Below are 230,197 nucleotides of genomic sequence, written 5' to 3'. Positions count from 1 at the left end.
GGCGCTACCTCACCGCGCTGCTCGAGAAGCACAACCACAACGTCTCCAGCGCCGCGCGCGCCGCCGGCGTGGATCGCTCCAACTTCCGCCGCCTGCTCAAGCAGTACGAGGTGGCCGGCCGCTCCATGAAGCGCTCCAAGGACGGCGACGACGACGATGCCCTGGACGCGGCCTCCTAGTCCCTAGCCCGCGTCCCTAGCCCTCTTCACCGGGCTCGCGTGGGCGGCCCTCCACCTGACGGCGGATCTCCTCGTAGCGCTCGGCCATCTCCCGCTCGAAGCCGTTGCGCGTGGGGGTGTAGAAGCGGCTGCCCTGGAGCGGCTCGGGCAGGTACTGCTCGGGCACGTAGTTGCCCTCGAAGTTGTGCGGGTACTTGTAGCCCGCGCCGTAGCCGAGGGACTTGGTCAACTTCGTATGGGCGTTGCGCAGGTGGGGCGGCACGGGCAGGGCGCCGCGCTCGGTGACGGCCGCGCGCGCCGCGGCGTAGGCGGTGAGCACGGCGTTGGACTTGGGCGCGAGCGCCAGGTACGTCACCGCCTGGGTGAGGGGCAGGGTGCCCTCGGGCAGGCCCATCAGCTCGAAGGCCCGCAGCGCGTCCACCGCCACGCCCAGCGCCCGCGGGTCCGCGTTGCCCACGTCCTCCGAGGCGAAGATCACCATGCGCCGGAAGATGAAGACCGGATCCTCTCCCGCCTCCAGCATGCGGGTCATCCAGTAGAGCGCCGCGTCCACGTCCGAGCCGCGCATGGATTTGATGAAGGCGCTCACGACGGTGTAGTGCTCCTCGCCCGCCTTGTCGTAGAGCAGCGCCTTGTGCTGCAGGGCCTCCTCGGCCGTGGCCTTGTCCACCCGGGTGCCGCCGTGCGCCGCCGCCGCCTCCAGCGCCGTGAGGGCCTTGCGCGCGTCGCCCCCCGAGGCCTGGACGATGAAGGCGAGCGCCGCGTCGTCCACCGCCACCTTGCCCGCGAGCCCCTTGGGGTCCGCCACCGCCCGGCGCAGGAGCGCCACCAGCTCCTCCTCCTCCAGCCCGCGCAGGGTGATGACCCGCGTGCGCGACAGGAGCGCCGCGTTGAGCTCGAAGGAGGGGTTCTCCGTGGTGGCGCCGATGAGCGTGAGCGTGCCCTTCTCCACGTGGGGCAGGAGCGCGTCCTGCTGGCCCTTGTTGAAGCGGTGGATTTCATCCACGAAGAGCAGGGTGCGCTGGCGGCGCATCTTCCAGCGCTCCTGGGCGCGCGCCACCGTCTCGCGGATTTCCTTCACCCCGGAGAGCACCGCGGACAGGGACTCGAAGGCGGCGCCCGTGGAGTGGGCGATGAGGTGGGCGAGCGTCGTCTTGCCCGTGCCCGGGGGGCCCCAGAGGATGAGCGAGGGCACCTGGTCGTGCTGGATGGCGCGGCGCAGGAAGCGGCCCTCGCCGGTGAGGTGCTCCTGGCCGACGAAGTCCTCCAGCCGGGTGGGGCGCAGGCGCTCGGCGAGCGGGGCCAGGGTGGCCGCGTCCTGGCGGCCGGCATGGTCGAAGAGGTCCATGGAGCTCCTTGGGGCGCTCCCGGAAGGGGGCGCTCGTGTCCAGCGGGCGTCGAAGTGACCATTTCCTCCAGCGCGCGCCGGGCCGGGTGATCTACAACCCCAGCCTATCGTGCAGACCCTGCTACTCGTCGCCAAGAAGGACAAGCCCGAGGCCACGGAGCTGGCCGCCCGCATCCGCGAGCGCTACCCGGCCCTGGAGGTGATGGGCGACCGCTTGCTGGCCCACACCCTCGGCTGGCCGCGGGTGGAGGACCGGGACCTGGCCACCCGGGCGGACCTGGTGGTGGTGCTCGGAGGGGACGGCACCCTCATCCACGCGGCGCGGCTGCTCGGGGGCCACCCCGTGCCCATCCTCGGGGTGAACCTGGGCTCGCTGGGCTTCCTGACGGAGATTCCGGCGGACGGGCTCTTCCCGGCGCTGGAGGAGGTGCTCGCCGGGCGCTTCAAGTCCGAGTCGCGCATGAAGCTCACCTGCCGCCTCATCCGGGGCGACAAGGTGCTGATGCACGACGAGGTGCTCAACGACGTGGTCATCAACAAGGGGGCGCTCGCGCGCGTGGCGGACCACGAGGTGTCCATCGACGGCGTCCCCGTGGCCACGTACAAGGCGGACGGCGTCATCCTCGCCACGCCCACGGGCTCCACGGCCTATTCGCTGTCGGCGGGCGGGCCCATCGTGCACCCCTCGGTGGACTGCACCGTGCTCACCCCCATCTGCTCGCACGCGCTCACGCACCGCTCCACCCTCGTCCCAGCGGACCGCACCATCCGCGTCACCCTGTGCAGCGAGACGGCGGACACCTTCCTCACCCTGGACGGGCAGACGGGCCACGGCCTGCAGTGCGGCGACAGCATCGAGGTGGTGCGCTCGCCCCACCGGGTGCAACTCGTGCGCGATCCGGGCGTGGGCTACTTCTCCATCCTGCGCAAGAAGCTGCACTGGGGCGAGCGCTAGGCCCGCGCCCATGTTCCTCTTCCTCTCCAAGCTGCTGGATCTCCTGCTCGCGCCGCTGTCCTGGGGCCTGCTGCTCTTGGCCGCGGGCGGGCTCGTGCGCCGCGGGCGGGCGCGGCTGGCCACGGGGCTGCAGGTGCTCGGGGGCCTGGTGCTCTACCTGTTCTCCACCGAGCCGGTGGCCAACCTGCTGCAGCGCTGGGTGGAGGCGGACGCGGTGTCCACCTACCAGGAGGGCCGCGTGTACGACGCGGTCATCGTGCTCGGGGGCATGGTGGACGCGGATGCCTCGGAGCGCTCGGGGCTGCCCGAGTACACGCCCGCGGTGGAGCGCGTGCTCCGGGGCTTCGAGCTGCTCCGGAGCGGGCGGGCGGGGTCGGTGCTCTTGTCCGGCGGCACGTTGGACACGCGGCCCGGGGCCCTGGTGGAGGCGGACATCCTCGGGCGGCAGTTGGAGCTGTGGGGCATCGCCCCCGAGCGGATCGTTCGCGAGACGCGCAGCCGCAACACCCGGGAGAACGCGCTGGAGTCCGAGCGGCTCATCCGCGAGCGGGGCTGGACGCGGCTCTTGTTGGTGACGAGCGCGGCGCACCTGCCGCGGGCCCGGGGCACCTTCGAGGCGGTGGGCCTGCACCCGGACACGCTCGCCGTGGACGTGCGCGCGCACGGCTTCTACCCGCACACGGGCTGGTGGCAGCCCCGGGCGTCCAACCTGTCGGCGGGCTCGGACGCGCTGCGCGAGCTGTTCGGCCGCTTCGTCTACCGGCTGCGTGGGTGGGCGTAGCCCCGGCCGCTCAGTGCGAGGCCCGGGCGGGCAGCGTGGGGCAGTCGAGGATGCCGTCGTTGCTCGTGGTGAGGTCCGGCGTGCCCGCGTGCAGCCGCTCGATGCGGCCATCCTTCGTGGCGTCGATGGGCCGCGCGGCGAAGGCCGAGCGCAGCACTTCCTGCGTGGTGGGCCCCTGCTTGGGCTGCAGGCGGTAGTGGGCCCCCTTGAACATGGTGTAGCCGTCGCCGCCGCCCGAGAGGAACGAGTTGGTGGCGAGCGTGTAGGTGCGCCGGGGATCCAGCGGCTCGCCGTTCACGCGCACGTTGAGCACGCGCTCGCCCGGGGGGCGGCACACGTCGAAGGCGTAGGCGATGCCGGACACCTGGGGGAAGCGTCCCGGGCCGGCCTCCTCGGCGCTGCGGCTCACGCCGTTCTCCAGCGCCTGGTGGAGGGTGGCGCCCGTCACCTCGATGCTCACCACCGAGTCGGGGAAGGGGTGGATGGCGAGCACGTCCCGGCGGGTGAGGGGGCCGGGGCGGAGCACCGAGTCCGAGCGGATGGCGCCGCCGTTGATGAGGGCCACCTCGGCGCCGGCCGCCTGGCGGTAGGCGTCCGCGATGAACGAGCCGAGGTTGGTCTCCTGGGTGCGGTTGTTGTCCTCGACGGCGTCGAGCGGCACGTTGGTGCGGCCCACGGGCTCGGACAGCTCGGCCATCATCGTGTCGTAGGGGCGCATGGCGGCGGCGAAAGCCGCGTCCTCGGGGATGTCGGGCGTGACCGGCGTCATGTCGAAGTCCATGCTCTTGAGCTTGCCGCTGCGGGTGCCCACGTGCAGGGTGACCCGGCCGAGCTCGCGCGCCTCGGAGGACATCTTCACGATGGGCGTGCCGTTGCTCACCGCCTGCATCATCACGTGCTCGTGGCCGCCGATGATGAGATCGATGGGCGCGCAGCGCGCGAGCACCTTGTCCTCGGCGACGAACAGGTGGGTCAGCCCGATGATGACCTGGGCGCCCTGGGCCTTCATCTGCGGCACGAGCTCGCGCGCCTTCTGGCAGGTGTCGGTGAAGTACACGTCCGGGCCGGGCTTGGAGCTGTACTTCGTCTTGCCCAGGAGCACGCCGAACAGGCCCACCTTCACGCCGCCCACGTCGCGGATGACGAAGGGGGGCGTGTCGCCGAAGGGCCGGCGCGTCTCCTTGTCCATGACGTTGGCGCCCAGCCACGTGAAGCGCGACTCGCGGATGCGCTGGCGCAGCACGTCCGGCCCGAAGTCGAACTCGTGGTTGCCGAGCACCGCGTAGTCCACGCCCAGCGCGTTCCACGCGTCGATCATCTGCTTGCCCTTGTAGACGGTGGACTCCACCGAGGGCCCCAGCGTGTCGCCGGCCATGAGGAACAGCGTGTTCGGGGACTCGGCGAGCATGCGCTTGCGCAGCGTGGACAGCCGCGCGAGCCCGCCCCGGGCGCCGAAGTCCACCGGCATGAACTGGTACACGTCGTTGACGTGCAGGAGCGTGACCGTGACGGTGGGCTCGTCCTCCTGCGTGACGTCTCCGGCCTCATCGGACGGGGACGTGCGTCCCGTGAAGAGGGCACACCCGCCCAACAACAGGGTGGCGAGCAGCGGGGCGAGGGGGCTCAGGGGGCGGCGCGGAAAGGACATGGGCGATTCGTCGAGGTCACGAATCTTTCACGTCCCGCGCGCCCGTGCACTCCTCCTCGTGCGCTTTCGCGGACGGGGTGGGCGCCCCCGGCTTCCCCTCTCGCCCCCCGGGGTGGCGACGGACCCGTGGCCCCCCGGCGGCCCGCCCGCACCGCGCGTGCTGCCGCGCCGCGTTCAGACTTCGTAACGTCGGCCCTGGACGAGCGGCTCGATGTTGCTCGCCCCGAGGTCGAACGCGTCCGGGTAGTGGATGAGCCGCATCTTCGCCCGGGTGGCCGCGGGCAGGGCGGCGAGCTTCTCGTAGGGCGTGTGCACGCCGTAGTTCGTCTCGTGCACCACCAGGTCCGCCTCGGACAGCCAGTCGATGAGGCCCTCGTCGTAGGCGGTGTCCGCGCTGTGGCCGAGGCAGCGCCCGCCAGCGCGGATGCGCAGGGCCATGGTGGGCACGTGGTGGTAGGTGCGGCGGCACTCGATGGAGAACGGGCCGAAGCGCACGGCCGTCTCGGTGGAGAGCGCCAGGGGCTCGAAGTAGTCGTCGAAGCCGTGGCGCTCGGGCTCGCCACCCGGGGTGCGGATGAGATCTTCCATGCCCGCGGCCAAGTGGCCCTCCCACAGCCGCGCGGTCACCAGGGGGTGGGCGAGCAGCTTGAGCTTCCGCTTGAGCACGAAGAAGGAGAAGTAGCCGAGCCCCTCCACGCCCGAGCTGTGGTCGGCGTGCAGGTGGGTGAGCACGAGCCCCGCCACGCGGTCCACGTCCAGCGGCACGCCGGAGGTGAGGCTGGCCTCGCGCATCATCTTGCGGATGGGGTGGGGGCAGTCCACGAGCAGCACCTGCCCCTCGGCCTCGAGCGCCAGGCACGTGGAGTAGTAGAGGGCGGAGAAGGCATCGCCCACGCCGAGGGTGACGAAGGACAGGCTCATGGGGCGCTCGGGGAGGTGGGAGTCGAGGAGGGCAGGGGAGACGCGAGGTGCTGGCGCAGCCGGGCCACCACCGCGGGCGGACAGAAGTCGGACACGTCCTCGCCGCGCGCCAGCTTCTCCTTGAGGCGGCTGCTGCTCACCTCGGCCAGGTGCGACTCGGCGGGCAGGAAGAGCGTGGACAGCTCGGGGGCGAGCGCCCGGTTGGCCTGGGCGAGGGTCGTCTCGAACTGGGCATCCGTGGCCCCGCGCACCCCGCGCAGGAGCACGCTCGCGCCGATGCGGCGCGCGTACTCCACGATGAGCCCGTCCGTGCTGGCCACGGTGACGTTGGGGTGGTGCGCCACCACCTCGCGCAGCAGCTCCACGCGCTCGGGCGCGGTGAGCAGCGTGCGCTTGTCGGGGTTGTGCGCCACCACCATCACCACGTGGCCGAACAGGCGCGTGGCCTGGCACAGGATGGACAGGTGTCCGGCGGTCACCGGATCGAAGCTGCCGGCGTAGACGGCGATGGTCATGGGACTGCCTCCGATTCTCCCGCCGCGTCGAACAGCCCCGCGGCCATGCGTTTGACGAGGTCCGCCGCGCTGCCGGCGGGAATCAGCTCCGGGGACGCCGCGGCGAGCACGAAGTAGCCCTGGATGGTGGCGAAGAGGCCCGCGGCGACCGCCCGGGCCCGCCGCCGGCCGATGACCGCGCCGACGAGCTCCTCCAACTGGCCCAGGTCCGCGCGCACCACCTGCTGGTAGAGCGCGCGCACCTCGGGCTGGCGCACCGCCTCGGCGCTGATGGTCACCCAGGCGGCCACCGCGTCCGGGTCCGCGTCCTCGCCCGTGGCGAGGAAGGCGTCGATGAACGCCTCCACCCGGGCCCGGGGCCCCGCGCGCGTGCGCTCCAGCCGCGTGCGCAGCCGCTCCACGCTCCTCGCCGCCAACTGCTCCACCAGCGCCAGCAGCACCTCCTGCTTCTGGGTGAAGTGGTAGTGCACCAGCCCCGGACTGAGCCCCGCGGCGCGGGCGATCTCCGCGATGGAGGCCCGCTCGTAGCCGCGCTCGGCCATGACCCGCAGCAGGCCCTGGACGATCTGCCGCCGCCGCTCCTCCGTGTTCGATGGCCGGGCCATCCGGGCTCCTGGGTAGGTTGGTCAAACAACCTATAAACCCGGACCCGGGCGCCGTCAACCAGCGGGGGCGCTCAGGGGAAGAACTCCCGGTTGACGCAGTGCGGGAGGCGGCGGCCCTGCAGGGCGGCCATGAGGTTGTCCACGGCCATGGAGGCCATGCGGCCGCGGGTGGTGTGGCTGGCGCTGGCGATGTGGGGGGCGAGCAGCACGCGCGGCAGGCGCAAGAGGGGGCTGTCCGGGGGCAGGGGCTCCGGGTCGGTCACGTCCAGGGCGGCGCCGCCCAGGTGGCCGCGCTCCAGGGACTCCACGAGCGCGGCCTGGTCCACCACCGGGCCGCGGGCGGTGTTCACCAGCAGGGCGCCGGGCTTCATGGCGGCGAACTCCGCGCGGCCCAGCCAGTGGCGCGTGCCCGCGTTGAGCGGCACGTGCAGGGAGATGAAGTCCGACTCGGTGAGCAGCCGCCCCTTGTCCACGCGCACCACGCCCAGCGCCGCCTCCAGGTCCGGCCGGGCGTGGCGGCTCACGTACAACACCCGCATGCCGAAGCCCCGCGCGCGCCGGGCCACCGCGGCGCCAATGGCCCCCAGCCCCACGAGCCCCAGGGTGGCGCCGTGCAGATCCGTGCCCAGCAGGAGTCCGGGCTCCCAGGTGCGCCAGTGGCCGGCGCGCACGTACGCGTCCGCCTCGGCCACGCGCCGCGCCAGCCCCATGAGCAGCGCGAAGGCGAAGTCCGCCGTCGTCTCCGTGAGCACGCCGGGCGTGTTGCCCACGGGGATGCGCCGGGCGTTGCAGGCCGCCACGTCGATGTTGTCGTGTCCCACCGCCACGTTGCTCACGACCCGCAGGTGGGGCGCCTGGGCGAGCAACTCCTCGTCCACCCGGTCGGTCAGCAGGGTGATGAGCCCATGGGCCTCACGCGCCTCGGCGAGCAGCACGTCCCGGGGCGGGGGCAGGGGATCCGGCCATACACGCAGTGTGACCCGGGCGGCCAGGCGCTCGAGGGCCTCGCCAGGAAGTCGTCGGGTGACGAAGACACGGGGGGGTCGGGTGCGTTCCATCTCGACCCCCCATGCTCGCACAACCCGCGTGGGCGGGGGGAAGTCCCCGAATCATCCGGGGGCCAGCGCTTCGCGCATTTCCCGCGAGGCAAGCGGCCCCGACTGTGTTAATCGAATGGATTCCCCCTGGCCCCGGGGGGAAGGACTGATCGAACGTGCCTTCCATCGCCGACACCCGAGACGCTTCCCCCCCGATTGATGGCCAGTGGCTGAGGGCCCTCAAGACGGAGGTCCAGCCCGCCACCTTCAAGAAGGGCCGTGAGGTCGCGGAATCCCGCCGCGTCTTCGGCCTCAACCGGGACGGAGACCGCATCCGCGCCCAGGTGGCCAGCGGCGCCTCCCCCGAGGTGCGCTACGAGGTCACCCTCGACGTGGGGGATGGCAAGCCCATCTCCAAGTGCACCTGCCGCGCGTGGAACGTGCAGGGTCCGCACTGCGAGCACGTGGTGGCCGCGGCGCTCATCTTCGCCGCCCGGCTGCGCGCCTCGATGAACGCCGCCGCCGCGGCCGCTCCGGTGGCCGCCGCCCCCATGACCGCCGCCTCGCCCGCGCCCACCTTCCCCGAGGACGAGGCGGACGCCCCGGCCGACGAGGGCCCGATGGCCGACGAGGCTCCGCTCGGGGACGCGGTGAGCCTGCCCGCGCTCGCCAAGGTGGAGAGCTGGCTGGGCATGTCCGCCCAGCCGGACTACGAGTTCCTCTACCGCCTCACCCCGTCCAACGCGGGCCCCGGGGGTCGGCACTGGCTCGTGGACGTGCGGCGCCAGGACGCGCAGATGAAGGGCCCGGTGCACATCAAGCGCATGCTCCAGGCGGGCATGCGCTTGGCGGCGGTGGACGAGCGCATCTTCGGCCTCATGGCCAAGCACGAGCAGCGCTACGACTCGCGCATCGTGCTGTCCGACGAGGACCTGTGCGAGGTGCTCGAGTTCCTGCGCCCACGCCGCGTCATCTACCGGGGCACGCCGCTCTTGTTCTCCACCGAGCCCGTGCGCCCTCAAATCCACCTGGAGTCGCGTCAGGACGGGGCCACGGCGCGCCTGGAGCTGCTCATGCCGGATGGCACGAGCCTGCCGCTCAAGGACGCCATCCTGCTCGCGGGCCTGCGCACCTATGTCATCTCCGGCCAGAACCTGCTGCCGGTGGAGCCGGACCTGTCGCCTCGGCTCGTGCGCAAGTGGCTGCTCGAGCCCACCATGGCCTTCCCCGCGGGCCAGCTCGACCGGGTGCTCACGTTCTTCGCCGCGCACCTGCCGCGCTTCCAGATGCAGCTCAAGGCGGACGACATCGACGTGGACGAGTCCGTCGAGCCGCGCTTCCTGCTCACCCTGGAGGGCTCCAGCGAGCGCGTGAAGGTGCAGCTGGCCGCGCGCTACGGGCAGACCACGGTGGCGGTGTCCCCCACGGCCTCGCACCTGGGCTACGCGAGCGGCGTGGGCAGCGAGGGGCGCAAGCTCTACCGGCGCCGCGAGGAGGAGGAGCGCGGCGCGGGCAAGCGCCTGCAGGACCTGGGGCTGCGCTACGATCCGCACACCCACGCCTACGACGCGAGCGGGGACGCGGCCATCGAGTTCTGGGCCCGCGGGCTCGGCTCGCTGCCGGACGCGTGGGAGCGCTTTGGCGTGCAGGCGCCCAAGGTGCGCCTGCGCCCCAAGCTCCGGCCGCGCATCCGCGTGGGCATGAGCGGGGTGAGTTGGTTCGAGCTGGACGCCGAGTTCGTCACCGATGATCAGGCGGTGGACCTGGGCGCGGTGCGCATGTGGCTCGACTCGGGCCGACGCTTCGTGCCGCTCAAGGACGGCACCTACGCCGAGGCGGACCTGGCCGAGCTCAAGCGCGCCGCGGACCTCCTGGAGGAGGCGGGCGCCCTGCCGGGCCGCACCCGCACGCGCCTGCCCCTGCACCAGGCCGTGGCGTTGGACCTGCTCGCGGAGCTGGGCGACTACACCGAGGTGGAGACCAAGGCGCGCAAGGCCATGTCGGAGCTGCGCGACACCAACGGCGTGCCCAAGGTGGCCCTGCCCGAGGGGCTCAACGCCACCCTGCGCCACTACCAGGAGTCGGGCCTCGCGTGGCTGTGGTTCCTGCACCGCCACGGCCTGTCCGGCATCCTCGCGGACGACATGGGTCTGGGCAAGACGATCCAGTCCTTGAGCCTGTTGCGCAAGGTGGCCAACGAGGAGGGCCGCAAGCCCTCGCTCGTGGTGGCGCCCACCAGCGTGCTCGCCAACTGGGAGCGCGAGGCCGAGCGCTTCACGCCGGACCTCAAGGTCGTGGTGTGGCACGGCCAGGACCGCAAGGACCGGGTGGAGGACCTGAAGGGCTCGGACCTGGTGCTGACCTCCTACGCGCTCGTGCGGCGCGACCTGGAGGCGCTCAGCCAGGTGGGCTTCCGCTACATCATTCTGGACGAGGCGCAGAACATCAAGAACGCGGACAGCGCCACGGCGCAGGCCTGCAAGTCGCTGCCGAGCGACACGCGGCTGGCGCTCACGGGCACGCCGCTGGAGAACCGGCTCAGCGAGCTGTGGAGCCTCTTCGACTTCCTCATGCCGGGCTTCCTCGGCAGCGCCGAGGGCTTCAGCGACCGCTTCGAGCAGCCCATCCAGGTGGCCAACGACACCTCGGTGCGTGACCGGCTGCGCCGCCGCATCCAGCCCTTCATCTTGCGTCGGCTCAAGACCGAGGTGGCCAAGGACCTGCCGCCCAAGACGGAGAGCGTGGCGTGGTGCGAGATGGAGCCCGGTCAGGCGGCGCTCTACCGCGAGGTGCTGGAGGAGAGCCGCCGCAAGGTGAACGAGTCCATCGAGAAGATGGGCTTCAAGAGGAGCCGCGTGTCCATCCTCGCCGCGCTCATGCGCCTGCGTCAGGTGTGCTGCGATCCGCGCCTGCTCAAGATGCCGCCCGGCACGCTCCTGCCCTCCAGCGCCAAGCTCGAGCGCTTCGGCCAGCTCGTGGAGGACCTGGTCGCCGAGGGCCACCGCGCGCTCGTCTTCAGCCAGTTCACCGAGATGCTGGAGCTGCTCAAGGGCGAGGCGGATCGCCGGGGCATGGGCTACCTCTACCTGGACGGCCGCACCAAGGACCGCATGGGCAAGGTGGACGAGTTCAACCGTCCGGACGGGCCGCCGCTCTTCTTCATCAGCCTCAAGGCGGGTGGCACCGGCCTCAACCTCACCGCGGCCGACTACGTCATCCACTACGATCCGTGGTGGAACCCCGCCGTGGAGGACCAGGCCACGGACCGTACGCACCGCATCGGCCAGACCCGCGCCGTCATCAGCTACAAGCTCATCACCCGCGGCACGGTGGAGGAGAAGATCCTCAGCCTGCAGAAGCGCAAGAAGGAACTGGCCGCGGGCGTGCTGGGCGCCGACAGCGACTTCGGTAAGATGCTGACCGAGCAGGACCTCGTGGACCTCTTCCACCCCGAGTAGCGCGCCGTCCCCTCCCCAACCCCCTGGAGCCCCAAGTGTCGGGGCTCTTCCTCACCCCGCGTGGGTGCGAGCGAGCGCTCGGGCTTCGGGCCGGAACGCTTGTGCAGTGTCAGAGCCCACTGCTAGGTTGTTCAGCTACAGGGCTGTAGCTGGACTGGCGAGGGAGAGCTCCGTGCTGCTGGGCTTGCGCATTTCGAATGTGGCGGTGATCGAGGAGGTGGAGGTGGCGTTCGGGCCGGGGCTCACCGTGCTCACGGGCGAGACCGGCGCGGGCAAGTCCATCCTGGTGGATTCGCTGGGGCTGCTGCTCGGGGGTCGCGCCGACGCGGACGCCATCCGGGCGGGGTGCGACGAGGCCTCGGTGGAGGGCGTGTTCGAGCGCACCCCCGTCCTGGGCGCGCGCCTGGAGGAGCTGGGCCTGCCGGACCTGGGTGACGAGGTGCTGGTGCGCCGGGTGGTGGGGCGCAGTGGCCGGGCCAAGGCCTACATCAACGGCTCCATGGTGACGGTGGGGGTGCTGGCGCGCTTCATGCGCGGCGCGGTGGACATCGCGGGCCAGCACGAGCACGTGAGCCTCTTCGACGCCGGGCTGCACCGCGTGCTGCTCGACCGGTACGGCCAGCTGGAGTCGCAGCTGTCCACCTATATGTGTGACTACGCGGCCGTGGCCGACGTGATCGAGCGCATGGAGGCGCTGGGCGGGGACGAGAACCGGCTGCGCGAGCGGGCCGAGTTCCTGCGCTTCCAACTGGAGGAGATCACCAAGCTGGACCCCCAGCCCGGGGAGGACACGCGGCTGGATGCCGAGCGCAAGCGGCTGGCGGGCTCGGAGAAGCTCAAGCGGCAAGGCGCCGAGGCGGAACTGCTGCTCGGGGGCGAGGAGTCGAGCGCCGTGGAGACGGTGGGCCGGGCGCTGGGGCTGGTGAACGACGCGGCCCGGACGGACGCCACGCTGGCGCCGGTGGCCCAGTCCCTGGGCGCGGCCCTGTCGGAACTGGAAGAGGCGCAGCGGCGGCTCAACCGGTACGTGGAGGGGCTGGAGTCGGACCCCGCCCGGCTGGGGGAGGTGGAGGACCGGCTGGACGCGCTCAAGCGCCTGTGCCGCAAGCACGTCTGCTCCCTGGACGGCGTGCTGCAGAAGCGCGACGCCCTGGAGACGGAGCTGTCCACCCTGGACAACCGCCAGGAGGTGTTGGAGGAGCTGGCGCGCGAGCGCAAGGCGGTGGAGGACAAGGCGCGCCGCAGTGGCGAGGCCCTGTCCCGGGCGCGCCAGGCCTGCGCGGGCACGTTCGGCACCCAGGTGCGGGAGGGCCTGGGGATGCTGGCCCTGGGCAAGGCGGCCTTCGAGGTGAAGGTGACGCCGGGCACCGCGCTCAAGGCCGAGGGCCTGGACGAGGTGGAGTTCTTCTTCAGCGCCAACCCCGGCGAGCCCGCGCGCTCGCTGGCCAAGGTGGCCTCGGGCGGAGAGGCCTCGCGCCTGCTGCTGGCCCTCAAACGTGCGCTGGCGGACAGTGACGGGTGTGGCTGCTACATCCTGGACGAGGCGGACGCGGGCGTCAGCGGGGCCATCGCGGACGTGGTGGGCCGGATGATCAAGGACGTGAGCACCCACCGTCAGGTGCTGTGCATCACCCACCTGCCCCAGGTGGCGGCCTACTCGGACGCGCACCTGCTCATCCGCAAGGGGCTCAAGGGCGAGCGCACGGTGTCCGAGGTGGTGGCCCTGGAGGCAGGGGCCGAGCGCACCCAGGAACTGGCGCGGATGATGTCGGGCGTGGAGGTGTCCCGCGAGGCGCTCAGCGCGGCCGAGGCCCTGGTCCGTTCGGCCTCGCGGGCCTCGACCAACCCCCGGACACGGCGGGAACCCACCCCGGAGGGGGGGGCCCGGGGCCGTTTGCGCCGCAGCGCGTAGCGAACAGCATGCAACGGCTCCTTGCTTCCGCCACGAGCGCTCACATAGCATTCGGCCCGTGTCCAGAACCGCAGGGCAGACCTCGGCACCCCGCATGAAGGTCGTCTCGGCCGGCCTCACGGATGTGGGGCGTAAGCGCAACCATAACGAAGACAGCTTCCTCATCGACGACGAGCTCCAGCTCTACGTCGTGGCGGATGGTATGGGTGGTCATGCCGGGGGCGGTACCGCCTCGCGCATCGCCGTCGAGACCATCGACAAGGAGCTCCGTCGGGCGCGTGAGGGCCGGGACAACCCGTTCGTCACGTGCCCCAACCTGCAGGACTCGCTCCTGCCAGACGCCTTGCGCATGGCGGTGGAGCGGGCGTGCCTCGCCATCTTCACCACCGCGCAGGAGGACCCGCGCCTGTCCGGCATGGGCACCACGGTCATCTCGCTCGTCGTGCGAGACAACCACGCGTTCTTCGCGCACGTGGGTGACAGCCGGGCCTATCTGGTGCGCGGGCCCCTCATCCAGCAGGTCTCCGAGGACCACTCCCTGGTCAACGAGCAGATCAAGGCCGGGATGATCACCCCCGAGGAGGCCAAGCACTCGCGCTACAAGAACATCATCACGCGCTCGGTGGGCTTCGAGGAGGAAGTCCAGGTCGACGTGATGGGCGTGGTGGCCGAGCCGGGGGATGTCTTCCTGCTGTGCTCGGACGGCCTGGCCAACATGGTGGAGGATCGCGAACTGCACGAGGTCGTGCAGGGCGCCCCCTCGCTGGCGGAGGTGCCCCAGCGCCTCATCGACCTGGCCAACGAGCGGGGCGGTGATGACAACATCACCGCCATCGTCGTGCAGATGTCGACTTGAGGGCGGCCCTTCCGGGCGGACGACTGGAATCGTTTCACGAGGCTGTAAGTGGAACGGCTCCAGTGTGTCTCCTGGCTTGACACCCCGAGAAGGGGGGTGCTAGCTGCCCCAAGCATTCCCATGCGCCCTTCGGGGGGCATGGCCGAGGATGGACCGGGTGGCGGCGCGGGTGGGTGGTGGAGGAGCGGGTGGCGATGGCCCCCCCTTGGTCCGCCCGCCGAGTGGCGGGTCGCACACAGGAGCAGGCATTGGCGAAGGCGAAAAAGTCCTACACCCTGATGGTGATCGCGGACCACAACGCACCGGTCCGGCGCTTCAACATCTCGAAGATGCTCATGCTGCAGGTGGGCGCGGGGGTGTTCCTGCTGGCCGGTCTGGCGCTGGGTGCTTCCCTGCATTACTTCCAGGTGGCCCGGGACGCGGCGGAAAACCGCATCCTGCGCGAGGAGAACCTGACGCTGCGCACGCAGCTCAAGTCCGTGCGCGAGCGCATCGAGCACATCGGCTCCACGTTGGATCGCGTGGAGCGCTTCGACCAGAAGCTGCGCGCCATCACCCTCTTGTCCGACCCACAGCGCAACCTGGCCATGGGCCCGGTGGAGCGCGAGCCCGGGGTGGGCGCGCCGGTGGCGGAGACGCAGTTCACCGAGCTGAGCACGCTCGAGTCGCCCAAGGCGCTGCCGGGCAAGCTGGACCGGCTGAGCGCCGAGGCCACGCGCCAGGAGCAGAGCCTGCAGGAGCTGCAGGCCTACTTCCAGGATCAGAAGTCGCTCCTGGCCTCCACGCCGTCCGTGTGGCCCACGCGTGGCTGGGTGACGAGTGACTTCGGCCAGCGGCTCGACCCCTACACCGCGGAGCGGGTGGGGCACTCGGGCATGGACATCGCGGCGCCGCACGGCAAGGAAGTCAGCGCGCCGTCGGATGGCACGGTGGTGTTCTCGGGGCTCGAGGGCGGCTACGGCAACGTGATCGTCATCGACCACGGCTACGGCATCAAGACGCGCTTTGGCCACCTGTCCAAGCTGCTGGTGAAGGCGGGCGACCGGGTGAAGCGCGGCGCGCTCATCGCCAACGTGGGCAACACGGGCCGCTCCACGGGTCCGCACCTGCACTACGAAGTGCGCGTCAACGGCATCCCGCAGAACCCGCGCAAGTTCATCCTCGAGGAGTAGGCCCGCGCGCCGGGCCGTCGTACGAGGGGGCGGACCGAGAGGTCTCGCCCCCTTCGTCGTTTCTCAGGACGCGTCGCGCTCGGGCACGAAGCCGCCGAGCGGCAGCCGTCGCTCCTGGAGCCCCGGGGCCTGTCCGCGCTCGGCGAGGGTATAGGCGCGCATGAGCTCGCCCCAGACGAGGGGCCCGAGCACCTGCCAGTGGGTGGGCTGCTCGAGGGTGAGCGCCAGCCGCGCGAGCGTGAAGCCGGGCACCTCGGCGCCCTCGGGCAGGCTCGCGCGGACGTCCTGGGCGAGCCGGGCGCGCACGGTGTCCTCCGCGACGTCCTCGATGCGCAGGCCCGTGGAGGGCACCAGGAGCAGCGCGAAGTTGTCCCCCTGCAGGCGCACCACCGGGGCGCCCGGCCCCTGGGCCTGGAGCGAGGCCACCACGGCGCGCAGGAAGGCGTCGCCCACGGGGAAGCCGTGCCGGGCATTGACGTGGATCATCCCCTTCACGTCCACGACGAGCGCGCCCACGCTCCACCCCTCGTGGTGGGCGTGGGTGGACAGGTCGAACTCCGCCTGAAGCAGCGCGCCCTGGGTGAGGGCGCGGAAGGACAGGGCGCCGGTGGCATCCGGCACGCCCCGGCGGGCGTGCTCCTCGAGGAGCAGGCGTTGGACGGCGTCGCGGACGGGGTCCGCCGCGTGGCGCACGGCGCGCGGGTCGAGCGCCACCAGCGCGGAGGCGAGGGCTTCATCGAGGGCGTAGGGCATGGGCGTTTCCTTCCGGGGCGCGGCTCACAGGGTGCGGTGGGCGGTGACGGTGACCTCGTCCCGGTCGTGGTAGAGCTGGCGCATGGTGAGCCCCTGCCAGCCCCCGTCCTCGATGAGGACGTGGCGCACGCGCAGGAGCATGGGGTTCTTGTCCTTCATGGGCAGCTTGATGTTGGCCACCAGGTGGCTGGCCCAGCCCCGGCGGCCCCACTTGGCGAGCAGCTGCGCGACCTCGAGGGGCCGCCACGCCATGTCACAGCACAGCCAGTCCACGGGCTCCTCGGGGGTATAGGCGAAGGCGCTCTCCTGGACATGCTCCACGCGGGGCTGCTGGAGCAGCTCGGGCATCAGCTTGGCGGGGTCCACGGCGATGACCCGGGCGCCTCGGGCCACCAGCCGCTGCGTCCACCCGCCGGGGGCGGCGCCCAGGTCCACGCACACCTCGCCGCGGCCGGGCTCGTAGGGCAGGTTGACGAGCGCCTCCTCCAGCTTCATGGCCGCGCGCGAGGGCGAGTCGGTGGGCCGACGCATGCGCTGCCGGCCGCCCGGGGACAGGGACAGCGCCTCGCGCGCGTGCACCTCGCCCACGATGATGCCTCCGGGCGCCACGCACAGCTCCACGAGCGTGGCCCCGGCCTCCCGCGCGCGCCAGGTCTCCTCGAGGAGCCGCTCCGCGGGCAGGCGGGCGCGCACCGCCTCGAGCAGCGCGTCCGCGTCGTCGGCGAGCCGGTTGCCCGCGGGGCTGTCCGGGGTGAACGACTGGAGGACGAGCGTCCCCTTGGGAAGGGCCGAGAGGACGCGGGCCGTGATGGCCTCGGCGCTCTGCTCCAGGGTCTGCGTCGAGGAGGGCAGGGTGGCGAGCACGCGGATGCCGGTCCGCGCGAAGACGGGCGGCTCCTCGGGGCGCTCGGCGCTCTCCACGAGCACCTCGCCCAGCATCCGGGGGGAGGCTCCCGCCCACGCCAGTTCCTCGAAGAGATGGGCCTCGAAGCCCGCCCGGCAGGTCCACAGCCACCGGCCGGGTTGGGCGGGGAGCATCGCCGGGGGCGGCGTGGGGGCCTTGACGCGGGCGGGAGTGGCGGGGGCCTTGGGCGGCGCGGCCGGGGCCGGGGCGCTCTTGGGGCCCCGGCCCGGGGGCGAGCCCTTCTGGGGCCGGGAGGGGGGACGTCGGGGAGGGCGGCGGTCGTCTTTTCGGCGAGAGGGCATTGCGTGGTCTCGGTTCCGATTTACTGTGTCGTGCCGCTCGCGCGGCGGCCAATCAGGTGGAATGACGCGGGAGAAACGCATGGTTTCCTTCCTGCATCCCACCTACACTCCAGGGATTTCCTTTCCACTCGCCACGTCCCATCGCGGATCCTCCGGCGAGAGAGCCACAATCGCATGATCGAATGGACGCTGAAGAAGATCATCGGGACGAAGAATGAGCGTGAGCTCAAGAAGGCGATCCCGAAGGTAGGCCGCATCAACGAGCTGGAAAGCAAGATGCGGGCCCTCAAGGACGAGGATTTCCCCGCCGCCACCGCCCGCATGAAGCAGGAGGTGCAGAACGGCCGTCCGCTGGACGAGCTGCTGTTCGACTCGTTCGCCCTCGTGCGCGAGGCCGCCCGCCGGGTGATCGGCCAGCGGCACTACGACGTGCAGATGATTGGCGGCATGTTCCTGCACCAGGGCTGCATCGCGGAGATGCGCACGGGCGAGGGCAAGACGCTCACCGCCACGCTGCCCAGCTACCTCAACGCCCTGTCGGGCCGCGGCGTGCACGTGGTGACGGTGAACGACTACCTGGCCCGGCGTGACGCCGAGCACATGGGGCGCGTGCACCACTTCCTGGGCATGACGACGGGCTGCATCCTGCACGAGCTCAACGACCGGCAGCGACAGGAGTCCTACCGGGCGGACATCACCTACGGGCAGAACAACGAGTTCGGCTTCGACTACCTGCGCGACAACATGAAGTTCCGCCTGCAGGACTACGTCCAGCGCGAGCTGAACTTCGCCATCGTGGACGAGGTGGACTCCATCCTCATCGACGAGGCGCGCACCCCGCTCATCATCTCCGGCCCCACGGACGACACCACCGACAAGTACTACAACGTCGACAAGGTCATCCCCGGCCTGGTGCCCGACCAGGACTACATCCTGGATGAGAAGCACAAGTCGGTGTCGCTCACGGACGCGGGCATCGAGAAGGTGCAGAAGCGGCTGAGCATCGGCAACCTCTACGATCCGGGCGAGATCGAGACGCTGCACCACGTGGACCAGGCGCTGCGCGCCCACACCCTCTACCGCCGCGACCGCGACTACGTGGTGCGCGACGGCGAGGTGATGATCGTCGACGAGTTCACCGGCCGCCTCATGCCCGGCCGCCGCTGGTCGGATGGCCTGCACCAGGCCGTCGAGGCCAAGGAAGGCGTGAACATCGAGAACGAGAACCAGACGCTGGCGACCATCTCGTTCCAGAACTACTTCCGCATGTACTCCAAGCTCTCGGGCATGACCGGCACCGCCGACACCGAGGCCGAGGAGTTCGCGAAGATCTACAACCTCGAGGTCCGCGTGGTGCCGACCAACCGGCCCATGATCCGCGACGACTTGGAGGACGTGGTCTACAAGACCGAGCGCGAGAAGTTCGAGGCGGTGTGCAAGGACCTCGAGGACTTCCACAAGAAGGGCCAGCCGGTGCTGGTGGGCACGGTGTCCATCGCCAAGAGCGAGGTGGTGGCCAGCTTCCTCAAGAAGCGGGGCATTCCCCACAACGTGCTCAACGCCAAGCAGCACGAGCGCGAGGCGGACATCATCGCGCAGGCGGGCCGCAAGGGCGCCATCACCATCTCCACGAACATGGCGGGCCGCGGCACGGACATCCTCCTGGGTGGCAACCCCGAGGTGATGGCCAAGAACGAGGTGGGTCCCGAGCCCCAGCCGCCGCCTCCGCCCACGGACGGCCAGCCGCTGGATCTCACGGCCTTCCAGGCGGAGCTCGCCGCGCACAAGGCGCGCTTCACCGAGGTGCTCGCCAAGTACAAGGCGCAGACGGCCAAGGAGCGCGAGGAAGTGGTGGCCGCCGGCGGTCTGTGCATCGTGGGCACCGAGCGCCACGAGTCGCGCCGCATCGACAACCAGCTGCGTGGCCGCGCCGGCCGCCAGGGTGACCCGGGCACCAGCCGCTTCTACCTGTCGCTCGAGGACGACCTCATGCGCATCTTCGGCTCCGAGCGCATCTCGGGGCTCATGGAGCGCCTGGGCATGGAGGAGGGCGAGGTCATCGAGCACACCTGGCTCAGCCGCGCCATCGAGGGCGCCCAGCGGCGCGTCGAGGGACACAACTTCGACATCCGCAAGAACCTGCTCGAGTACGACGACGTGATGAACCAGCAGCGGCGCACCATCTACAAGCTGCGCCGCAAGGTGCTGGCCGCCGGCGCCGGCATCCCGCTCGTGGAGTACGACGAGGACAAGAAGACGCGCGTCAAGCTGCGCACCGAGCAGACCGTGTCGTGGGCCGACTACAAGGAGATGATCCTCGACGCCGTCGAGGACGTCATCGTGGCGCTCACGGACACCTACTGCGCCACCAACAACCCCAACACGTGGGACCTGGAGGCGCTCGCGCGCGGCGTGAAGGAGACGTTCAACCTCGAGCTGTCGTTCGCGGGCACGGGCAACCGGGAGGACCTGCAGAACGAGATCTACAAGGCCGCCGAGAAGGTCATCCAGGCGCGCGAGGAGGAGTTCGGCGAGGAGTTCCTGCGCTTCCTCCAGGTGCGCTACCTGGTCTCCATCGACACCCTGTGGAAGGACCACCTGCTGGCCATGGATCACCTGCGCCAGGGCATCGGCCTGCGTGGCTACGGCCAGAAGGATCCCAAGCAGGAGTACAAGAAGGAGGGCTACGCGGGCTTCATGCAGATGCTCGGCGCCATCAGCTCGCAGTTCGTCAGCCAGATGATGCGCGTGCAGGCGCGCGCGGCCGCCGCCGCCGCCGAGGAGACCGCCCGGCTCGCCCGGCAGATGGCGCAGCGCCAGCGTCAGATGCAGGAGGGCCGCGCGGACGCCGAGGGCAAGCTGGCCGAGCCGGTCGCCCCCCGCGCCGCCACCCCGGCCGCGGATCCGAGCGCTCCCCGGGTCGGCCGCAACGATCCCTGCCCCTGCGGCAGCGGCAAGAAGTACAAGAAGTGCCACGGCGCCGCCGAGGCCAGCGTCTAGGTCCGTGCGCCCCGGAGGGCCCCAACCCCGGAATTCCGGTGTGGGGCCCTCCATGCATACCCCGTTCCCAGATGTCGTGAAGCTTGCGCCGTCGGGAAGGGTTTTGTTAGAGAAGCCGCGCCCGCCGCCAGCCCCTGGGCGGTGGCGGGCAGGTCGTTGAAGTCCACACCCACTACACACACGCGCGTGCCGGCGCTCGGTGCTCCCCCCGGGAGCCAACCGCCGGATTCACCTCGCCCGTGGAGGAAGAAACCGAGATGGAAACCCAAGACACGCAGCAGCAGGCCATGGCCGCCTCCAGCGGCATCACGATGCGGCAGCTGCTGGAGGCCGGTGTTCACTTCGGCCACCAGACCAAGCGCTGGAACCCGAAGATGAAGCCCTACATCTTCGGCGCCCGCAACGGCATCTACATCATCGACCTGCAGAAGACGGTCAACCTGGCCCGCTCGGCCTTCCGCTTCGTGTCGGATCTGACGGCGCGCGGTGGCTCGGTGCTCTTCGTGGGCACCAAGAAGCAGGCCCAGGACGTCATCCAGGAGGAGGCGCGCCGCGCCGGTCAGTTCTTCGTCACCAGCCGCTGGCTGGGTGGCACGCTGACCAACTTCAAGACGATCAAGCAGGGCATCGATCGCCTCAAGACCCTGGAGAAGATGGCCGAGGACGGCACCTTCGAGCGCCTGCCCAAGAAGGAAGTGGCCACGCTGGAGCGTGAGCGCGAGAAGCTCGAGAAGAACCTGGGCGGCGTGAAGGAGATGTCCAAGCTGCCCAAGTGCCTCTTCGTGGTCGACCCGAAGAAGGAGCACATCGCCGTGCACGAGGCCAACCGCCTCGGCATCCCGGTCATCGGCGTGGTGGACACCAACTGCGATCCGGACGGCATCGACTTCGTCATCCCGGGCAACGACGACGCCATCCGCTCCATCAAGCTCTTCACCTCCAAGGTGGCCGAGAGCTGCATCGAGGGTGGTGCCCGCTACCGCGCCAGCGGCGCGGCGGACCGGGACGAGGAGGAGGCCCGTGACGACCGGCGTGACCGCGACGACCGCGGTGGCGACCGCCGTGGCCCCCGCCGCAACGACCGGGGCGGTGATCGCCGCGGTGGCGACCGCAACGACCGCGGTGGTGACCGCCGTGGCCCGCTCGTGGAGATGAAGGGCGCGGCCCCGGCCGCCGCCTCGGGTGAGGCCCCCTCCGCCGACGGCGAGGGCACCTCCGCCGAGTAATGCCGCCGCGCCTCCTTCCGGGGAGGCGCGAGACGTGGGCCGGGCGGCGCGTGTCGCCGTCCGGCCTTTCTGTTTTCCAGCCGTCGCCGTAACCCCCCCTCACATGCCCCTCCTGGCGCCTCGGGCGCGGAGCGGGCCCCCGAACTAGGAGACGAACATGGCCGAGGTCAGCGCCACGATGGTGAAGGAGCTCCGCGAGAAGACCGGCGCGGGTTTGATGGACTGCAAGAAGGCGCTGGCCGAGTCGGCCGGGGACTTCGTCAAGGCCGAGGAGTGGCTGCGCAAGAAGCTCGGCTCCAAGCTGGCCGGCAAGTCCGGTCGCGTGGCCGCCGAGGGTCTGGTGGGCACCTACGTGCACGGCGGCCGCATCGGCGTGCTCGTGGAGGTCAACTGCGAGACCGACTTCGTCGCTCGCAACGAGGACTTCCAGGACCTGGTGAAGGAGGTGGCCATGCACATCGCCGCCGCCAACCCCCGCTACGTGTCGCGCGAGGAAGTGCCCGCCGAGGCGCTGGAGAAGGAGAAGGACGTTCTCCGGGGCCAGCTCAAGGAGCAGGGCAAGCCCGAGGCCATGTGGGACAAGATCCTCGTGGGCAAGGTGGAGAAGTACTACGAGACCGTATGCCTCGTGGACCAGCTCTGGGTGAAGGACGACAAGAAGAAGGTCAGCGAGATGATCACCGACCGCGCGGGCAAGATCGGCGAGAAGGTCTCCGTGCGCCGCTTCGCCCGCTTCGAGGTGGGTGAGGGCATCGAGAAGAAGAAGGAAGACCTGGCCGCCGAAGTGGCCAAGACGCTGGGCCAGGCTTAGTCGCCTCCCGCCGTCCGCCGTGTCTTCGCGGCTCTTCTGCCGTACCTCATGGGGCCGCGCGAGGGTCTCCCGGGAAACCGGGGCCCGGGCGCGGCCCTTGTGCTGTCCGGGGCCGTCCAGGCCCCCGGCGAAGGGATGGCTGGCGGACGCCCGAGGCACTCGGGCGTTGCGAGCCGACGGGGCGAGGGGATAGAAGCGGGGCCAATGTCCGCTCCCGCCACCCCGTCTCGTTACAAGCGCATCCTCCTCAAGCTGTCGGGCGAAGCCCTGATGGGTGATGGAAAGTACGGCATCCATCCGCCCACGCTCACGCGCATCGCCGAGGAGCTCAATGAGATCGCCCAGGCGGGCGTGGAGCTCGCCGTGGTCATCGGCGGCGGCAACATCTTCCGCGGCGTGGCCGGCTCCACCGAGGGCATGGATCGCGCGAGCGCCGACTACATGGGCATGCTCGCCACCTGCATCAACTCCATGGCCCTGCAGGACGCCCTGGAGAAGCAGGGCTGCCACACGCGCGTGCTCTCGGCCATCAAGATGGAGCAGATCGCCGAGCCCTACATCCGCCGGCGCGCGGTGCGCCACCTGGAGAAGGGCCGCATCGTCATCTTCGCCGCGGGCACCGGCAACCCCTACTTCACCACCGACACGGCCGCCTCCCTGCGCGCCATGGAGATCAACGCCCAGGTCATCCTCAAGGCGACCAAGGTGGACGGGGTGTACAACGCGGACCCCAAGAAGGATCCCACCGCGCGCCGCTACCGCACGCTCGCGTACATGGACGTGCTCAAGCAGAACCTCAACGTGATGGACTCCACCGCCATCTCGCTGTGCATGGACAACAAGCTGCCCATCATCGTCTTCGATCTCACCCATCGCGGGAACATCGGCAAGGCCATCCTGGGTGACGCGGGGGAGATCGGCACCCTGGTGGGCGTGGGCGAGACCGCGTGGGCCTGAGGGCCCGCTGTCCCCAGCATTCACTTCACGCGTAAGGAGCTCCGCACATGGCAGACGTCGTGTCCGAACTGAAGGGCCGTATCGACAAGTCGCTCGAGGATCTCAGCCGGGAACTCACCAAGGTGCGCACGGGTCGCGCCAGCCCCAACCTGCTGGATGGCATCAAGGTCAACCAGTACGGCACGCCCACGCCGCTCAACGGCGTGGCCAACATCACCACGCCCGAGCCCCGCCTCATCATCATCAAGCCCTGGGACAAGAGCGTCCTCAAGGACATCGAGAAGGCCATCCGCGAGGCCAACCTCGGCATCAACCCGATGAACGACGGCGAGGTCATCCGCCTGCCCTTCCCGCCGCTCACCGAGGAGCGCCGCAAGGAGATCGCCAAGCAGGTGAAGACCAAGGGCGAGGAGCACAAGGTCGCCATCCGCAACATCCGCCGCGACGCCAACGAGGCCGTCAAGGCGCAGCTCAAGGACAAGACCATCACCGAGGACGAGCAGAAGCGTCTGACGGAGAAGGTCCAGAAGATGACGGACGAGGGCGTGAAGAAGATCGACGAGATCATCTCCAAGAAGGAGAAGGAAGTGATGGCGGTCTGAGATGGCCTTCACTCTCGTCGCGGAGCCATCCGCCGTGGTCGCCGGCGCGCTGCGCCGCTTCCTGGAGAACGCGGGCCACGAGGTGACGGTGGCCAGCGGCGTCCAGGAGGCGCTGGAGCGGGTGCGCGAGCTGGCGCCCGCGCTCGTCCTGGCCTCGGTCAACGAGGGCTTCGATGGCGAGGCCCTCTGCCGCCAGGTGAAGGAGGAGGCGCCGGCCATCCCGGTCCTCCTGCTCTACCTGCCCGAGGAAGAGAACCCCGAGGCGCGCTCGGCCTCCGCGGGCGCCGAGGCGTGCCTCGTGGGGCCGCTCAAGCGCGCCACGGTGGTGTCGTGCGTGAGCCTGCTCATGCAGCTGTCCAAGGCGCGCGAGGCCGTGTCCGTGGTGCGCACCGAGATGCAGCTCATGCAGCACCAGTTGCAGGGGCAGCAGCAGGGCACCGGGCCCCGGCCCGCGGCGGCCGGCTCGTCCGCGGCGGACCTCGAGTTCCTCAAGCGCCTGCTGTTCATGGAGGTCAAGCGCAGCCGCCGCTACCGCTACCCCATCTCCTACCTGTTGCTGGAGCCGGACCGCTACGCGGAGGTGCTCGCGCCGCTGCCGGCCGCCCAGCGCACGTCCGCCCTGGCGGAGGTCCTCCGGCGGCTCACCGAGGCCCTCCGGGACATCGACGTGGCGGTGCCCTTCGCCGAGGGGCGCTTCATCGTCTTCCTGCCCTACACGCCCTACGAGGGCGCGCTGGTGGTGGCCGAGCGCCTGCGCCAGCGGGTGAAGGAAGTGGAGGCCGTGCCGGGTCTGACGGCGTCCATGGGCCTGTCGGTGTTCGAGCCCTCCGCCGCCAAGGGTCAGGCCCAGGTGAGCTTCGGCAGCCTCATGAAGGAGGCCGGTGAGGCCCTGCGCCGCTCGCAAGCCGCGGGCGGAGACCGCATCGAAGGCGGCCGCCTGGTGCCCGTGGAGTAGCGCGCAACCCTCTCCCTTCCCTCCGGGGAGGGAGAGGGCGGTTCAGGGGTGGGCGGGCAGCGGCAGGGGCTCGCCGGTCATGCCCCGCACCACGTCCGACACGAAGTGGAAGAGCTCCAGCCCCTTGCCCTTGTCGTCCAGCCAGAGACCCCGGGCCGCGTCATGGGAGAAGTGGATGCCCTGGCCGCCCCCGGCGACCCAGATCTGCCGCACGGCGCGCTGGGTGTTGATGATGCACTTCTCGCGCGAGGCCGACGTCAGGGTGAGCATGTCCCCGGTGCTGTCCGCCTCCATCACGTCCGGATCGAACCCGTCCGCCGCGGCGAGGATGCGCTTGAACACCGCGGCGACGAGCCCGCTGTACGTGGCCTCATCCATCATGACGGTACGGAGCTACTGCAGCTGCTCGAGCAGCTGCTGACCCGGGGAGGCGAAGAACAGGAGCTTGGCCGGGGTGGGCGCGGCGCCGGGCGCGACGCCCTGCTCGAGCGCGTCCGAGCGCTCGATGGCGATGACGGTGCCGGGGCTCACCTGCTTGGGAAAGGACTGCATCCCCAGCAGGTGGGTGGCCAGCGCGCCCATGGACGGCTGATGTCCCACCAGCACGAGATCCTGACCCGCGTGCTCGTCGAGCATCGACATCACCGAGCCCACCGGCATGTCCGGCAGCAGGCAGCGATGCACCCGCAGGGGGCCCTCGTGCTCGAGCTTGGTGGAGAGCAGCTGCGCCGTCTGGACCGTGCGCACCAGCGGGCTCGTGAACACGAGCGCGACCTTGCCGATCCGCTCCGCCAGCGAGGCGAAGTGGGCGGCCGTATTGGCGCGAGCCTTGGCAGTGAGCGCGCGCGCTTCGTCGCCGAGTCCCTCGGGGGCCTCCGCGTCCGCCTCGCCGTGCCTTACCAGGAAGATCCTCAAGGTGCCTCCACTGCTGCCTGAACGGACCGCGGTTCGTACACGACCGCGAATGGGTTGGTCAAAGGTAATGCGGCGATTGTTGGCTGGTGGGAGGTCCCGTCCGTCGGGGAGCAGGCGACCAGGGGCGTTTCGGGGTGGGGTGGGGGCCGGAGAGGCTGCTCCCGGGCGCCGCCCCGGCCTATAGTCCGGCCTTTTCACGGCGGGGGGCCTTGGCGGCCCCTGGGAGGCCCGTGGATGCGCTCGTGGCTGTTCGTGGTGGTGGTGACCGCTGGTGTGTGGGCGGGATGCAAGAAGGACGAGCCCGTGGCCCCTGGCGGTGCCGCCCGGGAGCCCGTGGCCGGGGATGCGCCGCGGGCGGCCGGGGCGCCCGATGTCTTCGATGACACCACCCCCTACGTCCTCACTCCGGTGAAGCTGGACGCCTATGTCGTCTACCAGCGGACGGTGCAGTCCTCCTACGCGGCCATGGCCCAGTCGCTCCAGGCGGCGCGCGCCCGGCGGCAGGGGACGGCCCCGCCGGAGGACAAGAGCCCGGGGGCCGGCGAGTCCCTGAAGTCCATCGAGAGCAAGGCGGAGCTGGAGACCCAGGCGCGCCAGGACGCGGGCCTGAGCTGGGAGGACGTCAACCGCATCGGCGTCATCGTCACGGACGTCATCACCCAGCGGCACATGGGGACGATGCTGGACCTGTCCTCGGAGCTCAAGAAGCTGCAGGAGATGCAGGCCCGGCTCAAGCCCGAGCAGGCCGCCGAGCTGGCGCCGCAGATCGACATCCTGCGCCAGCGCGTCCAGGAGACCGAGCAGCTCGTCTCCGTGCGCAAGCTGCACGGCGACGCCAACGTGGACCTGGTCCTCACCCGCGAGAAGGACCTGATGGCCAACTACCAGGACATGCTCCGCTCCTTCGGCGGCAAGGCCCAGTAGGAGGGGCAAGGAGCCGGGAAGGGCGGGGCGCGGGGGCCCCGCCCCGAGGGGCTACACGCGCCGCAACTGGGGCGCCTTCTTGAGCAGCTGCGCCAGGAACAGGTCCGACATCTTCTCCAGGACCGTGTTGCCGCGCAGGCGCTGGTTGAGGTTGGCGAAGTCCACGTCGTCCAGGCGCTGATCCTGGTTGAAGCAGGAGAACACCCACGTCTCCTTGCCCGTCTTCGGATCCACGTGCCGCTGCAGGCACTGGGCGCAGATCTCCTTCATCATGCACTGCATGGGCGAGTTGATGGAGCCCAGCGCCTCGTGGTCCGGCTTGAGGTAGGGCTTGAGCACGTTGTGCCGCGCCTCCTGCACCGCGCGCATCATCCGGTCCGAGCCGATGGCGATGATGCGATCCACCTGGCTGAAGGAGACCACGGGGGCCGCGCTCAGCTCGCCCTTGGCGTAGGCGAGCATCGCCTGCACCACGTTGCCGCGGAAGGCCGAGTCCTGGTCACGCCGCGCCTCGATGATGTCGCCCGCGTCCACCGACCACACCACCTGATCCGTGGCGGCCTCGATCTCCTCGCGCTTGAAGACGTCCGCGCGCTGCCGGAAGCCGGCGAAGTAGACCACCTTGCAGCCGGCCTGCTTGAGCGAGCGCGCGATGGAGAAGAGCACCGCGTTGCCGAGGCCTCCGCCCACCAGGAGCACCGTCTCGTTGTGGGCGATCTCCGTGGGCGCGCCCGTGGGGCCCATGAGCGCCACGGGCTCGCCGGGCTTGAGCGCCGCGCACAGCCGGGACGAGGAGCCCATCTCCAGCACGATGGTGCCCATGAGCCCCTTCTCCTTGTCCACCCACGCGCCCGTGAGCGCCAGGCCCTCCATGGTGAGCGGCACGCCGTCCACCACGGGCGCCAGCCGCTCGAAGTTCTGCAGGCGGTAGAACTGGCCGGGCTCGAAGTGCTGGGCGGCGAAGGGCGCCTTGACCACCACCTCCACGATGGTGGGGGTGAGCCGGTTGACCGTCACCACGTGCGCGAGCAGGGCCTCGTCCAGGGCGCCGAAGTGCGCCGCGAGCTTCTCGTCCCGCCGCGCCTGGGCCAGCTCGTCCTGGAAGTCCAGCGCCGCCACCTCGCGCGCGAACAGCCGCGAGAGCTCCGGGTAGCCGTCCTTGGCGCTCGCCATGGCCTTCACCACGTTGCCCGCGTAGGTGGGGTGGTTGTCGCCGAAGTACGAGATGAAGCGGCCGTCCTTCTGGTACGAGGTGAAGAAGCCCGTCTTGACCGCGATGTCCTCCACCGGCTCCACCTGCGCGAGCCCGAAGCCCTCGGGCGTCTCGGTGAGCGCGTGGCTCTTGAAGTACTCGCGGTTCTCGTCCAGCGCGAACGTGCCCGGGTACTCCTTCTCGTAGGTGACGTTGGGCGCCGTGCCGGCCGCCACGCACACCGTGCGCGCCGCCAGCTCGAAGAACTCGCCGCTGCCGCGCAGCTTGCCCTCCTTGGTCACCATGCGCTCGAAGCGGATGGCCCGCACCGCGCCCTTCTCGTCCGCCAGCGCCTCCACCGGGCTCATGCGCTCGATGAAGCGGATGCCTTCCTCCAACGCCTTGGCCACCTCCTCGTGGTTGAGGCGGTAGGCGGGCGACTCGGTGAGCCCCCGGCGGTACACGAGGCTCACGCCGCCCCACGCGCGCACCAGGCGGATGAAGTCCGGCGCCCGGCCCTCCTTCTGGGCCGCCTCGCGCTCGGCGCGCACCGCCCGGCCATGCTCCAGGAAGGTCTGGTAGGTGCTCTTCTCCTCGGCGTCCAGCCGCGCGAGCACCGCCTCCTCGCCCAGGTCCGCCACGAGCTTGTCGTGCCGCTCGAGCGTCTTCTCCACCTGCACCGGGTAGTACGCCAGGAGCTCCGTGGCGGTGTCGATGCCGGTGAGGCCGCCGCCGATGACGATCGCCGGCAGGCGCACCTGGAGGTTGGTCAGCGAGTCACGCTTGAAGGCGCCCGTGAGCTGCAGCGCCATGAGGAAGTCGCTCGCCTTGCGGATGCCCCGGATGAGGTTGTTCTTCATCCCGATGATGGTGGGCTTGCCCGCGCCCGCCGCGATCGCGATGTGGTCGAAGCCCATCTTCCACGCGTCGTCGATGGTGAGCGTGCCACCGAAGCGCACGCCGCCGTAGATGCGCAGGTTCTCGCGCCGCTCGAGCGTCAGGTGCATGAGCGTGAGGAAGTTCTTGTCCCAGCGCACGGTGATGCCGTACTCGGACACGCCGCCAAAGCCCTCCTGGATGCGCTCGTCGAGCTGGCGCGTGAGCGCGCGCCAGTCATGGATGGGCTTGAGCGCGTGGCCCTTGCGGCCCACCAGCTCGTCCGGGAAGGGCTCGATCTTCAAGCCGTCCACGCCCACCACGCCGAAGCCCTCGTTGAGCAGGTAGTGCGCGAGCGTGTAGCCGGCCGGGCCCATGCCCACCACGAGCATGTTGCGGCCCACGTACGGCCGCGCGTACGGCTGGCGCACGTTGAGCGGGTTCCAGCGCGTGAGCAGGCCGTAGATCTCGAAGCCCCAGGGCAGCGCCAGCACGTCCGTGAGGGCCGCCGTCTCCACCATGGGGATGTTGACCGGCTCCTGCTTCTGGAAGACGCACGCCTTCATGCAGTCGTTGCAGATGCGGTGGCCGGTGCCCGGGCACATGGGGTTGTCCAGGATGACCATCGCCAGCGAGCCGATGGAGTTGCCCTCGCGCTTGAGGGCGTGCGCCTCGGAGATGCGCTCGTCCAGCGGACAGCCCGTGAGCGGGATGCCCAGCGGGTTCTTCTTGAACGTGTGGCCCTCGGCCACCGGATCCTTGGCCACGAAGCCCGTGGAGCACGAGTCCTTCTGCCGCTCGTGGCAGATGACGCAGTAGTCCACTTCCCCCATCACCTCGCGCTGGGTGCCGCGCGGGTCCGTCAGCTTGAAGCCGTCGCGGTAGCGCAGGTGGTGGTCCGAGCCCTGGGTGATCTCCGGGATGTTCGTGTCCGGGCGCTCCAGGGTGACGAGCTGATCGAACACCAGCGGCTTGGGCACGCGGTGCGTGGGCCACTTGTGGAACAGCTCCTTCATCTCCGGGTGCAGGGCGCGCGCGTACGTCCAGCGGTCCGCGAGCGCCAGGAGGTTGCGCACCGACTGCAGCTCGGCCGTGTCCTCGCCCTGGGTGACGAGGCTGGAGCCGAACGCCTCCTTGCCCTCGGGCGAGGACAGGAGCGCGGCGCGCACGCCCGTCCACTTCACGCGCAAGAGCTCCGACTGCTCGGGGGTGAGCGGCGGCAGGTTGCCCATGCTGCCGGAGAACAGCCGCTCCAGGTCCATGAGCGTGAGCAGCGACTCGGCCAGGGCGCGCTCCACGTCGTCACTGGCGAGCGCCTCGGGGAAGGCGAGCGACAGCATGAGCCGCATGCGCGCGTCGAGCGAGGGGTACTCCGCCAGGGTGGGGCGGTCCGGGGCGTTCTTCTTGAAGACGCGGCGGGTGATGAACTCGCGCTTGAAGTCGAACAGGGGCAGCTCGCTCTTGAGCGCCCGGGCGAGCCGGTCCGCGTCCGCCTCCAGGCCGAACAGCCGGGAGATGAAGGCCGAGATGTGGCGGGCCACGCGGATGAGCAGCTCGGACTCGGCGGGCCCCTTGGTGCTCTGGCCGCCAGACTTGCGGTAGGCGTCGAAGAGCTGGAAAAGCGCGGGCTCGTCCGCGGCGAGTTGGGCGTCGAAGCGCTCGGACAGCCGGCGCAAGCCGCGGGGGCGGTACAGGTCCTCGAAGCTGAAGTCGGGCAGGCCGAGGGTCAGCGTGGGGCCATCGGGGGAGGAAAGGGCGTTCAAGGAGCGCATGTCTCTGGGGCCTTGGGTCGAAGGCAACCGGGCAAAACGACGTTCTCGATCGCCTATTTCGCGAGTTGCCCACTGGAAAGCAAGCGGACTTGAACGCCCGGCCCAGGGGTGTTTGTCCCCCTTTTCCCCAGGTGGCGAGCCCTCGTCTGGCCGCTACGGCTTCTTGCGCTTGCGCGGGGCGCGGGGCGCCGGGGCCGGCTCGGCGGGGGGCTGGGCGGCGCGCAGTGACTCCACCTCGGCGCGCAGCCGCACGACCTCGGCGGACAGTTGGGCGTAGGAGTCCCGCACGTGGCCGTTGAAGGCGCGCTGGCGGCCGAGGGTCTCGTTGATGAAGACCTGGCACGTCTGGCGGAAGGCCCACTTGGCCACCAGGACGAGCTGGCCCGCGCCCCCCCGGTGGGTGTGCAGCGGCAGGGCCCGCGTGGCGTCCGTGTGCTCCTCCAGGGCGCGCAGGTTGAAGGCGAGCGGGTCCACCCGGGGCTCCACGCCCGACGCCGGGGGCTCCACCGGCTCCGACGAGGCGAGGCCCCGTGTGCGCAGCCGCTCCTCGAGGCGCGCGAGCAGCTCGCGCGCGGGGATGTCACGTCCCATCAACTTCATCGGCTCTTCTCCCGGATGATGCGGTCCATTTCCTCGCGGTAGGCGTCCACCACGCGGGGCCACGTGTGGCGCGTGGCGTAGGCGCGGGCATTGCGGCCCAGCGCCGTGCGCTGCTCGCCCACCTCGCGCAGGCCGGTGATGAACGACTCGAGGTCCGTGTAGACGCGCCCCGCGCCGCTGCGCTCCACCTGGCCCACGAGCACCTCCGAGTGCCCGTTGACGAGCACCGGCGTGCCCACGGCGAAGGCCTCCAGCGTGAGCAGCGACAGGCTCTCGTAGCGCGAGGGCACCGTCACCATCATCGCGCCGGCGAGCGCGTCGTACTTCTCCTGCTCGCTCAAGCGGCCCACGGCGTGCACGCCCTCGCCGCCCAGCTCCATGTGCGCCTCGCCCGCGAGCACCAGGTCCGGCGCGTCGTGGTAGCGGGCGCGCAGCTGCCGGTAGTGCGCGAGCAGCTCGGGGATGCCCTTGCCCGCCTCCAGCCGCCCCAGGAAGAGCAGGTAGGGGGCGCGCAGCCCGTGGCGCTCGCGGAAGCGCTGGGGATCGGGTGTGCCCGGCACGTCCACGCCCACGCCCACCACCCGCGCCGGAGCGTGGTGCGGGAAGTAGCGCTCGATGAGCCCCACCTCCTCGGGGGTGTTGCACAGCAGGGCCGCGGGGCGCTCGAAGACGTCCTTGTACACGCCGAAGCGGATGGGCGGCTCGTCGTGCGCGGTGGGGATGAGCAGCGCGCGGTCGGCCACCAGGGGCAGACCCCACACCGTGGGCGCGTACAGGTAGGTGAAGAAGACGAAGCCGTCGTAGTCGCGGGCGTGGGTGTCCAGGTGCGTGAGCAGGCCGGGCACCACCGGGCCCTGCTCGGCCACCCAGTGCTCCTCGCGCAGCCGCTCCAGCTTCCGGTCGAACACCTGCCGGGACAGGGCGTTGAAGGGACGGATGTGGCGCGTGCGCGTCACCGGGAAGCGCACCACGCGCACGCCCGCCGCGTCGTGCTGCTCGCCCATGGGGAAGGCGTTCTCCCAGGTGAGGTGGTTCTTCGCGCACGTGGTGAGCACGGTGACGTCCCAGTGCGGTGAGAGCTGCTCCACCACCTGCTGGGCGTGGCGCTCGGCGCCGCCCGTCACCTCGCCGTAGCGCTGCACCACGAAGGCCACCCGGGGACGGGCCTGCGGGGCCCGGCGCCGGGGCACGGGCCGGGGCAGCACCGTCTCCAGGGCCCGCGCGAGCGCCGTGCGGGTGGCCTCGGGGGAGAAGTCCTTCAGGCGCCGCGTCTGGCCCGCGAGCAGGCCCTCGCGCAGGCCCCGCTCCTCGCATACCTCCACCACCAGCTCCGCGAGCAGGGAGAAGCGCTTCTCGTCGAAGGCGATGCCCGCGCCCCCGAGCGTCTCGGGCACGGCCGCCGCGCCATAGGCGAGCACCGGCACCTCGGCGGCCATGGCCTCGATGAGCGGCACGCCGAAGCCCTCGTGCTCGCTCATGGAGACGAAGACCTGGGCGGAGCGGTAGGCCGCCACGAGCTGGGCATGGTCGAGCCGGCCGAGGAAGTGCACCCCGGACAGGCCCCGCGCCGTGCGCCGCAGGGACTGGAAGTAGCGGCTGCCCGGCTCGTAGCCCCCCACGAGGAGCAGGCGCGCCTGGGGACGCAGCTTCAGCACCTCGGCGTGCAGCGCGAGCAGGTCCTCGAAGCGCTTGTGCGGCGCCACCCGGCTCACCGACAGCACCACGGGGCCGGGGCCGGCCAGCCGCGCGAGCATCGCCGCGTCCGCGGCCTCGCGGGAAAAGCGCGCCGGCTCCACGAAGAGCGGCACGGTGTGCACGTCGCGGTAGCCCGCCGCGCGCAGCTCGGCGCCGTTGTAGTCCGACACCCCCAGCGCCACGTCCACGAAGGGCGCCATCGCGGCGAGCTGGGCGCGGCCCGCCACGAGCGCCTCGGCCAGGGGCGTGCCCGCGTAGGCGCTCGCGGGGCTGATGTTGTGGAAGACGAGGCCGCGGCGGCAGGGCAGGTGCAGCAGCCGACCGCTCAACGGCGAGGCGATGCCGTGGTGGTAGAGGACGAGGTCCTCCGGCGCCGGGCGCAGCGCCGACACGGGCAGGGCCAGGGAATCCAGTCCCTTGCCCACCTCGGCCGCGTGGAGCTCGCCCGCATGGCCCAACTGGCGCAGGAGCCCTTGCAGGTGCAGCGCCGCCTGGCCGGTGGCGTCTCCCGCCACGAAGCTTGGAATGAGCTGATGGACCGCCATAGGGCCCCGTTGCCTATCACAGCGCCGTGTTATGAGGCGCCCCGTGTCCATCGGTCCTGTCGCTTTCGACGCGAGTTTGTGGGACGAGCCCATCACGGGCATCGGTCTGTACACGCACTGCCTGGCCGGGGCGCTGAGCGCGCGCGGGGTGGCGCTGGAGCGTCTGGGGGCCCGGGTGTCGGGGGAGGATCCACGCGGGACCCTGGGTCGCACCGCCTATGCCGTGGGCCGGCTGCCCCAGGCGCTGCGCGGCTCGCGGGCGCGGCTCTTCCACGCGCTCGGCAACTTCAACCTGCCGCTCGTGCGCACCCCGGGCATGCCCTACGTGCTCACCGTGCACGACGTGATTCCGCTGCTCATGCCGGACACGGTGTCGCGCGCCTACCGCTGGCAGTTCCAGGGGTGGCTCGCCCGGAGCGTGCGGGTGGCCGATCGCATCCTGTGCGTGAGCGCGTGCACCCGGGACGATCTGCTCGCGCGCCACCCGGAGGTCGCGGACAAGGTGGCCGTCACCTACAACGGGGTGGACCACGTGGACGCCCATGGCCTGGAGGACTCGGCGCGCGACTTCCTGGACGCGATGGGCCTGCCCGAGCGCTTCGTGCTGTACGCGGGCTCCCTGGACGTGCGCAAGAACGTGCGCCAGGTGCTGGAGGCCCTCGAGCGGCTCGCGGCGCGGGGCCAGCGGCTGCCCCTGGTGATGGTGGGCCAGCGCTGGTTCGGCTCGGGCGAGGTGGAGTCGCGGGTGGATCGCCTGCGGGCCCAGGGCCATGACATCCGCACGCTGGGCTACCAGCCCGAGTCCATCTTCTACGCGCTGATGCGCCGGGCCACGGTGTTCGCCTTTCCCTCGCGCTACGAGGGCTTCGGCCTGCCGCCCCTGGAGGCGATGCGCCTGGGCACGCCCGCCATCGTGTCCACGACGGGGGCTACGCCCGAGGTGTGCGGCGAGGGCGCGTGGGCGGTGCGGCCGGAGGACACCGAGGGTCTGGCGCACGCCCTGGACACGCTGATGCGCTCGGAGGACGAGCGGCGGCGGTGGGTGGAGCGGGGACGGGCGCGCGCGGCCCGCTTCACCTGGGCGCGGTGCGCGGAGGCGACGCTCGAGGCCTACGCGCACGTCCTGCGCCCGTCGCTGTGATGACCAGCGGAAACGGAGAGCGCTGAACACTTGCGCGGGCGCGGGATCTGCCTCATCACCCTGTGTCATCTCGTTTGTCCCCCTGTGTTTCCTGGAGGTGTGTGGATGCGTTCCCCCTCGTTGCTGACGCTGGCTGTTCTTCTCTCCGGTGGGCCGGTGCTCGCGCAGCAGACCGACACGCCCGTGCAGGTGGTTCCGCTGGTGGAGACGCGGTCGACGCTCGGCTCGGGCTCCTCCATCCAGGGCGCGGCGCTCTGGGTCCACCCCACGACGCCCGCTCGGAGCCTGCTGCTCGTGGCGGACCGGCAGGCGGGCCTCTTGCCCTACGAGCTCAACGGCGCGGCGCGCTCGGTGCTCGTGGCGGGCTCGTACGCGGGCGTGGACGTGCAGGACAACTTCCCCCGGGAGGACGGGCAGCGGGAGTCCCTCATCGTGGCGGCCAACGTGTCCGTGGGCCTCGAGGCCTTCGCGATGGACCCCTCGGCCCTCACGCTGGTGCGCCGGGGCTCCGTCGTGGGCACGGGCTTCACGCCCACCTCCGTGGCCGTGTACGCGAGCCCCGATGGGCGCTACTTCGCCTTCGCCGGCAGCGACACGGGGACGGTGGCCCAGTTCGAGCTGATCTCCCAGACGGACGGAGGCACCAACGCCGATCCGGTGCGCTCCTTCGAGGTGGGCGGCCCGGTGGTGGGTCTGGCCGTGGACGACGCCCTGGGCGCGCTCTACGTCGCCCAGCAGAACGTGGGCATCTGGCGCTACCGCGCCGACCCCACGGCCAACGCGGAGCGCGTGCAGGTGGATGTCTCCGGCAACTCGGGGCTCACGGCGCCCCTGGGCGGCGTGGCGCTCTACATGGCGTCCAATGACCGGGGCTACCTCCTGGCGGTCAGCGGTGGGGACAACACGGTGCGCCTCTACGACCGGGCGAACGGCGCGAGCCCCACCCAGAACACCTACCGGGGCCGCTTCAATGTCATCGCGGACGCGGGCATCGACGCGGTGGACAACCCGCGCCACGTCGCCGTGTCCAACCGCGCGCTGGGCTCGCTCTTCCCGCTGGGCATGGTGGCGGTGCACGACGGCCGGGACACCGGGGGCAGCGAGAACTTCAAGCTCGTGGACTGGTCCACGCTCGCCCGGGGCTTTGGCGGTTCACTGGTGGTGGACACGGGCGGCCCGTCTCCCACGGACGGAGGCACCCCGCTGGACGGCGGCACGGACGCGGGCCCGGGGCCCAGCACGGGCGGCACGCCGGGCGGCGGCATCGGCACCGTGCCGGGTGAGGGCGGGTGCGGCTGCTCCTCCACGTCCCTGCCCGGCACCGTCCTGCTCGTGCTGGCGGGCGCGGTGGTGCTCTCGCGTCGGCGCGCCCGGGACTGAGCCGGGTTGCCAGGGAGGAGGGCCTGGGCTCAACTCCGCGCCCTCATGCGCTCCTCTCGTCGTGTCTTGTTCGCCTGCGCGGCCCTCGTGGCCGCCGGGTGTGCCCATCCCCCCGCTCCCGTCCCCGCGCCTCGCGCCGCCCAGGCCGCCGCGCCTCCCGCCGAGCCCGTGCGGCTCACCCTGGTGGGGACGAATGATCTGCATGGCTGGTTGATGCCCCACACCACGGTGCTGCCCGGCGGCGCCACGGTGGAGGAGGGGGGCGCGGCCGCGTTCGCGGGCTACGTGGCCCGGCTGCGCGCGGACAACCCGGGCGGCGTGCTGCTGCTGGACGCGGGAGACCTCTTCCAGGGCACGCTCGCCTCCAACATGACCGAGGGCGCCGTCGTCGTCGATGTCTACAACCACCTGGGCTACACCGCCGCGGCGCTCGGCAACCACGAGTTCGACTATGGCCCGGTGGGCCCTCGGGCGGTGCCCGGGCCGGGGGAGGATCCCGTGGGCGCGCTCACCGCGCGCATCCAGCAGGCGCGCTTCCCCCTGCTCAGCGCGAACGTGCGGGACGCCGCCACGGGCCAGCCGCCGGCCTGGCTCGGCAATGATGGCACGCGGCTGGTGACGGTGAAGGGGGTGAAGGTGGGGCTGGTGGGGCTCACCACGCCGTCCACCGCGCGCATCGGCAACCCCGCCCACGTGTCCGCGCTGCGCTTCGAGCCGCTGCTGCCCGCCACGCTGGATGCGGTCAAGCGCCTGCGGGAGCAGGGGGCCGAGGTGGTGGTGGGGGTCGCGCACGCCGGGGGCAAGTGCGCGGACCTGTCCAACCCCCGCGACACCTCGAGCTGCGATCGGGCGGACGGGGAAATCTACGCCCTGGTCGAGGCCCTGCCGCCGGGCACGCTCGCCGCCGTCTTCGCGGGCCACACGCACCAGCCCATGGGCCACTTCTTCGGGGACGTGCCGGTGCTGTCCACCTCGGGGCAGGGCCGCTCCTTCGGGGTGGTGGAGCTCTTCGTGGATCCGGTGAGCCACGCGCTGCTGCCCGAGCGCACCCGGCTCCAGGCCGCCGTGCCCGTGTGCGCCCGGGTGGAGGAGACGAGCGGCACGTGTGATGCGCGCAAGCTCAAGGGGCTGGGGGCGGACGCGAAATTCGGGCCGCCCACCTTCCTCGGCGGACCGGTGGTGGCGGACCCGGCGGTGGAGGCGATCGTGGCGCCCGTGCTCGCGCGGGTGGACGCCGAGCAGCGCCGCCCCCTGGGCGTCACCGTGGCCGCGCCGCTGGGCCGTGACTACGAGGGCGAGAGCGCCCTGGGCGACGTGCTCACCGACGCGCTCCGGGAGATGGAGAAGGCGGACGTGGCGCTGCTCAACGCGGGCGGCCTGCGCGCCAACCTCCGGGCGGGGCCGCTGACCTACGGCGACGTCTACGAGGTGTTGCCCTTCGACAACACCGTGGCCATCGTCACGCTCACCGGCGAGGAGCTGCGGCGTCTGCTCGGGGCCGCCTACGGCGGAGGCAACAGCGTCTTCCAGGTGTCTGGCCTCAAGGTGAAGCTGGCGCGCTGCACGGGCCCCGAGCGGCTGCGGGACGTGACGCTGCCCAACGGCCGGCCCCTGGAGCCCAAGCGCCTGTACCGGGTGGTGCTGCCGGACTTCCTCGCCCGGGGCGCGGGAGGTCTGGGGACGGTGCTGTCCCAGGTGCCCGCCGAGCGGATCGACCTGGGGGTGGGCCGGGAGTTGACCCTGCGCGACGCCGTGGCCACCTGGTGGCAGCGCCAGGGCAAGCCCGTGGCGGCGCCCGCTACAGGCCGCATCAGCTACGTGGACGTGGGCGGCCCGTGTGCCGCGCGTGATCGCAACGAACGGCCGTGAGAGAAGTGGCGCGCGCCCTCCGCGGGCCCCATCCTGGGCCTCGCGGAGGGCGCGCATCCAGCGAGCCCACGCAAGTGGCCGAGATCTCGACGGATCGCCGCGCGGGCCGAAAAATCGGCTTGGGATCAGTTTTCAACGACCCATTTCCTCCTTAGTCTAGTGAGGGCGCGACGTGAGCCGGACTGCCTGCACAAGGCAGCGCTCGAGGTCCGCCGGGCTGGGAGAACGAAATGCTCTACAAAGTGACCCCGATGATGCCGCCGCCGGCCGCCAAGGAATCCAAGGCGCGTGAGGCGGGGCAGCCGCGCAAGCGTCGCAAGTCCGCCATCTTCGACGCCGAGGGGCACGAGGTCCTCATCTCGCTGATGTGCCTCAAGTGCCGCACGCTCAAGCCGCTCGCGCAGTTCGGCTTGCGCAAGATGGCGGACGGGGCCATCCGCAACCAGCCCTGGTGCCGCACGTGCCGCTCGGGCGCGGGCAAGCCCAAGGAGAAGGCCGAGGAGAACACGCTGGTGGGCGTGGAGGCGCAGCCCTCCGTGGCCAACCTCCAGGTGGTGCCGGCCCCGGCCGCCGCCGCCCGGGACGAGAGCGCGCCGCCCCTCGCCCGCGCCTCCCAGGGCTGATCGCCCTCGCGACTACAGGCGCAGGCCCGCGGGCAGCGTATCGCCCAGGGCTCGCGCCTCGTCCGCGGCCTCCAGCGCCACCACTTCCGTCACCATGCGCACCCAGGTGTCCGCGGCCTTGGCCGCGCGCAGCGCCTGGGCCGTGCGCTCGCGCAGCTCGGGGCTCAGATCGCGCATCCGGTCGCCCGTGAGCCGCGCGAGCTGGGCGGCCGCGAACGGCGCCCCGTCGATGCGCGACAGCCCCAGCTCCAGGAGCAGGGTGAGCCACGCCTCCGCCACGGTCACGTCCACGACCTTGTGGCCGCTGCCGTAGAGGGGCACGCGCGCGCCGAGCCGTCCGAGCGCCCACGGCCAGGGGCCGCCGCTCTTGTTCTCCTCGCGCAGCCGCGCCGCCATCCACTCGCCGAGCTCCGCCTTGTCCGCGGCCTCCAGGTGCTCAAGCGATGCCGCCGTGCGCACCATCTCGTCCAGGCCCTCGGGTTGAATGCCCTTGAGCTTGCCCGCGGCGGCGGGGGGCGTGAGCGGGATGCGCCGGGCCAGGTGGGGCTTGAGGTAGTCGTGGAGCTTGCGCTGCTGCGCCTCGCTCAGGCCGCCGGACACGCGCCGCCACATCACCCAGAACTCCACCCACACGGCCTTCTCCGTGTGGTGCTGCACGAGCGGCTCGAAGAGGGAGAAGCTCTGCTCGGCGCGCCAGTGATCCAACGGGTAGCCGAAGCCGGGCCGCAGGGTGTAGCCCGCGAGGCTGTAGAAGACGCGCTCGTGATCCGCGGAGCGGCGGCGCTTGGAGGCGCCGGCGAACAGGGAGCTCCACAGCTCGCGCAGCACGGGCACGCGCCAGGTGTCGCGCGGGCCGAGCACCTTCTCGAGCGTGCGCGAGAGCTGCTTCACGTCCTTGGGCCCGATGGGCAGGGGCTTGTTGCCGTAGAGCCGCTCGACGTTGTCCTTGGCCTCGGCGAAGCGCGCGGGCATGGACTCGGTGACGGTGAGCTCGCGCTCGCCGCCGGTGCCGCGCAGCTCGAACTCCAGGCGCCAGCGCTCGTCGGCCACGTTGGACACGGCGAACAGCTCCAGCGTGCCGATCTCCGTGAGCCCCGCGCGCAGGTGCACGGGCACCTCGGCCGTCTTCGCCGTGGCGCCCTTGAGCACCGTGTGGATGGGCGGCAGGGGCTTGAGCTCGTCCTGGAGCGCTTCGGTCAGCGTCACCACGTCGCCCGGCTTGTCGATGCGATCGCTCGTGGTGGAGTAGAGGGTGAACTGCACGGGCCGCCCGAGCGTGAGCGAGAACGAGCGCTCGCCGATGTCCGCGTGGTTGCCCTCCTCGAAGCCGCGGGGCACGAGGCACAGCACGGGCTGCTCGGTGCTGTCCGCCGCGCGCTGCAGGGCCACGTAGTACGCGCGGGCCGCGCCGCCCCCGATGCGCAGGCCATGGCCGCGCCGCACCAGGCCGTAGTAGGCCGCGCCCCGGGCCACGGCGAGCTCCAGGGACTCGTGTTTGAGCAGCGCGATGCGTGGGGCGTCCGGCCACCAGGCGCTCACCGCCTCCACCAGCCGCTCGGCGAGCCGGGGCGAGTTGAAGACGCCGCCGTTGAGCAGGAGGGCATCCGGCCGGGGCAGGGCGCCCTCGCGCGGCGCGGGCTCCCCCAGGGCGGCGAAACCCGCGGCGGCGTGCTGGGCGAGGAAGGCGGCCAGGTGCCGGGTGATGGCGGCGTCCTGCGCGTACGGCAGCCCCAATTCCTGCAGGGCCATGCGTGAGGCGCGCCGGGGCCGCTCCTGGGCGCCGGCCAGGGGGAAGAAGCCCTCGAGCACGAGCGCCTCGGCCTCCTCGCGCGTGAGCTCCGTGGACAGGGAGCCCCCGAGCAGGCGGCTGCCCTCGGCCACGAGCGACACGCCGTGGCGCTCGGGCGGGGTGGTGCCGAGCAGGGCCTCCTTGGCGGTGCGGGCGGCCTGGAGCGCCTGGGTCCACTGGGTGGCGGACAGGCGGCGGTTGCCCTCGGGAAAGAGCTTCTCCTCCAGGCGCCGGGCGAGCGCGGCGTCCATGTTGTCGCCGCCGAGCATGAGGTGCTCGCCCACCGCGAGCCGGCGCAGGATGGGGCCCTCGGGGGTGACGCCCGCGTGCACGAGCGTGAAGTCCGTGGTGCCGCCGCCCACGTCCACCACCAGCACGAGGCGCACGGACTCCAGGGCCTGCGCCAGCGCGCCCCGGTGGCGCGCGGTGTAGTCGTAGAAGGCGGCCTGGGGCTCCTCCAGGAGGGTGAACTTCTCCAGCCCGGCGCGGCGCGCGGCGCTCACGGTGAGGGCGCGCGCGGCCTCGTCGAAGGAGGCGGGCACGGTGATGACCACCTCCTGCTGGGACAGGGGCAGCGCCGGGTGGGCATGGTTCCACGCCTGGGCGATGTGCCCGAGCAACAGGGCGCTGGCCTCCACCGGGGACAGCTTGGCCACGTCCGCGGGCGCGCCCCAGGGGAGGATGGGGGCCGAGCGATCCACGCCCGGGTGGCACAGCCAGCTCTTGGCGCTCGTCACCACCCGGCCGGGCACCCGCGCGCCCTGCCACCGGGCGAACTCGCCCACCACCTGGGGGCCGCCCTCGCCCCAGGGCAGCGTCAGGGCCCCGGCGGCGAGCTCATGTCCGGCGGGCACGTAGATGCACGAGGGCAGCAGGGGCCTCGCGCTCACCTCGCCCTGCCGGACCAATTGGGGCACGGGGAAGTCCCTCAAGGGGGCTCCGGGACCCTGGGCGGGGTCCACCGAGGCGACGGCGCAGTGGGTGGTTCCGAGGTCGATGCCGACGATGTGCATAGGCGTTGGGGGGAGGTTCTACTCCTTCATGCGCACGTTGAGCTCCAGCTTCCAACGGCCGGGGCCATTCTTCTCCAGGCAGCGCAGCTCGAGCGTGCCCACCTCGGTGACGGCGGCCTGGAGGTTGACGGGGGTGAGGTCCCCGTACGGCGCGGGCGTGCCCGGCAGCGTCGTCTCCACGGGGGCCAGCTCCTCGAACTCGGGGTTGCCCTCCACGTCGTCCACGAAGGCGCCCACCTTGTCGTCGCGCCGCACGGACGAGGCGAAGAAGCGAAAGCGCGTGGGCTCGCCCGTCACCAGGCCGAACTCCTGTGGAGGCACGTCCGCCTGGGTGCCTTCCTCCATGCCGAAGGGCGCCACGCACAGGCCCTTCACGGGCGGCTCCATGCCGGGCACGGCGGGCATGGCCGTCTCCACGCCCACGAAGTAGGCGCGCGCGGTGCCGCCGCGGATGCGCAGGCCGTGGCCCTGACGGACCCAGCCGTAGTAGGCGGCGCCGCGCGCCACGGCCAGGTCCAGGTCCGCGCCCTCGAGTTCCCGCGCGGGCTGTCCCCCGTCGGCGGCGAGCCAGGCGTTGAGCACCTCCATGACGCGGGCCTTGAGGGGCCCGGCCTTGAAGACGCCGCCGTTGAAGAGCACCGCGGTGGGGTGGATGAACGCCTTGCCGCCCACGTCCACGGGCGAGTCAGGGGAGCTGGCGAGCGCCTGGGCCTGTCGGGTGAGGAACGCGGCCAGGTGGCGCGTCACGGCGGCGTCCTGGGCGTAGGGCAGGGCCATCTGCGCGAGGCCCGTGCGCCGGGCCAGGCGCGGCATCTCGGTGAGGGGCGTCGTGGGGAAGAAGCCCTCGGTGAGCACGCGGTCGAGCTCCTCGCGCGTCAGCTCCGTGCGGATGGTGCCCCCGAGCAGCGACGAGCCCCGGCTGGCGATGGCCAGGGGCGCGTGGGTGAAGGCCGCGTTGCCGTAGAGCGTCTCCTTGGCGGTGCGGCAGCCGTGGGTGAGGGCGTTGAACTGCCACGCGTCCAGCTTCTTGCCCTCGGCCGTCAGGCGCTGCTGCAGCGTGTGCGCGAGCGCCAGGTCCATGTTGTCGCCGCCCAGCAGGATGTGGTCGCCCACCGCCACGCGCGTGAGCTCCACCTCGCCCGCGCGGTCGCGCACGGTGATGAGCGAGAAGTCCGTGGTGCCTCCGCCCACGTCCACCACGAGGATGACCTCGCCCACCCGCATGCTCTTGCGGAAGGACTCGCCCTGGGCCTCGAGCCACGCGTACAGCGCCGCCTGGGGCTCCTCCAGGAGCAGCGGGTTGTCCAGGCCCGCGGCCTTGGCGGCCTCGAGCGTCAGGTCCCGCGCGGCGGCGTCGAACGAGGCCGGCACGGTGATGATGACGTCCTGGGCGGCCATGGCGTTGCCGGCCTCCTCACGCGCCCGGGCGAAGGTGTGGTCCCACGCCTCGCGCAGGTGGCGCAGGTAACGGGTGGAGGCCTCCACCGGGGACACCCGCTGCACCTCCTCGGGGGCCTGCCAGGGCAGGAGCGCCGCGCGGCGGTCCACGCCGGGGTGGCTCAACCAGCTCTTGGCCGAGGCGACCAGGCGTGTGGGCACCTTGGCACCGTGGGTGCGGGCGAACTCGCCGGCGAAGTGCGTGGCGTTCGGGTTCCACGGCAGCGCGAGGCTGCCCGGGGGGAACTCCTGGGCGCTCGGCAGGTAGAGGAAGGAGGGCAAGAGCGGGCGCGCCTCCACCGTCCCCGGCGCGGTGACCTGGGGGATGGGCAGCATGGACTGCGCGGGACCCCGGGGCTTGCCCTCCTCGAGGTTGAGGTAGGAGACCGCGGAGTGCGTGGTGCCGAGATCGATGCCAATCGCGTAGCGGGCCATGGAGGCTCCGTGAGGAAGGAGTCGGAAGGAAAACGGTCAGGACAGCTCGACTTCGGCGGGCGCGAGCACCCGGGGGTCCATCGCCGGGCTGGGGCTGGGCAGGGTGAGGGCGGTGGCCACCCAGCCGTGGTGCTTGAGGGCACCACTATAAGGAGGCTGGCCGGCCACGTTGCCCGTCAGGCGGATGCGCTGGGCGTCGAACCCGGCGGGCACCTGCACCCGCTCCCCCTCGCCCTGGGGCAGCACCGCCTCCAGGGTGAAGTACTGCCGCACGAGCTTGCGGCACCCCTCGTGCACGATGCGCGCCGCGGCGCCCACGTCCTCGTCCGGGAAGGCCGCCACGTCCTCCTGGAGGAAGTCGATGAGGCGGCCCTCGCGCTGGAGCATGGCCAGCAGTTGCAGCGCCGAGGCGTGCTCGCGCTCGGGCGGCACGGCGACCACGGGCGGCGGGACCGGGGCGGGCACGGGAGCGGGGGCGGGCGCGGGCGCCGACTCGACGGGGGCCCCGGCCGGCAGGCGGCCCGCGATGTCCGCCTGGCGCACCGGCAGCACCGCCTGGGCGAACGAGCGGTCGAGCCAGATCCGCCAGAAGCACACCAGGGCGAGCCACAGACGGGCGAAGAACGAGAGCGAGGGCTGGTCGGTCATCGGCCCCGGATAACAGACCCGGTGCGCTTTTCAATTCACGGATGGCGCAAATGAAAAAGGCCCCACCGTTTCCGGTGGAGCCTCTCTCACTTCATGGTGGAGGTGGACGGGATCGAACCGACGACCTTCGCATTGCGAACGCGACGCTCTCCCAACTGAGCTACACCCCCATGACACTCCTGCTCCCCGACGCCGTTGGGCGGCTGCGGTTTCCCGCCGTCGAGAAGGTGAACGGGCATGTACAGGACCCATTCCTGGGTGTCAAGGCGGGAATGTTCGGACCCTCCAGGGCGATTGACGCGCGGCAACTCGGGGTGTCATAAGACCCCCTCCAAGGCACCTCCTTTAATGTCCAACTCCCCCTCGAAGACGTTGAGCCCGGCCGAGCTCGCGAAGCTGGAGCATGCCTTCGCGTCCGACCCTTCTTCTGAAGCCTACAAACCCCTCGCCGAGGCCTACTTGGCGTCCGGGCGGTTCATGGAGGCGATGGTCGTCTGCAAGAAAGGGGTGAAAGCCCACCCCAATCGCGCCGACCCGCGCCTCCTGCTCGCCCGCGTGTACCAGGAGCAAGGCAAGGACAAGAAAGCCCTGGAGGAGGCGCTCGGCGCCCTCCAGGCCTATCCGTCCGACCGCGCCACGCTGCGCATGGTGGGCGCCCTGCAGCTCAAGACGGGTGAGGCCGATGCGGGCCGCACCCATCTGCTCAAGGCGTATGAGGCGGACCCCGCCGACCCGGACACGCTGGCCGTGATGAAGCAGCACGGTGTCCAGGCCGCCGCGCCCGCTCCGACGCCCGCCCCCGTGGTGGCGGCGCCCGCGCCGACGCCCGCTCCCGTGGTCGCCGCACCCGCGCCGACGCCCGCCCCCGTGGCGGCCACGCCCGCGCCGGGCGCGGAGGCCGAGACGCCCCGGGCCAAGGCACCCGCCGCCGAGGCCGCGCCGCGCGCGCCCGTGCGTCGCGCGCCCGTGGTCGAGGAGGACGTCGACGACGACGATGCGCCGCGCAAGCCGCGCAAGCAGGGCACCGACAAGGGCAAGTTCATCACCCTGGGCCTGCTGGTCGCCGTGCCCGTCATCCTGGGCGGCTACTTCATCCAGGGCCGCGCGGCCGCCACGCGCAACCGCGAGATCAAGCGGCAGCTGGACATCGCGACCCAGGAGCTCAAGCACGACTCGTTCGCGTCCTACCAGGCCGCGTGCAAGGCGGCGGACACGGCGCTCAACGCCGATCCGGACTCCACCGCGGCCCACGGCTACCTGGCCTACGCCTACGCCATCCGCTGGGGCGAGCACGGCGGCGGCGATGACGCGCGCAAGAAGGCCGAGGAGCACCTGGCGGCCGCCCAGAAGAGCGGGGAGATCAGCTCCCACCTCTACGCCGCCGAGGCGCTCGTCAAGACGTACGGCGGCAAGGGCAAGGAGGCCCTGGCCGACCTCGAGAAGCGGGTGCAGGACTTCGACAAGGAGAACAAGCGTAGCTCGCTGCTCTACCTGACGCTCGGCCTCATCCAGATGAACGCGGGCGACATGGACCGCGCCAAGGACAACCTGGAGAAGGCCCAGGGCCTGTCCCCGGACGACCCGCGCATCTACGCCGCGCTGGGCGCCGTGTACCGTCGGCTCGGCCAGGACGGCACCGCCTGGAAGAACTACGACTTCGCCCTGCGCTACGAGAAGGACCACCCCGAGTCGCTGCTCGGCAAGTCGCTGCTGATGCTCGAGCAGGACGAGGCCAACTTCGAGCCGAACAACTTCGGCCTGGCCGCGGTGATGCTCAAGAAGCTCCTGGAGGTGTCGCCGCCTCCCTCTCCGCGCCAGCTCGCCGCGGCCAACGTCGCGCGCTCGCTGCTCATCTCCCGCGTGTCCAAGGCCATGGAGAAGATGAAGCCGGAGGACCAGGCCAAGCTGAGCGAGGCCACGGGCGTGCCCACCGACAAGGAGAAGGCGCGTCAGGAGATGGCCAAGGCCGAGGACACGGGCTTCACGCTGGACCGCAACAGCCCGGAGCTCTACCTCATCAAGGGCCGCCGCCTCATCTCCGAGAACCAGTACGACCTGGCCGCCACGGAGATCCGCAAGGCGGTGAAGATGGACGCCACGCGCGCCCAGTTCTACGTGGAGCTGGCCAAGGCCCTCATGGGCAAGCCCGGCGGCGAGAAGGAGGCCTCCGAGGCGCTCGTCACCGCCATCAAGACCATGGGCGACAGCCCCAAGCTGCTCACCATGCTGGGCAACGCCTACCGCCGCCAGGGCAAGCTGGATGACGCGCTGGCCACCTACCAGCGCTCGGTGAAGGACGCGAACGCGAAGAACCCCGAGGCGCGTCTGGCCATCGGCGCCATCTACCGCGAGCGCGGCTCGTGGGACCTGGCCCAGGACTCGCTGGAGAAGGCGAGCACCGAGTACATCGGTCAGTCGGACAAGGCCGCCACGGCGCTCTTGGAGCTGGCGCGCGTCTTCGAGGGCAAGGGCGACGCGACCAAGGCCGACGAGACGTACCAGAAGGCGCTCAACGCGGACGAGAACTACGCCCCGGCGTACTACTACTACGCGGCGTTCCTCTCGAAGGACAAGAAGCAGGCCACCAAGGCCAAGGCGCTGGCGCAGGAGTACGTCAAGCGCGAGCCCAAGGGCGAGTTCGTGGCGCGCGCCCAGGCCCTGTAGGCCGGGCGTGAGCCGGGCTCTCCCGAGCGACAACAGGAAATGATGGCGGCGGGCGCGGGGATGGCATGAATCCCGCGCCCGTTTGCTTGAAGTCACTCCGTCCTCTGTGTAAGGGGAGGGTGCATTTGACCCCGGGCGGCTGTTTTGGCCGCCCGCGCCGTGGGGAGTTCCGCTTGAGCGCGCAAGCCACCGTGAGTCTGCCGAGCCTGGGCTCGGATCTGCTGTCCCTCACCAAGCCCCGGCTGTCGGGCCTCGTCATCGCCACGACCGCGGGCGGCATGTGGGTGGCCCCCGGCGAGCTGACGGTGTCGCGCATCCTCATCACGCTGCTGGCCACCTCCGGCACGGTGGGCGCGGCCAACGCGCTCAACTGTTACTGGGAGCGCCACAGCGACCGCTTCATGGCGCGCACCCAGAACCGGCCCCTGCCCTCCGGGCGCATGGAGCCGACGACGGCGCTCTTCTTCGGCCTGGGCCTGGCGGCGGTGTGCCTGCCGGCGCTCGCCGTGGGCGCCAATCCGCTCACGGCCTTCCTGGGCCTCGTGGCGCTGCTGAGCTACGTGCTCGTGTACACGCCGCTCAAGGCGCGCACCTCCGCGGCCATGCTCGTGGGCGCCATCCCCGGCGCGCTGCCGCCCCTCATGGGCTGGACGGCCGTCACCGGGCAGATCGACGCGGGCGGCTACGTCCTCTTCTCCATCCTCTTCCTCTGGCAGATTCCCCACTTCATCGCGATCGCCCTGTTCCGCCAGGACGAGTACGAGGCGGCCAGCCTCAAGTCCGTGCCCATCGAGCGCGGCGCCGACTCCAGCCGACTGCAGATCGTCCTCTACGTGGCGGCGCTCGTGCCCATGAGCCTGTTGCCCTTCCAGCTCGGCATCGCGGGGGCCTGGTACCTGGCGGCGGCGGTGCTCCTGGGCCTGTCCTTCCTGGTGCTCGGGGCCCGGGGCCTCTTCCAGCGTCTGGGAAGGGTGTGGGCCCGTCAGACGTTCGTCTTCAGCCTGCTGTACCTGACCGGCATCTTCGCCGCGCTCATGCTCGACAGCGGGGGACGTTGACTCGAGGATGACCGCGGTCCCTTCGGCTTCTCCGCTGCTCCAGCTCGATGGTCTCACCCGGCGCTTCCAGGCGCGCACCGCCCTGGACGGGCTGCACCTGTCGGTGGGCGCGGGGGAGATCGTCGGCCTGCTCGGCCCCAATGGGGCGGGCAAGTCCACCACCTTCCAGCTGCTCGCCGGCCTGCTCGCGCCGGACGCGGGCCGGGTCCTGTTCGAGGGGCGTCCGCTCGCCCTGGAGGATCCGGCGCTGCGCCAGCGCATGGGCATCCTCTTCCAGCGCGGCAGCTTGGATGACCTGATGAGCGCGCGGGAGAACCTGCGGCTCGGCGCCCGGCTCTACGGGCTGACGGGCGCGCGGGCCGAGGCCCGCGTGGAGCGGATGCTGCGGCTCATCGGCCTGGAGGCGCGGGGCGACGAGCGCGTGGCCACCTGGTCCGGGGGCATGCGGCGGCGGCTCGAGCTGGCGCGGGCCCTGGTGCACGAGCCCCGCGTGCTGCTCATGGACGAGCCCTCGCAGGGGCTCGACGAGGCCTCCTTCCGCGCCTTCTGGGCGCACCTGCACGCCCTGCGGGAGACCGAGGGGCTCACGGTGCTGCTCACCACGCACCGCGCCGACGAGGCCCAGCTGTGCGACCGGCTCGCGGTGCTGGACGAGGGGCGCCTGGTGGCGTGTGACACGCCCGCGGCCCTGGCGGCGCGCGTGGGCGGGGACATCCTCACCCTGGAGGCGCGCGAGCCCGAGCGCCTGGTGGTCGAGTTGCGCGAGGGCCTGGGGTTGGAGGGGCGGGTGGTGGAGGGCCGGGTCCAGGTGGAGACCGCGCGTGGCCATGCCCTGGTGCCCCGCGTGGTGGAGGCCCTGCCGCCGGGCCGGCTCGCCTCGGTGTCGGTGCGCCCGCCCTCGCTCGCGGATGTCTTTCTCCAACTCACCGGCCGGACCCTGGGCGTGGACGCCCCCACCGCCGAGCCCTCACCCCGGAAACGCCGCCGATGAACGCCCATGCCCCCGCCGCGCCCCAGACGTCCCCCACCGAGCGGCCCGCCCGGCTGAGCCGGGAGGAGGCCCGCCCCGTGTCCGAGGCCCCGCGAGCCCCCGGCGCGCTCGCCCTGCAGTGGGCCACGGTGTGGGTGCTGCTGTCCCGGGACGTGGTGCGCTTCTTCCGCCAGCCCAGCCGCATCGTGGGCGCGCTCGCCCAGCCCATCCTCTTCTGGTTCGTCATCGGCGCGGGCTTCGCCGGCTCCTTCCAGGTGGAGGGGGCCCGGGGCCTGGACTACCAGCGCTTCTCCTTCCCCGGCGTCGTCACCATGGTGCTGCTCTTCAGCGCCATCTTCGCCACCATCTCCGTCATCGAGGATCGGCGCGAGGGATTCCTCCAGGCGGTGCTCGCCGGACCGGGCGCGCGCGGCGCGGTGGTGCTGGGCAAGGCGCTGGGCTCCTCGGCCATCGCGCTCCTGCAGGCCTCGCTCTTCCTCCTGCTCGCGCCGCTGGCCGGGGTGTCGCTCGCCCAGGTGGACGTGCCGCTCCTGCTCGCGGTCATGGTGCTGTCCGCCCTGGGGCTCACCAGCATGGGCATCGCGCTGGCCTGGTGGGTGCGCTCCACCTCCGGCTACCACGCCGTCATGAGCATCGTGCTGCTGCCCATGTGGGCACTCTCCGGGGCGCTCTTCCCGCTCAAGGGCGCCGCGCCCGTGCTCGCCTGGGCCATGCGGCTCAACCCCATGCACTACGCCGGCGAGGGCGTGCGGCGCGCGCTGTACGGCGTCGAGGCCTCGCGGGTCGTGGTGGGCGCGGCTTCCTCCGGCGGGGGGCTGGAGGTGCCCGTGCTCGCCGTCTTCTGTGCCGTATTCCTGGGGCTCGCCGCGTTCAGCATCAGCCGCCGGGAGTGAGATTGACTTCGGGGTTGTCTCTTCTGGTACGAGGGGACGACCGGACACGCCGGGCTCCGCGCGTGGAACCCGTGACGTACCGGTGACTTCAGGGAGAGTGCACATGACGTGGCGTACGTTGGGGATCTCGATGCTGGGCACCGCGGGGCTCCTGGCCCTGTCCGGCTGCAAGCAGGAGTCCTCGTCCACCGACCGCACGCCGGTGACCACGGCCCCCCAGGCTCCCGCGCGCGCCGCCGCTCCCTCCGCCGAGTCCGCGCCCGAGGATCCGCCCCTCACCGGAGGCGGCACCGTGAAGGGCACCGTCTCCTTCAAGGGCGCGCCGCCCGCGGCCGCCCCCATCACCCCGAGCCAGGATCCCGCCTGCCAGGACATGCCCCTGGTGGACCAGGCCGTGCTGGTGGCGGAGGGCAAGCTGGGCAACGTGCTCGTGCGCGTGCGCGGCCTGATGCCCAACGCGCGCCGCTCCCGGCCGGTGGTGGTGGACCAGCATGGCTGCACCTACTCGCCGCGGGTGCAGGGCGCGGTGACCGGCCAGCCCGTCCTCATCAAGAACAGCGACGGGACGCTGCACAACGCGCGGGCCCTGTCCGGCGCCAAGTCCATCTTCAACGTGGCCCAGCCCCCCAACGGCAAGCCCGTGCAGCGCGCGCTGCCCCCGGACGTGGAGGTGCTGCGCCTCAAGTGCGACATCCACCCGTGGATGACGTCCTGGGTGCTGGTGAACCCGAACCCCTTCTTCGCCACCACGGACGCCCAGGGCGCCTTCACGCTCGAGCACCTGCCCGCGGGCGCCTACACGCTCGAGGCCTGGCACGAGACCTTCGGCACCAAGACGACCGAGGTGACGGTGAAGGAGGGCGAGACGAGCCCCGTGTCCTTCGAGTTCTCCGCTCAGGACGCGAAAGCCGCCGCGCAGCCGTGAGGCTTCACCCGGACGGGGGCGGCCTCGGGCCCAGGGTGAAGCCCACCCGGGCGCCCCCCTCGGCGCGGTTCTCCGCGAAGGTGTCTCCCCCATGGGCCTGGGCGATGCGCTTGACCAGGGCGAGCCCCAGTCCCAGCGCGCCCGCCTCCCGGCCCGTCCCGGTGGCGCGGCCCCGGTAGAAGGCCTCGAAGAGGCGGCCTTCCTCGCCCGGCGGCAGGCCCGGGCCCTGGTCCTCCACGCAGAAGGCGAGCCGGCCGTCGCGCTCCAGCAGGCGCAGCGCCACCACGCCCTGGCCGTGTCCCCGGGCATTGTCCAGGAGGTTGGTCAGCGCCCGCCCGAGCAGCGTGGCATCCCCCTCCAGGCGCGTGTCCGCGACCTGCACCCCCAGGAGCTCCAGGGGCAGTCCGGTGCGCTCCAGGGCCCGCGTCGCCAGCTCCCCGCCGTCCAGCGCGCGGCGCGTGAGCTGCCCGAAGTCCAGCCGCGAGTTGGCCAGCAGCTCGCCCACGAGCGAGTCCAACTCCATCACCTCGCGCTCCATCTGCTCGGCCATGCGCTCCGGGCCGCCCGCGTCCCGCATCAACTCCACCAGCACGCGCAGGTGCGCCAGGGGCGTGCGCAGCTCGTGGGACACCGTGGCCAGCAGCTCGCGCTGATCGCCCATCTGCCGCTCGATGCGCGCGGCCATCTCGTTGAAGGCCGAGGCCAGCACGGCGAACTCCCCCGTGGCGTGCCGGCCCAGGTCCACGCGCGTGTCCAGCCGGCCCTCGCCGAGCGACCGCGCCGCGAGCGCCAGCAGGTCCATGGGCCGCGCCAGCCGCCGGGCCAGCCACCCGGACACCATCCACAGCGTGGCGATGGCCAGCACCCACCCGAGCGGCGCGCGCCAGGGCGGTCGCCCTCGGCCCGGGCCCCGGCAGGCGGAGGCGGTGCCGAGCCGCTGCCCCGCGCGCTCCACCGGCAAGGTGAAGTCCGGCTCGCCGTCACAGGGCTCGCCCGTGCGCAGCAGCACGGCGCCCGTGGCGTCCTGCACCTCCACGTCCAGGAGCAGCTCCGTGGCCGCGGCGCGCACGAGCGCGTCCCGCTGCGCGGGGCTGTCCCACACCTCCGCGAGCCGGTGCGCCGCGAACTGGCGCATGCGTCCGGCGTCCTGGCGCCAGGTGCCGCCCGTCAGGGTCATGCCCGTGCCCACCACCAGGCCCGTGGCGAGCATGGAGGCGGTGACCCAGAGGAACAGCCGCCGGCGCAAGGGGCCCCGCACGAACGAGCGGAAGCCGCGCAGGGGCGCGGGGTGTCGGCCCCCGCGGTGGCCGTGGCCATGATTGTGCCCGGGGCCGTGCCTCACGGGCCCTCCCGGGCGAACACGTAGCCCAGGCCCCGCACGGTCTTGATGAGCTTGCCGCCCTCCTCGCCCAGCTTCTGGCGCAGGTGGGAGATGTGCACGTCCACGGTGCGCTCGCCCACCACGGTGTCGCCCCGGCCCGCCTCGCCGAGCAGCGCGTCGCGGGGGATGACGCGGCCGGCCCGCCGCACGAGCGCCACCAGCAGATCGAACTCCAGGCCCGTGAGCTCCACGCGCCGACCATTCACCCGGGCCTCGCGCGCGGGCACGTCGAGCGACACCCCATGGGCCTCGAGCTTCTCGGCCATGGCGGTGGGCTGCACCCGGCGGAGCACGGCGCGCAGCCGCGCGAGCAGCTCCCGGGGCCCGAAGGGCTTGGCGAGGTAGTCGTCCGCGCCCAGCTCCAGGCCCACCACGCGATCCGTCTCGTCGCCGCGCGCGGTGAGCATGAGGATGGGCACGGTGCTCTTGGCGCGGATGCGGCGGCACACCTCCAGGCCGTCCATGCCCGGCATCATCACGTCCAGGAGCACGGCGTCATAGGCGCCCGCCTCCAGGGCCGCGAGCCCCCGCCCGCCATCGGCGGCATGGGTGACGTGGATGCCGTGCTGCCCGAGGTACTGCGCGAGCAGCTCGTACATCCGGGAGTCGTCGTCGATGAGCAGGACGCGGGTGGACATGGGCGGGGCCGGACTCTAGCCCGGGCCGGGGGTGACGGAGGAGGCGCGATGGCATCCCCCGGGGGCGTGGCCGGCGCGGTGCGCGCGGGCGAGCTGGGCGAAGCCGGACGCGTAGCCAGCGACCGCGCCCACGGCGAGCAGGAACGAGAGCAGACGGCGGCGCATGAACATGGGCGTCGTCCTCCCTAGCACGCGCGGGCGCCGCGCCAGGCGCCACCACACCGGCCCCCGTGGCCGTACCGGGCGTGCCCCTGGCTCCACCCATGCTCGATCGCATCCGCCAGCTCGCGCCGCTGCCGGGGATCCAACGCCTCGTGCACCTGGGCGGCCGAGGCCCGCAGCGTCTTGCGCAGCTCCTCGATCAGCGCGTCGTGCTTCGTGTCCAGCTCCCGCAGCACGGCCGCGTCGAACGTGTCGCCGCGCAGCGCCTGGGCGATGGCGGTGCGCGTGGCGCCCAGCTCGTCGCGCAGCTTCGCGGCGGCCTCGGTCAGCTCGTCCGCGGCCTTCACCAGGACCTTCTCCTGGCCGGGCGAGGTGTCCAGGCGCTCGAAGAGCCCGCGCATCCGGCCGCGCCAGCTCCAGCGGCCCGGGCCTCCGTGCCGACGGTGCCAGCGGCCGCGGCGCACGTTGTAGAAGAGCCCGGCGAGGCAGGCGGTGCCGAAAATGAATCCCAACATGAACCCACTCCTTCGGTGAGGAGCCAGGCCAGCGAGGGCCGGGCGTCCATCGGGTGTGGACAGAAGGTAGAGGGGGCGTGTGAAGCGCACGCCGGGTGGGGGTGAAGAAGTGTGAAGGGCGCCGGTGGAATGCGACGGGGGGGGAGGGCGTTACCTCTCCCACGCCACCCTAGGATGAGGTGGTGGTCGTGCGATTCGTAGACGCAGTTCGTCGGGAAAGCAGGGAAGTGCAATGGCAACCGGTACCGTGAAGTGGTTCAACGACGCGAAGGGTTTTGGTTTCATCGCGCCGGACGCGGGGGGAGAAGACGTCTTCTGTCACCACACCGCGATCAACATGGATGGCTTCCGCTCCCTTCAGGAAGGCCAGAAGGTGGAGTACGAAGTGACGCGCGGCCCCAAGGGAATGCAGGCGCAGAACGTGCGCGCCGCGTGAGGACGTGAATGCCTGGCCACCCGCCGGGCGTTCTCCACGCCCGCTCCCTCCCCGGTGGAGGGAGCGGGCGTTTCATTTGCGGGTTTCACCCCCGGCCCGGCTCCCTACCTTGTGCGGAAGACGACAACCGGAAGGGGACCGCAATGGGTGACACGAGCGTGAAGAAGGTCGACTCCCACCACTCGCCCACGGGGCAGATGGGGCAGAAGTACCTCGCCGAGGGCGTGCGGGTGGCGATGCGGCTGTGGGAGAACGAGGCGCCCGCCGAGGCCAAGCCCGTCTCCACGCGCGACTACGAGACGGTGGGCTACGTCATCAAGGGCCGCGCGGAGCTCCACCTGGAGGGCCAGGTGCTGCTGCTCAACCCGGGGGACTCCTGGCTCGTCCCCAAGGGCGCCAGCCACACGTACAAGATCCTGGAGACGTTCACCGCGGTGGAGGCCACCAGTCCTCCGGCGTCCGTGCACGGGCGGGACGAGAAGAACGGCAAGTCCGTCAAGGCGTAGTCCGGCCCCGGGGGCATGGGCGCTCGCGCGGCCCATGTCCCTCAGCACCCGCAGCAGATGCACTCGCGCCAGGGGCCGAGCACGGCCGGCCCGGGCGCCAGCATCCGGGGATCGTTTCCGAAGAAGGAGCCGGGTTGGCCCGACGTGCGCTGCCTGGAGTCTTCCGACCCCTCCACGATCAGGGACCGGGCCTCCTCCAGCGTCTTCGCCGGGACGATGCCGTAGATCGTCTGCTCGTAGCCCGTGCCGCTCGCCCAGACCTCGAGCGTCTCCCCTTCATCGGGCCAGGGACGGGCCTGGGGGGAGAGCTGGAGCGCTTCGAGGTCGGCCGAGGTGAACACGGTGTCGCACGAGCCGCTGACTCCGAAGCCCAGCGCGTAGACGAAGACCTTGAGTCCTCGCGCATGGTGGTCGCGGTTGCCCGGAACGAGGGCCCTCATCCAGGGTCCGCTCTTGTACCTGGCGCGCACACCCCGGGCCTCCTCCTGGAGCCGCGCCTGCTGCCGCTCGTGCTCCACGAGCAATTCGCGATGCGCTTGCTGCTCCCGCTCGGCGCTCGCGTACAACTCCCGCCGCTCCTTCTTCGACATGCCCTCGCTCTCGTACATCTCCGGGCCGATCGGTCCGCAGGGAGGACAGGTGCCCACGGTGTCGATCTGGTCGACGCAGGCCTGGGCGGGCTCGAGGGGCGGCGCCTGGGTACAGCCGAAGTACAGCGTCAGCTCCGGCTGCTCCGAGCGCTCCCCGCCGAGCGCCCTGCGCTTCTCCGCGGAGAGGGCGGCGAGCGGGTAGAGCCTCGCGCGGGCAGCGGCCCGGGTCAGCCGCTCGAGCACCGGACCGTCTCCCGGAGCCAGTCGCGCCAGACGCTCCAGGGACCGGGCCGCCTCCAGGTCGCGGCCGGCGGACTCGGCCTCCTCCGCGCTCGCGCGCAGTGCCTCGGGGCTGGACGGCTGGGCCGCGAGGTAGGCCGCGCCCACGTACCCCTCCTTGCGCTCGGCGGGCGTCGGGGCCGCGTCCGCGGTGACGTGCGTGTTCAGCAGGACGATCCAGCGATCCTTGGGCTCCGAGGTCCAGGCCACCCGGGCGAACTCGCCCGAGAGTCCGAGCACCTCGACGGGCGCGTTCAGGTCCAGCTCGGCCAGGATCCTCGCCGTGCGCGAGGGGCGCTCGCGCGCGCGCAACCGGGTCGCGGCGATGTAGCGCGTCTCCCCCACGCCTGGCGTGCGCTCGCGCGCGGTCTCCTCCTTGGCGGGCGGCAGGGGCTTGAGCGCCGCGCGCTGGGCGTAGACCTCCTTGGCGCGGACGACATCGCCGCGCGCGTCGTACACGGCGGCGAGCAGATCCCACGCCTCACGCGAACGGGCCTCGAGTGCCGTCGAGCGCTCGCCCCAGGTCACGGCCGCTTCCAACTTCCCCTCGCCCAGCGCGGTCCGCGCCCGCGCCAGGCAGTCCTGGGCGGTGGGCGGGACGTCGCCGAGCTCCTCCTGGAGGAGGTAGCCGCCCTCTCCCGGACCTCCCAGGACGCGATGGAAGGCCTGGCCCCCCTCGCCCTGGACGATCTCCGGGAGCACGACGACCGTGCTGGCGATGGGCAGGGAGACAAAGGGCTGGGTCTTGCGGTCGGGCGTCCGGTACACGTAGCCCTTGGTCGCGAGCACATGGCGCGGGATGCCCTGGGGTGGGGCGGGGGCCTGGGGGGCGAGCGCGGCGGTGGGCGCTGGGGCGGGGGCCTTGATGCGCTCGACGCATCCGGGGGAACCGGTGACGAGCAGGCCCGTGGCCAGGACAGAAAGGGGGCCACGAAGGCGACGCGAGAGGTTGCGCATGCGCGGGCATCCTGCCCCAAGATGAGGGGCACATGATCGCTCCCTCGCGCTTCGCTTTCGTCTGTGTCCTGACCGCGCTGCCGGCCCTCGCCGCCGCACCCGCTCCCGTCCGAGTGGATCCGGCCCGCGTCGACGCGGTGTTCAAGCCCTTCGACAACCGCTCGGGCCCGGGCTGTGCCGTGGGCATCCTCCAGGCGGGCAAGGTCCTCTACGCGAAGGGCTATGGCCTCGCGGACCTGAACCTGCCCACGCCCATCACGCCGGCGACGCTGTTCGACGTGGGTTCGGTGTCCAAGCAGTTCACCGCCGCGAGTGTCCTGCTGCTCGTCCAGGAGGGGAAGCTCGCGCTGACGGACGACATCCGGAAGTACCTCCCCGAGGTCCCCGACTACGGCACGCCCATCACCGTGGACCACCTGCTGCGCCACACGAGCGGCCTGCGCGACTACAACGACCTGCTCGCCTACAAGGGCTACCGCGTCGAGGACGTCACGGATGACGACGATGCCCTGGAGATGATCTCCCGCCAGCGCGCGCTACGGTTCAAGCCGGGGACGAAGTGGCGCTACAACAACACGGGTTACTTCCTGGCGTCGCTCCTCGTGAAGCGGGTGACGGGCAAGAGCCTGGCCGAGTTCGCCCGGGAGCGTTTCTTCCAACCGCTCGGCATGGCGCGCACCCATTTCCGCGATGACCACACGGCCGTCGTGCCCGGACGCGCCTCCGCCTATGCCCCCAAGGAGGGGGGCGGCTTCCGGATCTCCCAATCGAACTGGGATCAGACCGGGGATGGGCAGGTGCAGACCAACGTCCTGGAGCTGGCGCGCTGGGAGGAGAACTTCCGTGACCCCAAGGTGGGCGGCAAGGCCCTGATCGACGCGCTCCAGGCGCGGGGTGCGCTGGCGTCGGGCAAGGCCACGGACTACGGCCGGGGGCTGTTCGTGGACACCTACCGGGGCGTGCCCCGGGTGCATCACAGCGGAGGCTGGGCGGGCTATCGCTCGGTGCTGATGCGCTTTCCCTCGCGCGGGGTCTCCTTCGCCGTGCTCTGCAACCGCACGGACATTCCGCCGGAGCTCGGCGAGAAGCTCGCGGACGCGGTGCTGGAGGAGACCTTCCGGGCCGCAGAGCAGGAATCTCCCAAGGGCAAGCCCGCCGAGCCGACGCCGCCGAAGAAGGGCGAGTCCAGCCGCTTCGTGGGTCTCTATCACGGCGAGGAGGCCCAGGAGGTGATGCGCCTCCACCTGCGCGAGGGCGCGCTGGCGCTGGACTTCCATGGGCGCACGGTGCCGCTGCGCGAGGTGGGGGAGGGGCGCTTCGAAGACCCTCGGGGAATTCTCGTGCTGGCCTTCGAGGGCGAGCAGCTGAAGGTGTCGCGCCGGGGGGAGCCCCTGGGGACGTTCCAGCGCGTGGAGCCGGTGACGCCCTCGGCCGACGACTGGAAGCAGCTGGTGGGCGCGTATTACAGCCCCGAGCTGGATGCCACGTGGCGGCTCGAGCCGAGGGGCGACACGGTGGCGGTGAAGACGCGGGCCGAGGGGACGCACGCCCTGGAGCCCGCCTTCGCGGATGGCTTCCGCACGGACCTGGGCCTCATCCGGGTGACCCGGGACGGCTCGGGGCGGCTCACGGGCTTCATCTTCCAGGGCCTGCAGTTCGAGCGGACCGAGGACCGGCGCATCCACCCCTTCGAGTGAGAGGAGACGAAGCGGACGCTCGCCGCTGGCCGCGACCTGGGAGGGCCTCGGCCCTCGCCGTCCCGCCGACGTCGCCCGGGCTCGTGGCGTGGACGCGGGCCCGAGCGCAACCGCTGCTCAACGCACCTCTCACCGGGCGTGCGCGAATCCTGGGGGTGTCATCCTCGTCCAAGCCGCTCGAGAACCTGAGTGACCCGCGTGGTCCTGGAGCCGTGGACGGAGAGGACTTCCACACCCCACTCGAAAGGGTCATCGAGCAATAGCCAGACGAGCTTCTCGTCGACCTCCGCTCTCGACTCGAGGTCTTCGTGGGCGGGCAACTGGATGCGATCGCGCTCCTCGATGGGCACGAAGATGATGAGGTCCAGGGTCTGGAGCGTGGACTTGATCCGGGTGAGCCACTCGTCCACGTCGAACGAGGAGGCGTCCTCGTGCGTCAGGAGATACCCGATGAAATCGACGGGGCAGCGATCGAACAGGATGTCTCGCTCACCCGCCTCATCCTCGAGCACCGCCAGCGAGCGACGGAGTTGTTCGAGGAAGTCTTCCAGGCTCGGGGGAGACGCGAACTCGTAACCCTCCTCTTCGAGCAGGTGGTACGGCTCGTCGACGACCCGATACCCCGCGAGTCTGTCCTCGAGGGCTTCGATGAGCGTCGACTTTCCCACCCGATGCGAGCCGGTCACCGCGATGCGCATGCGTGTTCGTACCTCGGGGTCCGAGGAAGCGCCACACGTGCCGTGGAGTGTCCGCCCTGCGGCCTCCCTGCATGGGTCAAGCCGCGCTCAACATGCCTCCGGATGGATGAAAGACCGCCTCCCCTTGAAGAGGCGGGAACCCAATCAATCTCCACCTCCACTCCTGCGGCACACAATTCGTGGCCCCAAGCCAATCCAGCAACCGCAGACAGGACTTGAAGTTAATTATGAGGAGGGGGAGCCGAAATCTGATACACTGAGTGAGTGGTTCCGTTGATGCATTGAATCAAATAGGAAGACGTGTTGGGCGGAAAATAGCCGACAGTGTAATAAGCAACTTGACCATCATTCAGGGCTGGAGCGGGTTGGGCCGTCGAAATAGGGTTGCCGTAGGGATTGCGCACCGCTTGCGACGCGCAACCGTTCCGCACGCCGGAAGACCCTGCTGGTCCTTGAGGTCCAATAGGACCTGTGGCCCCTGTCAATCCCGGGTCGCCCTTGGGGCCCTGCTCTCCATTATCACCTTTGAGTCCCTGTGGACCGGCCGGACCCACATCACCTTTGGCCCCTTGCGGACCGGTAGCGCCCGTAAGGCCGATGTCGCCTCGGGGCCCCTGTGGTCCCGTGGCCCCCGTCAGCCCTGTGTCGCCCTTGAGACCTTGCGGACCGGCATCCCCCTTGGGCCCTTGAGGGCCGGTGTCACCGTTCGCCCCCTTTGCTCCTTTGGCACCCGTGTCGCCTTTGGGTCCCTGCGGTCCGGCCGAACCAGTGTCTCCCTTTGCGCCTGGCGCAGCCACTGTCACGGCCAGCGCGGAGTTCTGATCGGCACCGGGTCCTGTGGAGACGCTGAGTAAATACGTCCCAGGCGTCTTGAGGAGGCTGAACGGAATGCTCAACGAGAGGGCGGTGTCCTGTTGTGCGAGCACGCTCGCCGGGAAGGCGGCGAACTTGACGGTTGGCGTCATCGTTCCAAAGCCCTCGCCGTAGACGTAGAGCTTTCCTGTGGCCGGATCTGCCTCCGCAGACGTGATGACCAGAGGGCCAGCCTCCGAAGCCGTTGCCGTCCCGAGGACGGCTGCTGCGCAGAGGCCGGATATGCACGCACGAAGTCGTTTCGCTGAAGACATGATTCGCTCCTACCAGGACGCTATCGACGCGGAGCACAGACGCGCCACGTGAAGCGAAGTGGGACCCAGAGAGTACATGCCCGTTGCAAGAACAACTAGCAGTCAAGTCGCATACAGTACCGGCTCCGTGTGCTTGGAAACACCCCTGGAGATAATCTCCATGATGGATAGGCATTCCAGTGTGCGGCTTGCTCGTGCTGGGTCTACCTTCTGGAGAATGGTAGAGACAGACACAGCACAGCCTGTCCTGGATGGGAGCGATCCGCTTTTGTGTCTCTCCCTCAAGGGGTGTTGCTCCGTGGGTGAGCATGCCCTCCACCGCGACGAGCAAAGAGCGCCGCACGCGCGTCATGCGCACAAAGCGCTGAAGAGCCACGTCAGCGGAACATGCCCAGCATGTGAAGCACTTGAACCGCAGAAGAGCACGTCTTCAGGACACCACGTCCACTTCCATGTCGCACGCCAGGGTGAAACACCCGGGAGTGTTGAAGGCGAACCCGTACGTGTTTCCCGAGGGGGTTGTGCCACTCGCTTGCCGCTGGGGGATGAAGTGCTGACCCACGCGCAGCCGGACACATCTCCTCGCGCAGGGGCAGACCTGCCCACCACATGAATGGCCATGCTCGGCCTCGCCGGTCCTGTCCTCATATTCCACGCAGGTGGGCTTGCCCGAGCATGGTACCGGCTCCTGGTAGAGCACGCCCGCGTCGGGACTCGGCTGTCCGGCGTCCATCTCCACGCTGGCGTCTGGTGGGCTCACGCCCTCATCCGAGGGTTCGGCGGGCGGCTCGACCACACATCCCGGCGCCAGCATGAGGAGCACACCCCCGAGACGCCTGGACACGGTTCTTGTCCACGTCGGTGAAGGCGCTGGCTGTCGCGGACCAGTGCCCGATGGGAGGCTGAGAGGGGACCCGAGCGTCCCCGCTGCACATCAGCTGCTCGCCGCGCTTGGCGCGAGGCACGGTGCGCCATTGAAGGCGAACCGCGCGCCGTGGTGCGCCGGTGGTGCGGAACTCCGCCGGGGCGGGTTTTTCGGTCACACCACCAAACAAAAATCCTGAACAAATCCGCGAGGTTGAGGGGTGTGGGCCCTCCTGGATTCGAACCAGGGACCAATCGGTTATGAGCCGACAGCTCTAACCGCTGAGCTAAGGGCCCCCGAGTCCTCGCGGCACGGGCGTGACATCCCGTGTCACTCCGGGAATTAGCGCGCGCTCCGTCTGGGCGCAAGGGGGAGGGTCGTCTCTGCCCGTCCTACCCTCGCTTGAGCCGCCAGCGCGTGCCCTGGCCCTCCAGGGCCACGCCCTCGGCCTTGAGGCGCCGGGCCTGCTCCACCGCCACCGCGGGCGCCAGCGTCCCGTCCGAGCGCAGCACGCGCCACCAGGGCACGTCCTCGAGCGTCTTGAGCTCCCGTCCCACGCCTCGGGCCGCGCCCGGCCGCCCCGCGTAGAGCGCCACCTGGGCGTAGGAGCGCACCTCACCCCGGGGAATGGCGCGCACGGCCTGGCGCACGGCCTCGGGGAAGTCCAGGGGAGGGGAGGGGCGGCGGGGCATGGGGCGTCCACGAAAACGAGGAAGCCCCCGATCCCAGGGCGGGAGCGGGGGCTTCGGGAGTCAGCCGACGCGGGAGCGGTCTAGCTCTCCACGAAGGAGCGCAGGCGCTTGGAGCGGCTCGGGTGGCGCAGCTTGCGCAGCGCCTTGGCCTCGATCTGGCGGATGCGCTCGCGCGTCACCTCGAAGTCCTGGCCCACCTCTTCGAGCGTGTGGTCGCTCTTCTCGCCGATGCCGAAGCGCATGCGCAGCACCTTCTCCTCGCGCGGCGTGAGCGTGGCGAGCACCTTGCGGGTCTGCTCGGCCAGGTTCATGTTGATGACCGCGTCGGACGGGGACACGAGGCTCTTGTCTTCGATGAAGTCGCCCAGGTGGCTGTCCTCCTCCTCGCCGATGGGCGTCTCCAGGGAGATGGGCTCCTTGGCGATCTTGAGGACCTTGCGCACCTTGTCGAGCGGCAGCTCCATCTTCTCCGCGATCTCCTCGGGCGTGGGCTCGCGGCCGATCTCCTGCACCAGGTAGCGGCTGGTGCGGATGAGCTTGTTGATGGTCTCGATCATGTGCACCGGGATGCGGATGGTGCGGGCCTGGTCCGCGATGGCGCGGGTGATGGCCTGACGGATCCACCAGGTGGCGTAGGTCGAGAACTTGTAGCCGCGCTTGTACTCGAACTTGTCCACGGCCTTCATCAGGCCGATGTTGCCCTCCTGGATGAGGTCGAGGAACTGCAGGCCGCGGTTGGTGTACTTCTTGGCGATGGACACCACGAGGCGCAGGTTGGCCTCGACCAGCTCGGTCTTGGCGCGCTCGGCGCGGCGCTCGCCCAGGCGGATGGCCTCGTAGTTGCGGCGCAGCTCGTTGACCTCGAGGTTGGCCTCCTCCTCCACGCGCTTGATGTTGCGCGTGGCGGTGCGCACGTCGCGGTCGAGCGCGTCGAGCTGCTCGCTGGTGACGTTGAGCTTGCGCATGGCCTTCTTGAGGGCCTCGGGGTCCTCCTTGGCCTCGCGCAGCAGCTCGCGCATGGGCTCGATGGACATGCCGTAGCGGCGCTCCTGCTCGCGCAGCTCGCCCTCGGCCTTCTCCACGCGCTCGATGAGCCCCTTGAGGTTGGTGACGATGCGGTCCACCTGCTTCTTGTTGAGCCGCATCTCCTCCAGGACCTCCATCATCTTGGTCCTGAGGTCCTTGACCTCCTGCTTGAGCTCCTTGCGCTTGACGTCCGTGTGCTTCTTCTTGCTGGAGAGCTCCGCGTCGAGCGCCTCGCAGTCCTTGGCGAACTTGCGGATGCGCTCGATCTGCTTGTTGATCTGCTCGATCTTGTTCAGCTCGCTCTGGGCGAGCTGCTGGGGCTGGGCCTCGCCCTCGGCGCCCTCCTCGGGAGCGTCCTCGGGGGTCTCGCCCTCGGCCTGGGTCTCCTCGGGCGCGTCCTTGATGACGTCGCGCACGCGCAGCTTGCCCGTCTTGAGCTTGTTGCCGATGTCGAGGATTTCCACCATGGCGACGGAGCAGGCGAGCAGCGCGCGCAGCACTTCCTTCTCGCCGTCCTCGATGCGCTTGGCGATCTCCACCTCGCCCTCGCGGGTGAGCAGGCTGACGCTGCCCATCTTGCGCAGGTAGAGGCGCACGGGATCGTTGGACTTGCCCCCCGGCTCGTCGTCCTCGTCCTTCTCTTCCTCTTCGCCCTCGGCGCGCTCTTCCTCGACGGCGACGGTGGGCTTGATCTCGGCGTTCTGCGCGGCCTTCTGGGCGTCGACGATCTCGATGTCGTTGTCGCCGAACATGCTCATCACGTCGTCGATCTGATCCGACGACACGATGTCCGCGGGCAGGGCGTCATTGACCTCGTCGTAGGTGAGGAAGCCCTTCTCGCGACCCGCGGCCAGGAGATCCTTGACCTCCTTGCGGTCGGCGATGGGCTCCTCGTCCACCTCGTCCTCGACGGCGTCGGGATCGACCTCGACGGCGGCGGCGGCCTCCTCGGCGGCCTCCTCGGGATCCAGGTCGCCCTCATCCACCTGGGTGACGGCCTTGCGCTTCTTGAGCGTCTCCTGGGCCTTGTCGGTGGCGGAGGACTTCTCGCTCTTGTCCGCCTTCTTGGCGGAGACCGCGGGGGCGGAGGGCTGGGCGGCCTGTGCCTCTTGTGCCGAGGCCTCTTCCGGCTTCTTCTTCTTGCGGATCTCCGGGGCCACCTTCTTCTTGGGCTTGACGGCCACCTTCGAGGAGGGCTTCTGCGTCGGCATTCGAGTACTTCTCCTTAGAAAATCGCGGCCTTGGCCTGGAGCGAACCGGGCGATCTATCGCAAAGTGACGGATTGTTACAAACGCGAACTCAAACCGGTTGCATGGGGGACTTTGTTCCCATGGGCGAGGAGGGGGTCTCCTCCTTCACCCGTTTTTCCAGGGCCAACAGCTCCATGCGTTGAACAAACAGCTGCTTCGTCTCCTCCGAGAGGTCCATCGCGCCGGCTGTCTGGCTGGTCACCCGGCCGATGTAGTCCAGCTGCTGCTTGATGCGGCGCAGCTTGATGGAGCGACAGAGCTGCAGGAAGTAGTGCTCCAGGGCGGAGCCCTGCTGGGAGGCGAGCTGGCGCATGGCGGCTTCCACGGCGCGCTTGAGCGTGTCGTGGGCCTCGAAGAGGGCGTCCTCGACGCCATGGCCCGAGGTGGCATGGGCGAGCACCATGCGCAGGCCGGCATGCGACAGGTCGTCATGGACGCGGAAGACGTCCCGGGAGAGGAGCCGGGGCTCGCGCAGGATGGCGGCCACGTAGAGCGACTCCAGGGCGTCCGGGGGCTTCACGGGCGGGGCCGGACGGGCGGGGGGCGCTCCGGGGCCCCGGGCCGGGCCGCCGGACCCCGGACGGGCCTGGGGGGCGGCGGGGGGCGGCGGGGGCGCCTTGGCGCGCAGGGAGGACTCCAGCTCGGGGGCGGGCAGGCCGCTCCAGGCGCTCAGGGCGGCGAAGAACGCCGAGCGCACGAGCCCCACGGGCAGCTGCGCGGACACGGGCTTGAGGCGCTCCAGCGCGGCCATCTTCTCCTCGAACGAGGCGTCCTTGCCCTGGGGCAGCACGGTGGAGAAGACGTGATTGGTGAGCGGCCGGGCCTCGGTGAGCAGGCGCTCGAGCCCCGCGGACCCCTCGCGGCGGATGAAGACGTCGGGATCATCCCCCTCGGGCAGCAGCGCCACCTTGGCGGCGGCGCCCGCGGCGAGCAGGGGGCCGGCCAGGCGCTCGACGGCATTGAGGCCGGCCTGGTCTCCGTCCAGCAGCAGGTAGAGCTCGCGGGCCTCGGCGCGGGTGAGGACCTTGAGGTGGCCGGGGGTGAGGGCCGTGGAGCAGAGGGCCACGGTGTGCTTCACCCCCTCCTGGTGCAGGGCGATGCAGTCGAAGTAGCCCTCCACGAGCACGGCGGCCTTGCGGCGGCGGATCTCGTCGCGCGCTTGATCCATGCCGAAGAGCGTCTCGCTCTTGTTGTAGAGCCGGGACTCGCGCGAGTTGAGGTACTTGGGGCCCTCCTGCGCTTCCACCAGGCGGGCGCCGAAGGCGATGGGCCGACCCTCGGGGGCGCGGATGGGGACGATGAGGCGACCGCGGAAGAAGTCGTAGTAGCCCTCGCCCTTCTGGCGCCGCGACACGAGGCCCGCGAGCAGGCCCCACTCGATCATTCCGGCCTTGGTGAACTTGTCCGCGAGCGACGTCCAGGCGCTGGGGGCCCACCCGAGGCCGAACGCGCGGGCGGTGTCGTCGGAGATGCCGCGGCTCTGGAGGTACTCCCGGGCCAGACGGCCCTCGTCCTCCCACAAGAGCGAGCGGAAGTGCTCGGCGGCCAGGTCCGTGGCCTCCTTGAGCTGCTGCCGCTCGCGGGCGCCCGGGTCCTGGGCGGCCTCCAGGTCCACGCCCACCTCGCGGGCGAGGTCGCGGATGGCGTCGATGAACGTCTTGCCGAGGTAGCGCTGCACGAAGGACACGGCGTCGCCGCTCGCCCGGCACCCGTGGCAGAAGTAGAAGCGCTTCTCCGGGATGACGTAGAAGGAGGGCGTCTTCTCCTGGTGGAAGGGGCAGCGGCCCTTGAACTCGCGCCCGGCCTTCTTGAGCTCCACGTAGCGCGAGACGAGGTTCACCAGGTCCACCCGGTCGAGAACCTCCTGGATCTTGTGCTCGGGGATCACGTGCGCCACCCCTGACGAGTGGGAAGGGCGGCCCGCCGGGGTCCGCACCCCCGCCGCCCTGGACGACTATGACGCGCGTGCCTGACACCCGCGGAAGGAGGGCGGGCCGGGGACGGCGGGGGAGCGGCGGGGATGTGTGGAGGAAGGGCCATGTCGGCGCGTCGGAGACCGCCCCTCACCACGGGCGGGAAGACGACCGGCATACCCTTAATGGCCGATCAATGGCCGGGCAAGTTCAAGACCCGCCCGGCCATCGCGTCGAGGCCTGGGAATGCGGAAGGGGACGGCTCAGGAGGACAGCTTGGCCAGCTGGCTCTTCACTTCCTCGGAGATGGCGCGGCCCTCGGCGCGGCCCTGCAGCTTGGGGCTGAGGATCTTCATCACGGCGCCCATCTCCTTGGGGCTCCGGGCGCCGGACTCGTCGATGGCGGCCTGGACCTCGGCGCGCAGCTCGTCGGCGGTGAGCTGCTGGGGCAGGTAGCCCTGGAGGATGGCGATCTCGCTCTCCTCCTTGGCGGCCATCTCGGCCTGGCCGCCGGCCTTGAACTGCTCGACCGAGTCGCGGCGCTGCTTGATGAGGCTGCCGATCACCTGGAAGACGCCGGCGTCATCCAGCGCGGAGGCGCCCGGCTCCACTTCCTTGTACTTGATGGCGCTCTTGAGCATGCGCAGCACGCTGAGCTTGAGCTCCTGCTTGGCCCGCATCGCGTCCTTCAGCTCCGCGTCGATCCGCTCCTTGAGGGTGGCCATCGGTGTCTCCAAAAGTAGGTAGGGGGTAGGGCTTGAGGGGTGCTGCGAAAACGACGAAAGCCAGGGCGCTCGACTGACGCGGCCCTGGCTTCCTGCGTTGCGGCGGCTAGTACGTCTTGCGCGCCTTCTTCACCGCGCGCTTCTTGGCCGCGAGAGCCTTCTTCTTCCGCTTCACGGAAGGCTTCTCGTAGTGCTCGCGCTTGCGGATCTCGGAGAGAATTCCAGCCTTCTCGGTGGCCTTCTTGAAGCGCTTGAGGGCGCTTTCGATGGACTCGCCGTCCTTGACTCGAATGCCGGGCATATCAGTCACCTCCTTCCGGATGCGTAGGGATGTAGGGGGCGCCGATATGACGCAGCGGCGGTGAAAACGCAAGGACGCCCTCGGAAAAGGAGACGGGCGGTGGACTAGAGTGCGCCCCCATGAGCCCCACCTTGCTGTTGCTGCTCCTGCTGACGGCCAGTCCGACCGGTGGTCAGGGGACGGCGGGCTGCTGGACGGCCTGCCAGCGCCACGTGCGCGATCAGGATCTGCGCGGCCGGGTCTGCCGCCTGTGCATCACCGCGGGCCGGGGGGATGCCTGGATGGAGGCGCTGGCGGGGGCCAAGGCGGACCCCCACGCCCAGGCGGCGCTGCGCTCGGCCCTGACGGATCCGGACTGGCGGGTGCGCTGGGGGGCCCTGCGGGTCCAGGCCCGGGGCAGCGGCCAGAGCGAGCCGAGGACCCTGGCGGACTGGGTGGCCGAGGCCCCCGCCGCGGACGAGGTGGCCGCGTGTGTGACGGCGGCGCGGGCCGCGGCCCTGTCCGGGCAGTCCACCGCCCCCTTCCTCAAGGAGGCGGGGGCGCGGGGCCCGGAGGCCGCCGCGCGGGTGTGGGGCCGGCGCGACGCCGTGCGGCAGGTGCTGGAGGTGGAGGTCTACGCCGAGGCGCCCGCGCCCCGGGGCGAGGCGCTCCTGCACCTGGCCACCTTCCTCGGCCAGAGCCCGGCGCGCGTCCTGCTCGCGGCCATGGCCCGGCGCCCCGAGTCCGCCGATGCCGCCGCCGCCTCCGCGCTCCTGTGGGTGGCCGACAAGCGCGGGCCCTCGGTGGGCCGCATGCTGCTCTTGGAGGCGCGGCCCGAGGATCAGCTCCTCATCAACCGCCTGTTCGCCGTGTACTCCACGCAGTTGGAGGCGCTGGGCAAGGGGCTCGCCTCGTCCGACCTCACCGAGCGGCGAGGGGCGGTGCAGACCCTGCGTCAATATGGTCCGCTCGCGCGCAAGGAACTGGAGCGCGCCCTGTCGGACTCGGACGCCGTCGTGCGCCGCACGGCGGCCCGGGGGCTCGCCGAGTCCGAGGGCCTGACGCTCGAGGAGGCCGCGGCCCGGGGGATCCGGGAGGCCTCGGCGGACCGTGCCCGCAGGCGCGTCTGGATGGAGGCCGCCGCGGTGGGCACGGGGTGCGAGGACTTCCTGCTCGCCATGGCCCGGGACACGGGGGTGGACGCGGCCTCGCGGGGCGACGCGGTGGCGGCGCTCGTCGATTGCGACGCGCGGCGGGGCGAGCGCTTCGAGCTGCTGTCTCCCTTCTTGCGCGATGCCCAGGCCCCGGTGCGCGCGGGCGCGGTGCGCGCCCTGGCCATGCCCCGCTCGCGCCTGGGGGACGAGGCCGTCGCCGCCGCGCTCGAGGATCCCGCCCCCGAGGTCGCCGCCGCCGCCCTGCGGGTGGTGGGCGAGCAGCGCCAGAAACACCATGCGGACACCGTGGTGGCCCTGCTCACCTCGACGTCCGCCGAGGTGCGCGAGGCCGCCGTGCGGGCCGTGGAGCGCTTCGGCCGGGCCCAGGACATCAAGCCGCTCGCCCAGGTGCTCCAGACGGACCCCACGGCCGCCGTCCGGGTGGCCGCCGCCGAGGCCCTGGGCGCGCTGGGCGGCCCCTTCGCGGCCTCCGCGCTCAGCCAGGCGCTCAAGGATTCCGATGCCCACGTGCAACATGTCGCGCGACGCAACCTCGCCCGCCTCGGCTTCTCCCCCTAGAAGGTCCAGGGCGTGTGTTGTCCTTGCGGGGCAGCGGGGTACGTCGGTAGGTTGAGAGGTCAGGAGAGGTGCGCATGAAGATGACACGAGCCGTCGTCGTGGAGCCGAAGGCAGCCGGGCGTCGCAAGCTGAAGGAGGGCCTGGAGCGGGCGGGGCTCACGGTGCACGCGGCGGCGGAGTGGGAGGCGCCCGCATCGCCGGCGCAGCTGGTGGTGTTGGGGCCCTCGGTGGAGAACGCCGCGAAGGTGGCGCGGGGCGTGCGCCAGCACTCGCCGCGGGCGCTCGTGCTGGCCGCGCAGGAGACGCCGGGCAAGGCGGGCTACGCGGACGGGGTGCTGCCCCTGCCCGTGTCCGCGAGGGACTTGCAGGCGCGGCTGCCGGAGCTCGTGAAGCTGCGCGCGCTCGAGGCCGGGGCGCCCGCGCGCAAGGCCCGTCCCGCGCCGGCCGCCGAGCCCGTGCGCGGCGGCTCGGACGCGCTGTTGGATCCCTTCACCCAGTTCTACGCCTTCTCGCACTTCAAGGACTTCGTCTTCGTGGAGGTGAAGCGCTCGCGGCGCTACGGGCTGCCGCTGGCCATCGCCCTGGTGGCGTTCGATCCGCTGCCCGTGCAGGCGGGGCGCGCGCTGCGCGAGCAGCTCTATGGAGGGCTGGCGCTGGCCATCCGCCGCGCGCTGCGCGACACGGACTTCCCCGTGCAGTACTCGGCCGACCGCGTGTTGTTGCTGCTGCCGCACACCGACCTGGCCGGCGCGCTCACGGTGTCCCGGCGCGTGTGCGAGCGCGTGGCGCGCGCGAGCCTGGCCTTCGACGAGCAGGTGCTGCGGCCCACCGTGTCCGTGGGCCTGGCGGCGCTCTCGCCGGGCGGGGAGGGCGCGTTCTCGGACCTGGTGCGCCAGGCGCAGCGCTCGCTGGAGGCGGCGCGCTCGGCGGGGGGCAACCGGGTGGAGATGCTCGCGGAGACGCCGGGCCTGGAGTCCGAGGACGAGGCCGCGGAGTGACTCAGGGGCCGCTGATGGCCTTGCCGTCCACGCGGTTGCGGCCCGCGCGCTTGGCCCGGTAGAGGTACTTGTCCGCCGCGCCGATGATCTCCTCGGCCTGGGTGTAGTCCGAGTCGTGCAGGGTGGCCACGCCCAGGCTGATGGTCACCTTGATGGGCGTGCCGCTGAAGATGAAGTCGGTGCGGTCCACCGCCGCGCGGCACCGCTCGGCGCACGAGAGCGCCTGCTCCTCGGCGGACTCGCGCAGCATGAGGGCGAACTCCTCGCCGCCGTAGCGCGCCAGCAAGTCCTCGGTGCGCACCGTGTCGCTCACCCGCTGGGCGATGCGCGTGAGCACGTAGTCGCCCGCCGGGTGCCCGTACACGTCGTTGATCTTCTTGAAGTAGTCCACGTCGAACATCACCAGGGACAGGGCCACCCGGTGGCGCAGGCAGTAGGCGAACTCCTTGCGGATGGTCTCCATGAAGTACTTCTTGTTGTACAGGCGCGTGAGCCCGTCGCGCGTGGCCGACTCGTAGATGCTGCGCTGGTAGGCCTCCTCCAGTTGATCCTGGATGGAGAACTTGAGCACGGTGTTCGAGCCGATCTGGATCTTGTCCCCGTCATAGAGGGGCGCGGCGCTGACCTTGAGGCCGTTGAGGAAGGTGCCGTTGGTGCTGCCCAGGTCCACGAGCTGGAAGCGGCCATCCCCGAGCGACACCACCTTGGCGTGCTTGCGCGAGATGCCGTCGTCCTCCACCTGGAACTGCGCATCCATGCTGCGGCCGAGCACCGTCTCCGAGCGATCCAGCTTGAACATCCGGCCAATGCCGGACGCCACCTTCGCGCTGATGACGATGAGGTACGCGCTCTGCTGGGGCGCGGCGGTCCCCAGCAGGTCCGAGATCGAATGGACGGCGGTCTTCTCGTCGGACATCGTGCCCCCATCTTATGGGCCGGGCTCTGGAGCCCGCAAGCAGGGCCCGGGCCGGACACGCCCTCATGATGGGGCCTAACGCGCGCGCTTCGACTTTTTGACCGGTGAGGGCTGAACATTGGTGCCGGGTTCGGTCATTTCGCCGACACTCGCCGTCTCGATGTAGCGGGCCCGGGCCACACGGTCCGGGTAGTACGCGAGCCCGTGCATGAGCTTGGCCAGGGCCGCCGCGGGCGTCATGTCCCCGCCGCTCAGGGCCCCCTCGGCGAGCGCCGCCGCGCCCGCCTCGTAGAGCGACAGGTCCACGCCGTTGTGGTGCGCCTGGGTGACCACCAGCACGGGCACGTCGCGCTCGCGCGCCTGGCGGAAGAGGGGCAGGAGCGAGCGGCCCAGGTCCGGCGCGATGGGGAAGTTGCCCGCGCCGTACGCCTCCACGACGAGCCCCCGCACGTGCGGCAGCAGCGCCAGGGGCAGGGCGGGGTCCAGGCCCGGGTAGACCTTGAGGAGGAAGACCCGCGACTCCAGCCGCTCGCGCAGGCGGAAGGGCCCCTTCTGACGCAGACCCGGAGCGAAGGTCGCCTCCACCCCGAGCGTACCCAGCCGGGGGAAGTTGGGGCTGTCGAAGGCGTCGTACTCGGCCACCTTCACCTTGCGGGTGCGGTTGCCCCGGTAGAGGTGGGAGTCGAAGCAGATGCTCACCTCGGGCGGGCCCTGGAGGGCGGAGAGCACCGCGTCGATGAGGTTGAGCCGCGCGTCCGAGCGGATCTCCCCGAGGGGCCGCTGGGCGCCCGTCATCACCACCGGCTTGGGCAGCCCGGGCAGCATGAAGGACAGGGCGCTGGCGGTGTGGGCGAGCGTGTCGGTGCCGTGCGTCACCACGGCGCCATCGAACTCGGGCAGGCGGCGGTGCAGGTGGGCGGCGAGCCGACTCCACAGCTCGGGTTGCATCTCCGAACTGTCCAGGTTGGAGAACAGCTCCAGCTCGATGTCGGCGAGCTGGAAGAGCTCCGGGCAGCGCGACTTGAGCGTCTTGAAGAAGGCGGCGGGACGCAGCGCGGACGGGCGGCCACCGGCCATCCCCAGGGTGCCGCCGGTGTGCAGCAGGAGGATTCTGGGCATGGAAGGGGCTCCTTCCCTGGCAGAGCCAGGGTTGCTTTACAAGCCCCGCGCGCATGGCTTAGACCGGCGGTGTGCTCTCCGCCCGCCGCCCCCGACTCCTCCTGGCGCTCACCCTGGCGCTGACCGCCGCCTGTTCCCAGATCGCCGAGGCCGCGCCTCCGCCGCCCACCGCGCCCAAGCCGGCCGCCCCGGCCCAGGCCCCTGGGGGCCCTGGTGGCTCCTCGGGCGGGGCCTCGTCCCTCACGGGCATTCCGGGCATGGACTTCTCGTCCCTGTCGCCTTCCGCCCAGCGCGAGCTGTCCACCGTCTTCTCCGACGAGTTCTGCTACTGCGGCTGCCCCCACACGCTCGGCCAGTGCCTGCGCGCCCACACCGGGTGCTCGCACGCCAAGCGCATGGCGCGGCTGTCGGCCAAGCAGGCCGCCGCGGGCGTGCCGGCCACGGACATCATCGTCTCCCTGTCCGAGTACTACGCCGCCTTCCGCGCCCCCCGGCAGAAGCTCGAGGTGGACCCGCGCATGTGCCAGGGCGACGCCAAGGCGCCCGTGACGCTCGTGGAGTTCTCCGACTTCGAGTGCCCGTACTGCGGCAAGGCCCGGCCGGTGCTGGAGGCCTTCGCCAAGAAGAACGCCGCGCGGGTGCGCTTCTGCAACGTGCCCTTCCCGCTGCCCATGCACACCAACGCCGTGCCCGCGGGCCAGGCGGTGCTCTGGGCGCGCGACCAGGGCAAGTACTGGGAGATGCACGACGCGCTCTTCGAGAACGCGCAGAAGCTGTCCATCCCGGTGATGGTGGAGCTGGCCAACAAGATCGGGCTCAAGGGCGCCGAGCTGCAGAAGGCGCTCCAGGCGGGCACCTACGCCAAGGAGCTGGACAAGTACAAGTCCATGGGCAACGCGGCGAACATCCGCGGCACGCCGAGCCTCTTCTTCAACGGCCGCTTCTACGACATCCAGGTGGGCATCACCGAGGACGTGCTCACCCACTCGCTCGAGGACGAGATCGAGTGGCGCACGCACAACAACGCCTGGGCCGCGGACTGACGGGTCCATGAGTCAGCGCTTTCGCATCGACGGCACGCACCTGGTTCCCGACGAGCGCGCCACGGGGCCCCAGGCTCCCTCGGCGCCCTCACCCCTCTCCGGGCGCACGGGCTCGTACGTGCTGCAGTCCACGTCGCCCGACCTGCTCGTCTTCTCGCGCTCGCCCGCGGAGGGCGGCTCGGTGCCCACGCCCCGCGTGGTGCTCTCCGGCGATGCATCCGGCTTTCCCCTGGCCGACCTCATCGCCTTCCTGAGCCAGGCGCGCTGGAGCGGCATCGTGCGGGTGCAGGCCCCCGGCGGTGAGCGCTCGGTGGTGCTGCGCGAGGGCGAGGTGCGGGGCGCCACGTCGGACGTGGCGGCGGACCGGCTCGGAGAAGTGCTCGTGCGCCTGGGCTACGTGGACCGGGCCCAGCTGGAGGCCGTGCTGCGCGAGCAGCCGCCCTCCAAGATTGGCCGCACCCTGGTGGAGCGCGGCCTGTTGCAGGCGCATGACCTGTTCCGGTGCGTGACGCACCAGGTGAGCGAGATCTTCCACGCCATCGTGCTGTGCCGCGAGGGCAGCTTCTTCCTCGTGGATCAGCCCGTGGAGGACAAGCTCGGCCACAACATCCAGCTGTCCACGCAGAGCCTGCTCATGGACAGCATCCGGAAGATCGACGAGCTGGCGCACTTCCGCAAACGCATCCCCCACAGCCGCCTGCACGTGATGCGCAAGGCGCCCACCTTCGCCAAGCTCGAGCCCGACGAGGACCGGGTGCTCAACCTGGTGGACGGCCGGCGCACGGTGCTGGAGCTAGGCCAGGCGAGCCGCCTGTCCGAGTTCGACGTGACCAAGGTCCTCTACGGCCTGATGGAGGGCGGCTTCGTGGGGCTGTCGGACAAGCCCCAGGGCGCCGCCACGCCGTCCTTGTCCGGCCTGCCCTCGGTGCGCCCGCGCAGCATCATGGGCATCCCCGTGGTGCGCCCGTCCTCCACGGGGCTGCAGGCGGTGCGCACGACCCAGTCCGGCCTGCGCTCCATCACCTCGATGCAGGACGCGTCCCCGATGCCCGAGGTGGGCGAGGTGGTGCGCGTCTTCAACCGCATCTTCCGGGAGATCGCCACCGAGGTGTCCAAGCAAGGCCTGGCGCGCGAGTTCATCGCCTCGGCCAACGCGGCCCTGTCCGGCCAGGCGCTGTCGTCCTCGCCCGTGCTGGCGGGGCTCGCCTTCGCGCCGGATGGCAGCCTGTCGGATGCCCGGCTCATCGACGCCTACGCCCAGCACCGCACCGCCCTGGGCTCCGAGCCCATGGCCGCCTTCCGCCAGGCGCTCAGCGACGTGATGTTCTTCCTACTGTTCCAGGCGGGGGAGCTGCTCGAGTCGCGCGCGGACGAGGACCTGGCCCGGCGGGTGAAGGACATGCTCACCGCGCTGGGGGGCACGTGACGGCGCCGCCCGACGCGCGGCGCCCCCGGTTGACCGAGGACGTGCCGGGGTGTGGCGGGGCCTTCAAGCTGGTGCCCGAGGACTTCGAGGTGGAGGAGCTGCCCGCCTACGCGCCGTCCGGCGAGGGCGAGCACCTGTTCCTCTGGGTGGAGAAGCGGGGCCGGGACACGCGCGAGGTGGTGAAGGCCTTGTCCGGCGCGCTCGGCGTGGACGAGGGCGACGTGGGCGTGGCGGGCATGAAGGATCGCCAGGCCATCACCCGCCAGCTCCTGTCCGTGCCCGCCCGGGCGGAGGCGCGCCTGGCCGACTTCGCGCTGGAGGGCGTGAGCGTGCTGTGGAGCAAGCGCCACGGCAACAAGCTGCGCACGGGGCACCTCAAGGGAAACCGCTTCCGGCTGCGCCTGCGCGGCGTGCGGGACGTGGGCGCGGCGCGCGAGTCCTTCTCCCGGCTCCAGACGCGGGGCGTGCCCAACTACTTCGGCGACCAGCGCTTCGGCCGCGAGGGCGACAACGCCGACTTCGGCCGCCTGCTGCTGCTCGGGCAGCGCCTGCCGCGCCGCCCGGACAAGTTCCAGCGCAAGCTCTACCTCTCCGCGTTCCAGTCCCGGCTGTTCAACCGCGCCCTGGTGGAGCGGCTGCTCGCGGGCACCTTCGACCAGGCGCTCCTGGGGGACGTGCTGCGCAAGGAGGACACGGGCGGCCTGTTCGTGTCCGAGTCCGTCGAGGTGGATGGGCCCCGGGTGGCCGCCTTCGAGGTGAGCCCGGCCGGGCCGCTCTTCGGGCCGAAGATGACCGCGGCGGCCGGCAGCGTGGCCGAGGCCGAGGCCCGGCTGCTCGTCGAGGCGGGTGTGACGCCCGAGGACTTCCGGCGCGGAGGCGATGAGACCCAGGGCGGGCGCAGGCCCTACCGGGTGCGGCTCGGGGGCGCGGAGCTGGAGGCCGAGGGCGAGGACCTGCGGCTCACCTTCGAGCTGCCCAAGGGCTCCTACGCCACGGAGATCCTCCACGAGCTGCTCAAGGACGGCTGAGCGCGTCCCCGAGGCTTCGCGAGGCCCCACCCCCCGGCAGCGGGCGGGGTGGGGGAGGCGGCCGGAGCCGCCCGGTGCTACTCGACGATGTTGAACTCGGTGCGGCGGTTCTCCGCGCGGCCCTTGGCCGTGAGGTTGGAGGCGATGGGCTTCTCGGGCCCATAGCCCACGGCCTGCATGCGGCCCGGATCCACCTTGCGCTTGATGAGCTCGGCCATCACCGAGTCCGCGCGCGCCTGGGACAGCTTCAGGTTGGCCACGTCCTTGCCGACCGAGTCCGTGTGCCCCTCGATGCGGATCTTCTTGATGAAGGGCATGTCGTTGAGCGCCTGCGCCACGTCCGCGAGGATGGTGAAGCTCTCCTTGCCGATGATCTTCGCCGAGCCGGACGCGAACTTGATCTGCTTCTTGATCTGGATGCGGTCGCGCTTGATGACCACCATCTTGTACTTCTTGGCGCAGCCGCGCTCCTCCTTCACGCCGGGCTCTTCCGGGCACACGTCGATGCGGTCGGGGATGCCGTCATGGTCGCGGTCCGGATCCGGGCAGCCGCGCAGCTCCTGGGTGCCGGGCTCGTTCGGGCAGATGTCGAGCCGGTCCACGATGCCGTCGTTGTCCGAGTCCTTGTCCGGGCAGCCGCGCGTCTCGTGGGGGCCGGGCTGATCCGGGCACAGGTCGAGCCGGTCCACGATGCCATCGCCGTCCTTGTCCGGATCCGGGCAGCCGCGCATCTCGTGGGGGCCGGGCTGATCCGGGCACAGGTCGAGCCGGTCCACCAGGCCGTCGCCGTCCTTGTCTCCATCCGGGCAGCCGCCATTCTCCAGCGGGCCGGCCGTCATCGGGCAGCGGTCGATGGTGTCGGGGATGCCGTCCGCGTCGTTGTCGAGGTCCGGGCAGCCGTCCTCGTCCTGGAAGCCGTCCTTGTCCTCGGGCTCGTCCGGGCAGCGGTCCTTGGAGTCCGGAATGCCGTCGCCGTCCTTGTCCCCGTCCGGGCAGCCGTTGTTCTGGATGGGGCCGGCGACGTCGGGGCACCGGTCCGCGCCGTCGATGAGGCCATCCTCGTCGTTGTCGTTGTCCGGGCAGCCGTCGTCGTCCTGGAAGCCGTCCTTGTCCTCGGGCTGCAGCGGGCACTTGTCGAGCACGTCGGGGATGCCGTCGCCGTCGGAGTCCTTGGACGCGTCCTCGGGGCAGCCCTGGTTGCTCTGGGGGCCGGGCGTGAGCGGGCACTTGTCGTTCACGTCGAGCACGCCGTCCCGGTCGTTGTCGGGATCCGGGCAGCCGTCCGTGTCCTCGAACCCGTCGAAGTCCTCGGCGCGGTCCGGGCAGGGGTCATCCTTGTCGGGGATGCCGTCGCCGTCGGTGTCCTTCACCTCCACGACGACCACCTGCTGGGAGGGCGGGCGGGGCGTGTTGTCCGTGGGCGTGGTGGGCGGGGGCGTGGCGCTCGCCACCGGCTCGGGCTTCTCCTTGCCGATGACCACCCGGGGCGGCACGCACGTCTTGGACTGCTCGAGGGCGCGGGAGATGGCGGCCTCGGCGGTGCGCAGGTGCTCGGAGGCGCGATAGCTGGCGCCCTGGCCGATCTCCCCGAGGGCGAAGTCGAGGTTGGCCTCGGCGGTGGCGAGGTCCACGGGCGCGCAGCGCATGGCGCCGCTGCGGCGGGCGCGCTCGATGCTGGCCTGGATGACCTCGGAGTCCGCGCGGACCTTGTTCCCGCTCACGCAGGAGGAGGCGCACAGCATGAGCAGCGAGGAGACGATGAGACGTCGCATCGGTAGGGGCTCCCTGGGTCAGGGGCTGGGGGTGGGCAGGCTCTGGGACTCGGCGTTGTCGATGCTCTCGTTGGCCACGGAGAGCGCCTTCTCCCGGGCCTCGGTGGCGAAGCGCGAGGCCTTCACGGAGAAGTCCACGCCCGCCTGGTAGTCGGAGAAGCCGACCTCCTCGCGCGCCTTGTGGATGTAGAGGTTGGCGGCCGTCCACTCGTAGGGGGCCAGCTTCTCGGCGCCCGCGGTGCGGGCCGCCTGGATCTGCACCTCGGCGTCCAGCAGGTGCGAGGTGGACTTCACGGGGCCGCAGCCGCACAGGGCGCCCGCCACAGCCACCACTGCCAGGAGTCGCTTCATGGAAGGGGCCTCGGGGTAAAGGCTGGAAGACACTGGGGGCGGTCGTATCAATCGCCCCGGAGGGGGTCAAGAATCGGGGTGACCGGGAACAAAGGGTGGGGGCGCGGCGTTTTTGACAGCCCCGAGCGGGGCTTGCCATCCTCCACCCCCGTGCGACTTCCCCCCGTCCGTCTGCTCCTCGTGTTGTCCCTGGCCGCGCCGCTCGCGCACGCCGCCCCCCCGTCGGCCCAGAAGCGCATGGAGCGCCGGTCGGTCACCGAGGACCTGGTGCAGGACGTGCTCGAGGGGCGCATCGCCGTGCCCGCGGCCATCTCGCGCCTGCGCACCCAGCGCGAGGAGGCCTACGCGGTGCAACTCCTCGAGCGTCGGATGTCGATGATCCTCGAGCCGCGGCGCCTGCGGGACGTGACGGCGGTGGTGGCGGGGCTGGAGACGCGCCCGGCCGAGCCCCTGCTGCTGCGGCTGGTGGGCCACGAGGATGGCGCGGTGCGCATGTACGCGGCGCAGGGCCTGGGCAAGCTGCGCTCGCGGCGCGTGGACGTGCTGCTGCCGCTCCTGGAGGACAAGTCGCTCGGGGCGCGCCGGGAGGCGGCGCGGGCCCTGGGCGCCAGCCGGGACCCCCGGGTGGGCGCCCCCCTGGTGGAGGCGGCACGCCAGGAGTCCGACATGCAGACGCGCGTGATGATGCTGGAGGCGGCCGGGGCCACGGGCGACAAGAAGCAGGGGCCCGCCCTCAAGGGCTTCCTCGACGACAGCTCGGAGACCACCCGCTTCGCCGCCGCCCGGGGCCTGTGCCTGTTGGGCGCCCCCGAGGGCTTCGCCTTCGCCCGGAAGCTGCTCGCCAGCGAGGACAAGCACGTGCGCCGCCAGGGCCTGGCGCTCTACGAGGGCGTGCCGGAGAAGCAGGCGGGCGAGGCGCTGCGGCCGCTGCTCGAGGACAAGGACCGCGCGCTCGCGGCGGGCGCGGCCCGCATCCTCTCGCAGGGCGGGGACAAGAAGATGCTGCCCTGGCTCGTGCTCGCCTCGTGGAACGCCAACGGCACGGAGAAGCTCGTCTACGAGAAGGAGCTGGAGACGCTCCAGCTCGCGGATGACCAGCGCAAGGCCATCCTGCGCGCGGCGGGCGTGGCGGGGGCGACGAAGTGACCCTCGCCGTCCTGGTGGCCACGCTGCTCGCGCAGGCCCCGGTGGCCGCGCCCGTCTCGACGCCGCCCGTGCTGCCGCCCCATCTCAATGCCCGGGTCCCCACGGGCTGGACGTCGCTCAGCGAGCGCGAGCGCGCGGAGGTCATCGCCGGGGACGCGGGCCTGACCCTGCCCGAGCGACTCTTGCGCGTGAGCGAGCGCTTCCTCGGCACCCCGTACGTGCACTCGCCCCTGGGCGAGGGGCAGGGGGTGGACCCGGATCCCTCCTTCCGCCTGGACGCGGTGGACTGCCTCACCTTCGTGGAGCAGACGCTGGCCATGAGCCTGGCGCGGGCGGACACCGAGGTGGCCGGGCTGCTCGAGCGCCTGCGCTACGCGAACGCGCCCACCTACGAGGAGCGCAACCACCTCATGGAGGCCCAGTGGCTGCCCAACAACCAGCGCAAGGGCTTCCTGCTGGACGTGACGCGGACCCTGGGGGGCGAGGACACCGTGCGGGTGCGCAAGACGCTCACCGCGCAGTCCTGGAAGTCGCCGTCCTCGCTGTCCCTGGGCCTGCCCCGCGAGCGCCAGGTGGAGGGCACGTTCGAGCTGGACATGATTCCGCTGGAGCGGGTGATGGCCCACGCCCGGCAGGTGCCCTCCGGGAGCATCCTCGTCGTGCTGCGCGAGGACATGCCCTACAAGGCCACGCGCATCACCCACCTGGGCTTCGTGGTGCAGAAGGGCAAGCGCACGTGGCTGCGGCACGCGCGGCGCGGCGCGGACGGCGCCGGCCGGGTGGTGGACGAGGACCTGGAGAGCTTCCTCGCGCGCAACGCGAAGTACGACAAGTGGAGGGTCACCGGGGTGAGCCTCTTCGAGGTCCTGGCGCCCGCGCCCGCGCGCGGGGCCTGGGTCCACTCGGAGTGAAACGCACCGCCGCCTAGGGGCCTCCCGGCGGCACGGCGCTCTCCGTCTCGAGTTCCTCCTCCTCGGCGGCCCGCGCGGCCTCCGCGGAGGTGGACTCCAGCTGTTGTTGCTCCTGGGCGATGAGCTGGGCGGCCTGCGCGAGGTGCTCCTCGCCGACCATGATGTCCCACCAGGATTCCAGGGCGCCCGTGGTGAGCACGTCCACCACGCCGGCGCGTCGCGGCTGGGCGAAGACGGGGATGCTCTTGAGTTCCAGCAGCCGCACGTAGTCCTCGGCGGTGAACTGGTCCTCGGCGGTGGCCACCCGCGCGAACTTGCGCGTGTCGCTCTCGCCCGGCAGGGGAATGTGCCGCTGGCTCATCGTCTCCGCGTCCACCAGGGCGCTGTCGGGACAGTCCGCGCAACGCACCACGCCATCCTGGTACTCGGAACCGCACTGCATGCAGTACTTCATCGTGCCTCCCTCCAGGAACACAACCTGGCAACCAGGCGCGAAGTTAGCACCCCCACCTCAGTGCCTGGCCGCTTCCCCGAGCCTTCCGATGACGTCTGACAAACGCTCGACATCCACGGGCTTGCGCAGGACCTCGTCACAGCATCCAGCGTCCACGTTCGAATATCCGGACACCAACACCACGCCCGTTCGCGGCTCGCGGTTCTTGACCTCCTGGGCCAAGGCCGTGCCGCACATCCGGGGCAGGGACTCGTCGGTGATGACCACGTCCGGGTGGTCGTTCTCGAAGGCCTGCAGCCCCGAGACGCCATCCACCGCGGTGATGACGTCGAAGTCCGGCTCGAGCAGCTCCGCGAGGAGCTCCCGGCTGTCTCCATCATCTTCCACCAGCAGTACCTTGATCCGGTCACCCATTCGCTCCCCCATGCCAATGGCTAACGCTTCCTTCCGCCAGAAGCATCCTCCCCCCTCCGCGTCTCACCGCCCGTGGAGCGGCCAGGGAAGCGGGCGGCGAGGTCTAAACCGACAGGCCCCGCCTCACGCCCGGCGCCGGGACTGCGCATTGTGGGGAGACCAAGGGAGGTAACGCATGAAGGTGTTGATGCGCGGGATCCATTTGAGCCTGACGGATTCGCTGCGGGACTACGCCAATGGGCACCTGGTGGAGCCCATCGCCAAGTTCGTCGACAGCGAGGCGGCGGAGATCGATATCGCCCTCAAGGACGTCAACGGGCCCAAGGGGGGTGTGGACCAGGAGTGCCGGGTGACGGTGCGCATGCCGGGCTTCCCGTCCGTGAATATCACCGAGACGGCGGAGACCATGTTCGCCGCCATCGACCTGGCGCGCGACCGGCTGGTCAACGCGGTCAAGCGCATGGTGGAGAAGCGCCAGGACGCGAGCCCCGACGGGCTGCCGTACGACGTTCGCCTGTAGGCCGGGCGACCGGGGGCCCGGGCTTCTTGCTCGCTGTCCGGGCTCCCAGGCGGACGCCGCACGATTCTTGCTGGGTCCAAGGCGTGGACGATATAACCGCGCCTCCACCCCGGGCTTAAAGGTCGGTGATGGTCCGCCTAAAGTTTCTCCTCTTCGCGCTCCTGGTCCTCGGATTGGGTGCGATTCATCTGCCGCTGCTGTCCGGCCCCCTGAGCGCGCGGGCGGTGGAAGGCGCGGCGGCTTCTCCTACTGCGGCCATCGCCGAGGTGTCGCGTGCGATGGAAGCACGCCGCTCGGCACTGCAGCGCGTGGCGCTCGCGCTCGCCTCCAGCCCCGACGTGGCCACCGCCGTGCAGCCCCAGGTGGAATCCCTGCCCAAGGGCAAGGGCATCCGCATCGTGGAGCCGCCCGTGGGCGAGCGCTTCGCCGCCCTGCGCACCGCTTCCGCCGAGCTCGTGCCCGAGTCGCTCAAGGACTCGCTGGTGCTCGCGCTGCTCACTCCGGACGGCGCCCTGTACTCGCGCGCCGGCGGCGAGCCGCTCGCGGACGACGCGTTCGATCCGCGCGCCCTGCTCAAGGTGGGCGCCGAGGGCCACGTGCAGGACGCGTTCGGCGCCCCGCACGTCTTCTTCTCCGTGCCCGTGCTGTGGAACGCCGAGGGCGGCCGCTCGGACGTGGCCGCCACCCTGGTGGTGGGCGCGCCGCTGTTCACGCCCAAGATGCTCGACACCGCGACGCTGTCCTCCGGGGTCGCCGCGCTCATGGTGCTCCAGGGCGACAAGGTGATTGGCACGGCGGGCTCCGAGTCGGAGCTGGCCGAGCACGGGCGCAAGACGCTCATCGTCGGCCAGTCCGGCCACGTCGTGCGGCGCGGCTCGGTCCGCACGCTGCTGCCCCAGTTGCCCCACGTCTGGCTGCCGCTGCTCGTCCGGGGCGATGACTGGAAGGGCGGCGAGGCGCCGATGTCCGTGGGCTCGCGGCAGCCGCTGGGCGACGGGATGGAGATCGTGGCCGTGTCCAGCACGCGCCCCTTCATGACGTCGCTCGCGGACTACCAGCAGAACGCCCTCTTCGCGCTGCTCGGCCTCGTGGGCGCCTCGCTCCTGTGGACGCTGCTGCTGGGGGGAGGCTCCCACGCCGCCGCCCCCGCCGCGGACAAGGCCTCCAAGGGCAAGGGCAAGGCCGCCGTGCAGCCCGCGCCCGTGGCCGTCGCCCCGGTGGCGCAGGCCGCCGTGGCGCCCGCTCCCGTGGAGCCTCCCTCGATGAGCGCGGACGACTTCCCCTTCCCGCCGCCGCCGCCGGTGCAGGACGCCTACGCGACGGCGCCGCCCGTGGCCGAGCCGGCCTACGACATGGCCCCGCCGCCCACCGCGGACGCCTATCCGTTCGCCTCGCCGGCCACGCCGGTGCGCGACCCCTTCGCCTCGCCCACCGTGCCGGGCAAGGATCCCTTCGCGGCCCTGGGCGCCGAGCCCTTCGCGTTCCCGCCCGCCGCCCCGGACGCCAACGTGCCGTCGGCGGCGCCGCGCAAGAACGCGTTCGAGTTCGAGGATCACCCCACCGCGGCCTACTCGCTGCAGCAGGCGGCGGATCCCTTCGCGGCCGCCGCGGCCCAGGCGGGCCTGCCCTCGGCCTTCGGGGACGACGAGGCGCCGGAGACCACGCGGGTGGCGGCGATTCCCAGCGAGCTGCTCGCGCGCTCGGCCCGGCCGATGACGGCCGAGGTGAACCTGCCGATTCCGCCTCCGCCCTCGGGCCACCCGGGCATGGCCGCGCCCACGCCCTTCATGGGCATCCCCAAGCAGGTGATGAACATGGCGGTGCCGCCCGCCGCCCACACGCCGGTGCCCATGGGCGCCGGGGCGGTGGCCCTCACCGAGGAGCAGCACTTCCAGGACGTCTTCCGCGAGTTCGTCGTCACCCGCGAGCACTGCGGTGAGGCCCAGGACGGCCTGACGTACGACAAGTTCGTGGCCAAGCTGCGCAAGAACAAGGAGCAGCTCGTGCAGAAGTACGCCTGCAAGACGGTGCGCTTCCAGGTGTACGTGAAGGAGGGCAAGGCCGCCCTCAAGGCCACGCCCGTCAAGGACTGACGCACGGGGACTTCCTCCGCCGCGGAGTCAGGGCGCCTCGGGCTTCGAGGCGCCCTTCTTCTTTTTCGCTGGGCGGGGCGGGGGCAGGGGCTCGGTGGCCGTGCCCAGCACGAACGTGGTGCCGGGCGTGCCGCGCGCGTCCTCGAGCGTCTGCAGCACCCGCAGCCGCATCAGGGCCGGCTGACGCTCCACCTGACGGGCCGCGTTGGCCAGGTGGCGCAGGGTGGCCGACTCGCCCCGGGCCTTCTCCAGCCGCGCCTGAGCCTCCTTGCGGCTCTTGAGCGTCTCGGCGAAGGCGCGGCGCAGGTCCGCGGGCAACATCACGTCCTTGAGCTCCACCGCCGCCACGTCCAGCCCGAGCGCCTCGGCCTCGACGGCCACGCGCGCGCGCAGCGCCTGGCCGAGCGCCACGCGCCCCGATACCCATTCCTCCACGGTGTGCCGCGCGACCTCCTCGCGCAGCGCGAGCTGGGCGGCCAGGTGCAGCGCCTCCGCGTGATTCTGCACCGTGTGCTGCGCCCGCGCCGCGTCCACCACGGCGTAGCGCACCGCGAGGCTCACCTTGAGGCCCACCTGCTCCTGGCTGAGCACCTCCTGGCCCGCCACGGTGAGTACGCGCTGGCGCATGTCCACGAGCACGAGGCCGAACCCCCGGCGCCGGCTCCACCAGGCACCCGGCGGCCGCGCGCGCACGAAGCGCCCGTCGCGGTAGAGCAGGGCGCAGAAGCCCTCCGGCACCACCACCCGACGCATCGCCGCGCGCGCCACCCCGCCCAGGGCCACGGCCCCGAGCACTCCCTGCCACACCGTCATCGAATCCATGCGTGCGCCGCTCCCTCGCCGAGAGACGTCGGCTCCGGGAGCCCCGGGGGCGCGGCGGGGGTCCTTCCACCCACAGGGCCGCTCCACGCGGTGCGCCCGAGGGCGCTGGCTCCCGGAGCCTCCGCTGGGGAGTTGAACCCCGGCCTCGGTGGCTACCTGGAAGGGCCCGGCCCTGGATGAGGGGCCTCCCGGACGGATGTCCGCGAGGCCCCCAAAGGCCGTCCCGGCGGGAGCGACGCGGCGCGCGCGGAATTCCTGACGGTGCGCCTCAGGGCCGGGTGTGGACGGTGACCTCGGCCGACAGGCCCGCGCGCAGCGCCAGCGCCTCGGGCGGGTGCGTCCAGGCGATGCGCACCGGGATGCGCTGCACCACCTTCACGAAGTTGCCCGAGGCGTTGTCCGGCGGCAGCAGCGAGAAGCGCGAGCCCGTCCCTCCGGACAGGCTCTCCACCGTGCCCTCCAGCGCCGCGCCCTCGAAGGCGTCCACCCGCACCGTCACCCGCTGGCCCGGGTGCATGTGGCCCACCTGCGTCTCCTTGAAGTTGGCCACCACGTACGTGCGCGGCGGGACGAACTCCCCCAGCATCTGCCCGGCCGCGAGCAGCTGCCCCTCGTGGATGGACAGGCGCGACACCTGACCGTCCGCGGGCGCGACGATCCGCGTGTAGTCCAGCTGCAACCGCGCCTGCTCCACCTGGGCCTCGGCCGACTTCACCCGCGCGTGGGCGAGCGCCGCGCTGGCCCGCGCCGCGGCGATCTTCGCGTCGATGGGGGCGCTCTGATCCAGCTGGCCCCGGGCCTCGGCCACCCGGCCCTGGGCCACCTGCCGGCCCTGCTCGGCGGCGGACAGCTGCGCGCGCGCGCCCTCCAGGGCCGCCCGGGCCGCCTCGTCCGCGCTCTTCGCGTCGTCGAAGCTCTTCTGGGACACGGCCTTGGCCTCCATGAGCTGCTGGGTGCGCTGCAGGTCCAGGGTGGTGCGGTGGGCGTCCGCCTCGGCCCGGGCGAGCGCCGCGCGCGCCACGGACACCTGCGCCTCGGCGCTGCTCACCCCCGCGCTGGAGGAGGTGACGAGCGCCCGGGCGCTGGAGAAGCCGCCCTTGGCCCCCGCCTCGGCCACGGTGGCCTGGGCATCGGCGACCTGGGCCTGCGCCTGGGCCGACTCCAGCTCCGCCTCCGCCTGCTTGAGCCGCGCCTGGTAGTCACGCGGATCGATCTCCACCAGCACGTCCCCCGCGTGCACGAGCGCGTTGTCCGCCACGCGCACGCGCAGCACGGGGCCGCCCACGCGCGTGGCCAGCGGCACCACGTCCGCCTCCACCTGCGCCGCGTCCGTCGTCTCCTCGCCGCGCGTGGCCACGAGATAGCCCCCCAGGCCCACGAGCAGCACCGCCACGATGCCCCCGAACACGAGGAAGCCGCGGCGTCCCTTGCGGCCCGGGGCGCCCTGCTCGGTCGCCCCCGGCTCGTCCTTCACCAACTGCGTCACGGTCGAGGCCATGGGTCAGATCTCCACGTCGATGTGTTGAGGTTCCCGGGGGCCGTCGCTCCGCGGCGGCGCCTTGAGGAAGAGCACGAGCGGCATCACCACGAGGAAGAGGCCGGCCGCGATGAGGAACAGCTTGTCGAAGGCGAGCACCATGCCCTGGCGCGCCGTGAGGCCCGAGAGCATCCGCAGCGCCGTGTCCTGGGCGGCGGTGAAGTCCATGCCCCGCGCCATGAAGCCCGCGCGCAGCTGCGCGAGCCGCTCCACCACCTCGGGGCGCGTGGGCGTCAGGTGCACGGCGAGGGCCGCCGTGGCCTGGGTGCCGTAGCGCGACAGGAGGCTCGCGAAGAGCGCCAGGCCCATGGAGCCGCCAATCTGCCGCAAGAGCGAGCTGAGCCCCGTGGCGTCCGGCATCCGGTGGCGCGGCACCCGCGAGAGCGCCACGGTGGACAAGGGCACCAGCATCATCGCGAAGCCCAGGCCCTGCAGCACGATGGCGAAGATGATGTCGTGCGTGCCCGTGTCCAGGTTGAAGTGGCTCATCTGGAAGACGCCCAGGCCGGTGACGGCCAGGCCCACCGAGATGAAGAGCTGGGGCGGAAAGCGTGTGTAGACGCGCCCGATGATGGGCATCACCGCCAGCATCACCAGCGTGCGCGGCATGAGCGCCAGGCCCGACTGCGTGGCGGTGAAGCCGAGCAGCTCCTGCATGAACATGGGCAGCAGGAACATGCTCGCCATGAGGATGGAGAACATCAGCGCGCTGAGCAGGGTGCCCGAGGTGAAGATGGGATCCTTGAACAGGCGCAGGTTGACCACGGGCGCCACGGCGGTGAGCTCGCGAATGACGAACGCGACGAGGCAGATGCCCGCCGCGAGCGCGCACACGACGATCTCCGCGGACTCGAACCAGTCGTTCGCCTGGCCCTCCTCGAGCAGGTACTGCAGCGCCGCGAGCCCCACGCACAGCAAGAGGATGCCCTGCCAGTCCAGGTTCTTGCGCTGCTTCTCGCCCTCGAGCCGGTTGGCGACGAGCAGATCCTCCGGCTCGCGCACGAAGCGCGCCACCATGAAGAAGCCGAGTACGCCCACCGGCACGTTGATGAAGAAGATCCACGACCAGTGGAAGTTGTCGACGATGTAGCCACCGAGCGTGGGCCCGATGGCCGGCCCCACCATCACCGCCATGGAGAAGAGCGCCATGGCCATGCCCTGCTCCTTGGGCGGGAACGTCTGGCGGAGGATGGCCTGCTCGGTGGGCTGCAGCGCCCCGGCGCCAAACCCCTGCAGCGCCCGGAAGAACACCAGCGAGGGCAGGTTCCACGCGAGCCCACAGAGGAACGAGCCCGCCACGAACAGGGCCAGGCACGCGAGGTACACCCGCTTCTGCCCGAAGAGCCGGCCGAGGAAGGCCGTGAGCGGCATCACCATCACCGTGGCGAGCGCGAAGCCCGTGGTGGTCCAGGTGATCTCCTGCACCGTGGCGCCCACCGCGCTGCGCAATTGGGGCATGGCCACGTTGACGATGGACGAGTCGATGGCGCCCATGAGGGTGCCGAACGTCACCGACAGCGTGACGAGCCACTTGTTGGGCACCGCCCGAGCGGGCAGCGCCACGCCCGGAGCGGGCAGGGCGGCGGAGGACATGACGGCTACACCTCGATTCCCTTCAGGAAGAGGCGCAGCAGCTCGTCCGCGCCCCGTTGCAGCTCGTCCCCGCGCTGCGTCTCGGCCACGCGCAGGAGCAGACCGCGCAACATCCCCACCAGCAGCGTGGCGTGGAACTCCGCGCCCTCGCGCCGCACCTGGCCCGCGGCCACCCCGCGCTGGAGCACGACCTCCACCCGCGTGGACAGCTCCGTCAGGGTGGTGCGCTGGCGCGGCAGCGCCGGACCCCGGTGCAGCTCCGACTGCAACACGAGGGCGAAGAAGCGCGAGTGCTCGCGGAAGTGGTCGAGCACGAGCCCGAGCAGGGCCCGGAGCTGCTCGCCCACCGCGCGACCGTCCACCTCGCCCACCAGCGTGTCCACCCGCTCGAGCAACTGCTCGCGCCGCACCCGCAGCAGCTCCAGCAGCAGCGCCTCGCGGTCCTTGAAATGGTTGTACAGCGTGCCCACCGACACCCCCGCCCGCGCGGCGATGTCCTCCATGCGCGCTCCGAACCCCTGCTCGCCGAGCACCTCCTCGGCGGCGACCCGGATCGCCTCGCCCGTCGCTTCCTTGAGCCGGGCCCGCAGACGGGGGGCGGCGGCACTTTTCGCTGAATCTCGGTTCATTTTCTGAAGACGGATTTAACTTCGGGGCACGCGGGCCGCAACATGGGGAGGCGGTCGAGAGAGGAGAGGGGGCCCTCGCCGGGGGCCGGGCCTGGACAGCGGCGGGCGGGGAGGCGTGGGGCGGGTGGCTTGCCAGGCGAGGGACGACGGCGGGACGGAGGGGAGACGGAATGACGGCCGGGTTGGTTCCCGGCGGAGCGGCGTGGTACCCCGGGCCCGGTGAGCACCCCCTTCGCCCAACTCGGCCTCTCGCCCGAGGCCCTCGACGCCGTGCGTCGTGCGCGCTTCTCCACGCCCACCCCCATCCAGGCCCAGGCGATTCCGCCGGCGCTGGAGGGCCGGGATGTCATCGGCTGCGCCGCCACGGGCACGGGCAAGACGGCCGCGTATGTGCTGCCCCTGGTGGAGCGCCTGGCGGGTCAGAAGGGCACGCTGGGACTGGTGCTGGCGCCCACGCGCGAGCTGGTGCAGCAGATCTCCGAGACGGTGCGCTTCTTCGGCGAGTCGCGGGGCGTGTCGCACGCGGTCGTGATTGGCGGCGAGGACATGGCGGCCCAGGCGCGGCTCCTGGAGGCCCGGCCCACGCTGGTGCTGGCCACGCCCGGGCGGCTGGTGGACCTGCTGCGCTCCCGGCTGGTGGACTTCATGCAGCTCCAGGCGCTGGTGCTCGACGAGGCGGACCGGATGCTCGACATGGGCTTCCAGGAGCAGCTGGACGCGATCCTCGCGGCGCTGCCCCGGCGGCGGCAGACGCTGCTGTTCTCCGCGACGCTGGGCCCGGAGGTGAGCGCGTTCGCCCGGGAGGAGCTGCACAAGCCCGTGCGGGTGGAGGTGACGCGCAGTGGCACCCCGGCCGAGCGCGCCGAGCAGCGGCTGTACGTGGTGAAGCCCGAGGAGAAGGCGGCCCTCCTGCTCACGCTGCTGGCGCGGGACGAGGCGACGGCGCTGGTGTTCGCGGGGACGAAGGAGCGGGCGGACAAGGTGCACAAGGCGCTGCAGCGGGCGGGACTGCGTTGCGGGGTGCTGCACGCGGACCGGACGCAGAACCAGCGCAACCAGGCGCTCCAGGCGTTCCGGGACGGCACCTACCGCTGCCTGGTGGCCACGGACATCGCGGCGCGGGGCCTGGACGTGGAGGACGTGGGGCACGTCATCAACTACGACCTGCCGCACGCGCCGGAGGACTACGTGCACCGGATTGGCCGCACGGCGCGGGCGGCCGCGAGCGGGCGGGCGTCCACGTTCGTGACGTCCAAGGACCGGCCGATGACGGAGAAGATCGAGCGGGTGATGCGCGCGAACATCCCCCGGGCCGAGGTGCCTCGGGAGGACCCGGTCTTCCAGGAGGAACTGGCCCGGCGGGACGCGGCCCAGCGCGACCCGGGACCGCCGCAGAAGGACCACGGCGTGAAGAAGGCCCAGGCGTCCGGGCGGCATGCCCGGTCGCACGGTCGGGGTCCTCGCGAGTAGCTCCGTCGCTTCCGCGTGCGCAGGTTTCGCTCGTCGGCTCCCGCGCGGCGGCCTACACTACTTCCGAGATAAGCCGCGCGGGGTGACCCTTGAGGTCCAACGGCGTCGGCCACGAGGAAGGTTTCCGCATGGATACGATGACTCCCGCGGAGCGAAGCGAGCGCATGGCGAGGGTCCGCAACAAGGACACCACGCCCGAGCTTCGGGTCCGGCGCCTCGTCACCGCGATGGGGTACCGCTACCGCCTGCACTACAAGAAGGTCCCGGGGCATCCGGATCTGGCCTTCCCAGGTCGTCGGAAGGCCATCTTCGTCCACGGCTGCTTCTGGCACCGGCACCCGGACCCGGCCTGTCCGCTCGCCCGGCTGCCAAAGTCGCGGCTGGAGTTCTGGCTCCCGAAACTCGAGGGGAATCGGGCGCGGGACCTGCGCAAGGAGGCGGAGCTCCGGGGGCGGGGATGGCGGGTCCACGTTGTCTGGGAGTGCGAGTTGCGACACGAGGAGTCCCTTCGGCGCGCCCTTCTGAGCTTCTTGAATCCAGAAAAGCAGTGTACGGCTGTCCCATCTTCAGCACCGACGTAATCCCACGTCGGATCGCGAATTTTGCCATGCTGCGTAAGCTGCTGCATGGATCGGTCATGATGGATTCCATCGAACTATTCACCGGGGCGGGCGGACTAGCTCTAGGCACGCATCATGCCGGTTTTCGCCACTGCGGTCTGTACGAGTACGACAAGGACGCCTGTGCGACACTCCGTAGCAATGCGAGTGCGAATGCTCTATCGGGCATTGTCGACTGGCATATTCACCAACGTGATGTGCGGCTTAACGATTACTCGCCTTTTCGTGAGAATCGGTTGGACTTGGTCGCAGGCGGACCTCCGTGTCAGCCATTCAGTCTGGGCGGAAAGCACAAAGCTCAAGCCGACTCTCGCAACATGATTCCAGAATTTGTTCGCGCGGTGCGCGAAATACGCCCGCGCGCCTTCATCATGGAAAATGTGAGGGGACTGGCGCGACACAGTTTTGACGAATATTTTCAGTACATATTGCGCCAGCTTGCCTATCCTTCCGTTCAGATGGAACCCGAGGAGGACTGGCGCTCGCACTACCGCCGGTTGGTCGGTTTAAGTGCAAGGGGGCGACACAAAAGCACTTGGTACAAAGTTGAATGGAAACTATTGAATGCTGCGGACTATGGCGTTCCGCAGATACGGCATCGCATTTTTATTGTCGGATTTCGCGCAGATCTGGACTGTGATTGGCGTTTCCCCGAGCCGACACATAGCTTAGATGCACTACTGTGGAAGCAGCATTTAACAGGTGAATATTGCGATGAACACGGTATCAACTCTCTTTCCAAGATGTCTGTTCGACTGAATGGGAGGATACGCGTGCTGCGGACGGCGAAGGAGGAACCTAAAACGGAGCCATGGGTAACCGTGCGTGATGCCTTCGATGGGCTTCCTGAGCCATTGCAGGGCAAAGAGTCAGGCGAATTTTCTAACCACAAATTGATTCTTGGCGCGAGAAGCTATCCAGGTCATACAGGAAGCGATTTGGATTTTCCCGCTAAGGCGTTGAAGGCCGGAGTTCATGGGGTTCCTGGTGGAGAGAACATGGTGATTCTCGCCGATGGCTCGGTGCGCTACTTCACAATACGTGAACTGGCGCGATTGCAGACATTTCCTGACTCTTGGCACTTCGAAGGAGCATGGTCTAAATTAATGCGTCAACTTGGTAATGCTGTTCCAGTACGACTTGCTGCGGCTGTTGCTGATAGCGTGGCTCTTTCCCTGCGATCGTGCGACTCTAATCGCACAGCACAAAGACAGTATGATGCTGTTGGTTCAACGCATGCACTCAAGATTGTTGCCAACGCAGGATAGTGGTTGAGCGCCGATTCCGTGGGTTCTGGTTGGTGCACGGGCATTCTTGGCCCTTGTCTGGTTTGTTTGATGGCATGGCGCTCAAAACACAACTGGCTACTGACCTAGTGCTACGCGGGATGCGCGGTAACGATCAAACTCGGGGGGCAATAAATCCAAGATCTGGTCTGCGTCGAGTGAGTACAAGTCATAGGTTAGATGTAATTGCCAAAAAACTTTGACAAACCGAACAATACCACCTGCTCCCGGAAGCCGGAGTGTTGCCTTTCTCTGCCGGACTTGACGCTTCGCCTTCTTCGCTTTCTTGGTTCGATTTGTTCGCTGCGTTCGGTCGCGATCATCCGTCGTGATGCCCGTCTTGGGCGCGTCCGTTTGGGGTTCCCAGTACAGCGCGGTCAATGCCCGAACCACTGGGCGCGAGGTAATTATTTCCTGTCGCGAGGCAAGCTGCTCGATGATTCCGCCAAGGACCCGGACCGACCCATTCAGGAATAGCTTGATGTTCTCGGCTCCATTACCTGTGTTGCTGCGGTAGAGGCTGAAGAGCTCATGGGGGAACGCGAGAAGGTGTCGATACCGCCGGATCCACTGTTTATCGTAGATGTAGTGATATGGCGCCCGCGGGAGTGCGTCCTCCTTAGCGGGTCGGATTGATTCGAAGTAAAATGCCGCCAGCCACGTCCAGATCCCTCGTGAGTTCTCTTTCATCTTCGCGGGGGAGAGCGGCTTCAGTAGGGTATGTAAATAGCGCGCTGCCTCGTATTTGTCTTCAGGGAGCGCTCCCAAATCGCCGTCGATTGCGTTGCTAATGGATATCGTGTGGGGTCCGTCTAACAGAGTCTCCGGAAATGGAGCCTGTGCCCCTCTTTTGAGCTCAAGAATGTAGTTCTCGAAGAGTCGCACGCCTTCCTCTGTGAATGCCCTGAGTTTCATGACTTAACCTCTTCGGTAAGCGCCTTTGAGACAACATCCCACGCGGAGTGTTTACCGCAGAAACGGCGAACCACTTCCGCGCTCCAGTCGGCCCACTTCAACTGATCCTCCTTGCGATCTCCATCGGGCGCTGGCGGCGGCTGATACAAGTTAGTCGCGAACGCGAGCCAGTCGCCACGCCAGCTCTCTGCGGAGGGAGATGCGCCGTCAAAATCAACGCCTTCAACGCATAGGATGCGCTCCAATACTCGTTGCATGACCTCCGGGAAGACGAGCCAGCGATAGAGTTGATCCTCCATGCGTCGGCGCAGTTCGGGATGTCCCTTGTTGACGACCACCGTTGGTCCGCTGAGATCGAATCGGAGCATCCACACTTGCTGGCCAAGATCTTCGGAGGTTACGCTGAGCAGAGATCGCTTGTTTCCGCTCGACTCTCCAACGCCTGGTCGTAACAGCACGGGACGGAGACGATCGGCTTCCCCTAGGATGCGTCCGGAATGTTGGGGATCGATAACCTTGACCCGGAAGAGTAAGCTCTCCCAGCCGTCTGCCTCGAGTTGAGGCTCTGATCCAATCCTAGGTTCTGGTTTCCCTACAGTGCCGAATTCGAATCGCTTGTAGTAGAGATAGCTATATGCCTCAATGACGAGCGGAGCGTCTTGAGGAAATTCATAATTCTTGTCGAGTCGGGCATCCAGGTTGAATCGAATGACCCCTGGCTCGCCACCTTTTGCCTTATCGGAAATAGAGATGCGGATCACCGCATCCTGGGGCGAGATGAGTGCTCGATTCGTGTAATTGAAAGATTGAATCATGTCTCACCACTTTCCGGAGTTTTCTTGCCATCGACTCGCAAGTCGCGGCGGCTATCAAAGCCGGTTACAGTGACTCGAAAGTCTTGCTTATTTACCGTTATGGCAAGTGTGTTCAGTTCTGCGACGTAGTCAGCGCCTTTCGCCTCCACCCTTAGGTCCCCGCTGCCGATGATGAAATCATGGGGCCGATAAGCATCAAAAGGGTTGCTATCACGCGTGTCATATGCGGCGCGAATTACAATTCGCGAAGGGGATGACAGACCCTCGACTGGAGTTACTTCGAATCCACCCGGAATTGGCTCAATGGCGTAAGGCGTGCGTGCTCTTGGGTATTTTGGATGCTGTACCGGCCTCTTCTGCCGACGCTTCTTCTTAGGATTCTTCTCCCGTGTTTCCTCCTCGCCACCGCCGGGACCCAGCTCCTCGACGTAGAAAAGGTCCATCAGGAGATCCTCGCGTTTCTGGTCCTGCGCTTCGGTCAGCCAGCGGGTGATCTCTCGGACGGAGTTCTTTACATAACTCACGGTGGCTGGTCCGTTATCGTTTCTTTCAAGAAGCTTTTCGCTCCGCTGCACCCAATCGGTATGCATTGGATTCTCGGCATCACCAAGGAGCGCGGACAGAGGCTGCATGTCTACGACGAGAAGCGCACGAACGGTTCTCTCGTGACTGAGCCGTACCATGGGAACGGCCATGCCTTCTCGAACGAATACTGTGCGGCCCCGTGTTTCGTCACTAGTATCCGTGCCACTCAGTCGCTCGAGGTATACATATGCGATGGATATTACTATTTCCTCAGCCTGGGTCCTCTTGACCGCAATAGGGAGTCGAAAGGCAAGCCGCTCGTATGACTGGAACCGCTCACGCAGTTCGCTACGGTCGTCTTTTATGGGGGCGAATATTTCCGCTTCATCCCAGGTGGGTGGTTTCTTCTGGCCCACTGTCCCGAGTTCTATGTACTCGTCAGTCGGCAGGCCATGTCCCCACTTCGCCAGTTCGAAGATCCTTGCGAGGCTAGGACCTTCCTTGGGCACGAATCGTTGTGCGATTTCGTCGATAGTGGATGCATTGATGACGGTTTCTGCCTCCTCCCCGTCATATACAAACACCTCAAGCTTCCCGGTAAGAACCGCGTGGAAGTAGTTCTTGACCACCGCGGTGACCACGGTGTCATGGTTAAGTGTTTCTTTCGGCAGCGGGATGACGAGCGAAAGGCCGGGGCTTGTTTTTCGATCGAGGTGGAAGTCGGCGCAGAACTCGTCAAGCGTCTCCTCCTTCTCTACAGGTATGATTAAGGAGCCAGGCTCCTGATTCTCTGTCCGACCGAACCAGCCACGCGGATCGTACGCTTCGCGCTCGGTGACCGGAAATGGGAGGACTGAACGTCCCATTAGCAGGAGGGCGTTGTCGGTCTTTCGACGGGTAATCCCGAAAAAGGAAGAGATCTGAGACGCCTCATGGTTAACCGCCTTACCCAGTCCCCATCGCCCACGGTCTCCTTCCTTCTTTGCCGAACGTCCGACGTTGCGCCAGAACATGTAGAAATCGTTCTTCTCATCCGTGTCCCACCGTTGCTTGGTATTTCCACCCAGGCCTCGAGTTCCGAAGTCCTCGACCGCCAGGAAAGGCACGGGCTTTGAGAGAAAATCTGCAGGAGCTCTTTTTGCGAATTTAAGATAGTGCTTGAGTGACTCAAGCCATCGTTTCGCGCGCGTGGGCGAGAGTGCGTGTCGGGCACCGGAGAACTTGAACTCTACACGCACCTGCTCAGAGGCTTTGATGGCTGCATCAAGGGAGTTTTGGACGAGTTCACGAACAACAGCATCGGGGAGGTCTTCATCCTGTTTGAAGAATTCGGCCTCCTTCGGGTCCTCAAGAACTTCATCGTTCTGAGGTGTTCGGAATCTCCAACAAAATGCCTGCTCATTCATTGTCGACCTCGTTGACCTTGCGCTTATGTGTGTGCCCTAGACTGAGCCAAGAAATGATTCACCAAACTTCGTTAGTAAATACTTGCCACCGGCCTGCTTAGACTCCAACAATCCCCACTCCCTCGCCCGCGCGACATAGCCAGCAACATTTGTCGAGACTTGAGCCTCGGTCCATCGGGGTTTTTCGGTTCGAAACCGTTGAAGGAGATTAAGCCGGGTCGCGCCCTTGCTGACTTCGAGTAGGACAGTTTCGAATCCCCACCAGTCGGCGGGCGCGTTGTCTCGCAGGTGAGAGAGGAACGCTTCGGAATGAGCCTTTTCATGTGGGGTCACCGCCGATAACCCCGAGAGCTGGCGTACGAGCCTCAGTCCCTGCGGGGTCAAACCAATAAGCATGTCTGTGGCTTGGACTTGAACGACGCGCCACGTGAAGAGTGGCCCTGATGCGCGCAGCCCGTTAGCCGTGTTAGTGAACTGCCCGAACGCGAAGGTTCGGAATGCCTCCTCGGCTCTCCCAGACTTCTGACGGTTAGTGGGAAAAAGAGAGGAGAGTCGTGTGTCTGTTCGTTGCTCGAATGCCTGGAGTTTCTCGCCCAGCACCCAAGCATCTTTGATCGCTTGTGCCATGAAGCTCTCATTGTTCGCGAGTTCCAATCTCGTGGCCTGGGCTAGTTGGGATGCGAGCCAGAGCGAAGGGTAGTCCCGGTTGTGCAGACCAAACAGAGGCTCGTCCACAACCACTGCTCCTGGGGCTTCGATCACCTGCACGTCCGATACGACGGGAAGTCGGCTGAAGTCGAGCGTTCCATGCTCTGCGTAGTCATCAACTGTTGTGGGCAGACGCGTTTCGGCCAATGTATCCCGCATCTCAACAGGCGAAGCGGGGCGAATGCGAATGCGCTCTTCCAACTGGGATGGGGGCTCCTGTGGCGCTGGGGCATAGGAGAGTTCCAGTACCAGTGCGTCGACCGCGTCCCGGATGAAGTCCTGTCTATTGCGGTAACCACCTACCCTGCGAAGTAGGAGTTCATCGACCCGTTGGATGAGTTCCATTGGAAGAACGACCCTTACCAGCCGCTGATCAGGGCCGTATTGATTAGGATCAGGGTCATTCAAGGGACTCATGTAGTCAGTATAAGTCGTGTATTTTTCCTCGTCCACAAATAAGGGGCAGAACCATTCATATAGGTGCCAGTTCGCAGATTATAGGGCGACTATATCCGCGTGGAGGCCAGTGGGCGAAGAGGCCCTGAGCTTTTGGGCTGGCGAACGAGTAACCAAGGGGGCTACAGGACTTGGACGGTTGATGCTCCAACGTGTCCGGTCTCCGCTGCCCATCCAAGATACGGAGGATTTCCTCGTACTAATTGTTTCGTCTTCCCTCGGGTTTCCCTCATGGGGACTGGGTCCACGTAGGCCGACTTTGGCCTAAAACAATTCACTGGTCTCTCGGGAGTGACAGCGTGAAGCACGCGCCCTGGCCGGGCTCGCCGCCCACGTCCAGCTTGCCGCCGTGCTCCTGGAGGATACGCGCCGCAATGGCCAGTCCCAGGCCCGTGCCGCCCTCCTTCGTCGTGAAGTAGGGCTCGAAGATGCGTGCGCGGTGCTCGGGCGGAATCCCCGGGCCACTGTCCTGGACCTCCACCCGGGCTTCCTTCTCCGTGCCTTGCACCCGCACGTACAGCGTGCCTCCGCCCTTGGCCATCGCCTCCTCGGCGTTCTTCACCAGGTTCACCAACACCTGCGTCAGTTGGTCCCGGTCCGCTCTCGCCACCACACCCGTCTGCACCTCCGAGCGCAGCTCGATTCCCTCAGGCGGCGTCGCGTAGAGCGACAGCACGTTCCTCGCCAGTTCTCCCAGGTCCACGGGCTCCAACTGCGGCTTGGGCATGCGCGCGAACTGGCTGAACTCGTCCACGATCCGCCGCAGCCGGTCCACTTCCTCCAGGATGACTCCCGCGCTCTGCTTGAAGATGCCGGGAAAGCGCGCGTCCCCCGCGTCCTGCACCGCCACCAGCGTCTCGATGGACATGCGGATGGGCGTCAGCGGGTTCTTGATCTCGTGCGCCAGCCGCCGCGCGACCTCCTGCCACGCCGCCACGCGCTCGCTCGCCACCAGCCGCTCCGTCGTCGAGCGCAGCTCCGTCGTCATCCGGTTGAACGTCTTCACGAGCTCACCCACCTCGCCCGTGGTGTCCACCCGCACCTGCTCGTCCAGCTCGCCCTGGCCCACCCGCCGCACGCCCTCCGTCAGCGCCTCCACCGGCTGGGTGATGCGCCGGGCCATGAGCAGCCCCAACAGCACCGCGAAGCCCAGCCCCAGTCCCGCCAAGAGCAGGAAGGAGCGCAACACCCCGAGCGTCGCCTCGCGCTCGGCCGCGCGGCTGAACACGAGCCGCACCGAGACGTGCTCGTCCAACGGCAGCACCCGCGCCACCGTGGGCGCCTGCACCGTGCCGGCCCGCGCCACCTCCTCCTTGTCCGACAGCAGCGCCACCTCGGCCTGCGTCAGCCGCGCCAGGTGCGCCGCCAGCCCCTGGTCCAACAACACCCCGCCCACCACCCACAACCGCGAGTCCCCGTAGTCCACCGGCCGCGCCGTCACGAGCGCCGGTACCTCGCGCAGGCCCTGGTTGTCGCGCACCGACACCTTCACCGGCACGGGCTCGGGGGTCTTCAGCTTCGTCACCGCGAAGAGCGCCGGATCCGGGTCTCCCCGGCGCGCGGGCAGTTGCCCCGAGGACAGCGTCGTTCCCTGGCGATCGAAGATCGTCAGCACCGTGAGCCCCCGGCTCTTCATCAGGGGCCGCGCCGTGTCCGCGCGGATGGCCCGCGCGGGGGACTCGCGGGCCTCGCGCGCCAGGTCCTCCAGCGCGGGGCTCTCCACCAGCTCCTCCACCGCCCGGCGCGCCGTGGCCGCGGTGCGATCGATCGCCTCCTGCCCCGAGAGCAGGGCGCTCTCCATGCGCGCGTCCAAGCCCCGGGACAGCGTGGCGCGCAGCCGCGTCAGGGTGAAGGGCACCATCACCGCCAGCGGCACCAGCGCGAGCAGGGCGAAGGCGAGGGCGAGCCTCGTCCTCAGCCTCATCTCCGGCCCCCCGGGCCGCCCGCCGCGACCGGCCGCACCCACACGCCGTCGAGCTGGGGCAGGCCCTGGGCGTCGAAGGCGAGGCCCTCGACCTCCGGGGCCCCGCGCAGCGCCAGGCCCTGGGCATAGAGCGGCAGGAGCGGCAGGGTGGGCGCGAGCGCCACGGCCCGCTCGCGCGCACGCGCGTCCCGGGCCGCGGTGTCCGGCAGCAGGCCGATGCGGGGCAGCTCCACGCCGAGCAGATCCTTGCGGCCCGCCGCGTCCAGCACCACCGCCAGAGCGGGGCCCGGCACCGGGGGCAAGAGCAGCGAGTGCAGCATCACCTCGTAGTCCCCGCTCGCCCAGCGCGCGCGCAGTCCGGCGCGGGGCAGGGGCAGCAGCGCCACCGTGTAGCCCAGGTCATGCAGCTTCACCTGGAGGCGCTCGGCCACCGCGCGCTGGTCCTCGTTGTCGGTGTCGTAGAGCAGCGTCACCTTGCGGCTCGCGGACGCGGGCTCTGCGGCGGGTGCGGGTCCAGGGCGGGGGGCCGCCGGGGCCTGGGGCAGGAGCGCGGGCGGGAGCAGGTGCGGCATGGGCACGGCGGGGCCGCGCACGAACAGGCGTGTCAGGTCCTCGCGGTCGAGGGCGCGCTCCACGGCCCGCCGGAAGTCCTCGGGCACCTTCCGGGGCGACCACGTCAGATAGGTGGCGTAGAGCGCCGCGCCCGTGAGGGTCCCGGGCTCCGGGGAGACGCCGAGCGCCACCTGGGTGCCTTGCGTGGACCAGAGCCGCGCGAGGCCCCGCTCGTCGGTGGGCTGCAGCCGCAGGCGCTCCACGTAGGGGCGGCCCGGGGTCCACGCGAGCCGCGCGTCCAGGGTGTTCCGGGTCGCCTCGGCGAACGGGCCGAGCGCGGCGGGGGACGTGGGCGCCAGGGCGAGCGCGGGGTGGCACAGGGCGCGCTCCAGGTCCGGCCAGGGGAAGGCGAGCGTCAGCTCCAGGGTGTCCCCGGTGGCGGCGAGCTGGCGGCCCTCGCCCCGGAGCGGGAAGAGCAGGGCGCGGTAGGGCGAGGGGGCCTCGGGCCCGGTGAGCCGCGTCCAGGCACGCGCCAGGGCCTGGGCCTGCGCGGGGGTGGGCAGGCTCCAGCGCACCCCCTGGGCCGTGGGTCGGGAGGGCTCGGGGGCGAGCGCGGGCCGAAGCTGCCCCTCGGGCGAGAGCGTGCACGGGGGGCGCGACACGAGGCCCCGCAGGGTGGCGTCCAGGGGCGAGTCGGCGAGGGCGGGCTCCGCGGGCTCCAGGGGCCCGGGGAAGGCGACGCGCACCTCCCCGCCATAGGGCGTGCGCCCGGCGGCCCGGGACGCGGGCGCGGCGAGGCACATGAGGCTCGCGAGAAGCAGGGGGCGGAAGGTCATGGCGCTCCCGGGCGCAGGAGGAAGAGTTCACCGGTGCCGTCGGGCAGGGTGAGGCCCACCACCACCGCGCGCAGGGGGCCCTCGTCCAGCCGGGCCGTCACCACGGACAGGGCCCGCCCCGCCGGCAGGGCGCCCTGCCACAAGGGCTCCTGGGCCGTGGTGGCGCTCTCGCCCGTCTTGAAGACGCGCAGCACGTCGGGCGAGGGCTGGAGCTCGGGCGAGGTGGTGAGCAGTTCCGGCGTGCCATCGCCGTCCAGGTCCCCGAGCGCGCTGCCCGCGCCCAGGCCGGACAGGGGCACGGGGGCCGCCGAGGGCCGGGGGTAGAAGGCGCCCTGGCCGTCGGGCTGCACGAGCAGGACGCGCGACAGGGCCGCGCTGTAGGTGGTGAAGCGCGCGGGCACTCCGGAGAGCCGCTGCTCGCCCGTGCCCCACCGCACGTCGGCGCCGAAGGCCGTCTGTCCCGGGACGAAGGTCCCTCGGGCCTCGGCGTCCAGGGGCACGCCCTCCATCCGGGTCGCGAAGCGCAGGGCGCCGTTCTCCAGCACCAGCACCTCGGCATGGGCGAAGCGGGTGGAGAACGCGGCGATGCGAGGGGGATTGGCGAGCACGGCCACCGCGCCGAAGGGCTCGCGGGTGGGGGCGGGGCCCGGGGGCAGCACGTCCAGGGAGCGCTCGGCGAGCAGGTGCCCGTCCGCGGCGAAGACGTGCACGGCGCGCTCGGTGAGCACCACCACCTCGTCCCGGCCATCGCCGGTGAGGTCCCCCGTGGCGAGCGCGGCGGGGGGCGCGGGCAGGTGCGTGAGGCGGGCACCCACCAGGCGCAAGGGGCGGGGCGGCCCGGCCGGGGGCGGAGGCACGGGGGCGGTGGGCTTCACCGCCGCGAGCGCGAGGCTCTCGGGGTCCGCGGGCACCTGCCGGGCGAGCGCGGCGGCGGGCGAGGGCGGACGCGTGGGCGTGCGGCCGGACCAGAAGTTGACCCAGGTGCCCACCACGTCGCCGCGCGCGCCGAGCGCCCCTGTCTCCACGCCGAGCGTGAGCCGCACCAGGGCGCGCGCGCCGGTCTCCCGGGCGAGCGCCTCGGCGTCCTCGGGCGAGGGGGCCACCAGCACCACGGGCGCGAGTCCGGCCTGGGCCAGGCGCGCGGCGAGCAGGGTCTCGAAGGCGCGGCGCAGCTCGGGCGCGCTGGCCGTGAGGCTCAGGGCCACGGGGGCCTCGGGTCCGGCGGCGCGCACGTCCGAGGCCACGGCGGTGGCGAGCCGCTCCAGCGCGGTGTCGGGCGCGGCGGGAGCGGCACGCGCGACGAGCAGCAGCGCGGCGACGAGGGCGCGGCTCACAGCCCCCGGCTGCCTTCCTGGAGGAAGAAGTCGCTCTCGCTCACGTGGCCCGGCGGCGGCGCCTCGGCGGTGGGCTGGGTGCCCTCGAGGAAGGACTCCATCCGCCCGGGCACGGAGTTGCCCGCGAGCAGGCCGGTGGCGGGATCGATGCGCGTCTGCACCACGCCCGGCGGCATGTCGAAGTCGCGCGAGGGCAGGCCCTGGTGGGCGCCGCGCATGAACTCCAGCCAGATGGGCAGGGGGGCGCGGCCGCCCGTCTCGGAGGAGCCCAGGGGCGAGTGGTCATCGAAGCCCACCCAGGCGCTGGCCACCCAGTCCGCGGTGTAGCCGGAGAACCACGTGTCGCGGTTCTGGTTGGTGGTGCCCGTCTTGCCGGCCGCGGGGCGGTTGAGCTCCGTCACCGCGCGGGCGGTGCCCTCCTCCACCACGCTGCGCATGAGGGAGGTGGTGAGGTAGGCCACCGCCGGGGGCAGCTTCTCCTCGAAGGCGGGCTGGTGCTCCTCCACCACGCGGCCGCTCGTGTCCGTCACCTTGAGGAGCAGCAGCGGCTCGGCGTAGCGGCCGTTGGCCTGGAGCGTGGCGTAGGCGTTGGCCTCCTCGAGGATGCTCACCTCGCCGGTGCCCAGCGCCAGGGTGAGGTTCTCCGGCAGGGGCGATTGGATGCCCGCGCGGCGCGCGAACTCGATGGCCGCCGCGGGGGTGATGGCCTCGATGAGGCGCACGGACACCGTGTTCTTCGAGCGGGTGAGCGCGGTGCGCAGGGTGATGGGCCCGTCGAAGGCGCGCTCGTAGTTCTGCGGCTTCCACGTCTGGCCGGTGTAGGGGTCGCGGATGGCCTCGGGCGCGTCGTTCACCGTGCTGATGGGGGTGTAGCGGCCGCTGCCGAGCGCCGCGCCGTAGATGAAGGGCTTGAAGGACGAGCCGGGCTGGCGCCGCGCCTGGGTGGCGCGGTTGAAGGGCGAGCGCTCGAAGTCATAGCCGCCCACGAGCGCCACCACGTGCCGGTCCTTCGGGTCGATGACGACGAGGCCGCCCTGCACGAGCGGCACCTGGTCCAACGTGGCCTCGAGCAGCGCGGGGGCGGGCAGCACGCGCAGGATGCGCACGCGCACGATGTCGCCCACCTTCATCACGTCCGACATCTTGCCCGGGGCCTTGCCGTTGACCTTGGCCCAGGTGACGGAGGCGAAGGGGATCTCCGCCACGCGGCCCACCAGGTCCACGCGCGCCTTCTTGTCCTCCACCTGGGTGACGTAGCCCGCCACGCGCAGGCCGTCCTTGAGGGGCGCGAGCTGCACCGCGTGCACCAGCTTCTCGTCGGGCGACAGCGTGGCGTCCTCCTCGACCTCGGCCGCGGGCGTCTCCAGGGGCGCTTCCTCCTCGGGCTGGGGCGGCGCCTCGGTGCTCGCGAGCGACGTCAGATCCGCCACCGAGCTGCCCTCCTTCTGCCGCCGGCCCGCCTCCTCGATCTGCCGGGTGAGCAGGGGCTTGAGCCGCTCGAAGCGCTCAGCCGCGAGCGTGCCCACGGGGCCCCGGTAGCCCTGGCGCCGGTCCACCGCCTCCAGGCCCTTGCGCACGGCGTCGTCCGCGAGCGCCTGGAGTTTGGGCACCATGGCGATGTCCACGCGCAGGCCCCCGGTGAGCACCGCCTGCTCGCCATAGCGGGCCACGAGCGTGCGGCGGATCTCCTCGGCGTAGTAGGCGCCCGGCTCGGCGGGCGGACGGGGCGCGAGCACGATGGGCTTCTCGAGCTCCTTGTCCACCTCGGCCCGGGGCGCGAAGCCCTGGCCCGCCATCTGCCCGAGCACGTAGCGCTGGCGCTGCTTGGCCTTGACGATGTTCTTCTCGGGATTGATGCGGTTGGGTGACTGCACCGTGCCCGCGAGCACCGCCGCCTCGCCCAGCGTCAGGTCCGCGGCGTGCTTGCCGAAGTAGTAGAGCGCCGCCTCCTCGATGCCGTTGCGGCCCTGCCCGTAATACACCTGGTTGATGTAGAGGCTGAGGATCTCGTCCTTGGTGAGCGCCTGCTCCACGCGCGGGGTGAGGATCCACTCGCGGATCTTCCGGTGGAGGCTGCGCTCGGGCGTGAGCAGCATGTTCTTGACGACCTGCTGCGTGAGCGTGGACGCGCCGGACTTGCGGCTGCCGGGGATGAGGTTCTTCACGCCCGCGCGCACGATGCCGAAGAAGTCCAGGCCCTCGTGCTTGTAGAAGTCCGCGTCCTCGGCGGCCAGGAAGGCGTTGCGCACGTGGGCCGGCAGATGCTCCATGCGCACCACCGTGCGCCGGCCCTGGGGCATGAAGTACTCGGCGCACACCGAGCCGTCCGCGCACCGCACCTTGGTCACCTGGGGCAGCTGGTAGGTGCGCAGCGCCTCCACCGAGGGCAGGCCCTGGCTGAAGTGCACGTAGACGCCCACGGCCCCGAGCACGATCAAGGCGACGCCCACGGCCGCCACGAGCAGGAGCCGTTTCGTCCAGCGCCACAGCCAGCCCCCCCGGGTGGAGCGGGGCGCGGCGTCGGGCGGGGAGGCGGGGGAGGTTGGGGTCATGGGGCAGGGGGTGCGGCGAGAGGGGAGGGACGTTAGTCCGCCTCGGGGGGATCCGGAACGGGGCTTCCGGAGCGAGGCCGCCGGTGAGGGTCTAACGGGCGGGGCTAACGGGCGGCGCTGTCCGCCGTGTGCGCGCTCCGGCGCGCCTGGAGGGGGGCGGAGGCCTGGGGCTGGCGCTCGAGCCGCGCCTTGTTGAGGCGGGCGCGGGCACTGCCCGGGGTCAGACGCGTGGCGGTGTCGAAGGCCATGGCGGCCTCCTCGTACCGTCCCAGGCGCTCGTAGGCGAGCCCCAGGTTGTTGTGGACGAAGCCTTCGTAGGGCAGCAGGTAGGCCGCCTGGGCGAGCGCCTCCGCCGCTTCGGCGTCACGGCCGGTGAGCAGCCAGGCGAGCCCCAGGTTGTTCAGGGCGTAGCCGTGGTAGGGGTCCAGATGCACCGCCTGCTGGAAGCGGACGATGGCCTCGCCCAGCTCTCCGGCGGCCAGATGGCCCCGGCCGAGCACCTGGTACACCTCGGGGTACTCGGGGTCGAGCAGCAGCGCGGCCTCGGCGGCCCGGAGCGAGCCCTCCACGTCCCCCACCTCCAGGAGGACCCGCGCCTTCTGCACCAGGGGCTCGGGGCCCTCCGGGAACAGGTGCGCCAGTTCCGTGTACGCGTCCGCCGCCAGCAGCTTCTTGCCCATGAGCCGCGCCAGGGGGATGAGGTGATCCAACGCCGTCTCGCGCGCGTCCAGGTCGTCCCCGGCGTCGTGCACGGCGCGGCGAACCTCGGTGAGGGCACCTGAGAGGTCACCTTCGGCGCGCAGCGCCCGGGCCCGGCCCAGGTGGTCCACCGGCGCCAGGTGCGCCTCGTGCGGGAGCGACAGTTCATCCGACGGCTCCGCGGGCGCCAGGTCCTCGGCGAGCGAGAAGCGGTCCGGGGGGGACTCGGGGAGCACGGCCTCCGCGGGGGGGCTGGAGACGGCGGGCGTGCCTTCCGCCTCGGGCGCGAGCAGGTGCTCGGGCGGGGCGAGGGGCACCTGGCTCCGTCGCAGCGAACCCGACTCACAGGCGGCGAGGCAGAGGGTCAGGATGCTGGCGAACAGAACGGACGTCCTCATGGGGTGTGGCTCCTTGTCGGAGCGTCTCCCATTGCGACCGCCATGCCAGCCCGCCCCCTCCTCGGGGACCAGGGGACGGTGTGGGTGGAAGAGGACGCCCGCCCGTGTCCCGAGCCGTCCGCGTGTGGCGCGCCAGCCACACCGTGGAACACGGCGACCCCTTGTGGGGAAAAATCCTGGCGGGACCCACAGGTGACGTGCGACGTTGGGCGGGATGAAGATCGCCGCCTGGAACGTGAACTCGGTCCGCGCCCGCCTGGACAGGCTGGTGGACTGGCTGAAGAGTGCCCAACCCGACGTGCTGTGCCTGCAGGAGCTCAAGTGCACGGAGGCGGACTTCCCCCGGGAGGCGATCCTCGCGGCGGGCTACCACGCGGCGGTGCACGGGCAGAAGACGTACAACGGGGTGGCCATCCTGGCGCGCACGCCGCCCACGGACGTGGTGGTGGGCCTGGCGGACGGCGTGGAGGACACCCACGCCCGGGTGATCGCCGCCACGGTGGACGGCGTGCGGGTGCTCAGCGTGTACGCGCCCAACGGCCAGGAGGTGGAGTCGGAGGCGTACCACTACAAGCTGGCCTTCTACGCCCGGCTGCGGCGCTACCTGGACACGCGGCACAAGCCGGACGAGCCGCTGGCGCTCTGTGGGGACTGGAACGTGGCGCCCGAGCCCATCGACGTCTGGGACGTGGCCGTGTGGGAAGGGCACACGCTCTTCACCCCGAAGGAGCGCGCGGCTTGGAAGGCCCTGTGTGACTTCGGCCTGACGGACACCTTCCGTGCCCAGCACCCGGACGTGAAGAAGTTCAGCTGGTGGGACTACCGCATGCTCCAGTTCCAGAAGAACCAGGGCGTGCGCATCGATCATGTGCTCGCGTCGGCGCCCCTCACCCAGCGGCTGGTGGCGGCGGACGTGGACCGCGAGGCGCGCAAGGGCAAGCAGCCCTCGGATCACGCGCCGGTGTGGGCCGAGTTCAAGGCCTGACGCCGCGCGGGGTGGGGGACTTGCCAGCGCGGCCGGGGGGACACACCTGTCCGGGTGCGTCTCATGACGGAAAGGTCGTCGCACATGGCAGCCAAGAAGACCCAGGGTGCGCGCTCGCGCTCCTCCGCGAGCCGGTACACGCGCCCCGCGCTGCGCGAGCGGCTCAAGAAGAAGATCCAGGCGAGTGACAAGGGGGGCAAGCCCGGCCAGTGGAGCGCGCGCAAGTCGCAGCTCCTCGCCCAGGAATACAAGAAGGCGGGGGGCGGCTACACGGGCGGCAAGGGTCAGGCGCAGAAGTCCCTGGATCGCTGGACGGACGAGAAGTGGCAGACGCGCGAGGGGAGTGCCCGGGCGCGCCATGGCCGCACCACCTCGCGCTACCTGCCCAAGAAGGCCTGGGACGCGCTGAGCGAGGGCGAGAAGAAGGCCACGGACACGAAGAAGCGCGTGGCCTCACGGGGCGGCAAGCAGTTCGTGGCCAACACCCCGGCGGCCAAGGTGGCCCGGAAGAAGGCCACGAAAACGGCCACGAAGAAGGCTCAGGGCACGGCCTCGAAGACCTCGGCGTCGGGCAGGTCGAGGACCTCGCGGCCCGCCTCGGCCAGCCGCTCGCGGGGCAAGTCCCGGTAGCGTGCCACGAAGGCGGCGGTGGGGCGCAGCGTGACGCTGGCGCCCGTGGAGCGGCGCCGGTAGGTGGTCGCCACCCGGGACGCCTCGGCCTCCTCCACGAGCGCGAGGTTGAGCTTGCCGAGGCTCGCCCCGGTGGCCGCCGCCGCGCCGTCCGCGATGCAGGTGTATTGCACCTGGGCCGGGGCGTGGTGCGCCACCTCCAGATCGAAGCTCCCGGCGGACACGCCGAGCGTGCGCAGCGCGGACGCGCCCATGCGGTAGCCCGCCACCACCCAGGGGCCCGCGCCGCCATGGACGACGCGGATGCGGGCCAGGGCGGCCTCGGAGGCGTCCGGGATGGCGGGGGCGGGCGCGGGGGTCGCGGTCGCGCAGCCGAGCAGCAGGGAGGGCAGGAGGAGGAGCGAGGACAGGCGCATGGGCGCATTGTCCCCGCGAACGCCCTCAAAAGCGCGAGCGGAAGCTGTCGTAGTCGAACTTCACCTGTTGGGCGTAGTCGGTGGCGACGGCACGCACCCGGGCCCGGAAGCCCGCGGCGTCCTTGTCCGTGCGGGATTGAATCTCCCCATCGAGCGAGTGGGGGAAGACCGAGGCATTCCAATCCTTGTCGGCGCGGGCATGGTGGGTGGCGAGCACCTGGCCCCACTGCTCGGCGAGATGGGTGAAGCGCGTGAGCGTGGTGAGATCCTCCACGGGAAAGGACGCCTTCCAGGGGGACAGCTCGCGCACGCTGTAGGGCTGGCCGTCCGCCAGCGTGGTCCACCCGAGGTGATCGTCCACCCGGTAGCCGAGCGCCTTGGCCGCCACCACGACCCGCGCGGCCAGGTCACCCCCGCTGGTGGCGTTCGTCTGGCCCACCTGCTCGGCGCCGACGTGGGGCCAGGCACTGGGGGCGCGCTGCGCCTTCCACTCGAGGATCCGGTCGTCGTCCGGGGACGAGGTGGCGCCCTCGATGAGCACGTAGTAGCGGGTGGCGCCGGTCGAGCCGATCCCCGCGCCCAGCCGCTGCATGACGTCCTTCACCGTGAAGTAGCCCGAGGGCCACGTCGTTCCGCCGCCGAGCGTGGCGCGGTAGGCGCTCATCCGGGAGACGAGGTCATTCCGCACGGTGACCGACACCGGGGCGGCCTCCGGGGACGTGAAGCTGAACTGGCGCACGCCCTGGACACGGGCGGTCCACGTGTCGAGCAGCTTCGCGCGGGTGTTCTTGGCGCTCACGTCGTCCAGGAAGTCATTGAGCAGGCCATAGGTGTTGCTCGCGCGGAACTTCCGGGTGGTCTCGCCGTTGTTGCCGGCGTAACCCTTCATCGTGTCGAGGTAGGCCTTGGAAAAGGCATCCACGAGCACTTCCTGATCCGCGGTGCTGAACGTGCCGGCCTCCCGCGCCGCGAGCAGCAGGCTGGTGGCCAGGCGCCACACGTCGAGCTGGTAGTCGCCGATGACGGCCTCGTCGAAGTCGTTGAGGCCGAAGACGATGTCGCCCGTGTCGTCGTCGAACGCGCCGGTGTTGTTCAGGTGCATGTCCCCGGACAGCCAGGTGCGCGTGGCGCGGGTGCCGCCGTAGGTGGCCAGCAGCGGCGAGGCGCCGAGGTCCTTCCAGTACAGGTGGTTGCTGCCCCGGAAGAAGGCGAAGGCGGACGCCTTCATGCGCGTGTACTTCTCGGCCAGGAGGCCGGGCGGAAGGGTGCCGTTGAAGGCGTTGAGCTCGTCCACCACGAACGCGGTGCGGCTCTGGGCGGCGTGGGCGGAGGGCAGGCTCAGGGCGAGCAGCAGGCCGCACAGGGCGCGGACCGGGAAGCGGGAAGACGTCATGAGCGGGCAGGGTAGGGACCCCATGTGGCGGGAGGGTGACGCCTGGGTGCCGCTTGCGCATCGGAGTAGAGTCGGACGTCATGGACGAGCTCTCGCGCTTCCTCCTCTCGCAGCCTCCCGAACCGCCCGTGCTCGACTCCGTCGACGCCTGGTGGACGCGGCACCTGGCGCTGGCCTTGCGCTTCTCCACGCCCGTGGACGTGGCGTTCGCCGGAGGGTTCTCCGCGGATCGCCTGGCCTATGCGTTCGCGTCGGGCTACCACTCGGCGCTGCGGGCGCTGTTGCCGGGCCTGCCGCGGGAGCACCGCTACGCCCTGTGCGCCACCGAGGCCCAGGGCGGCCACCCCGCGGCCATGGCCACGCGGCTCTCCGGCCCGAGCGGAGGCCCCTGGCGACTGGAGGGCACCAAGACGTTCGTCACCCTGGGTCGGGCGGCGGACGAACTGCTCGTGGTGGCCACCGAGGGTCAGGACGAGCGGGGCCGCAACCGGTTGCGGCTGGTGCGGCTCGATGCCCGGCGCGCGGGGGTGAGCCTGAGCGACCTGCCGCCGCCGCCCTTCGTGCCGGAGCTTCCCCATGCCGAGCTGCGGTTGGAGGCGGTGGAGGTCCGGCCCGGGGAGGTGCTGCCCGGCGACGGGTACGAGCGCTTCGTCAAACCGTTCCGGACGGTGGAGGACTGCCACGTGTTCGCGGCGGTGCTCGGCTGGCTGCTCCAGGTGGCGCGGCGCTCGGGGTGGCCGGACGAGACGCGGGAGGGGCTGCTCGCCCTGGGAGTGATGCTGCGAGGGCTCGCCCTGGCCCACCCCGCCGCGCCCGAGACCCACCTGGCGCTCGCGGGCGCGATGGACCTGCTGAGGGGCCAACTCGAGGCCCTGGCCCCGCTCTGGGAGCGGGTGGACGTCACGACGCGTGAGCGCTGGGAGCGGGACCGGCTGTTGCTCCAGGTGGCGGGCAAGGCGCGCGCGAAGCGCCGGGAGAGCGCGCGTGACAAGCTGTCCCTGGTGGTTCGGACGTAGAGGCGACGCCCATGGATTTCGACTGCGACTGGCTCATCATCGGCTCGGGCTTTGGCGGCAGCGTGAGCGCGCTGCGCCTGACGGAGAAGGGCTACCGGGTGGTGTTGTTGGAGAAGGGCCGGCGGCTCGCGGGCGAGGACTTTCCCAAGACGAACTGGGACTTGAAGAAGTGGCTGTGGATGCCGTGGCTGGGCTGGCGGGGCCTCTTCAAGATGACGCTCTTCCGGCACGTCACGGTGCTCTCGGGCGTGGGCGTGGGCGGGGGCTCGCTGGTGTACGCCAACACGCTGCCCCTGCCGAAGGACGCCTTCTTCCAGGCGCCCTCCTGGGGAGGGCTCGCGAAGTGGCGCGAGGAATTGGCGCCGCACTACGCCACCGCGCGCCGGATGCTGGGCGCCACGGTGAATCCGCTGCGCACGCTGCCCGACGACATCCTCCAGCAGGTGGGCAAGGAACTGGGCCGCGAGGACTTCCAGCCCGCCACGGTCTCCGTCTATTTCGGCACGCCTGGCCAGACGGTGCCGGACCCGTACTTCGGCGGCGAGGGGCCCGCGCGCACCGGCTGCACGGCCTGTGGCGGGTGCATGACGGGCTGTCGGCACAACGCGAAGAACTCGTTGGACAAGAACTACCTCTACCTGGCGGAGAAGCGCGGGCTGCGGCTGCACGCGGACACCGAGGTCACCTGGGTGCGGCCCCTGCCCGAGGGGGGCTATGAAGTCCAAGCCCTGGAAGGCACGACCCGGCGGTCCCGCCAGGCCCGGACGTTCACCGCGCGCCAGGTCGTCTTCGCGGGCGGGGTGCTGGGCTCGGTGGAGCTGCTGCTCAAGCTCAAGGCCTCGGCGGACGGTCTGCCCCGGCTGTCGGATCGGCTGGGCGATGGCGTGCGCACCAACTCCGAGGCCCTCATCGGCGTGGTGGCCGGCAAGCGCTTCGCGGACCAGGATCTGTCCAAGGGCATCGCCATCGGCTCCATCCTCCACACGGATGCGCACTCGCACCTGGAGCCGGTGCGCTACGCGGACGGCTCGGACTTCTTCCGCGCGCTGATGGCGCCGCACGTGGGGGGCGCCACGGCCCTGTCCCGGCTGGCGGGGCTGGTGGGCCTCTTCCTGCGCCATCCGCTCAAGGCCCTGCGCCCCTGGTTCACGCGGGGCTTCGCGCGGCGCTCGATGATCCTCCTCTACATGCGCACGCTGGACGGGCACCTGCGCATGCGGCGGGGCCGGGGCGTGCTCACGGGAGGGCGCTCGGGACTGATGACGGCGCTCCAGGCGGGACCCGCGCCCACCGCGCACATGCCCGAGGCCACGGACCTGGCCCGGCGGGTGGCGGACAAGCTGGAGGGCCTGCCCATGACCCTGGCCTCCGAGACGCTCATGGGCATCCCCACCACGGCGCACATCCTGGGCGGCTGTTGCATGGGCGACTCCCCGGAGACGGGCGTCATCGACAGTCAGCATCGGCTCTTTGGCTACCCGGGGCTCTATGTCATCGATGGCTCGGCCATTTCCGCCAACCCGGGCGTCAATCCCTCGCTCACCATCACCGCGCTGGCCGAGCGGGCCATGTCCTTCGTCCCCGCGCGCGCCGTGAGGCCCACCCCCGATGAACCCCGTGCCCTTTAGCCCCGACATGGAGCGTGGACCGTGCCGTTGATGCTGTCCGTGGTGGCCGCGAGCGTGACGCTGGCCGCGCCCGTGCGCTTCGACCGGGTGGATCTGCTGAGCGAGGATGCCGGAACCTTCCTCCACTACGACATGCCCCTGGCCGGCGCGTACACGCCCGAGGTGGCGCTGAGCTTCCTCCAGCAGGTGAAGGTGGTGGCCGCCCTGCCCGTGGGGCTGTACGCGGGGGTGTCCTACGCCTCGCAGTCGCTGTCCTACGAGGGGATGTTGTGGCGCTCGCAGGAGGGCCGGGGCCTCGTGTGGACGACGAGCCTGCACACGCGGCTGCTGCTGCCCTACGGCGCGCACGCGGGTCTGGCGTGGCGGGTGGGCCCCCTGCGGGTGGGCGGCGGCGCGAGCCTCTCGACCGCGGCCACCTGGGCGCGTCCCGATTGGAAGCAGTGGCGCGTGCTGCCCGTGCTGGCCGTGGGCATCGGCGCGAACGTGGCGCCCGGCATGTAGGAAAAAGGGAGTCCCGGTATTGACGGCTCCTACGGGGAGGCGCCTAAATCGGTGTTTCCCCCTTTTCCCCCTGCTGTCCTGGAGGTCTTGGTCATGAAGCTGAATCGGATGCTGCTCGCCTGTGGTGTGTTGGGTGTGTCCGCGTGCGGAGCGCCCCCGGCCGAGGAGCCGGAGCAGGTCATCGGGTCGAAGGAGGTGGGGCAGCTGGCCCAGCTGCTGCGCAAGCCCAACGCGGTGCGGGGCGAGTACATCGTCGTGCTGCGCGAGGACGTGAAGGGCGTGGCCCGGGTCAGTCCCTCGCAGCTGGCCGAGGAGATGGTGCGCACGCGCGGCGGTGACGTGCTGCACACCTACCAGCACGTGCTCAAGGGCTTCTCGGCGCGCCTGAGCGAGGAGCGCGTGCGCGAGCTGCTGGCGGATCCGCGCGTGGCGTACATCGAGGAGAACGGCGTGAAGTCGGTGTCGGGCTCGGGCAGCCAGTCGAGCGCGACGTGGGGCCTGGACCGCACGGATCAGCGCACCCTGCCGCTCAACTCCACGTACAGCTACAACTTCGATGGCACGGGGGTGCACGCGTACATCATCGACACGGGCATGCGCCTCACGCACTCGCAGTTCACCGGGCGCCTGGGCAACGGCTTCGACTCCATCACCGCGGGCGGGACGGCCGCGGACTGCCACGGCCACGGCACGCACGTGGGCGGCACGGTGGGCGGCACCACGCACGGCATCGCGAAGAAGGTGACGCTGCACCCGGTGCGCGTGCTGGACTGCACGGGCTACGGCTCGGACGAGCAGGTCATCGCCGGCCTGGACTGGGTGACGGCCAACCACATCAAGCCGGCCGTGGCCAACATGAGCCTGGGCGGTGACGCGTCGCAGGCGCTGGATGACGCGGTGGAGCGCACCATCGCCGCGGGCGTGGTGGTCGCGGTCGCCGCGGGCAATGACAGCTCCAACGGCTGCAACTACTCCCCGGCGCGCACGCCCAACGCCATCACCGTGGGCGCCACCACGACGAGCGACGCGCGCGCCTCGTACTCCAACTTCGGCACGTGTCTGGACATCTTCGCGCCGGGCTCGAACATCACCTCCGCCTCGTACTCGGGCAACACGTCCACCACCTCCATGAGCGGCACGTCCATGGCCTCGCCGCACGTGGCGGGCGTGGCGGCGCTCTACCTGGAGGCCAACCCCTCGGCCACGCCGGCCCAGGTGACGGCGGCGCTGACGGCCGGCGCGACGACGGGCCGGGTGGGCAGCCCCGGCACGGGCTCGCCCAACCTCCTGCTCTACTCGATGTTCATCACCAGCGGAGGCGGCACGGCGGACACCACGGCGCCCTCCACCACCCTCACGTCGCCGGCGGGCGGCGCCACGGTGAGCGGCACCACGACCCTGAGCGCTTCCGCCTCGGACGACGTGGGCGTGACCAAGGTGGAGTTCTACGTGGGCACGAGCCTGGTGGGCAGCGCCACCGCGGCGCCCTACAGCGCGAGCTGGAACACCTCGGCCCTGGCCGATGGCACCTACGCGCTCACCACCAAGGCCTATGACGCGGCGGGCAACGTGGGCACCTCGTCCGCGGTGTCCGTGACGGTGCGCAATGGCACGGGCGGCACCTGCTCCACCACCGAGCAGCTCCTGCTCAACGCGGGCTTCGAGAGCGGCGCCACCGGCTGGACACAGTCCACGGGCGTCATCGACGGGACGACCTCGGGCAGCACGGCGCGCACGGGCAGCTACAAGGCGTGGCTCAACGGCGTGGGCGCCACCAACACGGAGACGCTCTCCCAGCAGGTGACCCTCCCCTCCACGGCCTGCGCGGCGACGCTGTCCTTCTGGGTGAAGATCGTCACCTCGGAGACCACGACCACCACGGCCTACGACAAGCTCACGGTGCAGGTGCTCAACAGCGCGGGCACGGCCCTGGCCACGCTGGCCACCTACAGCAACGTGAACAAGTCCACCGACTACGTGCAGAAGTCCTTCGACCTGAGCGCCTACAAGGGCCAGACCGTCCGCGTGTCCTTCAAGGGCACCGAGGACAGCTCGTACAAGACGAGCTTCTTCCTCGATGACACCGCGCTGAGCATCACCCGCTAGACCCGGGACGTCACCCGCCCTCGTTGCCCGGGGGCGGGCCGTCCTTCTCGCCGCGCTTGATGCCCAGGGCCTTCAGTTTTTTATAGAAGTGGCCGCGCTCCAGATCGAGCAGCCGCGCGGCCTCGGTGACGTTGTCCTGGGTATGCGCGAGCGTGTGCTGGAGGATGTCCCGCTCGGCGTCCTCCACCTGCTCGCGGAAGGTCCGGTCCACCCGGGGGCGGAAGCCCGTCGGGGGGGCGGGGGAGGGCAGGGGCTTGAGCGGGAGGGGGGCGGGCTCGCTGCTGGTCGAGGGCGCCTGTCCCCGGGAGCGGGGCAGCAATTCCTGGGCATCGGCGCCCGAGACGCCGGGGCCCTCGCAAAGAATGGCCAGACGTTCCACCAGATTGCGCAGCTCACGCACGTTGCCTGGATAGGAATAGGCGGCCATGACGGACAAGGCCTCGGGTGACAAGGACAGGGGACGTCGCCCGTTGCGCGTGCACGCCTCGCGCAGGAAGGTGTCGATGAGCGCGGGGAGATCCTCGCGCCGCTCGCGCAGGGGCGGCGAGTGGATCTGCACCACGTTGACCCGGTAGTAGAGATCCTCCCGGAAGCGGCCCGCCTCGATCTCCCGCTCGAGGTTCTTGTTGGTGGCGGCGATGACCCGCACGTCGACCTTGATCGTCTCGGCGCCGCCCACGCGCTCCAGCTCTCCCTCTTGCAAGACACGCAGGAGCTTGGTCTGCATGGCCTGGGGCATGTCGCCAATCTCGTCGAGGAAGAGCGTGCCCTCGTGCGCCAGCTCGAACTTGCCCCGGCGCACGCTCACCGCGCCGGTGAAGGCGCCCTTCTCGTGACCGAACAGCTCGCTCTCGATGAGCTCGTGGGGCACCGCCGCGCAGTTGAGCTTCACGAAGGGCGAGCCCTTGCGCCGCGAGTGCTGGTGCAGGGCGCGCGCGATGAGCTCCTTGCCAGTGCCGTTCTCGCCGGTGATGAGCACGCGTCCCTCCGAGGGCGCGGTGCGCTGGATGAGCGAGAAGATGCGCTGCATGGCCGCGCCGCCGCCCACCATGTCGTAGCGGCCGTGCTCCGCGCGCAGGGCCCGCAGCTCCTCCAGGGCGGCCTGGTGCTTGAGCGCGTTGCGCAGGGCCACGAGCAGCCGCTCCCGCGCGATGGGCTTCTCCAGGAAATCGCGCGCGCCCAGTTGGGTGGCCTTCACCGCCGTGTCGATGGTGCCGTGACCGGACATCATGATGACGGGCAGCTCTGGTTTGAGTTCCATGACCTTCGCCAGCACCGTCAGCCCGTCCATGTCCGGCATCTTCACGTCCATGAGCACGGCGTCCACGGGGCGCGCGGACACCACGTCCAGGGCGACCTGGCCGTTGGCCGCGAGCTCCACGTGGTAGCCCGCCAGCTGCAGGGAGGTCTGGAGCGTCAGCAGGATGTTCTTCTCATCGTCGACGATGAGCACGGACGCGGGCATGTCGGCGGCACCTCGGGGGCGCGCCCGGAAGTGGCGCGGAGCCCCACCGTCTCGGAAACGCGCGGGATGATCAAGGATTCGGGGCATTTCGCCCCGGCTCTGTCTTGAAGACACGTGCAAGCACGTGAAACCAGAACTCCTGGTTTAAAGACAACCAATGCCTGTCTTCCCGGAATTTACGGGGAAAGCCACCCGGGTGTGGTGCACCATTCCAGAGCAAGCGGCCAGGATTCTCAAAAGCCAAGACAGCTGAGACGAAAGAAGAATCCCTGATTTTGTCGGCTGCTTGTCAGTCTTTGCTACTCCGTGATATCTGGCACGCTCCGGCGGACAATCGTGAGGGATGGACTCCCGCAGTTCTGGGGGGAACGGACCAGGCGCAACCACCGCTGGCATTCATCCGGGCGGGGACCCGAACCCAAGGGCTCTCGCCCGTATCAAGGGGCAAGAAGATCATGGCGCAATCAGCGTACCGGACGACCGGTATGCGCGCTCGCGGCGTCCCCGCGAGAGTGCTTGGAGTAGCGTGGCTCGCGACCGCACTGGCGTGCGGCAACTCGCCGGAGACGTCGGCGCAGGCGCGGTCCGGAGGAGAGGGTGTGCGCGCGAGCGCGGTCCTGCACAAGGTGCAGGTCAACGCGCAGCAGGCCGCCGAGCTGGAGAAGCGGGGCGCCAAGGTCCTGGCGGACTACGGCTCCTTCAAGCTGATGCACCTGGAAGAGTCCGTGCTGTCCACGCTTCCCGCCGAGGCGGGCGTGGAGCTGCGCGACGACTACAACAACATCCTGCTCAACGCCGGCACGATCGACACCGCGTCCGAGCGCGCGCAGTCGATGCGGGGCATCCGCAAGACGTCCTCGGGCAAGAGCATGCACCTGGTGCAGTTCTCCGGTCCCGTGCGCCCCGAGTGGTACAAGGCGCTCGAGGAGACCGGTGTCCGGGTCGTGACGTACATCCCGAACAACACCTACCTCGTGTACGGTGATTCGGCGTCGCTCCAGCGGCTGCAGAACCACATGTCCTCGGCCAAGTCCATCCAGTGGGACGGCGAGTACCTGCCGGACTACAAGCTGGACCCGTCCGTGAACAAGGCCGTCGTGGCCGAGTACTCCATCCAGCTGGTGGAGGACTCCGAGACGAACGCGGCCACGCTGGCGCTCATCGCCAAGCTGCAGTCGCGCGAGAACGTGTCCGAGCGCGCGCTGGGCTACGTGAACATCAAGGCCGCGGTGAACCGCGACGCGCTCGACCAGATCGTGCAGCGTCCGGACGTCGTGTCCGTGCAGCCGTACGTCGTGCCGGTCAAGCTGGATGAGCGGCAGAACCGCATCATCTCCGGCGCCATCACCGGCAACGGTCCCTCGGGTCCGGGCTACCTCGCGTGGCTGGCCTCCAAGGGCTTCACCCAGGAGCAGTTCTCGACGTCCGGCTTCGGCGTGGACGTGACGGACAGCGGCCTGGACAACGGCACCCCGACGCCCAACCACTTCGGTCTGTACGTCGCTGGCGACATCAACGGCCAGAGCCGCGTGATCTTCAACCGTCTGGAAGGCACGCCCAACGCCAGCAGCACCATCCAGGGCTGCGACGGCCACGGTACGCTCAACAGCCACATCGTCGGTGGCTTCAACACCAAGTCGGGCGCGCCCTACACGGACGCGGCCGGCTACTCGTACGGCCTGGGTGTGGCGCCCTTCGTGAAGCTCGGCTCCTCGGTCGTGTTCGACCCGGGCACCTTCACGCGCCCCAACTACCCGAACATGCTGTCGCGCGGCTACCGCGACAACATCCGCATCAGCAGCAACAGCTGGGGCTCCACCAGCAACGCGTACACCGCCGACTCGCAGACGTACGACGGCCTGGTGCGTGACGCGCAGCCGTCCACCGCGGCGGTGCCCGCCGACGGCAACCAGGAGATGGTCATCGCCTTCGCGGCCGGCAACTCCGGCTCCGGGGCGAACACCGTGGGCAGCCCCTCCACGGCCAAGAACGTCATCACGGTGGGTGCGTCGGAGAACGTGCATCCGTTCGGCGGCGCGGACAACTGCGCCATCGCCGACACGGGCGCGGACAACCTCAACGACATCATCAGCTTCTCCAGCCGCGGCCCCACGTCCGACGGCCGCAAGAAGCCGGACATCGTGGCCCCCGGCACGCACGTGACCGGCGGCGTGGCCCAGACGGCCGGCCAGAAGGCCGAGCCGCCCGCCGCGGCCCTTGGCTCCGCGCTCTCGTGCTTCGACGGCTCGGGTGTGTGCGGTGGTCCGAGCGGCAGCAACTTCTTCCCCACCACCCAGCAGTGGTACTCGGCCTCCTCGGGCACGAGCCACTCGACCCCCGCGGTCGCGGGCGGTGCGGCCCTCGTGCGCCAGTACTTCATCAACCAGGGCATGGCGGCGCCGAGCCCGGCGATGACCAAGGCGTACCTGATGAACTCGGCGCGCTACCTCACGGGCGTGGGCGCCAACGACAACCTCTACTCCAACAGCCAGGGCATGGGCTTGATGGACCTGGGGATGGCGTTCGACGGCACCCCGCGCAAGCTCGAGGACCAGGCGACGACCAGCCTGTTCACCGCGACCGGCCAGACCCGCACCTTCGCGGGCTCCATCTCCGACTCCACCAAGCCCTTCCGCGTGACGCTGGCGTGGACGGACGCGCCGGGTGCGACGTCGGGCGCGGCCTACAAGAACAACCTGGACCTCACCGTGACGGTGGGCACCACCACGTACAAGGGCAACGTGTTCACCAAGGACGTCTCCACGTCCGGTGGCTCGGCTGACCTGATGAACAACGTGGAGAGCGTGTACCTGCCCGCGGGCGTGTCCGGTCCCTTCACCGTGACGGTGACGGCGACGAACATCAACTCGGACGGCGTGCCCAACAACAGCACGGCGCTCGACCAGGACTTCGCGCTGGTGGTCTACAACGCCTGCAACACGGCCCCGGCCTCCCCCACGGGCGTGTCGGCCGTCGTGGCGGGTGACAACCGGATCGCCGTGAGCTTCACGGAGAACGGCGCGTCCTCCTACAACATCTACCGCTCCAAGACGGCCGGTGGCCCGTACACCCGCGTGGGTACGGCGGTGACCTCGCCCTTCGTGGACACCGAGGTTTCCGGTGGCGGCACCTACTACTACGTGGTGCGCGGCGTGCTGTGCGCCGAGTCCCCGAACTCCAACGAGGCCTCCGCCACCGCGACCGGCGTGTGCAAGGATGCCCCGACGTTCGAGGGTCTGACCTCGGCCAGCAACGCGGCGGCCAGCACCTGCTCCACGACCCTGTCGTGGTCCGCGGCCCAGGCGGCCTGCGGCGGCTCGCTGACCTACTCGGTCTACCGCTCCACCACGGCGGGCTTCACGCCCTCCGCGGCCAACCGGATCGCCACCGGCATCACCGGCACGACGTTCTCGGACAACCTGAACCTCACCAGCAACTCGCCCTACTTCTACGTGGTGCGTGCCACCGAGGTGAGCTCCGCGACGAACGAGGACAAGAACACGGTGCAGCGCTCGGCCACCCCCACGGGCTCGATCATCTCGGGCGGCGCCACGTTCTTCGACAACTTCGATGGCAGCCGTCCGGCCAACGCCTCGGCGTACTGGACCCCGTCGGCCACGGCCGGCTCCGTCACGGCGCTGAACATCGTGTCGGGTTGCCACTACCAGTCGGCGACGAACGCCTACCGCTTCGGCGCGACGAACACCGAGTGCGCGGGCTCCTACGCCAACAGCCAGAACCTGACCCTGGCGCTGGGCGGCGACGGCACCGTGTCCCCGAGCATCAACGGCTTCAACGTCTTCAGCGCGGATGGCTCGCCCTCGATGTCGTTCAACCTGTGGTACGCCTTCGAGGCCCGGTATGACGGCGCCTGGCTGGTCTACAGCACCACGGGCGCCACGGGCCCCTGGATCAACGTCAACGACGCGGTGACCGCGGGCGCCCCGTACATCACCGCGGGCGGCTACGACAACACGCTGCAGAGCACCCCCACGACGCGCATCTGGACCAGCACCAACAGCGGCGCCAACGGCTCGCTCAAGGCGGTGACGGTCAACCTGAGCGCGCTCAACGGCCAGAAGGTGTGGTTCGGCTTCCGCTTCTACTCCGACTCCATCACCGTGGCCGAGGGCATGTACGTGGACGACGTGCGCATCACGTCGGACTCGGCGAACGCCTGCACCACGAACACGCCTCCCGCGGGCGCGGCGGTGTCCTACCGCCTGACGGGTCTGCCGGCCGCCTCGCGCGTCTCGCAGCCCATCGCCTTCTCCCTGACGGCGTATGACAACGTGGGCCAGATCGCCACGGGCTACTCCGGCACGGCGGCGCTCACCAGCTCCGACCCGGCGGCCACGTTCGCTCCCTCCGCCGCGACGTTCACGGCGGGTGTGGCCAACGGCCTCTCGGTGACCTTCGGCACGCTGGGCACCCAGTCCATCACGGCCACGGGCGGCAGCATCACCGCCAGCGCCAGCACCCTGGTGACCTCGGCGTCCAAGGTGGGCTTCACCGGTCAGCCGGCCAACGCCGCGGCGGGCGCCTCGCTCGGCACGGTGCGCGTCGCCATCCAGGACGCGAGCGGTGCCACGGTGACCACGGGCTCCTACACCGTCACGCTGTCCCTGGCGAACAACCCGGGTGGCGCGACGCTGTCCGGCACGACCACGGCGACCACCTCCTCCGGTGTGGCGACCTTCACCAACCTGTCCCTGAACAAGACGGGCGTGGGCTACACCCTGAAGGCGACCGTGTCCGGTCTGGACGAGGGCACCAGCTCCAGCTTCACCATCTCGGCGGCGGCGGCCAGCAAGCTCGCCTTCCTCACCCAGCCCCCGGCGACGACCGCGGCGGGTGTGGTGACGCCGGCGGTGCGCGTGGCGGTCCTGGACAGCTTCGACAACGTGCAGACGGCCTCCACGGCCAACGTCACGCTGGCCCAGACGGCGGGCCCCACGGGCGGCATCACCGGCACCCTCACGGTGGCGGCGGTGGACGGCGTGGCGACCTTCTCCGACCTGACGGCCACCAAGGTGGGCACGGGCTACAAGCTGGCGGCGAGCTCCGGCACCCTCACGGGCGCGGCGAGCACCACCTTCAACGTGACCGCGGCGGCCATCTACCGCTCGGCCATCACGAAGCAGCCGTCCAATACGGCGGCGGGCGCCATCATCACCCCGGCGGTCGAGGTCACCCTGTATGACCAGTTCGGCAACCTGGCGACCCAGTCCAACGCCCCGGTGACCGTCTCCCTCGGCTACAACGAGGCGGGCGCGACCCTGAGCGGCACCACCACCGTGAACGCGGTGAACGGTGTGGCCACCTTCAGCGCCCTGCGCGTCAACCGCGCTGGCGTCAACTTCACCCTGGTGGCGGGCGCGAGCGGTACGCGTCTGGACACGAGCGTCGGCTTCAACGTGACGGCCGGTGCGGTCTCCAAGCTCGTCTTCCTCACCACGCCTCCGGCCGGCACGGCCCCGGGTGCGACGTTCTCGGTGAGCGTGGCCGCGCAGGATGCCTTCGGCAACACCATCACTGGCGCGACGCCCTCCATCACGCTGACGCTCGGCAATGCCGCGGGCGCCATCCTGTCGGGCACCACGACGGCCACCGCCGTCGATGGCGTGGCGACCTTCACCGGTCTGTCCATCGACAAGTCGGGCTCGGGCTACACGCTCGTGGCCGCCTCGTCCGGCCTGACCTCCGCCACCTCCGCCGCCTTCTCCATCGGCTCCACGGGCGGTGGTGACAAGGGCGACAAGGGCGACAAGGGCGACAAGGGTGACAAGGGCGACAAGGGTGACACCGGTGCTCCTGGCACCCCTGGCGAGAAGGGCGACAAGGGCGACAAGGGTGACACCGGCGCTCCTGGTGCCCCTGGCGAGAAGGGCGACAAGGGCGACACGGGCGCTCCTGGTGCCCCTGGCGAGAAGGGCGACACGGGCGACGCGGGCGCTCCTGGCGAGAAGGGCGACAAGGGCGACACCGGTGCCCAGGGCCCCGCGGGCCCCGCCGGTGGTGGCTGCAGCGCCGCCTCGGGCGCTGACGCCAGCGTCTACCTCGGCCTGTTCGTCGTCGGCTACGTCGTCTCGCGCCGCCGCCGCATGGCCGCCTGAGACGGCGGGAGAGTGACCGGGTGGAGCTGAGCGCTCCACCGGGTTGACCTCTTCCCAGGTCTGTTGAAGCTTGAACGCGCTGGTGGGATCTCCCCACCAGCGCGTTCGTCGTTTGGGGCGCGTGTCCCGAACGCCGGGAGGTGCGCGATGCGGTGGCGGAGCGTGGGGTGGGTGGGGCTCGTCCTGCTGGGCGGGAGCCTCGCGGGGGCCACGGGCTCCGCGGGCAAGCAGCGGGTGGAACGGCTCGAGCGCGAGGCGCGCGCGCTCGCCAATCCCAAGGGGTGCGAGAAGGTGGAGGAGTGCGAGCTGGTGGGACTCGGGCTCAAGTCCTGTGGAGGACCCAGGACCCATGTCGCCTACTGTTCCCGGACGACGGACGGGGCCGCGCTGAAGGCCCGGCTCGAGGCGCTCGAGGAGGCCGAGCGGGCCTGGCAACGAGAGGAATCACAAGCGTCCAACTGTGGACTGACACGGGTGCCCCGGTTGCGGTGGGAAGGGGGCGAATGTCGCGCCCGTTAAGGCGCGGGCACGAGGCCTGGGGGGGGACAAAAGGCTTTGACTCCGCGTTGCATGGCGGGCTAGAGGCGGACGCGCTGAGCTACTCGTTTTCATGATCAATTTCGCTGGAGGACCAATGCGTCGGATCTCGATGGTCGCGGGGCTCGCCCTCGCTGTTGCGGTGCTCGCCGGCTGCCCGCCGACCTACCCCAACTGCAAGAGCGACGAGACCTGCCAGGAGAAGGGCGAGGTCTGCGTCAACGGGTCGTGCCAGGAGTGCGCCACCGACGCCAACTGCAAGGAAGGCTTCGCGTGCCAGGGCAACAAGTGCGTGCCCAAGGGGCCGGAGTGCTCGCGGGATGAGCAGTGCACGGGCGGGCAGATCTGCCAGGGCGGCAAGTGCGCCGCGCCGCAGTGCACCTCCAAGAGCCAGTGCGCGGGGGCCCAGGAGTGCCAGAAGGGCCGCTGCGTGCTGCCGCCGGGCTCCTGCAACGACAGCGCCGACTGCGCCGGGGGCCAGGAGTGCCAGCAGAACAAGTGCGTGGCCGCCGCCACCAAGTCCGAGTGCAGCTGGGAGCCGCTGCGCTTCGGCTTCAACGAGGCCACCCTGTCCTCCGAGGCCCAGAGCCGTCTGTCGGATCTCGCCCAGTGCATCAAGGGCGCCGGTTCGGGCCGCATCGAGCTCGCCGGGCATGCGGACGAGCGGGGCACCGAGGAGTACAACCTCCAGCTGTCCCAGAAGCGCGCCGCCTCGGTGAAGAAGTACCTGGTGGACCTGGGAATCCCGGCCAACCAGCTCAAGACGGTGGGCTACGGCGAGAACCGGCCGCTCGAGCAGGGTTCCTCGGAAGAGGCCTGGGCGGCCAACCGTCGCGTCGAATTCAACCGTTAGCCGGTCTTTGAGGTAGGCTGCCGCGCGATGGCCTCCATCGAGACCGAGACTCGGCAGTCCTACCTGGTGTTCGCCTGTGGAAGCAGCTGGTACGCCGTGCCCGCTGAGTGCGCGGCGGAAGTCGTCAGCTTCCCGGAATTGACGCGGGTGCCCGGTGCGCCGGGCCACCTGCTCGGCGTGTTCGCCCACCGCGGAGAAGTCATCCCGGTCGTGGACATGAGCATGCTGGTGTCCGGCGCGAGTGAGTCCACCCGCCGGGCCGTCCTGGTGCGCCTGGGCCGCGGCACCCTGGCGCTCACGGCCAGCCGGGTGGCGGGGGTGTCCCAGGTGGATGGACGCCTCGAGCCCCTGGGCGCCAACGGGGTGCACCTGCACCTGCGCGGCCCCGCCCGCAGTGCCCAGCGAGACGTGGCGGTCATCGACCCCGAGGGGCTGTTCGATCACCTCAGTCAGGGGAACTGACGGATGAGCGGCCGGCTCTCGGGCACGCTCTTGTGCCGCGCGGGCGACAATCGGGTCGCCTTCGTCGCGCAGGAGGTGGCCACCATCGAGTCTCCCTCCACGTTCGGTGGGCTGGCGGGCTCGGCCAGCCACGCCTTCCGCGAGGCGTCCGTCACCGGCCGCATCCTCGTGGCGATCTCGGGGGAGGGCGTGGGCGTGGACACCCTGGAGATCGATGCCGAGCCGCGCGCGCTGCTGCCCGCGCCGGTGGTGCTCGCGCGGCTGGCCGGGTGCAGCCTCAAGGGCTTCATCCAGGTGCGCGGCGCGCTCTGGCCCGTCATGTCGTTGGTGGAATTCGGGCGCTTCTTGGCGCCCTCGTCGCGGGAGGTCGCGTGACGGTGTCGCGGGAACTCGAGGGATTGTCGCTCTGGACCACCCGGCCCTCCTGGTGGGGGGGCACGCTGGGGCTGGTGCTGGCGCTGCTCTACGGACGCGTCACGCACTCGCTGCCGCGCGAGGGCATCTGGCTGTTCCTGGGCCTGCTCGCGAGCGTGCTGCTGATGAACAGCGTGCTGTCCTGTGCCCAGGAGCGCCACGCCCTGCGGGTGCTGCGGGCGCTGGAGGAAGGGCGGCTGACGCCCGGACCGGACAACCTGCGGCGCGCGCTGCAGGAGGTGCGGCGGGTCCCCGGCCGCTCGTTCTGGTTCACCCTGCAGGGCTGGCTGGGGGGCGCGTTGATGCTGGCGGCCACGTACACGCCCCTGGCGGGCGCGTCGTGGACCCTGGGCATGCGCATCGGGCTCGTCGGCGTGTCGCTCGGACCGCTGTCCGCCATGCTCGTGTACCTGCTGGTGGTGCGCCGCAGCCGACTGGCCGCCGAGCGCATCGCGGCCAATGGCCTGTCGCCCCAGGAGGTCATCTCGGCGCTGCCCTCGGACCGGCTGCGGCTGCGCAAGCGCCTGGTGTTGTTCACCGCGGTGGCGGTGCTCTCGCCCTCCGTCTTCATCCTCGACGTGTCGGTGAGCCGCACCGTGAGCACCTTCGATCAGATCCTCGAGTCGAAGGATCCCACCACGCAGCGCGAGGTGGTGCGCCGGGCGCGCCATGCCACGGGCCTGCCGCTCGGCGCGCTCGCGGGGCTGGTGGTGCTCCTGGTGATGGGCACGGCCTACGTGGCGGGCACGGTGATCGCCGAGCCCCTCCGGGTGCTGTCCGAGGACGCCACGCGCATCGCCCAGGGCGAGGTGCGCACGCCCCGTTTCATCCCCGCCGAGGACGAGGTGTGGGCCGTGTCGGCCGCCTTCACGCGCATGCAGGCGCAGCTCGCCCAGGCGCTCGTGCAATTGCAGCGCGCGGGCCTGCAGATCTCCTCCACCACCGAGCAGCTCGTGGCCACCTCGGCGGATCAGGAGTCGGGCGCGGGCGAGCAGGCCATCTCCCTCAACGAGACGCGCGCCACCACCGAGGAGCTGGCGCGCTCGGCGCAGCAGATCGCCGTCAACGCCGAGTCGGTGTCCGCCATGGCGGAGACCACCTTCGGCGCGGCGCAGAGTGGCCAGCGCAGCGCGGCGGCCTTCCTCGCCGCCATGCACCGCATGAAGGGCGACAACCAGGCCATCGCCGACGCGGTGGTGCGGCTCAACAAGCGCGTGCAGCAGATCGGCAAGGTGGTGGAGTTCATCAACGAGATCGCCGACAAGTCGGACCTGCTCGCGCTCAACGCCGAGCTGGAGGGCACCAAGGCGGGCGAGCCCGGCCGGGGCTTCTCGCTGGTGGCCGCGGAGATGCGGCGCCTCGCGGAGAACGTGCTGTCCTCCACCCTGGCCATCGAGCGGCTCATCGACGAAATCCGCGACGCCACCCAGGCCGCGGTGATGGCCACCGAGGCGGGCCTCAAGACGACCGAGCGGGGCGCGTCGCTCGCGGCGCAGGTGGACGCCAGCCTGGGGCTCATCCTCGAGCTGGCGCGGCAGACGTCCCATGCCGTGCGCTCCATCTCCCTGGCCACCCAGCAGCAGCAGACGGGTACGGACCAACTCGCCGCCGCCATGGGAGACATCCTGCGCGTCACCGAGGAGAACGCCGAGGCCACGCAGCAGATGGTGGCCGCGAACACGGATCTGTCGCTGCTGGCGAGCGATTTGAAGGCCACGGTGCAGCGCTTCCACGTGGCCGACCGCGGAGGAGACGCCTGATGGATCGCCCTCGCATCCTGCGCGCGCGCCGCCCCTTCAGCCGCCGACTGTTGCGCGCCGTGCTCGGCGCCAACTTCCTCACGGCCCTGCTCGAGGCGCGCTACCTGCAGCTCACCCTCGCCTCGGGGCTGGAGGATCACGCCCTCTACCGCACGCTGCTGGCCGTGCTGTCGGTCACCTCCTTCCTCATCGTCTGGCTCTTGTGCCTGCGCCACCTGCGCGCGCTGCGCGACGTGGAGCTGGACGAGGGCATGGTGATGCCGAACCGGCTGGCCCACGCGGTGCTCGAGGTGCATCGGCTGGCCGACTTCGCCTTCGCCGCCACGCTCGGGGCCTGGGTGCTCGCGGGGCTCTTCATCGTGGGGCTCTGGGCCCATGGGCCCTTCAACAGCTTCACGCAGATGGTGAGCACGAGCTGGCCGAGCTTCGTCTTCGGGCCCCTCGCCGCGCTGCTGGCCTACTGCCTGGTGACCCTGCAGTCGCGCGGGGTGCTGCAGGACATGTCCTCCCTGGGACTCACGCCCCAGCTCGCCATCAGCATCGCGCCCCGGCGCTCGCAGATCCGGCTGCGGCTCGTGGTCTTCACCGCCATCGTGGTGATGACGCCCGCGGTGCTCATCTGGGACGTGTCCACGGTGCTCAGCGATCGCGCCTTCGATCAGATCCTCACCGCGTCCAGTCCGGCGCGGCAGGCGGAGCTGGCCGAGTCGCTGCGCCACGAGTCGCTCGTGTCCGGCAGTGTGTTGTGCCTGCTCATCTTCGGCGTGGCCCTGGCGGCCGCCTATGTGGGGGGCACCATCCTGGGCCGGCCGATGCGGCAGCTGGGCGAGGCGGCCCACCACATCGCCGAAGGGGATTTGAGCCAGCAGCGCATCATCCCCGCCGAGGACGAGGTGTGGGCCGTCTCCGCCGCCTTCTCCACCATGCGCACGCACCTGGCGGGCGTGCTCTCGCAGTTGCAGCGCGCCGGCAGCCGCATCGGCACCACCACCGAGGAGATCCTCTCCACTTCCTCGCGCTATGAGGCCGGGGCCGCCGAGCAGGCCAGCTCGTTGGATCAGACGAGCGCCACCACGGAGGAACTCGCGCGCTCGGCGCGGCAGATCGCCGAGAACGCGGGCTCGGTGGCGGAGATCGCCCACAAGACGCTCGCGGCGGCCAAGGCGGGTCAGGCCAGCTCCGAGTCGTTCATGGAGACGATGAACCGCATGCGCCACGACAACCAGGCCATCGCCGCGGCGGTGGTCCGGCTCAACAAGCGCGTGCAGCAGATCGGCAAGATCGTCGAGTTCATCAACGGCGTGGCCGACAAGTCGGACCTGCTCGCGCTCAACGCCGAGCTGGAGGGCACCAAGGCGGGCGAGGTGGGGCAGGGCTTCTCGCTGGTGGCCGCGGAGATGCGGCGCCTCGCGGAGAACGTCATCGAGTCCACCAAGGAGATCGAGGGGCTCATCGAGGAGGTGCGGGACGCCTCGGGCGGCGCGGTGATGGCCACCGAGGGCGGCGTGCGCGCCACGGAGCTGGGCACGGGGCTGGCGCAGCAGGTGTCCGAGTCGCTGCGGCAGATCGTGGAGCTGGCGGGACGCACCTCGGACGCGGTGCGGGCCATCTCCCTGGCCACCCAGCAGCAGCAGGGCGGCACGGACCTGCTGGCCGAGGCCATGGCGGACATCCTGCGCATCACCCAGCAGAGCCACAACGCCACCAAGCAGGTCATCAGCGCCAATGGTGACCTGTCCACCCTGGCGAGGGACTTGCGCGTGGTGGTGGAGCGCTTCCAGATCGAGTCCTCGGGAACGGGGGGCACGGGGTGAGCGGGCGGGAGAAGCTGCTCAAGCAGTTCCGGGAACTGGTGGGGGTGCGCCTGGAGCGCATCAACCGTCGCATCGTGGAGCTGGAGGCGGGCGCCAGTCCCGACGCGGGCCGCACGGTGCTGCGCGAGCTGCACGGCCTCAAGGGCGAGGCGCGGATGATGGGGTTCGACACCATCAACACCGTCGTCCACGAGATGGAGGAACTGGTGCGCTCCACCGAGCGCGCCGAGCATGCGCTGTCCGCGGACTCCATCGACGCGCTGCTCCGGGCGGCGGACGCCGTGCTGGTGTTGTCCGGCGCCGCGGGGCAGGAGCCCGTCCAGTCTCCCCCCGAGGTGGGCAAGCTGGTGCGCGGACTCCAGGAGTGCACCCGGGCGGAGATCACCGGCCTGGGCGCCGCCGCGCCGCCGCCGCCCGTGGCGACCCCGCGCGCGGGTCCGCCCATCGCGCGCCGCGAGTCCGTGGAGGATTCGGCCGAGGAGACCACCCCCGCCTGGGGCTCGGTGTCCCTGAGCGCGGCGTCGCCCTCGCTCGTGTCCCGCTCGGCGCCGCCGGTGCCTCCCGCCATCGCCCCGGCCTCGTCCTCGACGCGCCCCCCGCCGCCGGGACGGGCCTCGAGCCTGGAGCCGCCGCGCGCGGCGCCTCCGGCCTCCGTCACGGTCGCCACCTCCATCGCCCGCATGCCGCCCGCGGTGCCCGAGCCGCCCCGGCCCTCGCCCGTGACGGCCGCGGTCCGCACGGCGGATCGCGCGGATGGCTCGGTGCGCATCGGCGTGGCGAGTCTGGACCGGCTCACCAGCGCGGTGACCAACCTCACCCAGGTGTCGCGTCGCCGGGAGCTGGCCACCACCCGGCGTCTGGACCTGGCGCGGGAGCTGAGCCTGCTCGCGCGCGCCGCGGAGGACCTGGGCCCGGCGGCGATGCTGCTGGCCGAGCGGCTGGGGCGCGCCAAGGAGCTGGCGGCCGGCCTGCACCGCGAGGAGAAGCTGCTGGCCAACGAGGAGCTGCGCGACCTGGGCTACGTGGCCGACGAGGTGCAGCGCCTGCGCATGTTGCCGCTGTCCGTGCTCTTCGAGCCCTACCCGCGCATGGTGCGGGACCTGGCGCGCGAGCTGGGCAAGGAAGTGGAGCTGGTGGTGGACGGCGAGGACACCCGCGCGGACCGGGCGGTGGTGGAGGCGCTGCGCGACTCGCTGCTGCACCTGGTGCGCAACGCGCTCGATCACGGGCTGGAGTCGCGCGTGGACCGGGTGGCCGCGGGCAAGCACCCGCGGGGCCGGCTGACCTTGAGCGCCGCGCGGGATGGCAACCGGCTGGTCCTGCGGGTGGAGGACGACGGCGTGGGCCTGGAGCCCTCGGTGCTGCGCCGCGCCGCGGTGCGCAAGGGCTTCCTGGATGAGGCCGCCGCCTCGGGCCTGACGGATCAAGCGGCGCGCGAGCTCATCTTCCTGTCCGGCTTCACCTCGCGCGAGGTGGCCACGGACATCTCCGGCCGGGGCGTGGGCCTGGACGCCGTGCGCAGCTCGCTCCGGGCGCTGGGCGGCGACGTGGTGGTGGCGTCCCATGGCAACCAGGGCACGCGCTTCGAGCTGCGGGTTCCGGTGTCGCTCACCGTGGCCCCGCTGCTCTTCGTGAAGGTGGCCGAGGAGACCCTGTGCCTGAGCGCGGCCCATGTGTCGCGCGCGCTCCGGGTGGAGTCCTCGCAGATCAAGGAGGTGGCCGGGCGCGGGGTGCTGGAGGTGGACGAGCAGCCCATGCCCTTCGCCTCGCTGGGCGCCCTCCTGGGCCTGAGCCCGGAGCAGGAGGCCGGGGAGGGGGCGCTCGTGCTCGTCGTGCGCAGCCAGGGCTCCATGGCCGCCCTGGCGGTGGACCGGGTGCTGGAGGAGAGCGTCCAGGCCATCCTCCCCCTCAAGGGCCTGCTCGGGCACTTCCCCCACCTCACGGGGGCCACCACGCTCGCGGATGGCCGGCTGTCCATGGTGCTGTCCGCCGCGCACCTCATCGCGAACGCCCGGGGCCTGTCGGGCTTCCGGGGCAGCCGGGCCTCGGCCGTCACGCCCCGTCCCGCGCCGCCCCCCCGCCGCCGCATCCTCGTGGTGGACGACTCCCCCCTCACGCGCGAGCTCATCGGCGCGCTGCTGGAGGCGGTGGGCTACGACGTCGTCATGGCCACCGACGGCCTGGAGGCCCTGGATCTGCTCGTCAATACGCAGGTGGACCTGGTGTGCACCGACCTGGAGATGCCCCGGGCGGACGGCCTGGAGCTGACGCGCCGGCTCAAGGCGCACCCCACCCACAAGGTCCTCCCCGTCGTCATCCTCACCACCCGGGGCGGGGAGGATGACCGGCGGCGAGGGCTGGCCGCCGGGGCGGATGGCTACATCACCAAGGGTGACCTGGTGCGTCAAGACCTGGTCGACGTGGTGCGGCGGCTCCTGGGTTGATGAACCGGCGAGTCAAGACCGGTCACATTCGGTATATTCCAGGGGGCGCGCACGGAGTATGGAAGCCACATGGGCAAGAAAGTGTCGGTGCTGGTCGTCGACGACTCGCACATCTGCCGACAGCTGATCTGTGAAGCACTGAGCCGGGATCCGGATCTGGAAGTGGTCGGCACTTGCACCAACGGCAAGGAAGCCCTCGACGCGGCGCGAGAGCTCCGGCCCCAGGTCATCACCATGGACGTGGAGATGCCCGTGATGGACGGGCTGACGGCCGTCGAGCACATCATGGCCGAGGTCCCCACGCCCATCCTGATGCTCACGGCGGACCCGCGGCAGCAGGCGCCAGAGCTCACGTGCCGGGCGCTGGAGATCGGCGCCCTGGCGCTGCAGATCAAGCCGTCCATCGACGCGGGGCTGGAGGCGTGGAACCTGTCGCGCGAGGTGAAGCTCTTGTCCTCGGTGCGCGTCATCCGCCACATCCACAGCAAGCGTCGGCCGCCCCTGCCCGGTGGGGGCACCACGCCCGCGCCCGTGGGCATGCCCTATGGCGTGCTGGCGGTGGCCAGCTCCACGGGCGGCCCGCAGGTGCTCTTCCGGATGTTGTCCGAGCTGCCCGCGGACTTCCCCACGCCCATCGTCATCGTGCAGCACATCAACGCCGCCTTCGCCGAGTCGCTCGCGGGCTGGCTCGCCAACTCCTCGAAGCTCAAGGTGCGGCTGGCGCAGGATGGCGAGCAGCTCCTGCCCGGCAACGTGCTCATCGCGCCGCCCGGCCAGCACATGGCCATTCCGTTCCGGGGCCGCGTGGCGCTCAAGCCGGGCGTGGAGCGCGACGGGCACATGCCCTCGGGCACGGTGCTGCTGGAGAGCGCGGCCAAGGCCTACGGGCGGCGCGCCCTCGGGCTCATCCTCACCGGCATGGGCGAGGATGGCGCGGAGGGCCTGCTCGCCATCAAGCAGGGCGGGGGCCTGACGCTCGCGCAGAACGAGGAGTCGTGCGTGGTGTTCGGCATGCCGGGCGCCGCGGTGGGGCGCAAGGCGGTGGACCACCTCGTCCATGGCGACGACGTGGCGGGCACGCTGATGCGCCTGGTGCGCGGCGAATCCCTGGCCGTGGGGCGCTGAACCGCGGTGCCGCCCTCCTATCCGGCCCGCTTCCACCCCGTCCACGCGCTCGTGGCGCGTCGCACGGGCATGGCCTTGAGCGACCTGCAGTGCCGCCGGCTGGACGAGAAGCTCGCGGGGTGGGGGGGCTCGAGCGTCCAGCGGCTGCTGCACCTGCAGTCCCCAGAGGGCTCCGCGGAGCTGGCCGAGCTCATCGACGCCATCACCGTGCAGAAGACGGAGCTGTTCCGGGACGAGGCCCAACTGGAGGCGCTGCGCGCGCACGTGCTGGCGCCCCTGGTGGCGCGCGAGCGGCGGCCCCTGCGGGTGTGGAGCGCGGGCTGCGCCACGGGCGAGGAGGTGGCCACGCTGCTCGTGCTGCTGGCCGAGGTGGGCGCGGATCCCGCCAGCACGGTGCTGGGCACGGACATCTCCGAGACGGCCATCCAGCGCGCCCGCGAGGGGTGGTTCAGCGCCGAGCAACTGCAGCGGGTGCCCCCCGCGCTGCGCGAGCGCTGGTTCGTGTCCGTGGGGCCGGGCCGTCACGGCCTGGTGCCCGCGCTCAAGGAGCGCGGCAGCTTCCTGTGCCACAACCTGATGGACTCGGTGTACCCCTCGCCCGTGGAGCGCCGGGGCTTCGACATCATCGTCTGCCGCAACGTCCTCATCTACTTCAGCCCCGAGTCCTTCACCCGCGTGGTGTCCTCCTTCGGCGAGCGGCTCGCGCCCGAGGGGCTCCTGGTGCTCTCCTCCACCGAGCCCCTGCTGAACACGCCGCCCGGCCTGCGCACCCTGCGCTTCGACGAGGCCTTCTTCTACGGCCGCGCGCCGCCGGAGCCCCCCGCGCCCCCCGTGCCTCCGTCCTCGGGCTCGGGCCGGTTCGCGACGGTGGGTTCGGGCTCGGGCCGGTTCGCGACGGTGGGCTCGGGCCGGTTCGCGGCGGTGGGCACGCCCGGGGCTCCGCTGGACGTGGCGCCTCCGCCGCCGCCTCCTCCGCCCACCACCCTGGCCTACGAGGAGGCGGACTCGCTCTTCAGCCAGGTGCTCGGCTGGGCCACCTCGCACACCCAGCCGGGCCCCCAGACCGAGGAGACGCTGCGGCGCTGCCTGCGGTTGGATCCGGATCTCGCCGCGGCCCGCTACCTGCTCGCCATGGTGTGCGAGCAGCGCAACGCTCCGGGTGATGCGCTGAGTGAATACCGCCGCGCGCTGCGCTCGCTGGAGGAGGGAAGGGCCCGCTCCACGCCCTTCTTCCTCAACAACGCCCGGCTCCAGGTGGCGTGTGCCCGGGCCATCGAGCGCCTGGAGCGAGCGGGCGGCCCTCGGCCGGGGTGAAAGCCCACGCATCCCAGGGGCTTTGCCCTTAGGATGTGCCCCCTATGCGAAGGCTCGCCCTCCTCGTCCTGCCGCTCGCCCTCTCCGGGTGCTTCTATCCCGCCAATCGGGGCAAGGCCCTGGAGTCCCGGCTCGACCGGCTCGACACCGCCCAGGCCCAGGTCCAGGAGGAGCTCAAGCGCACGCGCGCGGAGCTCGACGCCACGCTGCCGCGCATCGACGAGAAGATCGCCGAGGTCTCCAAGGCCCTGCAGGGCCTGGACACGGCGTCGCGCCGCTCGGGCGCGGACATCGGCATCCAGCTGCAGAAGACGGTGGAGGACCTGGCCCAGCTGCGCGGCCAGGTGGAGACGTACGTCTACAAGATTGGCGAGCTGGAGTCGGCGCTCAGCCGCACCAGCGATGACACCAATCAGCGCTTCCTGGCGCTCAAGGGTGAGGAGGCCCAGAAGGAAGCCGAGGCCCGCAAGAAGGCCGAGGAGCTCAAGCGCCCCACGGACAAGAAGGAGTTCCTCGCCCTGGCCCAGTCCAAGGCCAAGGGGGGCGAGGTGCCCGTGGCCCGCCAGCTCTACAACGAGTTCATCAAGAAGTGGCCCAAGGACGCCCTCACGGCGGACGCCCACTTCGGGCTGGGCGAGAGCTACTTCGCCGAGGACAAGTGCCGCGAGGCCCTGTTCGAGTACGGCAAGCTCCTGCAGGAGTACCCCAAGTCGGAGTCCACGCCGAACGCCTACTTGCGCTCCTCGGAGTGTTTCAAGAAACTCAAGATGCAGGAGGAGTCGCGGCTGGCGCTCGAGGAGCTCGTCAAGGGCTACCCCAAGTCCGACGCGGCCAAGACGGCCAAGAGCCGGCTCGCGGAGCTGGACAAGGCGAAGAAGGGTCGGAAATGAACCGCCGTTCATTGCTGCTCGCGTCGATGACGCTGATGCTCCTGCCCCGGGCGGCGAGCGCGGCGCCCAAGTCCGTGGTGCTGCTCTTCTCCGGAGACAACGGGGGCGAAATCGCCCCCTGTGGTTGACGCCACAACCCGTCTGGCGGTCTGGCCAGACGAAAGACGGTCTTCTCGCGGGAGCGCGCGAAGGGGCCGGTGCTGGTGCTGGATGCCGGAAACGCTCTGTTCAAGACGACCTTCGCGGGGGGAGACCCCCAGGAGAAGGCGCGGGCGCAGCTGTTGCTCGAGGAGATGGACGCCTTGGGGACCACGGCCATGGCCGTGGGCGCCCGGGATCTGATCCTGGGCGCGGACTTCCTGCGCGCCTTCCAGAAGAAGGGGAAGATGAAGCTCCTGTCCGCCAACCTCGTGGATGGCGCGGGCAAGCGGCTCTTCGACGCGTCCACGGTGGTGAGCGTGGGCGGGGTGAAGTTCGGCATCGTGGGCGTGTCGCCCTCGGGGCCCGTGCCGCGCCAGGACGGGCTGACGGGCCAGCCCGCGCTGCCCGCGGTGCTCGCCGAGGCCCGCCGCCTGCGCGAGAAGGACAAGGTGGACGTGGTGGTGGTGCTCGCGGCCCTGCCGTCCCTGGAGGCCTCCACGCTGTCGCTCCAGTCCGGCAAGGCGCTGGACCTCATCCTGCAATCCCATGACGGGCGCGTGTCCACGCTCGCCCAGCGGGACGACTACGCCCTGTTCATGACGGCGGGGGATCGGGGGCGGCAGCTCGCCCGGGCGCAGCTCACCGTGCAAGGCCCCCGCGGGCCCTTCGTGGACCTGTCCCAGCAGGATCGCGCCCAACAGAGCCTGAAGATTGTCGAGGACAACCTCGCGCAGGCCCGCAAGAGCCTCGCCGCCGCCCGCGATGCGTCGGTCCAGGCCACCTGGAGGGAGACCATCGCCGGTCTGGAGCAGCGCAAGAAGGAGCTCGGCCCCATGTCCGTGCCAGGGGGCGCCAAGGCAGGCGAGCGGGCGATCCGCTTCTCGTATGTCCCCCTGGGGAGTGACATTCCCGACGATCCGGATATCAAAGCACGGGTGGAGCGAATCGAACCGCCGGGGTCCGCATCTCATTAGATGGAAGCAGGGCCCGGTCTCGGGTCTTGTGCCCAGGCCGGTGCGCCGTTATAAGCGCCGACCTACCTTTAGAACGCCAGACCTCCCACCTCGCCGTGGGGGCAAGGCGCAGGAGTCGAACATGAAGGCCGATCTGCACCCGATGTACCCGCCCTCCCGCATCACCTGTGCGTGTGGGAGCGTCGTCGAGACCAAGTCCACGCGCGGCTCGTTCGCCGTGGAAGTCTGCTCGAACTGCCACCCCTTCTTCACGGGCAAGTACAAGCTGCTCGACACCGCGGGCCGCGTGGACAAGTTCCGCAAGAAGTACGGCGCCAAGGCCGCCATCGGCGGTCTGGCCGCCGCGGCGGGCGAGGCCGAGAAGGCCGAGGCCGAGAAGGCCGCCAAGCAGTAACAGCGGTCACGCGGTTCCCCACGGGCACGGTGTTGGACGCTTCGCAGGAGGCCTCCCACCGTGCCCGTGGTGTTTCCAGCGCCTAGGCGATCACTTCCGCCTTGGTGATCACCACGTCCTCGGTCGGCACGTTCTGGTGCATGCCGCTGTTGCCCGTCTGGACGCCCTTGATCTGATCCACGACGTCCTGGCCCTTCACCACCTTGCCGAAGACGGCGTAGCCGAAGCCTTGCTGCGTGGGCGCGGTGTGGTTGAGGAAGACGTTGTCGGCCACGTTGATGAAGAACTGCGCCGAGGCCGAGTGGGGCGCGGACGTGCGCGCCATGGCCACCGTGTACGTGTCGTTCTTCAGGCCGTTGGCGGCCTCGTTCTCGATGGTCTCGCGGGTGGGCTTCTGCTTCATGCCCGGCGCGAAGCCGCCGCCCTGGATCATGAAGTGGGGGATGACGCGGTGGAAGATGGTGCCGTCGTAGTGACCGGCCTTCACGTACTCCAGGAAGTTGGCGACCGTCTTCGGGGCCTTGGCGGAGTCCAGCTCCAGGACGATGTCGCCCTTGGACGTCGAGAGTTTCACTTGGCTCATGCGGGAGTCTTCCTCGGATGAAAGGGGGACGAACGAAAAGCGGGCGGACTCTAACCGCCTCCCCCTCTCCTGTCTCATCCAGGGCGGGCCACTTGAATCTCCCGCCGCGCGGCCCAGGCCGTCAGATCCTGGCGCTGGAGCGCCGCCGCCATGAGCTCCGGGAACAGGTCCGGCGTGCAGGCGAAGGTGGGGATGCCGAGCGCCGCGAACCGCGCGGCGTGCTGGGGGTCGTGCGAGGGCGTCCCTTGATCATTGAGCGCCAGGAGGCAGATGACCGTCACGCCCCCGTGCACGAGCGACGCGGCGTGCTGGAGCATCCGCTGGGCGTCGCCTCCCTCGAAGAGATCCGTGATGAGCACGAGGATGGTCTGGGCCGGTCGGGTGATGACTTGCTGACAGTAGGCGAGCGCCTTGGCGATGTCCGTGCCGCCGCCCAACTGCGTGCCGAAGAGCAGCTCCACGGGATCCGACAGGTGCTCGCTCAGGTCCGCCACCGCCGTGTCGAAGACGACCATGCGCGTGGTCACCGCCCGCAGGGAGGCGAGCACCGCGCCGAAGATGCTCGAGTAGACGACCGAGGTCGCCATGGAGCCACTCTGGTCGATGCAGAGCACCACGTCGCGCAGGCTCGAGCGCTTGCGCCCATGGCCTACGAGCGTGTCCACCACCACGGATTTGCGCTCGGGCAGGTAGTTGCCCAGGTTGGCGCGCAGCGTCCGGTCCCAGTCGATCTCCGCCGTGCGGGGACGGCGCGTGCGCGAGGCCCGGGACAGGGCGCCCCGCACGGCCCGCTCGGTGGGCGCGCGCAGCCGCCGCTCCAGGTCGTCCACCACCTTGCGCACCACCCGACGCGCCGTCTCCTTCGTCTTCTGGGGCAGGGTCCGGCTGAACGACAAGAGCGTGGCCACCAGCTCCACGTCCGGCTCCAGGGTCTCGAGGACCTCCGGCTGTTGCAGCATCTTGAGCAGCCCCAGCCGCGCGATCGCGTCTCCCTGCATGACGCGCACGACGGGTGTGGGGAAGTACTCGCGGATGTCCCCGAGCCAGCGCGAGACGTGGGGCATGCTGGCCTCGCGGCCCGCCTTGGGCTCGGCGTCGTACAGCGCCTCGAGCGTGCGATCCATGCGCCGCTCGTTGTCTCCCAACCGCACGCCCAGGGGCTCCTGCGCGGGCTCTCCGAGCACGAGCCGCCAGCGCTCCCGCCGCTCTTCTTCAGGAGATTTCATCGAGCCTCACTCCCAACAACGAGGACAGCACCGGCAACACCTGGGCCACGCGCTTCGGATCCAGCGTCTCCCGCGGGGTGCCCTCCCGCCGGGCCGTGGAGGACGGCGAGAAGTCCCGCACCCGATCGGCCATGTCGCGCCGCTCGGCCGCCTTGAAGCCGGAGAAGGCCCGCCGCATCAGCGGCAACTGCTCGACGAAGGACTCCCGGGCCAGGCCCTGGAGCCACCCGTCGAGCGCCTCCCACAGGCCGGTCTGGTGCAGCAGCAGCAGCGCATCGCCGGAGATGAGGCCCTCCAGCCAGGCCGCCGCGTCCTTGGGTGCGACCGACGGGGAGAGGGCGCGCTGGGCCAGGGTGGCCAGCTCCGCGTCCTGTCCCCGTCCCAGCTCCAGGCGCAGTCGCACCGCCGCGCCGCGCACGAGCCCATGGACGGCGTCGCGATGCACGAGCCCCTCCAGGGCCTGGGCCCATTCCGCCTCCCGTTCCTTGTCCGCGAGCAGTCTCACGGCCTCCTGCATGGTGCGCAGGTGCTGGCGGCGCTGGAGCGCGGCCTCGTCGTCCAACGACACACAGGCGCCCGGCAGGCCGATGATGATGCGCTCGAAGAGGCCATGGGCGATGGCGAGGATGGGCCCGGTGGGCGTCTCGCGGACGGTGCCCTGGCGGAGGCTCTTGGCGAGCTGGGGATAGGCATCGATCAGCGCCAGGATGTCCGTCGAGCGACTGGAGAGCGCTTGCAGGTGCTGGAGCACGGTGTCGATGGCCGTGGGCGGCAGCTCCGCGGGCAGGGAGCCCAGGAGCAGGTCGGTGAGCGTGCCGAGCTCCGTGGCCTCGCCGGCGCGCGCCACCACCCGGCCCACGGCCGCCAGCTCCACCGTGTTGCCGAACAGGCTGGCCTCGACCACGTTCACGGCCAGCACGGGCTGCCATTGCATGCGCCAGGTCTCGGGGAACGTGCCGGTCGTCTTCTTCTGGCTCTCCTCCAGCACCCCCCAGGGGATGTCGAGCAGGGTCAGCCGGTGGAGCAGCCGGCTGCGGTCGCGGTCCAGCGCCTTGCGCAGGTCCAGCTCCAGGAGCTTGCTCTCCGCGGAGGGCGGCAGGCGCAGCGTCTTCTGCCAGGCCGCGAGGTCTCGCGCGAGCGGCACGGAGGGCACGTCCGCGGGCACCTCGCCCAGCCCCGTGCCCACCTCCAGCTTGTCGTGGATGAGCCGCAGCGGCGTGGGGTCTCCCTCGCACAACACGCTGAGCGCCGCGTCCCGCAGCTCGTCCAGGCCCACCACGTGGCGCTCGCGCAGCGCCGCCAGCGCCTCGGCAAGTCGCACCGTCTCGATGACACTCGCGGAGGAGGCGTCCATGCCCGCGTCCCGCAGGAGGTGGGCGATGCGCGCCGCCCACGTCGACACCGGCCGCTCGGGCGTGAGCCACAGGTGCGCGTACCAGCCCGGAGAGTCCACGCCCGCGCCATACCCGCTGCGCCAGCCCAGCCGGTCATACGTCCAGGGCACCCACGTGGCGGCCACCTTCGCCTTGGGCAGGCCCTTGAGCAGGGCATCGTCCTCGCGCGCGGGCCGGGGCGTGGCGAGCGCCGGTCCATGCCAGGCCCCACACACGACGGCGATCCGCTGGTGGCCGTCCTTCTTCGCCTGACGGATGCAGCGGCGCATGTACGCCTCGCGCAGGGCCTCGCGGGCGGGCAGCGCCGACTCGTTCTCGCGCAGGGCGCTCATGGCCTCGAGCACCGCCTCGAAGACGCCCGTCACGTCCTGGCGCTGCTCGATGAGGTGCTCCCACCAGCGCTCGCCGTCCGTGTGCCCCGCCGCCCGCGCGAGCGCGCCGAGGGGATCCCTCCGAGGGGAGTCCTCCGGCTCCGTCGGCTCCGGCGCGGGGTCGAGTTCCTCCGGGGGCAGGAGCTGGTGCGTCTGCGGCAGGTCGATGAAGCGCACGGGCAGGGCGCGCGCCACCGCGTACTGGAGGGCCTGCCACTCGGGCGAGAAGACGGCGAACGGGTAGAAGACGGCGCGCGCGGGCGCCTCCACCGCGTAGACGAGCAGGGCCACCGGCGGCTTCATCTCCGCGTGGGCCGCGAGGGCGAGCAGGCCATCGGCCTCGGGGGGGCCCTCGATGAGCACCACGTCCGGCTGGAGCTGCTCGAGCGCGGCCCGCACGCCCCGCGCGCTGCCCGGGCCATGGTGCCGCACCCCGAGCACGTGCACCGTGGCGTCCGACGCCGTGCTCGCGCCACCGCTCACAACACCTCCATGCAGGCGCGGTAGAGGTCCTTCCACCCCTCGCGCTCCTTGACCACCGTCTTGAGGTACTCGAGCCACACGACCCGGTCCTGCACGGGATCCTTCACGATGGCGCCGGTGAGGCCCGCGGCCAGGTCCGGCGCCCGCAGCACGCCGTCGCCGTAGTAGCCCGCCATGGCCAGCCCGCCGTTCATCACCGAGATGACCTCGGCGGTGGACAGCGAGCCCGAGGGCGTCTTGAGCTTCATCGTCCCGTCCAGCGTGGCGCCCCCGCGCAGCTCGCGGAACAGCGTCACCACGCGGCGGATCTCCTCCAGGGCGGGCTTCTCCGCGGGCAGGGCGAGCGCCTGACCCATCTCGGCCACGCGCTTCTCGACGATCCGCACCTCCTGCTCCAGCGAGTCGGGCGTGGGCAGCACCACGGTGTTGAAGCGGCGCAAGAGCGCGCTCGACAGCTCGTTGACGCCCCGGTCCCGGTTGTTCGCCGTGGCGATGACGTTGAAGCCCGCGCGGGCCTGCACCTCGCTGGACAGCTCCGGCACGGGCAGCGTCTTCTCGCTCAAGAGCGTGATGAGCGCGTCCTGCACCTCGCTCGGCATGCGCGTGAGCTCCTCGATGCGCGCGAGCTTGCCCTCGCGCATGGCGCGCATCACGGGGCTCGGCACCAGGGCGCCCTCCGAGGGGCCCTCGGCGAGCAGCCGCGCGTAGTTCCAGCCATAGCGCAGCACCGCCTCGTCCGTGCCGGCCGTCCCCTGCACGAGCAGCGTCGAGTCCCCGCTGATGGCGGCCGCCAGGTGCTCGCTCAGCCAGGACTTGGCGGTGCCCGGCACGCCGTAGAGCAGCAGGGCGCGGTCGGTGGCGAGCGTGGCCACGGCGATCTCCACCAGCCGCGCGTTGCCGATGTACTTGGCGCTCACCGGGGTGCCATCCGCGAGCGTGCCTCCGAGCAGGTACAGGCGCACGGCCCACGGGGACAGCTTCCAGCCCGGGGGCCGGGGCCGATCGTCGACCCGGGCGAGCGCGGCCAGTTCCTCGGCGTACTGGTGTTCGGCGTGCTGGCGGAGAACGGGGGAGGCGATCACGGGTTCAACTCCTCGTGGAGGATGCGAAAGAGGGTGACGAGCCGCTGGAAGCGCTCGAAGACGGAACGGTAGGCGGACAGCCGCAGCGGCGGGGGCGGAGCATTGGCCGCGGCGAGGAGACACTCGGGCGGCAGGGCCCGGACGGCCCGCCAGAGCGGACCCACGGTGTTGGGGTTGTCGTACAGCGCGTTGAGCCACGCCATGCCCAGCTCCCGGGGCCAGGGCGCGGGGGTCAGCGCCAGGGCCTGCTCCCGCCAGGGCAGGGTGGCGGTGCCGCGCAGCAGGCGCAGGCTGTGCGCGGTGCGCTCGCTGGCGGGCAGTTGCTCGAAGACGGTGAGCGCCAGGGACTGGGCGCGGGTGGCGGTGAGCCGATGGGCGGGCTGCGCCGACCACACGTCCAGGAGCGCCGAGGCCCACGCGAGCGAGGGCTCCAACCGGAAGGCGTGGGCCCAGCCCTCGGAGAGGGCGGCGAAGTCGTCCGTCTGGGCGGCCTCGGTGGCGATGCGCTGGGGCGGGGCCTGGAAGACGCGCTCCCATTCCGGCAGCGGGACACACTCCAGGAGCCGGGTGAGCCAGTGCTCGCTCTGGCCCACGCCCGAGGGCGGCTTGTCGAGGCCATCCTTCTCGGCCTCCGCATCCCAGGCGGCGGGCAGCCGCACACTCAGCGTGGTGCCATTCCAGAGCAGCACGGTCCGGGCCCGCTCGCGCATGCGCAGCGCGAAGGCCGAGCCGGGCAGCCGCGCGAGCAGGTGGCGCGCCACCTCACGCACCGTGGGCGCGCGATGATCCTGCCGACCCAGCTCCAGCGCGGGCTCGTCCTCGGGCGACAGGGTCGGATCGAAACAGGCGAGGAAGCGCGCCCGGTGCTCGGCCTTCTCCTGCGTCCACGTGTCCATCACCCACTGGCGGGCGCGCGCCGGGTCCAGCCGTCGCATGTCCTCCAGGGCCGTGCGTCGCGCGTCGAAGGTGCCCTCGGCCCAGACACGCTCGGCCTCGGTGACCTCCAAGGGCGTGGAGGGCCGCCACGCTGGACCGAGGCGCGAGAGCCAGCGGCCCCGCTCCCCGAGCACGGGCTCCAGGCTCGCGCGCAGGGGACCCTTGCTCCGGTTCAGGGCACTGACGAGCAACTCCGGGGGCAGCCTGCGCCGGGCCCGGGCCAGGCGCTTGAAGACCTCGGCCAGGAGCTCGTCGCGCTCGGGGTCGCCCCCTCCGAGCAACTCCCGGAGCAGGGCGCTCACGCGGGGCGGGCAGACCTCCAGGGTCTCCGGCGGCACGGGCGGCTCGGTGGCCTCGGGCCGGGCGGCGAGCTGTCCCGCGGCCCGGGTGATGGCGCGCACGCCCGCGGCGAGCAGGAGCCGCTTCTCCAGCGACTGGCCCTCGAGGGCGCGGAACGCCGCGGCCTCCGGACCGTCGAGCGGATCGGCCTGGGGCGCGCGGGAGGTGCCCAACGAGGCGAGGTGGGTCAGCACGTCGGCGTCGCTCATGACATGACTCCCTGGAGGGGGTGGAGGAGCTGCCCCACGCGCGCGCCCAGGGGCCACAGGCGCTCGCCGTCCCAGTCGCCGAACACCTCGAGCGGCTGACCGCCGGACAGCGCGAGCAGCGACCAGTGGTTCTCTCCGGCCAGGCGCACCGCCGCGCCCGTGGCATCGCGCAGCCACCAGTGCGCGTGCGCGTCCCGCAGGGGCGTGACCGGACCGAGCAGCACCGGCGTGCTGTCCTGGAAGGGATTCTGGGACAGCTCCTGGGCGAAGCGCTGGCCCAGGTCCTCGATCGACAGGGTGGGCAGGGGTCCCGTCCAGGCGTGGACCTCGCCGCGCCGCTCGAGCACCTTGGCGCGACGGGGGACCGCGCTCGGCCAGAACACGCAGCGCGCGTCGAACGCCGAGCCCGGCAGGAAGCTGTCGGTGAAGGTGGCCCGCCCGGCCGCGAACTGGAGCACGAGCGCGATCCGGCCCGTGGTGGTGCCCATCAAGTAGGTGCGCTGCACGCGCACGCGCTCCTCGTCGTCCTGCACGTGCGACAGGACGGTCCAGGTGTCGTGCACCTGCTCGCCGCGGGCCTCGACTTCCTCCTCGCGCAGGGAGAAGCCCACCAGGGTGCGCAGGTCCTCCTGGAGCGGCGCGGGCAGCGTGTCCCGGCGTCCCCAGGCCTCGGCGGCGAGCGCGAGCCGACCCAGCGCGTCCAGCAGGCGCCGGGGCCAGCCGGGACCCGAGCCCGGAATCTCCGCGAGCCGCCGCACCCGCGAGGCCATGCCCGGCGCCTGGGCATCCACGAGCCGCGCCGCCTGGGTGCTCCACGTGTCCGTGTTCGGCTCCAGGCTGGCGAAGCCCATGCGCACCAGGTCCTCCATCCAGGCCCGCATCGCCTCCAGGCCCCGGCTCACGCGCTCCTGGCGATCCGACGCGCGGCGGCTCTGGGCCTGCGGGTCGGCGGGGGGCGCGCCCTCGGCGAGCGTGGCCTTGCGCTTCTCCTTGCGCTCGCTCGAGGCGGCGCGGCGCTCCAGCCATTCGGTGACCCACTCGGGCGGCGGGGCCTCGGGCAGGTGGCCGCCGGCGAAGAGCACCAGGAGCCCTAGGGCGTGCTTGCAGGGAAACTTGCGGCTCGGACACGAGCACTTGGAGGACAGGTCTCCCAGGTCGACGCGCACCTGGTACAGCGCACTGCCCCGGCACTCGCCCCAGAGCGCGTGCGCGGCGCGGCCCGGATTCGTCCAGTGGCTCGCGGCGCCGAGTTTCCGGCCCGCGGCCGCCGCCGAGGCATCCGGCGCGAGCGCGAGCACTTGTTCCACGGTCAGGGTCGAAGAGGCCATGCGTTGCGCGGGAGCATAGCCTTGGCGCTGACACGCCCGAGGCCGAAGCACCAGCGCGCGCGGCCCGTCAAGTTTCCGAGTGCTTCCACGTGCTACAGGAAAGTACAGGCGAGAAATTCGACGTAGCACCGTGTTGCCCTCACATTGCCCCCCGTCACGACGAACCCCCTCTGACGGAGGCGAGAGATGTCCGCCGAAGCCGCAGCCCCTGCCCTGAAGCTTGTCCAGCCGTCCCTGCGTGAGAGCCTCTTCGCCAAGAGCGACGCGTACCGGCTCTACCAGGGTGACAGCCTGGCCCTGCTCAAGCAGTTCGAGGCCGGCACGTTCGACATGGTGTTCGCCGATCCCCCGTACTTCCTGTCCAACGGCGGCTTCACCTGCAAGAACGGCAAGCGCGCCGCGGTGAACAAGGGCGAGTGGGACGTGTCGCGCGGCGTGGAGGAGGATCATGCCTTCACCAGCGCCTGGCTCAAGGAGTGCCAGCGCGTGCTCAAGCCCACGGGCAGCATCTGGGTGAGCGGCACCCAGCACGTCATCTTCTCGGTGGGCTTCGCGATGCAGAAGCTCGGCTACAAGCTGCTCAACACCGTCACCTGGTACAAGCCCAACGCGAGCCCCAACCTCGCCTGCCGCTACTTCACGCACTCCTCCGAGCTGCTCATCTGGGCCTCGCCCAAGCCGGCCGCCAAGCTCCAGCACACCTTCAATTACAAGAAGATGAAGCAGGACAACGGCGGCAAGCAGATGCGCGACGTGTGGGCCCTGCCGCGCACGGGTGAGGAGGAGCTGGAGGCGGACGAGGCCGGCCGGGTGTGGACCATGACGGCGCCGCGCCGCGAGGAGAAGGCGCACGGCAGCCACCCCACGCAGAAGCCCGTGTCGCTGCTCGAGCGCGTCATCGAGGCGAGCACCCCCGAGGACGCCCTCATCCTCGATCCGTTCAACGGCAGCGGCACCACCGGCGTGGCGGCCATGAAGCTCGGCCGGCGCTACGTGGGCATCGACCTGGACGCCAACTACCTGTCGCTGACCAAGAAGCGCCTGGCCGAGGCCGAGCGCGCGAGCCGCTAAGGCCCGCGCCCGGTTCACTTCGTGGCGAGCGGGAGCACCTGACCCTCGGGCACGTGCTTCATCGCCACCGAGTTCATGCAGTAGCGCAGGCCCGTCGGGGGCGGACCGTCCGGGAAGACATGGCCCAGGTGGCCGTCACACCGGCCGCAGCGCACCTCGGTGCGCACCATGCCATAGGACACGTCCCGGTACTCCGTCACCGAGTCCGCCTGGAGCGGCTGGGTGAAGGAGGGCCAGCCCGTGCCGGAGTCGAACTTCTCGCCCGACTTGAACAGCGGCTGGGCGCACCCCGCGCAGACGTAGGTCCCCGGCGTCTTCGTCCCGAGGTAGCAGCCGCTGCCAGGCCGCTCGGTCCCATGGTGGCGCAGCACCTGGTACTCCTCGGGGGTCAGACGCTTCTTCCAGTCCTCATCGCTCAACACCAGTTTGTCGGCCATGGGGGAATCCTGCTGTCCGCCCCCGCCGAGGGCAACCCTTTCGCATGCCCTCGCGCGTGCCCTCGCTGGCGCGCCCTCAGGAGGCCAGGGCCACCTGGAGCAGCACCTCCTGGATTTGTGGCAGCGCGTAGGGCTTGGGCAACACCCACAGGTTCGGCATCCGCGCGTCCTCCGCGCTCAGCACGGCGCGGCCGTGGCCGGAGGCGATGATGATCTTCATCTCCGGGTAGCGCTGCCGCACCTCGCGCGCCAGCTCCACGCCGGACTTGCCGGGCAGGGTCACGTCGGTGAACAGCACGTCGAAGCGCTGGCCCGGCAGGTCCCGGATGGCCGATTCGGCGTCCGGCAGCGCCACCACCTCATGGCCCAGCAGGTCCATGAGCTCCAGCGCCGACATGCGGATGTCCTCGTCGTCCTCCACGAGCAGCACCCGCAGGGGCCCGGGCTTGGGCGTCACCACGGGCGCCGGCGCGGGGAGGGGGGGCGGCGTCGGCGCCTTGCCCCGCAGCTTCGCGGCGCGCTGGTCGAGCAGTTGCCGGAGCTTGCGCGCCAGGTCCTCGCGGCGGTGCGGCTTGCTCAACAGGTGCACGCCGGGATCCAACCGGCCGCCGTGCACGATGGCGTTCTCCGTGTACCCCGAGGTGAACAGCACCTCGATGTCCGGCAGCAGCGCCTTGGCCTGCCGGGCGAGGTCCGGGCTGCGCACCGGGCCGGGCATGACCACGTCCGTGAAGAGCAGGTCCACGAGCAGCCCGCTCTGGAGGATGGCCATCGCGCTCTGTCCGTCTTGCGCCTTGAGCACGCGGTAGCCCAGCTCCGTGAGGATCTCCACCACCGTGCCCCGCACCTCGGCGTCGTCCTCCACCACCAGGATGGTCTCGTGGCCGCCCTCGATGGGGCCGGTGACGACGTCGCCCGCCAGGGGCAGCTCGGAGTCGAACGTGCGCGGCAGGTAGATCTTCAGCGTCGTGCCATGGCCGACCTCGCTGTAGATCTTCACGTGGCCGCCGCTCTGCTTGACGAAGCCGTACACCATGCTCAGGCCGAGGCCCGTGCCCCGGCCCTCGGCCTTGGTGGTGAAGAAGGGCTCGAAGGCGCGCTCCATCACCTCGGGGGTCATGCCGCCGCCCGTGTCGGAGACGGCCAGCAGCACGTACTGGCCGGGCTGTACCTCCGGGTTCGTCAGCGCGTAGCGGTCATCCAGCATGGCGTTGCTGACCTCGATCGTCAGCTTGCCGGTGTTGTGCATCGCGTCCCGGGCGTTGATGGCCAGGTTGAGGATGACGTTCTCGAGCTGGTTGGGATCCACGGCGGTGTTCCACAGGCCGCCGCTGATGACGGTCTCCACCTCGATGTCCTCGCCGAGCGAGCGGCGCAGGAGATCGTCCATGCCCCGCACCAGTCGGCCCAGGTGGATGACCACGGGCGCGAGCGGCTGCCGCCGGGCGAACGCCAGGAGCTGGGAGGCGAGCCGGGCGCCGCGCTCCACCGAGCCGATGGCGGTCTGCACCCGGCGCGTGCCCCGCTCGTTGCCCGCCACGTCGCGCTGCAACAGCTGGAGGTTGCCGGAGATGACCTGCAGCAGGTTGTTGAAGTCGTGCGCCACGCCGCCCGTGAGCTTGCCCACCGCCTCCATCTTCTGGGACTGGCGCAGCTGCTCCTCGATCTTGCGCTGCTCGGTGATGTCGCGCGCGGAGGAGTACACGAGCCGCCGCTCGGGCACCGCCACCGCCGTCCAGGACAACAGCCGGTAGGTGCCATCCTTGTGCCGCAGCCGGTTCTCGAACTGCTGCGTGCGCTCGCCCGCGGACAGGTGCTCGCGCTCCGCCCGGGACTTGTCGTGGTCCTCCGGATGCTCCAGCCACTGGGAGTTCTTGCCCAGCAGCTCCTCCGGTTCCCAGCCCAGGATCGCGCTCCAGGCGGGGTTGACGCTGACGAAGCGGCCCTCGTAGTCCGCCACCACCAGCAGATCCTGGCTCACGTTCCAGACCCGATCGCGCTCGCGCGTGCGCTCCTCCACGCGCTGCTCCAGCGTCTCGTTGGCGCGCCGCAGCTGCTCCATGGCCTTGATGCGCTCGCTCGCCGTCCAGATGCGATCGGCCACGTTGCGCACGAACTCGATCTCGTCCTCGTTCCACCGCCGCGCCTGGGCGTCGTGCACGTAGAGCACGGCCACGAAGCGCCCCTGCTCCATCAAGGGCACGTTGAGCAGGGCCCGGATGCCAATGCCGAGCAGGTTGGCCGCCCCCGGCGCCGTGCGCGGATCCTTCTCGATGTCCGGGATGGCGATGGTCTCGCCCCGCTTGAGGTTCTCGATGAAGACGCCGTAGTCGGAGAAGCGGTGGATGCCCGCCACGCTGGAGACGTCGGGCCCGGCCACCCACTCGCGCTCCATGTTCACCAGCTCCTGCTGGGAGTCGATGGAGCCGTAGCCCGCGCGCAACGCGTGGAACAGCTTGCCCACGCGCGGCATGACGGCGCCGGCGATGTCCGCCGTGTCCGTCATGTCGCGCAGCCGGTCGGAGATCTCCATGAAGACGGACTGGCGCAGCTCCGCCTGCTTGCGCTCGTCGATGTCGATGAGCAGACCGGGAAAGCGCAGCGGCTTGCCCTGGGCGTCGACGACGCAGTACCCGGTGGCCTCCACCCACAGGTACTCGCCCCGTGCGTGCCGCACGCGGTACTCATGGCGATAGGGGCCGCCCGTCTCCAGGGTGCGGCTGATCAGGGCCACGGTCCGGTCCCGGTCCTCGGGATGGATGGACTCCACGAAGGCCTTGAGCGGTGCGCCCTGGGCCGCCTGCTCGGGCGTGAAGCCAAACGACTGGGCGAAGCGCTCGTCTCCCGTGATGCGGTTGTTGGGCACGTCCCACTGCCAGGCGCCAATCACCGCGCTCGAGTTGAGCACGAGCTGGATCTGCTCGTTGGCCTGGCGCAGCGCGTCCTCGGAGGCCCGGTGCTCGGTGACGTCCTGCACGACGCCGATCAACCGCAGCGGCTTGCCGCTCGTGTCCCGGAACAGGTCCGCGCGCCGGGAGATCCACCGCACCGCGCCCGTCCGCGCCTGGCGGATCCGGTACTCCACGGCGGTGGTCAGCTGACCACTCAGGCGCATCTCCGCGGTGGAGGCGAGGTGGCGATCCTCGGGGTGGATGAGCGCCTCCACGTCGGCGATGGGCAGGGACTCCACCGGCTCGAGGCCGAACAGGTGGCAGAACTGCGGCGTGACGTGGATGCGGTGGGTGGCCAACTCGTAGGTGAAGAGGCCCACGCCGCCCGCTTCCTGCGCCAGGCGCAGCCGCTCATCGCCTTCCTGGAGCCGCTGCTCGGCGCGCTTGCGGTCGGAGATGTCGTGGGTGACGCAGATGATGAACTCGGGCCGGCCCGCGTCGTCCCGGGCGAGCGAGACGTGGTTGTTGACCCACACCGTCGCGCCGTCCGGCCGCAGGTAGCGCTTCTCCACCGTGAAGGCCTCGCCCGTCTCCAGCAATCGTTGGAACTGGGCGGCGCTCGAGTCCCGATCCTCCGGGTGGGTGAAGGACGCATGTGTCTGGCCGAGCACGCCCTCCAGCGGCCGCCCGACGATGTCGCAGAAGCGCTGGTTGGCGAGCGTCAGGGTGCCATCCAGGGAGCGCTGGGAGATGCCCACGCTCGCCTGGTTGACGAGCATGTCCAGGCGCTCCCGGTCTCTCCGGGTCTGGGCGGGAGAATCCTCGGATGCGGGGGTCGGGAGGCGGTGGCCGGCGTGCAGGGGAGAACTCATGGGGTGCGGGGGTCGAGAGGAGTGTCTGCCATGAAACTGCTACCCCCTCCTTCCAAGAGAAGGAAGAACGGAGCCCGAGGCCGTTGTTTTCCACCTGGGCTGCCTGGGGAACAAGGGGTTCTTTTCCTGGCCGTCGGGCAGGGCAAAGGGCTCCCAGGCCGGAGGGCTCCGCGAGGGCAGGCTTTCGTCCACAATTCAACGGCACCAGTGGCCATGCGGCGCGAGCGTGCACACCCTGGCGGATACCGGTCGAGGTGACGGGAGGGGTGGGATGGCGCGGAACGGGTGGGGGGCGGGGGTCGGGGGACTGGCGATGGCGCTCATGTTGTGGGCGGCGCCGGCCCAGGCGCGAGAGATGGCCGGCGTGAGGATGCCGGATTCGCTGTCGCTGGAGGGGCGCAGCCTGTCCCTGGCGCACATGGACCTGGAGGAGAAATTCTTCTTCAAGGTCTACGTCTGGTCGCTGTACCTGGAGCAGAAGCCCCGGGCGAAGTCGGAGGCCATCTCCGCCAACTGCGTCAAACGGTTGCAGTTCCGCTTCCTGCGCAAGGTGAGCCGCGCGCAGCTCGTGGATGCCTTCGAGGAGGGACTGGCCTCCAACCCGGCGCTGCGGGGCGGGGCCATGCGCCAGGAGTTGGATCGCCTGCTCGGCTCGCTCAAGGACGTGCCCGAGGGGGGCGAGCTCGTCATCACCTACGTGCCGGGCGGAGGCCTGCGCGTGTCGGGTGAGGCCTCGCACGGGTTGAGCGTCGCCGGCAAGACGTTCGCCGACGCGCTCTTCGTGTCCTGGCTGGATCAGCACCCCGTCTTCAAGACGTGAGCGGACGCGCTCACGGCAGCGCGAAGACACTGTCCGCGTAGTCCTGGGTGAAGCGCTGGCCGGCCTCGTCGGTGATGGGCTGGCCCGCCGCGTCCAGGGCGGTGGTGCAGGCATAGGGCGAGGCCTGCTGACCGCGGGGCCCGACGAACATGGGCTGCACGAGCCAGCGGCCCCCGGCGTTCGCGTAGGCGTTGCACATGAGCTGCACGCGGTTGCGGTTGATGGCGAGCTTGAGCGCGGTGGCATCCTGGACGAACGCCAGGTCCGTGTCCGAGTCGCCCGCGGCGAACACCGGCCGCCGGGTCTCGTCCGCGGCGCGCGCCTGCTGCTGCCCGGCCGGCAGGTGGAAGATGGCCTTGTTGATCCAGCAGCGCTTGCCCTGGTCATAGGTGATGAGCGTGTCGGCGCCATCGGCCACGGTGCCGCAGCCCTGGAGCCGCGCGGTGACGCGACCGGTCGCGTCCGCGACGGTGCGGATGCCCACCACGCGCTGGGGTTTGATGCCCACGAGCTGCTCGGAGAGGGCGTCCACGACGAACTGGGGCGAGGCGGTGAGCACCCACACGTCGAAGCCATTGGCCTGCATCGTCTCGATGAGGTCCACCATCTCGTCGTACACCTTCACGTGGAAGGCGAGCCCGGACGTGGTGCCCACCGTCTGCGTCGTCCCCACGGGGTTGAAGGCGTTCTGCGCGTAGGCGGCCCGGGCGAAGCCGCGCAGCGCCTCCGGCGTGTGGCCCGCCTGCAACTGGGCCGCCCAGGCATAGGCCGTGTTCATCGTCAGGGTGACGGCCTGGTCCCAGGCGGCCTGGCCCGCGCGCGTCTTGTTGCCGGTGTAGATGCTGACGATCTCGTCCGCGCAAGGCGCCTGGGTGCTCGTGGGCAGGGGCTCACCCGGCGCGGCGAGGCTGTCACAGGCGCGGTTGAGGGCCGCGCGCGCGTCGGCGGTCAGATGGGTGCTGGTGCGGGCCCAGTCCCGGCCCTCGGGCTGAAGCACCTGGTCGTGCGTGAGCATCCAGAACAGGGTCGCGTCGCCCATGTCGTTCTTCACCACCGTGTTGTCCCAGTCGAACACGGCGACGGGCCGGTCACGGGGGTTGAAGGCGGCGCTGGCGATGCCCCGGGTGCTCAGCAGCGTGTTGAGCCGGGTGCGGTTGTCCGGCAGCCAGCGGCCCACCTTGTCGTCCAGGAGCCGCACCGGTCCGGGGGGCGTGCCCGCCGGTCCCTCGGGGCCCGCGCCACCAGGAGCGCCCGGAGCGCCCGGTGGGCCCTGATCGCCGTCGCAGCCGAGGGGGCCCACGAGCAGACCCGCGGTGAGCGCGAGCGAGGACAGAAGACGGACGGCGGGGCGGGGACGGGGCATGGGTCGGCTCCAGGGAAGGGGGCTCAGTTATCACCCCAGGTGAAGCCCGTGCCCAACAGGAAGGTGACACCTTGGGCCCAGGGCGCGGCCGTGGGCGCGAAGGCCCGGTACTGGGCCTCCAGGCTCACCGACAGGCGCTGGCCCCACTGCGAGTGCAGCCGCAAGCCCACGGGCAGTTCCGGGTGCAGCGCGCCGTCCACCGAGGACAGACCCGCGCCGGCCGTGGCGCGCAGGTCCAGGCCCTTGGCGTACCCCAGCCGTGCCGTCCACAGGGGCGGCGAGCGCAGCGCCACGGTCCACGAGCCGCCCACGTCCGCCTGGAGCGGGCCCCCCAGGGTCCGGGCATAGCTGGCGGACAGCCCCATCGCCCACGGCAGGGGAATCAGCGCCCGCGCGCCCGCCACGGGCGCCAGGCCCCGGCCGGACGTGGCCGCGCCCCCCATCACCTCCAGCGAGAGCGCGGGCGGAGGCGTCCAGGCGGCCTGGGACACGGGCGCGCGGGCCTGGTCCAGGGCGGAGATGCGCCGCGCCGCCCAGACGAGGAAGGCGCGCGAGTAGTCCAGGGCCGCCCGGGCCCGCGCCGTCACGAACGCCTCGTAGGTGTCGGCGCTCACCGTCCACGTGCGCCCCTCCCAGGAGACCTCGGTCAGGCCGAAGGCGTTGCCCGCCGCGCCGTAGTGGCCGAACGTGCCCGGCGTGGTGCCGGTGGGCTCCGCCCAGAACGCGCTCCAGGGCAGGGTGCCACCCTCCACCTCCAGGACGCCCGAGCGCACCACCAGCAGCGTCTCCAGCGCGAGCGACACCTGCGCCTCCTCCCCGGACATCGGCTCGAGCTGGCGCGCCGAGGGCGCCGCCAGGGCCTGGGGGCCGATGCGCCGCTGCTCGAAGTGGTCCGAGAGGTCGTGCATCACCGGCACCACGTGCATGGGCACGGCCATGTCCTGGATGTGGTGCACCAGGTGCCCCACGCGGCCATACGCCCGCGCCAGGTCGCCGTGGCTCGCGGCCTCCTCCACCTCCCGCCACAGCGCCCGCACGCGCGCCGAGGAGTCCTTGCGAATGGACGTGTCGAGCGACGTTCCCGGCCGGAAGAAGTGGTTCCACCCGGTCCACTTCACGTGCAGGTTCAGGTCCTCCTTGCGGCTGCCCGACACCAACGCCTCGCGGTGGGCCGCGAGCGACGCCGTGCCCTCGTCGGTGAGCGCCGCGTCGAGGGCCGCCCGGGTCAGCGACTCGTGGTTCGTCACGGAAAAGGCCTCGGCCGCGAAGGGAAGGCAGAGCGCGGCGAGGAGCAGCAGTCGGGTGGGGGACCAGGGCATGAAGGGCGGGAGTCTAGCGAGGCGGCGCGCTCGCCTCCTTCCCGTGGGCCGGGGAGCGCCTGTCCGCCCGTTCGCCCTCATGCCTTCCAGCGGACACGTTCCACCCGGCACCGTTGGCCAACGGGCAGATGGGGGGGGCGCCCTGCATCGAAGTGCTCGTCTCCCGCGCGCACCGTGCCTATCCCGGGGGACCCCTAGGAGGAAGCGCTTTGAGCCAGAAGACCCCGGAGACGGTGAGCATCAATGAGCGCAGCAAGGACGTGGCCCTGGAGAAGGAGCGCTCGGACCCGAGTGGCCAGCGCCTGACGACGGACACGGGTGTCCCCATCGAGGACACGGACAACTCGCTGAAGGTGGGCGCGCGCGGGCCCACGCTGCTCGAGGACTTCCACCTGCGCGAGAAGATCATGCGCTTCGACCACGAGCGCATTCCCGAGCGCGTGGTGCACGCGCGGGGCGCCGCGGCGCATGGCTATTTCCAGATGTACGAGTCGCTGTCCGAGTTCTCCCGCGCCAAGGTCTTCCAGGACCCCTCCAAGAAGACGCCCGTCTTCGTGCGCTTCTCCACCGTGGCGGGCTCACGCGGCTCGGCGGACACGGCGCGTGACGTGCGCGGCTTCGCGGTGAAGTTCTACACGGAGGAGGGCAACTGGGATCTGGTGGGCAACAACATCCCCGTCTTCTTCATCCAGGACGGCATCAAGTTCCCGGACGTCGTCCACGCGGCCAAGCCCGAGCCGCACCACGAGATTCCCCAGGCCGCCACCGCGCACAACTCCTTCTGGGACTTCGTGTCGCTCGTGCCGGAGTCGGCCCACATGATCATGTGGATCATGTCCGACCGCGCCATCCCGCGCAGCTACCGCATGATGGAGGGCTTCGGCGTCCACACCTTCCGGCTCATCAACGCCCAGGGCAAGTCGCGCTTCGTGAAGTTCCACTGGAAGCCGCTGCTCGGCGTGCACTCGCTCGTGTGGGACGAGAGCCAGAAGCTCGCGGGCAAGGACCCGGACTACCACCGCCGCGACCTCTACGAGTCCATCGAGAAGGGCAACTTCCCCGAGTGGGAGCTCGGCCTGCAGATCATCGAGGAGGAGGACGCGGAGAAGCTGGGCATCGAGCTGTTGGACTCCACCAAGCTCATCCCCGAGGAGCTCGTCCCCGTGCGCCGGGTGGGCAAGCTGGTGCTCAACCGCAACCCGACGAACTACTTCGCCGAGACCGAGCAGGTGGCCTTCTGCACCGCCAACGTCGTGCCGGGCATCGACTTCACGGATGATCCGCTGCTGCACGCGCGCAACTTCTCCTACCTGGACACCCAGCTCACGCGCCTGGGCGGGCCGAACTTCAACCAGATCCCCATCAACCGCCCGGTGGCGCCGGTCCACAACTTCCAGCAGGACGGCTTCCAGCGGCACTCCATCCCGGTGGGGCAGGTCAACTACTTCCCCAACTCGCTCGGTGGCGGCTGCCCCTTCCTCGCCTCGCAGGAGCAGGGCGGCTACCGGCACTTCCCGCAGAAGGTGACGGGCGAGAAGATCCGCAAGCGCGCCGAGAGCTTCCAGGACCATTTCAGCCAGGCGGGCCTGTTCTTCCGCAGCATGTCCAAGCCCGAGCGCGAGCACATCATCCAGGCGCTCCAGTTCGAGCTGGGCAAGGTGGAGCGCGAGGAGGTGCGCAAGCGCGTCATCGACGCGGTGCTCGTGCACATCGACTCGGAGCTCGCCACCGAGGTGGCCGAGGGCCTGGGGCTCAGCGTGCCCACGGCGACCGCGGTCAAGGGCAAGCTGGAGAAGGTGGCCGAGAGCCTCGGCGTGCCGAAGATCGACAAGTCGCCCGCCCTGAGCATGGAGAACCAGAAGAAGGACTCCATCAAGACGCGGCGCATCGGCGTGCTCATTGGTGACGGCTTCGACGCCGCGGATCTCCAGAGCACCAAGGCGGCCATCGAGAAGGCCGGCGGCGAGCTGGTGCTCATCTCCCGGCGCCTGGGCATGGTGAAGGGCTCGGACGGCCAGTCGGTCAAGGTCGACAAGAGCGCCCTCACCACGGGCTCGTTCGAGTACGACGCCGTCTTCGTGCCCGGAGGCGCCGCGAGCGTGTCCGTGCTCAAGAAGGACGGCGACTCGCTGCACTTCGTGCAGGAGGCCTACCGCCACTGCAAGCCCATCGGGGTGACCAAGGACGCCGCCGAGCTGCTCAAGGCGGGCGGCCTGTCCACGCCGGCCCTGGGCGTGGTGGTGGATGGCGCGGACTTCAACGAGAAGTTCATCGAGGCCATCGCCCAGCACCGGCACTGGGCCCGCCACGACAAGGACCTCATCCCCGCCTGAGCCGCGCGGCTCAGCGCCGGAACATGAAGCGCAGGGCGTCGGGCAACCGGCGCCTCCAGGCCTGCTCGTTGTGCCCGGCCCCTGGGTCCGGGCGCCACAGCAGGCCGCCCTCCGGGTAGCCCTTCCTGGCGAGCAGGTGCACCATCTCCTCGGAGGTCGCGAGCATGCGGCCTCCGCCCTCCTGACCTCCGCAGTCGATGTACACGCGGCTGATGGCCGGCTTGGCGCGCGACTCCACGAAGGGGAAGAGCGCCTTGCCGCCCACGCCGAAGGCGGACGACATGCAGAGGGCGCCGCCAATGGCATGCGGGTAGCGGTAGTGCGACCAGAGCGCCGCGAGGCCGCCCATGGACGAGCCGCCCATCACGGTGTGCAGCGGCCCGCTCGCGAGCCCCAGGGTGTGCTGCACGTGCGGCATGAAGTGGTGCACCACCCACTCGAAGAAAGGCTCCGCGCCGCCGCCCCGGCCGGGCCCCATCTCCCACGCGGACAGCTCGTCGATGCGCCGCTCGCCTCCGTGCTCGAGCCCCACCACGACGGGCGCGCGGAAGGCCCCATCCCCCACGAGCGCCTGGACGGCCTCGTGCGCGTACCAGCCGCCCGAGTAGCTGCCCCAGTCCGTCCAGCAGTTCTGGCCATCGAAGAGGTAGAGCACCGGCCGCTCGTGCAGCGGCGTCGGGTCTCCGCCTGGCACGTAGACGGAGGCTTTTCGGGAGGGGAAGCCCGGCACCTCGAAGGGTCCGAGCGTATGCAGGTGTCCGGGCCAGGCCCAGGAAGGGGAGGAAGAGGAGTCGCTCACGAAGAGTGATGTTGGATTGCACCCCTCGTCGGGGCAAGCTCGACGGCGATGAACAAGCGAATGATCGTCGTCCTGGGCGTCCTCGCCCTGCTGCTCGTGGCGTTCCTGGCCCTCCGGGGGGGCAGTGAGACGGCGGAGGCGCCCATGCCCGCGGTGGCCCCGGTGGAAGCCCCGGCGAGCGCCGCTCCGGCTCCGGCCGACGAGCTGCGCCTGGTGCGCTTCGTCCAGTCCAAGGTCACCCGGTTCAAGGTGCGCACGGACACGACCACGGTCCACGTCGCCCGCGAGGGTGAGCAGTGGGTGTTGATCGAGCCGCGACCACCGCCCGAGGGCTTCGTGCTCGATGCCGCCCAGACCGAGGCCCTGCTCGCGTGGCTCGGCGCGCTGCGCGCGACGCGGGTCCTCGAGGGCGCGCCGACCGAGGCCCAGTTGGACGCGCGCTCACCCTCGGTGCTCATCGAGATCTTCCGGGAGGCCGCTCCGCCGCAGACGGTGCTCCTGGGCGCGCCCATCCCCGGGAGCCCGGACGGCGCGAAGGAGCTGTACGCGCGCGGCGCCCTCGACGCGCGGGCCTATGCCGTTCCCGAGGCCGTGAAGACGCGGCTCGCGCGGGGCCTCGAGCTCTTCACGACGTCCGGGAGCCCCTGACATCCGTCCGTGGAGTGTCGGTGAGCCGTCGCTCACCCCGCGGTCCGATTGCCCGGCGCGTGCGGGTTCTGGAAGAACGCCCCCAGACGATTTCATGGGGGCGAGATGGAACCGCGCGTCGACGAGAACCTGGGCATTGAAGGCGAACCCGACCGGTGGGTTCACTCCGCTTGCCTCCTGTGTTCGAACGGCTGTGGCCTGGACATCGCGGTGAAGGACGAGAAGATCGTCGGGGTGCGCGGCAGCGCCCGCCACCCGGTGAACTTCGGGCACCTGGGCCCCAAGGGCGAGCACGGCTGGATGGCCAACAACCATCCGCGCCGGGGGACCCAGCCGCACATCCGCCGGGAGAAGGGCGCGCCGCTCGAGCCCGTCTCCTGGAAGGAGGCCATGGACTTCTTCATCCAGAAGTTCCAGGAGGCCTGGGACAAGGGGCACGAGAACCTCGCCTGCTACAACTCGGGCCAGCTCATGCTGGAGGAGTACTACGCCCTGAGCAAGCTGTGGCGAGGGGGCCTCCAGTCCTCGAACATCGACGGCAACACGCGGCTGTGCACGGCGACGTCCGCGACGGGCCTCATGGCGAACTTCGGCGCGGATGGGCCGGTCGCCTCCTACGTGGACATCGATCAGGCCGAGCTGCTCTGTCTGTATGGGCACAACGTGGCGGAGACCCAGACGGTGCTCTGGGAGCGGATGCTCGCGGCCCGGCGGAAGAACCAGGGCCGCATCCTCGTCGTCGATCCGCGCAAGAGTCCCACCGTGCGGCAGGGCGCGGACCTGCATCTGCAGATCAAGCTGGGCACGAACGTCGCGCTGATGAACGGGCTCATCCACCTGCTCATCCGCGAGGGCCATATCGATCGGACGTTCGTGGACCGCTACACGGTGGGCTTCGAGGACATGGAGACGACCGTCCGGGACTACCCGCCGGAGTACGTCGCGGAGCTGTGCGGCATCCGGCGGGAGGACCTGGAGCTCGCCGCGACGTGGATCGGCACCACGCCGAGGATGGTCTCCACCGTGCTGCAAGGCTTCTACCAGAGCGTGGAGGCCACGGCGGCCTCCTCCCTGGTCAACTCGGTGCACCTGCTGCTCGGGGCCATTGGCAAGCCGGGAGCGGGGCCGCTGCTGATGGCGGGACAGCCCTCGGCCATGTCCAACCGGGAGGCGGGCGCGGACGGCTCCTATCCCGCCTACCGCAACCCGCACAACTCCAAGCACATGAAGGAGCTGTGCGACCTGTGGAACCTCGACTTCGAGCGGTTCCACTCCGAGGTCCCCAAGGACATCACCACCATGATGGAGGTGGCGGAGCGGGGCGAGATCGAGTTCATGTGGGTCATCGGCACCAACCCGCTCGTGAGCATGCCGGACCAGAACCGCACCACGCGCATCCTCCAGCGCACGTTCCTGGTGGTGCAGGATCCCTTCATCGACACGGAGACGGTGAACATCGCCGACATCTACTTCCCGGTGGCGATGTGGGGCGAGAAGACGGGCTGCATCACCAACGCGGACCGGACCGTGAACCTGTTGCTCAAGGCCGTGGAGCCTCCTGGCCAGGCGCGCACGGACTTCGACCTCTTCGTGGAGGTGGGCCAGCGGCTCGGCTTCAAGGACAAGGATGGCGCGCCCCTGCTGCCTTTTCGGGACACGCGCGAGGCCTTCGAGGAGTGGCGCCGGGTGTCCAAGGGCCGACCGTGTGACTACTCGGGCCTCACCTACGAGCTCATCCTGGAGAAGGGCGCGGTGCGCTGGCCGGTGAACGCCGAGCACCCGGAGGGCTCCGAGCGGCTCTACGAGGACTTGAAGTTCTGGACGGGCATCGACGACTGCGAGTCGTACGGCGCGGACTTCCTCACCGGCAACAAGCACACGCGGGACGAGTATTCGCGCATCGATCCGAAGGGCAAGGCCTTCCTCAAGCCCGCGCGCTGGCGGCGCATGCCCAACCCCACCACGAAGGACTACCCGTTCACGCTCACCACGGGACGGGTGGTCTATCACTGGCATACCCGGACCAAGACGGCACGTGCCCCGGCCCTGGACCGGCGCGCGCCACATGCCTACGTGGAAGTGCACCCCGAGGACGCCGCGCGGCTGGGCATCCAACTGGGAGACATCGTGGAGGTCACCTCGGTGCAGGGCGCGTGGGAGGGCCCCGCGCTGGTGGTGGACACGGTGCGGCCCGGGGAACTCTTCATTCCCTTCCACTACGGCCATGGGCGCCAGGGAGCCAACCAGCACACGTGGTTCACGCGCGATCCCGTGAGCCAGCAGCCCCAGTTCAAGTCCTCGCCGGTCCAGCTCCAGCGCAAGGGGTTCGGCTCGCCCGAGCAGTGGCTGGTGGACCGGCTCAAGGAACTCCAGGGGGAGTCCCGCGAGCCCTACGCCGCCCGGGCGCTCGAAGGCACGCGGATGACGCCGGTGCCCCCAGGCTCGTAGGATCGCCGCCTCGACGCGCGTTTCCGCCAGGAGCCGCGTCATGTCGCCTTCTTCCTCCTCGGCATCTACCTGGGCCGTCTGGATGAGGCGAGCGCGCCGTCCAGCGCGGAGGGCCGCTCCAGATGGGCGGCGCGGGCAAGCGCTGAGGGTTACTTCCGGGGGGTCTTCGCGCTGGCCGACGAGGACCGGGACGAGGTGACCTCGTAGCGCATCCAGAGGAAGTCCTTCTCGAACCGGCGCACGGAGCGCAGGTGGAAGTGCGTCGCCTTGCGGCGGCCGTAGCCTTCCTCCACGTCGAACACCGAAGGGGTCCCGATGGTGCCGTCGGCGAGCGGCGCGAGCACGAGGCTCAATTCATCCACGAGGCCCGCCTTCAGGAAGGTGCCATTCATGTGGCCACCGCCATCCAGGCGCACCCGGCGCATGCCGAAGAGTTCCCCGAGCTTGCGCAGCACCAGCGCGAGATCGAGCTCGGTCTTGCCTCCGAAGATGTAGGAGACGCCCTTGGAGCGCAGGTGGTGGAGGTACTCCGCGGGGACCTGCTCGGTCAGCACCTCGATGACGTGCTCGGTGGAGACCATGTCGCTGTCCCAGCGGCACTTGCCGCTCGGGTCGATCGCCACGGCGTAGGTCTTCGACTTCTTCGCCACGAAATCACCGGGTGGCACCTCGAACGTGCCGGTGCGCGGGCGCTGCCGCTTGCTCGAGAACTCCTGCATCGTCGTGCGACCGACGACCCAGGCATCGACCTTGATCTTCTCGGCGGTCTCCTCGAAGTAGCGCGCCGAGTCCTTCAAGGCCCAGATCTTCTGGACGATCCGACCGTCCACTGAGCCGAGCATGTGGCAGGTGACGTGAGGGCGGGACGCGGTCCGGCGGGAGGGCTTGGTCATTCCCCTGGAGATAGCAGGGCGCGCGGGGGCCACGTGGGTGCCCCGGCGCCACGCTGCCACCTTGGCGACAGATCGACGGCGGGATTGATTGCTCACAATTCAATTGCGTCCAATCGAAATCGGCGGTACACATCCTCCATGTCGTCGGACGACTTCCTCCGCCTGGACCTGCAGCTGTGCTTTTCGCTCTACGCCGCGTCGCGGGCGATGGTGCAGGCCTACACGCCGCTGTTGGAGGAGCTGGGGCTGACGTACCCGCAGTACCTGGTGATGCTGGTGCTGTGGGAGACGGATGGGATGACGGTGAAGGGGTTGGGGGAGAAGCTGTACCTGGACTCGGGCACGCTCACGCCCCTGCTCAAGCGGTTGGAGACGCTGGGGCTGGTGCGCCGCGAGCGCTCCACCGAAGACGCGCGCTCGGTGCGCGTGTCGCTCACGCCGCGCGGCCGGACGATGCGCCGCAAGGCGGAGTGCATCCCCGAGGCCATTTTGCGCCGTACCGGCCTGACGCTGGAGGAACTCGGGAAGTTGCGCGAGGCCATCCAGCGGCTGTTCACGAAGGTTTCCGAGTAGTTCTCATACACCCGAAGCACTCACCGCGAAGGAGCAACACCATGGCCCCGGTCACGATCAGCCCGCTCTACACCACCACCGCCACCACCCACGGCGGCCGCAACGGCAAGCTGTCGCTCGAGAACAGCCCGCTGGACAACCTGGAGCTGGCGATGCCCAAGCAGCTGGGCGGCTCCGGCAAGACGACGGCCACCAACCCCGAGCAGCTCTTCGCCGCGGGCTTCTCCTCCTGCTTCGAGAGCGCGCTGCGGCTCGTGGCGGGCAAGATGGGCAAGAAGCTGGACGAGAAGGCCGGCGTGAAGGCCGCCGTCACCATTGGCAAGACGCCCGATGGCGGCTTCGGCCTCGCGGTGGAGCTCCAGGGCATCCTGCCCGGCATCCCCCACGAGGAGGCGCAGAAGCTGATGGAGGCGGCCCACCAGGTGTGCCCGTACTCCAACGCCACGCGCGGCAACATCGAGGTGAAGGTGTCCGTCGCCGAGTAGTCCCGCGGGTGCCTCCGGGACAGGGTGGGCGGCGGAGCGCCAGGCGCCCGCCGCCGTCCGTTCCGGGCGGTGCTAGTACTTGCGTCCGTCGACGGGCCTGGGCTTGAGGGTGGTGACGTCCACGCCCTCCAGGCAGCGCACGTTGATGGCGAACATCGTCTGCCCGTTGGGCGCCTGGCCGGTGCCGAAGGCCTCCACGCCACAGTCCGGGCAGAACAGGTGGTCCACCACCTTCTTGTTGAACTGGTACTTCGTCATCTCGCCCAGCGTGCCCTTCGTGAGGGCGAACTGCTCGGGACCCACCATGGTGAGCACCAGCCCGCGCTTGGTGCAGATGGAACAGTTGCAGGAAATGGCCGTGTCCAGGTCCGTGTTCACCTCGAACGTGAACCTGCCGCAGTGACAGCCGCCCGCGTACTTCTTCGTCTCCGCCATGTGCTGTTCTCCCGGGGCCGCGACGTGCGCGGCTCCCCTCAGGTGCCGTGGCCACCTTGGCACAGCTCGCCCCGCGTCCCGGAGGACAATCCGGTCAGGCCCGGCGCAGCGTGAGCACCACCAGCTCCGCGGGAGCGCCCCAGCGCACCGGCGGCCCCGTCGTCCCCGCGCCGAGGTTCACGTACAGCCACGAGCGCTCGCGGCGGTACATGCCCGCGGTCCAGGACGTCAGGATGCGCGCCAGGGACAGGCGGCGCACGCCGGGCACGGCGAGCTGGCCCCCGTGCGTGTGTCCCGACAGCGTCAGCTCGACGCCCCGGGCGTGGGCCATGGGAAAGAGGTCCGGGTCATGGGCGAGCAGCACCGTGGGCACGCCCTCTGGCCGCCGCGCGAGCGCCCGGGTGAGATCGTTGCGCGACGTCCACGTGTCATCCACGCCCGCCACGTACAGCCGCGCATCGCCGCGCTCCACCACCACGCCCTGGTTGCGCAGCACCTGGAGTCCGTGGCGCTCCAGCTCGCGCACCAGGTGCTCGGGCTCGGTGAAGTAGTCGTGGTTGCCCATGCAGGCGAAGACGCCATCCTTCGCGCGCAGGCCGCCCAGGGCGCGCGCCACCGCCTCCACGTGAGAGGCGCCATGGGTGATGAGGTCTCCCGTCACCGTCATCAGGTCCACCTCGAGCGCGTTGAGGCGCGCCACCCAGCGCGCCACCCGCTGCTCGGAGACCTCGGGGCCGCAGTGCACGTCGGAGATCTGCCCGATGCGGTAGCCGTCCAGCGCCGGGGGCAGGCCCTCCACGCGCACCTCGCGCCGCCGCAGCCGCGGCTCGCCCAACACGGACTTCACCCCCGAGGCCAGCGCGAACACGCCCACGACGCCCCAGACGACCTGCGGGGACAGCCCCGCGCGCACGGCGAGGCTCGCGGGGGTGAGCAGCAGGTCGAACACCAGGCACGTCACCCACCAGCCCAGGGCCAGGTGCGCCACGAAGCGGGGTCGGGCGGGGTGCCAGGGGTTTCTCAGCTGGACGAGGTAGGGCACCGAGAGGAGCCCCGCGACCAGCAAGGGCAGGGCGGAGCGGGTGGTGTCCTGGAGCCACGCCACCGTGGGCCATTGGATGACGGTGGCGAGCAGGGTCGCGAGCAGCGAGTAGGCGTAGCCGCGGGACGGAGGTCGGCTGGACATGGGGTCGGATGTCTAGCTCAGGCGTTGGCGTGCCGGGAACCTTCCATCCGCTGCAGGGGCAGGCTGAAGTGGAACGTGGTGCCCTGGCCGGGGGCGCTCTCCAGCCAGATGCGGCCGCCATGGGCCTCGATGATGCGCGAGCTCAGGTGCAGGCCCAGGCCCACCATGCCCACGTACCCCGTGGCGCCCGAGGGCAGTGGCTCGTAGAGCGGCTCGAAGACGTGGGGCTGTCGCTCGGGGGGAATGCCCGGGCCCTGGTCGTGCACGGACACCACCGCTTCACTCTCCGCGCATTCCAGCCGCACTTCGATGGGGTGCGCGGGGGGCGAGTAGCGGATGGCGTTCTCCAGCAGGTGGAGCATCACCTCGCGCATCCGCTGGGGGTCGGCGTTCACCAGGGGGACGCCCTCGCTGGAGCACAGGTGGATGGGGTGGTCGGTGCTGAGCGCGAGGCTGCTGACCCGCTCGGACACGAGGGCCCGCAGGTCCACCGGCCCCCGGTCCAGCTTCGCGACGCCCGGCGCGAGCCGCGTGGCCGTGAACAGGTGCTCCACCAGCCGGCCCAGGCGTCGGGCCCCCCGGGCGATCGCCGCCAGGCCCTTGCGCTGGCGCTCGGTGCCCTCCTCCTTCCAGGTGAGGATGTCCGCCCAGGTCTGCAGCGTCGTCACCGGCGTCTTGAGCTCGTGGGCCGCCGCCGAGAGGAACTCCTCGCGCAGCCGCAGCGCCTCGCGCACCTCCTGGAACAGCCGGGCCTTCTCCAGCGCCACGGCGACGAGCTGGCCCACGGTCATGTGGTACTCCAGGTCGCGCGGGGAGTGCGTGACGGTGGCGCGGGTCAGGCTGGTGAGCACCCCCACCATCCGTCCGCGCGAGTGCAGCGGAATGGCCACGAGCCCCCGGAAGCCCTCGCGCGTCGCGAGGATCTGGCACTCGGCCGGCTCCGGCTCGCACCAGAGATCCTCGATGACCTGGAGCGACTCCTGCCGGATGGCGCGCGCGGTGGGGGAGGACGTCTCGAGGGGGAGCTCCCGGAGCTTCTCCCGGGCGGCCTTGGTGAAGCCCTGCGAGGCCTTCAAGGCGAGGCCCGGACGCTCGCCCTCCACCATCCACAGGCCCACGGCGTCCGCGCCCAGGGCGAGGAGGCACTGCTCGCTCGCCGCCTGGGCGACGCGCTCCAACTCCACCTCCCGGACGAGGGCCTGGCCCATGCGGGCGAAGGCGCGCTCGCGCTCGAGCAGCCGGATGCGCTCGCGCTCGGTGCGGTGGCGCTCGGTGATGTCGTGGAGGACGGTCTCTCCCAGGATGATGCGGCCGGCGGCGTCCTTCACCGGCGCGCCGTTGACGCTCACCAGCAGCTCCTCGCCCGAGAGCGTTCGCAGCCGCATCTCCACGTCGGTGAAGGTCTCGCCCCGCAGGGCGCGCAAGAGGGGCAGCTCGTCGCGGGCCAGGGGGCGGCCATCCGCGTGGCGCAGGCCGTAGCGCTGGATGAACGCGTCCAGGGTCAGGTCGGGCCGCGCGCGCTCCGGCAACCCGAGCAGCCGCAGCCCCGCGGGGTTGGCGTCGCTCAGCCGCTCGTCGGGGCTGGCCAGGAAGATGGCATCCGGCACGCTCGCGATGATGGCGCCGAGCTGGCGGGCATGGCACTCGGCCTCGGCGCGCAGGGCGTCCACCTCCCGCTGGCGCTGGGCGATCTGCGCGGCCATCTGGTTCAACGCCTCGCCCAGTCGCTCCATCTCGTCGCCGGTGCGGATGCGCGCCCGCTGTCCCATCTCCCCCCGGCCCAGCGCCTGGGCGAGCGCCTGGAGCTGCCGCACGGGCCGCGCCTGGATCCGCGCGAGCGACGCGGCCATCAGGCCGCTGAACAACAGGATGCCCCCGAAGGCGGCCAGCTTCGTGTTGAGCCGGGCCGCGAGCGGCGCCAGGGCGGACTCGCGCGAGGCCACCACGCCCACGGCCCAGTGGTAGCGCGGCGTGGGCACGAAGGCGCCGAGCAACTGGGTGTCTGGCGCCAGGGGATCGTGCGCCCGGTCCACCTGGGTGGGCAGGCCCCCCAGCGCCGCGGTCACGGCGGGGAAGGTCGCGAAGGCGCCGCCTCGGGAGAAGGGCAGGGACGGGTAGCCCGTGTGGAAGGCGAGCCGCCCGTGGGGATCCACGAGGAGGATTTCCTGCCGGGTGTGGGTCCGGGCCGGCAGGGAGCGTTGGGTGAGCAGGTCGGTGCCCATCACCACGTTGACCACGCCCATGGGCTGCTCCCGGGCATCGCGGATGGGCACGGAGATGATCATCGCGGTGCGCAGGGGGCGCCGCAGCTCGATGACCTCGGAGATGACCGGCGCGTTGGTGGCCATGACCCGCTGGAAGTAGGGCCGGTCGGCGATGCGCAGCCGGGGCTCGGCGGGGGAATCCGGATCGCCCCAGCCCTGATTCAGTCCGCGCGCGTCGTAGACGCCGATCGAGTTGAAGCGCGACAGCCCCCGCGTGAGCCGCCGCAGGTGGTCATCCAACTGCCGGGCGTCCAGCATGCGCACGAGCGGATCGTTGGCCACGGCCCAGCCCAGGTCGATCGCCGCGTCGAAGGACTCGGAGACCTGCACGGCCACGGCGTGCGCCGTCAGGCTCTGCGCCTCCAGGTAGGTCTCCTGGGTGCCGCGGTCGTCCGAGACGATGTCCGCGCCCAGCAGCACCAACACGGGCAGCAGCACCGCGGCGAAGGCGAGCAACAGCTTGCGCTGGAAGGAGAGGCGGATGGGAGCGCCCGGGACGGTATGCACACCCTCTCAACCGCGCGACGTCCGACCCCTCGTCCACGGGGTCTCGCCGGGCGATCCCCGGCCGGACGGGCTGCCGAGCGGGAGCCTCCTCCGCGCGCCCCCACGATTCTGTCGAAAACCCAACAGGACCGTTTTATTTCGTTTTCCTAGAATTTCCGATAAGTCACCTTGCGCGCGCCTGGCCGGGATGGCTCCGAGCCCTGGGACGACACCACGAGGAACACACATGAACGCGAAGCTTGGGAAGACTGCGGGAATGCGCTGGCTGGCGAAGCTGGGGCTCGGAGGCGTGATGCTGGTGGCGTCGGCCTGTGGGCAGCCGGCCGAGCCCTCCGCTCCCGCGACGGCCGCGGAGGCGGTCGAGATCCAGCAGCGGGCCACGGTGGCGCCGATCGGCAAGACCATCTGGCTGCGCGCCGGGACGAACGGGAAGATCGTGTCCGCGGACCGCAACATCAACGGCAACGCGCCGCTGGTGGCCAACCGCGACGCGCCCCAGGGCTGGGAGAAGTTCGTGGTGGGCAGCGCCGGTGGGGACTACATCACCCTGCGCGTGCAGGAGACGGGCGCCTACGTGTCGGCGGACCCGAACAACGCGGGTGAGCTGACGGGCTTCCGCACCGCGGTGGGCGAGTGGGAGCAGTTCCTCTGGGTGGACTTCGGCAACGGCTCCATCGGCCTGAAGGCCAAGAGCACCGGCAAGTTCGTGGTGACGGACACCAACCGGGGCGCCCAGGCGCCGCTGTTCGCCGACCGCGCGACCGCGGGCCAGTGGGAGTCCTTCACCTGGGGCGCGGAGGGCGGCGGCACCACGCCTCCTCCCTCGGGCAGCGGCTGGGTGCAGGTGTGGAGCGACGAGTTCGACGGCACCAGCGTCAACACGTCCAACTGGGCGCCCAACACCACCGTGCACGTGAACAACGAGCAGCAGCAGTACACGAACTCGTCCGAGAACGTCCAGGTGAGCAACGGCACGCTCAAGCTCATCGCGCGCTACAAGCCCACCAACGGCTACCCCTACACCTCGGGCCGTCTGGAGAGCGCGGGCAAGCGCGAGTTCAGCCACGGCGCCGTCGAGGCGCGCATCAAGCTGCCCGTGGGCCCGGGCCTCTGGCCGGCCTTCTGGATGCTCGGCAATGACATCGGCTCCAAGGGCTGGCCGGCGTGCGGCGAGCTCGACATCATGGAGAACGTGGGCTACGGCGACTGGACCTCGGGCGCGCTGCACGGCCCGGGCTACTCGGGCAACACGCCCATCAACGCCCAGTTCAAGGCCCAGTTCGTCAACAACCCCATCAGCAACTGGCACACCTACCGCACCGAGTACTCCAGCGCGGACATCAAGTGGTTCATCGACGGCCAGCTCGTGAAGACGGTGCTCAAGTCCGAGGTGACCCGCTACGGCGCCTACGTGTACGACCACCCCTTCTACATCATCCTCAACCTGGCGGTCGGTGGCGGCTACCCGCAGGGCGTCAACGGCGCGACCTACCCGTACCCGGGCGTGCCGCAGTCCACCGCGGACCTCATCGCCCGCACGCCGCAGGTCATGGAAGTCGACTACGTGCGCGCCTTCCAGTGGCGCTGAGCCGCCGCTGAGCGGGTGAAGTCTCCGGGCGGGCCCTCACACGGGGGCCCGCCCGTTGTCTTTCTCAGGCCCGCTGGAGGATGCCCTCCACGGCCGACTGGGCGATGGGGTGGTAGCGCTCGGCGTAGCGCTGGAAGAGGCGCTGGGCGCGCGCCTTGCCCTCGGGCGAGGCGGCGAGCGCGCCGTACAGGGGCTTGAGGTACTTCATGCGGCCCACCTCGCCGAGGAAGGACTCGGCGCGCTCGAGCGCGGGCGCCCACCCGGCGCGCAAGGCCAGGCACAGCCACGAGGCGAGCACCTCGGTGTTGCGGCTCTGGGTGAGGTGGAAGCGCTCGTCGAGCTGGCGCAGGGTGTGGCGCGAGCTGTCGTGCGGCATCCACTCGATGAAGAGCTGCCACTCCGCGGGCGTCCAGTCCTTCACGTCCTCGGCCGAGGGCACCTGGCCCTTGAGCCGCGTCATGCGCTCGAGCCGCTCGGAGTGGGCGCCGGGCGCGCTCGCGGGGATGCCCGGGCGGTGCAGGTAGGCGTCGGCGTCCACCTTCGCGAGCGCGCCGGGCAGGTGCCGCTCCACGAAGTCGGTGAACTGCTCGGTGGTGAGCGCCTGGAAGCGGTGGGCGTCCAGGTAGGCGCGCAGGAAGGTGTCGAAGGCGCCCCGGCCCACGGCGTCCTCCAGCGCGCGCAGGAAGAGGTAGCCCTTCTCGTAGGGCACCTGGGAGAAGGCCTCGTCCGGGTCCACGCCCGTCAGGTGGGTGCGCAGGGCGGTGAGCTGGGGGTGCGCCTTGAAGTGCTGTACCGCGGCCTCGAGCGCGCGCCGGCCCAGGGTGGCGTGCAGCGCGGCCACGTCCGGGCCGTACAGCGCCTCGACGATGCGCCGCTCGGCGAACACGGTGAAGCCCTCGTTGAGCCAGAAGTGCTCGGCCGTGGCGTTGGTGACGAGGTTGCCCGTCCACGAGTGCGCCAGCTCGTGCGCCACCACGCTCACCAGGCTCTTGTCCCCGGCGAGCAGCGTGGGCGTGAGGAAGGTGAGCCGCGGGTTCTCCATGCCGCCGTAGGGAAAGGAGGGCGGCATGGTGAGCAGGTCGAAGCGCTCCCAGTCATACGGCCCGAAGAGCGACTCGGCCGCGCGCAGCATGGCGTCCACGTCGGAGAACTCCCGGGCGGCCGCCTCCAGCACCTCCGGCTCCGCCCACACGCGCGAGCGCGGCCCGAGATCCCTGGCCTCGAGGTTCCCCACGGCGAAGGCCAGCAGGTAGGGCGGAATGGGCTGGGGCATCGCGTAGCGCTCCACCGCCACGTCCCCGTGCTCCTCGCGGCCGAGGAAGCCCGCGGCCATGACGCCCCGGAGCGCCCGGGGCACGGTGAGCGCCGCGTCGTAGCGGATGCGCAGGCCGGGCGTGTCCTGCAGCGGCACCACGGCGCGCGCGTGGATGGCCTGACACTGACTGAAGAGGTAGGGCGCCTTTCCTCCCGCCGTCTGCGCCGGGGTGAGCCACTGCAGGGCGCTGGCCTGGGGGGATGTCCGGTAGCGGACCGTGAGCTGTTTCACTCCCGGGCGCAGCTCCACCCGCAGGCGGCTGCCGAGGATGGGCTCGGGCGGCGAGAGGAGGAAGTGCAGCGGCTGCCCGTCCGCGTCCACCACCGCGTCCACCTCCAGGTCGCGCGTGTCCAGGTCCAACGGCCCGGCCGAGGCCTGCTTGAGGGTGAGCGTGACCTCGGCGTGCAACCGACGCTCGGTGAAGTCCACGCGCGCCTTCCAACTCAGGCGCTCGGTCTCGGGTTGGGTGTCATCGCTGTACGAGTGCGGATCGCGTCGGGCCATGGGTGCCTACCTTACCCTCCACCGGGGCCACGCAGGGGCCGCACTCGCGGATTGACATTTGAATCAACCGGCGCGATGTCTTCCGCCACCCTTTTCAATCGGGAGCCTCATTCGATGACGACGCGGATCCGCAAAGTGGCAGTGTTGGGCGCGGGCGTGATGGGCAGTGGCATCGCCGCCCACCTGGCCAACTCGGGCGTTCGTGCGCTCCTCCTGGACATCGTGCCGCCCAAGGCGGCGCCCGGCGAGGACACCGCCAGCAAGGCGTTTCGCAACAAGTTCACGCTGGGCGCCCTGGCCAACCTGCGCAAGCAGAAGCCCAGCCCCATCACCTCCGAGGCGTCCCTGGGGGCCATCGAGATTGGCAACCTCGAGGACGACATCGCCCGCATTGGCGAGTGTGACTGGGTGGTGGAGGTGGTGAAGGAGGACCTGGCCGTCAAGCAGGCCTTGTTCGCCAAGGTGGAGCCGCACCTGCGCGCGGACGCCATCGTCAGCTCCAACACCTCGGGCCTGTCCATCCAGGGCATGCTGGAGGGCCGCGGCGCGTCCTTCCGCCAGCGCTTCCTGGTGACGCACTTCTTCAACCCCGTGCGCTACATGCGCCTGCTCGAGCTGGTGTCGGGCCCGGAGACGTCCCCCGAGGTCGTCCAGACGATCGCCCGCTTTGGCGAGGAGGTGCTCGGCAAGGGCATCGTCCACGGCAAGGACACCACCAACTTCATCGCCAACCGCATCGGCACCTACGGGATGATGCGCATCCTGCAGGACATGCAGAAGGCGGAGCTGTCCATCGAGGAGGTGGACAAGATCTTCGGCCCCGCCATGGGCCGCCCCAAGTCCGCCGTGTTCCGCACCGCGGACATCGTGGGCCTGGACACCTTCAGCCACGTGGCCAAGAACTGCTTCGACACGCTCGGCCATGACGAGGAGCGGGGCGTGTTCGCCGCGCCCGACTTCCTCAAGAAGATGGTCGAGAAGGGCATGCTCGGCGACAAGAGCGGCGGGGGCTTCTACAAGAAGGACCGCGCGGCGGGCGGCAAGGACATCCTCGCGCTGGACCTGAACACCCTGGAGTACCGGGCGCAGAACAAGGTGCGCTTCGAGTCGCTGGGCGCCGCCAAGGACGTGGAGAACGTGCGCGAGCGCGTGGCCGTGGTGATGCGCGGCCAGGACAAGGCGGCCAAGTTCGCCGAGCGCACCACGCTCGACTCGCTCGCCTACGCGAGCCGCCGGATTCCGGAGATCGCCGACGACGTGGTCAACGTGGACCGCGCCATGCGCTGGGGCTTCGGCTGGGACCTGGGCCCGTTCGAGACCTGGGACGCCTACGGCGTGAAGCAGGGCGTGGAGCGCATGAAGGAGCTGGGCCTCAAGCCCGCCGCCTGGGTGGAGGAGATGCTGGCCGCGGGCCGCACGTCCTTCTACGGCGTGGAGGACGGCAAGGACACGTACTGGGACATCCCCACCAGGTCCGTCAAGCGCGTGCCGGAGAACGCCCGCACGTCGCGCGTGGAGTACCTGCGCCGGGGCAACAAGAAGATCGCCGGCAATGACAGCGCCACGCTCTGGGACATGAACGACGGCGTCACGCTGCTCGAGTTCCACACGAAGATGAACTCCATCGACGACGGCATCATCGAGATGATGAACCGCGCGCTCGACGAGACGGAGAAGAACTTCCGGGGCCTGGTGGTGGGCAACGACGGGGCGAACTTCTCGGCCGGCGCCAACATCTTCTCCATGCTGTGGGCGGCCCGCAGCGGCGAGTTCGACACCCTGCGCAAGATGGCGGGCGCGCTCCAGGCGGCCAACCAGCGCATGCGCTACAGCCCGGTGCCCGTGGTGACCGCGCCCTTCAACCTGGCGCTCGGCGGCGGCGCCGAGGTGTCCCTGGGCGGCAACGCCATGCAGGCCTCGGCCGAGACGTACATGGGCCTGGTCGAGGTGGGCGTGGGCCTCATCCCCGGCGGCGGCGGCACCATGATGCTCCTGCGCAACATCATGGGGAACTACTCGGCGGACAAGGACTTCGATCCCTTCCCCTTCATCAAGAAGGCGTTCCTCAACATCGGCACCGCCAAGGTGGCCACCAGCGCCGAGGAGGCCCGCGACATGGGCTTCCTCACCGCCGCGGACGGCATCAGCGCCAACCGCGACTTCCTGCTGTCCGACGCCAAGCAGCGCGTGCTGGGCATGGCCAACGCGGGCTTCCGCGCGCCGCGCCCCTCGCGCTTCCGCCTGCCGGGCGCGAGCGGCTTCGCCACCATCGACATGATGCTCTACGACATGGAGCTCAACGGTCAGGTGTCGGCGCACGACCGGAAGATCGCCCGCAAGCTCGCCCGGGTGCTCACCGGCGGGGACACCAGCCCCTCCGTGCTGCTCACCGAGGAGAAGCTCCTGGAACTGGAGCTGGAGGCCTTCCTGAGCCTGTGCGGCGAGGAGAAGACCCAGGACCGGCTGCAGTTCATGCTCGAGAAGGGCAAGCCGCTGCGCAACTGAGGCGGCGGCGTTACGGGAAGTCCCACGTCATCCAGTGATTCCAGAGTCCTTTCGCCCGGGGCGTGGCCCCGGGCAGGAGTTAGACAGATGCCCGGTCGAGTCGTGATTGCCAGCGCGGTGCGCACCCCGTTCACCCGCGCGAACAAGGGAGAGTTCAAGGATACGCGGCCCGATACGCTCGCGGCCCTCGCCATCAAGGAGGCCGTGGCGCGCGTGCCCGGCCTCAAGCCCGAGCTGGTCGAGGACGTCATCCTCGGCTGCGCCATGCCCGAGGCGGAGCAGGGCATGAACGTGGCGCGCAACGCCGCGCTGCTCGCGGGTCTGCCGGACACCGTGCCGGGCATGACCATCAACCGCTTCTGCTCCTCGGGCGTGCAGTCCATCGCCCAGGCGGCCCAGGCCATCAAGTCGGGGATGATCGACGTGGCCATCGCCGGTGGCACCGAGTCCATGAGCATGGTGCCCATGGGCGGCAACAAGGTGAGCGCCAACCCGGAGATCATGGAGAAGCACCCCGAGGTGTACTCCTCCATGGGCGTGACCGCGGAGAACATCGCCTCGCGCTACAGCGTGTCGCGCGAGGACGCGGACAAGTTCGCCTACGAGAGCCAGCGCCGCGCCGCCACCGCGCGCGAGCAGGGCAAGTTCAACGAGGAGATCTTCCCCGTCACCACCACCGTCTTCGACGACGAGGGCAACGCCAGGCAGGTGACGGTCAGCGTGGACACCATCCTCCGCCCGGAGACCACGCTCGAGGGTCTGGCCAAGCTGCGCCCCGCCTTCAACCAGAAGGGCGTGGTGACGGCCGGTAACGCCTCGCCGCTGACCGACGGCGCCGCCGCCGCGGTGGTGATGAGCGAGGAGAAGGCCAAGGAGCTGGGCATCAAGCCCCTGGGCTACTTCGTGGACTTCCAGGTGGCCGGCGTGCCCCCGGAGATCATGGGCATCGGGCCCGTGCCCGCGGTGAAGAAGCTGCTGGCGAAGAACAACCTCAAGGTCGAGGACATCGACGTCTTCGAGCTCAACGAGGCGTTCGCCGCCCAGGTGCTGCACTGCATCCGCGAGCTGGGCGTGCCGCTGGAGAAGGCCAACCCCAACGGCGGCGCCATCGCCCTGGGCCACCCGCTGGGGGTGTCCGGCGCGCGCATGGTGGCCACCATCCTGAGCGAGCTGGGTCGGCGCAAGGGCCGCTACGGCGTGGTGTCCATGTGCATCGGCGGTGGCATGGGCGCCGCGGCGCTCATCGAGCGCGCCGAGTAGTCCTTCCCGCTTCTGCTCCGACGTTCCCCGGCGGCCCTTCCCGTGTGTCAGGAGGGGCCGCCGTTTTCGTAGGCTCCGGGCATGAACCCCCTCCTGCCCTGTCTCCCCGCGCTGCTGCTGGGCCTCGCGCCCGCCGATCCGAGCCCCCCGGCGCCGAAGTCCCCGACCGCCAGGCCCCGGGCGCGTGACCTGGGCATCACCTTCGGAGGGCAGGCGGGTCCCCTCAACGCCATCACCGACGTGCCCGGCGTGGAGGTGGGGCACACCACGCTGCATGCCGGGGTGGGCGCCCACGCGGTGCGCACGGGCGTCTCCGCCGTGCTGCCCCGGGGCCGCGCGCGCATCGCCGAGCCCCTCTTCGCCGCCACCTACAACCTCAACGGCAACGGGGAGATGACGGGCACGCACTGGGTGAACGAGTCCGGACTGCTCACGGGCCCCATCATGCTGACCACCACCCAGAGCGTGGGCGTGGTGCGCGATGCCGTGGTGCGCTGGGGCGCGCAGCGGGGCCTGGCCTGGGAGCTGGGCCTGCCGGTGACGGCGGAGACCTATGACGGTCTGCTCAACGACGTGAACGCCTTCCCCATCCAGACGACGCATGCCCTGAGGGCCATCGACGGCGCGCACGGGGGGCCCGTGGCCGAGGGCAATGTCGGGGGCGGCACGGGCATGACCTGCCATGGCTTCAAGTGCGGCATCGGCACCGCCTCGCGTCGGCTCGAGGAGGCGCACGGGGGCTACACGCTCGGGGTGCTGGTGCAGGCCAACTACGGCGTCCGCCGGCTGCTCACCGTGGAGGGTGCGCCCGTGGGCCGGGAGATCTCCGACCTCCAGCCCTGTTACGCGGGCCCGGCGGCCCCGGCCTCCGTCCCCGACATGCGCCCGTGCGTCGAGAGCCCCAAGACCGTGCCCGAGCGGCTGAACCGAGACCAAGGCTCCATCATCGTGCTCGTGGCCACCGACGCGCCGCTCTTGCCCCACCAGCTCGCGCGGCTCGCGCGGCGGGTGCCCCTGGCGCTCGGGAAGATGGGCAGCATCGGCGGCGACTCCTCGGGCGACCTCTTCCTGGCCTTCTCCACCCAGCCCACCCAGGCACCCCAGGGGCTCCGGGTGGCGCGCGTCGAGTCGCTCGACAACGGCGCGCTCGATCCCCTCTTCGAGGCCACGGTGCAGGCCACCCAGGAGGCCATCCTCAACGCGCTGCTCGCCGCGGAGACGATGACGGGCAACAACAGCGTGCGGGTCTTCGCCCTGCCCGCGGACCGGCTCGTCGAGTCGGTGCGCCGGCACGCGGGGCCCTGACGTCCATCCCGCGCGGGGGATGCGGCGCGCGCCTCGGGACGCGTGGGGCGGAAGGCCCGGGCCGTGTGCCCTCGGAGAACGGGCACGGAGGGCGTGGCCCGGGGCTTGCCCTGGTGGGGGAGGCCGCGCGCCGTCCGTGCATGAAGCCGGGAGCGTGCCGCGGCCAGGGGGTGGTGGCACATGAGCCGTGGGGCGGTGGGCCGGAATGACGATGTCCTGGTGTTGGGCATGAATCCCCATGTCCAGGCGGAGGCCGAGGCGATCCAGAAGTCCCATCCCGGGGCCCGGGTCACGACGATCCGGGACAGTGCCTGGGGGGACGATCAGGTGCGGGGCGCGCGGGCGGGAGGCGGGCAGGGGCTCCACGACTTGCGCTCGGAGGCGGGCCTCCAGTCCTTCGTGGCGGGTCTGGCGCTGCCCTGGGCGCAGGGCCAGCGGGTGGTGGCGGCGCTCGCCAGCGCGGGGCCGGATGCCCGGGACGAGCTCGCGCAGCTGGCCCAGGTGTGGGCCCGGGCGGAGAAGGGCGGGGTGGTTCCCTCGCGGCTCGTGCTGTCCGGACACAGTGGGGGCTTCAGCCTGTGGGGCGAGGCACCGGGCTTCACGAACGGCGCGCTCACGCGGGGCAGCCTCGCCCAGCTCGCGGCGGCGATGCCCCGGGCGGCGGCCGGGGTCGAGGACCTGTGCATCGCGGCCTGTTACAACGGCGGGGAGACGTCCGTGGACGCCTGGCGCGCGCTGTTTCCCCAGGTGCGCACGGTGTGGGCCTACGACGGCAGCGCGCCCGGGACGTTCTCCGGGGCCACGGCCCACCTGGCGCGCTGGGAGAAGGCGACGCGGGGGGCGGTGGACGTGCTCCGGGCGGATCGGGCGCGGGGGCTGCGCAAGGGCGAGAACGTGGCCGTGTGGTCGCGCCGCGAGGGCCACCAGACGGCCACGGTGCGCGCGTCCACCGCCGAGCTGCGGGAGCGCCAGGCCCTCGGGCAGGCCACCTTCACGCGCCACTTCGAGGGGCGGGAGTCCGTGCGCGACCCGCAGCGGGGGCCGCTGCGCGAGCACTACAACACCCTGCAGTCGCTGCTGGGCCGGCCCGAGGTGTCCGCCGGGGAGCGGGTGGCGCTGGAGCAGGCGCGGGATCAAACGCTGCGGGTGCTCTTCTACGGCAACGTGGCGGAGCGGTTTCAGCACACGCATGAGGCCATCCTCCAGCGGGGCTTCGAGGCGTTGGGCTGGCGCGCGCCGGACTTCTCCCGGCTGAGCCGGGCCGAGGCCCTCGCGCGCATCCAGTCCTTCGGCGCGGAGCTGTCCCGCCGTCAGCCGCCGCCTCGGGAGGCGCAGCGGCTCTGGCCCCTGCTCACCCAGGGCCTGCGCGAGCTGCGGCGCGCCCACATCCCGGACCACTGGCTGTGAGCGCGCGCGTGTTTCGAGGGCTCGGGGTGGGGGTGGGGCTGCTGCTGGCTTCCGGGGTCCGGGCGGAGCCTTCCCTCGGGGGCGCGGCCGTCTCCGAGGCCGCACGGGCCCGCTGTCGGGGGGACCTGGAGCGCGTGCTGTCCGAGGCGGCGCGCTTCGGGGCGAGCCAGCGGCGGGCGCAGGCGCTGCTGGCGGGGCTGTCCACGGCGTGCGAGGGCGTGCTGCCCGAGGCGCTCCGGAGGGGGGCGGGCCGGGCGGCCTCGGCGCGGCGTCAGGAGCGGGCGGGGGTGCTGTGGGAGGCGGCGCGGGGCTTCGTGCCCGAGTCCTGCCTGCCGCTCGGGGAGGGGGGCGCGCGGGCGGTGGTGCCGCGCTGTCCCCCGCCCGAGGACACCCACTTCGTGGCCCCCCTGCCCGTGAGTCTGGACGTGGGCAGCTACGTCTTCGCGCTCGCGGTGCGGACGCAACTGCTCACCCAGGGGGCTTACGACGAGCGGGCCCGGCGCTGGGTGGCGGAGTTCCTCCTGCGTCGCGCGCTGGAGGGGGAGGGGTGATACCCCGAGGGGCAGCAGGCGAGGGGGGAGCAGGCGAGGGGACGTGGGACCCCCCTCTATCGCCCGGGGTCTCGGAGCGGGCAGAATTTCCCGGTCCCCCTCGGAGACCTCCCCGCATGTTCGGCAGACTGCTGTCGTGGGCGCGGCGCCACTCGCGTCAGGCGCTCGCTCTTCTCTTCGCCCCGGGCCTGCTCGCCCTCGCCTTCGATGCCGCCATCGCCCACTGGGCGGGCAAGGACTTCGACAACCGGGTGCAGGCGGTGCCGGTCGTCTACGGCGTGGTGGGCTTCGTGTTGATGGTGGCCGTGTGCATCCCCCGCTCGCGCACCGTGTTCGCGTGGACGGCGCGGATCGTGGGCGCGGCGGGCGTGCTCATCGGCCTCGTGGGCACGGTCCTGCACGCCGTCAAGCTGTGGCAGGAGCTGGAGGGCATGTACTCCATCTCGAGCGTCGAGGGGGCCTTCTCGGTGGCGCCGCCGCTGCTCGCGCCGCTGGGCTTCGCGGGGCTGGGGGCCTTGTTGTTCTTCCTGCCCAGTGCCCGGCTGCTGCTGCGCCTGCGGGTGGGCTCGCCCATAAGCTCGGGTGAGGGGAGCCTCAAGCACCTCGCGTCCGGCGAAGTGTCCGTCTCCGAGCGGCGGGACCGCCGGAGCGCCTGAGGCGCCGGGTGGTGCCTCGCGTCCGCGAGGTCCTCGGGTAGTGTGCCCTCCCGTGGGAGGGCAGGCTGATGCGGCGGCTGGTCGAGCACGCGAAGGAAGTGGTCCGTTTCGCTCCGGTGCGACCGGCCGTCATGGCCGGCATCCGCGCGGCGATCGCGACCGTGCTGCCGCTGGTCATGGCCCAGGCGCTGCATTTGCCCGGCGGCCTGTGGCTGTGCCTGGGCGGCTTCAATGCCTCCTTCGCGGACAAGGGCGGCTCGTACCGGGCCCGGGCCTCGAGCATGGGGGCGGGGCTGTGCATGGGCGCGGTGGCGGCCTTCCTGGGCGCGGTGGCCGGGCAGGAGGCGGCCCTGTCCATCGCCGTGGCGCTCGTCTGGGTGACGGCCTGCTCGTTCGGCGGGGTGTACGGGGCGGCGGCGAGCGTGGTGGGCAACACCGCGTCCAGTGCCTTCATCGTCTCCCTCGCCCTGCCGGTGCACTCCTGGGCCGAGGCCTTCCAGCGCGGGGGCCTGCTGGCGCTCGGCGCGCTCTGGGCCATGTTCCTGTCGCTCGTGCTCTGGCCCATCCGGCCCTATGGCCCGTCCCGGCTGGCCGTGGCCGGGGGCTTCCGGGCGGTGGAGGCGTACGCGGGCGAGGTGGCCCGGCTCTTCGCCCGGGGCGCGTCCGCGGAGGCATGGCAGGAGCAGATCCTCCTGCACCACGCGCGCATCCGCGAGACGCTGGAGGTGGCGGGCAGCACGCTCGCCGCCACGCGCCGGGGCCGGGGCGAGAGCGAGCGCGGTGAGCAATTGCTCGTGCTGCTGCAGATCGCCGAGGTGATGTTCAGCACGGTGATCGCCCTGGGGGACGTGCTGGAGAGCCAGCGCAGCGAGGCGCGCGCGCATCCGGAGTGGGAGCGGGTGGACGCCGCGCTCGGCACCTTCTGCCTGGAGTTGCAGCGGCTCGCGCGGGGCGTGGAGCGCGAGGGCCGGGTGCGCGAGCCGTCCGCGCTGGACTGGGGCGCGCCGACGCCCGACGCGGCGCGGTCGTTGGAGTGGGAGTGGGAGCCGGGGGAGCGCGCGGCGCTCGGCTACGCGTGGCGGCTGGTGTCGCGGCTGCGGGGCTTCGTGGAGGCCGCGTCGAAGACGGAGACGCGCCTGGCGGGGGAGCCCCTGGCGAGTCCGAGCCCGCCGCCCTCGTGGGCGCAACAGGTGCTCGGCCCCGTGCGGGACAACCTGTCCATGGGCTCGCTCGTGTTCCGGCACGCGCTGCGCGTGGGTTTGACGACGACAGTGGCGGTGGCGGTGTCCCTGGCGTTCATCCCGAGCCACGGCTACTGGGTGACCATCACCGTGCTCACCATCCTGCAGCCCTATACCGGGGCCACGTTCCTCCGGGGTCTGCAGCGCGTGGGAGGCACGGTGGTGGGGGGGCTGCTCGCCGCGGGGCTCGCCACGAGCCTGAACACGCCCGCGGAGCTGATGCCGTTCGTGTTCGTCACGGTGGCCATCAGCATCGCCATCATCCCGCTCAACTACGGGCTCTACACCGTCTTCCTCACGCTCACCTTCGTGCTGCTCGCGGAGTTCGAGTCCGGGGACTTCACCCTGGCGCGCGTCCGGGTGCTCAACACGCTGATGGGGGGAGGGCTCGCGCTGGCGGGGATGTGGCTGTTGTGGGAGCGCCCGGAGCGCGAGCTGCTGCCGGAGCAGCTCGCCGCGGCCCTGCGCGCCAACCGGGAGCACTTCCTGCTGGCGCTGTCGGAGCGGGTGGGCCCGGCCTCCCCGCCGTCCGAGTCGCACTTCTCCGAGGCGCGGCGCAAGATTGGCCTGGCGACGCTCAACGCCGAGGCGTCCTTCCTGCGGCTCATGTCCGAGCCCCGGCGGCGCGCCGAGCCCATCGAGCCGGTGATGACGTTGCTGGCCTACCTGCGGCGCTTCGCCGCGGCGGTCATCTCCGTGGCCGCCTCGCCGGCGGACGGGGTGTCCCGGGAGAGCCGCGTCCAGGTGGAGCGCTTCGGCGACTCGGCGGCGCTGGTGCTGGAGGACCTGGCCGAGGCGGTGCACCGGGGCCGCGCGCCCTCGCCGCTGCCGGACCTGGACGGACTCCTGCCCGTCCCGGAGCAGGAGCCCCTGCTCCGGCTGCAACTGGAGCGGGTGGCGCGGCGCATCGGGGTGCTGCACGGGGCCGTGTCCCGCCGCGTCGCCCAGACGCCGCTGGAGCGGCCCGCCGCGCCCGAGACGCCGTAGAGACCGCTCCGAGGGGCTTGCCTCAGGGGCTGTCGAGCGAGGTGCCGACCGCGGAGGTCTCGAGGAAGAGCATCACCGAGGTGGCGCCCTTGTCGGGCCTGAGGGACAGGCGCACCTGGCGCGTGTCGCGGTGGAAGATGCCGGGCGATTCCTCCTGGTACCCGGCCTGGGTGAGCGCGTCGCGGTACCAGGCGCGGACGGTGTCCTCCGAGGCGGGGGCCCGGTAGGCGTAGGTCTTCGCCCCCTCGAAGTCACCCTGCAGCAGGTTCGTGGCGCCGGGGTACAGGGGCACCGTGGGGGCGCCCTGGGGCGGCTTGAAGTCCCCCATGCGCGCCTCGCCGAGCACCACCGTGGTGAGGCCCGCGCCCGCGGGCTCGAGGATGACGGTGTAGGCGGTGAGCGTGCGGGTATCCAGCGCGGTGAGGTGCGGCTGGCGCATGACCCGGGGCGGCCTGGCCTGGATGTAGTAGCCGGCTTCGTCGAAGGCGGTGGCGAAGGACTGCAGCAGGAAGGGGATGGTCTCCTTGGACGTGTAGACCTCGAGACGGATGGGGATGCCACCCACGTCCATCTGGCCGGGCACGTCCACCTGCGACACCACACCCGGCACGTTCCAGCGGAAGGGCGCGGGCGCGGGCGCGGCGGGCGCGGCGGGAGGCGGCGCCGCCTTGGGCGCGGGCACGGCCTTGGGGGCGGGCGCGGCCCCCAGGAGGTGGAGCGCCAGCAGGCAGCTCAGCACTTGTTGAGCCCCAGGAAGCAGCGGTTGGACTTGCGGCGCAGCGCGGGCTTGTGCTCCACGCCGCCCGTGTTGCGGGGCCGGTCGACCATGTCCAGGGCCTCACCGGCGGGCGTGTCCCGCTCGATGTAGTTGTCCTCCTCGCCCCGGTAGCTCATGAAGAAGCCGCCCTCGTCGATGGGGCTGTAGCCCACGAAGAACTGGGCGAAGCGGCTGGCGTCGCGGCTGGCCGCGCGGCGGTTGTTGTCGTAGATCTTCTTCGCCGCGTAATAGAAGGAGCGGTTGCTGCCGCACGGCTGATCCGGACGCTCGGGCTGCAGGGGGCAGTTGCCGCTCACCTGGGTGTCGGCGAACGCGAAGTCGCCGAGCAGCACGCCATAGCGCCCCTGGCACTCCTCGCCCGCCCGGGGGCGGCCCACGGCGCACACCTTCATGCGCAGCTTCTTGGCGTGGGCCTCGCTGAAGAAGCCCCGCCGGCCCTCCAGGAAGCTCACGGGCAGGGCGGGCAGCGACTCGACCCGGGCCTCGGCCGTGCAGGCGACGCCGCCCATGTTCTCGTACACGCCGTTGAGTACGCTCTCGTTGGACGCGCCCGGCGTGGTGCCCGGGGCCACGCCGCCAAAGTCCCCCTTCACCGCGGAGAGCATCGAGGGCGGCGCGCCGCGCGGCAGGTCGAACTCGATCCGGTTCTCGCGCCGGCACTCCACCTTCATCCCCTCGATGCGGGTGAAGAGGTGGGACAGGGCGGGGTTGCCCCCGGGGGTGGAGGAGCGCCCGTCGAAGTCGCGGTAGCGCCCGTTGGCATCGAGCTCCACCTGCATCGGGATGCCCGGGAAGGTGTCGTAGTTGGCGATCTTCGAGGGGTTGTCCGTCATGCGGTGCACGCGCAGGGCGGTGGCGTCCCACAGGGGCGACACGGCGGCCTCGTGCACCTTGATGGGCAGGTAGCCCAGCTCGGCGAAGTGGATGCCGAACATGAGCACCGTGACGAAGACGATGAGGCTCAGGGTCAGCTCGACGATGGACTGGCCCCGGCGGGCGCGCGGAAGGGAAGTCATCAGTGCACGCCCCGGTAGCCGTTGCGGATGAGCTGCTGGAAGGCCTCGGCCGCGTGGCCGCCGATGGTGGCGGGGATGTCGCCGCCGCCGTAGCGCAGGTCGCCCTGGCGGTCGACGTCCGCGGACACCAGCGTGGCGCGCCAGAAGGGGTTCCAGAGGTTGGGCGGCTCGTTCCAGTGGCCGCGCCGGTGGTAGTAGGCCATGCCCGTGGCGAGCGTGGACTGCACGCCCACGTTGAGGCCGCTCGCGGTGGTCAGGCCGTTGTTGTCGAACGACGCCGAGCCCTGCTTGCCCAGGTGGAAGTTGAAGCTCAGGTTCCACGGATCGCTGTTGCGGCCGCGCAGGTTGTAGTCGCGCCGCACGAGCGAGAAGAGCTTGGGCTGGGCCCAGTTGTTCTCGTCCGAGTGGTCCCCGGTGTTGTAGGCGATGCCGCCGATGAAGGTGTTGGGGCAGTAGCGCGGATCATCGCAGGGCACGAGCGTGTGCCGGTACTGCTTCTCCATGCCGGGATCCTCGCTGCCCGAGCCGGGGATGACGGGGAACCAGGCGTGGTCGTCGCTGAAGTCGTTGGCGTCGGTGGCGCGCACGTAGGCCCGGGCGGAGATGGGCCGCGTGGGCGGACAGCCCGGGAAGGTGACCACCACCGAGCCGTGATCCTCGGCATAGGAGAAGTAGGTGCCGTCCGCGCGGCCGCCGTGGCCGGCGTTGAGCCCGTAGGAGCTCTTGCTCCAGTAGGCGCTGCCGCCGCTGTTGAGCACGGTGATGGTGCCGCCCGCGGCCGCCAGGGCCCCGAGCACGCCGCTCGCGGCGCCCACGGGCCCCGCGCCCTGGCGGTTGGTGATGAAGCCGTAGCCGCGCGAGGCCATGGCCATGTCCAGGCCGAAGTCGTTGCCGCCGAGCGCCTGGTCCACCTCGCGCACGGACACGGGCGTGGCGCCCGCGTGCAGCTCCTTGGGGAAGCGGCTGCCCTTGCTCGCCATCTGGGTGAGCTGGGTGGTGAAGGATTTGTCCCCGCCGCTCACCGAGTCCTTGAGTCGGCCGAGGATCTCGTTCTGCATGCCCGCCAGGTGGATGGCCAGCAGCTGGATGTTCAAGGTCTGCACGCCGGCGCTCGCGTCCATCTCGTCCCACTTCAGGCCGATGGCCGCGTTGGTGTTCTCCAGGGCCTGGAGCGCCGCGGCGGCCTGGGGGCAGCCCGCGGCGGCGATCTGCGCGGCGTTGAGGTTGGCGCGCATCATGGTCGTCCAGCTCACCAGGCTCATGCTCGCGGTCATGGCCACCATGTGGCCCGTCTCGGCGCGGCGCAGCAGGGAGATGGTGTTGAAGGTGCGCGCGGCGGCCACGGCGCTGCTGTAGGCGGCCAGGTCCGCCACGCTCTGGGCCTCCATCTTCTCGCGCACCCGCAGGTTGAAGGAGAGCGTGATGAAGACCATCAGCACGAGCAGCAGCAGCGTGAGCGCGAACAGGACGAGCGCCTGTCCTCGGGAACGGCGGTTCATAGCCCCTCCGGGGTGGGCTCGCAGTTCTGCGTGCGGAAGAGGGTGCGGCGCGCGGGCGTCATCATGCGCATGCTGTAGGAGGCCTGGAGCGGGAAGACGTACTCGCGGCGCCTGGAGCGGCTCACGAGCTCCTGGGCGATCGCCGCGTCGAAGCGGGCGCCCGAGCGCTCGTTCCAGTGGGCCGTCTCGGTGAGCAGGAGCGGGTTGTGGGCGGTGTAGTTGCGCAGGCCCCAGCGCGCCAGGAACATGCGGTTGAGCACCCAATTGGCGAACGGGATGCGCATGGGGAACCAGAAGATGAGGCGCGACTCCAGGCGCATCACGTCGCGCACGCTGGTGTAGCGCGCCGGATCATCGAAGGACTCCTCCTCGTCGTTGCGGATGTCCTGGCGCAGGGGCCGCTCGCGGGTGAGCCACACGATGGGGCCCGTGTGCCCGGAGCCGTGGTGCTGGTTGTCGTTGTGGCGGCCAAAGGCCCGCCCGAGCGCCTCCGGGGTGTCGGTCCGGGCGAAGGTGGGCAGCAGCGCGGCGATGGCCGCGTGGGTCATGGCCTGGCAGTCCCCGTGCTTGACGCTGCCGGTGCGCACGGCGCGAAAGGCCGCGTACTCGGTCAGCGTGCGCGCCTGCAGCAGGAGGAAGAACTGCAGCGTCCCCAGGATGAGGAAGATCGTCAGTGGAAGCGTGAGCGCCGCCTCCACCGCCGCCTGGCCGGACTGGGGGTCGTCCGTGGGGGGGGTCTTCATCCTCAACATGGCTGCATACTTTCATCCATTTTGAACCGGGATGCCACCGGTCAAAGGTGTTGATCCTGCTTTCCCGTTCTTCCGGAGCATGAGAGTGGACGAAGAGGCAACACGACGCCATCCGTTAGGTGGACGCGGCCGGACGATTTCCGGAGTCAGGCGTGGGGGGCACCCGGCTCGGGGGGGACGTCCTCCACGGGCACCCCCGCCATCTTGAGCACGCGCAGGGCATTGGTGGTGTCCACCACGCCGGGGCGCAGACGGTAGTCGAAAACCATCTTCCCGTCCTCCAGGTGGTCGCGGAAGTGCATGTTCACCACCCGGCCCGCGTGCTCCTCGGCCAGGCTCGCGAGCGACAGGTCGTGCGTTGTCACCCCGCCGCTGGCGCCCGTGGCGAGCAGCAGGCGCAGCACCTCGCGCGAGGCGATCTGCCGCTCGCGGGTGTTGGTGCCGAGCAGGATTTCATCCAGGAGGAAGAGCGCCTGGCCCCGGGCGGCCTCGGCCGCGTCCAGCACGGCCTTGATGCGCTGAACCTCGGCGTAGAAGTAGGACACGCCCCGCTCCAGGGAGTCCTTGACCCGCATGCTGGTGAGCACGTGCAGGGGGGACAGGGTGAAGGCCCGAGCGCACACCGGCGCCCCCGCCAGGGCGAGCACGCAGTTGAGCCCGAGCGCGCGCAGCAGCGTGGTCTTCCCCGACATGTTGGAGCCGGTGAGGATGAGCGCGCAGCCCGGGCCCGGCAGCGCCACGTCGTTGGGCACCGGCGCGTCCAGCAGCGGGTGGCCCACGCCCCGGGCATGGACCTGGGGGCCGCTGTCCACCAGCTCCGGCCAGAGGAAGTCGGGGCGATCATGCGCGAGCCCCGCCAGGCACGAGAGCGCCTCGAGCTCCGCGAGCGCCTCGAACCAGCCGCGCACCTGGGCGCCGTGCTGCTCGCGCCAGCGCTCCAGGGCGAACAGCGCGTGCACGTCCCACAAGGTGAACAAATGGACCACCGGGTGGAACTGGTGCCGTTTGAACTCCACGAAGGAGTACAGGAAGCTGAAGCGCTTGAGCCGGGCGGACACGGTCTCGCGCGCCTCGGGCTGCAGGCCGGACTGGATGCGGCGCAGCTCGGGGTGCTCGAAACGTTCACGCTCCACGCGCTCGAAGAGCGGGGCGTAGCGCACGAAGCCGCGCTCCCCGGCGCTCATCAGCTCCTCCATGGCCCGGAGCGGCGGCTTGGTGAGCACCACCACCGCGAGCTGGGCGAGCAGGCCGCCCCACCACAGGGGGCGGGGGAGGGCGCCCAGCTGCCCGAGCACGAAGAGCGTGAGGGTGAGCAGGGGCAGCACCACCGCCACCGGGCGCGCCCAGCGGATGCCCGTGAGCGAGGGGCCGCTCTCCGCCCACTGGATGAAGAGGCCCGGGTCCGCCTTCTCCTTGGCCACGGCGCGCGCCTCCACGCACACGTCCTGGCGCAGGTCCACGCGCGGCAGCAGCTCGCGCGCGGCCGCCTGGCGGGTGCGCACCTGGGCCACGTCCGCGGGCTGGGACAACCACGCCGCCAGCCGCTCCTCGCCGGCGCGGGTGGCCGTCTCGTTCATGAGCTGGAAGACGCTGCCCTGGCCGAAGACGTCCAGGTCCGCCGCGTACAGGTGCGTGCCCACGAGGAAGCGCTCCCCGCGCTCGGCGAACTCGTGCCAGCCCCGGCCCAGCCGCGCCAGGCCCCGCGTGTTGAGCTGCACGTACTGGCGCTGCCGCTCCTCGCGCAGGAACACCTGGTGGTGCAGCACCGCGAGCGCGATGTAGGTGACGAGCGCCGCCCCCACCGCCCACCAGCCCGTGCGGGGCAGCCGACCGAACATGACGGCGAGCGCCACCCCCGCCCCGGCGAGGAACACCACGGCGCGCAGGTTGGCGTAGCGGGCGCTGAGCGCGTCGAGCCGCTGCAGCTCGGCCTCGGCGGTGGCGCGGCGCTCGGTGTAGGTGAGCTGCGGGGTGAGGTTCGGGGTCGCGGCGTCGGGGGACGGAGTGGTCACGGGCCCGCGCATGCTGGGTCGCCCACGCGCGAGGGGCAAGCCCGGAGACATCCCGAAGGGCCAAAAGATGGCCGGAAAATGAAGAACCCCGGCGCCCAATCCGTGAAGACGGGGGCTCTCCGGGGTCTCGACGTGCCGCCCACGGCGGGGGCGGCGACCGCTCGTGGGGGACTACTTCTCCTTGGAGGCCAGCTTGCGCAGCGCCTTCTGGTCACGGATGCAGAGGATGCGGCCCACGTTGCCGAGCACGCCGTCGCGCTTCATCTCGTTGATGAGCGTGGAGACGAAGGAGCGCGAGGCGCCCACCAGGTCCGCCAGGTCCTGCTGGGTGATGCCGCGCAGGTCCGTCTCGCCGCCGTGCGGGCAGCGCTCGCCGTGGGCCTCGGCCAGGGTGAGCAGGGTGTCCGCCAGACGGGCCGGCACTTCCTTGAAGGTCAGGCCCAGCACGCGCTTGCGCAGGGCGCGCACGCGCTCGGCATAGGCGCGCACCACGTCCACCGCCAGGGCGGGACGCGCCTCCAGCTGGGCGCGGAAGTCACGGCCCTCGATGCTCCACACCTCGGCCTCGCCGCTGGCGATGGCCATCTCCTCCACCGGGGTGCCCTCGGGGCGGAACAGCTCGCCGAACAGATCGCCGGGGCGCAGGATGCTCACCACCGAGCGCGAGCTGTTCTTGCCCAGGCGCATCAGCCGCACGCGGCCGCTCTTGAGCAGGTACACCCGGTCCGTCGTGTCGCCGGGGCGGTAGATGACCGAGTTGTGCGGGAAGGACTCGACCTTGAAGTAACCCTTGAAGTCGATCGCCTCCTGGCCGGGGACCAGCTTGTTGGCGGTCACGAGCATGCCGGAGCTGGTGGTCTGGATGGGGGCGACGACGTTGGAACCGATGGGACCGAGGGGGCGATTGAAACCGTGCATGGCGGGCACTCCTGCAGGCGGTTGAAAGTGGGGTTGCTGTGCTGCGAACGGAACAGTCCCTTTCCAAGCTTTGTGCCAACCCGAACGTTGTTCCCAAGTCCTGAAAAAGCCTGCGATGACGCCTACTTAGCGAAGCGGCTTCACGTTCTCGGCCCGCGATTGTCCAGAACCTGAAACAGAACGTTCAAACAGTCTGATCAACTTGAACGTTTCGTTCAATCCCCGACCCCGGTTGTCGGAGGGGTGACACTGTCCACCAGCGCGCCTTTGCACTCAGGGCTGATGATCTTGTCGGACACCGTACTTCTGCAGCTTGCGCTCCAGGGTGGGACGACTGATTCCCAATATCTGACACGTCTTGCCCTTGTGTCCCTTGGTGACGTTCAGGGTGTGCTGGATGAGCAGCCGCTCGGCCTCCTCCAGGGTAGGGATGTGGTTGATGTCGGCGATGGGGGAGGCGAGGAAGGCGGGCAGCAGGGCGCCGCCCGGGGCGTGGGCCGCGGACGCGCCGGGCTCGGGAGGGGCGGGCTCCAGCGCGGGCAGGTTCTCCGACAGGAGCACCTCGCCCGGGGCGAGCACCACCGCGCGCGTGAGCACGTTCTCCAGCTCGCGCACGTTGCCGCGCCAGGGCAGGCGCGTGAGGTGGGCGAGCACCTCGGGGGGCACCCGGGTGACGCGCTTGTGCACCTTCTCGTTGATGCGCTCGAGCAGGTGGTGCACCAGCGGGGGGATGTCGTCGCGGCGCTCGCGCAGCGGGGGCAGTTGCAGGGTGATGACCTTGAGGCGCTGCCAGAGGTCCTCGCGGAAGCGGCTGGTGGCCACCTCCTCGTGCAGGTTCCGGTGGGTGGCGGCGATGACCCGCGCGCGCAGCTTGATCCGCTTGACGCCGCCCACGCGCTCGAACTCGCGCTCCTGCAAGACGCGCAGGAGCTTGGCCTGGAGCATGAGCGACATGTCGCCGATCTCGTCCAGGAAGATGGTGCCGTCCTCGGCCAGCTCGAACTTGCCGGGCTTCACGGCGCTCGCGCCGGTGAAGGCGCCCTTCTCGTGGCCGAACAGCTCGCTCTCCAGGAGCGTGTCCACGATGGCCGAGCAGTTGATGCCGATGAAGGGCTTCACCTCGTCATAGGAGTAGTTGTGGATGACGCGGGCGATGAGCTCCTTGCCGGTGCCGCTCTCGCCGTGGATGAGCACGGTGGCGTGGCTGCCGGCCACCTTGCCGATCTCCTTGACGAGCTGCTGCATGAGGGGACTGGTCCCCACGATGTCGCCCAGGCGCGCCGCGGCGCTCTCCACGTTCATGGTGGCGGCGCGGCGCGACAGCTGGCGGTACTCCAGGGCGCGCGCCACCACGATGTCCAGGGCCGCCAGGTCCGCGAAGGGCTTGTGGATGTAATCGAAGGCCCCCGCCTTCATGGCCCGGATGGTGGTCTCCATGTCGTGGAAGGCCGTCACCAGGATGATGCGCGCGTCGCCGCACAGGTCCTTCATCTCCTCGATGATGTCCAGGCCCGTGCGGTCCGGCAGCTTCATGTCGAGGATGACCACGCTGGGCATGCTCTCCTGCGCCAGCCTGAGCCCCTCGGACGCGCGCGTCGCGGTCACCACCTGGTAGCGCGGTTCTCCGTCCTGCTCGATGTCCTCGAAGTGCATCTTCAAGGACTCCAGCAGCGACAGGTCGTCATCGACGATGAGCAGCGTCTCCATGGGCCTCAAACGACAAACGTGAGCGTGAACACCGTGCCCGCCTCGGCGCCCGTGTCGGGGTCCGGACCGGACTCGGACCGGGCGACGACCTCGCCGCCCTGGTGCACCAGCACGCGGCGCAGCGCCGCCAGGGACAGGCCCGTGCCCCGGGCCAGACTGGACGCGAAGGGCTCGAAGAGCGAGGCGGACTCCTGTTCGCTCAACGTGCCCGAGGGATCCCGCCAACTCAAGGAGACCCGGCCCGGGGGCTCGGGCCGCAGCGTCACCACCACCTGTCCGCCCTGGGCCTGGCTCATGGCCAGGTTGAGCAGCACCTGGGCGAGCACCGGCCGCAGCCGGTTGGTGTCCATGCGCACCCGGGGCACGTCCGCGGCCTCGTCCACGCGCACCGTCACGCCGCGCTCGGTCAACTCCGGGGCCACCATCGCCATCGCCTCCTCCACCAGGGTGCGCGGCGCGTGGGGCTCCAGGGTGGGGGTGCTGTCGCGGGCATACTCCGACAGGAGCCAGAGCATGCGCTCCAGGGTGCGCACCTCGCGGTTGGCGATGGTCAACCGGCGCTGGTCACGCTCGGACAGGCCCGTGTTGCGCGCGAGCGTCTGCACCGCCATCTTCACGGAACTCAAGGGGTTGCGCAGCTCGTGGCTCAGCTGGGACGCCAGGCCCGACAACTGCACCGGCGGGGCGTGGCGCAGCAGGGCGCGCAGGTCCAACACCACCGCCGTGGCCTCGCCCGCCTCCAGTCCGAGCGCGAAGCGCAGGGGCACGGGATCCTCCGGCCCGAGCACGCCGGACAGGAACTCCACGGCCCGCTCGTCCCGCCGGGCCAGGGTGTCCAGCCGCCGCGCGTGCTCGGCGCTCGTGCCCAGGACCGTCTCCAGCGGCCGATCCAGGATTTGCGCGGCGGGACGTCGCAGCACCCGCTCGCAGTCCCCCGTCACGCGTGTCACGCGCAGTTGGGGAGACCAGGAGAGCTGAATCGCTTGCAACAGGTCGAGGGTCATGGGCAGAGGGGGACCATAACGGGTCACCTGGGCGGATGTCCCACCTGTTGGTGACGGGGTTCTCCTATAGAATCCGATACTTGGCGCTCCGCCCCCCGGGCGGGCCCGGGGCCTCGGCCCGGATCCGGGCTCCGGAAATTCCGGCGAAGTGCGATCATCCTCCCGATGACGGATGGAGCCCGGAAGGGGACCCAGGTAGCTTGCGAATCGTTGGTGGTGACCACCCCGGGTCGCCATCCCCCCAGGAGGCCGCACATGTCCGCTCTGAAGAACCAGAAGAAGCTCGCGAAGCGCCGTGGTCAGGGTATGACGGAGTACATCATCATCGTGGCCCTGATCGCCATCGCGGCGATCGGCGTCATCACCCTCTTCGGCAACAACATCCGCCGCCTGTTCGGCGCCTCGGCCGACGCGCTGGCCGGCGAGACCAACGTCGACCCGGGTGCGAAGACCGCCACCAAGACGGTCAAGGAGAAGGGCCTCAAGGACTTCTCCAAGAACAACAAGGAGTCCGGCGGGTAGTCGTCGGGTCCACACCCGACACACCGTTGGATCTGCTGCACCGAGGGCGGTTCTCTCCGAGAGGAGGGGCCGCCCTTCGCATTTGCGGGCCAGAATGGCCGCGAGCCCGCGGCCTGGGGCGCTTTCTGGAGGAGGGGACATGGAGTTGCTGCGAATCCTGGGCCTGGACGCCCTGGACCTGATCGGGGGCCTGGGACTGGGCGCGATGGCCTGGGTGGGGGTCCGATGTGTGCTCACCGGCTTCTTCACCGTGGATCAGAGCGAGCGGGCGGTGAAGGTCCGCCTGGGGCGGGCCGTGCGGCGGGTGGGAGAGCCGACCACACGCGAGGGCCCGGTGAGCGAGGGCCTGGCCCGCACGGACGAGGATCGCTACGTCTACCCTCAACTGGAGGTCATCCCGCCGGGGGGCCCGTACTTCAAGTGGCCGTGGGAGCGGGTGGTCAAGGTGTCGGTGGCCACCCAGACGCTGAGCATGGCGTACGACCCCGAGTCGCCGCACGCCAACCAGGACGGCACGGTGCTGGACGCGGTGACCAAGGATCAGCTCAACACGGGGCTGACGGGGCAACTGCGCTACCGGGTGTCCGAGCAGAACCTCTACGCGTACCTCTTCGGGGTGAAGAACCCCATCGCGCACGTGATGGGCTACTTCATCTCCATCCTGCGCGAGCGCATCGCGAGCTTCGAGGCGCCGCCGCCGCCCGTGGTGGAGGGCACGCTGGAGGCGGTGGAGGTGTCGGTCGTCTCGGGCGTCTCCATCAATGATTTGCGCAAGAACCTGCGCGACCTCAACGAGCACATGGACCGCGAGTGCCGGGGGAGCCTGTCTCGCTACGGCATCGTGCTGGACGCCTCGCTCATCACCGGCATCGATCCGCCGCCCGAGGTGGACTCGGCGCTCGCGGCCATCAACACGGCGCACAACCACGTCTCCTCGGAGCTGAGCCTCGCGCAGGCGGGGGCGGATCAGAAGATCGTCCAGTCGCGCCGGGCGGTGGAGATCGAGACCCTCAAGGCCGAGGCGGAGGTGGAGCCGCTGGTGGCCATGGCCCAGCAGCTCACGCTGCTCAAGGAGAGTGGCCCCGGGGCGCTCCGGGCCTACGTGCGCAACATCCGCCTGGGCCTGTTCTCCAAGGCGAGCCAGGTGGTGTTGGGGGTGAAGCCATGACGAGCCTGATGGTGGGCGCGGTGCTGGGCTTCATGGCCATGGGGATGGGCGTGCCCCTGCTGCTCGCCCTGGCGCGGCTCTTCGGCGTGTACGCCGTGGTGGAGGAGCGCACCTGCCGGGTCTACGTCTTCCTGGGCCGGGTGGTGGCGGTGCTCGACGAGCCGGGTCTGCACCTGTTGTGGGCCCGGCTCGGGTGGAAGGCGCTGCTGGTCAACTGGGTGGGCCGCTGCCATGTGATCGATCTGCGGTTGGATCAGCAGTACCTGCGCAGCCTGGCGGTGAACTCCGAGGAGGGCGCGCCCATGGGCATTGGCATCTGGTACGAGATGTCCATCTCCGACCCGCTCAAGTACCTGTTCGAGAACGCGGACCCGAGGGGCTCGCTCGCGGCCAACGTGAGCAATGCCACCGTGCGCTGCCTGTCCAACATGAAGCTGGGTCGGATGCTGGAGAGCCGCCACGGCATGAGCCGCACCGTGCGCGCCGAGGTGTCCCCCATGTCCCACGCCTATGGCTATCAGCTCGGCTCGGTCTACATCCGCAAGGTGCATTTCCGTGACGCGGGAATGATCCACCAGATCGAGGAGAAGGTGGTCAACCGGTTGCGGCAGGTGACGTCCGCCATCCGCCAGGACGGGGCCAATCAGGTGAGCATCCTCACGAGCTCCGCGGACCGGCAGGCCGCCATCGCGTTCGCCAAGGCGGCGGCCCTGCGCCCGCGGATCGTCGGCGCCGCGCTGCAGCGCATCGCCCAGGATCCCGAGGTCTCCACGGCCATGTTCGAGCTGCTCGAGGTGCAGCGGCTCCAGGAGGGCTCGGCCCGGGTGACGCTGGTGCCCGAGGCCCAGAAGGACGAATTGCTCGTGCAACTGCTGGCGTCCACGCCGCCCTCGCGGGGCTAGCGCGCGGGGACGACAGGCATTGATGCGCCGCGGCGTGGCGCGGCATGCGCTCGTCAGGCATTCAACAGAGAACGCTGGGATTCCTGTTCAGCGAGGGTTTCCTACTTTTTCTGATTCTGAGATGGATTGTGCCGGGGGGTTCCGCCACACTCGAAACTGGAGTGCGCAGAACCCCCTACCTCACGAGACAACCCATGTTCAGCAGATCCACCGGAATGGCCGCCGCGATGTTGGTGGCGGGCCTCCTGGCGGGCGATGGATGGGCCGCCGTCGACGGCGTGCAGCCTTCCACCTCCTCCGCCCTCTTCTACGTCAACACCACGTCCTGGGCCGACATTCACTACAAGGTGAACAACGGCGGCCAGATCAACCTGCGCATGGCGGTCCAGAATGGCCGCAATGAGTACTCGGTGGGCAACCTCGTGAGGGGCGACACCATCGACTACAACTTCACGTACTGGGACATCTCCTGTAACTGTGCCCGCGACACCACGCTGACGCGCTACACACACGGCGGCACGTCGACGACGCCGGACTCGGGCACCCCGGATTCGGGCACCCCGGACTCGGGCACCACCCCGGACTCGGGCACCCCCCCCAGCCTGGGCCCCATCGTGCCGCTGTACAACAGCTCCACGGCGCTCGAGCCCGCGCTGACGGAGAACACCACCAAGGCCCTCATCACCCGCGTGGGTGGCCGCGTGCGCGACCGTCACGCCCGCGAGTCCCAGTACCAGGCGTATGACCACTACCTGGCCCTGTACTTCACCAACCGCACCTTCTGGGTGGAGGTCGTCGACGAGGTGGCCAAGGGCGGCAACCAGATCACGGTCAACCTGCACACCGTCTACCCGTTCGACGGGCCGGACTTCCGCGCCTTCTTCCGCGGCATCAACACGGTGGCCGAGTACTGGCACAACGCGCGCTTCACCAAGGTGAACGACTACCTGCACACCTCCACGGTCACCTACAACGCCAAGGAAGGTCGCGCCATCCGCGTGGGCGACCGCATGGAGATCGAGATCGGCGTGTTCCTCAAGCAGCCCGTGGAGGGCCGCTGGAACTACTACTCGGACGTGTGGCTGTACATGGTGGGCAGCACCGGCATGGTGCCCTTCGAGACCCAGGGCTCGCTGCGCGACTCCTTCCCCCTGCCCGAGGCGGGGTGGAGCGGTGGTCGCGGCACGCTGAACTATCCCTTCTCCGACGAGCCCGGCAGTCGCTTCAAGCAGATGGTGCTCAACATGGCGCCGGTCAACGCGCAGCCCTTCGTCGAGGGCCGCCGCGTCCACCACACCAACTTCCGCGATGGCACCCACTCCGAGTCGGGCAACCCCGTCTTCTCCGAGCAGGTGAACAAGCTGGGGCCCAACTACATCGAGGTCTCGTGCATCGCCTGCCACGTGAGCAACGGCCGCGCGCTGCCGCCCGCCGTCAACACCTCGCTGACCAAGAGCGTGGTCAAGGTGGGCCGGGTCAGTGGCACCACCGTGACGCCGGACCCCGCGCTGGGCTCCAAGCTGCAGCCGCGCTCCACCAGCGGCACCCCCGAGGCCGACGTGCGCATCACCCAGTGGACGACCACCAGCGGCACCTACGCGGACGGCACGTCCTACCAGCTGCGCAAGCCCAGCTACGGCTTCAGCAACGTGGTCCCCACGAACTTCTCCGTGCGCATCACCCCGCAGCTCATCGGCATGGGTCTGCTCGAGGCCCTTCCCGAGAGCACCATCGCCGCCCTGGCGGACCCGGATGACGCCAACAAGGACGGCATCTCCGGCCGCATGCAGACGGTGATCGATCCCGTGACGAAGCAGACGCGCCTGGGCCGCTTCGGCTGGAAGGGCAGCGCCTCCAGCGTGCGCCACCAGGTGGCCGATGCCTTCAACGGCGACATGGGCGTCACCTCGTCCCTGTTCAAGACCCTGGACTGCGGCTCGTCGCAGCAGGGCTGCTCGGGCTCGAGCACGGAGCTGAGCGATCAGGACCTGGACAAGATCGAGCGCTACATCTCGCTGCTGGGCGTGCCGGCGCGGCGCGACCTCAATGACACCCAGGCCCTGCGCGGCGAGACGCTCTTCCAGAGCGCGGGCTGCGCCAAGTGCCACACCACGACCATGACCACCAGCGCCTTCCACCCCAAGGCGGAGCTGCGCAGCCAGAAGATCTACGCCTACACGGACCTGCTGCTGCACGACATGGGCACGGGCCTGGCGGACAACCTGCCGGACGGCATCGCCTCGGGCTCCGAGTGGCGCACCCCGCCGCTGTGGAGCGTGGGCCTGACGCCGGCCGTGAGCGGTGGCGAGGCCTACCTGCACGACGGCCGCGCCCGCACCCTGGAGGAGGCCATCCTCTGGCACGGCGGCGAGGGCCAGGCGGCCCAGCAGTCCTTCGTGAAGATGTCCTCCAGCGACCGGGCGGCGCTCATCCGCTTCCTCAAGTCGATCTGACGCGGGACTGAAGTCCCCGCGCGCCTCCCTCGGGTGATGAGAGGGGGGCGCGCGCCCCACCTGACGTGTCGGGTGGGGGACCCGACGGCGGACGTCGTACTGACTTCCCAGGTCCCGTCCTCTGAGGTAGGAGGGGACATCTGACTGGAGAAGACATGTCCACCACCGTCACCATCACCATGCAGGAGCGCCGACACTTCGAGCGCATCTACCAGGTCGTCGAGCAGGTCCCGCCCGGCCAGGTGTCCACCTACGGAGACATCGCGGTCATCGTCGGGGGCGGCTGCGACGCGCGCCTCGTCGGGCTCGCCATGGGAGACCTGGGTCCCCGCACCTCCCAGGTGCCCTGGCAGCGCATCCTCAACCGCTCGGGCGGCATCAGCACCCCGGAAGGCGTGGGCCAGCGCGAGCTGCTCCGGGCCGAGGGCGTCGAGTTCGACGACAAGGGCAAGGCGCTGCTCGAGCGCTTCCGCTGGGCGGGCCCCTCCCCGGAATGGGCGACGAAGCACGGCTACAGCCTGCTTCCGGCTCGTGGCACCTCCAAGGAAGACGAGGACAAGTCGCAGCTGCGCTTGTTCTGAGCCGTTCCGGGAGTAGGGACGTGTCTATACTGGCGCCCCCATGGAAGGCCGCCTCGTCCTCAAGAATTGTTCCATCTTCCGCGCGGATGGCCGTGGCCGCGCGGGCATGGCCGTCGTCGTCGAGGGGGGGTTGATCCGTCAGGTCGCCCCCGACGAACAGGTCCCCGTGCTGCCCGGGGACTGGGAAGTGTCCTGCCGGGGGCGGCTCGTGATGCCCGGGCTGGTGGACTGTCACTCCCACCTGGTGGGGGACCTGCTCATGCCGTCCTCCGGCGAGCTGCTGCTCCACCCGCCGCACGTGCGCTTCGATCACGAGCGCGTACTGGCCGCCGCGCTCACGCTCGAGGACGTGGAGGTGCTGGCCTGCCATGCCATGGCGCGCGCGCTGCGCTCGGGCATCACCCTGGCGGTGGACCACCTGTCGTGTCCGGGGAACGTGGCGGGCGCCCTGGAGGTCATGGCGCGCGCGGCGGACCGGCTGGGCATGCGGCTGGTGGCGAGCCACGCCACGCATGTGTTGGACGGGGAGGCGCTCTCGCTCGCCCAGGCCGAGGCCAACGCCGACTTCGTGCTCCGGCAGCAGTCCCACCCCCGGGTGCGCGGCGCCCTGGGCTTCCATGCCTCGTGGACGGGCAGTGACGCGCTGCTCGGGATGTTGGGCCGCCTGCGCGAGGAGAAGGGCTTTCCGCTCGTCTTCCACCTGTCCGAGGGCGACCACGATCTGGCCATGACGTGGTCCACCTACGGCAAGCGCGTGGTGCCGCGCATGGAGTCCTTCGGCCTGCTCGGGCCGCTGTCGGTGGCCGGCTTCGCGCGCTCGGTGGACGACGCCGAGTCCATCCGCCTGGCGCAGTCGGGCACCTGCGTGGCGCTCGGCCCCAAGACGGCGCTGCTCGTGGAGCCCAGTGGCCGTGCCCTGGAGACGCTCTACGGCCGGCAGAACCTCATCGGCCTGGGCAGCGCCGGGCACGGCAACCTCTGGGACGCCATGACCTCCACGCTCGTCACCGCCGTGGGCGCGGCGCGCGGCTCGCGGCTGGTGGATCCGGACGGCGTGGTGGCCCAGGTGTGCGCGGACGGCCCCGCGGAGCTGTGCTCGCGGCTGTTCGGCGTGCCCTCCGGCTCGGTGGAGGAGGGGCGGCTCGCGGACCTGGTGGTGTACGACTGCGTCCCGGCGCTGGACATGGTCAGCGGGCAGGCGCCGTACCTCTTCGGGCAGCTCACGCGCTCGCGCGTGGCGTGGACCATCGTGGACGGGCGCGTCACCGTGCGCGAGGGCCAGTTGCTCGGCGTGGACGAGCTGGCGCTGGCGCGCGAGGCCTCGCGGGTCCTGTCCCGGCTGTGGGCCCAGACCCGCCCGCCCGAGTCCGAGGAGGTCCACCTGCTCGCGCAGGAGCGCCGGGCATGAGCGGCGCGCGCTGGGTGGAGGCCCTGCGGCGGGCCCGGGAGCGGCGGGCCCCGCTGCGGGAGGAGCCCCGGACCACGGCCTACCGGCTCGTGAATGGCGCGCCGGACGGGGTGCCGGACGTGACGGTGGACCTCTTCGAGTCCCTGCACGTGGTGAGCCTCTACCGGGACTTCTCCGCCGACGAGGAGCGGGACCTGCTGGAGGCGATGGACGCGGCGTGGGCGCCCACGAGCGTGTACCTCAAGCGCCGGCCCCGCGAGGCGCGGCACCTGGCCAACGTGGCCCGGGAGGCGCTCGCCCCCGAGGAGGCCATGCGGGGCGCGCCGGTGGAGTCGCTGGTGGCGCGGGAGAACGGGTGGCGCTTCCTCATCCGCCCGGCGCAGGGGCTGTCGGTGGGGTTGTACCTGGACATGCGCGACACGCGGGCGTGGCTGGCGGAGCAGGCGCGGGGCCTCTCGGTGCTCAACCTCTTCTCGTACACCTGCGGGTTCGGCGTGGCGGCGCGGGCGGGGGGGGCGCGGCGGGTGCTCAACCTGGACGCGAGCCGGCGCGTGCTGGATTGGGGCGAGGAAAACGCGCGCCTCAACGCGCAGGACGTGGACCGCTACGACTATGTCGCGGGGGACGTGTTCGACTGGCTCGAGCGCCTGGCGCGCAAGGGCGAGACGTTCGACGTGGTGGTGGCGGACCCGCCCTCGTTCGCCACCACGCGCACCAGCCGCTTCTCGGCGGCGCGGGACTACGCCTCCCTGGCGGAGGCCTGCGCGCGGGTGGTGGCGCCGGGCGGGCGGCTGGTGGCGTGCTGCAACCTGGCCACGCTGGCGCCGCGTCGCTTCGAGGCCCAGGTGACCGAGGGCGTGGCCCGGGCGGGCCGCCGGGGAGGGCCCTTCACGAGCCTGGGTCCCTCGCCGGTGGACTTCCCGGCGTCGGCGGAGCATCCGGCCGCCCTGAAGGTGCGGGTGCTGGAGCTGACGTGAGGCCCGGGTGACGAGTCTCGTGGCCGCGCGAGCCCCGAAGGCGCTATCCTGCCCGTCCCGTGCCCGCCGCCACCCCCGTGTCGTTTGGCCAGTACAAGCTGCTCGAGCGCCTCGCCGTGGGCGGGATGGCCGAGGTGTTCCTCGCCAGCCAGCCCGGTCCGGACGGCTTCGAGAAGCCCGTGGTCATCAAGCGCATCCGGCCCCACCTGTCCAAGCAGCCGGCCTTCGTGCGCATGTTCCTCAACGAGGCGCGGCTCGCCGCCCAGCTCAACCACCCCAACATCGTGCAGATCCACGACCTGGGGAAGGTCGGGGAGAGCTACTACATCGGCATGGAGTACCTCTTCGGCCGGGACACGCGCCGGGTGGTGCCCAAGGCCGAGTCGCTCGGCATCTCGTTCCCCATGGTGTACGCGCTCAAGCTCGCCTCGTCCGTGTGCGAGGGCCTTCACTACGCGCACGAGAAGGTGGACCTGTACGGCTCGCCGCTCAACATCGTGCACCGGGACGTGACGCCGGAGAACATCTTCGTGTGCTTCGACGGCACGGTGAAGGTGCTCGACTTCGGCATCGCCAAGGCGGCCAACCGCGCCGAGCAGACGACGCGCGCGGGGGAGCTGCGCGGCAAGCTCAGCTACCTGAGCCCCGAGCAGTGCCTGGGCAAGCCGGTGGACCGCCGCAGCGACCTGTTCTCCCTGGGCACGGTGCTCTACGAGTGGCTCACGGGCTTCAAGCTCTTCACCGGCGAGTCGGACGTGGCGGTGATGCGCAGCATCGTGGACGGCAAGGTGTACGCCCCCTCGTACTTCCGCGCGGACATCCCCGAGCCGGTGGAAGCCATCCTCATGAAGGCGCTGGAGCGCGACCGGGACAAGCGCTACGCCTCGGCCTGGCACTTCCAGCAGGACCTGGATCGCTTCCTCAACGCGTACGACTTCACCCCGACGAACCTGCACCTGTCCAACTTCCTCAAGCAGCTCTTCCTCGACGAGCTGGAGGAGGAGCAGCAGCGCATGCGGGCCCCCGCCGAGGGGTCCGCGTCCGCCCCGCCTCCGCCCACGTTGGACTTGGAGCTGCCCCCGGGCGAGCCGGAGGAGGGCGAGGCCCCGTCCGGCGAGCGCACCCACGCGGTGCCCGTGTCCGCCGCCCAGTACGAGGCGCTGGAGGCGCTGGCGAAGAAACACCAGGTCCCCGTGGCCCAGTTGGTGAGCGAGCTGCTCGCCCCCTGGCTCAAGTACCGCTGACATGCCTCGGATCAAACTGACGATCGCGTACCAGGGGACGCAGTACGTGGGCTGGCAGGTGCAGCCCAATGGCGTCTCCATCCAGGCCCGGTTGATGGACGCGGTGGAGGCGCTGCTCGGCGAGCGCGTCCCGGTGGAGGCCGCGGGCCGCACCGACGCGGGCGTCCACGCCACGGGGCAGGTGGTGTGTCTGAGCACCTCGCGCGAGCTGCCCCTCAAGGCGTACTGGCGGGGGCTCAACGGCCTGCTGCCCGAGGACATCGCCGTGGTGCGCGCCGAGCAGGTGCCCGAGGCGTTCGACCCGCGCCGCTGGTCACTCGGCAAGCGCTACCGCTACCAGGTGAGCAACCGGCCCTCGCGCTCGCCGCTGCTGCGCGCCACGCACTGGGAGGTGTTCGCGCCGCTGGACGTGGAGGCCCTGCGACAGGGGGCCACGCACCTGCTGGGGCGGCATGACTTCTCCGCCTTCCGGGCCGCGGACTGCCAGGCGGCCCATGCCGTGCGGGAGGTGCGCCGGGTGGAGGTGGTGGGCGAGCGGGGCGGGGACGTGTCCATCACCGTGGAGGGCACGGCCTTCCTCAAGCACATGGTGCGCAACCTCGTGGGCACCCTGATGGAGGTGGGCAAGGGCCGCCGCCCTCCCGGGTGGGTGGCCGAGGTGCTCGCCGCGCGCGAGCGCAAGCGCGCCGGGCCGACCGCGCCCGCGCACGGCCTCCTCCTGGAGGAGGTCTTCTATGGAGAGGGCCCGCCTCCCCGTTCGCCCGGCGGCACGGCGGACGACGACACGGAGTGAAGGGCGGAAGTGGGTGCGCGGGGCGCGCCTGCGCTAGGCTCGCCCTCCCGTGACCTCCTCGAAGCCCCTATTCGAACCGCTGCGTCTGCGCCTCCGCCGTCTCCAGTTCACCGTGGGGCTCGGCTTTCTCGCCCTCATGCTGGGCTCCATCGTGAGCGTGGGCCTGTCCCAGCGGCTCGTGGGCCGCGTCCAGGCGCTGCCCTTCGAGTGGCTGCGCTTCGCCATCGGCCTGGGCGTGCAGAAGCTGTGGGTGCTCGGGATGCTGCCCCTGCTGTGCTACGGCGCCGCGCGCGTCATCGAGCTGCGCGCGCTGCCCACCGCCCTGGGCGCCGCGGCCTTCGGCCAGCTGTTCGTCCTCGCCCTGGAGTTCGTGCAGGACGGCGTCGACGGGTGGGTGGAGCGCGGGGTCGTCGCCTTCACGCTCGACTGGGCCGTGTTCGCCCTGGGGGTGTGGTTCAGCTACCTCGCGGTGCTGCGCGGCCGGGCCGCTTCCCGCACGCGGGACGCCGAGGTCGCCGCGCGAGCCTCGGTGCGCTCGGACGAGTACGCCCAGTTCCTGCGCGAGGCGGAGCGCGCGGGCGAGAAGATCGAGCGGTGCGACGAGGCCCAGGGCTCGTCCGGGCCCGCCCCGTCGGCCTCCGAGGCCCCGGCCTCGTCCGCTCCCGCCGAGGAGGCGCGCGCGCCGGCGTCCGAGCCGTCCGCGCCCACGGCGGAGCCGGACGCGCCCAAGACGCCCGCCGCCTGACGTCAGCCGTGGACCACGCGCTTGACGCCCCGGCGCAGGAGCAGGTTCGGCAGGCCGAAGCGCTGATCGCCCCGGAACACGAGCCGCTCGCCCTCCACGCCGCCCGGACACGCGAGGCCGCGCTGGAGGGCGTGGAGCCAGTCCCGGAGCTCCGGGGCCCCGAGCCCCAACCCCTCCACCACCGTGCGCGCCTCGCCCTGGGGCCCGGCCTCCAGCCGCAGCGTGACGCGCTCGGGGCCCTGGGCGGGTGGGGTGTCGGGAAAGTCCTCCGCGCGCCGCTCGGGCTTCGTGGTGGGCAGGGTGTCGCGCAGGGCCTGGAGCCGGGCGAAGGGGTGGGCACTGCCCGGAGGGGGGTTGTCCTTCTTCGCCATGGCGCGCGTCTCCACCATCGAGGGGCCTGGCGAGCCTACGCCAGGAGCGCCGCGGGAGTTCCACCGCTCGTCTGCCCCACATCCCGGCGGTTCGATTGACAGGGCATCCGCTAAAACGGATATTGCGTCCGTCACGTTGGACACGCATCGTTGTGTCACGGGAGATGCCCCATCCATGAATCACGCCGCTGAAGTCATCGATCTCCAGGAATTCCGCAAACGGCGCGAGCCCCGGCCGGTGTCGGCTGACGCACGCATGCCCATGCGCCTCTGGACGCCGGTGTGGGTGTGGGTCATGGTCTGGCCCACGTGAAATCCGTCCGAGAGAACACCCCGAGCGAGCCCGAGAGCACCGAGGCCCCCGCGCCGCGCGCGCCCAAGGGCCGCAAGCGCGAGACGAAGGCGGAGCCGCCGCCCGCCGCCGAGGCGCCGCCCTCCGAGGAGGAGTGGGCCTACGAGGTCGCGCACGCGGAGTCCTCGACCGACCTGGCGCCCATCGTGGGCCGCAACCTGCGCCGCCTGCGCACCCAGCGCGGGCTGTCCCTGGAGCGGCTCGCCAAGGCCTCCGGGGTGAGCCGGGCGATGCTCGGGCAGATCGAGCTGGGCCAGAGCGCGCCCACCATCAACGTCATCTGGAAGATCGCCCGGGCGCTGGGCATCCCGTTCTCGGCGCTCATCAGCACCACGGCCCAGAGCGGCACGCGGCTGATGCGCTCGCAGCAGTCCAAGCGGCTGTCCTCCCATGACGGCAGCTTCGTGTCGCGGGCCCTGTTCCCCTTCGACGAGCCCCGGCGCGTGGAGTTCTACGAGCTGCACCTGGCCGCGGGGGCCGTGGAGCAGGCGGACGCCCACCCTCCCGGGACGATGGAGAACCTGGTGGTGACGGCGGGCACGGTGGAGATCGACCGGGGCGACGAGCGCCATGTGCTCGAGGCCGGTGATGCCATCCTGTTCGAGGCGGACGTGGCCCACGTCTACCGCAACACGAGCGGCGTGGATGCCGTCATGTACCTGGTGATGACGTACGCGGAGACGGTGGGCTAGCGCCGTCCCCCGACCCCCTCGACGCGCGAGAGCCAGCGGACCCGCGGGGCGGGGCGCTGGCTCCGGGTGAGGCGCGGGACGCGGTCTACTTGGCGCCGCACATCATCATGGGCATGCCGTTGCACATCATCATCATCGGCATTCCCATGGCCATCATGGAGTTCATCGCCTCGCAGCAGTCCTTCATCATCTCCATCTGCGCGGCGTCCATGGGCATCATGCGGCACATCATGCCGTCCTTGCCCATCTCGCACGTCATCTTCGCCATCATGGGCATGCGCATCATCATGGGCATCATCATGGGCATGCCGCCCATCATGGGGTTCATGCCCATCATGGGATTCATCCCCATCATGGGCATGCCGCCCATCATGCCGCCCATCATCGGCATCTGATTCATGCCCATCATGGGCATGCCCATCATGCCGCCCATCATCGGCATCTGATTCATGCCCATCATCATGGGGTTCATCCCCATCATGCCGCCCATCATCGGCATCTGGTTCATGCCCATCATGGGGTTCATTCCAGGCTGCATCGGCATGTTGTTCATCTGGGACGCGGGCATCATGGTCGGCTCCTCGGGTGGCGGCGGGCGGGATACGGCTCCACGGGGCCCACGGTAGAGAGGCGCTCCTTCACAGACAATCCGGGGCGGTGTTTTCCTCCAGTGAAACGGAGACACCGCCCTGTCGGGCGGACGCAATGTGTCATGCAGCGAGCGGAGGGCGTGTGTCTGTGTATGCCCTCCGCCGCCGTGGTGGTGTGGATGTGCCCGTCAGCGGCAGCGGGGCTGGTCCACCGTGCCGGTGCTCGAGGCCACCAGCCGCAGGAACTCGTCCGGCGGCGGCTCGCTGCCGCGCTCCCAGAGCGAGGCCTCGGCCCAGCACTGCACCCAGCTCGGGCTCCACTCCGCGGGCAGGCTGGCGCAGGTGGCCCGGCGCGCCGCGCCGCGCATCTGCGTCTCGCGCTGCACCGCCGAGAAGACGTGCGGGGCGATCCGCGAGAGGAAGGCGTCCGAGTAGGCCTGGGCGGGCGGCACGTCCAGCGGATCCGCCGCGAGCCCCGCGGGCCGGAAGCCCACGTGCTCCGCGTCCGCGAACCGCAGCTCCCCGGACTCGCGCACCGGCAGTTGGGCGCTGGCGCTGTTGGTCTCCAGGGTGAACTGGAAGGGCGTGGTCCAGTGGTGCGTCAGCACCGGGTAGGTGAAGGTGTCGTACACGTCCTCGACCACGGTCTCCGGCGTGTTGTCCAGATCGCGGCCCGCCGCCTGACGCTCGCGCGCCCGGTTGTCGCGCTCGGTGAGCAGCCGCTTGGCGTCATCGCACGCCGTGCCCGACGGGGCCGGGTTCGGGCTCGGGTTCGGGGGCTTGCTCGGGCAGCCCACGCACGTGGCGTCATGGGCGTCCGGCTTGGCGCCCTTGCACTCGGCCTCCTTGGCGGCCAGGGCCTTCTCGGTGGCGCGCAGGGCGCGCTCGGTGCTGCCCACGCGCTCGCGGGCCTCGTCGTGGCGGGGGTTGCGCACCTGGCGCGTGCCGCTCACGTAGCGCAGGCTGTTGATCTCCTCGGACACCGTCTCCACGGCGCGCTGGATGAGCGCGTCCACGCGGATCTGCAGCGGCGCGGGCTGGCCGGGCAGGGTGCCGCTCTCCGCGCAGCGCGAGCCGAAGGGCAGGCCCGAGGCCAGGCTCAGGCACGGCGAGGCGAGCCCGTGGGCGACCTGCGCCGGGATGCGTCCGCCGAGCTCGGCCACGATGGGGATGGCGCTCTGGGAGAGGAAGCTGTCGCGCGCCTGCTGCACCTGGGCGTGGGTCGCCTCGGCGGGGGCCAGGCACTGCGCCGTGTTCCACAGCACGCTGGCGGCGCCCTCCGTGCCCTGCGCGCGCGCGGTGGTGGCGAGCGACGCGAAGCGCGAGGACAGGGTCAGGGCGCGCGAGGCGAGCAGCTCCTGGTAGGCGTTCACCGGCAGCTGGTGGCCGCGCGACTGGAGGCAGGCGAAGCCCGCCACCGCCGTGGCCACCTGGCCGTCGTCCTTCCACTGGGTGGCGCAGCGCTCGGCGTGCAGCTGGCCCGCCGCGGCGAGCTGGGCGTTGACCTCGGGGTGATCCGGCATCAGATCCCGCGCGTCGAGCAGGGGCGGCAGACACTGATCGAGGTCTCCCGCGGCACACGCCGGCCGGGAGTTCTGCAGGGCCTGATCCGTGGCCTTGACGGAGAAGACGGGCACGCGGCCACAGGCCTCGGCGTCATCGGGGGAGGCGCGGCAGGCATCCCGGTAGCTCCGGGCCGCGGTGAGGTTGTCACCCCGGAGCGCCGCGTCCTTGGCGCGGGCGAAGGCCTCGCGGTAGGCGGAATTACAGCCGCTGCTCACCAGCATGAGCGCGGCGAGGGAGGCGAATCGGGGCAGGGACGAAGGAGGCGAACGCATAAGGAGGGCAGGCGGGCAGGCGGGGAATGCCGCTGGGACGCACGCGGCGCGTCTCTATTCAGCCTCAAAGCAACCTCCTGCCGCCACCCATGGCCTGTCCACCAGTCCGCACAGCACGCGTCCTGGCGTCCGGGATGACTTGACGCAATGCGGCAACAGGCCCACCTTCTAGGCCCAACTGGAGGTCCCCGATGGCCACGTCTCGCCGTTTTCATGCGCAATACCAGGAACGGTTGATGCTGCTGGATGGCACGTGGGCGGAGGTGCGCATGGTGCGCCCCGAGGACGCGGCCCTCCTGAGCCGGGGGTTCGCCCGGCTGTCGTCGCGCTCGCGCTTCCAGCGCTTCCTGTCGGCCAAGTCCCGCCTGAGCGCGGAGGAACTGCGCTACCTGACGGAGGTGGACGGGGAGACGCACGTGGCGTTGGGGGCGGTGACGTGGAACGACGCGGGAGAGGAGGTGGGGCTGGGGGTGGCCCGCTTCATCCGCCTGGCGGAGACGCCCGAGGTGGCGGAGATGGCGCTCACCGTGGTGGACGACGCCCAGGGCAAGGGTCTGGGGCGCGTGCTGTTGGATCTCTTGGTGGAGGCGGCGCGCGAGCGGGACGTGGAGCGCTTCGAGGTGCGGGTGCTCGCGGGCAACGAGGCCATGTACCGGCTGCTCCAGACACTCGCGCCGTGCGAGCCCCGGGCCGAGGGCGAGTCGGTGTGCTTCAGCGTGCCACTGCACGCGGGGCTAGCGGGCGGCACGGAGCTGATGCGGCCGTTGCTGTCGCTCGCGGCCCAGGGGGCGCTCACGCTCATCGGCCCCACGTGCCGCCGCCGGCTGCGGCCGCTCGCGCCCGAGGGCCTGTTTCCCGAGGCCCGCGCGTCCTGAGCCTCTGATAGAATGGGGGCGCGAAGGAGGCGGATGTCGCGTGCCACATCGACTTGTCCCTCTTCTCCTCCTCTTGGGACTGGGTTGTGCGGGTGCCTCGCGGACACGAGGGGACGCGAGTCCTCGAGGCCCTTGGGCGAAGGTTCCCGCCGCTGAGTTGAGTGCCGGGGATGCCTCCATCCCCATTGGTTTGATTCGAGACGTGGCGGACGCGCTGCTCGAGCTTCCTGGTGCTCGTGTGTGCGACCCCGTCAATCAACAGCCCATCATGGGTTTGTCCCTGGAGTACTGCGCGACGGTCTACGTCGCCGGAACGCACGAGTCCCTGTCCTGGCGCGTGACCGAACCCGTCACGGGAAAACACGGGACGTGCAGGCCTTTTTTCGCCGTGGAAGATCAGGATCATCCCGCGTCCCATGTCTGGGTGGTGGGCTATATACACAACCACCCCTGCGGAAGCCCTCCGTCCTCGGGCGATCTTGGCACCTGGCCCACGGACGCCTTCGATCCCCACGTGGCCATGGCGGAGATTCGTCTGATTCCCGGGAACCCGGCTCCGGCGATACAGGGACGCATCGCCGTCGAAATGGCTTCGGCCGTGGTCGCGGAACGCGCGGACGGAACCCGTCTGTTTCTGCGCTACTTTCCCACGGGAGAAGTCCAGCAATGGAGTGATCGGCGAGGGGACTGGGTTCGCTTGGGCCACTGCGCGCCACGCGAACGCAGCAGTCGCTTCAGAACGCCTCGCTGTGACTCCGAGCCCCTGCGCTTGCTGGATGAGGAGTCGCCATGAGCCTCAACACGGAGACACGATGTGGATGACGTGAACCCATGGCGCACGCGTCCAAGGCGTCGTCGTCTGTTGTGGTTGCTCACGGCGTTCTCTCTGGAGAACGCCGGTTGTGCGTGGCTGGGCTTGACGCCGAAGCGGCACATCGCGTGGCCAGACCACTCATCGACCGAGCTCATCGGTGCGCCCATGGAAGCCGGAGCGGCGATCGCGGCGGGGGCGGCCGTTCGGGAGATGTTGCGCCAGAACGATGACCCGGGATTGTTCGAGGGATGCTCGAGTCCCGAGCAGGGCCTGGATGTCGCCGTCTTCAAGGAGTCGGGTTCGGGCCTGTACTTCGTGGTCTTGCACCAACGCTTCGACCGATGTGGAGGACCGGTCGGGCGCGTCCTCGATTGGTGGTACGAGTACGCGGTGACGGCCCAAGGTGAAGTCCTGGGTGAAGCGCCTCCCGAGGGCTGGACGGAACCTCCTCGGTCCTCGCCTGTGACCCCACCACCCGCGGTGGCACCCGGGACCAACACCCCAGCGTCCGACGCGCCCGGTTCCGAGGCCCACCCCGAAGAAGGCCCGCGCTGACGGAGAGGCCCGCGCGTCCTGAGAAAAGACGACGGCCCGGATGGGCCCTGCCTTGGGAGCAGGAGACCACCCGGGCCGCTGGGACCTCCGCGAGGCGCGGAAGGCCGGAACGACTAGTTGGGCGCCACCGCCACGCCGCGGAAGCCGAAGTTGGCCGCGGCCGTGTCCACCGTGGTCACGGTCGCGGTGGTCGTGCCGTCATCCACGTAGGTGACGAGCTTGTTGACGCTCACGCCCTTGAGGGTCGCCACCACGCGCACCGTCGTGCCGTCCACGAGCGCGGTGACGGCCACGGCGGGGCCCGGGTTGGTGACGGGCTGCGAGGTCCAGTTGCCCGAGCTGTTCTTGGTGTACTTGAACACGCCGCCGCTGTTGCCGTCGTCCGCGACGTACAGCGTGGAGTCGTTCAGGAAGAAGAACTGGTAGGGCGAGGTGATGGCCGAGCCGGCCACACCGGACAGCCCCGTGGCCGTCTGGCCCGAGGTCGTGGGCGTGCCCGTGCCCACCGCGGAGACCGTGATGAACGTGCCGCTGCCCGAGGTCAGGTACAGCTGGCCGTTGTAGATGGCGGTCACGCGCGAGTTGTTGGGGTTGGCGAGAATCTGCGTGGACGCTCCCGTGGAGCCCCCGGTGACGTAGTGGATGCCACCCACGCCCGTGGCGCCCGTGCCCGCGACCCAGTACGCCGTGCCGTCCACCGTGGTGGCCGAGCGCACGTTGCCGGTGCTGAACGCGGCGTTCAGGCTCGCGACGACCGAGCCGTTGCCCGTGGCGCCCACACGGCCCACCACGCGCGGGTTGACGCTGGAGGTCGTGCCCGCCACGCCGGCGGTGCCCGCCGCGGCGCTGTAGCCCGCGAGCACCACGTAGCGACCATCCACCGAGCGGCTCAGGAAGCCCTCGGAGCCGGAGGAACCGGCCAGGGTGAGCCCGGTCACCGGCACCGAGCCGATGCGCGTGCCGGAGATCACGTCATAGGTGTCGATGTTGACAGCGGCGGCGGCGCCGCCGGTGAGCGGCGTGGTGCCGTCACCCACACGCACCACGGACACGCGCGCGGGCGGCACCGTGCAGGTGACCGTCACGTTCGTCACGTTGGCGGAGGCGATGGTGCCCGAGCCGTTGCTCACCGCGCAGGTGAGGCCCGCGGGCTGGGTCTTCACGGCCACGGCGTAGGCCGCGCCGCTCGCCAGGCCCGTGGAGAAGGTGAAGGTCGTGCTGCCGCCCGTGACGGTCAGGTCGTTGCCGCCGTTGTTGGTGAGCACGAGCGTCTTGCCGCTCGACAGGCCCGTCACGGTGCCACCCACCGTGTAGAGGTTGGCGCAGGTGACGGCCACGTTGGTGACGTTCGCCGCCAGGCCGCTGCCCGTGCCGTTCTGCACCGTGCAGGACTGACCCGCGGGCTGCTCCGAGACGGTCACCGCGTAGCTGCCGCCCTCGGGCAGCGAGGTGGCGAAGGTGAACGCGCCGTTGGTCGTCAGGGTCAGCTCATCGCCGCCGTTGTTGCGCAGCTTCACGGTGCCACCGGTGCCCAGGCCGCTCAGGTTGCCGCCCACGGTGTAGGTGCTGGCCGAGCACACCACGCTCACGTTCGTCACGTCGCCAGCGCCCACCGTGCCCGTGCCGTTGGACACGCCGCACTGCTTGCCCGCGGGGGCCGTCTTCACCGTCACCGTGTAGGCCGCGCCCTGGTCCACCTTCTGGGCGAACTGGAAGGCGCCATTGGTGCTCACCGTCGTCTCCTGGGTGCCGTTGGCCAGCGTCACGGACTCACCCGCGCCGAGGCCGCTCACGCTGCCGCCCAGGGAGTACTGGTTGGTCACGCACGTCACCTTCACCGTCACGTTCGCCGTGCCGATGGGCGCGGCGGCCGCCTGCTCGGAGGTGCACGTCTGGGTGGCGGGCTGGGTGCCCACGGTGACGAAGTAGGTGCCGCCCTCGGTCACGCGGTTGTTGAAGGCCTTGGTCTCGTTGGTGGTGAAGGTCAGCGAGTCCGTGTCGTTGTTCTTGACGACCAGCGTGCCGACGAGGCCGCTCACCGTCACGTTCACCAGGTACGCGCGGGTGACGCACGCCACGGCCACGTTGGTGACGTTGGCGGAGCCCACCGTGCCGGTGCCGCGGGTGACGGTGCAGTCCTGGGCCGCGGGGGCCGTCTTCACCTTCACGTCGTACGCGGTGCCGGTCTCATAGCCGGTGGGGAAGGCGAACGAGGTGTTGGCCGAGGAGCCCGTGCCCGTGAGGGTCACCTCCTGCGTGCCGTTGCCGAGCACCAGCGTGCCGTTGAGCCCGCTCACCGTGCCGCCCACCGTGAACTTCGAGGTGTCGCAGTTGACGGTGACGCTCGTCACGTCCGCGCCGCCCATGATGCCCTCACCGCCGGACACCGTGCAGCGCTGCGCGGGGCCCGTGGGCTGGGTGGACACGGTGACGGCGTACGCCACACCGGTCTCCAGGGGCGTGGCGAACTGGAAGGCCCCATTGGCCGCCACGTTCAGCGTCTCCGTCCCGTTCTTCAGCTTGAGGCCCGTGCCCACCAGGCCCGTCACGGTGCCGCCCACCTTGAAGGCCGCCGTGCCGCACGTCACGGTGACGTCCGTCACGTTCGCGCTGCCGAGCGTGCCCGAGCCATTGGTCACGGTACACGCCTGGGGCGGCTCCGAGGGCTGGGTCTCTACCGAGACCGCGTAGGCGGTGCCGGCAACTGCCTTGCGCGCGAAGGTGAAGGAGCCGTCGTTGGGCACGCCCAGCGTCTCATCGCCATAGCGCAGCACCAGTCCGCTGCCCTTGAGGCCCGTCACGGTGCCGCCCACCGTGTACTCCGTGACTCCCGGTTGCGGTTTCTCCTCTGGATCGCCGCAGCGCGCGAGCGCCAGGGGCAGAAGAAGCGTCATCACCAGTCGGAAGGACATTCGCATGGGCAGGCCCTGGGTGGGGCGCACCGGCGCACGGCCTCCAGCCTCGGGGCCGCTTCCGGTACGTGCTCCCGACATGGGAGCCTCTGCCGTCTATCGCGCCCGCCGGGGTCGTGCACGGGGGTTGTGTGACAGTTCGGCTTCATTTTTCCGGGACAAACGGCATACCCAGAACAGACGGTCCGCTCTGTCGGGAGTGGCCTCTTTTCCGAGGAGGAGCGGTGGGGCGAGCCCTCGGTGGAAGGCCCGCCGCGGCTCAGGGCGCGGCCACCGCCTGGTATTGGAACGACAGCCGCGCCGGCGTGCCCGCGCTGTCGTAATACGAGCGCATCTTGAGCTTGAAGTAGCGCCCCTGGCTGCTGCGCACCACGTACAGCAGGGACTCGCGCGGCTGCAGCTGGTGCTTCACCAGATCATAGTTGTACCAGCCACCTTGTACGCCATTGAAGACCGTCTCCGAGGCGTCCTGCTGGTAGCCGCTCGCGGGCGCGGTGGTGAGCCCGTCCCAGTCGCCGCTGGTGAGCACCGCCACGTGCACCTCGCCCGTGGGATTGCCGCCGCCCCCATTGGTGGTGATGGTGAAGCGCTGGAACGCCAGGTCCCACCCGTTGGTGTCCAGGGCCTCGTCGGTCTTCATCTCCCGGCCCTCGTCGAGGTCGACGTACACCGTGCCCGTCTTGCTCGTCGCGTCGACGATCACGTCGGCCCCGCCCTCGGGCCGGGGGGTGACCTCGACGAGGGGGCCCGCGGAGGTCTGCCCGTCGAAGGGGTAGTCCTCGCGCAGGTCCGGCGCGCAGCCCACCGCGCTCCCTATCAGCACGAGCCCCAGCCACGGCCTCGGGTCATGTCGCCGCATCAGTAATCCCATTGGATGCCGCCCAGGACGCCTCGGGGCGGGCGGGGGTTGAACTGCTGATCGCCCGCGTTGAGCAGGTTGTACCCGTTGACGAACAGCTCGATTCCCGAGCGGGGGAAGCGGTACGTCACCTGGGCCTCCAGGTCCACGTAGGCCGGCGCACCGCTCGCCGTGTCCTCGCCGGAGCCGAGCACGTTGGCGAAGCCTCCTCCCACGCCGAGGTAGTAGACGCGGCGGCTCACCCACGAGCCGCGCACCACGGCCTCCAGGTTCCACGGCCGGTAGCGCGTGGTGAGCTGCGTGTTGACGCGGTGGCGCGAGCGGCCCTCCAGCGGCCGATCCCGGGTGAGATCCCGCGCGTCGATGAACATGTACGCCAGGTCCAGGTACGTCGCGCGCACGGGCAGCTTGACGCGGCCGTTGAGCTCCACGCCCTGGGTGTAGGCGCGCGCCACGTTCTCGTAGTTGAACGTCACCGGGTCATCCGGGTTGGGCACGCCGCTGGCGGTGACGTTGATGAGATCCCTCAGCCGGGTGTGGAAGGCGCTCGCGGAGAACAACCAGCCCGGCAGGGGCGGGGGGCGCCAGTCCACGCCGACGTTCACCGCCGCGGAGTGCTCGGCGGTGAGGGCGGGGTTGCCCGTCACCACGTAGCCGATGCCCGCGTTGGCGAAGCGCAGGTACAGCTCCTGGAAGGACGGCGGCCGGAAGCCGAGTCCCGCCGAGGCGCGCACGGTGAGCGCGGGCGTGGGGTCCAGCTTGATCGCGAGCCGGGGGGAGGGGGCGCCGCCGAACTGCGAGTCCAGGTCGAAGCGCAGGCCGGGCGCCACCTTGAGCCGCGGGCCTCCCCCGGTGCCCGGCAGCACGTCCCACTCGTCCTGGAGGAACACGCCCCCGCGCAGGCGCGACACGGGGCTGAGCGCCAGGCGCTGGGAGTCGAGCCGCTCGGCGAGCAATTCCACGCCGCCGGTGAGGGCGTGGGCGCCGAGGCGATGGTCGCCCTGCACCAGGCCCTCGTAGAGCCGGGTGATGTTGTGCGAGTAGTCGTCGAGCGCCCGCGAGCCGCGCTGGTCCTGTAAGAGCTGCTCGTTGAACAGGCCGAAGTGGCCCCGCACGAGCAGGGACGGGCCGCGCTCGAGCTGGTGCCGGCCGCTCAGCGACACGTCCACCTGCTCCTGCCGCTGCCGCCGGTCCAGCACGGCGCCCGAGGGGTTGAGGTCCACGGCGTTCTCGTCCCGCCGGGTGTAGTTCGCGCGCAGGGCCACCCGCGTGCGCTCCTCGGGCGCATAGGCGAGCGACACGTCGCCGTCGAAGCGCTGGAGCCCCGCGCCGCTCGTGGCCGCGTCCGCGGGCTGCCAGTCGTAGGGGTCGCGTCGGCGGAAACCACCGCCCACCCGCAGCTCCAGGGGCCCCTGTTTGGTGCCCGCGTTGGCGCGTGCATCGGCCTCCAACAGCGTGCCGAACAGGCCTCGGCCCCCCAGCTCCAGGGGCTTCTGGACGCGCCGGGTGATGAGGTTCACCACTCCGCCGATCGCATCCGCGCCATAGAGCGCCGCGGCCGGACCCTTGACGATCTCCACCCGCTCCACCTCGCGCAGGCTGAAGCGTCCCAGGTCGAGCGTGGTGCCCACCCGTCCGCCCACTCGCTCCCCATCGACGAGCACGAGCACGTACTCAGGATCCAATCCCTGCAGTCGCAGGCCCACGCCCCGGAAGGTATAGACGAGCTCCACGCCAGGGTGCTGCTGGAGCAACTGTCCAAGATCCCGCACACCGATCGCCTCGATCTGCTCCCGGGTGATGACCTCGGTGGCCACCACCACGTCCTCCAGCTTGCGCTCGGCGCGCGACGCGGTGACCACCGTCTGCTGGCGTCGATCCGGCTCGTCGGGCGGGGTCGGACCGGGGGCGGGCTCGGGAGGCGTCTGACTCGTCAGGAATGCGGCCAGCAGGGAAATGAGCACGGCGGCATCTCTGCCCGGGATGCCGCGGACCGTCAATGGAACGCCATTGCCCCTTGCAGTTCCACGGCTTAAGTACAGGACGGCCATGACCGACACGTCCCAAGGTTTCGACCCGAAGCAGTTTGAAGCACTGGTGGCTCAGGTCCGACAGGAGCTCCAGGGCGCTGGCGCGTCCCCCTCCGCGGCGGATCATCGCCCGTTGGATCCTTCCGACATCGAGGCGGTGCCCGCGCCCGGCACGCCGCTGTACGACGAGTGCCACCGGCTGGGCTCCGAGGCGCTCCGGCGGGGCGAGGTCTCCATGCTCATCCTCGTGGGCGGCGCGGGCACGCGCTTCGGCGGCGCCGTCAAGGCACTGGCCCCGCTGCTCGGCGAGCGCACCTTCCTGGAGCTGCGCCTGGAGGACATCCGCGGGGTGGCCCAGCGCCACGGCGCCTCGGTGCCCGTGGTGCTCATGACCTCGCCGCTCACGCACGAGGGCATCGAGGCCTACGTGAAGCCCCGGGGACTCGGGGAGGACGTCTTCCTGTTCGAGCAGCGCATGCTCCCCCGGCTCACGCCCAACTGGGAGCTGTTCCGGGACGCCCAGGGGGAGCTGTCCTTCGCGCCCTCGGGCCACGGGGACTTCTTCCGGGCCCTGCGCGAGAGCGGCACCGGGGACATCCTCCGTAAGCGCGGCGTGCGCCACCTGTTCTTCTCCAACGTGGACAACATGGGCGCCACGTTGGATCCCATCATCATCGGGCTGCACATCAAGCTCGGCCGCGAGATGACGATCGAGGTGACGCCGCGCGCGAACCAGAATGGCACGCTCGACGTGGGCGCGGCCCCGGTGCGCATCGGCGGCCACCCCCAGCTCGTGGAGCACGTGGACTCCACCAAGCACCGGCTCATCAACACCAACAACATCGCCTTCTCGCTGCCGGCCATCCTCGACCGGCGGATCGACGTGCCCTACCGCGTGGCGAAGAAGAAGGTGGACGGGCACGAGGTCATCCAGCTGGAGCAGATCACCAGCGAGGCCAGCGCCGTCATGGGCCCCGACAAGAAGGCCGTGCTGTCCGTGGCCTTCATCGAGGTGCCGCGCGACAACCCCGTCACCTCGCGCTTCGAGCCGGTGAAGGCGCCCGAGGACCTGTCCTACGTGGTGCCCCGGCTGCAGCGGCGCATGGAAGCGGCGGCCCGGGACGCGAAGAAGGACGGGGGTGCGCCGTGAGCGAGCTGGACGTGAAGCTGGCGCGCGTGCGCGACGTGCTGGTGAAGCAGGGGCTGGGCGCGGTGCGGCTGCGGGGCGTGGACTGGTTCGGCTGGGCCACCTGCGGCGGCTCCAACGTCGTGCTGCTCACCACCGACGTGGGCGTGGCCGAGGTGCTCATCACCCGGGACGACGCCTGGGTGCTCACCGACGCCATCGAGGCGGCGCGGCTCGAGGAGGAAGAGGTGCCCGCGGGCCTGAAGATCTGGTCCGCGCCGTGGACGGACAAGGCCGCGCGCGAGTCCTTCGTGGAATCGCGCCGCGCGGGCGCGCCCGTGGCCTCCGATCGGCCCACGCGGGGCGAGCAGGCCCTGCCAGCGGAGCTGGTCTCCCTGCGCTGGTCGCTCATGCCCGAGGAGCTGGAGCGCTACCGGACGCTCGGGCGGGACGCGGCGGAGGCGATGACCGAGGTGCTGCTGGCGGCCAAACCCGAGTGGACGGGCTGGGAGCTCGCGGGCGCGGGCGCCGAGGCGCTCTGGGCCCGGGGCATCCACCCGGCGCTGACCCTGGTGGGCGAGGAGCGCCGACTGCCCGTGCACCGCCATGCCACCGCGAGCCACGAGAAGCTGGGCGCGCGCGCGATGCTCGTCTTCTGCGGCCGCCGCCACGGGCTGTTCGCCAACCTCACGCGCTTCGTCTACTTCCGCGCGCCCACGCCCGTGGAGCGGCTCCTGGTGGCGGACGTGGCACGGGTGGAGGCCGCGGCCTTCCAGGCCTCACGGCCGGGCGCGGCGATCTCGGACGTGTACACGGCCATCGTGAAGGCCTACGCGGACGTGGGCCGCAAGGGCGCGGAGGCGTTCCACCACCAGGGCGGCCCCTGTGGCTACCTGTCCCGGGACGCCATCGCGGGACCGGACGTGCCGGGCGTGCTCCAGCCGAACAACGCCGTGGCGTGGAACCCGTCCCTGCCGGGCGCGAAGATCGAGGACACCGTCGTCGTCACCGACGCCGGGGCGGAGATCCTCACGGTGGACCCGCGCTGGCCCACCGTGAGCATCGAGGGCCGTCTCCGGCCCGACCTGCTGGTGCGCTAGGCCCCGGTGGGCTGGGGCAGGAGGATCGTCGGGCGCTGGCCGGAACGGGCCGCGTAGCGCTCGCAGATCCTCCGCGCCACGGCGGCGCCGGTGCCGTCCCGCGCGAGCATCACCACCGAGCCGCCGAACCCGCCACCCGTGAGGCGCGCGCCGTGGACGTCCGCGTCCTCGCGCGCCAGGTCCACGAGCAGATCGATCTCGGGGACGGACACCTCGTAGTCCAGGCGCTGCGAGTCGTGCGAGGCGTAGAAGAGCTGCCCGAGCCGCTTCACGTCACCCGAACGCAGCGCCTGCACGGTGGCCAGCACGCGCGCGTTCTCCGTCACGACGTGCCGGGCGCGCCGACCCAACGGATCCGGCAGCGACTCCGTGCGGGCGAGCTCCGACTCGGGCAGATCGCGCAACTCCTTGATGCCGAGCAGGGCACAGGCTTTCTCGCACTCGGCGCGGCGCACGCGGTAGTCGCCCGAGGAGTGGTTGTGCGCGACGCCCGAGTTGATGATGACCACGTCCACGCCGGGCGGCAGGGGCACCCGCTCGAGGTTCATGCTCCGCGTGTCCAGGAAGAGCGCCTCGCCGAGCCCCGCCATGCTGGCGGCCATGGGGTCCATCACGCCCACCGGCGCGCCCACGAAGTCCGTCTCCACGCGCTGGCCGAGCAGCCCGAGTTGGACGTCGTCCAGGGGCAGCGAGAAGGCGGTGCGCAGCGCGCGCAGCAGCGCCACGTCCAGCGAGGCGCTCGAGGACAGCCCGCTGCCGAGCGGCACCTCGCTGGACAGGCGCACGTCGACGCCCGAGAGCCGATGGCCCTCGCGCTGGAGCACGAAGGTGACTCCCTGCACGTAGTCGAGCCAGCCCTGGCCGGTGGCCTCCTGGCCCAGGGTGTACTCGGAGGGGGCCCCACCCTGGCTCTTGTTGGCGCTGAAGACGCGCACGCGCGTGTCGTCGCGCCGGCGCAACTCGACGTGGGTCCGCTGGGGAATGGCCATCGGCAGCACGAAGCCGCCGTTGTAGTCGGTGTGCTCGCCGATGAGGTTCACCCGCCCGGGGGCGTGCACGACGACCTGGGCGGGGTGTCCGAACAACTCGGCGAAGGAGGGGTTCACATCAGGCTTCATCGGTGTCTCATTCCGGGGTGATGCGCAGCGAGTCGAAACGGGCGGAGGCCTGGGCGGCGCCTCCCACGGTGAGGCCCACGCGGATGCCGCGATCCCACGGCGGCAGCACGTCGCCGTTCTGCTCGGGTCCCACGTCCAGCCACGAGGTGCCGTCCGTGCTGATCGCGAAGCGGTACAGGCGCCCGGACTTCGCCGTCATGCGCAGCAGGTAGGTGCCGTCCGCGGACGCGGGCGCCGCGACGGAGGCCAGCGTCTCCTGCTTGCCGCCCTGACGGCGCCAGAGCACCACCTGGTCACCCTGGAGGCCCAGGCCCACGGCGTTCTCCTCGTCGCCCACCGCCGAGAGGCCCACGAGGGCGCCCGCGGCCAGGCCCGTCACGTCCACCCGGGTCTCGGCCGTATAGGTCCCCGAGGGCGTCGCGCGCGCGAGCAGTCCGCCCAGCGGATGGGCGGTCCGGGCCGCCTCGGGCGCCAGCGTCAGGTGGCCGTCGGCGAGGGAGAAGCGCGGCTTGTACTTGTTGGGCCACTGCCAGCCCGGCGCGAGGGCAGGGGAGGAGAAGGTCTCCACGACGGGCGGAGGCGTGGCCAACACCTTGCCGCCCGTGCCCCGGCGCCCGTTGATGCTCGGCCAGCCGTCCTCGCCCCAGGTGATCACGTCCAGCACGCCCTGCCGACCGACGTACACGGAGTCCGTGGTGCGGTAGGCGTGGTAGAGCAGGTAGTCGCGGCCGTGCGTGTCCGTCACGATGCTGCCGTGGCCAGGGCAGCGGAAGTCCGCGTTGCTCTTCACGATGGGATTGAGCGGATTCTTCTCCCAGTCACCCCGGAGCGTGCGGGAGCGGGCCACGCCCGCGCCGTAATTGCAGTTGACGCCACAGCAACCGCTGCCCGCGTAGAAGAGATAGAACCAGCCGTTGCGCCGGACGAGGTGGGCCCCCTCGACGAGCTGTCCTTCCCAGGGCACGTCATTCAGGAGGATCTGCGTGCGCTCGCCGGTGAGCTTGTAGCCCGCGCCGTCCTCCGTCATCTCCTGCGCCCAGAGGGGGGTGGGCAGGTCGCGGCTGTTGCCATCCAGCTTCCACACGAGCACGAGCCGATCGTTCTCGTCGCGGATCATCGCGCCGTCGATGGAGCCGAGCTCCTCGCACACGAGCGGCCCATGGTCGGTGTACGGCCCCTGGACCTGGGTGGCGGTGGCCACGGCGACACACAGCGGGCCGCCCTTCTTCCGGGCCGTGTAGAGGACGTAGTAGCGGCCCCGATCCTCCGCCAGCTCCGGCGCCCAGTAGTTGCCCTCGGCCCACGAGGGGGCCTCCGGGAAGATGGAGCCCACCTGCTCCCAACGCAGCAGATCCGGCGAGCGCATCAGCGGGTAGTGGGGCGCCCACTCGGACGAGGTCGCCGTGGCCCAATACTCCGTGCCCACCTTGATGACGGAGGGGTCGGCGAAGTCGCCGGGGATCACGGGGTTGGTCACCTCCAGGGGCGGGATGGCCGGAGGCGGCACGGGCGGCGGCGGTTCGATGGGGGGGGCCGGCTCCACGGGCACTTCGGGAGCGGGGAGGGGCTTGTCCTGCGTGCAGCCCGACTGGCAGAGCACTGCGAGTGTGGCCCATGAGAGAAGTGCCGCGGAACGGAGTCCACCGCGTGTGCGCATGTCGAATGTCCTTGGGGAGGGGCGGCAGACTATGGCGCGCGGATCTGGCCGGTCAATGATTGACGCAATGCATTGTCAGCGGCCAACAGACGTGGATCACCATGATCAGACAGCCACGGACTTTCTTGACACGTCCACCTCGCGTGTATCTGATGCCCGCGCCTCCTGCATGGCGTCCGTCCCGACGCCGCCCGAGCGCCCCACGTCGTCGTTCATCCATCTGAAAAGGGAGCAGTCGTCATGCGGAGAGGTCGGTCCTCGTGCTGGATCTCGTGTTCCTTGGGGAGCCTGCTCTGCCTGATGGCGGGCCTGTCGCTGTCGGCGTGTCGTAACGAGCCGCCCGCGCCGCCCGTCATCGAGGAGCCGGCCCCCGCTCCCACGCCCGAGCCCGAGCCGCCGCCTCCCCCCGCGCCCACGCCGGTGGCCGGAGACTTCACCAATCCCCTGCGGCTTTCCCTCGCGGACGGGGGCCGGGTGGACAACTGCCCGGACCCGACGATCCTCCAGGGGCAGGGGGCGGACACCGCCTGGTATCTGTTCTGTGCGCCCGCCCCGTGGAACGACGAGGACCGAGAGGTGTCGCGGGAGTACAGACAACACCTGTTTTCCATTCACAAATCAGCGGACCTCGTCGCCTGGACGTATGTCGGGGATGCCCTGACGGCGCGGCCCTCGTGGGCGAATCCCACGTCCGGTCTGCGGTCGCCGGAGCTCGCCTACTTCAATCACAAATATCATCTCTATTTCACCGTCCTGGAAACCCAGACGGGTGGCAGCGCCATCGGGGTCGCCACCAGTGACAGCCCGGCGGGCCCTTGGACCGTCTCGGAGCGGCCGGTGGTGGAGCCGCACGAGGCGCCCTGCTGTGGCAACTCGCGGCGGTGGACGTATGATCCGGAGATCCTCCTCGCCGAGGATGGCCGGAAGTATATCTATTACGGGAGCTTCTACGGCGGCCTCTCGGTGCGCGAGCTCTCGGCGGATGGCCTCGCCTCGGACCCCTTCACCCAGGTGGAGGTCACCGTGGCCAACCGGTACGAGGCGCCGCTCGTGCTCCAGCACGAGGGCTACTACTACCTGCTGGCCGTCGCGGCGAGTGGGGTGTGCTGCAATGGCGCCCTGACGGGCTCCAGTGTCTTCGCGGGCCGCTCCAAGAGCCCGATGGGCCCCTTCGTGGATCGGGATGGGGTTCGCCTCACCCTCAACCGGGTGGGCGGCACGCCCGTGCTCGGCGCCAATGGCAATGCATGGGTGGGCACGGGCCACCCCACGGCGTTCACCGACATGGGAGGACAGGATTGGATCGTCTATCCCGCGCTCGACCGGAACGCGCCCTACCTGGCGCCCGCGCCCAATGGCGACCTGCCGCCCAAGCGGCAACTGTTGATGGACGCGCTGGACTGGGTGGACGGCTGGCCCGTGGCGCGGGGCGGGCAGGGCCCCTCGGATACGGCGCAGCCGGCTCCGGCGGCCCGGGCCGGTGAGAAGAGCCGCTACCCGTCCGCCGCCGCCGCGGTGCGGGACGTGCCGGGCACGCTCCTGGGCGCGGACGAGTTCAACGGCGGCGCGGTGGGCGCGGAGTGGTCCTGGACGCGCGGCGGCTCGGCGTCCTACGAGGTGCGCGACGGGGTGCTGCGCTTCGCCACGCAGGACGCGGATCTCCACGAGAACAACAACAGCGCGTCCGTGCTGTGGCGGCCCGCGCCCGCGGGGGACTTCCTCGTCGAGACCAAGATGAGCTTCGACCTGCCGCCGGTGAGCTGCTGCCACAATTACGTGCAGGCGGGCGTGCTCATCCAGTCGGATGACGACAACTACGTGCGGCTCATGCAGGTGTCCTTCTGGGAGACGCGGCAGATCGTCTTCGCCAAGGAGGTGGGCCCCGCGGTGCCCGCGCGCCACCCCCGCTACGGCGAGACGTTCGGCGGCCCCGCGGACGAGACCGTGTGGCTGCGCATCGTGCGGCGCGCGCGGGGCGCCGAGCAGACGTACACGGCGTACTCCAGCCGGGATGGCGTCCTCTGGAGCCAGGGCGCCACCTGGACCCATGCCCTGGGCACCAACGCCCGCGTGGGCCTGGTGTCCCTGGGGGGCAGGGGCTTCAGCGCCCGGTTCGACTACGTGCGCCTCCACGCCGTCTCCCCCTGAGTCCGGCGCTGCTTCTTTTGTCTTGAGTGAACTCGATGTTCGTCGTCTGGAGATACGCATGAAATGGATGTGGATGGTCGCGCTGGTCGCTTTGGTGGGCTGTAAGTCCGAGAACAAGGCCCCGGCCTCCGCCGAGGCGGGCGCGCCCGGTGCCCCCGCCGCGCAGAAGAAGCTGTCCGTGGGTTTCTCCCAGGTGGGCGCCGAGAGCGCCTGGCGCACCGCCGAGACCCAGTCCATCCGCGGCGAGGCGGAGAAGCGCGGCGTGGACCTCAAGTTCGCCGACGCCCAGGGCAAGCAGGCCCAGCAGATCCAGGCCCTCACGTCCTTCATCGCGCAGAAGGTGGACGCCATCGTGCTCGCGCCGGTGGTGGAGACGGGCTGGGACGTGGTCCTGAGCCAGGCCAAGCAGGCCAACATCCCCGTCATCCTCGTGGACCGGGGCATCAAGGTGACCGACGACAGCCTCTACACCACGCTCATCGCCAGTGACTTCGTGGAGGAGGGCCGCATGGCGGCCGAGTGGCTGGCCAAGCAGACCAACGGCAAGGCCAATGTCTACGAGCTGCAGGGCACCACCGGCGCCGCCCCGGCCATCGACCGCAAGAAGGGTTTCGAGGAGGTGCTGGCGAAGTACCCGGAGCTGAAGATCGTCAAGAGCCAGAGCGCCGACTTCACCCGCGCCAAGGGCAAGGAGGTCATGGAGGCCTTCATCAAGTCCGACGGTCAGCAGATCCAGGCCGTCTACGCGCACAACGACGACATGGCCCTGGGCGCCATCCAGGCCCTGGAAGAGGCGGGCATGAAGCCGGGCGAGGGCGTCACCGTCATCTCCGTGGACGGCGTCAAGGGCGCCTTCGAGGCCATGGTCGCCGGCAAGCTCAACGCCACGGTGGAGTGCAACCCGCTCATGGGTCCGCTCGTCTTCGACACCATCACCAAGGTGCGCTCGGGTGAGAAGGTCGAGAAGTTCATCAAGAACACCGACCGTCTCTTCGAGAAGACGAACGCGGCGCAGGTCATCGGTTCGCGTGAGTACTGAGCCCGTCCTCATTGCTCGCGGGGTGCAGAAGCGGTTTCCCGGGGTCCACGCGCTGACGGGCGTGGACCTCGAGGTCCGGCCGGGTGAAGTGCACGCCCTGATGGGTCAGAATGGCGCCGGCAAGTCGACGCTCATCAAGATCCTCACGGGCGTGTACGCGCGGGATGGAGGCACGCTGACCCTCGAGGGTCGCGACTTCCATCCCTCCTCCCCGGGGGATGCCCAGGACAAGGGCATCAGCACCATCTACCAGGAGCTCAGCCTCATCCCCACCCTCACCGTGGCGGAGAACCTGTTCCTGGGCCGTGCGCCGCGCCGGTGGTTCGGGCTCGACTGGCGCGCCATGCGCCGGCAGGCCGAGGAGTTGCTGGCCACCTTCGATCTGCGCATCGACGTGACCCAGCCCCTGGGCAGCCTGTCGGCCGCCGTGCAGCAACTGGTGGCGATCGCCCGCGCGGTCCACACCCAGGCCCGCGTGCTCATCATGGACGAGCCCACCTCCAGTCTCGACAGCCACGAGACGGAGGTGCTGCTCGACACCATCGTGCGGCTCAAGTCCCGGGGCCTGGGCATCGTGTTCGTCACCCACTTCCTGGATCAGGTCTACCGCGTCAGTGATCGCATCACCGTGCTGCGCAACGGCGCCCATGTGGGCACGTACGAGGCCTCCCAGCTGTCGCGGCTGGACCTGGTCTCGCACATGCTCGGCCGGGTGCCGGACGAGGTGGAGCCCGTGTTGCGCGAGCACTCGGACGTGCCCCGGCCGGTGCTCTTCTCCGTCCAGGCCCTGGAGCGGCGCGGCGTGCCCGCGTTCGACCTGACGCTGCACGCCGGAGAGGTCGTCGGCTTCGCGGGCCTGCTCGGCTCGGGCCGCACGGAGGCGGCGCGGCTGCTCTTCGGCGCGGACCATGCCCGGAGCGGCACGCTCAATGGCGCGGCGCCCAAGCATCCCCGTCAGGCCATCGCCGCGGGCATGGCGTTCTGTCCCGAGGATCGCAAGGCGGAGGGCATCTTCCCGGAGCTGTCCGTGCGCGAGAACATCGCGCTGGTGGTGCAGCGCCGGTGGGGCTTCTTGCTGTCGCGCTCGCGCCAGGAAGCGCTCGCCCAGGAGTTCGTGACGAAGCTGGGCATCAAGACGCCCTCGGTCGAGCAGCCCATCCGCCTGCTCAGCGGTGGCAACCAGCAGAAGGTCATCCTCTCGCGGTGGCTCGCCTACGAGCCGCGCCTGCTCATCCTGGACGAGCCCACGCGGGGCATCGACGTGGGGGCCAAGGGGGAGATCGAGCGGCTCATCCACCAGCTCTCGGCCCGGGGCCTCGCGGTCCTCTTCATCTCGGCCGCGCTGGAGGAGGTGCTGCGCCTGTCCCACCGCATCGCCGTGTTCCGGGATCGCAAGAAGGTGGGGGAGCTGTCCCAGACAACGCTTCCGGAGGTCATGAAGGTGATTGCCAGCGAGGACGGCCATGCGCCCTAGGAACTTCTGGCCCTGGGTGGCGCTGGGCGCGCTGCTCGTCTTCAACCTGGTGTTCACCCAGGGCTTCGCACGGCTCGAGTTCCGCGAGGGTCGGCTCTTCGGCACGCTGGTGGACATCTTCCAGAACGGCGCGCCCGTCATGCTGCTGGCGGTGGGCATGACGCTCGTCATCGCCCTGGGCGGCATCGATCTCTCCGTGGGCTCGGTGATGGCGCTGTCGGGCGCGGTCGCGGCGCTCTTGATGACGGAGCACGCGCAACCGGTCCCCCTGGCCGTGGCGGGCGCGCTGGCGGTGGCGCTCGGGGCGGGGGCCCTCAACGGGGTGCTCGTCACCCATGGGGGCATCCAACCCATCATCGTGACGCTGGTGATGCTCGTGATGGGGCGGGGCGTGGCGCAGACGCTCACCCATGACCAGAAGGTCCGCTTCGAGGTGCCCGCCTTCGAGTTCATCGGCAACGGGACGGTGGCGGGTCTGCCCTTTCCGGTGCTGCTGGTGGCGGCGGTGGCCCTGACGGTGGGCCTGCTCCTGCGCAACACGGCGACGGGCCTGTACCTGGAGGCCATGGGGAGCAACCCCCGGGCGGCCCGGCTCAGTGGCCTGCGGGTGCACGTCATCCAGATCCTCGCCTTCATGGCCTCGGGGCTGTGCGCGGGGCTCGCGGGCCTCATCGCCGCGGCGGACATCAAGGAAGCGGACGTGGCCAACGCCGGGCTCTACCTGGAACTGGACGCCATCCTCGCCGTGGTGCTCGGGGGCACGAGCCTCACGGGCGGTCGGGCCAACCTGGTGGGCTCGCTCATTGGCGCCACCTTCATCCAGACGCTCACCACCATGCTGCAGATGCGCGGCGTCATCACCGAGCACACGCTCATCATCAAGGCGCTCGTGGCGCTCTCGGTGTGCTTCATGCAGACGCCCGCGTTCGAGCGGTGGACCCGGCGGCTGCGCTCCGCGGAGGCCGCGTGAACTTCCTGCGCAAGCACGTCACCGTCCTGGCTGGAGCACTCGTCTACGTGCTGCTCTACGCCCTCGCCTCCGTGCGCTACGACGGCTTCTTCTCGCTGCCGGTCTTCATCAACTTCCTGTCCAACAACGCGGTGCTGGGCATCGTCGCGGTGGGCATGACGTTCGTCATCCTCTCGGGCGGAATCGACCTGTCCGTGGGCGCCGTCATGTCCTTTTCCAGCGTGCTCATCGGCGTGCTCATCATGGAGCATGGCTGGAGCGTCCCCGCGGCCATCGCGGCGTCGCTCGTGTGTGGCGTCACGCTGGGGGCGCTGATGGGGGCCATCATCCACACGACGGGCATCAAGCCCTTCATCGTCACGCTGGCGGGCATGTTCTTCGTGCGGGGGCTCGCCTTCCTCATCCACCTGGAGTCCATCGGCATCTCCCAGGCGAGCCACACGGCGCTGGCGATGGCCCGGGTGGGCCCGCTGCCCCTCACCGCCGTGCTGTTCCTCGGCTTCGTCGCCGTGGGGTGGTACGTGGCGGTGTTCACCCCCTTCGGCCGCAACGTGTACGCGCTGGGGGGAGGGGAGGAGGCCGCGCTGCTCATGGGCTTGCCGGTGCGGCGCACGCGGATCGCCGTCTACGCGGTGAGCGGCTTCTGCGCGTCCTTCGCCGGGGCGGCGCTGACCTTCTACCTGTCGAGCGGCAGCCACCTGGAGGGCGTGGGCATGGAGCTGGATGCCATCGCCACGGTGGTGATTGGCGGCACGCTGCTCGCGGGCGGCGTGGGCTCGGTGTTCGGCACGCTCGTGGGCGTGTTGATGCTGGGGCTCATCCTCACGTCCATCACCACCTACGAGGGCATGATGAGCTCGGGGCTGACCCGGGTGGCCATCGGCGCGATGCTGCTCGCGTTCGTGCTCTTGCAGAAGGTGCTCACGCGCCGGGTGGCGGGCGTGGGCCGCGCCACCTGAGCGGCGCGGGGGCGGGCCCCGCACGCACCGAGGGCCCGCGGTCCGGGAGAACGTCCCCGGCCCGCGGGCCCTCGGTGTTTCAACCCTTCAGCAAAGCCCTTCAGGTGACGGCTAGAACCACCACTCGACGCGGGCGCCCACGTAGTGGCCCACCTTGCGGGTGGGATCCCGGAACAGGCCGAGGTAGGGCGAGGCGAAGGCCTTGGCGGCGGCGTCGTTGTAGAAGGCGGCCGTGTAGAACACGCGGAAGTGGGGGCGGTTCCACAGGCTGTTGCCCGCGAGCGGCACGAAGGTGGGGATGATGGACAGCTTGGTGACCGTCTGCATGTCGCCCACGTTGGGCTTCAGGCCGGCGTAGTGCGCCTCGCCGAGCAGGTGGAAGTGCTGGTGCAGGTAGAGGGCACCACGCGCGCCCACGCCGAAGTCCATCGACGTGTCCTCGCCGTACGAACCGGCGGTGGCGTTGAAGAACTCGCCCTTGTTGTAGTGCAGCATGCCGTAGGCATTGAGGCTGACGAGCGAGTTGAAGTTGTAGAGGAAGTGCTCCACGAACTGGATGCCCGCGGCCTCGTCGTAGCGGCCCTGGGCGTCCGGCGCGCCGAACGAGTCGAACGTCTGCGCACCGGCGCGGCTGCCGCTGGCGGCGCGGCTGCCGTAGCGGATGGACGTGTCGTTGAAGCTGCCGTTGCCCAGGTCCAGGTGCGCCTTGGCGCCCACCACCCAGCCGAAGTCGTCCGTGAGGCCCACCTCGGTGCCGTCCGCGCGCTTGCCCGTCGTCTTGGGCAGCACGTGGAACTCGGCGAGGCCGTGCAGCGAGTGGCCCGCCTCGAACTTGTGCGCGTACTGCGCGACGAACACCGTGCGCTGCCGGCGCAGGTCCAGCACGCCATCCCCGTTGACGTCAAAGTTATACTGGGGGCTGGACGTCGTGGTGTTCATGATGATGGCCAGGTCCCAATCGCCATAGGACAGACCACCACCCTGACCGGCCAGGTTGTTGAAGTAGAACGTATCGGCGATGTGCACGTCCGTGCCACGGTAGAAGCGGGCGCCGCCCCACACGCGCAGGCCCTGGATGCCGATGTTTCCCGACTCCATGTACGCCTGGAAGATCTCGATATCGAGCGCGTCCGTGAAGCGGTCGCTGATGACGCCCATGAACAGACCGGCCTTCATGTACATGGCCGGCGTGAGCACGAAGTCGAGGTAGGGCTGCGACGGATCCACCGTGCGCTCGAGCAGGTGCAGCTTGATGGTCGGCTCCATGTAGTCGCCTTCCTCCATGCGGCCGCCGATGGCGCTGCCGGTGGGGTTCATGCGACTGCCGTTGACATAGCGGCCCGTGGTCGGATCCCACGCGGTGCCAACACGGCCATACATGGACACTTCCAGGCGGTCCGAGAGGAGGCTCGCGTGAGCCGCCGTCGAGGACAGCGCGGACAAAGCAATGACGCACGGCATCAAACCAACACGCCAGGCGCTGCGCGACGAAGAACGGGTGTTGCCAACTGTCATGGATTCAATCTCTCAAGGGGTCTACAGGGCGATTCGCACTCTGCTGCACATACTCTGACACCGAATTTGTTGGGTTTGTCGAGAAAATTAGAGATGCTGCTACGCGCCAACTTTTACCCCCCCAATGGAGGCAGAACCCCCATGCGTCATGTGCTGTTCGCGATGAGCCTCGCCACCGCCCTGTCTGTTCCCGCCGTCGCGTCCGCCGCGGAGACGGTCGCCATTTCCTGTGGCACCGTGGGCAAGGAGTTCGAGCTGTGCAAGCAAGGCTCGGAGGCGTGGGCCAAGAAGACCGGCAACGAGGTGAAGCTGGTCAGCGGCCCCACGGACGCGAGTGAGCAGCTCACGGTGTTTCAGCAGCAACTGTCCGCCGGCTCCTCGGACATCGACGTCTTCCGCGTGGATATCATCTGGCCGGGCATCCTCGGCGCGCACTTCATCGATTTGAAGCCATACATCTCCGATGACGTGGTGCAGCAACACTTTCCCGCCATCGTGAAGAACAACACCGTGGACGGAAAGCTGGTGGCGATGCCCTGGTTCACCGACGCGGGCGTCCTCTACTACCGCTCGGATTTGTTGCAGAAGCATGGACAGAAGGCGCCCACCACGTGGGAGGAATTGGCCGCGACGGCCAAGGTGGTGCAGGACGCCGAGCGCAAGGCGGGCAATGACAAGATGGTGGGCTTCGTCTTCGAGGCGAAGGCGGCCGAGACGCTCACGTGCAACGCGTTGGAGTGGGTGGACTCCTTCGGGGGCGGCTCGATCGTGGCGGACGACGGCTCGGTCAACATCGACAACCCCAAGGCGGCGCTGGCGCTCAAGACGGCGGCCTCGTGGGTGGGGACCATCTCGCCCCAGGGCGTGCTCAACTACGAGGAGGAGGGCGCGCGCGGCGTCTTCCAGTCGGGCAACGCGGTGTTCATGCGCAACTGGCCCTACGCGTGGGCGCTGTCCCAGGCGCCGGACAGCCCGGTGAAGGGCAAGGTGGCGGTGGTGGCGCTGCCCAAGGGCGGCGCGGACGGCAAGTCCTCGGGCACGCTGGGCGGCTGGAACCTGGCGGTGTCCAAGTACTCCAAGCACCAGAAGGCGGCGGCGGACCTGGTGAAGTACCTCACGAGCTCCGAGGAGCAGAAGCGCCGCGCCATCCAGGGCTCCTTCAACCCCACCATCACGAGCCTCTACAAGGACGCCGAGGTGCTCAAGGCCAACCCGTTCTTCGGCACGCTCCTGGACACCTTCACCAACGCCGTGGCGCGTCCGGCCAAGGTCACCGGGGCCAAGTACAGCCGCGTGAGCTCGGACTTCCGCAACGCCGTGCACTCGGTGCTCTCCGGCACGGGCAAGCCCGAGGAGAAGCTCAAGGACCTGCAGAAGAAGCTGACCAACATGTCCAAGAAGGGGAAGTGGTGAGCATGACGGGCAGCGCTTCACCGGCTCCTGATTCCTCCGCTGCCCCCCCCCCCGCACCGGGCTCGCAGTTGGCCCGGGAGCGGGTGCGCGCGGCGTGGTTGTTCCTGCTGCCGACGCTGGTGGTCCTGGCGGCGGTGGCGGGCTGGCCGCTGTTCCGCACGTTCTGGTTCGCCTTCACCAACGCGAGCCTGGCGGACCCGGCGCCGCCCGAGTTCGTGGGCTTGGAGAACTTCGTCACCGTCTGGGGGGACTCGGACTGGTGGCGCTCGGTGCGCAACACCTTCCTGTTCACGGGCGTGTCCGTGACGCTGGAGACGGTGTTGGGGATGATCATCGCGCTCACGCTCAACACGCGCTTTCGCGGCCGGGCCATCCTCCGCGCGGCGGTGCTGGTGCCGTGGGCCATTCCCACCGTGGTGTCCGCGAAGATGTGGGGCTGGATGTTCAATGACGTCTACGGCGTCATCAACGAGATGCTCCTGTCGGCCGGGTTCATCTCCGGGCCCATCGCCTGGACGGTGGATCCGCAGCTGTCCATGGTGGCCATCATCGCCGTGGACGTGTGGAAGACGACGCCCTTCATGACGCTGCTCCTGCTGGCCGCGCTGCAGATCCTCCCCGAGGAGCTGTACGAGGCGGCGAAGCTGGATGGCGCCAACCCCGTGATGGTCTTCTTCCGCATCACGCTGCCGCTCATCCGCGGGCCGATGATGGTGGCCATCATCTTCCGCGTGCTGGACGCGCTGCGGGTGTTCGACCTGTTCTACGTGCTCACCAGCAACAGCAGCGAGTCCATGTCCATGGCCGTCTACGCCCGGCAGCAGATGTTCGAGTTCCAGGATCTGGGGCTCGGGGCCGCGGCGGCGTCGTTGCTCTTCGGGCTCATCGCCCTCTTCACCATCCTCTACATGGCGCTGGCGCGGGACTCGGTGGCGCAGGAGCCCGCATGAGACAGGCGCTTTTCTGGTTGAAGAAGCTCGGCTTCGGGCTCCTGGTGACGGTCATCACCCTCTACACGCTCTTTCCCTTCTACTGGGCGGTGGTGTCCTCCCTGAAGCAGGGCAGCGCGCTGTTCGTGGTGGAGGCCTGGCCGCGGCAGCCGGCGTGGAGCAACTACACCGCGGTGTTCACCGAGCAGCCCTTTGGGAGGAACCTCTTCAACTCGGTGGTGGTGGCCACGTCGGTGGTGCTGGTGTCGCTCTTCCTGGCGGTCACCGCGTCCTTCGCCCTGGCGCGCATCCGCTTCCGGGGCCGCTCGCTCCTGCTGCTGATGATCCTCGCGGTGTCCATGTTCCCGCAGATCGCGGTGCTCTCGGGCATGTACGAGCTCGTGCGCGCCCTGGGCCTGTACAACACGCTGCCGGCCCTGACGCTCTCCTACATGCTCTTCACGCTGCCCTTCACCGTGTGGGTGATGACGACGTTCATGCGGGAGCTGCCCAAGGAGCTGGAGGAGGCTGCGGTGGTGGATGGCGCCACGCCGTGGATGATCTGCTTCAACGTCTTCCTGCCGCTGCTCAAGCCGGCGCTGGTGACCACGGGCCTGCTCGCGTTCATCGCGGCGTGGAACGAGTTCCTCTTCGCGCTCACCTTCACGCTGTCGCAGGAGGCGCGCACGGTGCCGGTGGCCATCGCGCTGATGAGCGGGGCGAGCCAGTACGAGCTGCCCTGGGGCCTCATCATGGCGGCCTCGGTCGTCGTGACCGTGCCCCTCATCGCGATGGTGCTCATCTTCCAGCGCAGCATCGTGTCCGGCCTCACGGCGGGCGCGGTGAAGGGCTAGGAAACCAAGGGCTGGGAACGCGAAACGCCCCGCACGGCTCCTCGGCCGTGCGGGGCGTTGTCACGACGGGGGCTCAGGCGCGGGCGATCTCCGCCTTGCCGAAGGTGAGCCCGTCCTTGCCCGCGTCCACCCGGATGTGATCGCCCGGGGTGAACTCGGAGCTGAGGACCTTGAGCGCCAGCGGATCCATCAGGAACTTCTGGATGGCGCGCTTGAGCGGACGCGCGCCGTAGACGGGATCGTAGCCGCGCTCGGCCAGCACGGACTCGGCCGCCCCGGTGAGCTCCAGGGTCAGGCGCTTGTCCGCGAGCAGCTTCTGCAGGCGCGCCACCTGGATGTCCACGATGCGCTGGATGTCCTTCTTGCGCAGCGGCTCGAAGAGGATGATCTCGTCCACGCGGTTGAGGAACTCCGGCCGGAAGTGCTGGCGCAGGATGCCCAGCACGTCATTGCGCGTGGCCTCGTCCAGCTCTTCCTTGCCCGCCATGCCCTCCTGGAGCGCCTGCGAGCCGATGTTGCTCGTGAGGATGAGGACCGTGTTCTTGAAGTCCACCGTGCGGCCCTGGCTGTCGGTGAGCCGACCCTCGTCGAGGATCTGCAAGAGGATGTTGAAGACGTCCGGGTGGGCCTTCTCGATCTCGTCGAAGAGGACGACGGTGTACGGACGGCGCCGCACGGCCTCGGTGAGCTGGCCGCCCTCGTCGTAGCCCACGTAGCCCGGAGGCGCGCCCACGAGCCGGGCCACGGCGTGCTTCTCCATGTACTCGGACATGTCGATGCGCACCATGGCGGTGTCGTCGTCGAAGAGGAACTCCGCGAGCGCCTTGGCCGTCTCCGTCTTGCCCACGCCCGTGGGGCCCAGGAAGATGAACGAGCCGATGGGGCGGTTGGGATCCTGCAGGCCCGAGCGCGCCCGGCGCACGGCGTTGCTCACCGCCTCGATGGCGCTGCGCTGGCCGATGACGCGCCTGGCGAGCCGATCCTCCATGTGCACGAGCTTCTGCACCTCGCCCTCCAGGAGCCTGGAGACGGGGATGTGCGTCCACTTGGCCACCACCTGGGCGATGTCCTCCGCGTCCACCTCCTCCTTGAGGAAGCGGTGGCTCTTCTGCAGCTCGGCCATCTTGGCGTTCTGCTGCTCGATCTCCTTCTGGAGCCCGGGGATGATGCCGTACTTCACCTCGGCGGCCTTGTTGAAGTCGCCCTGGCGCTCGGCCGAGGCCTCGTCGTTCTTGGCCTTCTCGAGCTTCTCCTTGGATGCGCGGATGCCCGCGATGGCCTGCTTCTCCGCGTCCCAGTGGGCCTTGAGCGCGGTGAACTGCTCGCCCAGGTTGGCCAGCTCCTTGTCGATGGCCGCCAGGCGCTCGATGGAGTGGGGGTCCGTCTCCTTGCGCAGGCCCTCGCGCTCGATCTCCAGCTGGGTCTTCTTGCGCCGGATGTCGTCGATCTCCGTGGGCATGGAGTCGATCTCGATGCGCAGGCGGCTGCACGCCTCGTCGACGAGGTCGATGGCCTTGTCCGGCAGGAAGCGGTCGGCGATGTAGCGGTTGGAGAGGTTGGCCGCGGCCACGAGCGCGGAGTCCTGGATGCGCACGCCGTGGTGCACCTCGTAGCGCTCCTTGAGGCCGCGCAGGATGCTGATGGTGTCGTGCACGCTCGGCTCGCCCACCATGACGGGCTGGAAGCGCCGCTCGAGCGCCGCGTCCTTCTCGATGTGCTTGCGGTACTCATCCAGCGTGGTGGCGCCCAGGCAGTGCAGCTCGCCGCGCGCGAGCGCCGGCTTGAGCATGTTGCCCGCGTCCATGGAGCCCTCGGCCTTGCCGGCGCCCACGAGCGTGTGCAGCTCGTCGATGAAGAGGATGATCTCCCCCTGCGAGTCGGCCACCTCCTTGAGCACGGACTTGAGGCGCTCCTCGAACTCGCCGCGGAACTTGGCGCCGGCCACCATGCCGCCCAGGTCCAGGGTGACCAGGCGCTTGTTCTTGAGGCCCTCGGGCACGTCCCCATCCACGATGCGACGCGCCAGGCCCTCGGCGATGGCCGTCTTGCCCACGCCCGGCTCACCGATGAGCACCGGGTTGTTCTTGGTGCGCCGGCTGAGCACCTGGATGCAGCGGCGGATCTCCTCGTCCCGGCCGATGACGGGGTCGAGCTTGCCCGCGCGGGCCGCGTCCGTGAGGTCGCGCCCGTACTTCTCCAGCGCCTTGTAGGTGGACTCGGCGTCCTGGCTCGTCACCCGGGAGGAGCCGCGCACCTCCTTGAGGCTGGAGAGCACGCGCTCGCGCGTGACGCCCGAGGACTTCATCACCTCGCCGACGCTGCCCTTGTCCTGGGTGAGCGAGAGCAGCACGTGCTCGCTGGAGACGAAGTCGTCCTTGAGGCCCTTGGCCTCGTCCTCCGCCTTGTCGAAGACCTTCATGAGCCGCTGGCTGAGCATGGCGCTCTCGCCGCCCTGCATCCGGGGCAGCTTCTGGAGCGCCTCGCCCAGCCGGGAGCCGAACAGCTTCACGTCCACGCCGATCTTGCGCAGCAACGGCTCGACGATGCCGTCCTTCTGTCCGAGCAGAGCGGCCGCGAGGTGCTCCGGCTCGTAGTTCGGGTTGTCGGCACGCCGGGCCAGAGACTGGCCTTCCTGAATGGCCTCCTGGGCCTTCACCGTGTACTTGTCGAGTCGCATGGCCCCAACGTAAGAGCCCGAACACCCTTGGCAAGGACGCCCGGCCCGGGCCTTTTCACCCCCCGCGCGGATCCTGGCGCCCGCCCGCTCGCCCCCGGGTCTTCCGGGTTGCCTGGAGTTGCCTCCCTGGGGCAGTCCGGGTATATGCGGCCCACCTTCCGGGGGGTTACCAACTGGACGCGCACGGCGGTTACCTCATTCGAGTCGAATCCCTGGGCCGCCTGAGCCTTCCGGCGCTCGCCCGGCAGGCGCTCCTGGAAGACGGCGCTCCCGCGAACACGGTGCTGGCGGTGTCCATCCACGAGCGGCGGAAGATCGTCCGCCTGGCGCTGGAGAGCCCCCTGACCGAGGGCCGTGACGGAGCGCGGTGGTATGCTGGGCATCAGGCGCTCGCCCGGGCCCTGTCCCGCTCGGCGGGGGTGACCGTGCACTCCTACGTGTACCTTCCCCAGGAGTATGAGGAGGTGCAGGCCTTTGGCCGGGGGCAGCACGTGGGGGGCGAGCGGCTGATGTACAACGAGGTGGAATTGCCGGAGTCGTCGGACGGTGATTTCGACGATCAGGCGTTCGCGCGGATGCAGTCGCGCTGGCCCCTGGGGCACCTGGCGTGGGTGTTCGGCGTGGAGCGCGATCAGTTGCTGCGGCTGCGCCTGTTGCCGACGACGCGCGTGGCGCTGGACGACGCGACGTCGGACACGCTGTTGGAAGGGTTGCTTCGCGGCATCGCCGCCTGAGCGGCTAGTCCTCTTCCTCCGTGAGGGCTCCGTCCTGCGCGCTGATGGCGTGGCGGACGGTGTCGCTCTGGAAGTACTGGCCCAGCAGGGCGAAGACGCCCGCGACCGCGGCCGTGAACGCCATGGAGATGGCGGGCATGAGCCACGTCACCACGCCCAGCTCCTCGGCGGAATTCGGGCCCTGGAAGGCGGGCATGCCCTTCATGGCCTCCACGAGGGTGGGCGCCATGCGGCGGGCGACCACGGCCCACTGGGCGCCGTCGATGGTGCGCAGCACGGCCGCGGCGATCGTGGAGACCACGAGCATGCGGCGCATGCGCTCGAGCGGCAGCCCGTCCGGACGCAGCAGCCGGCCGGCGGACACGAAGACGAAGGCGCACACCACCGAGAGCATGCCGAGCACGAGGGCCCGCGACTCACGGTGGGGCGCGAGGGCGTTGTACTGCGCCTGGGTGATGCGCGCGTCGATGGCGGGGTCCCCCATGAGCGAGAAGGACGGGGGAGGGCTGTTCTTGGCGGCCTCGCGGTGCTCCTCGAGCTGCCCCAGGCCCAGGGACTCGCTCAAGGCGAGGAAGCCCGTGGGCGCGGAGAACAGGAGGCTCACGATGGCCGCCACCCGCAGGCCGCGGGGCAGGCTCGGAGGGGGGGCTTCCACCGGACGCGTCACCGCTTGTTCGCCTCCACGAAGCGCAGGCGCAGGTCGGCCAGGAGGTTGTCGAAGAGCTGCTTCTCCTCGGTGGTGAGGTTGCCCCGCGTCTTGTCCTGCAACAGGCCCAGCAGGTCCAGGCTCTGGCGCGCGAGCACCAGATCCCGCTCGGACTTGCCCGTCTCGGGGTTGGGTGCCTCGCCCAGGTGGATGAGGGCGCTGGACGCCAGACCGATGAGGAAGGTGCTGAAGGTGATGGGGGCCTCGGGCGCGCCCGTCACGGACTCGCCCCGCATCACGAAGGTCTCTCCGCGCTTCTCCTCGCTCATGGCATCACCCGGCCGAGTCGGAATCCTCGTCCTCGTCGTCCTGCGCGTCGTCCTCGTCCTCGTCCTCGTCGTCCTCGTCGTCGAGGTCGTACTCCTCGTCCTGCATCACCGTCTCCACGGGCACGGACTTCTCGGCGATGTCCTCCAGGCCCGCGATGTGGCGCTTGTAGTCCTCCTCGGACACATGGCCGCTGCGCTGGTAGCGCTCGGTGGTGCGCTTGTCGAGGTACTTGGGGTTCACCGGGTCTGCCATGTTCAACTCCTCGGAATCTCTTGGAAAAGGGCGCGCCACCTTATAGCAGGGCTCCCCCCTGTCAACGCCGCTCCTACCCCCTACCGCACCCGGACCCGATGAACGCCCCCCCCACGCCTCCTCTTCCCCGAGGACTGTACGTCCTGTGCGATGACACGCTCCGTCCCGATCTGCCCCTCGTGCGCAAGGCGGAGCTGCTCCTGGAGGGAGGGGCGCGGGTGATGCAACTGCGCATGAAGCGCACGCCCCTGCGCGAGGCGCTCGCCGTGGCGCGGGAGGTGGTGGCCGCCTGCCGACGGGCCGGGGCGGTGTGCCTGCTCAACGACCGGGTGGACCTGGCCCTGCTGTCCGGGGCGCACGGGGTACATGTGGGGGAGGAGGACCTGCCCCCGGAGGCGGCCCGCGCCCTGCTGGGGGCTGGAGGGGTGGTGGGGGTGACGGTGCGGGACGCGGACGGGGCCCGCGCCGCCCGGGACGCGGGCGCGGACTACGTGGGCCTGGGGCCCGTGTTCGGGACGACGACCAAGCAGGTGAACGCGCCGGTGCTGGGGCTCGAGCGCTTCGCGGCGGTGGTGCGCGCGAGCCCCCTGCCGGTGGTGGGCATTGGCGGCGTGGGGCTCGACACCATCGCCCAGGTCGCGGCCGCGGGGGCGCATGGGGCGGCGGTGGCCTCGGATGCGCTGCTCGCGCCGGACGTGCCCGAGCGGGTGCGGCGGCTGGCCGCTGCTTTTGACAGGGGCACGCAAGGGACTAGCCTCCGGGATGGAGGCGTATGACGCACAAACCCCATGGCCAGGCGCCCCGCCGGCCCAACATCGGCATCACCCCGGACTTCAGCGCCAGCCGGCCCGAGGCGCCGTTCGCCGCGTACGAGTTGAAGGCGGCCTACGCGGAGGCGGTGCTGCGCGCGGGGGGCCTGCCCCTAGTGCTGCCCTACGTGGACGACCCGGCGTGCGTGGAGGCCTACCTGGATCGCATCTCCGGGCTGCTCGTCACCGGAGGCGCCTTCGACATTCCCCCCGAGTCCTACGGCGACACGTCGCGCGAGGGCCTGGGGCCGCTGAAGCTGTCGCGCACGGCGTTCGAGTCCGCGCTGATGCGCGGCGCCCTCAAGCGCAACATGCCGGTTCTGGGCATCTGCGGGGGCATGCAGCTGCTCAACGTGGTGCTCGGGGGCACGCTGTTCCAGGACATCGGCCGCGAGGTGCCCGGCGCGCACGGGCACACCCAGGAGCATGACCGCTCCCAGCCCCAGCACCCGGTGGAGATCCGCGACGGCTCGCTCCTGGCGGAGGCGCTCGGCCGGGGCCAGCTGATGGTGAACTCCACGCACCACCAGTCGGTGAACAAGACGGGCGAGCAGGTGCTGGTGAGCGCGGTGGCGCCGGACGGCGTGGTGGAGGCCATCGAGTCCACGCAGTACGTCTTCGCCGTGGGCGTGCAGTGGCACCCCGAGCTGATGCTGCACACCATCCCCGTGAGCGTGGGGGTGTACCGGCTGCTCGTGCAGAAGGCGCGGGAACACCGGCGCTGAGCGACGTCAGACCGCCATGGCACAAGGGAGGGCCGAGCTGGTGAGGAGTCATGGCCATTCCCGACGAACAACGCCTGCGCGAGTTGTTGCATCTCACCGGTCCCGTTCCGCCCGCCAATCCCCTCCGGCGTGAGTACTGGGACGAGACCTTCATCCGGTTGGGCCGGGGCTACGGCTTCGAGCCCGAGGCGGGGGCGTACCCCGTGGATCACTCGGGCCTCGTGGAGGCCCTGCGACCGTTCGTGTCCCCCTGGTTGGAGGGCGCCCGCTTCACCCAGGTGCTCCCCGGGGAGAATGATCCGGCGGGGGACGTGCGCGCGAGCGGGGGAGAGGCGGGCGGAC

General features: G+C 70.5%; 188 protein-coding genes and 2 tRNA genes (2 of these 190 cut by a window edge). 101 read left to right on the top strand and 89 right to left on the bottom strand.

Annotated features, from left to right (window positions below):
• Window positions 1-179, top strand: partial view of a sigma 54-interacting transcriptional regulator gene (locus tag I3V78_RS31230; protein WP_204493228.1) — the final stretch only. It extends 1,294 nt beyond the left edge of the window; the window shows 179 of its 1,473 coding nt (coding positions 1,295-1,473); the start codon falls outside the window, past its left edge; it ends in the stop codon at window positions 177-179.
• A gap of 16 nt (window positions 180-195) precedes the next feature.
• On the opposite strand, the gene I3V78_RS31225 is transcribed toward I3V78_RS31230, so the two are convergent.
• On the bottom strand, window positions 196-1,527 hold the full coding sequence (locus I3V78_RS31225) for a replication-associated recombination protein A (protein ID WP_204493226.1): 1,332 nt from the start codon (window positions 1,525-1,527) through the stop codon (window positions 196-198).
• 109 nt (window positions 1,528-1,636) lie between these two features.
• Here I3V78_RS31225 and I3V78_RS31220 point away from each other — a divergent pair, with 109 nt between their 5' ends.
• The gene (locus I3V78_RS31220; RefSeq protein WP_204493223.1) at window positions 1,637-2,482 is read left to right on the top strand and encodes an NAD(+)/NADH kinase; all 846 of its coding nucleotides are present in this window, start codon (window positions 1,637-1,639) and stop codon (window positions 2,480-2,482) included.
• 10 nt (window positions 2,483-2,492) lie between these two features.
• Entirely contained in the window at window positions 2,493-3,263 is a 771-nt protein-coding gene (locus I3V78_RS31215) for a YdcF family protein (RefSeq protein WP_204493221.1), read from the top strand.
• A gap of 10 nt (window positions 3,264-3,273) precedes the next feature.
• On the opposite strand, the gene I3V78_RS31210 is transcribed toward I3V78_RS31215, so the two are convergent.
• From I3V78_RS31210 to I3V78_RS31190, 5 genes are all read right to left on the bottom strand, one after another.
• Window positions 3,274-4,911 carry a bifunctional metallophosphatase/5'-nucleotidase gene (locus tag I3V78_RS31210; protein WP_204493219.1) on the bottom strand — a complete coding sequence of 546 codons (1,638 nt, stop codon included), beginning with the start codon at window positions 4,909-4,911 and terminating at the stop codon, window positions 3,274-3,276.
• Between the two features lie 174 nt (window positions 4,912-5,085).
• Complete coding sequence (locus I3V78_RS31205) at window positions 5,086-5,832, bottom strand: MBL fold metallo-hydrolase (protein WP_204493216.1); 747 nt, start codon at window positions 5,830-5,832, stop codon at window positions 5,086-5,088.
• Window positions 5,829-6,347 (bottom strand): pantetheine-phosphate adenylyltransferase, encoded by a 519-nt coding sequence (coaD, locus tag I3V78_RS31200; protein ID WP_204493213.1) that lies wholly within the window; start codon window positions 6,345-6,347, stop codon window positions 5,829-5,831. The genes I3V78_RS31205 and coaD overlap by 4 nt, the downstream gene beginning before the upstream one ends.
• Complete coding sequence (locus tag I3V78_RS31195) at window positions 6,344-6,952, bottom strand: TetR/AcrR family transcriptional regulator (protein ID WP_204493211.1); 609 nt, start codon at window positions 6,950-6,952, stop codon at window positions 6,344-6,346. The genes coaD and I3V78_RS31195 overlap by 4 nt, the downstream gene beginning before the upstream one ends.
• A 71-nt stretch (window positions 6,953-7,023) precedes the next feature.
• Window positions 7,024-8,010: a 2-hydroxyacid dehydrogenase gene (locus tag I3V78_RS31190; RefSeq protein WP_204493208.1), complete on the bottom strand. Its 987-nt coding sequence runs from the start codon at window positions 8,008-8,010 to the stop codon at window positions 7,024-7,026.
• Between the two features lie 155 nt (window positions 8,011-8,165).
• Here I3V78_RS31190 and I3V78_RS31185 point away from each other — a divergent pair, with 155 nt between their 5' ends.
• The 4 genes from I3V78_RS31185 to I3V78_RS31170 all read left to right on the top strand — a co-directional run bounded on the left by I3V78_RS31185 (window position 8,166) and on the right by I3V78_RS31170 (window position 15,387).
• Complete coding sequence (locus I3V78_RS31185; RefSeq protein WP_204493206.1) at window positions 8,166-11,447, top strand: SNF2-related protein; 3,282 nt, start codon at window positions 8,166-8,168, stop codon at window positions 11,445-11,447.
• A gap of 172 nt (window positions 11,448-11,619) precedes the next feature.
• A complete protein-coding gene (gene recN, locus I3V78_RS31180; RefSeq protein WP_204493204.1) occupies window positions 11,620-13,359 on the top strand; it encodes a DNA repair protein RecN in 1,740 nt (579 codons plus the stop codon).
• A 94-nt stretch (window positions 13,360-13,453) separates the two neighbouring features.
• The gene (locus tag I3V78_RS31175; protein WP_204493201.1) at window positions 13,454-14,215 is read left to right on the top strand and encodes a Stp1/IreP family PP2C-type Ser/Thr phosphatase; all 762 of its coding nucleotides are present in this window, start codon (window positions 13,454-13,456) and stop codon (window positions 14,213-14,215) included.
• A 278-nt stretch (window positions 14,216-14,493) separates the two neighbouring features.
• On the top strand, window positions 14,494-15,387 hold the full coding sequence (locus tag I3V78_RS31170; protein ID WP_204496864.1) for a M23 family metallopeptidase: 894 nt from the start codon (window positions 14,494-14,496) through the stop codon (window positions 15,385-15,387).
• A gap of 63 nt (window positions 15,388-15,450) precedes the next feature.
• Here the strand turns inward: I3V78_RS31170 and I3V78_RS31165 are convergent, their stop codons facing one another.
• Together I3V78_RS31165 and rlmM are read right to left on the bottom strand one after the other, a co-directional pair.
• Window positions 15,451-16,140, bottom strand: coding sequence for a diguanylate cyclase domain-containing protein (locus I3V78_RS31165; RefSeq protein WP_204493199.1), 690 nt, complete (start codon window positions 16,138-16,140; stop codon window positions 15,451-15,453).
• A 24-nt stretch (window positions 16,141-16,164) separates the two neighbouring features.
• Window positions 16,165-17,346, bottom strand: a complete 1,182-nt coding sequence (gene rlmM, locus I3V78_RS31160; RefSeq protein ID WP_239576790.1) for a 23S rRNA (cytidine(2498)-2'-O)-methyltransferase RlmM — start codon at window positions 17,344-17,346, stop codon at window positions 16,165-16,167.
• A 174-nt stretch (window positions 17,347-17,520) separates the two neighbouring features.
• On the opposite strand from rlmM, the gene secA reads away from it, so the two are divergent.
• From secA to I3V78_RS31130, 6 genes are all read left to right on the top strand, one after another.
• Complete coding sequence (gene secA, locus I3V78_RS31155) at window positions 17,521-20,346, top strand: preprotein translocase subunit SecA (protein WP_204493197.1); 2,826 nt, start codon at window positions 17,521-17,523, stop codon at window positions 20,344-20,346.
• Window positions 20,347-20,603: 257 nt separating this feature from the next.
• On the top strand, window positions 20,604-21,572 hold the full coding sequence (gene rpsB / locus I3V78_RS31150; RefSeq protein WP_204493195.1) for a 30S ribosomal protein S2: 969 nt from the start codon (window positions 20,604-20,606) through the stop codon (window positions 21,570-21,572).
• A 157-nt stretch (window positions 21,573-21,729) separates the two neighbouring features.
• On the top strand, window positions 21,730-22,383 hold the full coding sequence (tsf, locus tag I3V78_RS31145; RefSeq protein WP_204493192.1) for a translation elongation factor Ts: 654 nt from the start codon (window positions 21,730-21,732) through the stop codon (window positions 22,381-22,383).
• A gap of 204 nt (window positions 22,384-22,587) precedes the next feature.
• A complete protein-coding gene (gene pyrH, locus I3V78_RS31140) occupies window positions 22,588-23,340 on the top strand; it encodes a UMP kinase (protein ID WP_204493190.1) in 753 nt (250 codons plus the stop codon).
• Window positions 23,341-23,387: 47 nt separating this feature from the next.
• A complete protein-coding gene (gene frr, locus I3V78_RS31135; protein WP_204493188.1) occupies window positions 23,388-23,942 on the top strand; it encodes a ribosome recycling factor in 555 nt (184 codons plus the stop codon).
• 1 nt (window position 23,943) lies between these two features.
• On the top strand, window positions 23,944-24,897 hold the full coding sequence (locus I3V78_RS31130) for a diguanylate cyclase (RefSeq protein ID WP_204493186.1): 954 nt from the start codon (window positions 23,944-23,946) through the stop codon (window positions 24,895-24,897).
• A 42-nt stretch (window positions 24,898-24,939) separates the two neighbouring features.
• On the opposite strand, the gene cyaY is transcribed toward I3V78_RS31130, so the two are convergent.
• On the bottom strand, window positions 24,940-25,278 hold the full coding sequence (cyaY, locus tag I3V78_RS31125; protein ID WP_204493184.1) for an iron donor protein CyaY: 339 nt from the start codon (window positions 25,276-25,278) through the stop codon (window positions 24,940-24,942).
• A gap of 12 nt (window positions 25,279-25,290) precedes the next feature.
• Window positions 25,291-25,812 (bottom strand): SixA phosphatase family protein, encoded by a 522-nt coding sequence (locus tag I3V78_RS31120; protein ID WP_204493182.1) that lies wholly within the window; start codon window positions 25,810-25,812, stop codon window positions 25,291-25,293.
• A gap of 234 nt (window positions 25,813-26,046) precedes the next feature.
• On the opposite strand from I3V78_RS31120, the gene I3V78_RS31115 reads away from it, so the two are divergent.
• Window positions 26,047-26,736, top strand: coding sequence for a hypothetical protein (locus I3V78_RS31115; protein WP_204493180.1), 690 nt, complete (start codon window positions 26,047-26,049; stop codon window positions 26,734-26,736).
• 51 nt (window positions 26,737-26,787) lie between these two features.
• On the opposite strand, the gene I3V78_RS31110 is transcribed toward I3V78_RS31115, so the two are convergent.
• The 3 genes from I3V78_RS31110 to I3V78_RS31100 form a co-directional block, all read right to left on the bottom strand.
• Window positions 26,788-30,576, bottom strand: a complete 3,789-nt coding sequence (locus tag I3V78_RS31110; protein WP_204493177.1) for an FAD-dependent oxidoreductase — start codon at window positions 30,574-30,576, stop codon at window positions 26,788-26,790.
• Between the two features lie 153 nt (window positions 30,577-30,729).
• Entirely contained in the window at window positions 30,730-31,167 is a 438-nt protein-coding gene (locus tag I3V78_RS31105) for a hypothetical protein (RefSeq protein WP_239576788.1), read from the bottom strand.
• A gap of 5 nt (window positions 31,168-31,172) precedes the next feature.
• A complete protein-coding gene (locus I3V78_RS31100) occupies window positions 31,173-33,416 on the bottom strand; it encodes a glycosyltransferase family 4 protein (protein ID WP_204493173.1) in 2,244 nt (747 codons plus the stop codon).
• Window positions 33,417-33,459: 43 nt separating this feature from the next.
• Between I3V78_RS31100 and I3V78_RS31095 the strand changes: the two genes are divergently transcribed.
• The 4 genes from I3V78_RS31095 (at window position 33,460) to I3V78_RS31080 (ending at window position 38,429) form a co-directional block, all read left to right on the top strand.
• Window positions 33,460-34,557 carry a glycosyltransferase family 4 protein gene (locus tag I3V78_RS31095; RefSeq protein WP_338023797.1) on the top strand — a complete coding sequence of 366 codons (1,098 nt, stop codon included), beginning with the start codon at window positions 33,460-33,462 and terminating at the stop codon, window positions 34,555-34,557.
• Window positions 34,558-34,662: 105 nt separating this feature from the next.
• A complete protein-coding gene (locus tag I3V78_RS31090) occupies window positions 34,663-35,937 on the top strand; it encodes a myxosortase-dependent phytase-like phosphatase (RefSeq protein ID WP_204493169.1) in 1,275 nt (424 codons plus the stop codon).
• A 45-nt stretch (window positions 35,938-35,982) separates the two neighbouring features.
• Entirely contained in the window at window positions 35,983-37,806 is a 1,824-nt protein-coding gene (locus I3V78_RS31085) for a bifunctional metallophosphatase/5'-nucleotidase (protein WP_204493167.1), read from the top strand.
• A 230-nt stretch (window positions 37,807-38,036) separates the two neighbouring features.
• The gene (locus I3V78_RS31080) at window positions 38,037-38,429 is read left to right on the top strand and encodes a hypothetical protein (protein ID WP_204493165.1); all 393 of its coding nucleotides are present in this window, start codon (window positions 38,037-38,039) and stop codon (window positions 38,427-38,429) included.
• Between the two features lie 12 nt (window positions 38,430-38,441).
• On the opposite strand, the gene I3V78_RS31075 is transcribed toward I3V78_RS31080, so the two are convergent.
• The 4 genes from I3V78_RS31075 to I3V78_RS31060 all read right to left on the bottom strand — a co-directional run bounded on the left by I3V78_RS31075 (window position 38,442) and on the right by I3V78_RS31060 (window position 43,921).
• Window positions 38,442-41,231, bottom strand: a complete 2,790-nt coding sequence (locus I3V78_RS31075) for an Hsp70 family protein (RefSeq protein WP_204493163.1) — start codon at window positions 41,229-41,231, stop codon at window positions 38,442-38,444.
• Between the two features lie 18 nt (window positions 41,232-41,249).
• Complete coding sequence (locus tag I3V78_RS31070) at window positions 41,250-43,103, bottom strand: Hsp70 family protein (RefSeq protein ID WP_204493161.1); 1,854 nt, start codon at window positions 43,101-43,103, stop codon at window positions 41,250-41,252.
• 36 nt (window positions 43,104-43,139) lie between these two features.
• Entirely contained in the window at window positions 43,140-43,751 is a 612-nt protein-coding gene (locus I3V78_RS31065; protein ID WP_204493158.1) for a DUF2760 domain-containing protein, read from the bottom strand.
• A gap of 94 nt (window positions 43,752-43,845) precedes the next feature.
• A tRNA-Ala gene (locus I3V78_RS31060) sits at window positions 43,846-43,921 on the bottom strand.
• A 178-nt stretch (window positions 43,922-44,099) separates the two neighbouring features.
• On the opposite strand from I3V78_RS31060, the gene I3V78_RS31055 reads away from it, so the two are divergent.
• From I3V78_RS31055 to I3V78_RS31035, 5 genes are all read left to right on the top strand, one after another.
• Window positions 44,100-46,415, top strand: a complete 2,316-nt coding sequence (locus I3V78_RS31055; protein WP_204493156.1) for a tetratricopeptide repeat protein — start codon at window positions 44,100-44,102, stop codon at window positions 46,413-46,415.
• A gap of 173 nt (window positions 46,416-46,588) precedes the next feature.
• Window positions 46,589-47,473, top strand: coding sequence for a heme o synthase (cyoE, locus tag I3V78_RS31050; RefSeq protein WP_204493153.1), 885 nt, complete (start codon window positions 46,589-46,591; stop codon window positions 47,471-47,473).
• A 7-nt stretch (window positions 47,474-47,480) separates the two neighbouring features.
• Window positions 47,481-48,464: an ABC transporter ATP-binding protein gene (locus I3V78_RS31045; RefSeq protein WP_204493151.1), complete on the top strand. Its 984-nt coding sequence runs from the start codon at window positions 47,481-47,483 to the stop codon at window positions 48,462-48,464.
• Entirely contained in the window at window positions 48,461-49,357 is an 897-nt protein-coding gene (locus I3V78_RS31040) for an ABC transporter permease (RefSeq protein WP_204493149.1), read from the top strand. The genes I3V78_RS31045 and I3V78_RS31040 overlap by 4 nt, the downstream gene beginning before the upstream one ends.
• Window positions 49,358-49,460: 103 nt before the next feature.
• Window positions 49,461-50,282, top strand: coding sequence for a carboxypeptidase regulatory-like domain-containing protein (locus tag I3V78_RS31035; RefSeq protein ID WP_204493146.1), 822 nt, complete (start codon window positions 49,461-49,463; stop codon window positions 50,280-50,282).
• Window positions 50,283-50,286: 4 nt separating this feature from the next.
• Here the strand turns inward: I3V78_RS31035 and I3V78_RS31030 are convergent, their stop codons facing one another.
• The 4 genes from I3V78_RS31030 to I3V78_RS31015 are packed head-to-tail and all read right to left on the bottom strand — an operon-like array spanning window position 50,287 to window position 52,978.
• The gene (locus I3V78_RS31030; protein ID WP_338023796.1) at window positions 50,287-51,624 is read right to left on the bottom strand and encodes a HAMP domain-containing sensor histidine kinase; all 1,338 of its coding nucleotides are present in this window, start codon (window positions 51,622-51,624) and stop codon (window positions 50,287-50,289) included.
• A complete protein-coding gene (locus I3V78_RS31025) occupies window positions 51,621-52,301 on the bottom strand; it encodes a response regulator transcription factor (protein ID WP_204493144.1) in 681 nt (226 codons plus the stop codon). Before I3V78_RS31025 ends, I3V78_RS31030 begins: the two co-directional genes overlap by 4 nt.
• A 15-nt stretch (window positions 52,302-52,316) precedes the next feature.
• Window positions 52,317-52,472, bottom strand: a complete 156-nt coding sequence (locus tag I3V78_RS31020; protein WP_204493142.1) for a hypothetical protein — start codon at window positions 52,470-52,472, stop codon at window positions 52,317-52,319.
• A 14-nt stretch (window positions 52,473-52,486) separates the two neighbouring features.
• Entirely contained in the window at window positions 52,487-52,978 is a 492-nt protein-coding gene (locus I3V78_RS31015) for a Spy/CpxP family protein refolding chaperone (RefSeq protein ID WP_204493140.1), read from the bottom strand.
• Window positions 52,979-53,210: 232 nt separating this feature from the next.
• On the opposite strand from I3V78_RS31015, the gene I3V78_RS31010 reads away from it, so the two are divergent.
• Together I3V78_RS31010 and I3V78_RS31005 are read left to right on the top strand one after the other, a co-directional pair.
• Entirely contained in the window at window positions 53,211-53,414 is a 204-nt protein-coding gene (locus I3V78_RS31010) for a cold-shock protein (protein ID WP_204493138.1), read from the top strand.
• Between the two features lie 143 nt (window positions 53,415-53,557).
• Window positions 53,558-53,920 carry a cupin domain-containing protein gene (locus I3V78_RS31005; RefSeq protein ID WP_204493136.1) on the top strand — a complete coding sequence of 121 codons (363 nt, stop codon included), beginning with the start codon at window positions 53,558-53,560 and terminating at the stop codon, window positions 53,918-53,920.
• 41 nt (window positions 53,921-53,961) lie between these two features.
• On the opposite strand, the gene I3V78_RS31000 is transcribed toward I3V78_RS31005, so the two are convergent.
• On the bottom strand, window positions 53,962-55,746 hold the full coding sequence (locus I3V78_RS31000; RefSeq protein WP_204493133.1) for an SH3 domain-containing protein: 1,785 nt from the start codon (window positions 55,744-55,746) through the stop codon (window positions 53,962-53,964).
• A gap of 32 nt (window positions 55,747-55,778) precedes the next feature.
• Between I3V78_RS31000 and I3V78_RS30995 the strand changes: the two genes are divergently transcribed.
• Complete coding sequence (locus I3V78_RS30995) at window positions 55,779-57,443, top strand: serine hydrolase domain-containing protein (protein ID WP_204493130.1); 1,665 nt, start codon at window positions 55,779-55,781, stop codon at window positions 57,441-57,443.
• A 158-nt stretch (window positions 57,444-57,601) separates the two neighbouring features.
• Here the strand turns inward: I3V78_RS30995 and I3V78_RS30990 are convergent, their stop codons facing one another.
• The 8 genes from I3V78_RS30990 to rpsU form a co-directional block, all read right to left on the bottom strand.
• A complete protein-coding gene (locus tag I3V78_RS30990; RefSeq protein WP_204493127.1) occupies window positions 57,602-58,141 on the bottom strand; it encodes an AAA family ATPase in 540 nt (179 codons plus the stop codon).
• A 1,557-nt stretch (window positions 58,142-59,698) separates the two neighbouring features.
• A complete protein-coding gene (locus I3V78_RS30985; protein ID WP_204493125.1) occupies window positions 59,699-60,028 on the bottom strand; it encodes a hypothetical protein in 330 nt (109 codons plus the stop codon).
• 328 nt (window positions 60,029-60,356) lie between these two features.
• A tRNA-Ile gene (locus I3V78_RS30980) sits at window positions 60,357-60,429 on the bottom strand.
• 96 nt (window positions 60,430-60,525) lie between these two features.
• Window positions 60,526-60,825 carry an MGMT family protein gene (locus I3V78_RS30975; protein WP_204493122.1) on the bottom strand — a complete coding sequence of 100 codons (300 nt, stop codon included), beginning with the start codon at window positions 60,823-60,825 and terminating at the stop codon, window positions 60,526-60,528.
• A gap of 80 nt (window positions 60,826-60,905) precedes the next feature.
• Window positions 60,906-63,062 (bottom strand): RNA polymerase sigma factor RpoD, encoded by a 2,157-nt coding sequence (gene rpoD / locus I3V78_RS30970; RefSeq protein ID WP_204493120.1) that lies wholly within the window; start codon window positions 63,060-63,062, stop codon window positions 60,906-60,908.
• An 89-nt stretch (window positions 63,063-63,151) separates the two neighbouring features.
• Window positions 63,152-64,990 carry a DNA primase gene (gene dnaG / locus I3V78_RS30965; protein WP_204493117.1) on the bottom strand — a complete coding sequence of 613 codons (1,839 nt, stop codon included), beginning with the start codon at window positions 64,988-64,990 and terminating at the stop codon, window positions 63,152-63,154.
• A gap of 288 nt (window positions 64,991-65,278) precedes the next feature.
• Window positions 65,279-65,740: a GatB/YqeY domain-containing protein gene (locus I3V78_RS30960; protein WP_204493114.1), complete on the bottom strand. Its 462-nt coding sequence runs from the start codon at window positions 65,738-65,740 to the stop codon at window positions 65,279-65,281.
• A gap of 106 nt (window positions 65,741-65,846) precedes the next feature.
• Entirely contained in the window at window positions 65,847-66,041 is a 195-nt protein-coding gene (rpsU, locus tag I3V78_RS30955) for a 30S ribosomal protein S21 (protein ID WP_002621505.1), read from the bottom strand.
• A 119-nt stretch (window positions 66,042-66,160) separates the two neighbouring features.
• Between rpsU and I3V78_RS30950 the strand changes: the two genes are divergently transcribed.
• Both I3V78_RS30950 and I3V78_RS30945 read left to right on the top strand, forming a co-directional pair.
• A complete protein-coding gene (locus I3V78_RS30950; RefSeq protein WP_204493111.1) occupies window positions 66,161-67,753 on the top strand; it encodes a HEAT repeat domain-containing protein in 1,593 nt (530 codons plus the stop codon).
• 74 nt (window positions 67,754-67,827) lie between these two features.
• On the top strand, window positions 67,828-68,751 hold the full coding sequence (locus tag I3V78_RS30945; RefSeq protein ID WP_204493108.1) for a GGDEF domain-containing protein: 924 nt from the start codon (window positions 67,828-67,830) through the stop codon (window positions 68,749-68,751).
• A 1-nt stretch (window position 68,752) separates the two neighbouring features.
• Here the strand turns inward: I3V78_RS30945 and I3V78_RS30940 are convergent, their stop codons facing one another.
• Together I3V78_RS30940 and I3V78_RS30935 are read right to left on the bottom strand one after the other, a co-directional pair.
• Entirely contained in the window at window positions 68,753-69,667 is a 915-nt protein-coding gene (locus I3V78_RS30940) for a GGDEF domain-containing protein (protein ID WP_204493106.1), read from the bottom strand.
• Window positions 69,668-69,742: 75 nt separating this feature from the next.
• Window positions 69,743-70,786, bottom strand: coding sequence for an asparaginase (locus I3V78_RS30935; protein WP_204493103.1), 1,044 nt, complete (start codon window positions 70,784-70,786; stop codon window positions 69,743-69,745).
• A 71-nt stretch (window positions 70,787-70,857) separates the two neighbouring features.
• Between I3V78_RS30935 and I3V78_RS30930 the strand changes: the two genes are divergently transcribed.
• From I3V78_RS30930 to truD, 3 genes are read left to right on the top strand one after another with little or no spacing between them, the layout of a single operon-like run.
• The gene (locus tag I3V78_RS30930) at window positions 70,858-71,829 is read left to right on the top strand and encodes a thioredoxin domain-containing protein (RefSeq protein ID WP_204493100.1); all 972 of its coding nucleotides are present in this window, start codon (window positions 70,858-70,860) and stop codon (window positions 71,827-71,829) included.
• Window positions 71,830-71,836: 7 nt separating this feature from the next.
• Window positions 71,837-73,255, top strand: a complete 1,419-nt coding sequence (locus tag I3V78_RS30925; RefSeq protein ID WP_204493098.1) for a DUF4388 domain-containing protein — start codon at window positions 71,837-71,839, stop codon at window positions 73,253-73,255.
• A complete protein-coding gene (gene truD / locus I3V78_RS30920; protein ID WP_204493096.1) occupies window positions 73,252-74,283 on the top strand; it encodes a tRNA pseudouridine(13) synthase TruD in 1,032 nt (343 codons plus the stop codon). Before I3V78_RS30925 ends, truD begins: the two co-directional genes overlap by 4 nt.
• Before the next feature lie 77 nt (window positions 74,284-74,360).
• Here truD and I3V78_RS30915 read toward each other — a convergent pair whose 3' ends face one another.
• Window positions 74,361-76,055 carry a thrombospondin type 3 repeat-containing protein gene (locus tag I3V78_RS30915; protein WP_239576786.1) on the bottom strand — a complete coding sequence of 565 codons (1,695 nt, stop codon included), beginning with the start codon at window positions 76,053-76,055 and terminating at the stop codon, window positions 74,361-74,363.
• Between the two features lie 18 nt (window positions 76,056-76,073).
• Entirely contained in the window at window positions 76,074-76,406 is a 333-nt protein-coding gene (locus I3V78_RS30910; RefSeq protein WP_204493094.1) for a DUF4398 domain-containing protein, read from the bottom strand.
• 132 nt (window positions 76,407-76,538) lie between these two features.
• Here I3V78_RS30910 and I3V78_RS30905 point away from each other — a divergent pair, with 132 nt between their 5' ends.
• The gene (locus I3V78_RS30905; protein WP_239576784.1) at window positions 76,539-77,552 is read left to right on the top strand and encodes a HEAT repeat domain-containing protein; all 1,014 of its coding nucleotides are present in this window, start codon (window positions 76,539-76,541) and stop codon (window positions 77,550-77,552) included.
• Window positions 77,549-78,463, top strand: a complete 915-nt coding sequence (locus tag I3V78_RS30900) for an N-acetylmuramoyl-L-alanine amidase-like domain-containing protein (protein WP_204493091.1) — start codon at window positions 77,549-77,551, stop codon at window positions 78,461-78,463. Before I3V78_RS30905 ends, I3V78_RS30900 begins: the two co-directional genes overlap by 4 nt.
• A 13-nt stretch (window positions 78,464-78,476) precedes the next feature.
• Here I3V78_RS30900 and I3V78_RS30895 read toward each other — a convergent pair whose 3' ends face one another.
• Together I3V78_RS30895 and I3V78_RS30890 are read right to left on the bottom strand one after the other, a co-directional pair.
• Complete coding sequence (locus I3V78_RS30895; protein WP_204493088.1) at window positions 78,477-78,917, bottom strand: hypothetical protein; 441 nt, start codon at window positions 78,915-78,917, stop codon at window positions 78,477-78,479.
• A gap of 57 nt (window positions 78,918-78,974) precedes the next feature.
• Entirely contained in the window at window positions 78,975-79,331 is a 357-nt protein-coding gene (locus I3V78_RS30890) for a response regulator (RefSeq protein WP_204493085.1), read from the bottom strand.
• Window positions 79,332-79,506: 175 nt separating this feature from the next.
• Between I3V78_RS30890 and I3V78_RS30885 the strand changes: the two genes are divergently transcribed.
• Together I3V78_RS30885 and I3V78_RS30880 are read left to right on the top strand one after the other, a co-directional pair.
• Window positions 79,507-79,851 (top strand): HPF/RaiA family ribosome-associated protein, encoded by a 345-nt coding sequence (locus I3V78_RS30885; RefSeq protein ID WP_204493083.1) that lies wholly within the window; start codon window positions 79,507-79,509, stop codon window positions 79,849-79,851.
• Window positions 79,852-79,979: 128 nt separating this feature from the next.
• Window positions 79,980-81,944 (top strand): MXAN_5187 family protein, encoded by a 1,965-nt coding sequence (locus I3V78_RS30880; protein ID WP_204493081.1) that lies wholly within the window; start codon window positions 79,980-79,982, stop codon window positions 81,942-81,944.
• A 27-nt stretch (window positions 81,945-81,971) separates the two neighbouring features.
• On the opposite strand, the gene I3V78_RS30875 is transcribed toward I3V78_RS30880, so the two are convergent.
• The 4 genes from I3V78_RS30875 to I3V78_RS30860 form a co-directional block, all read right to left on the bottom strand.
• Window positions 81,972-82,766 carry a slipin family protein gene (locus I3V78_RS30875; protein WP_204493078.1) on the bottom strand — a complete coding sequence of 265 codons (795 nt, stop codon included), beginning with the start codon at window positions 82,764-82,766 and terminating at the stop codon, window positions 81,972-81,974.
• A gap of 268 nt (window positions 82,767-83,034) precedes the next feature.
• The gene (locus tag I3V78_RS30870) at window positions 83,035-84,264 is read right to left on the bottom strand and encodes an HlyD family secretion protein (RefSeq protein WP_204493076.1); all 1,230 of its coding nucleotides are present in this window, start codon (window positions 84,262-84,264) and stop codon (window positions 83,035-83,037) included.
• A 3-nt stretch (window positions 84,265-84,267) separates the two neighbouring features.
• Window positions 84,268-85,896 carry a DHA2 family efflux MFS transporter permease subunit gene (locus I3V78_RS30865; protein WP_204493073.1) on the bottom strand — a complete coding sequence of 543 codons (1,629 nt, stop codon included), beginning with the start codon at window positions 85,894-85,896 and terminating at the stop codon, window positions 84,268-84,270.
• Window positions 85,897-85,901: 5 nt separating this feature from the next.
• Window positions 85,902-86,525, bottom strand: coding sequence for a TetR/AcrR family transcriptional regulator (locus I3V78_RS30860; RefSeq protein WP_204493071.1), 624 nt, complete (start codon window positions 86,523-86,525; stop codon window positions 85,902-85,904).
• 219 nt (window positions 86,526-86,744) lie between these two features.
• On the opposite strand from I3V78_RS30860, the gene I3V78_RS30855 reads away from it, so the two are divergent.
• The 3 genes from I3V78_RS30855 (at window position 86,745) to I3V78_RS30845 (ending at window position 89,883) form a co-directional block, all read left to right on the top strand.
• Entirely contained in the window at window positions 86,745-87,995 is a 1,251-nt protein-coding gene (locus tag I3V78_RS30855) for a DEAD/DEAH box helicase (RefSeq protein WP_204493069.1), read from the top strand.
• 128 nt (window positions 87,996-88,123) lie between these two features.
• Window positions 88,124-88,576 (top strand): very short patch repair endonuclease, encoded by a 453-nt coding sequence (locus I3V78_RS40395; protein ID WP_204493067.1) that lies wholly within the window; start codon window positions 88,124-88,126, stop codon window positions 88,574-88,576.
• A 26-nt stretch (window positions 88,577-88,602) separates the two neighbouring features.
• Window positions 88,603-89,883, top strand: coding sequence for a DNA cytosine methyltransferase (locus tag I3V78_RS30845; protein ID WP_204493065.1), 1,281 nt, complete (start codon window positions 88,603-88,605; stop codon window positions 89,881-89,883).
• Between the two features lie 96 nt (window positions 89,884-89,979).
• Here the strand turns inward: I3V78_RS30845 and I3V78_RS30840 are convergent, their stop codons facing one another.
• From I3V78_RS30840 to I3V78_RS30800, 9 genes are all read right to left on the bottom strand, one after another.
• Complete coding sequence (locus I3V78_RS30840) at window positions 89,980-90,816, bottom strand: hypothetical protein (protein WP_204493063.1); 837 nt, start codon at window positions 90,814-90,816, stop codon at window positions 89,980-89,982.
• Window positions 90,813-91,631, bottom strand: a complete 819-nt coding sequence (locus I3V78_RS30835; RefSeq protein WP_204493061.1) for a hypothetical protein — start codon at window positions 91,629-91,631, stop codon at window positions 90,813-90,815. Before I3V78_RS30835 ends, I3V78_RS30840 begins: the two co-directional genes overlap by 4 nt.
• Window positions 91,628-93,562 carry a hypothetical protein gene (locus tag I3V78_RS30830; RefSeq protein ID WP_204493059.1) on the bottom strand — a complete coding sequence of 645 codons (1,935 nt, stop codon included), beginning with the start codon at window positions 93,560-93,562 and terminating at the stop codon, window positions 91,628-91,630. Before I3V78_RS30830 ends, I3V78_RS30835 begins: the two co-directional genes overlap by 4 nt.
• Window positions 93,563-93,598: 36 nt before the next feature.
• Window positions 93,599-94,687: a ribbon-helix-helix domain-containing protein gene (locus I3V78_RS30825; RefSeq protein ID WP_204493056.1), complete on the bottom strand. Its 1,089-nt coding sequence runs from the start codon at window positions 94,685-94,687 to the stop codon at window positions 93,599-93,601.
• A 313-nt stretch (window positions 94,688-95,000) separates the two neighbouring features.
• Entirely contained in the window at window positions 95,001-96,650 is a 1,650-nt protein-coding gene (locus I3V78_RS30820) for a sensor histidine kinase (protein ID WP_204493054.1), read from the bottom strand.
• The gene (locus tag I3V78_RS30815; protein WP_204493051.1) at window positions 96,647-98,038 is read right to left on the bottom strand and encodes an ABC transporter substrate-binding protein; all 1,392 of its coding nucleotides are present in this window, start codon (window positions 98,036-98,038) and stop codon (window positions 96,647-96,649) included. Before I3V78_RS30815 ends, I3V78_RS30820 begins: the two co-directional genes overlap by 4 nt.
• Window positions 98,035-99,372: a VCBS repeat-containing protein gene (locus tag I3V78_RS30810; RefSeq protein ID WP_204493049.1), complete on the bottom strand. Its 1,338-nt coding sequence runs from the start codon at window positions 99,370-99,372 to the stop codon at window positions 98,035-98,037. Before I3V78_RS30810 ends, I3V78_RS30815 begins: the two co-directional genes overlap by 4 nt.
• Window positions 99,369-101,924, bottom strand: coding sequence for a penicillin-binding protein 1A (locus tag I3V78_RS30805; RefSeq protein WP_204493046.1), 2,556 nt, complete (start codon window positions 101,922-101,924; stop codon window positions 99,369-99,371). The genes I3V78_RS30810 and I3V78_RS30805 overlap by 4 nt, the downstream gene beginning before the upstream one ends.
• 104 nt (window positions 101,925-102,028) lie before the next feature.
• Window positions 102,029-103,021 (bottom strand): tetratricopeptide repeat protein, encoded by a 993-nt coding sequence (locus I3V78_RS30800; protein WP_204493043.1) that lies wholly within the window; start codon window positions 103,019-103,021, stop codon window positions 102,029-102,031.
• Between the two features lie 214 nt (window positions 103,022-103,235).
• Here I3V78_RS30800 and I3V78_RS30795 point away from each other — a divergent pair, with 214 nt between their 5' ends.
• Complete coding sequence (locus tag I3V78_RS30795) at window positions 103,236-104,006, top strand: exodeoxyribonuclease III (protein WP_204493041.1); 771 nt, start codon at window positions 103,236-103,238, stop codon at window positions 104,004-104,006.
• Between the two features lie 84 nt (window positions 104,007-104,090).
• Window positions 104,091-104,636: a DUF5872 domain-containing protein gene (locus tag I3V78_RS30790; protein ID WP_204493039.1), complete on the top strand. Its 546-nt coding sequence runs from the start codon at window positions 104,091-104,093 to the stop codon at window positions 104,634-104,636.
• Here I3V78_RS30790 and I3V78_RS30785 read toward each other — a convergent pair.
• Together I3V78_RS30785 and I3V78_RS30780 are read right to left on the bottom strand one after the other, a co-directional pair.
• Window positions 104,546-105,052 (bottom strand): FmdE family protein, encoded by a 507-nt coding sequence (locus I3V78_RS30785; RefSeq protein WP_204493036.1) that lies wholly within the window; start codon window positions 105,050-105,052, stop codon window positions 104,546-104,548. The two genes, I3V78_RS30790 and I3V78_RS30785, sit on opposite strands and share 91 nt — an antisense overlap.
• A gap of 25 nt (window positions 105,053-105,077) precedes the next feature.
• A complete protein-coding gene (locus tag I3V78_RS30780) occupies window positions 105,078-106,445 on the bottom strand; it encodes a DUF2252 domain-containing protein (protein ID WP_204493034.1) in 1,368 nt (455 codons plus the stop codon).
• Between the two features lie 80 nt (window positions 106,446-106,525).
• Between I3V78_RS30780 and I3V78_RS30775 the strand changes: the two genes are divergently transcribed.
• From I3V78_RS30775 to I3V78_RS30760, 4 genes are all read left to right on the top strand, one after another.
• Complete coding sequence (locus I3V78_RS30775; protein WP_204493031.1) at window positions 106,526-107,461, top strand: acyl-CoA dehydrogenase family protein; 936 nt, start codon at window positions 106,526-106,528, stop codon at window positions 107,459-107,461.
• A gap of 11 nt (window positions 107,462-107,472) precedes the next feature.
• On the top strand, window positions 107,473-109,089 hold the full coding sequence (locus I3V78_RS30770) for a GMC oxidoreductase (protein WP_204493029.1): 1,617 nt from the start codon (window positions 107,473-107,475) through the stop codon (window positions 109,087-109,089).
• A 21-nt stretch (window positions 109,090-109,110) separates the two neighbouring features.
• The gene (locus I3V78_RS30765) at window positions 109,111-109,590 is read left to right on the top strand and encodes a hypothetical protein (protein ID WP_204493027.1); all 480 of its coding nucleotides are present in this window, start codon (window positions 109,111-109,113) and stop codon (window positions 109,588-109,590) included.
• Window positions 109,591-109,683: 93 nt separating this feature from the next.
• Window positions 109,684-111,696: a S8 family serine peptidase gene (locus I3V78_RS30760; protein WP_204493025.1), complete on the top strand. Its 2,013-nt coding sequence runs from the start codon at window positions 109,684-109,686 to the stop codon at window positions 111,694-111,696.
• A gap of 10 nt (window positions 111,697-111,706) precedes the next feature.
• Here the strand turns inward: I3V78_RS30760 and I3V78_RS30755 are convergent, their stop codons facing one another.
• Window positions 111,707-113,161, bottom strand: a complete 1,455-nt coding sequence (locus I3V78_RS30755) for a sigma-54-dependent transcriptional regulator (protein ID WP_204493023.1) — start codon at window positions 113,159-113,161, stop codon at window positions 111,707-111,709.
• Between the two features lie 599 nt (window positions 113,162-113,760).
• Between I3V78_RS30755 and I3V78_RS30750 the strand changes: the two genes are divergently transcribed.
• From I3V78_RS30750 to rpmE, 14 genes are all read left to right on the top strand, one after another.
• Window positions 113,761-119,277, top strand: a complete 5,517-nt coding sequence (locus I3V78_RS30750; RefSeq protein WP_338023795.1) for a S8 family serine peptidase — start codon at window positions 113,761-113,763, stop codon at window positions 119,275-119,277.
• A 147-nt stretch (window positions 119,278-119,424) separates the two neighbouring features.
• Window positions 119,425-119,796: a hypothetical protein gene (locus I3V78_RS30745; protein ID WP_204493019.1), complete on the top strand. Its 372-nt coding sequence runs from the start codon at window positions 119,425-119,427 to the stop codon at window positions 119,794-119,796.
• A gap of 115 nt (window positions 119,797-119,911) precedes the next feature.
• The gene (locus I3V78_RS30740) at window positions 119,912-120,667 is read left to right on the top strand and encodes an OmpA family protein (RefSeq protein ID WP_204493016.1); all 756 of its coding nucleotides are present in this window, start codon (window positions 119,912-119,914) and stop codon (window positions 120,665-120,667) included.
• A gap of 27 nt (window positions 120,668-120,694) precedes the next feature.
• Window positions 120,695-121,129, top strand: a complete 435-nt coding sequence (locus I3V78_RS30735; RefSeq protein ID WP_204493014.1) for a chemotaxis protein CheW — start codon at window positions 120,695-120,697, stop codon at window positions 121,127-121,129.
• Between the two features lie 3 nt (window positions 121,130-121,132).
• Window positions 121,133-121,504 (top strand): protein CrdC, encoded by a 372-nt coding sequence (locus I3V78_RS30730; RefSeq protein WP_204493012.1) that lies wholly within the window; start codon window positions 121,133-121,135, stop codon window positions 121,502-121,504.
• The gene (locus tag I3V78_RS30725) at window positions 121,501-123,303 is read left to right on the top strand and encodes a methyl-accepting chemotaxis protein (protein ID WP_204493009.1); all 1,803 of its coding nucleotides are present in this window, start codon (window positions 121,501-121,503) and stop codon (window positions 123,301-123,303) included. Before I3V78_RS30730 ends, I3V78_RS30725 begins: the two co-directional genes overlap by 4 nt.
• Complete coding sequence (locus tag I3V78_RS30720) at window positions 123,303-125,117, top strand: methyl-accepting chemotaxis protein (protein WP_204493007.1); 1,815 nt, start codon at window positions 123,303-123,305, stop codon at window positions 125,115-125,117. Before I3V78_RS30725 ends, I3V78_RS30720 begins: the two co-directional genes overlap by 1 nt.
• The gene (locus tag I3V78_RS30715) at window positions 125,114-127,561 is read left to right on the top strand and encodes a response regulator (RefSeq protein WP_204493004.1); all 2,448 of its coding nucleotides are present in this window, start codon (window positions 125,114-125,116) and stop codon (window positions 127,559-127,561) included. Before I3V78_RS30720 ends, I3V78_RS30715 begins: the two co-directional genes overlap by 4 nt.
• A gap of 69 nt (window positions 127,562-127,630) precedes the next feature.
• Window positions 127,631-128,686 carry a chemotaxis-specific protein-glutamate methyltransferase CheB gene (gene cheB, locus I3V78_RS30710; RefSeq protein ID WP_204493002.1) on the top strand — a complete coding sequence of 352 codons (1,056 nt, stop codon included), beginning with the start codon at window positions 127,631-127,633 and terminating at the stop codon, window positions 128,684-128,686.
• 6 nt (window positions 128,687-128,692) lie between these two features.
• On the top strand, window positions 128,693-130,000 hold the full coding sequence (locus I3V78_RS30705) for a CheR family methyltransferase (protein ID WP_338023794.1): 1,308 nt from the start codon (window positions 128,693-128,695) through the stop codon (window positions 129,998-130,000).
• A 44-nt stretch (window positions 130,001-130,044) separates the two neighbouring features.
• Entirely contained in the window at window positions 130,045-130,890 is an 846-nt protein-coding gene (locus I3V78_RS30700) for a tetratricopeptide repeat protein (protein WP_204493000.1), read from the top strand.
• The gene (locus I3V78_RS40010; protein ID WP_275583511.1) at window positions 130,887-131,018 is read left to right on the top strand and encodes a hypothetical protein; all 132 of its coding nucleotides are present in this window, start codon (window positions 130,887-130,889) and stop codon (window positions 131,016-131,018) included. The genes I3V78_RS30700 and I3V78_RS40010 overlap by 4 nt, the downstream gene beginning before the upstream one ends.
• 75 nt (window positions 131,019-131,093) lie before the next feature.
• Window positions 131,094-132,005, top strand: coding sequence for a bifunctional UDP-sugar hydrolase/5'-nucleotidase (locus I3V78_RS30695; RefSeq protein WP_338023793.1), 912 nt, complete (start codon window positions 131,094-131,096; stop codon window positions 132,003-132,005).
• A 121-nt stretch (window positions 132,006-132,126) separates the two neighbouring features.
• On the top strand, window positions 132,127-132,399 hold the full coding sequence (gene rpmE, locus I3V78_RS30690; protein WP_204492996.1) for a 50S ribosomal protein L31: 273 nt from the start codon (window positions 132,127-132,129) through the stop codon (window positions 132,397-132,399).
• An 82-nt stretch (window positions 132,400-132,481) separates the two neighbouring features.
• Here rpmE and I3V78_RS30685 read toward each other — a convergent pair whose 3' ends face one another.
• From I3V78_RS30685 to I3V78_RS30660, 6 genes are all read right to left on the bottom strand, one after another.
• Window positions 132,482-132,982, bottom strand: a complete 501-nt coding sequence (locus tag I3V78_RS30685) for a peptidylprolyl isomerase (protein WP_204492994.1) — start codon at window positions 132,980-132,982, stop codon at window positions 132,482-132,484.
• Window positions 132,983-133,056: 74 nt separating this feature from the next.
• The gene (locus tag I3V78_RS30680) at window positions 133,057-134,208 is read right to left on the bottom strand and encodes a VWA domain-containing protein (protein WP_204492991.1); all 1,152 of its coding nucleotides are present in this window, start codon (window positions 134,206-134,208) and stop codon (window positions 133,057-133,059) included.
• Window positions 134,195-136,456: a DUF5682 family protein gene (locus tag I3V78_RS30675; RefSeq protein WP_338023792.1), complete on the bottom strand. Its 2,262-nt coding sequence runs from the start codon at window positions 136,454-136,456 to the stop codon at window positions 134,195-134,197. Before I3V78_RS30675 ends, I3V78_RS30680 begins: the two co-directional genes overlap by 14 nt.
• Complete coding sequence (locus I3V78_RS30670) at window positions 136,453-137,538, bottom strand: AAA family ATPase (RefSeq protein WP_204492989.1); 1,086 nt, start codon at window positions 137,536-137,538, stop codon at window positions 136,453-136,455. The genes I3V78_RS30675 and I3V78_RS30670 overlap by 4 nt, the downstream gene beginning before the upstream one ends.
• Window positions 137,535-139,022 (bottom strand): DUF5691 domain-containing protein, encoded by a 1,488-nt coding sequence (locus tag I3V78_RS30665; RefSeq protein ID WP_204492987.1) that lies wholly within the window; start codon window positions 139,020-139,022, stop codon window positions 137,535-137,537. The genes I3V78_RS30670 and I3V78_RS30665 overlap by 4 nt, the downstream gene beginning before the upstream one ends.
• Entirely contained in the window at window positions 139,019-140,350 is a 1,332-nt protein-coding gene (locus tag I3V78_RS30660; protein WP_204492984.1) for an SWIM zinc finger family protein, read from the bottom strand. Before I3V78_RS30660 ends, I3V78_RS30665 begins: the two co-directional genes overlap by 4 nt.
• A 186-nt stretch (window positions 140,351-140,536) precedes the next feature.
• On the opposite strand from I3V78_RS30660, the gene I3V78_RS30655 reads away from it, so the two are divergent.
• The gene (locus tag I3V78_RS30655) at window positions 140,537-141,421 is read left to right on the top strand and encodes a DNA-methyltransferase (protein WP_204492982.1); all 885 of its coding nucleotides are present in this window, start codon (window positions 140,537-140,539) and stop codon (window positions 141,419-141,421) included.
• A gap of 14 nt (window positions 141,422-141,435) precedes the next feature.
• On the opposite strand, the gene msrB is transcribed toward I3V78_RS30655, so the two are convergent.
• Both msrB and I3V78_RS30645 read right to left on the bottom strand, forming a co-directional pair.
• Window positions 141,436-141,858 carry a peptide-methionine (R)-S-oxide reductase MsrB gene (gene msrB / locus I3V78_RS30650; protein WP_204492979.1) on the bottom strand — a complete coding sequence of 141 codons (423 nt, stop codon included), beginning with the start codon at window positions 141,856-141,858 and terminating at the stop codon, window positions 141,436-141,438.
• 76 nt (window positions 141,859-141,934) lie between these two features.
• Window positions 141,935-145,528, bottom strand: a complete 3,594-nt coding sequence (locus tag I3V78_RS30645) for a PAS domain S-box protein (protein WP_338023791.1) — start codon at window positions 145,526-145,528, stop codon at window positions 141,935-141,937.
• 364 nt (window positions 145,529-145,892) lie between these two features.
• Here I3V78_RS30645 and I3V78_RS30640 point away from each other — a divergent pair, with 364 nt between their 5' ends.
• Window positions 145,893-146,441 carry a chalcone isomerase family protein gene (locus tag I3V78_RS30640; protein WP_204492975.1) on the top strand — a complete coding sequence of 183 codons (549 nt, stop codon included), beginning with the start codon at window positions 145,893-145,895 and terminating at the stop codon, window positions 146,439-146,441.
• A 10-nt stretch (window positions 146,442-146,451) separates the two neighbouring features.
• On the opposite strand, the gene I3V78_RS30635 is transcribed toward I3V78_RS30640, so the two are convergent.
• On the bottom strand, window positions 146,452-147,804 hold the full coding sequence (locus I3V78_RS30635; protein ID WP_239576780.1) for a haloacid dehalogenase-like hydrolase: 1,353 nt from the start codon (window positions 147,802-147,804) through the stop codon (window positions 146,452-146,454).
• Between the two features lie 23 nt (window positions 147,805-147,827).
• The gene (locus tag I3V78_RS30630) at window positions 147,828-149,123 is read right to left on the bottom strand and encodes a phospholipase C/P1 nuclease family protein (protein WP_204492973.1); all 1,296 of its coding nucleotides are present in this window, start codon (window positions 149,121-149,123) and stop codon (window positions 147,828-147,830) included.
• Between the two features lie 209 nt (window positions 149,124-149,332).
• Between I3V78_RS30630 and I3V78_RS30625 the strand changes: the two genes are divergently transcribed.
• On the top strand, window positions 149,333-151,456 hold the full coding sequence (locus tag I3V78_RS30625) for a catalase (protein WP_239576778.1): 2,124 nt from the start codon (window positions 149,333-149,335) through the stop codon (window positions 151,454-151,456).
• Between the two features lie 10 nt (window positions 151,457-151,466).
• Here I3V78_RS30625 and I3V78_RS30620 read toward each other — a convergent pair whose 3' ends face one another.
• Window positions 151,467-152,255, bottom strand: coding sequence for an alpha/beta hydrolase-fold protein (locus tag I3V78_RS30620; RefSeq protein WP_204492968.1), 789 nt, complete (start codon window positions 152,253-152,255; stop codon window positions 151,467-151,469).
• Window positions 152,256-152,303: 48 nt separating this feature from the next.
• On the opposite strand from I3V78_RS30620, the gene I3V78_RS30615 reads away from it, so the two are divergent.
• Window positions 152,304-152,903: a hypothetical protein gene (locus tag I3V78_RS30615; RefSeq protein ID WP_204492966.1), complete on the top strand. Its 600-nt coding sequence runs from the start codon at window positions 152,304-152,306 to the stop codon at window positions 152,901-152,903.
• A gap of 105 nt (window positions 152,904-153,008) precedes the next feature.
• Entirely contained in the window at window positions 153,009-155,351 is a 2,343-nt protein-coding gene (locus tag I3V78_RS30610; protein WP_204492964.1) for a molybdopterin oxidoreductase family protein, read from the top strand.
• 149 nt (window positions 155,352-155,500) lie between these two features.
• Here I3V78_RS30610 and I3V78_RS30605 read toward each other — a convergent pair whose 3' ends face one another.
• Window positions 155,501-156,244, bottom strand: coding sequence for a RibD family protein (locus tag I3V78_RS30605; RefSeq protein ID WP_204492962.1), 744 nt, complete (start codon window positions 156,242-156,244; stop codon window positions 155,501-155,503).
• Window positions 156,245-156,382: 138 nt separating this feature from the next.
• Here I3V78_RS30605 and I3V78_RS30600 point away from each other — a divergent pair, with 138 nt between their 5' ends.
• Window positions 156,383-156,817, top strand: a complete 435-nt coding sequence (locus tag I3V78_RS30600) for a MarR family winged helix-turn-helix transcriptional regulator (RefSeq protein ID WP_204492960.1) — start codon at window positions 156,383-156,385, stop codon at window positions 156,815-156,817.
• 41 nt (window positions 156,818-156,858) lie between these two features.
• Entirely contained in the window at window positions 156,859-157,302 is a 444-nt protein-coding gene (locus I3V78_RS30595; RefSeq protein ID WP_204492958.1) for an organic hydroperoxide resistance protein, read from the top strand.
• A gap of 72 nt (window positions 157,303-157,374) precedes the next feature.
• On the opposite strand, the gene I3V78_RS30590 is transcribed toward I3V78_RS30595, so the two are convergent.
• From I3V78_RS30590 to I3V78_RS30580, 3 genes are all read right to left on the bottom strand, one after another.
• Window positions 157,375-157,737 (bottom strand): GFA family protein, encoded by a 363-nt coding sequence (locus I3V78_RS30590; protein WP_204492956.1) that lies wholly within the window; start codon window positions 157,735-157,737, stop codon window positions 157,375-157,377.
• Between the two features lie 94 nt (window positions 157,738-157,831).
• A complete protein-coding gene (locus I3V78_RS30585) occupies window positions 157,832-158,923 on the bottom strand; it encodes a metallophosphoesterase (RefSeq protein WP_204492954.1) in 1,092 nt (363 codons plus the stop codon).
• A gap of 17 nt (window positions 158,924-158,940) precedes the next feature.
• A complete protein-coding gene (locus tag I3V78_RS30580; protein WP_204492952.1) occupies window positions 158,941-161,694 on the bottom strand; it encodes an ATP-binding protein in 2,754 nt (917 codons plus the stop codon).
• A 226-nt stretch (window positions 161,695-161,920) separates the two neighbouring features.
• On the opposite strand from I3V78_RS30580, the gene I3V78_RS30575 reads away from it, so the two are divergent.
• Complete coding sequence (locus I3V78_RS30575) at window positions 161,921-163,282, top strand: glycoside hydrolase family 16 protein (RefSeq protein WP_204492950.1); 1,362 nt, start codon at window positions 161,921-161,923, stop codon at window positions 163,280-163,282.
• A 64-nt stretch (window positions 163,283-163,346) separates the two neighbouring features.
• Here the strand turns inward: I3V78_RS30575 and I3V78_RS30570 are convergent, their stop codons facing one another.
• A complete protein-coding gene (locus tag I3V78_RS30570; protein ID WP_204492948.1) occupies window positions 163,347-165,101 on the bottom strand; it encodes a M1 family metallopeptidase in 1,755 nt (584 codons plus the stop codon).
• A gap of 114 nt (window positions 165,102-165,215) precedes the next feature.
• On the opposite strand from I3V78_RS30570, the gene I3V78_RS30565 reads away from it, so the two are divergent.
• From I3V78_RS30565 to I3V78_RS30535, 7 genes are all read left to right on the top strand, one after another.
• A complete protein-coding gene (locus I3V78_RS30565; RefSeq protein WP_204492946.1) occupies window positions 165,216-167,606 on the top strand; it encodes a 3-hydroxyacyl-CoA dehydrogenase/enoyl-CoA hydratase family protein in 2,391 nt (796 codons plus the stop codon).
• Between the two features lie 87 nt (window positions 167,607-167,693).
• Window positions 167,694-168,866, top strand: a complete 1,173-nt coding sequence (locus I3V78_RS30560) for a thiolase family protein (RefSeq protein ID WP_204492944.1) — start codon at window positions 167,694-167,696, stop codon at window positions 168,864-168,866.
• Window positions 168,867-168,947: 81 nt separating this feature from the next.
• A complete protein-coding gene (locus I3V78_RS30555) occupies window positions 168,948-170,171 on the top strand; it encodes a DmpA family aminopeptidase (RefSeq protein ID WP_204492942.1) in 1,224 nt (407 codons plus the stop codon).
• A 180-nt stretch (window positions 170,172-170,351) separates the two neighbouring features.
• Window positions 170,352-171,578 carry a hypothetical protein gene (locus I3V78_RS30550; protein ID WP_204492940.1) on the top strand — a complete coding sequence of 409 codons (1,227 nt, stop codon included), beginning with the start codon at window positions 170,352-170,354 and terminating at the stop codon, window positions 171,576-171,578.
• 8 nt (window positions 171,579-171,586) lie between these two features.
• Window positions 171,587-172,129, top strand: coding sequence for a hypothetical protein (locus tag I3V78_RS30545; protein WP_204492938.1), 543 nt, complete (start codon window positions 171,587-171,589; stop codon window positions 172,127-172,129).
• 116 nt (window positions 172,130-172,245) lie between these two features.
• On the top strand, window positions 172,246-172,785 hold the full coding sequence (locus I3V78_RS30540) for a hypothetical protein (RefSeq protein WP_204492935.1): 540 nt from the start codon (window positions 172,246-172,248) through the stop codon (window positions 172,783-172,785).
• A 68-nt stretch (window positions 172,786-172,853) separates the two neighbouring features.
• Window positions 172,854-175,013 carry an FUSC family protein gene (locus I3V78_RS30535; RefSeq protein WP_239576775.1) on the top strand — a complete coding sequence of 720 codons (2,160 nt, stop codon included), beginning with the start codon at window positions 172,854-172,856 and terminating at the stop codon, window positions 175,011-175,013.
• Between the two features lie 22 nt (window positions 175,014-175,035).
• Here the strand turns inward: I3V78_RS30535 and I3V78_RS30530 are convergent, their stop codons facing one another.
• The 8 genes from I3V78_RS30530 to I3V78_RS30495 all read right to left on the bottom strand — a co-directional run bounded on the left by I3V78_RS30530 (window position 175,036) and on the right by I3V78_RS30495 (window position 184,699).
• Complete coding sequence (locus I3V78_RS30530; protein WP_204492933.1) at window positions 175,036-175,752, bottom strand: hypothetical protein; 717 nt, start codon at window positions 175,750-175,752, stop codon at window positions 175,036-175,038.
• Window positions 175,746-176,807 (bottom strand): pilus assembly protein, encoded by a 1,062-nt coding sequence (locus I3V78_RS30525; protein ID WP_204492931.1) that lies wholly within the window; start codon window positions 176,805-176,807, stop codon window positions 175,746-175,748. The genes I3V78_RS30530 and I3V78_RS30525 overlap by 7 nt, the downstream gene beginning before the upstream one ends.
• On the bottom strand, window positions 176,807-178,306 hold the full coding sequence (locus tag I3V78_RS30520; protein WP_204492929.1) for a pilus assembly protein TadG-related protein: 1,500 nt from the start codon (window positions 178,304-178,306) through the stop codon (window positions 176,807-176,809). Before I3V78_RS30520 ends, I3V78_RS30525 begins: the two co-directional genes overlap by 1 nt.
• Window positions 178,303-179,058, bottom strand: a complete 756-nt coding sequence (locus I3V78_RS30515; protein WP_204492927.1) for a TadE/TadG family type IV pilus assembly protein — start codon at window positions 179,056-179,058, stop codon at window positions 178,303-178,305. Before I3V78_RS30515 ends, I3V78_RS30520 begins: the two co-directional genes overlap by 4 nt.
• A gap of 146 nt (window positions 179,059-179,204) precedes the next feature.
• Window positions 179,205-181,082 (bottom strand): MutS-related protein, encoded by a 1,878-nt coding sequence (locus tag I3V78_RS30510; protein ID WP_204492925.1) that lies wholly within the window; start codon window positions 181,080-181,082, stop codon window positions 179,205-179,207.
• Between the two features lie 159 nt (window positions 181,083-181,241).
• Window positions 181,242-181,988, bottom strand: coding sequence for a Crp/Fnr family transcriptional regulator MrpC (gene mrpC, locus I3V78_RS30505; RefSeq protein ID WP_095980383.1), 747 nt, complete (start codon window positions 181,986-181,988; stop codon window positions 181,242-181,244).
• A 273-nt stretch (window positions 181,989-182,261) separates the two neighbouring features.
• Entirely contained in the window at window positions 182,262-183,695 is a 1,434-nt protein-coding gene (locus tag I3V78_RS30500; protein ID WP_204492922.1) for a sigma-54-dependent transcriptional regulator, read from the bottom strand.
• Window positions 183,696-183,700: 5 nt separating this feature from the next.
• Window positions 183,701-184,699, bottom strand: coding sequence for a sensor histidine kinase (locus I3V78_RS30495; RefSeq protein ID WP_204492920.1), 999 nt, complete (start codon window positions 184,697-184,699; stop codon window positions 183,701-183,703).
• Window positions 184,700-184,954: 255 nt separating this feature from the next.
• Between I3V78_RS30495 and I3V78_RS30490 the strand changes: the two genes are divergently transcribed.
• The 10 genes from I3V78_RS30490 to I3V78_RS30445 all read left to right on the top strand — a co-directional run bounded on the left by I3V78_RS30490 (window position 184,955) and on the right by I3V78_RS30445 (window position 195,492).
• Entirely contained in the window at window positions 184,955-185,221 is a 267-nt protein-coding gene (locus tag I3V78_RS30490) for a hypothetical protein (protein WP_095980385.1), read from the top strand.
• Window positions 185,222-185,360: 139 nt separating this feature from the next.
• Window positions 185,361-186,389: an SPFH domain-containing protein gene (locus tag I3V78_RS30485; RefSeq protein WP_204492917.1), complete on the top strand. Its 1,029-nt coding sequence runs from the start codon at window positions 185,361-185,363 to the stop codon at window positions 186,387-186,389.
• Window positions 186,386-187,291, top strand: coding sequence for an SPFH domain-containing protein (locus tag I3V78_RS30480; protein WP_204492915.1), 906 nt, complete (start codon window positions 186,386-186,388; stop codon window positions 187,289-187,291). Before I3V78_RS30485 ends, I3V78_RS30480 begins: the two co-directional genes overlap by 4 nt.
• A 194-nt stretch (window positions 187,292-187,485) precedes the next feature.
• Window positions 187,486-189,744: a di-heme oxidoreductase family protein gene (locus I3V78_RS30475; protein WP_204492913.1), complete on the top strand. Its 2,259-nt coding sequence runs from the start codon at window positions 187,486-187,488 to the stop codon at window positions 189,742-189,744.
• 155 nt (window positions 189,745-189,899) lie between these two features.
• Complete coding sequence (locus I3V78_RS30470; RefSeq protein WP_204492910.1) at window positions 189,900-190,325, top strand: MGMT family protein; 426 nt, start codon at window positions 189,900-189,902, stop codon at window positions 190,323-190,325.
• A 40-nt stretch (window positions 190,326-190,365) separates the two neighbouring features.
• Complete coding sequence (locus I3V78_RS30465) at window positions 190,366-191,733, top strand: amidohydrolase family protein (protein ID WP_204492907.1); 1,368 nt, start codon at window positions 190,366-190,368, stop codon at window positions 191,731-191,733.
• Window positions 191,730-192,710: a class I SAM-dependent rRNA methyltransferase gene (locus I3V78_RS30460; RefSeq protein WP_204492904.1), complete on the top strand. Its 981-nt coding sequence runs from the start codon at window positions 191,730-191,732 to the stop codon at window positions 192,708-192,710. The genes I3V78_RS30465 and I3V78_RS30460 overlap by 4 nt, the downstream gene beginning before the upstream one ends.
• A gap of 125 nt (window positions 192,711-192,835) precedes the next feature.
• Window positions 192,836-193,954, top strand: a complete 1,119-nt coding sequence (locus I3V78_RS30455) for a serine/threonine protein kinase (RefSeq protein ID WP_204496856.1) — start codon at window positions 192,836-192,838, stop codon at window positions 193,952-193,954.
• Between the two features lies 1 nt (window position 193,955).
• Entirely contained in the window at window positions 193,956-194,747 is a 792-nt protein-coding gene (gene truA / locus I3V78_RS30450) for a tRNA pseudouridine(38-40) synthase TruA (protein WP_204492901.1), read from the top strand.
• A 49-nt stretch (window positions 194,748-194,796) separates the two neighbouring features.
• Complete coding sequence (locus I3V78_RS30445) at window positions 194,797-195,492, top strand: hypothetical protein (RefSeq protein WP_204492896.1); 696 nt, start codon at window positions 194,797-194,799, stop codon at window positions 195,490-195,492.
• 2 nt (window positions 195,493-195,494) lie between these two features.
• Here the strand turns inward: I3V78_RS30445 and I3V78_RS30440 are convergent, their stop codons facing one another.
• Window positions 195,495-195,863 (bottom strand): SUI1 family translation initiation factor, encoded by a 369-nt coding sequence (locus I3V78_RS30440; RefSeq protein ID WP_204492891.1) that lies wholly within the window; start codon window positions 195,861-195,863, stop codon window positions 195,495-195,497.
• 175 nt (window positions 195,864-196,038) lie between these two features.
• On the opposite strand from I3V78_RS30440, the gene I3V78_RS30435 reads away from it, so the two are divergent.
• Window positions 196,039-196,176, top strand: a complete 138-nt coding sequence (locus tag I3V78_RS30435; protein WP_204492886.1) for a hypothetical protein — start codon at window positions 196,039-196,041, stop codon at window positions 196,174-196,176.
• The gene (locus I3V78_RS30430) at window positions 196,173-196,907 is read left to right on the top strand and encodes a helix-turn-helix domain-containing protein (RefSeq protein WP_204492883.1); all 735 of its coding nucleotides are present in this window, start codon (window positions 196,173-196,175) and stop codon (window positions 196,905-196,907) included. Before I3V78_RS30435 ends, I3V78_RS30430 begins: the two co-directional genes overlap by 4 nt.
• An 85-nt stretch (window positions 196,908-196,992) precedes the next feature.
• Here I3V78_RS30430 and I3V78_RS30425 read toward each other — a convergent pair whose 3' ends face one another.
• Both I3V78_RS30425 and I3V78_RS30420 read right to left on the bottom strand, forming a co-directional pair.
• Window positions 196,993-197,478 (bottom strand): hypothetical protein, encoded by a 486-nt coding sequence (locus I3V78_RS30425; protein ID WP_239576773.1) that lies wholly within the window; start codon window positions 197,476-197,478, stop codon window positions 196,993-196,995.
• 207 nt (window positions 197,479-197,685) lie between these two features.
• Window positions 197,686-199,335, bottom strand: a complete 1,650-nt coding sequence (locus tag I3V78_RS30420) for a hypothetical protein (RefSeq protein WP_204492880.1) — start codon at window positions 199,333-199,335, stop codon at window positions 197,686-197,688.
• A gap of 191 nt (window positions 199,336-199,526) precedes the next feature.
• On the opposite strand from I3V78_RS30420, the gene I3V78_RS30415 reads away from it, so the two are divergent.
• Window positions 199,527-200,210 (top strand): GNAT family N-acetyltransferase, encoded by a 684-nt coding sequence (locus I3V78_RS30415; protein ID WP_204492876.1) that lies wholly within the window; start codon window positions 199,527-199,529, stop codon window positions 200,208-200,210.
• Window positions 200,211-200,412: 202 nt separating this feature from the next.
• Window positions 200,413-201,003: a hypothetical protein gene (locus I3V78_RS30410; RefSeq protein ID WP_204492871.1), complete on the top strand. Its 591-nt coding sequence runs from the start codon at window positions 200,413-200,415 to the stop codon at window positions 201,001-201,003.
• Between the two features lie 689 nt (window positions 201,004-201,692).
• Here I3V78_RS30410 and I3V78_RS30405 read toward each other — a convergent pair.
• From I3V78_RS30405 to I3V78_RS30395, 3 genes are all read right to left on the bottom strand, one after another.
• Complete coding sequence (locus I3V78_RS30405; protein ID WP_204492868.1) at window positions 201,693-204,497, bottom strand: beta strand repeat-containing protein; 2,805 nt, start codon at window positions 204,495-204,497, stop codon at window positions 201,693-201,695.
• 253 nt (window positions 204,498-204,750) lie between these two features.
• Window positions 204,751-205,350, bottom strand: a complete 600-nt coding sequence (locus I3V78_RS30400) for an HmuY family protein (RefSeq protein ID WP_204492866.1) — start codon at window positions 205,348-205,350, stop codon at window positions 204,751-204,753.
• Window positions 205,350-207,314, bottom strand: coding sequence for a TonB-dependent receptor domain-containing protein (locus I3V78_RS30395; RefSeq protein WP_204492863.1), 1,965 nt, complete (start codon window positions 207,312-207,314; stop codon window positions 205,350-205,352). The genes I3V78_RS30400 and I3V78_RS30395 overlap by 1 nt, the downstream gene beginning before the upstream one ends.
• A 199-nt stretch (window positions 207,315-207,513) precedes the next feature.
• Between I3V78_RS30395 and I3V78_RS30390 the strand changes: the two genes are divergently transcribed.
• A complete protein-coding gene (locus I3V78_RS30390) occupies window positions 207,514-208,530 on the top strand; it encodes a UTP--glucose-1-phosphate uridylyltransferase (RefSeq protein ID WP_239576769.1) in 1,017 nt (338 codons plus the stop codon).
• The gene (locus tag I3V78_RS30385; RefSeq protein WP_204492859.1) at window positions 208,527-209,606 is read left to right on the top strand and encodes a M24 family metallopeptidase; all 1,080 of its coding nucleotides are present in this window, start codon (window positions 208,527-208,529) and stop codon (window positions 209,604-209,606) included. Before I3V78_RS30390 ends, I3V78_RS30385 begins: the two co-directional genes overlap by 4 nt.
• On the opposite strand, the gene galK is transcribed toward I3V78_RS30385, so the two are convergent.
• The gene (gene galK, locus I3V78_RS30380; protein ID WP_204492856.1) at window positions 209,603-210,724 is read right to left on the bottom strand and encodes a galactokinase; all 1,122 of its coding nucleotides are present in this window, start codon (window positions 210,722-210,724) and stop codon (window positions 209,603-209,605) included. The genes I3V78_RS30385 and galK overlap by 4 nt on opposite strands.
• A gap of 7 nt (window positions 210,725-210,731) precedes the next feature.
• Window positions 210,732-212,267 (bottom strand): family 43 glycosylhydrolase, encoded by a 1,536-nt coding sequence (locus tag I3V78_RS30375; RefSeq protein ID WP_338023787.1) that lies wholly within the window; start codon window positions 212,265-212,267, stop codon window positions 210,732-210,734.
• 393 nt (window positions 212,268-212,660) lie between these two features.
• Here I3V78_RS30375 and I3V78_RS30370 point away from each other — a divergent pair, with 393 nt between their 5' ends.
• From I3V78_RS30370 to I3V78_RS30350, 5 genes are read left to right on the top strand one after another with little or no spacing between them, the layout of a single operon-like run.
• Window positions 212,661-214,529, top strand: a complete 1,869-nt coding sequence (locus I3V78_RS30370) for a family 43 glycosylhydrolase (RefSeq protein WP_204492852.1) — start codon at window positions 212,661-212,663, stop codon at window positions 214,527-214,529.
• A 58-nt stretch (window positions 214,530-214,587) separates the two neighbouring features.
• Entirely contained in the window at window positions 214,588-215,568 is a 981-nt protein-coding gene (locus tag I3V78_RS30365; protein ID WP_204492850.1) for an ABC transporter substrate-binding protein, read from the top strand.
• The gene (locus I3V78_RS30360) at window positions 215,558-217,042 is read left to right on the top strand and encodes an ATP-binding cassette domain-containing protein (protein WP_204492848.1); all 1,485 of its coding nucleotides are present in this window, start codon (window positions 215,558-215,560) and stop codon (window positions 217,040-217,042) included. The genes I3V78_RS30365 and I3V78_RS30360 overlap by 11 nt, the downstream gene beginning before the upstream one ends.
• Window positions 217,032-218,012: an ABC transporter permease gene (locus I3V78_RS30355; RefSeq protein ID WP_204492846.1), complete on the top strand. Its 981-nt coding sequence runs from the start codon at window positions 217,032-217,034 to the stop codon at window positions 218,010-218,012. The genes I3V78_RS30360 and I3V78_RS30355 overlap by 11 nt, the downstream gene beginning before the upstream one ends.
• Complete coding sequence (locus tag I3V78_RS30350) at window positions 218,009-218,971, top strand: ABC transporter permease subunit (RefSeq protein ID WP_204492844.1); 963 nt, start codon at window positions 218,009-218,011, stop codon at window positions 218,969-218,971. The genes I3V78_RS30355 and I3V78_RS30350 overlap by 4 nt, the downstream gene beginning before the upstream one ends.
• A 111-nt stretch (window positions 218,972-219,082) precedes the next feature.
• Here I3V78_RS30350 and I3V78_RS30345 read toward each other — a convergent pair whose 3' ends face one another.
• Window positions 219,083-220,351 carry a carbohydrate porin gene (locus I3V78_RS30345; RefSeq protein ID WP_204492841.1) on the bottom strand — a complete coding sequence of 423 codons (1,269 nt, stop codon included), beginning with the start codon at window positions 220,349-220,351 and terminating at the stop codon, window positions 219,083-219,085.
• 276 nt (window positions 220,352-220,627) lie between these two features.
• Between I3V78_RS30345 and I3V78_RS30340 the strand changes: the two genes are divergently transcribed.
• The 3 genes from I3V78_RS30340 to I3V78_RS30330 are packed head-to-tail and all read left to right on the top strand — an operon-like array spanning window position 220,628 to window position 223,682.
• Complete coding sequence (locus tag I3V78_RS30340; protein WP_204492839.1) at window positions 220,628-221,899, top strand: ABC transporter substrate-binding protein; 1,272 nt, start codon at window positions 220,628-220,630, stop codon at window positions 221,897-221,899.
• Between the two features lie 2 nt (window positions 221,900-221,901).
• Window positions 221,902-222,849: a carbohydrate ABC transporter permease gene (locus tag I3V78_RS30335; protein ID WP_204492837.1), complete on the top strand. Its 948-nt coding sequence runs from the start codon at window positions 221,902-221,904 to the stop codon at window positions 222,847-222,849.
• Window positions 222,846-223,682: a carbohydrate ABC transporter permease gene (locus I3V78_RS30330; protein WP_204492834.1), complete on the top strand. Its 837-nt coding sequence runs from the start codon at window positions 222,846-222,848 to the stop codon at window positions 223,680-223,682. Before I3V78_RS30335 ends, I3V78_RS30330 begins: the two co-directional genes overlap by 4 nt.
• A gap of 73 nt (window positions 223,683-223,755) precedes the next feature.
• Here the strand turns inward: I3V78_RS30330 and clpB are convergent, their stop codons facing one another.
• Window positions 223,756-226,359, bottom strand: coding sequence for an ATP-dependent chaperone ClpB (gene clpB / locus I3V78_RS30325; RefSeq protein ID WP_204492831.1), 2,604 nt, complete (start codon window positions 226,357-226,359; stop codon window positions 223,756-223,758).
• Window positions 226,360-226,640: 281 nt separating this feature from the next.
• Between clpB and I3V78_RS30320 the strand changes: the two genes are divergently transcribed.
• Window positions 226,641-227,093 (top strand): hypothetical protein, encoded by a 453-nt coding sequence (locus I3V78_RS30320; RefSeq protein WP_338023786.1) that lies wholly within the window; start codon window positions 226,641-226,643, stop codon window positions 227,091-227,093.
• A gap of 4 nt (window positions 227,094-227,097) precedes the next feature.
• Here the strand turns inward: I3V78_RS30320 and I3V78_RS30315 are convergent, their stop codons facing one another.
• Genes I3V78_RS30315 through I3V78_RS30305 form a run of 3 tightly spaced genes read right to left on the bottom strand, consistent with a single transcriptional unit; the run spans window position 227,098 to window position 228,321 of the window.
• A complete protein-coding gene (locus tag I3V78_RS30315; protein ID WP_338023785.1) occupies window positions 227,098-227,760 on the bottom strand; it encodes a hypothetical protein in 663 nt (220 codons plus the stop codon).
• Entirely contained in the window at window positions 227,757-228,068 is a 312-nt protein-coding gene (locus I3V78_RS30310) for a DUF1844 domain-containing protein (protein WP_204492829.1), read from the bottom strand. Before I3V78_RS30310 ends, I3V78_RS30315 begins: the two co-directional genes overlap by 4 nt.
• Before the next feature lie 4 nt (window positions 228,069-228,072).
• Window positions 228,073-228,321, bottom strand: coding sequence for a hypothetical protein (locus I3V78_RS30305; protein ID WP_204492826.1), 249 nt, complete (start codon window positions 228,319-228,321; stop codon window positions 228,073-228,075).
• A 98-nt stretch (window positions 228,322-228,419) separates the two neighbouring features.
• On the opposite strand from I3V78_RS30305, the gene thiE reads away from it, so the two are divergent.
• The 3 genes in view from thiE to I3V78_RS30290 are tightly spaced (at most 50 nt apart) and all read left to right on the top strand, a layout consistent with a single transcriptional unit that may run on beyond the window.
• On the top strand, window positions 228,420-229,097 hold the full coding sequence (thiE, locus tag I3V78_RS30300; protein WP_204492824.1) for a thiamine phosphate synthase: 678 nt from the start codon (window positions 228,420-228,422) through the stop codon (window positions 229,095-229,097).
• Window positions 229,094-229,855, top strand: coding sequence for a gamma-glutamyl-gamma-aminobutyrate hydrolase family protein (locus I3V78_RS30295; RefSeq protein WP_204492821.1), 762 nt, complete (start codon window positions 229,094-229,096; stop codon window positions 229,853-229,855). Before thiE ends, I3V78_RS30295 begins: the two co-directional genes overlap by 4 nt.
• Before the next feature lie 50 nt (window positions 229,856-229,905).
• Window positions 229,906-230,197, top strand: the beginning of a protein-coding gene (locus tag I3V78_RS30290) for a hypothetical protein (RefSeq protein WP_204492819.1). It continues 362 nt past the right edge of the window; only the first 292 of its 654 coding nucleotides appear in the window; the start codon lies at window positions 229,906-229,908; its stop codon lies off the right edge, out of view.

Source organism: Archangium primigenium (genome assembly GCF_016904885.1).
Lineage (GTDB): Bacteria > Myxococcota > Myxococcia > Myxococcales > Myxococcaceae > Cystobacter > Cystobacter primigenius.
Note: the sequence above shows the minus strand (reverse complement) of the source record. Positions and strands in the feature narration are given on the sequence as shown.

Bases quoted from the DNA above. Each gene is read 5' to 3' on its own strand.
- I3V78_RS31225 (WP_204493226.1), bottom strand. From the start codon at position 1,527: ATGGACCTCTTCGACCATGCCGGCCGCCAGGACGCGGCCACCCTGGCC.
- I3V78_RS31215 (WP_204493221.1), top strand. From the start codon at position 2,493: ATGTTCCTCTTCCTCTCCAAGCTGCTGGATCTCCTGCTCGCGCCGCTG.
- I3V78_RS31210 (WP_204493219.1), bottom strand. From the start codon at position 4,911: ATGTCCTTTCCGCGCCGCCCCCTGAGCCCCCTCGCCCCGCTGCTCGCC.
- I3V78_RS31205 (WP_204493216.1), bottom strand. From the start codon at position 5,832: ATGAGCCTGTCCTTCGTCACCCTCGGCGTGGGCGATGCCTTCTCCGCC.
- coaD (WP_204493213.1), bottom strand. From the start codon at position 6,347: ATGACCATCGCCGTCTACGCCGGCAGCTTCGATCCGGTGACCGCCGGA.
- I3V78_RS31195 (WP_204493211.1), bottom strand. From the start codon at position 6,952: ATGGCCCGGCCATCGAACACGGAGGAGCGGCGGCGGCAGATCGTCCAG.
- I3V78_RS31190 (WP_204493208.1), bottom strand. From the start codon at position 8,010: ATGGAACGCACCCGACCCCCCCGTGTCTTCGTCACCCGACGACTTCCT.
- I3V78_RS31175 (WP_204493201.1), top strand. From the start codon at position 13,454: ATGAAGGTCGTCTCGGCCGGCCTCACGGATGTGGGGCGTAAGCGCAAC.
- I3V78_RS31170 (WP_204496864.1), top strand. From the start codon at position 14,494: ATGGTGATCGCGGACCACAACGCACCGGTCCGGCGCTTCAACATCTCG.
- I3V78_RS31165 (WP_204493199.1), bottom strand. From the start codon at position 16,140: ATGCCCTACGCCCTCGATGAAGCCCTCGCCTCCGCGCTGGTGGCGCTC.
- rlmM (WP_239576790.1), bottom strand. From the start codon at position 17,346: ATGCCCTCTCGCCGAAAAGACGACCGCCGCCCTCCCCGACGTCCCCCC.
- secA (WP_204493197.1), top strand. From the start codon at position 17,521: ATGATCGAATGGACGCTGAAGAAGATCATCGGGACGAAGAATGAGCGT.
- rpsB (WP_204493195.1), top strand. From the start codon at position 20,604: ATGGAAACCCAAGACACGCAGCAGCAGGCCATGGCCGCCTCCAGCGGC.
- tsf (WP_204493192.1), top strand. From the start codon at position 21,730: ATGGCCGAGGTCAGCGCCACGATGGTGAAGGAGCTCCGCGAGAAGACC.
- pyrH (WP_204493190.1), top strand. From the start codon at position 22,588: ATGTCCGCTCCCGCCACCCCGTCTCGTTACAAGCGCATCCTCCTCAAG.
- frr (WP_204493188.1), top strand. From the start codon at position 23,388: ATGGCAGACGTCGTGTCCGAACTGAAGGGCCGTATCGACAAGTCGCTC.
- I3V78_RS31130 (WP_204493186.1), top strand. From the start codon at position 23,944: ATGGCCTTCACTCTCGTCGCGGAGCCATCCGCCGTGGTCGCCGGCGCG.
- cyaY (WP_204493184.1), bottom strand. From the start codon at position 25,278: ATGATGGATGAGGCCACGTACAGCGGGCTCGTCGCCGCGGTGTTCAAG.
- I3V78_RS31115 (WP_204493180.1), top strand. From the start codon at position 26,047: ATGCGCTCGTGGCTGTTCGTGGTGGTGGTGACCGCTGGTGTGTGGGCG.
- I3V78_RS31110 (WP_204493177.1), bottom strand. From the start codon at position 30,576: ATGCGCTCCTTGAACGCCCTTTCCTCCCCCGATGGCCCCACGCTGACC.
- I3V78_RS31105 (WP_239576788.1), bottom strand. From the start codon at position 31,167: ATGGGACGTGACATCCCCGCGCGCGAGCTGCTCGCGCGCCTCGAGGAG.
- I3V78_RS31100 (WP_204493173.1), bottom strand. From the start codon at position 33,416: ATGGCGGTCCATCAGCTCATTCCAAGCTTCGTGGCGGGAGACGCCACC.
- I3V78_RS31090 (WP_204493169.1), top strand. From the start codon at position 34,663: ATGCGTTCCCCCTCGTTGCTGACGCTGGCTGTTCTTCTCTCCGGTGGG.
- I3V78_RS31085 (WP_204493167.1), top strand. From the start codon at position 35,983: ATGCGCTCCTCTCGTCGTGTCTTGTTCGCCTGCGCGGCCCTCGTGGCC.
- I3V78_RS31080 (WP_204493165.1), top strand. From the start codon at position 38,037: ATGCTCTACAAAGTGACCCCGATGATGCCGCCGCCGGCCGCCAAGGAA.
- I3V78_RS31075 (WP_204493163.1), bottom strand. From the start codon at position 41,231: ATGCACATCGTCGGCATCGACCTCGGAACCACCCACTGCGCCGTCGCC.
- I3V78_RS31070 (WP_204493161.1), bottom strand. From the start codon at position 43,103: ATGGCCCGCTACGCGATTGGCATCGATCTCGGCACCACGCACTCCGCG.
- I3V78_RS31065 (WP_204493158.1), bottom strand. From the start codon at position 43,751: ATGACCGACCAGCCCTCGCTCTCGTTCTTCGCCCGTCTGTGGCTCGCC.
- I3V78_RS31055 (WP_204493156.1), top strand. From the start codon at position 44,100: ATGTCCAACTCCCCCTCGAAGACGTTGAGCCCGGCCGAGCTCGCGAAG.
- I3V78_RS31045 (WP_204493151.1), top strand. From the start codon at position 47,481: ATGACCGCGGTCCCTTCGGCTTCTCCGCTGCTCCAGCTCGATGGTCTC.
- I3V78_RS31040 (WP_204493149.1), top strand. From the start codon at position 48,461: ATGAACGCCCATGCCCCCGCCGCGCCCCAGACGTCCCCCACCGAGCGG.
- I3V78_RS31035 (WP_204493146.1), top strand. From the start codon at position 49,461: ATGACGTGGCGTACGTTGGGGATCTCGATGCTGGGCACCGCGGGGCTC.
- I3V78_RS31025 (WP_204493144.1), bottom strand. From the start codon at position 52,301: ATGTCCACCCGCGTCCTGCTCATCGACGACGACTCCCGGATGTACGAG.
- I3V78_RS31020 (WP_204493142.1), bottom strand. From the start codon at position 52,472: ATGTTCATGCGCCGCCGTCTGCTCTCGTTCCTGCTCGCCGTGGGCGCG.
- I3V78_RS31015 (WP_204493140.1), bottom strand. From the start codon at position 52,978: ATGTTGGGATTCATTTTCGGCACCGCCTGCCTCGCCGGGCTCTTCTAC.
- I3V78_RS31010 (WP_204493138.1), top strand. From the start codon at position 53,211: ATGGCAACCGGTACCGTGAAGTGGTTCAACGACGCGAAGGGTTTTGGT.
- I3V78_RS31005 (WP_204493136.1), top strand. From the start codon at position 53,558: ATGGGTGACACGAGCGTGAAGAAGGTCGACTCCCACCACTCGCCCACG.
- I3V78_RS31000 (WP_204493133.1), bottom strand. From the start codon at position 55,746: ATGCGCAACCTCTCGCGTCGCCTTCGTGGCCCCCTTTCTGTCCTGGCC.
- I3V78_RS30995 (WP_204493130.1), top strand. From the start codon at position 55,779: ATGATCGCTCCCTCGCGCTTCGCTTTCGTCTGTGTCCTGACCGCGCTG.
- I3V78_RS30990 (WP_204493127.1), bottom strand. From the start codon at position 58,141: ATGCGCATCGCGGTGACCGGCTCGCATCGGGTGGGAAAGTCGACGCTC.
- I3V78_RS30975 (WP_204493122.1), bottom strand. From the start codon at position 60,825: ATGCCCCGCCGCCCCTCCCCTCCCCTGGACTTCCCCGAGGCCGTGCGC.
- rpoD (WP_204493120.1), bottom strand. From the start codon at position 63,062: ATGCCGACGCAGAAGCCCTCCTCGAAGGTGGCCGTCAAGCCCAAGAAG.
- I3V78_RS30960 (WP_204493114.1), bottom strand. From the start codon at position 65,740: ATGGCCACCCTCAAGGAGCGGATCGACGCGGAGCTGAAGGACGCGATG.
- rpsU (WP_002621505.1), bottom strand. From the start codon at position 66,041: ATGCCCGGCATTCGAGTCAAGGACGGCGAGTCCATCGAAAGCGCCCTC.
- I3V78_RS30950 (WP_204493111.1), top strand. From the start codon at position 66,161: ATGAGCCCCACCTTGCTGTTGCTGCTCCTGCTGACGGCCAGTCCGACC.
- I3V78_RS30945 (WP_204493108.1), top strand. From the start codon at position 67,828: ATGAAGATGACACGAGCCGTCGTCGTGGAGCCGAAGGCAGCCGGGCGT.
- I3V78_RS30940 (WP_204493106.1), bottom strand. From the start codon at position 69,667: ATGTCCGACGAGAAGACCGCCGTCCATTCGATCTCGGACCTGCTGGGG.
- I3V78_RS30935 (WP_204493103.1), bottom strand. From the start codon at position 70,786: ATGCCCAGAATCCTCCTGCTGCACACCGGCGGCACCCTGGGGATGGCC.
- I3V78_RS30925 (WP_204493098.1), top strand. From the start codon at position 71,837: ATGAGTCAGCGCTTTCGCATCGACGGCACGCACCTGGTTCCCGACGAG.
- I3V78_RS30915 (WP_239576786.1), bottom strand. From the start codon at position 76,055: ATGCGACGTCTCATCGTCTCCTCGCTGCTCATGCTGTGCGCCTCCTCC.
- I3V78_RS30910 (WP_204493094.1), bottom strand. From the start codon at position 76,406: ATGAAGCGACTCCTGGCAGTGGTGGCTGTGGCGGGCGCCCTGTGCGGC.
- I3V78_RS30895 (WP_204493088.1), bottom strand. From the start codon at position 78,917: ATGAAGTACTGCATGCAGTGCGGTTCCGAGTACCAGGATGGCGTGGTG.
- I3V78_RS30890 (WP_204493085.1), bottom strand. From the start codon at position 79,331: ATGGGTGACCGGATCAAGGTACTGCTGGTGGAAGATGATGGAGACAGC.
- I3V78_RS30885 (WP_204493083.1), top strand. From the start codon at position 79,507: ATGAAGGTGTTGATGCGCGGGATCCATTTGAGCCTGACGGATTCGCTG.
- I3V78_RS30880 (WP_204493081.1), top strand. From the start codon at position 79,980: ATGGTCCGCCTAAAGTTTCTCCTCTTCGCGCTCCTGGTCCTCGGATTG.
- I3V78_RS30875 (WP_204493078.1), bottom strand. From the start codon at position 82,766: ATGGATTCGATGACGGTGTGGCAGGGAGTGCTCGGGGCCGTGGCCCTG.
- I3V78_RS30870 (WP_204493076.1), bottom strand. From the start codon at position 84,264: ATGGCCTCGACCGTGACGCAGTTGGTGAAGGACGAGCCGGGGGCGACC.
- I3V78_RS30865 (WP_204493073.1), bottom strand. From the start codon at position 85,896: ATGTCCTCCGCCGCCCTGCCCGCTCCGGGCGTGGCGCTGCCCGCTCGG.
- I3V78_RS30860 (WP_204493071.1), bottom strand. From the start codon at position 86,525: ATGAACCGAGATTCAGCGAAAAGTGCCGCCGCCCCCCGTCTGCGGGCC.
- I3V78_RS40395 (WP_204493067.1), top strand. From the start codon at position 88,124: ATGGATACGATGACTCCCGCGGAGCGAAGCGAGCGCATGGCGAGGGTC.
- I3V78_RS30845 (WP_204493065.1), top strand. From the start codon at position 88,603: ATGCTGCGTAAGCTGCTGCATGGATCGGTCATGATGGATTCCATCGAA.
- I3V78_RS30840 (WP_204493063.1), bottom strand. From the start codon at position 90,816: ATGAAACTCAGGGCATTCACAGAGGAAGGCGTGCGACTCTTCGAGAAC.
- I3V78_RS30835 (WP_204493061.1), bottom strand. From the start codon at position 91,631: ATGATTCAATCTTTCAATTACACGAATCGAGCACTCATCTCGCCCCAG.
- I3V78_RS30830 (WP_204493059.1), bottom strand. From the start codon at position 93,562: ATGAATGAGCAGGCATTTTGTTGGAGATTCCGAACACCTCAGAACGAT.
- I3V78_RS30825 (WP_204493056.1), bottom strand. From the start codon at position 94,687: ATGAGTCCCTTGAATGACCCTGATCCTAATCAATACGGCCCTGATCAG.
- I3V78_RS30820 (WP_204493054.1), bottom strand. From the start codon at position 96,650: ATGAGGCTGAGGACGAGGCTCGCCCTCGCCTTCGCCCTGCTCGCGCTG.
- I3V78_RS30815 (WP_204493051.1), bottom strand. From the start codon at position 98,038: ATGACCTTCCGCCCCCTGCTTCTCGCGAGCCTCATGTGCCTCGCCGCG.
- I3V78_RS30805 (WP_204493046.1), bottom strand. From the start codon at position 101,924: ATGACCCCAACCTCCCCCGCCTCCCCGCCCGACGCCGCGCCCCGCTCC.
- I3V78_RS30800 (WP_204493043.1), bottom strand. From the start codon at position 103,021: ATGAGGACGTCCGTTCTGTTCGCCAGCATCCTGACCCTCTGCCTCGCC.
- I3V78_RS30795 (WP_204493041.1), top strand. From the start codon at position 103,236: ATGAAGATCGCCGCCTGGAACGTGAACTCGGTCCGCGCCCGCCTGGAC.
- I3V78_RS30790 (WP_204493039.1), top strand. From the start codon at position 104,091: ATGGCAGCCAAGAAGACCCAGGGTGCGCGCTCGCGCTCCTCCGCGAGC.
- I3V78_RS30785 (WP_204493036.1), bottom strand. From the start codon at position 105,052: ATGCGCCTGTCCTCGCTCCTCCTCCTGCCCTCCCTGCTGCTCGGCTGC.
- I3V78_RS30780 (WP_204493034.1), bottom strand. From the start codon at position 106,445: ATGACGTCTTCCCGCTTCCCGGTCCGCGCCCTGTGCGGCCTGCTGCTC.
- I3V78_RS30775 (WP_204493031.1), top strand. From the start codon at position 106,526: ATGGACGAGCTCTCGCGCTTCCTCCTCTCGCAGCCTCCCGAACCGCCC.
- I3V78_RS30770 (WP_204493029.1), top strand. From the start codon at position 107,473: ATGGATTTCGACTGCGACTGGCTCATCATCGGCTCGGGCTTTGGCGGC.
- I3V78_RS30760 (WP_204493025.1), top strand. From the start codon at position 109,684: ATGAAGCTGAATCGGATGCTGCTCGCCTGTGGTGTGTTGGGTGTGTCC.
- I3V78_RS30755 (WP_204493023.1), bottom strand. From the start codon at position 113,161: ATGCCCGCGTCCGTGCTCATCGTCGACGATGAGAAGAACATCCTGCTG.
- I3V78_RS30745 (WP_204493019.1), top strand. From the start codon at position 119,425: ATGCGGTGGCGGAGCGTGGGGTGGGTGGGGCTCGTCCTGCTGGGCGGG.
- I3V78_RS30740 (WP_204493016.1), top strand. From the start codon at position 119,912: ATGCGTCGGATCTCGATGGTCGCGGGGCTCGCCCTCGCTGTTGCGGTG.
- I3V78_RS30735 (WP_204493014.1), top strand. From the start codon at position 120,695: ATGGCCTCCATCGAGACCGAGACTCGGCAGTCCTACCTGGTGTTCGCC.
- I3V78_RS30730 (WP_204493012.1), top strand. From the start codon at position 121,133: ATGAGCGGCCGGCTCTCGGGCACGCTCTTGTGCCGCGCGGGCGACAAT.
- I3V78_RS30720 (WP_204493007.1), top strand. From the start codon at position 123,303: ATGGATCGCCCTCGCATCCTGCGCGCGCGCCGCCCCTTCAGCCGCCGA.
- cheB (WP_204493002.1), top strand. From the start codon at position 127,631: ATGGGCAAGAAAGTGTCGGTGCTGGTCGTCGACGACTCGCACATCTGC.
- I3V78_RS30700 (WP_204493000.1), top strand. From the start codon at position 130,045: ATGCGAAGGCTCGCCCTCCTCGTCCTGCCGCTCGCCCTCTCCGGGTGC.
- I3V78_RS40010 (WP_275583511.1), top strand. From the start codon at position 130,887: ATGAACCGCCGTTCATTGCTGCTCGCGTCGATGACGCTGATGCTCCTG.
- rpmE (WP_204492996.1), top strand. From the start codon at position 132,127: ATGAAGGCCGATCTGCACCCGATGTACCCGCCCTCCCGCATCACCTGT.
- I3V78_RS30685 (WP_204492994.1), bottom strand. From the start codon at position 132,982: ATGAGCCAAGTGAAACTCTCGACGTCCAAGGGCGACATCGTCCTGGAG.
- I3V78_RS30680 (WP_204492991.1), bottom strand. From the start codon at position 134,208: ATGAAATCTCCTGAAGAAGAGCGGCGGGAGCGCTGGCGGCTCGTGCTC.
- I3V78_RS30665 (WP_204492987.1), bottom strand. From the start codon at position 139,022: ATGAGCGACGCCGACGTGCTGACCCACCTCGCCTCGTTGGGCACCTCC.
- I3V78_RS30660 (WP_204492984.1), bottom strand. From the start codon at position 140,350: ATGGCCTCTTCGACCCTGACCGTGGAACAAGTGCTCGCGCTCGCGCCG.
- I3V78_RS30655 (WP_204492982.1), top strand. From the start codon at position 140,537: ATGTCCGCCGAAGCCGCAGCCCCTGCCCTGAAGCTTGTCCAGCCGTCC.
- msrB (WP_204492979.1), bottom strand. From the start codon at position 141,858: ATGGCCGACAAACTGGTGTTGAGCGATGAGGACTGGAAGAAGCGTCTG.
- I3V78_RS30645 (WP_338023791.1), bottom strand. From the start codon at position 145,528: ATGCTCGTCAACCAGGCGAGCGTGGGCATCTCCCAGCGCTCCCTGGAT.
- I3V78_RS30640 (WP_204492975.1), top strand. From the start codon at position 145,893: ATGGCGCGGAACGGGTGGGGGGCGGGGGTCGGGGGACTGGCGATGGCG.
- I3V78_RS30635 (WP_239576780.1), bottom strand. From the start codon at position 147,804: ATGCCCCGTCCCCGCCCCGCCGTCCGTCTTCTGTCCTCGCTCGCGCTC.
- I3V78_RS30630 (WP_204492973.1), bottom strand. From the start codon at position 149,123: ATGCCCTGGTCCCCCACCCGACTGCTGCTCCTCGCCGCGCTCTGCCTT.
- I3V78_RS30615 (WP_204492966.1), top strand. From the start codon at position 152,304: ATGAACAAGCGAATGATCGTCGTCCTGGGCGTCCTCGCCCTGCTGCTC.
- I3V78_RS30610 (WP_204492964.1), top strand. From the start codon at position 153,009: ATGGAACCGCGCGTCGACGAGAACCTGGGCATTGAAGGCGAACCCGAC.
- I3V78_RS30605 (WP_204492962.1), bottom strand. From the start codon at position 156,244: ATGACCAAGCCCTCCCGCCGGACCGCGTCCCGCCCTCACGTCACCTGC.
- I3V78_RS30600 (WP_204492960.1), top strand. From the start codon at position 156,383: ATGTCGTCGGACGACTTCCTCCGCCTGGACCTGCAGCTGTGCTTTTCG.
- I3V78_RS30595 (WP_204492958.1), top strand. From the start codon at position 156,859: ATGGCCCCGGTCACGATCAGCCCGCTCTACACCACCACCGCCACCACC.
- I3V78_RS30590 (WP_204492956.1), bottom strand. From the start codon at position 157,737: ATGGCGGAGACGAAGAAGTACGCGGGCGGCTGTCACTGCGGCAGGTTC.
- I3V78_RS30585 (WP_204492954.1), bottom strand. From the start codon at position 158,923: ATGTCCAGCCGACCTCCGTCCCGCGGCTACGCCTACTCGCTGCTCGCG.
- I3V78_RS30575 (WP_204492950.1), top strand. From the start codon at position 161,921: ATGAACGCGAAGCTTGGGAAGACTGCGGGAATGCGCTGGCTGGCGAAG.
- I3V78_RS30570 (WP_204492948.1), bottom strand. From the start codon at position 165,101: ATGGCCCGACGCGATCCGCACTCGTACAGCGATGACACCCAACCCGAG.
- I3V78_RS30565 (WP_204492946.1), top strand. From the start codon at position 165,216: ATGACGACGCGGATCCGCAAAGTGGCAGTGTTGGGCGCGGGCGTGATG.
- I3V78_RS30560 (WP_204492944.1), top strand. From the start codon at position 167,694: ATGCCCGGTCGAGTCGTGATTGCCAGCGCGGTGCGCACCCCGTTCACC.
- I3V78_RS30555 (WP_204492942.1), top strand. From the start codon at position 168,948: ATGAACCCCCTCCTGCCCTGTCTCCCCGCGCTGCTGCTGGGCCTCGCG.
- I3V78_RS30550 (WP_204492940.1), top strand. From the start codon at position 170,352: ATGAGCCGTGGGGCGGTGGGCCGGAATGACGATGTCCTGGTGTTGGGC.
- I3V78_RS30540 (WP_204492935.1), top strand. From the start codon at position 172,246: ATGTTCGGCAGACTGCTGTCGTGGGCGCGGCGCCACTCGCGTCAGGCG.
- I3V78_RS30535 (WP_239576775.1), top strand. From the start codon at position 172,854: ATGCGGCGGCTGGTCGAGCACGCGAAGGAAGTGGTCCGTTTCGCTCCG.
- I3V78_RS30525 (WP_204492931.1), bottom strand. From the start codon at position 176,807: ATGACTTCCCTTCCGCGCGCCCGCCGGGGCCAGTCCATCGTCGAGCTG.
- I3V78_RS30520 (WP_204492929.1), bottom strand. From the start codon at position 178,306: ATGAACCGCCGTTCCCGAGGACAGGCGCTCGTCCTGTTCGCGCTCACG.
- I3V78_RS30515 (WP_204492927.1), bottom strand. From the start codon at position 179,058: ATGTTGAGGATGAAGACCCCCCCCACGGACGACCCCCAGTCCGGCCAG.
- I3V78_RS30510 (WP_204492925.1), bottom strand. From the start codon at position 181,082: ATGCGCGGGCCCGTGACCACTCCGTCCCCCGACGCCGCGACCCCGAAC.
- mrpC (WP_095980383.1), bottom strand. From the start codon at position 181,988: ATGCACGGTTTCAATCGCCCCCTCGGTCCCATCGGTTCCAACGTCGTC.
- I3V78_RS30500 (WP_204492922.1), bottom strand. From the start codon at position 183,695: ATGGAGACGCTGCTCATCGTCGATGACGACCTGTCGCTGCTGGAGTCC.
- I3V78_RS30495 (WP_204492920.1), bottom strand. From the start codon at position 184,699: ATGACCCTCGACCTGTTGCAAGCGATTCAGCTCTCCTGGTCTCCCCAA.
- I3V78_RS30490 (WP_095980385.1), top strand. From the start codon at position 184,955: ATGTCCGCTCTGAAGAACCAGAAGAAGCTCGCGAAGCGCCGTGGTCAG.
- I3V78_RS30485 (WP_204492917.1), top strand. From the start codon at position 185,361: ATGGAGTTGCTGCGAATCCTGGGCCTGGACGCCCTGGACCTGATCGGG.
- I3V78_RS30480 (WP_204492915.1), top strand. From the start codon at position 186,386: ATGACGAGCCTGATGGTGGGCGCGGTGCTGGGCTTCATGGCCATGGGG.
- I3V78_RS30475 (WP_204492913.1), top strand. From the start codon at position 187,486: ATGTTCAGCAGATCCACCGGAATGGCCGCCGCGATGTTGGTGGCGGGC.
- I3V78_RS30470 (WP_204492910.1), top strand. From the start codon at position 189,900: ATGTCCACCACCGTCACCATCACCATGCAGGAGCGCCGACACTTCGAG.
- I3V78_RS30465 (WP_204492907.1), top strand. From the start codon at position 190,366: ATGGAAGGCCGCCTCGTCCTCAAGAATTGTTCCATCTTCCGCGCGGAT.
- I3V78_RS30460 (WP_204492904.1), top strand. From the start codon at position 191,730: ATGAGCGGCGCGCGCTGGGTGGAGGCCCTGCGGCGGGCCCGGGAGCGG.
- I3V78_RS30455 (WP_204496856.1), top strand. From the start codon at position 192,836: ATGGCCGAGGTGTTCCTCGCCAGCCAGCCCGGTCCGGACGGCTTCGAG.
- truA (WP_204492901.1), top strand. From the start codon at position 193,956: ATGCCTCGGATCAAACTGACGATCGCGTACCAGGGGACGCAGTACGTG.
- I3V78_RS30440 (WP_204492891.1), bottom strand. From the start codon at position 195,863: ATGGCGAAGAAGGACAACCCCCCTCCGGGCAGTGCCCACCCCTTCGCC.
- I3V78_RS30435 (WP_204492886.1), top strand. From the start codon at position 196,039: ATGAATCACGCCGCTGAAGTCATCGATCTCCAGGAATTCCGCAAACGG.
- I3V78_RS30425 (WP_239576773.1), bottom strand. From the start codon at position 197,478: ATGATGCCCGCGTCCCAGATGAACAACATGCCGATGCAGCCTGGAATG.
- I3V78_RS30420 (WP_204492880.1), bottom strand. From the start codon at position 199,335: ATGCGTTCGCCTCCTTCGTCCCTGCCCCGATTCGCCTCCCTCGCCGCG.
- I3V78_RS30415 (WP_204492876.1), top strand. From the start codon at position 199,527: ATGGCCACGTCTCGCCGTTTTCATGCGCAATACCAGGAACGGTTGATG.
- I3V78_RS30405 (WP_204492868.1), bottom strand. From the start codon at position 204,497: ATGCGAATGTCCTTCCGACTGGTGATGACGCTTCTTCTGCCCCTGGCG.
- I3V78_RS30400 (WP_204492866.1), bottom strand. From the start codon at position 205,350: ATGCGGCGACATGACCCGAGGCCGTGGCTGGGGCTCGTGCTGATAGGG.
- galK (WP_204492856.1), bottom strand. From the start codon at position 210,724: ATGAAGCCTGATGTGAACCCCTCCTTCGCCGAGTTGTTCGGACACCCC.
- I3V78_RS30365 (WP_204492850.1), top strand. From the start codon at position 214,588: ATGAAATGGATGTGGATGGTCGCGCTGGTCGCTTTGGTGGGCTGTAAG.
- I3V78_RS30355 (WP_204492846.1), top strand. From the start codon at position 217,032: ATGCGCCCTAGGAACTTCTGGCCCTGGGTGGCGCTGGGCGCGCTGCTC.
- I3V78_RS30345 (WP_204492841.1), bottom strand. From the start codon at position 220,351: ATGTATGGCCGTGTTGGCACCGCGTGGGATCCGACCACGGGCCGCTAT.
- I3V78_RS30340 (WP_204492839.1), top strand. From the start codon at position 220,628: ATGCGTCATGTGCTGTTCGCGATGAGCCTCGCCACCGCCCTGTCTGTT.
- I3V78_RS30335 (WP_204492837.1), top strand. From the start codon at position 221,902: ATGACGGGCAGCGCTTCACCGGCTCCTGATTCCTCCGCTGCCCCCCCC.
- I3V78_RS30330 (WP_204492834.1), top strand. From the start codon at position 222,846: ATGAGACAGGCGCTTTTCTGGTTGAAGAAGCTCGGCTTCGGGCTCCTG.
- clpB (WP_204492831.1), bottom strand. From the start codon at position 226,359: ATGCGACTCGACAAGTACACGGTGAAGGCCCAGGAGGCCATTCAGGAA.
- I3V78_RS30310 (WP_204492829.1), bottom strand. From the start codon at position 228,068: ATGAGCGAGGAGAAGCGCGGAGAGACCTTCGTGATGCGGGGCGAGTCC.
- I3V78_RS30305 (WP_204492826.1), bottom strand. From the start codon at position 228,321: ATGGCAGACCCGGTGAACCCCAAGTACCTCGACAAGCGCACCACCGAG.
- thiE (WP_204492824.1), top strand. From the start codon at position 228,420: ATGAACGCCCCCCCCACGCCTCCTCTTCCCCGAGGACTGTACGTCCTG.
- I3V78_RS30295 (WP_204492821.1), top strand. From the start codon at position 229,094: ATGACGCACAAACCCCATGGCCAGGCGCCCCGCCGGCCCAACATCGGC.